The sequence below is a fragment of the Magnetospirillum sp. 15-1 genome (assembly GCF_900184795.1).
GTDB lineage: Bacteria > Pseudomonadota > Alphaproteobacteria > Rhodospirillales > Magnetospirillaceae > Phaeospirillum.
Genome location: NZ_FXXN01000024.1, coordinates 55,927 through 282,550 on the forward strand (window position 1 = coordinate 55,927; position 226,624 = coordinate 282,550).

General features: G+C 64.2%; 221 protein-coding genes, 3 tRNA genes and 1 pseudogene (1 of these 225 cut by a window edge). 107 read left to right on the plus strand and 118 right to left on the minus strand.

Going from position 1 to position 226,624, the window contains the following annotated elements:
- Positions 1-6 carry the 3' end of a hypothetical protein gene (locus CP958_RS11455; RefSeq protein ID WP_096702096.1) on the plus strand. Its footprint begins 306 nt before the window's first position, so only the last 6 of its 312 coding nucleotides appear in the window; the start codon falls outside the window, past its left edge; it ends in the stop codon at positions 4-6.
- Between the two features lie 48 nt (positions 7-54).
- Here the strand turns inward: CP958_RS11455 and CP958_RS11460 are convergent, their stop codons facing one another.
- The 5 genes from CP958_RS11460 to CP958_RS11480 all read right to left on the minus strand — a co-directional run bounded on the left by CP958_RS11460 (position 55) and on the right by CP958_RS11480 (position 5,103).
- Positions 55-1,458 (minus strand): saccharopine dehydrogenase C-terminal domain-containing protein, encoded by a 1,404-nt coding sequence (locus tag CP958_RS11460; RefSeq protein WP_096702097.1) that lies wholly within the window; start codon positions 1,456-1,458, stop codon positions 55-57.
- 356 nt (positions 1,459-1,814) lie between these two features.
- The gene (locus CP958_RS11465; RefSeq protein ID WP_096702098.1) at positions 1,815-2,558 is read right to left on the minus strand and encodes a 5-oxoprolinase subunit PxpA; all 744 of its coding nucleotides are present in this window, start codon (positions 2,556-2,558) and stop codon (positions 1,815-1,817) included.
- Positions 2,555-3,583 carry a biotin-dependent carboxyltransferase family protein gene (locus CP958_RS11470; RefSeq protein ID WP_096702099.1) on the minus strand — a complete coding sequence of 343 codons (1,029 nt, stop codon included), beginning with the start codon at positions 3,581-3,583 and terminating at the stop codon, positions 2,555-2,557. Before CP958_RS11470 ends, CP958_RS11465 begins: the two co-directional genes overlap by 4 nt.
- 2 nt (positions 3,584-3,585) lie before the next feature.
- Entirely contained in the window at positions 3,586-4,212 is a 627-nt protein-coding gene (pxpB, locus tag CP958_RS11475) for a 5-oxoprolinase subunit PxpB (RefSeq protein ID WP_096702100.1), read from the minus strand.
- A gap of 3 nt (positions 4,213-4,215) precedes the next feature.
- The gene (locus CP958_RS11480; protein WP_096702101.1) at positions 4,216-5,103 is read right to left on the minus strand and encodes a LysR family transcriptional regulator; all 888 of its coding nucleotides are present in this window, start codon (positions 5,101-5,103) and stop codon (positions 4,216-4,218) included.
- Between the two features lie 107 nt (positions 5,104-5,210).
- Between CP958_RS11480 and CP958_RS11485 the strand changes: the two genes are divergently transcribed.
- The gene (locus tag CP958_RS11485) at positions 5,211-6,380 is read left to right on the plus strand and encodes a YbfB/YjiJ family MFS transporter (protein ID WP_096702102.1); all 1,170 of its coding nucleotides are present in this window, start codon (positions 5,211-5,213) and stop codon (positions 6,378-6,380) included.
- Here the strand turns inward: CP958_RS11485 and CP958_RS11490 are convergent.
- The 9 genes from CP958_RS11490 to acpS form a co-directional block, all read right to left on the minus strand.
- Complete coding sequence (locus tag CP958_RS11490; protein ID WP_096702103.1) at positions 6,349-6,597, minus strand: GIY-YIG nuclease family protein; 249 nt, start codon at positions 6,595-6,597, stop codon at positions 6,349-6,351. The genes CP958_RS11485 and CP958_RS11490 overlap by 32 nt on opposite strands.
- A 1-nt stretch (position 6,598) precedes the next feature.
- Positions 6,599-7,225: a LysE family translocator gene (locus tag CP958_RS11495; RefSeq protein ID WP_096702104.1), complete on the minus strand. Its 627-nt coding sequence runs from the start codon at positions 7,223-7,225 to the stop codon at positions 6,599-6,601.
- Positions 7,226-7,240: 15 nt separating this feature from the next.
- Entirely contained in the window at positions 7,241-8,884 is a 1,644-nt protein-coding gene (locus tag CP958_RS11500) for an AMP-binding protein (protein ID WP_096702105.1), read from the minus strand.
- A gap of 276 nt (positions 8,885-9,160) precedes the next feature.
- On the minus strand, positions 9,161-9,871 hold the full coding sequence (gene recO, locus CP958_RS11505) for a DNA repair protein RecO (RefSeq protein ID WP_096702106.1): 711 nt from the start codon (positions 9,869-9,871) through the stop codon (positions 9,161-9,163).
- The gene (locus CP958_RS11510) at positions 9,858-10,073 is read right to left on the minus strand and encodes a hypothetical protein (protein ID WP_096702107.1); all 216 of its coding nucleotides are present in this window, start codon (positions 10,071-10,073) and stop codon (positions 9,858-9,860) included. Before CP958_RS11510 ends, recO begins: the two co-directional genes overlap by 14 nt.
- A gap of 10 nt (positions 10,074-10,083) precedes the next feature.
- Positions 10,084-10,995 carry a GTPase Era gene (gene era / locus CP958_RS11515; RefSeq protein ID WP_096702108.1) on the minus strand — a complete coding sequence of 304 codons (912 nt, stop codon included), beginning with the start codon at positions 10,993-10,995 and terminating at the stop codon, positions 10,084-10,086.
- Positions 10,992-11,678 carry a ribonuclease III gene (gene rnc, locus CP958_RS11520; protein WP_096702109.1) on the minus strand — a complete coding sequence of 229 codons (687 nt, stop codon included), beginning with the start codon at positions 11,676-11,678 and terminating at the stop codon, positions 10,992-10,994. Before rnc ends, era begins: the two co-directional genes overlap by 4 nt.
- Positions 11,679-11,681: 3 nt before the next feature.
- Positions 11,682-12,425, minus strand: a complete 744-nt coding sequence (gene lepB / locus CP958_RS11525; protein WP_096702110.1) for a signal peptidase I — start codon at positions 12,423-12,425, stop codon at positions 11,682-11,684.
- Between the two features lie 93 nt (positions 12,426-12,518).
- Complete coding sequence (acpS, locus tag CP958_RS11530; protein WP_096702111.1) at positions 12,519-12,911, minus strand: holo-ACP synthase; 393 nt, start codon at positions 12,909-12,911, stop codon at positions 12,519-12,521.
- 137 nt (positions 12,912-13,048) lie between these two features.
- On the opposite strand from acpS, the gene CP958_RS11535 reads away from it, so the two are divergent.
- Positions 13,049-13,474, plus strand: coding sequence for a nuclear transport factor 2 family protein (locus tag CP958_RS11535; protein ID WP_096702112.1), 426 nt, complete (start codon positions 13,049-13,051; stop codon positions 13,472-13,474).
- Here the strand turns inward: CP958_RS11535 and CP958_RS11540 are convergent.
- The 3 genes from CP958_RS11540 to rpoZ form a co-directional block, all read right to left on the minus strand.
- The gene (locus CP958_RS11540; protein ID WP_096702113.1) at positions 13,471-14,202 is read right to left on the minus strand and encodes a pyridoxine 5'-phosphate synthase; all 732 of its coding nucleotides are present in this window, start codon (positions 14,200-14,202) and stop codon (positions 13,471-13,473) included. The genes CP958_RS11535 and CP958_RS11540 overlap by 4 nt on opposite strands.
- 159 nt (positions 14,203-14,361) lie before the next feature.
- Entirely contained in the window at positions 14,362-16,518 is a 2,157-nt protein-coding gene (locus CP958_RS11545) for a bifunctional (p)ppGpp synthetase/guanosine-3',5'-bis(diphosphate) 3'-pyrophosphohydrolase (protein WP_096702114.1), read from the minus strand.
- A gap of 129 nt (positions 16,519-16,647) precedes the next feature.
- Positions 16,648-17,028 (minus strand): DNA-directed RNA polymerase subunit omega, encoded by a 381-nt coding sequence (gene rpoZ / locus CP958_RS11550; RefSeq protein WP_096702115.1) that lies wholly within the window; start codon positions 17,026-17,028, stop codon positions 16,648-16,650.
- A gap of 175 nt (positions 17,029-17,203) precedes the next feature.
- Between rpoZ and CP958_RS11555 the strand changes: the two genes are divergently transcribed.
- The 3 genes from CP958_RS11555 to CP958_RS11565 are packed head-to-tail and all read left to right on the plus strand — an operon-like array spanning position 17,204 to position 18,894.
- Complete coding sequence (locus tag CP958_RS11555; RefSeq protein ID WP_011384649.1) at positions 17,204-17,767, plus strand: NYN domain-containing protein; 564 nt, start codon at positions 17,204-17,206, stop codon at positions 17,765-17,767.
- A gap of 1 nt (position 17,768) precedes the next feature.
- Positions 17,769-18,404 carry a uracil-DNA glycosylase gene (locus tag CP958_RS11560; protein WP_096702116.1) on the plus strand — a complete coding sequence of 212 codons (636 nt, stop codon included), beginning with the start codon at positions 17,769-17,771 and terminating at the stop codon, positions 18,402-18,404.
- A gap of 58 nt (positions 18,405-18,462) precedes the next feature.
- Entirely contained in the window at positions 18,463-18,894 is a 432-nt protein-coding gene (locus CP958_RS11565) for a bacteriohemerythrin (RefSeq protein ID WP_096702117.1), read from the plus strand.
- A 4-nt stretch (positions 18,895-18,898) separates the two neighbouring features.
- On the opposite strand, the gene CP958_RS27335 is transcribed toward CP958_RS11565, so the two are convergent.
- The 5 genes from CP958_RS27335 to CP958_RS11590 all read right to left on the minus strand — a co-directional run bounded on the left by CP958_RS27335 (position 18,899) and on the right by CP958_RS11590 (position 26,797).
- Positions 18,899-20,827, minus strand: a complete 1,929-nt coding sequence (locus CP958_RS27335) for a diguanylate cyclase (protein WP_096702118.1) — start codon at positions 20,825-20,827, stop codon at positions 18,899-18,901.
- A gap of 154 nt (positions 20,828-20,981) precedes the next feature.
- On the minus strand, positions 20,982-23,645 hold the full coding sequence (locus CP958_RS11575) for a valine--tRNA ligase (RefSeq protein ID WP_170958960.1): 2,664 nt from the start codon (positions 23,643-23,645) through the stop codon (positions 20,982-20,984).
- Positions 23,646-23,739: 94 nt separating this feature from the next.
- Positions 23,740-24,465 carry a DUF2497 domain-containing protein gene (locus CP958_RS11580; RefSeq protein ID WP_096702120.1) on the minus strand — a complete coding sequence of 242 codons (726 nt, stop codon included), beginning with the start codon at positions 24,463-24,465 and terminating at the stop codon, positions 23,740-23,742.
- Positions 24,466-24,609: 144 nt separating this feature from the next.
- The gene (locus CP958_RS11585; protein ID WP_096702121.1) at positions 24,610-25,983 is read right to left on the minus strand and encodes a TolC family outer membrane protein; all 1,374 of its coding nucleotides are present in this window, start codon (positions 25,981-25,983) and stop codon (positions 24,610-24,612) included.
- A 157-nt stretch (positions 25,984-26,140) separates the two neighbouring features.
- The gene (locus CP958_RS11590; RefSeq protein WP_096702122.1) at positions 26,141-26,797 is read right to left on the minus strand and encodes a protein-L-isoaspartate O-methyltransferase; all 657 of its coding nucleotides are present in this window, start codon (positions 26,795-26,797) and stop codon (positions 26,141-26,143) included.
- A 203-nt stretch (positions 26,798-27,000) separates the two neighbouring features.
- Here CP958_RS11590 and CP958_RS11595 point away from each other — a divergent pair.
- Positions 27,001-27,074 (plus strand) — tRNA-Cys (locus CP958_RS11595).
- A gap of 74 nt (positions 27,075-27,148) precedes the next feature.
- A tRNA-Asn gene (locus tag CP958_RS11600) sits at positions 27,149-27,223 on the plus strand.
- Between the two features lie 43 nt (positions 27,224-27,266).
- Here CP958_RS11600 and scpB read toward each other — a convergent pair.
- The gene (gene scpB, locus CP958_RS11605) at positions 27,267-28,046 is read right to left on the minus strand and encodes a methylmalonyl-CoA decarboxylase (RefSeq protein ID WP_096702123.1); all 780 of its coding nucleotides are present in this window, start codon (positions 28,044-28,046) and stop codon (positions 27,267-27,269) included.
- Between the two features lie 132 nt (positions 28,047-28,178).
- Between scpB and CP958_RS11610 the strand changes: the two genes are divergently transcribed.
- Both CP958_RS11610 and CP958_RS11615 read left to right on the plus strand, forming a co-directional pair.
- The gene (locus CP958_RS11610; protein ID WP_096702124.1) at positions 28,179-28,475 is read left to right on the plus strand and encodes a methyl-accepting chemotaxis protein; all 297 of its coding nucleotides are present in this window, start codon (positions 28,179-28,181) and stop codon (positions 28,473-28,475) included.
- Between the two features lie 4 nt (positions 28,476-28,479).
- Positions 28,480-30,144 carry a trypsin-like peptidase domain-containing protein gene (locus tag CP958_RS11615; RefSeq protein WP_096702125.1) on the plus strand — a complete coding sequence of 555 codons (1,665 nt, stop codon included), beginning with the start codon at positions 28,480-28,482 and terminating at the stop codon, positions 30,142-30,144.
- A gap of 170 nt (positions 30,145-30,314) precedes the next feature.
- Here the strand turns inward: CP958_RS11615 and CP958_RS11620 are convergent, their stop codons facing one another.
- The 8 genes from CP958_RS11620 to CP958_RS11650 all read right to left on the minus strand — a co-directional run bounded on the left by CP958_RS11620 (position 30,315) and on the right by CP958_RS11650 (position 41,815).
- Positions 30,315-30,743: a bacteriohemerythrin gene (locus tag CP958_RS11620; RefSeq protein WP_141400490.1), complete on the minus strand. Its 429-nt coding sequence runs from the start codon at positions 30,741-30,743 to the stop codon at positions 30,315-30,317.
- 66 nt (positions 30,744-30,809) lie between these two features.
- Positions 30,810-31,256, minus strand: coding sequence for a hypothetical protein (locus CP958_RS11625; RefSeq protein WP_096702126.1), 447 nt, complete (start codon positions 31,254-31,256; stop codon positions 30,810-30,812).
- Positions 31,257-31,261: 5 nt separating this feature from the next.
- Entirely contained in the window at positions 31,262-33,478 is a 2,217-nt protein-coding gene (locus CP958_RS11630; RefSeq protein ID WP_096702364.1) for a cyclic nucleotide-binding domain-containing protein, read from the minus strand.
- A 62-nt stretch (positions 33,479-33,540) separates the two neighbouring features.
- Entirely contained in the window at positions 33,541-37,197 is a 3,657-nt protein-coding gene (locus tag CP958_RS11635) for a tetratricopeptide repeat protein (protein WP_096702127.1), read from the minus strand.
- Positions 37,198-37,278: 81 nt separating this feature from the next.
- Positions 37,279-37,845 (minus strand): adenylate/guanylate cyclase domain-containing protein, encoded by a 567-nt coding sequence (locus CP958_RS26970; protein WP_242442856.1) that lies wholly within the window; start codon positions 37,843-37,845, stop codon positions 37,279-37,281.
- Positions 37,821-39,356 (minus strand): adenylate/guanylate cyclase domain-containing protein, encoded by a 1,536-nt coding sequence (locus CP958_RS11640; protein WP_242442857.1) that lies wholly within the window; start codon positions 39,354-39,356, stop codon positions 37,821-37,823. The genes CP958_RS26970 and CP958_RS11640 overlap by 25 nt, the downstream gene beginning before the upstream one ends.
- 58 nt (positions 39,357-39,414) lie before the next feature.
- A complete protein-coding gene (locus CP958_RS11645) occupies positions 39,415-40,359 on the minus strand; it encodes a hypothetical protein (RefSeq protein WP_096702128.1) in 945 nt (314 codons plus the stop codon).
- A gap of 202 nt (positions 40,360-40,561) precedes the next feature.
- Positions 40,562-41,815, minus strand: coding sequence for a D-alanyl-D-alanine carboxypeptidase family protein (locus tag CP958_RS11650; RefSeq protein WP_096702129.1), 1,254 nt, complete (start codon positions 41,813-41,815; stop codon positions 40,562-40,564).
- 177 nt (positions 41,816-41,992) lie between these two features.
- Here CP958_RS11650 and CP958_RS11655 point away from each other — a divergent pair, with 177 nt between their 5' ends.
- On the plus strand, positions 41,993-43,888 hold the full coding sequence (locus CP958_RS11655; protein WP_096702365.1) for an ABC transporter ATP-binding protein/permease: 1,896 nt from the start codon (positions 41,993-41,995) through the stop codon (positions 43,886-43,888).
- A 122-nt stretch (positions 43,889-44,010) separates the two neighbouring features.
- Here the strand turns inward: CP958_RS11655 and CP958_RS11660 are convergent, their stop codons facing one another.
- The 15 genes from CP958_RS11660 to CP958_RS11725 form a co-directional block, all read right to left on the minus strand.
- Positions 44,011-45,363 carry a GH1 family beta-glucosidase gene (locus CP958_RS11660; protein WP_096702130.1) on the minus strand — a complete coding sequence of 451 codons (1,353 nt, stop codon included), beginning with the start codon at positions 45,361-45,363 and terminating at the stop codon, positions 44,011-44,013.
- 42 nt (positions 45,364-45,405) lie between these two features.
- A complete protein-coding gene (locus CP958_RS11665) occupies positions 45,406-46,044 on the minus strand; it encodes an NrsF family protein (protein ID WP_096702131.1) in 639 nt (212 codons plus the stop codon).
- Positions 46,041-46,601: a sigma-70 family RNA polymerase sigma factor gene (locus CP958_RS11670; RefSeq protein ID WP_197706396.1), complete on the minus strand. Its 561-nt coding sequence runs from the start codon at positions 46,599-46,601 to the stop codon at positions 46,041-46,043. Before CP958_RS11670 ends, CP958_RS11665 begins: the two co-directional genes overlap by 4 nt.
- Positions 46,602-46,718: 117 nt before the next feature.
- Positions 46,719-47,204 carry a quinol oxidase gene (locus CP958_RS11675; protein ID WP_096702133.1) on the minus strand — a complete coding sequence of 162 codons (486 nt, stop codon included), beginning with the start codon at positions 47,202-47,204 and terminating at the stop codon, positions 46,719-46,721.
- A complete protein-coding gene (locus tag CP958_RS11680; protein WP_096702134.1) occupies positions 47,197-48,552 on the minus strand; it encodes a cbb3-type cytochrome c oxidase subunit I in 1,356 nt (451 codons plus the stop codon). The genes CP958_RS11675 and CP958_RS11680 overlap by 8 nt, the downstream gene beginning before the upstream one ends.
- Positions 48,553-48,615: 63 nt before the next feature.
- Positions 48,616-49,119, minus strand: coding sequence for a hypothetical protein (locus CP958_RS11685; protein WP_096702135.1), 504 nt, complete (start codon positions 49,117-49,119; stop codon positions 48,616-48,618).
- Entirely contained in the window at positions 49,116-50,690 is a 1,575-nt protein-coding gene (locus CP958_RS11690) for a hydrogenase iron-sulfur subunit (protein ID WP_096702136.1), read from the minus strand. The genes CP958_RS11685 and CP958_RS11690 overlap by 4 nt, the downstream gene beginning before the upstream one ends.
- A gap of 87 nt (positions 50,691-50,777) precedes the next feature.
- Positions 50,778-51,539, minus strand: a complete 762-nt coding sequence (locus tag CP958_RS11695) for an SCO family protein (RefSeq protein WP_242442858.1) — start codon at positions 51,537-51,539, stop codon at positions 50,778-50,780.
- Between the two features lie 51 nt (positions 51,540-51,590).
- Complete coding sequence (gene cyoE / locus CP958_RS11700; RefSeq protein WP_096702138.1) at positions 51,591-52,457, minus strand: heme o synthase; 867 nt, start codon at positions 52,455-52,457, stop codon at positions 51,591-51,593.
- A 94-nt stretch (positions 52,458-52,551) separates the two neighbouring features.
- Positions 52,552-54,234: a cbb3-type cytochrome c oxidase subunit I gene (locus CP958_RS11705; protein WP_096702139.1), complete on the minus strand. Its 1,683-nt coding sequence runs from the start codon at positions 54,232-54,234 to the stop codon at positions 52,552-52,554.
- Between the two features lie 16 nt (positions 54,235-54,250).
- Complete coding sequence (locus tag CP958_RS11710; protein ID WP_096702140.1) at positions 54,251-54,796, minus strand: cytochrome C oxidase subunit II; 546 nt, start codon at positions 54,794-54,796, stop codon at positions 54,251-54,253.
- Between the two features lie 14 nt (positions 54,797-54,810).
- Positions 54,811-54,972: a hypothetical protein gene (locus tag CP958_RS26355; protein WP_170958947.1), complete on the minus strand. Its 162-nt coding sequence runs from the start codon at positions 54,970-54,972 to the stop codon at positions 54,811-54,813.
- 162 nt (positions 54,973-55,134) lie between these two features.
- Positions 55,135-56,199, minus strand: coding sequence for a COX15/CtaA family protein (locus CP958_RS11715; RefSeq protein ID WP_096702141.1), 1,065 nt, complete (start codon positions 56,197-56,199; stop codon positions 55,135-55,137).
- A 17-nt stretch (positions 56,200-56,216) separates the two neighbouring features.
- A complete protein-coding gene (locus CP958_RS11720) occupies positions 56,217-56,795 on the minus strand; it encodes a TlpA disulfide reductase family protein (RefSeq protein WP_096702142.1) in 579 nt (192 codons plus the stop codon).
- A gap of 100 nt (positions 56,796-56,895) precedes the next feature.
- The gene (locus tag CP958_RS11725) at positions 56,896-58,476 is read right to left on the minus strand and encodes a fused MFS/spermidine synthase (protein WP_096702143.1); all 1,581 of its coding nucleotides are present in this window, start codon (positions 58,474-58,476) and stop codon (positions 56,896-56,898) included.
- A 189-nt stretch (positions 58,477-58,665) separates the two neighbouring features.
- Here CP958_RS11725 and CP958_RS11730 point away from each other — a divergent pair, with 189 nt between their 5' ends.
- Both CP958_RS11730 and CP958_RS11735 read left to right on the plus strand, forming a co-directional pair.
- Positions 58,666-59,433 (plus strand): transporter substrate-binding domain-containing protein, encoded by a 768-nt coding sequence (locus tag CP958_RS11730; RefSeq protein ID WP_096702144.1) that lies wholly within the window; start codon positions 58,666-58,668, stop codon positions 59,431-59,433.
- Positions 59,430-61,301 (plus strand): ATP-binding protein, encoded by a 1,872-nt coding sequence (locus tag CP958_RS11735; protein WP_096702145.1) that lies wholly within the window; start codon positions 59,430-59,432, stop codon positions 61,299-61,301. The genes CP958_RS11730 and CP958_RS11735 overlap by 4 nt, the downstream gene beginning before the upstream one ends.
- Positions 61,302-61,355: 54 nt before the next feature.
- Here CP958_RS11735 and cysC read toward each other — a convergent pair whose 3' ends face one another.
- From cysC to CP958_RS11755, 4 genes are read right to left on the minus strand one after another with little or no spacing between them, the layout of a single operon-like run.
- Positions 61,356-63,296 carry an adenylyl-sulfate kinase gene (cysC, locus tag CP958_RS11740; RefSeq protein ID WP_096702146.1) on the minus strand — a complete coding sequence of 647 codons (1,941 nt, stop codon included), beginning with the start codon at positions 63,294-63,296 and terminating at the stop codon, positions 61,356-61,358.
- A 19-nt stretch (positions 63,297-63,315) separates the two neighbouring features.
- Complete coding sequence (cysD, locus tag CP958_RS11745; protein ID WP_096702366.1) at positions 63,316-64,116, minus strand: sulfate adenylyltransferase subunit CysD; 801 nt, start codon at positions 64,114-64,116, stop codon at positions 63,316-63,318.
- Between the two features lie 27 nt (positions 64,117-64,143).
- Positions 64,144-64,842 (minus strand): phosphoadenylyl-sulfate reductase, encoded by a 699-nt coding sequence (locus CP958_RS11750; RefSeq protein WP_096702147.1) that lies wholly within the window; start codon positions 64,840-64,842, stop codon positions 64,144-64,146.
- Positions 64,842-66,938 carry a nitrite/sulfite reductase gene (locus CP958_RS11755; protein WP_096702148.1) on the minus strand — a complete coding sequence of 699 codons (2,097 nt, stop codon included), beginning with the start codon at positions 66,936-66,938 and terminating at the stop codon, positions 64,842-64,844. The genes CP958_RS11750 and CP958_RS11755 overlap by 1 nt, the downstream gene beginning before the upstream one ends.
- A 153-nt stretch (positions 66,939-67,091) precedes the next feature.
- Here CP958_RS11755 and CP958_RS11760 point away from each other — a divergent pair, with 153 nt between their 5' ends.
- From CP958_RS11760 to CP958_RS11770, 3 genes are all read left to right on the plus strand, one after another.
- Entirely contained in the window at positions 67,092-67,526 is a 435-nt protein-coding gene (locus CP958_RS11760; protein WP_096702149.1) for a rhodanese-like domain-containing protein, read from the plus strand.
- A gap of 141 nt (positions 67,527-67,667) precedes the next feature.
- A complete protein-coding gene (locus CP958_RS11765; RefSeq protein ID WP_242442859.1) occupies positions 67,668-69,275 on the plus strand; it encodes a L,D-transpeptidase family protein in 1,608 nt (535 codons plus the stop codon).
- Between the two features lie 117 nt (positions 69,276-69,392).
- Positions 69,393-69,941 carry a DUF882 domain-containing protein gene (locus CP958_RS11770; RefSeq protein ID WP_096702151.1) on the plus strand — a complete coding sequence of 183 codons (549 nt, stop codon included), beginning with the start codon at positions 69,393-69,395 and terminating at the stop codon, positions 69,939-69,941.
- 47 nt (positions 69,942-69,988) lie between these two features.
- Here the strand turns inward: CP958_RS11770 and CP958_RS11775 are convergent, their stop codons facing one another.
- Positions 69,989-70,651: a hypothetical protein gene (locus tag CP958_RS11775; RefSeq protein WP_096702367.1), complete on the minus strand. Its 663-nt coding sequence runs from the start codon at positions 70,649-70,651 to the stop codon at positions 69,989-69,991.
- 129 nt (positions 70,652-70,780) lie between these two features.
- Here CP958_RS11775 and CP958_RS11780 point away from each other — a divergent pair, with 129 nt between their 5' ends.
- The gene (locus CP958_RS11780; RefSeq protein ID WP_096702152.1) at positions 70,781-72,862 is read left to right on the plus strand and encodes an ATP-binding protein; all 2,082 of its coding nucleotides are present in this window, start codon (positions 70,781-70,783) and stop codon (positions 72,860-72,862) included.
- Positions 72,863-72,977: 115 nt separating this feature from the next.
- Positions 72,978-73,646 carry a response regulator transcription factor gene (locus CP958_RS11785; RefSeq protein WP_096702153.1) on the plus strand — a complete coding sequence of 223 codons (669 nt, stop codon included), beginning with the start codon at positions 72,978-72,980 and terminating at the stop codon, positions 73,644-73,646.
- Between the two features lie 23 nt (positions 73,647-73,669).
- Here CP958_RS11785 and CP958_RS11790 read toward each other — a convergent pair whose 3' ends face one another.
- The gene (locus CP958_RS11790; RefSeq protein ID WP_096702154.1) at positions 73,670-74,410 is read right to left on the minus strand and encodes a GGDEF domain-containing protein; all 741 of its coding nucleotides are present in this window, start codon (positions 74,408-74,410) and stop codon (positions 73,670-73,672) included.
- 149 nt (positions 74,411-74,559) lie between these two features.
- Here CP958_RS11790 and purE point away from each other — a divergent pair, with 149 nt between their 5' ends.
- The 3 genes from purE to CP958_RS11805 all read left to right on the plus strand — a co-directional run bounded on the left by purE (position 74,560) and on the right by CP958_RS11805 (position 76,911).
- Complete coding sequence (purE, locus tag CP958_RS11795; RefSeq protein ID WP_096702155.1) at positions 74,560-75,081, plus strand: 5-(carboxyamino)imidazole ribonucleotide mutase; 522 nt, start codon at positions 74,560-74,562, stop codon at positions 75,079-75,081.
- The gene (locus CP958_RS11800) at positions 75,078-76,187 is read left to right on the plus strand and encodes a 5-(carboxyamino)imidazole ribonucleotide synthase (protein ID WP_096702156.1); all 1,110 of its coding nucleotides are present in this window, start codon (positions 75,078-75,080) and stop codon (positions 76,185-76,187) included. Before purE ends, CP958_RS11800 begins: the two co-directional genes overlap by 4 nt.
- A gap of 112 nt (positions 76,188-76,299) precedes the next feature.
- Positions 76,300-76,911 (plus strand): DedA family protein, encoded by a 612-nt coding sequence (locus tag CP958_RS11805; protein ID WP_242442860.1) that lies wholly within the window; start codon positions 76,300-76,302, stop codon positions 76,909-76,911.
- On the opposite strand, the gene CP958_RS11810 is transcribed toward CP958_RS11805, so the two are convergent.
- The 3 genes from CP958_RS11810 to CP958_RS25885 all read right to left on the minus strand — a co-directional run bounded on the left by CP958_RS11810 (position 76,905) and on the right by CP958_RS25885 (position 78,732).
- Positions 76,905-77,684, minus strand: coding sequence for a transglycosylase SLT domain-containing protein (locus CP958_RS11810; RefSeq protein WP_242442881.1), 780 nt, complete (start codon positions 77,682-77,684; stop codon positions 76,905-76,907). The genes CP958_RS11805 and CP958_RS11810 overlap by 7 nt on opposite strands.
- Positions 77,685-78,151: 467 nt before the next feature.
- Positions 78,152-78,328 (minus strand): hypothetical protein, encoded by a 177-nt coding sequence (locus CP958_RS26360; protein ID WP_170958948.1) that lies wholly within the window; start codon positions 78,326-78,328, stop codon positions 78,152-78,154.
- Positions 78,329-78,411: 83 nt separating this feature from the next.
- Positions 78,412-78,732: a hypothetical protein gene (locus CP958_RS25885; RefSeq protein ID WP_141400491.1), complete on the minus strand. Its 321-nt coding sequence runs from the start codon at positions 78,730-78,732 to the stop codon at positions 78,412-78,414.
- A gap of 719 nt (positions 78,733-79,451) precedes the next feature.
- Here CP958_RS25885 and CP958_RS11815 point away from each other — a divergent pair.
- The gene (locus tag CP958_RS11815) at positions 79,452-81,890 is read left to right on the plus strand and encodes a nitrate- and nitrite sensing domain-containing protein (protein ID WP_170958949.1); all 2,439 of its coding nucleotides are present in this window, start codon (positions 79,452-79,454) and stop codon (positions 81,888-81,890) included.
- A gap of 221 nt (positions 81,891-82,111) precedes the next feature.
- Positions 82,112-83,929 carry a GGDEF domain-containing phosphodiesterase gene (locus tag CP958_RS11820; protein ID WP_096702158.1) on the plus strand — a complete coding sequence of 606 codons (1,818 nt, stop codon included), beginning with the start codon at positions 82,112-82,114 and terminating at the stop codon, positions 83,927-83,929.
- Positions 83,930-84,031: 102 nt separating this feature from the next.
- Here the strand turns inward: CP958_RS11820 and CP958_RS11825 are convergent, their stop codons facing one another.
- Together CP958_RS11825 and CP958_RS11830 are read right to left on the minus strand one after the other, a co-directional pair.
- Positions 84,032-84,634, minus strand: coding sequence for a hypothetical protein (locus CP958_RS11825; RefSeq protein ID WP_096702159.1), 603 nt, complete (start codon positions 84,632-84,634; stop codon positions 84,032-84,034).
- A gap of 211 nt (positions 84,635-84,845) precedes the next feature.
- Positions 84,846-85,391 (minus strand): dual specificity protein phosphatase family protein, encoded by a 546-nt coding sequence (locus CP958_RS11830; RefSeq protein ID WP_096702160.1) that lies wholly within the window; start codon positions 85,389-85,391, stop codon positions 84,846-84,848.
- Positions 85,392-85,527: 136 nt separating this feature from the next.
- Between CP958_RS11830 and CP958_RS25890 the strand changes: the two genes are divergently transcribed.
- Entirely contained in the window at positions 85,528-85,836 is a 309-nt protein-coding gene (locus CP958_RS25890; RefSeq protein ID WP_141400492.1) for a DUF6626 family protein, read from the plus strand.
- Positions 85,837-85,884: 48 nt separating this feature from the next.
- Here the strand turns inward: CP958_RS25890 and CP958_RS25895 are convergent, their stop codons facing one another.
- A complete protein-coding gene (locus tag CP958_RS25895; RefSeq protein WP_141400493.1) occupies positions 85,885-86,424 on the minus strand; it encodes a hypothetical protein in 540 nt (179 codons plus the stop codon).
- Between the two features lie 784 nt (positions 86,425-87,208).
- Here CP958_RS25895 and CP958_RS11840 point away from each other — a divergent pair.
- The gene (locus CP958_RS11840; protein ID WP_242442861.1) at positions 87,209-87,646 is read left to right on the plus strand and encodes a hypothetical protein; all 438 of its coding nucleotides are present in this window, start codon (positions 87,209-87,211) and stop codon (positions 87,644-87,646) included.
- 279 nt (positions 87,647-87,925) lie between these two features.
- Complete coding sequence (locus tag CP958_RS25900; RefSeq protein WP_141400494.1) at positions 87,926-88,699, plus strand: hypothetical protein; 774 nt, start codon at positions 87,926-87,928, stop codon at positions 88,697-88,699.
- Positions 88,700-88,780: 81 nt separating this feature from the next.
- On the opposite strand, the gene CP958_RS11850 is transcribed toward CP958_RS25900, so the two are convergent.
- From CP958_RS11850 to CP958_RS11865, 4 genes are all read right to left on the minus strand, one after another.
- Positions 88,781-89,362, minus strand: a complete 582-nt coding sequence (locus CP958_RS11850) for a site-specific integrase (protein ID WP_096702164.1) — start codon at positions 89,360-89,362, stop codon at positions 88,781-88,783.
- Positions 89,363-89,594: 232 nt separating this feature from the next.
- Positions 89,595-90,425 (minus strand): DNA adenine methylase, encoded by an 831-nt coding sequence (locus CP958_RS11855; protein WP_096702165.1) that lies wholly within the window; start codon positions 90,423-90,425, stop codon positions 89,595-89,597.
- Between the two features lie 127 nt (positions 90,426-90,552).
- Positions 90,553-90,945: a hypothetical protein gene (locus CP958_RS11860; RefSeq protein ID WP_096702166.1), complete on the minus strand. Its 393-nt coding sequence runs from the start codon at positions 90,943-90,945 to the stop codon at positions 90,553-90,555.
- A 122-nt stretch (positions 90,946-91,067) separates the two neighbouring features.
- Positions 91,068-93,152 (minus strand): hypothetical protein, encoded by a 2,085-nt coding sequence (locus CP958_RS11865; RefSeq protein ID WP_141400495.1) that lies wholly within the window; start codon positions 93,150-93,152, stop codon positions 91,068-91,070.
- Positions 93,153-93,796: 644 nt separating this feature from the next.
- Here CP958_RS11865 and CP958_RS25905 point away from each other — a divergent pair.
- A complete protein-coding gene (locus tag CP958_RS25905; protein WP_141400496.1) occupies positions 93,797-94,363 on the plus strand; it encodes a hypothetical protein in 567 nt (188 codons plus the stop codon).
- A gap of 215 nt (positions 94,364-94,578) precedes the next feature.
- Complete coding sequence (locus CP958_RS25910; protein WP_141400497.1) at positions 94,579-95,319, plus strand: hypothetical protein; 741 nt, start codon at positions 94,579-94,581, stop codon at positions 95,317-95,319.
- A gap of 26 nt (positions 95,320-95,345) precedes the next feature.
- Here CP958_RS25910 and CP958_RS11870 read toward each other — a convergent pair whose 3' ends face one another.
- Positions 95,346-96,623, minus strand: coding sequence for a Y-family DNA polymerase (locus CP958_RS11870; protein ID WP_096702168.1), 1,278 nt, complete (start codon positions 96,621-96,623; stop codon positions 95,346-95,348).
- A 6-nt stretch (positions 96,624-96,629) separates the two neighbouring features.
- The gene (locus tag CP958_RS11875) at positions 96,630-97,100 is read right to left on the minus strand and encodes a S24 family peptidase (RefSeq protein WP_096702169.1); all 471 of its coding nucleotides are present in this window, start codon (positions 97,098-97,100) and stop codon (positions 96,630-96,632) included.
- Positions 97,101-97,239: 139 nt separating this feature from the next.
- Between CP958_RS11875 and CP958_RS11880 the strand changes: the two genes are divergently transcribed.
- Positions 97,240-97,617, plus strand: coding sequence for a hemerythrin domain-containing protein (locus tag CP958_RS11880; protein WP_141400498.1), 378 nt, complete (start codon positions 97,240-97,242; stop codon positions 97,615-97,617).
- Positions 97,618-97,729: 112 nt separating this feature from the next.
- Here the strand turns inward: CP958_RS11880 and CP958_RS11885 are convergent, their stop codons facing one another.
- Positions 97,730-98,182: a DUF1465 family protein gene (locus CP958_RS11885; RefSeq protein WP_096702171.1), complete on the minus strand. Its 453-nt coding sequence runs from the start codon at positions 98,180-98,182 to the stop codon at positions 97,730-97,732.
- 534 nt (positions 98,183-98,716) lie between these two features.
- Here CP958_RS11885 and CP958_RS11890 point away from each other — a divergent pair.
- The 6 genes from CP958_RS11890 to CP958_RS11920 all read left to right on the plus strand — a co-directional run bounded on the left by CP958_RS11890 (position 98,717) and on the right by CP958_RS11920 (position 103,912).
- Positions 98,717-100,603: a diguanylate cyclase gene (locus CP958_RS11890; protein WP_242442863.1), complete on the plus strand. Its 1,887-nt coding sequence runs from the start codon at positions 98,717-98,719 to the stop codon at positions 100,601-100,603.
- 425 nt (positions 100,604-101,028) lie between these two features.
- Positions 101,029-101,409, plus strand: coding sequence for a hypothetical protein (locus tag CP958_RS11900; RefSeq protein ID WP_096702172.1), 381 nt, complete (start codon positions 101,029-101,031; stop codon positions 101,407-101,409).
- 60 nt (positions 101,410-101,469) lie between these two features.
- Positions 101,470-102,567 carry a PAS domain-containing sensor histidine kinase gene (locus CP958_RS11905; protein WP_096702173.1) on the plus strand — a complete coding sequence of 366 codons (1,098 nt, stop codon included), beginning with the start codon at positions 101,470-101,472 and terminating at the stop codon, positions 102,565-102,567.
- 59 nt (positions 102,568-102,626) lie between these two features.
- Positions 102,627-102,905: an HU family DNA-binding protein gene (locus CP958_RS11910; protein WP_096702174.1), complete on the plus strand. Its 279-nt coding sequence runs from the start codon at positions 102,627-102,629 to the stop codon at positions 102,903-102,905.
- Entirely contained in the window at positions 102,895-103,392 is a 498-nt protein-coding gene (locus CP958_RS11915) for a MucR family transcriptional regulator (RefSeq protein ID WP_083763503.1), read from the plus strand. The genes CP958_RS11910 and CP958_RS11915 overlap by 11 nt, the downstream gene beginning before the upstream one ends.
- Positions 103,393-103,405: 13 nt before the next feature.
- The gene (locus CP958_RS11920; protein ID WP_242442864.1) at positions 103,406-103,912 is read left to right on the plus strand and encodes a helix-turn-helix transcriptional regulator; all 507 of its coding nucleotides are present in this window, start codon (positions 103,406-103,408) and stop codon (positions 103,910-103,912) included.
- A 13-nt stretch (positions 103,913-103,925) separates the two neighbouring features.
- Here the strand turns inward: CP958_RS11920 and CP958_RS11925 are convergent, their stop codons facing one another.
- Entirely contained in the window at positions 103,926-105,530 is a 1,605-nt protein-coding gene (locus CP958_RS11925) for a tyrosine-type recombinase/integrase (RefSeq protein ID WP_141400499.1), read from the minus strand.
- A gap of 233 nt (positions 105,531-105,763) precedes the next feature.
- Here CP958_RS11925 and CP958_RS11930 point away from each other — a divergent pair, with 233 nt between their 5' ends.
- Both CP958_RS11930 and CP958_RS11935 read left to right on the plus strand, forming a co-directional pair.
- Positions 105,764-107,248 (plus strand): ATP-binding protein, encoded by a 1,485-nt coding sequence (locus CP958_RS11930; protein WP_096702371.1) that lies wholly within the window; start codon positions 105,764-105,766, stop codon positions 107,246-107,248.
- A 57-nt stretch (positions 107,249-107,305) separates the two neighbouring features.
- Positions 107,306-108,259 carry a response regulator gene (locus CP958_RS11935; protein ID WP_096702176.1) on the plus strand — a complete coding sequence of 318 codons (954 nt, stop codon included), beginning with the start codon at positions 107,306-107,308 and terminating at the stop codon, positions 108,257-108,259.
- A 137-nt stretch (positions 108,260-108,396) separates the two neighbouring features.
- Here the strand turns inward: CP958_RS11935 and CP958_RS11940 are convergent, their stop codons facing one another.
- Complete coding sequence (locus CP958_RS11940; protein ID WP_096702177.1) at positions 108,397-108,990, minus strand: GNAT family N-acetyltransferase; 594 nt, start codon at positions 108,988-108,990, stop codon at positions 108,397-108,399.
- Complete coding sequence (locus CP958_RS11945; RefSeq protein ID WP_096702178.1) at positions 108,987-109,877, minus strand: N-formylglutamate amidohydrolase; 891 nt, start codon at positions 109,875-109,877, stop codon at positions 108,987-108,989. The genes CP958_RS11940 and CP958_RS11945 overlap by 4 nt, the downstream gene beginning before the upstream one ends.
- 187 nt (positions 109,878-110,064) lie before the next feature.
- Between CP958_RS11945 and CP958_RS11950 the strand changes: the two genes are divergently transcribed.
- The 3 genes from CP958_RS11950 (at position 110,065) to CP958_RS11960 (ending at position 111,062) form a co-directional block, all read left to right on the plus strand.
- Positions 110,065-110,139: transfer RNA gene (locus tag CP958_RS11950), tRNA-Val, on the plus strand.
- A 127-nt stretch (positions 110,140-110,266) separates the two neighbouring features.
- Positions 110,267-110,752, plus strand: coding sequence for a hypothetical protein (locus tag CP958_RS11955; protein WP_096702179.1), 486 nt, complete (start codon positions 110,267-110,269; stop codon positions 110,750-110,752).
- A 79-nt stretch (positions 110,753-110,831) separates the two neighbouring features.
- The gene (locus CP958_RS11960) at positions 110,832-111,062 is read left to right on the plus strand and encodes a TraR/DksA C4-type zinc finger protein (protein WP_096702180.1); all 231 of its coding nucleotides are present in this window, start codon (positions 110,832-110,834) and stop codon (positions 111,060-111,062) included.
- Positions 111,063-111,272: 210 nt separating this feature from the next.
- Here CP958_RS11960 and CP958_RS26365 read toward each other — a convergent pair whose 3' ends face one another.
- From CP958_RS26365 to CP958_RS11975, 4 genes are all read right to left on the minus strand, one after another.
- Complete coding sequence (locus CP958_RS26365; RefSeq protein ID WP_170958950.1) at positions 111,273-111,446, minus strand: hypothetical protein; 174 nt, start codon at positions 111,444-111,446, stop codon at positions 111,273-111,275.
- A 103-nt stretch (positions 111,447-111,549) separates the two neighbouring features.
- Positions 111,550-112,821, minus strand: a complete 1,272-nt coding sequence (locus CP958_RS11965; protein WP_096702181.1) for an NAD(P)/FAD-dependent oxidoreductase — start codon at positions 112,819-112,821, stop codon at positions 111,550-111,552.
- Positions 112,818-113,111 (minus strand): sulfide dehydrogenase, encoded by a 294-nt coding sequence (locus CP958_RS11970; protein WP_242442865.1) that lies wholly within the window; start codon positions 113,109-113,111, stop codon positions 112,818-112,820. The genes CP958_RS11965 and CP958_RS11970 overlap by 4 nt, the downstream gene beginning before the upstream one ends.
- Before the next feature lie 47 nt (positions 113,112-113,158).
- The gene (locus CP958_RS11975) at positions 113,159-113,527 is read right to left on the minus strand and encodes a rhodanese-like domain-containing protein (protein WP_096702372.1); all 369 of its coding nucleotides are present in this window, start codon (positions 113,525-113,527) and stop codon (positions 113,159-113,161) included.
- A 224-nt stretch (positions 113,528-113,751) separates the two neighbouring features.
- Here CP958_RS11975 and coxB point away from each other — a divergent pair, with 224 nt between their 5' ends.
- From coxB to CP958_RS11995, 4 genes are read left to right on the plus strand one after another with little or no spacing between them, the layout of a single operon-like run.
- On the plus strand, positions 113,752-114,609 hold the full coding sequence (coxB, locus tag CP958_RS11980) for a cytochrome c oxidase subunit II (RefSeq protein ID WP_096702183.1): 858 nt from the start codon (positions 113,752-113,754) through the stop codon (positions 114,607-114,609).
- Positions 114,606-116,225: a cytochrome c oxidase subunit I gene (gene ctaD / locus CP958_RS11985; protein WP_096702184.1), complete on the plus strand. Its 1,620-nt coding sequence runs from the start codon at positions 114,606-114,608 to the stop codon at positions 116,223-116,225. The genes coxB and ctaD overlap by 4 nt, the downstream gene beginning before the upstream one ends.
- Before the next feature lie 5 nt (positions 116,226-116,230).
- Complete coding sequence (locus CP958_RS11990) at positions 116,231-116,785, plus strand: cytochrome c oxidase assembly protein (RefSeq protein WP_096702185.1); 555 nt, start codon at positions 116,231-116,233, stop codon at positions 116,783-116,785.
- Positions 116,782-117,597 carry a cytochrome c oxidase subunit 3 gene (locus tag CP958_RS11995; protein WP_096702186.1) on the plus strand — a complete coding sequence of 272 codons (816 nt, stop codon included), beginning with the start codon at positions 116,782-116,784 and terminating at the stop codon, positions 117,595-117,597. The genes CP958_RS11990 and CP958_RS11995 overlap by 4 nt, the downstream gene beginning before the upstream one ends.
- On the opposite strand, the gene CP958_RS12000 is transcribed toward CP958_RS11995, so the two are convergent.
- The 4 genes from CP958_RS12000 to CP958_RS12015 form a co-directional block, all read right to left on the minus strand.
- The gene (locus CP958_RS12000; RefSeq protein ID WP_096702187.1) at positions 117,598-118,797 is read right to left on the minus strand and encodes an EAL domain-containing response regulator; all 1,200 of its coding nucleotides are present in this window, start codon (positions 118,795-118,797) and stop codon (positions 117,598-117,600) included.
- Positions 118,794-121,382, minus strand: coding sequence for a PAS domain S-box protein (locus CP958_RS12005; RefSeq protein ID WP_242442866.1), 2,589 nt, complete (start codon positions 121,380-121,382; stop codon positions 118,794-118,796). The genes CP958_RS12000 and CP958_RS12005 overlap by 4 nt, the downstream gene beginning before the upstream one ends.
- A 136-nt stretch (positions 121,383-121,518) precedes the next feature.
- Positions 121,519-121,758 (minus strand): hypothetical protein, encoded by a 240-nt coding sequence (locus CP958_RS12010; RefSeq protein ID WP_096702188.1) that lies wholly within the window; start codon positions 121,756-121,758, stop codon positions 121,519-121,521.
- The gene (locus CP958_RS12015; protein ID WP_096702189.1) at positions 121,758-122,531 is read right to left on the minus strand and encodes a methyltransferase; all 774 of its coding nucleotides are present in this window, start codon (positions 122,529-122,531) and stop codon (positions 121,758-121,760) included. The genes CP958_RS12010 and CP958_RS12015 overlap by 1 nt, the downstream gene beginning before the upstream one ends.
- Before the next feature lie 123 nt (positions 122,532-122,654).
- Here CP958_RS12015 and CP958_RS12020 point away from each other — a divergent pair, with 123 nt between their 5' ends.
- Both CP958_RS12020 and CP958_RS12025 read left to right on the plus strand, forming a co-directional pair.
- Entirely contained in the window at positions 122,655-123,674 is a 1,020-nt protein-coding gene (locus CP958_RS12020) for a polyprenyl synthetase family protein (RefSeq protein ID WP_096702190.1), read from the plus strand.
- Between the two features lie 147 nt (positions 123,675-123,821).
- Entirely contained in the window at positions 123,822-126,887 is a 3,066-nt protein-coding gene (locus CP958_RS12025; RefSeq protein ID WP_170958951.1) for a cadherin-like domain-containing protein, read from the plus strand.
- Positions 126,888-126,950: 63 nt separating this feature from the next.
- On the opposite strand, the gene CP958_RS12030 is transcribed toward CP958_RS12025, so the two are convergent.
- Positions 126,951-128,468 (minus strand): hypothetical protein, encoded by a 1,518-nt coding sequence (locus CP958_RS12030; RefSeq protein WP_096702192.1) that lies wholly within the window; start codon positions 128,466-128,468, stop codon positions 126,951-126,953.
- Positions 128,469-128,828: 360 nt separating this feature from the next.
- Between CP958_RS12030 and CP958_RS12035 the strand changes: the two genes are divergently transcribed.
- Positions 128,829-129,035, plus strand: a complete 207-nt coding sequence (locus CP958_RS12035) for a hypothetical protein (protein WP_096702193.1) — start codon at positions 128,829-128,831, stop codon at positions 129,033-129,035.
- Positions 129,036-129,088: 53 nt separating this feature from the next.
- Here the strand turns inward: CP958_RS12035 and CP958_RS12040 are convergent, their stop codons facing one another.
- On the minus strand, positions 129,089-130,069 hold the full coding sequence (locus CP958_RS12040) for an NAD-dependent epimerase/dehydratase family protein (protein WP_096702194.1): 981 nt from the start codon (positions 130,067-130,069) through the stop codon (positions 129,089-129,091).
- Positions 130,070-130,268: 199 nt separating this feature from the next.
- Between CP958_RS12040 and CP958_RS12045 the strand changes: the two genes are divergently transcribed.
- Both CP958_RS12045 and CP958_RS12050 read left to right on the plus strand, forming a co-directional pair.
- Positions 130,269-133,712: an indolepyruvate ferredoxin oxidoreductase family protein gene (locus CP958_RS12045; protein ID WP_096702195.1), complete on the plus strand. Its 3,444-nt coding sequence runs from the start codon at positions 130,269-130,271 to the stop codon at positions 133,710-133,712.
- Positions 133,713-133,755: 43 nt separating this feature from the next.
- Positions 133,756-137,367: a tetratricopeptide repeat protein gene (locus tag CP958_RS12050; RefSeq protein ID WP_096702196.1), complete on the plus strand. Its 3,612-nt coding sequence runs from the start codon at positions 133,756-133,758 to the stop codon at positions 137,365-137,367.
- Here the strand turns inward: CP958_RS12050 and CP958_RS12055 are convergent.
- The 3 genes from CP958_RS12055 to CP958_RS12065 all read right to left on the minus strand — a co-directional run bounded on the left by CP958_RS12055 (position 137,362) and on the right by CP958_RS12065 (position 142,244).
- Entirely contained in the window at positions 137,362-138,894 is a 1,533-nt protein-coding gene (locus tag CP958_RS12055) for a SpoVR family protein (protein ID WP_096702197.1), read from the minus strand. The two genes, CP958_RS12050 and CP958_RS12055, sit on opposite strands and share 6 nt — an antisense overlap.
- Positions 138,891-140,216 carry a YeaH/YhbH family protein gene (locus CP958_RS12060; protein WP_197706400.1) on the minus strand — a complete coding sequence of 442 codons (1,326 nt, stop codon included), beginning with the start codon at positions 140,214-140,216 and terminating at the stop codon, positions 138,891-138,893. Before CP958_RS12060 ends, CP958_RS12055 begins: the two co-directional genes overlap by 4 nt.
- 81 nt (positions 140,217-140,297) lie before the next feature.
- Positions 140,298-142,244 carry a PrkA family serine protein kinase gene (locus CP958_RS12065; protein ID WP_096702199.1) on the minus strand — a complete coding sequence of 649 codons (1,947 nt, stop codon included), beginning with the start codon at positions 142,242-142,244 and terminating at the stop codon, positions 140,298-140,300.
- Between the two features lie 369 nt (positions 142,245-142,613).
- Between CP958_RS12065 and CP958_RS12070 the strand changes: the two genes are divergently transcribed.
- Positions 142,614-143,924, plus strand: a complete 1,311-nt coding sequence (locus CP958_RS12070) for a hemolysin family protein (protein ID WP_096702200.1) — start codon at positions 142,614-142,616, stop codon at positions 143,922-143,924.
- Positions 143,925-143,927: 3 nt separating this feature from the next.
- Here CP958_RS12070 and CP958_RS12075 read toward each other — a convergent pair whose 3' ends face one another.
- A complete protein-coding gene (locus CP958_RS12075) occupies positions 143,928-144,635 on the minus strand; it encodes an SDR family oxidoreductase (protein ID WP_096702201.1) in 708 nt (235 codons plus the stop codon).
- Between the two features lie 153 nt (positions 144,636-144,788).
- On the opposite strand from CP958_RS12075, the gene CP958_RS12080 reads away from it, so the two are divergent.
- From CP958_RS12080 to CP958_RS12090, 3 genes are all read left to right on the plus strand, one after another.
- Positions 144,789-145,769 (plus strand): GNAT family N-acetyltransferase, encoded by a 981-nt coding sequence (locus CP958_RS12080; protein ID WP_096702202.1) that lies wholly within the window; start codon positions 144,789-144,791, stop codon positions 145,767-145,769.
- A gap of 163 nt (positions 145,770-145,932) precedes the next feature.
- Complete coding sequence (locus CP958_RS12085; RefSeq protein WP_096702203.1) at positions 145,933-146,337, plus strand: nucleotidyltransferase domain-containing protein; 405 nt, start codon at positions 145,933-145,935, stop codon at positions 146,335-146,337.
- Entirely contained in the window at positions 146,327-146,746 is a 420-nt protein-coding gene (locus tag CP958_RS12090; protein ID WP_096702204.1) for a DUF86 domain-containing protein, read from the plus strand. The genes CP958_RS12085 and CP958_RS12090 overlap by 11 nt, the downstream gene beginning before the upstream one ends.
- Positions 146,747-146,834: 88 nt before the next feature.
- On the opposite strand, the gene CP958_RS12095 is transcribed toward CP958_RS12090, so the two are convergent.
- From CP958_RS12095 to CP958_RS12105, 3 genes are read right to left on the minus strand one after another with little or no spacing between them, the layout of a single operon-like run.
- Positions 146,835-147,353: a ferritin family protein gene (locus CP958_RS12095; RefSeq protein WP_242442867.1), complete on the minus strand. Its 519-nt coding sequence runs from the start codon at positions 147,351-147,353 to the stop codon at positions 146,835-146,837.
- Positions 147,350-148,189, minus strand: a complete 840-nt coding sequence (locus CP958_RS12100) for a 2-oxoacid:ferredoxin oxidoreductase subunit beta (protein WP_096702206.1) — start codon at positions 148,187-148,189, stop codon at positions 147,350-147,352. Before CP958_RS12100 ends, CP958_RS12095 begins: the two co-directional genes overlap by 4 nt.
- Positions 148,190-148,192: 3 nt before the next feature.
- Positions 148,193-149,929 (minus strand): 2-oxoacid:acceptor oxidoreductase subunit alpha, encoded by a 1,737-nt coding sequence (locus CP958_RS12105; protein ID WP_170958952.1) that lies wholly within the window; start codon positions 149,927-149,929, stop codon positions 148,193-148,195.
- Positions 149,930-150,257: 328 nt separating this feature from the next.
- Here CP958_RS12105 and had point away from each other — a divergent pair, with 328 nt between their 5' ends.
- From had to CP958_RS12145, 8 genes are all read left to right on the plus strand, one after another.
- Positions 150,258-151,334 (plus strand): 6-hydroxycyclohex-1-ene-1-carbonyl-CoA dehydrogenase, encoded by a 1,077-nt coding sequence (had, locus tag CP958_RS12110; protein WP_096702208.1) that lies wholly within the window; start codon positions 150,258-150,260, stop codon positions 151,332-151,334.
- Positions 151,335-151,363: 29 nt separating this feature from the next.
- On the plus strand, positions 151,364-152,497 hold the full coding sequence (gene oah / locus CP958_RS12115) for a 6-oxocyclohex-1-ene-1-carbonyl-CoA hydratase (RefSeq protein WP_096702209.1): 1,134 nt from the start codon (positions 151,364-151,366) through the stop codon (positions 152,495-152,497).
- A 1-nt stretch (position 152,498) separates the two neighbouring features.
- Positions 152,499-153,278: a cyclohexa-1,5-dienecarbonyl-CoA hydratase gene (locus tag CP958_RS12120; protein WP_096702210.1), complete on the plus strand. Its 780-nt coding sequence runs from the start codon at positions 152,499-152,501 to the stop codon at positions 153,276-153,278.
- 1 nt (position 153,279) lies between these two features.
- Complete coding sequence (gene bcrC / locus CP958_RS12125; RefSeq protein ID WP_096702211.1) at positions 153,280-154,455, plus strand: benzoyl-CoA reductase subunit C; 1,176 nt, start codon at positions 153,280-153,282, stop codon at positions 154,453-154,455.
- Between the two features lie 4 nt (positions 154,456-154,459).
- Positions 154,460-155,758, plus strand: a complete 1,299-nt coding sequence (gene bcrB / locus CP958_RS12130) for a benzoyl-CoA reductase subunit B (protein WP_096702212.1) — start codon at positions 154,460-154,462, stop codon at positions 155,756-155,758.
- 14 nt (positions 155,759-155,772) lie between these two features.
- Positions 155,773-157,065 carry a benzoyl-CoA reductase subunit A gene (gene bcrA / locus CP958_RS12135; RefSeq protein WP_096702213.1) on the plus strand — a complete coding sequence of 431 codons (1,293 nt, stop codon included), beginning with the start codon at positions 155,773-155,775 and terminating at the stop codon, positions 157,063-157,065.
- Between the two features lie 21 nt (positions 157,066-157,086).
- Entirely contained in the window at positions 157,087-157,926 is an 840-nt protein-coding gene (bcrD, locus tag CP958_RS12140) for a benzoyl-CoA reductase subunit D (protein ID WP_096702214.1), read from the plus strand.
- Between the two features lie 153 nt (positions 157,927-158,079).
- The gene (locus tag CP958_RS12145; protein WP_096702215.1) at positions 158,080-158,319 is read left to right on the plus strand and encodes a YfhL family 4Fe-4S dicluster ferredoxin; all 240 of its coding nucleotides are present in this window, start codon (positions 158,080-158,082) and stop codon (positions 158,317-158,319) included.
- Positions 158,320-158,418: 99 nt separating this feature from the next.
- On the opposite strand, the gene CP958_RS12150 is transcribed toward CP958_RS12145, so the two are convergent.
- Positions 158,419-159,102 carry a class I SAM-dependent methyltransferase gene (locus CP958_RS12150; RefSeq protein ID WP_096702216.1) on the minus strand — a complete coding sequence of 228 codons (684 nt, stop codon included), beginning with the start codon at positions 159,100-159,102 and terminating at the stop codon, positions 158,419-158,421.
- 36 nt (positions 159,103-159,138) lie between these two features.
- Between CP958_RS12150 and CP958_RS12155 the strand changes: the two genes are divergently transcribed.
- The 4 genes from CP958_RS12155 (at position 159,139) to CP958_RS12170 (ending at position 163,580) form a co-directional block, all read left to right on the plus strand.
- A complete protein-coding gene (locus CP958_RS12155; protein ID WP_096702217.1) occupies positions 159,139-159,690 on the plus strand; it encodes a YdcF family protein in 552 nt (183 codons plus the stop codon).
- Between the two features lie 120 nt (positions 159,691-159,810).
- Positions 159,811-161,763 (plus strand): HAMP domain-containing methyl-accepting chemotaxis protein, encoded by a 1,953-nt coding sequence (locus tag CP958_RS12160; protein WP_096702218.1) that lies wholly within the window; start codon positions 159,811-159,813, stop codon positions 161,761-161,763.
- A 53-nt stretch (positions 161,764-161,816) separates the two neighbouring features.
- Positions 161,817-163,025, plus strand: a complete 1,209-nt coding sequence (locus CP958_RS12165) for a CoA transferase (protein ID WP_096702219.1) — start codon at positions 161,817-161,819, stop codon at positions 163,023-163,025.
- 90 nt (positions 163,026-163,115) lie between these two features.
- Complete coding sequence (locus CP958_RS12170; protein ID WP_096702220.1) at positions 163,116-163,580, plus strand: PepSY domain-containing protein; 465 nt, start codon at positions 163,116-163,118, stop codon at positions 163,578-163,580.
- A 43-nt stretch (positions 163,581-163,623) separates the two neighbouring features.
- On the opposite strand, the gene CP958_RS12175 is transcribed toward CP958_RS12170, so the two are convergent.
- Positions 163,624-164,019 (minus strand): septal ring lytic transglycosylase RlpA family protein, encoded by a 396-nt coding sequence (locus tag CP958_RS12175; protein ID WP_242442869.1) that lies wholly within the window; start codon positions 164,017-164,019, stop codon positions 163,624-163,626.
- Positions 164,020-164,156: 137 nt separating this feature from the next.
- On the minus strand, positions 164,157-164,438 hold the full coding sequence (locus CP958_RS12180) for a septal ring lytic transglycosylase RlpA family protein (RefSeq protein WP_242442870.1): 282 nt from the start codon (positions 164,436-164,438) through the stop codon (positions 164,157-164,159).
- A gap of 303 nt (positions 164,439-164,741) precedes the next feature.
- On the opposite strand from CP958_RS12180, the gene cimA reads away from it, so the two are divergent.
- The 5 genes from cimA to CP958_RS12205 all read left to right on the plus strand — a co-directional run bounded on the left by cimA (position 164,742) and on the right by CP958_RS12205 (position 170,287).
- Positions 164,742-166,382: a citramalate synthase gene (cimA, locus tag CP958_RS12185; RefSeq protein ID WP_096702376.1), complete on the plus strand. Its 1,641-nt coding sequence runs from the start codon at positions 164,742-164,744 to the stop codon at positions 166,380-166,382.
- A 14-nt stretch (positions 166,383-166,396) separates the two neighbouring features.
- A complete protein-coding gene (locus CP958_RS12190; protein ID WP_096702377.1) occupies positions 166,397-167,161 on the plus strand; it encodes an RNA methyltransferase in 765 nt (254 codons plus the stop codon).
- 120 nt (positions 167,162-167,281) lie between these two features.
- The gene (locus tag CP958_RS12195) at positions 167,282-168,964 is read left to right on the plus strand and encodes a methyl-accepting chemotaxis protein (protein WP_096702221.1); all 1,683 of its coding nucleotides are present in this window, start codon (positions 167,282-167,284) and stop codon (positions 168,962-168,964) included.
- Between the two features lie 155 nt (positions 168,965-169,119).
- The gene (gene rpsD / locus CP958_RS12200) at positions 169,120-169,737 is read left to right on the plus strand and encodes a 30S ribosomal protein S4 (protein WP_011384527.1); all 618 of its coding nucleotides are present in this window, start codon (positions 169,120-169,122) and stop codon (positions 169,735-169,737) included.
- A 136-nt stretch (positions 169,738-169,873) separates the two neighbouring features.
- Positions 169,874-170,287, plus strand: coding sequence for a response regulator (locus tag CP958_RS12205; RefSeq protein WP_170958953.1), 414 nt, complete (start codon positions 169,874-169,876; stop codon positions 170,285-170,287).
- Between the two features lie 53 nt (positions 170,288-170,340).
- Here CP958_RS12205 and grxD read toward each other — a convergent pair whose 3' ends face one another.
- The 12 genes from grxD to glgA form a co-directional block, all read right to left on the minus strand.
- On the minus strand, positions 170,341-170,670 hold the full coding sequence (grxD, locus tag CP958_RS12210; protein ID WP_096702223.1) for a Grx4 family monothiol glutaredoxin: 330 nt from the start codon (positions 170,668-170,670) through the stop codon (positions 170,341-170,343).
- Positions 170,671-170,752: 82 nt separating this feature from the next.
- A complete protein-coding gene (locus tag CP958_RS12215; protein ID WP_096702224.1) occupies positions 170,753-171,010 on the minus strand; it encodes a BolA family transcriptional regulator in 258 nt (85 codons plus the stop codon).
- Positions 171,011-171,078: 68 nt separating this feature from the next.
- Entirely contained in the window at positions 171,079-171,999 is a 921-nt protein-coding gene (locus tag CP958_RS12220) for a peptidoglycan-binding protein (RefSeq protein WP_096702225.1), read from the minus strand.
- A 111-nt stretch (positions 172,000-172,110) separates the two neighbouring features.
- Positions 172,111-174,321 (minus strand): phosphoribosylformylglycinamidine synthase subunit PurL, encoded by a 2,211-nt coding sequence (gene purL / locus CP958_RS12225; RefSeq protein ID WP_096702226.1) that lies wholly within the window; start codon positions 174,319-174,321, stop codon positions 172,111-172,113.
- 97 nt (positions 174,322-174,418) lie between these two features.
- The gene (gene purQ / locus CP958_RS12230; protein WP_096702227.1) at positions 174,419-175,108 is read right to left on the minus strand and encodes a phosphoribosylformylglycinamidine synthase subunit PurQ; all 690 of its coding nucleotides are present in this window, start codon (positions 175,106-175,108) and stop codon (positions 174,419-174,421) included.
- Positions 175,109-175,187: 79 nt separating this feature from the next.
- On the minus strand, positions 175,188-175,496 hold the full coding sequence (locus CP958_RS12235; RefSeq protein WP_096702228.1) for a hypothetical protein: 309 nt from the start codon (positions 175,494-175,496) through the stop codon (positions 175,188-175,190).
- Positions 175,493-175,723: a RebB family R body protein gene (locus CP958_RS12240; RefSeq protein WP_096702229.1), complete on the minus strand. Its 231-nt coding sequence runs from the start codon at positions 175,721-175,723 to the stop codon at positions 175,493-175,495. The genes CP958_RS12235 and CP958_RS12240 overlap by 4 nt, the downstream gene beginning before the upstream one ends.
- A 6-nt stretch (positions 175,724-175,729) precedes the next feature.
- On the minus strand, positions 175,730-175,975 hold the full coding sequence (locus tag CP958_RS12245; protein ID WP_141400500.1) for a RebB family R body protein: 246 nt from the start codon (positions 175,973-175,975) through the stop codon (positions 175,730-175,732).
- Positions 175,976-175,980: 5 nt separating this feature from the next.
- Positions 175,981-176,322 (minus strand): RebB family R body protein, encoded by a 342-nt coding sequence (locus CP958_RS12250; RefSeq protein ID WP_242442871.1) that lies wholly within the window; start codon positions 176,320-176,322, stop codon positions 175,981-175,983.
- Between the two features lie 170 nt (positions 176,323-176,492).
- Positions 176,493-177,032 (minus strand): hypothetical protein, encoded by a 540-nt coding sequence (locus CP958_RS12255; protein WP_096702231.1) that lies wholly within the window; start codon positions 177,030-177,032, stop codon positions 176,493-176,495.
- Positions 177,033-177,140: 108 nt separating this feature from the next.
- Entirely contained in the window at positions 177,141-178,112 is a 972-nt protein-coding gene (gene glk, locus CP958_RS12260) for a glucokinase (RefSeq protein WP_096702232.1), read from the minus strand.
- On the minus strand, positions 178,109-179,593 hold the full coding sequence (gene glgA / locus CP958_RS12265; RefSeq protein WP_096702233.1) for a glycogen synthase GlgA: 1,485 nt from the start codon (positions 179,591-179,593) through the stop codon (positions 178,109-178,111). The genes glk and glgA overlap by 4 nt, the downstream gene beginning before the upstream one ends.
- A 184-nt stretch (positions 179,594-179,777) precedes the next feature.
- Between glgA and glgC the strand changes: the two genes are divergently transcribed.
- Complete coding sequence (glgC, locus tag CP958_RS12270; RefSeq protein WP_096702234.1) at positions 179,778-181,067, plus strand: glucose-1-phosphate adenylyltransferase; 1,290 nt, start codon at positions 179,778-179,780, stop codon at positions 181,065-181,067.
- Between the two features lie 107 nt (positions 181,068-181,174).
- Here the strand turns inward: glgC and CP958_RS12275 are convergent, their stop codons facing one another.
- The 6 genes from CP958_RS12275 to fabD form a co-directional block, all read right to left on the minus strand.
- Complete coding sequence (locus tag CP958_RS12275) at positions 181,175-181,777, minus strand: hypothetical protein (RefSeq protein WP_096702235.1); 603 nt, start codon at positions 181,775-181,777, stop codon at positions 181,175-181,177.
- 460 nt (positions 181,778-182,237) lie between these two features.
- The gene (gene mltG, locus CP958_RS12280) at positions 182,238-183,212 is read right to left on the minus strand and encodes an endolytic transglycosylase MltG (RefSeq protein WP_096702236.1); all 975 of its coding nucleotides are present in this window, start codon (positions 183,210-183,212) and stop codon (positions 182,238-182,240) included.
- A 71-nt stretch (positions 183,213-183,283) separates the two neighbouring features.
- Positions 183,284-184,537, minus strand: a complete 1,254-nt coding sequence (gene fabF / locus CP958_RS12285; RefSeq protein WP_096702237.1) for a beta-ketoacyl-ACP synthase II — start codon at positions 184,535-184,537, stop codon at positions 183,284-183,286.
- A gap of 82 nt (positions 184,538-184,619) precedes the next feature.
- Positions 184,620-184,853 (minus strand): acyl carrier protein, encoded by a 234-nt coding sequence (locus tag CP958_RS12290; RefSeq protein ID WP_008615764.1) that lies wholly within the window; start codon positions 184,851-184,853, stop codon positions 184,620-184,622.
- 137 nt (positions 184,854-184,990) lie between these two features.
- A complete protein-coding gene (gene fabG, locus CP958_RS12295) occupies positions 184,991-185,728 on the minus strand; it encodes a 3-oxoacyl-[acyl-carrier-protein] reductase (protein ID WP_096702238.1) in 738 nt (245 codons plus the stop codon).
- Positions 185,729-185,743: 15 nt separating this feature from the next.
- The gene (gene fabD / locus CP958_RS12300) at positions 185,744-186,685 is read right to left on the minus strand and encodes an ACP S-malonyltransferase (RefSeq protein WP_096702239.1); all 942 of its coding nucleotides are present in this window, start codon (positions 186,683-186,685) and stop codon (positions 185,744-185,746) included.
- Between the two features lie 297 nt (positions 186,686-186,982).
- Between fabD and CP958_RS12305 the strand changes: the two genes are divergently transcribed.
- The 19 genes from CP958_RS12305 (at position 186,983) to CP958_RS12395 (ending at position 204,065) form a co-directional block, all read left to right on the plus strand.
- Positions 186,983-189,148, plus strand: coding sequence for a methyl-accepting chemotaxis protein (locus CP958_RS12305; RefSeq protein ID WP_096702240.1), 2,166 nt, complete (start codon positions 186,983-186,985; stop codon positions 189,146-189,148).
- A gap of 149 nt (positions 189,149-189,297) precedes the next feature.
- Entirely contained in the window at positions 189,298-189,732 is a 435-nt protein-coding gene (gene rpsF, locus CP958_RS12310; protein WP_096702241.1) for a 30S ribosomal protein S6, read from the plus strand.
- Complete coding sequence (gene rpsR, locus CP958_RS12315) at positions 189,732-190,004, plus strand: 30S ribosomal protein S18 (protein WP_068434148.1); 273 nt, start codon at positions 189,732-189,734, stop codon at positions 190,002-190,004. The genes rpsF and rpsR overlap by 1 nt, the downstream gene beginning before the upstream one ends.
- Positions 190,005-190,113: 109 nt before the next feature.
- Entirely contained in the window at positions 190,114-190,980 is an 867-nt protein-coding gene (locus CP958_RS12320; RefSeq protein ID WP_096702379.1) for a DUF2232 domain-containing protein, read from the plus strand.
- Position 190,981: 1 nt separating this feature from the next.
- The gene (gene rplI / locus CP958_RS12325) at positions 190,982-191,542 is read left to right on the plus strand and encodes a 50S ribosomal protein L9 (RefSeq protein WP_096702242.1); all 561 of its coding nucleotides are present in this window, start codon (positions 190,982-190,984) and stop codon (positions 191,540-191,542) included.
- Between the two features lie 131 nt (positions 191,543-191,673).
- The gene (locus tag CP958_RS12330; protein ID WP_096702243.1) at positions 191,674-193,191 is read left to right on the plus strand and encodes a replicative DNA helicase; all 1,518 of its coding nucleotides are present in this window, start codon (positions 191,674-191,676) and stop codon (positions 193,189-193,191) included.
- A 188-nt stretch (positions 193,192-193,379) separates the two neighbouring features.
- Positions 193,380-193,475, plus strand: a complete 96-nt coding sequence (locus tag CP958_RS25915) for an LPXTG cell wall anchor domain-containing protein (RefSeq protein ID WP_141400501.1) — start codon at positions 193,380-193,382, stop codon at positions 193,473-193,475.
- A gap of 64 nt (positions 193,476-193,539) precedes the next feature.
- Positions 193,540-194,655: an alanine racemase gene (alr, locus tag CP958_RS12340; RefSeq protein WP_096702245.1), complete on the plus strand. Its 1,116-nt coding sequence runs from the start codon at positions 193,540-193,542 to the stop codon at positions 194,653-194,655.
- Positions 194,652-195,428 (plus strand): ABC transporter permease, encoded by a 777-nt coding sequence (locus tag CP958_RS12345; RefSeq protein ID WP_170958954.1) that lies wholly within the window; start codon positions 194,652-194,654, stop codon positions 195,426-195,428. Before alr ends, CP958_RS12345 begins: the two co-directional genes overlap by 4 nt.
- 125 nt (positions 195,429-195,553) lie before the next feature.
- Entirely contained in the window at positions 195,554-196,330 is a 777-nt protein-coding gene (locus CP958_RS12350; protein WP_096702246.1) for an ATP-binding cassette domain-containing protein, read from the plus strand.
- A 260-nt stretch (positions 196,331-196,590) separates the two neighbouring features.
- Positions 196,591-196,917 (plus strand): type II toxin-antitoxin system RelE/ParE family toxin, encoded by a 327-nt coding sequence (locus tag CP958_RS12355; RefSeq protein WP_197706397.1) that lies wholly within the window; start codon positions 196,591-196,593, stop codon positions 196,915-196,917.
- Between the two features lie 2 nt (positions 196,918-196,919).
- Positions 196,920-197,228: a transcriptional regulator gene (locus tag CP958_RS12360; protein ID WP_096702247.1), complete on the plus strand. Its 309-nt coding sequence runs from the start codon at positions 196,920-196,922 to the stop codon at positions 197,226-197,228.
- A gap of 2 nt (positions 197,229-197,230) precedes the next feature.
- Complete coding sequence (gene radA / locus CP958_RS12365; RefSeq protein ID WP_096702248.1) at positions 197,231-198,613, plus strand: DNA repair protein RadA; 1,383 nt, start codon at positions 197,231-197,233, stop codon at positions 198,611-198,613.
- 21 nt (positions 198,614-198,634) lie between these two features.
- Positions 198,635-199,348, plus strand: coding sequence for a CvpA family protein (locus CP958_RS12370; protein WP_096702249.1), 714 nt, complete (start codon positions 198,635-198,637; stop codon positions 199,346-199,348).
- 49 nt (positions 199,349-199,397) lie between these two features.
- A complete protein-coding gene (gene purF / locus CP958_RS12375; RefSeq protein ID WP_096702250.1) occupies positions 199,398-200,858 on the plus strand; it encodes an amidophosphoribosyltransferase in 1,461 nt (486 codons plus the stop codon).
- The gene (locus tag CP958_RS12380) at positions 200,858-201,577 is read left to right on the plus strand and encodes an SDR family NAD(P)-dependent oxidoreductase (RefSeq protein WP_096702251.1); all 720 of its coding nucleotides are present in this window, start codon (positions 200,858-200,860) and stop codon (positions 201,575-201,577) included. The genes purF and CP958_RS12380 overlap by 1 nt, the downstream gene beginning before the upstream one ends.
- A 183-nt stretch (positions 201,578-201,760) precedes the next feature.
- Positions 201,761-203,086, plus strand: coding sequence for a hypothetical protein (locus CP958_RS12385; RefSeq protein ID WP_096702252.1), 1,326 nt, complete (start codon positions 201,761-201,763; stop codon positions 203,084-203,086).
- Complete coding sequence (locus tag CP958_RS12390; protein ID WP_096702253.1) at positions 203,086-203,547, plus strand: VOC family protein; 462 nt, start codon at positions 203,086-203,088, stop codon at positions 203,545-203,547. The genes CP958_RS12385 and CP958_RS12390 overlap by 1 nt, the downstream gene beginning before the upstream one ends.
- Positions 203,547-204,065: an O-acetyl-ADP-ribose deacetylase gene (locus CP958_RS12395; RefSeq protein ID WP_096702254.1), complete on the plus strand. Its 519-nt coding sequence runs from the start codon at positions 203,547-203,549 to the stop codon at positions 204,063-204,065. The genes CP958_RS12390 and CP958_RS12395 overlap by 1 nt, the downstream gene beginning before the upstream one ends.
- Here CP958_RS12395 and CP958_RS12400 read toward each other — a convergent pair.
- Together CP958_RS12400 and CP958_RS12405 are read right to left on the minus strand one after the other, a co-directional pair.
- On the minus strand, positions 204,050-204,847 hold the full coding sequence (locus tag CP958_RS12400) for a trypsin-like serine protease (RefSeq protein ID WP_242442872.1): 798 nt from the start codon (positions 204,845-204,847) through the stop codon (positions 204,050-204,052). The two genes, CP958_RS12395 and CP958_RS12400, sit on opposite strands and share 16 nt — an antisense overlap.
- Positions 204,844-205,824 carry a mitochondrial fission ELM1 family protein gene (locus tag CP958_RS12405; protein WP_096702256.1) on the minus strand — a complete coding sequence of 327 codons (981 nt, stop codon included), beginning with the start codon at positions 205,822-205,824 and terminating at the stop codon, positions 204,844-204,846. Before CP958_RS12405 ends, CP958_RS12400 begins: the two co-directional genes overlap by 4 nt.
- 114 nt (positions 205,825-205,938) lie before the next feature.
- Between CP958_RS12405 and CP958_RS12410 the strand changes: the two genes are divergently transcribed.
- The 7 genes from CP958_RS12410 to CP958_RS12440 all read left to right on the plus strand — a co-directional run bounded on the left by CP958_RS12410 (position 205,939) and on the right by CP958_RS12440 (position 210,741).
- Positions 205,939-206,475: a hypothetical protein gene (locus tag CP958_RS12410; protein WP_096702257.1), complete on the plus strand. Its 537-nt coding sequence runs from the start codon at positions 205,939-205,941 to the stop codon at positions 206,473-206,475.
- Positions 206,472-207,032: a DNA repair protein RadC gene (gene radC / locus CP958_RS12415; protein ID WP_096702258.1), complete on the plus strand. Its 561-nt coding sequence runs from the start codon at positions 206,472-206,474 to the stop codon at positions 207,030-207,032. Before CP958_RS12410 ends, radC (CP958_RS12415) begins: the two co-directional genes overlap by 4 nt.
- Before the next feature lie 293 nt (positions 207,033-207,325).
- Positions 207,326-208,042: a hypothetical protein gene (locus tag CP958_RS12420; protein ID WP_096702259.1), complete on the plus strand. Its 717-nt coding sequence runs from the start codon at positions 207,326-207,328 to the stop codon at positions 208,040-208,042.
- The gene (locus CP958_RS12425; RefSeq protein WP_096702260.1) at positions 208,039-208,449 is read left to right on the plus strand and encodes a hypothetical protein; all 411 of its coding nucleotides are present in this window, start codon (positions 208,039-208,041) and stop codon (positions 208,447-208,449) included. The genes CP958_RS12420 and CP958_RS12425 overlap by 4 nt, the downstream gene beginning before the upstream one ends.
- Positions 208,439-208,732, plus strand: a complete 294-nt coding sequence (locus CP958_RS12430; protein WP_096702261.1) for a hypothetical protein — start codon at positions 208,439-208,441, stop codon at positions 208,730-208,732. The genes CP958_RS12425 and CP958_RS12430 overlap by 11 nt, the downstream gene beginning before the upstream one ends.
- Positions 208,733-208,819: 87 nt before the next feature.
- A complete protein-coding gene (locus CP958_RS26975; protein ID WP_242442873.1) occupies positions 208,820-209,953 on the plus strand; it encodes a type ISP restriction/modification enzyme in 1,134 nt (377 codons plus the stop codon).
- Positions 209,954-210,081: 128 nt separating this feature from the next.
- Positions 210,082-210,741, plus strand: coding sequence for a recombinase family protein (locus CP958_RS12440; protein WP_096702262.1), 660 nt, complete (start codon positions 210,082-210,084; stop codon positions 210,739-210,741).
- Positions 210,742-210,968: 227 nt separating this feature from the next.
- On the opposite strand, the gene CP958_RS12445 is transcribed toward CP958_RS12440, so the two are convergent.
- Together CP958_RS12445 and CP958_RS12450 are read right to left on the minus strand one after the other, a co-directional pair.
- Positions 210,969-211,451, minus strand: coding sequence for a hypothetical protein (locus CP958_RS12445; RefSeq protein WP_096702263.1), 483 nt, complete (start codon positions 211,449-211,451; stop codon positions 210,969-210,971).
- 73 nt (positions 211,452-211,524) lie between these two features.
- Complete coding sequence (locus CP958_RS12450) at positions 211,525-211,887, minus strand: hypothetical protein (protein WP_096702264.1); 363 nt, start codon at positions 211,885-211,887, stop codon at positions 211,525-211,527.
- 115 nt (positions 211,888-212,002) lie between these two features.
- Between CP958_RS12450 and radC (CP958_RS12455) the strand changes: the two genes are divergently transcribed.
- The 3 genes and pseudogenes from radC (CP958_RS12455) to CP958_RS12475 form a co-directional block, all read left to right on the plus strand.
- Positions 212,003-212,713 carry a DNA repair protein RadC gene (radC, locus tag CP958_RS12455; protein WP_096702265.1) on the plus strand — a complete coding sequence of 237 codons (711 nt, stop codon included), beginning with the start codon at positions 212,003-212,005 and terminating at the stop codon, positions 212,711-212,713.
- Positions 212,714-212,833: 120 nt separating this feature from the next.
- Complete coding sequence (locus CP958_RS25920) at positions 212,834-214,012, plus strand: hypothetical protein (protein ID WP_141400502.1); 1,179 nt, start codon at positions 212,834-212,836, stop codon at positions 214,010-214,012.
- Positions 214,013-214,014: 2 nt separating this feature from the next.
- Positions 214,015-214,185 (plus strand): annotated as a pseudogene (locus tag CP958_RS12475) (JAB domain-containing protein); the annotation flags it as partial.
- A gap of 4 nt (positions 214,186-214,189) precedes the next feature.
- Here CP958_RS12475 and CP958_RS12480 read toward each other — a convergent pair.
- On the minus strand, positions 214,190-214,609 hold the full coding sequence (locus CP958_RS12480) for a DUF4395 family protein (RefSeq protein WP_096702269.1): 420 nt from the start codon (positions 214,607-214,609) through the stop codon (positions 214,190-214,192).
- Positions 214,610-214,657: 48 nt separating this feature from the next.
- A complete protein-coding gene (locus tag CP958_RS12485; protein ID WP_096702270.1) occupies positions 214,658-215,257 on the minus strand; it encodes a formyltransferase family protein in 600 nt (199 codons plus the stop codon).
- A gap of 135 nt (positions 215,258-215,392) precedes the next feature.
- Here CP958_RS12485 and CP958_RS12490 point away from each other — a divergent pair, with 135 nt between their 5' ends.
- From CP958_RS12490 to CP958_RS12520, 7 genes are all read left to right on the plus strand, one after another.
- A complete protein-coding gene (locus tag CP958_RS12490; protein WP_096702271.1) occupies positions 215,393-215,983 on the plus strand; it encodes an aminodeoxychorismate/anthranilate synthase component II in 591 nt (196 codons plus the stop codon).
- Positions 215,983-217,023: an anthranilate phosphoribosyltransferase gene (gene trpD / locus CP958_RS12495; RefSeq protein WP_096702272.1), complete on the plus strand. Its 1,041-nt coding sequence runs from the start codon at positions 215,983-215,985 to the stop codon at positions 217,021-217,023. The genes CP958_RS12490 and trpD overlap by 1 nt, the downstream gene beginning before the upstream one ends.
- 4 nt (positions 217,024-217,027) lie before the next feature.
- Positions 217,028-217,843 (plus strand): indole-3-glycerol phosphate synthase TrpC, encoded by an 816-nt coding sequence (trpC, locus tag CP958_RS12500; protein ID WP_096702273.1) that lies wholly within the window; start codon positions 217,028-217,030, stop codon positions 217,841-217,843.
- Positions 217,840-218,325, plus strand: coding sequence for a cyclic pyranopterin monophosphate synthase MoaC (gene moaC / locus CP958_RS12505; protein ID WP_096702274.1), 486 nt, complete (start codon positions 217,840-217,842; stop codon positions 218,323-218,325). The genes trpC and moaC overlap by 4 nt, the downstream gene beginning before the upstream one ends.
- The gene (glp, locus tag CP958_RS12510; RefSeq protein WP_096702275.1) at positions 218,322-219,524 is read left to right on the plus strand and encodes a gephyrin-like molybdotransferase Glp; all 1,203 of its coding nucleotides are present in this window, start codon (positions 218,322-218,324) and stop codon (positions 219,522-219,524) included. The genes moaC and glp overlap by 4 nt, the downstream gene beginning before the upstream one ends.
- A gap of 135 nt (positions 219,525-219,659) precedes the next feature.
- Complete coding sequence (gene lexA, locus CP958_RS12515; protein ID WP_096702276.1) at positions 219,660-220,367, plus strand: transcriptional repressor LexA; 708 nt, start codon at positions 219,660-219,662, stop codon at positions 220,365-220,367.
- A 1-nt stretch (position 220,368) separates the two neighbouring features.
- On the plus strand, positions 220,369-220,575 hold the full coding sequence (locus CP958_RS12520) for a hypothetical protein (RefSeq protein ID WP_096702277.1): 207 nt from the start codon (positions 220,369-220,371) through the stop codon (positions 220,573-220,575).
- 120 nt (positions 220,576-220,695) lie between these two features.
- Here the strand turns inward: CP958_RS12520 and CP958_RS12525 are convergent, their stop codons facing one another.
- The 6 genes from CP958_RS12525 to CP958_RS12550 all read right to left on the minus strand — a co-directional run bounded on the left by CP958_RS12525 (position 220,696) and on the right by CP958_RS12550 (position 226,610).
- A complete protein-coding gene (locus CP958_RS12525; protein WP_096702278.1) occupies positions 220,696-221,457 on the minus strand; it encodes a hypothetical protein in 762 nt (253 codons plus the stop codon).
- 99 nt (positions 221,458-221,556) lie between these two features.
- The gene (locus CP958_RS12530) at positions 221,557-223,143 is read right to left on the minus strand and encodes a benzoate-CoA ligase family protein (RefSeq protein WP_096702279.1); all 1,587 of its coding nucleotides are present in this window, start codon (positions 223,141-223,143) and stop codon (positions 221,557-221,559) included.
- A 47-nt stretch (positions 223,144-223,190) separates the two neighbouring features.
- Positions 223,191-223,901, minus strand: coding sequence for an ABC transporter ATP-binding protein (locus CP958_RS12535; RefSeq protein WP_170958955.1), 711 nt, complete (start codon positions 223,899-223,901; stop codon positions 223,191-223,193).
- Positions 223,901-224,665, minus strand: coding sequence for an ABC transporter ATP-binding protein (locus tag CP958_RS12540; RefSeq protein ID WP_096702281.1), 765 nt, complete (start codon positions 224,663-224,665; stop codon positions 223,901-223,903). Before CP958_RS12540 ends, CP958_RS12535 begins: the two co-directional genes overlap by 1 nt.
- Positions 224,662-225,753: a branched-chain amino acid ABC transporter permease gene (locus CP958_RS12545; RefSeq protein WP_242442874.1), complete on the minus strand. Its 1,092-nt coding sequence runs from the start codon at positions 225,751-225,753 to the stop codon at positions 224,662-224,664. The genes CP958_RS12540 and CP958_RS12545 overlap by 4 nt, the downstream gene beginning before the upstream one ends.
- Positions 225,750-226,610 (minus strand): branched-chain amino acid ABC transporter permease, encoded by an 861-nt coding sequence (locus CP958_RS12550; protein WP_096702282.1) that lies wholly within the window; start codon positions 226,608-226,610, stop codon positions 225,750-225,752. The genes CP958_RS12545 and CP958_RS12550 overlap by 4 nt, the downstream gene beginning before the upstream one ends.
- Between the last annotated feature and the right edge of the window lie 14 nt (positions 226,611-226,624).

Here is a 226,624-nt window from a genome sequence, read left to right on the forward strand (position 1 = left end):
AGGTAGGACCGGTAACGGCGGTCGGGGCGGGCGGATAGCCCGCCCGCATCCCCCTTAGATGACCCGGACGTTCTTGAACTGCCAGGGGTCCGAGGTATCCAGATCCTCGTCGAACAGCGTGCCGCGCCCCTCCAGCGGCGTCCAGTCGGTGTAGACCCCGACCACCGGCCCCAGATAGGGCCGGGCGATCTCCAGGATGCGCTGGAAGTCGATCTCGTCGGGCTCGACGATGCCCCGCATGGGATTCTCCAGCGCCCAGATCATGCCGGCCAGCACGGTGGAAGTGACCTGCAGGCTGGTGGCGCTGTTATGGGGCGCCAGTTCACGCGCCTCGGCGATGGACAACTGCGAACCGTACCAATAGGCGCCCTTGGCATGGCCGGCGATCAGCACGCCCAGTTCGTCGATGCCGCTGACCAGTTCGTTGACCATCAGGCGCTGCTTGGACGGCATGGTCCAGTTCTTGCCGGCCAACTCATGCAGCGACAGCACGGCGGCGTCGCACGGGTGATAGGCGTAGTGCACCGTGGGACGGTAGGTGACCCGCCCCTCCTCCTTCACCGTGAAGTAGTCGGCGATGGAGATGGATTCGTTGTGGGTGATGAGGAAGCCGTGGAAGGCCCCTTCCACCGGCGTCCAGGTGCGCACCCTTTGGCTGGCGCCCGGCTTCATCAGGTAGATGGCCGCGTCGCCGCCGAAATCATGGCGGCGCCCGTCGGCGGGCATCTCCTTCTCGTGGGTGCCCCAGCCCAGTTCGGCCGGCTGGCAGCCCTCACCCACGAAGCCGTCGATGGACCAGGTATTGACGAACTCGTCGGGTCCCTTGGGGATCGACCCCTGCTGGGTGTCGCGCTCGGCCACATGCATGACCTTGACGCCCAGCCGGGCGGCCAGTTCGCCCCAGCCCTGCCGGCTCCTGGGCACCTCGGTCCCCAGGCCGGTGTCGGCGGCGATGTTCAGCAGCGCCTGCTTGACGAAATGCGAGACCAGGCCGGGATTGGCGCCATGGGTGACCAGCGCCGTCGGCGCCGGGCCGTTGACCCGCAGACGCAGCATTTCCTCCCGCAGCGCATAATTGGTGCGCAGCGAGGGAGACAGGCTGGAATCGGTGTAGCCGCCGGCCCAGGGTTCGATGCAGGTGTCCTGGTAAAGGACGCCGAGGTCGCGGCACAGCTCGACCAGCGCGGTCGACGACACATCCACCGAAAGATTCAGCAGGAAGTCGCCCTTGCGCAGCATGGGAGTCAGACGGTCGCGGAAATCGTCCTGGGTCAGCGCTTTGTTCGTAAATTCGATGCCGTACTCGGCGGCAACCTGACGGCCGCGTTCACAGGCCGTAATGATGCTGATCTGGGCCGGTTTGATCTCGATATGGCGCAGGATGAGGGGCAGAATGCCCTGGCCGATGCTGCCGCAGCCGATGATGACCAAACGGCCCTTGAAGACAATGGTGCGCATAGCGGTACTCCCCTTACCTCGGTTTTGGCCCAGCCGGAAGGCCGGGACCTGGTGGCATCAACAACGCTCCTACACACGGGCTCCGCAAGGCGCCCGCGTTCGACGGCAACGGCGGCAAGCAACCGGACTCCCGGCCGCGATACCGCCGTCACATACTTGTACAGATTTCCGGGATAACGCCCATCGTGTGGGTCACGAACATGTCCACCTCCCTTTCGGGCGCCGCCAAAGAACCCGGCGGCTCTTCCAAAAAGGACGCGTCCGTCGTTGCATAACCGACAAGGGCCATAGGCACGTACGTGTGCGTCACTGTCGCGCTATATACCCGCCCTGCTCCCGCGATGCAATACCCGCCGTCAGATCAAGGGGATAATCGTGATGCCGGCCGCCTCCAGAACCGCCCGCAACCGCCGGGCCAGGGCCACGGCTCCGGCGTCGTCGCCGTGCACGCAGACCGACTGGGCGCGGCAGGCAATCCTGCGGCCCGACAGGGTGGTCAGCATGCCTTCTCGCACCATTCCCAGCACGCGCGCCGCCGCGATTTCGGGATCGTGGATCATGGCGCCCGGCTGGGAGCGCGGCACCAGATTGCCGTCATCGTCATAGGCGCGATCGGCGAACACCTCCTCGGCCACCACCAGCCCCGCCGCCTGCCCGGCCGCCACCAGGGCCGAGCCGGCGGGGGCCAGCAGGACCAGGGCGGGGTCGGCGCCGCGCACGGCGCGGACGATGGCGGCGGCGGCGGCGGCGTCGACCGCCGCGCGGTTGGACAGCGCCCCATGCGGCTTCACATGGCCGACCCGGCCGCCCAGCCGCCCGGCGATTTCCATCAGGTCGCGGAGCTGGGCCAGCACCACCGCCTCGATCTCGGCGGGGGAAAGGTCCATGGGCCGGCGGCCGAAACCCTCGCGATCGGGATAGGAGGGATGGGCGCCGATACCGATGCCCCGCGCCATGGCGGCCCGCACCGTCGCCTCCATGACGGCCGGCGAGCCGGCGTGCGCCCCGCAGGCGATGTTGGCGGCGCTCACCACGTCCAGCATGGCGAGATCGTCGCCGCATTCCTCGCCGAGATCGGCATTGAGATTGACGGAAATCATCCCTCGTCCTCCCCGCCGGACACCATGCCGGACACCAGATTGGCGGTGTAGAGCGCCGCCAGATCAAGGCCGCCCACCGGCTCGGCCATGGCGGCGATGGCGGCGGCGATACGGCGCTCGAGATTGGCGCGGGCGGCTTCGGCCTCCTCCATCCCGACCCAACGGAAGCGCAGCGCGCCGCCCGGCAGTATCCGCCCGGCGCGCGGCAGGTCGGCGGAGATCACCGTGGCGATCTTGGCATAGCCGCCCACCGTCTGATGGTCGGCCAGCAGCAGGATGGGGGCACCGTTGCCCGGTACCTGGATGCAGCCGGCCATCAGACCGTCCGAGGCGATGCCGGGCGTCTTGGCGTGCTCCAGCACCGGCCCCTCCAGGCGCAGCCCCATGCGGTCGGCATCCCGGCCCACCCGGTACTCGGCCGAGACCAGGGTCGCCAAAGCCTGCGGCGTGAAATGGTCATCCTGCGGCCCGGCGATCACCCGCAGCGGCCCGGAGCCGTAATCGAAGGGCGCCGCCAGAACCTTCTCGCCGCGCTCGGACGCCGGCCGGTTGAGGGGCAAGCCGTCGCCCGCCGCCAGCGCCCGCCCGCCCAGCGGCCCCAGCCCGGCGCGGGTATAGGTGGCAAGACTGCCCAGCACCGGTGCCAGGGCGAAGCCGCCCTCCACCGCCAGATAGGCCACCGGGCCACCGCCGACCGCCCCCAGTTCAAGGACGTCGCCGGCCTGCAGGAGATGGCTGCGGCCGGAGTCCAGCGTCACCGCCTCGCCCGCCCGGAGGCGCCTTGCCGCGACCCCGCCGGTCAGGGCGACACGCACCGCGCCGCCCTCGACGCGTAGAGCGGGGCCGAGCCAGGACAGCTCCAATGCCCCCTCGCCCGGCGGGTTCCCCACCAGGGCATTGGCGAGACGCGGTCCCACCGGGTCCAGCGCTCCGGCCGGCGGCACGCCGAGATGGCGATAGCCCACCCGCCCCAGATCCTGGAGGGTGGTGAACAGGCCGGGCCTGAGAACGTGCAGGGCAAGCATGCTCACACCGGCTCGAAGGTCACGGTATCGCCGGGAGCCAGCAAGGCGGGCGGCGAGGCCGTCTGGTCGAACAGGCGCATGTCGGTGGAGCCGATCAGGTGCCAGCCGCCCGGCGAATCCCAGGGATAGATGGCGGTCATGGCGTCGGCCATGGCCAGCGAGCCGGCGGGAACCTTCAGCCGGGGCTCGGCCCGGCGCGGCAGGCGGATGGAGGGCGGCAGTTCGGCCATATAGGCAAAGCCGGGCATGAAGCCCAGCATGTGCACCCGATAGGCGCCACCAGCATGGACGTCGATCACCTGGGGCGCCGACAGGCCGCAGGCCGCCGCCACGGCCTCCAGGTCGGGACCGTCATAGCGCACCCTGATACGGTGATGCCGTCCCGTGGCCGACGACGCCTCGCCCAACCCCTCGGCCAGCCGGGCGACGGTCCCGGCCAGGGGATTGAAGCGGGCAACCCCCGGATCGAACACCACCAGCAGGGCACGGAAGCTGGGCACCGTCTCGACGATGCCCGCCACTCCGTCCAGGGCGGCGTTGAGCGCCATCACCCTGGCGTTGGCCGCCTCGCTGATCGAATCGCCGAACTCCACGGAAAAGGCGGTATCGCCCACGGGAAGGATGCGCATGACCTATTCCGCCGCCTGGGCGCTGGCCAGACCGATTTTCACGTGATCGAGGAAGGCGGCCTGGGCGCTGGAGACGAAGGAATCGCGGCGACGGATGAACACCGTGTCCACCATGGCCTCGTCGGGCGGCAGGGTGTGGATGGCGACGCGACGGTCGCGCCAGACCTGTTCCATCATGCGGCGCGGCAGCATGGTGATGCCCATGCCGGCGGCGACGCAGCCGAAGATGGCCTCCAGGGTGCCGAATTCCAGCAGCCGCAGGCCCACCACGCCGCGCCGGGCCAGGATGCTTTCCAGCCGCTGGCGATAGGAGCAGCCGGAGCGCAGCACCACGATGCGCAGACCCGCCAGCCCCGCCGACCAGTCAAGCCGCGAGATACCGGGCGCGGTCAGCACCACCAGTTCCTCGCGGAAGACTTTTTCCTCCTCCAGATCGGGATGGTTGACCGGGCCGCTGACGAAGCCGCCTTCCAGCCGGCGTTCCAGCACCTGCTCGATGGTTTCCTGCGTGGTGCCGCCCCGGATCGACAGGTCGACGGCCGGCCAACGCTCGACGAAGCCGGTGAGCAGCGGCGCCAGATGCATGGACAGCGTGGTTTCCAAAGAGCCGATCACCAGATCGCCGGCCGGCTCGCCGTTATCGGCCACCGCCCGGCGGGCGTCCTTGAGCAGGCTGATGACCTGCAGGGCATAGGGCATCAGCCGCCGCCCGGCCGCGGTCAGCACCACGCCGCGCGAATGGCGCTCGAACAATTCGGCGCCCAGTTGTTCCTCCAGCACGCGGATGCGGGCGGTGACGTTGGACTGCACGGTATTGAGTTCCGCCGCCGCCCGGCTCATGCCGCTCAGGCGGGCCACCGCCTCGAAGACCCGAAGATCACCGGCATCCATGGCGCGCCTCCATCCCATCTCCAATGATGATGGATCGTATCATATCAAATCGTTTCTCATGAATACGGAAGGTGCATAGGGTGGTATCGCTTTCAAAGGAGCGAGCCATGCACCATCCCGGCCCGTGGCGGGCCACCTTCTCGGCGCTGTGCGCCAATCTGGTGGGAATCGGCCTGGCCCGCTTCGCCTATTCCCCGCTGATCCCCGCCTTGGTGGTGGAAGGCTGGTTCACCGCCTCGTCCGCCGCCTATCTGGGGGCCGCCAATCTGGCCGGCTATCTGGCCGGGGCGTTGTCGGCCCGTGCCCTGGGGCGCCGCCTGGGACCGGCCCTGACGCTCCGCGCCATGATGGCGGTGGTCACGCTGTCGTTCCTGGCCTGCGCCCAGCCCCTGCCCTTCCTCTGGTTCTTCGTCTGGCGCTTCGCCTCGGGGCTGGCCGGCGGCGTCATCATGGTGCTGGCCGCCACCCTGGTGCTGCCCCATGTGCCTGAATCGCGGCGCGGGCTGGCCGGCGGGCTGATCTTCATGGGGGTCGGCCTGGGCGCCGTGGCCTCGGCCACCCTGCTGCCCATGCTGCTGGCCCAGGGGATGGCGTTCACCTGGGTCATGATCGGCCTGCTGTGCCTGGCCTTCACCCTGGCAGCGTGGCGCGGCTGGCCCGAGGATACGGTGCTGCCCGATTCCAGCCGGACCGCCCAGCCCCACGACCTTCGCCTGCGCGCCCTGATGGGCATCTATGCCCTGAACGCCTTCGGGCTGGTGCCGCACATGGTGTTCCTGGTGGATATGGTGGCGCGGGGCCTCAACCAGGGGATCGGGCGCGGCGCCGCCATCTGGGTGCTGTTCGGGCTGGGCGCCTCGGTGGGGCCGGTGGTGCTGGGCCGCCTGGGCGACCGCTTCGGCTTCGGCGTCACCCTGCGGGCCGCCCTGGCCACCCAGGCTGTCGTCGTCGCCTGGGCCGCCACCACCACCGACGTCGCATGGCTGGGTCTGTCCGGCTTCATCATGGGCGGCTTCACGCCGGGCGTGGTCCCGGTGGTGCTGGGCCGGGTCCGGGAGTTGCTGCCCGGCGATTTCGGGGCTCAGCGCGCCGCCTGGAGCCGCACCACGGCCGCCTTCGCCCTGGGGCAGGCGGCGGCGGCCTATGGCCTCGCCTGGGTTTTCGGGGCCAGCGGCGGCGCGTATTTCCTGCTGTTCGCCGTGGGAGCCGGCGCCCTGGTGCTGGCGCTCGTCCTGGAACTGACGGTCAGGCCGAGGCGGGTTTCAGTGCCTGCTTGAAGGCGCGGTCGCGCTTGATGGCCGCCTCGCGCCGCAGCGCGTCGCCGTGGGGCAGCGGGCCTTCCACATGGACCAGCCGCCAGGGGCCGCGCCCCCGGGTGAACTTGGCCCCCTCGCCGGCATTGTGGCGGGCCAGCCTTTCCCCGACGTCCAGGGCGATACCGGTATAGGCCACGTTCGCCCCGTTGAGCAGGACGTAGACGAACCAGTCCTTCATCTCAGTGTTCGATGATCAGCTTGAGGCCCAGGGCGACGAACACGCCGCCGGCCAGCCGGTCGAGCCACAGCCCCGCCTTGCCGTGGCGGCTGAGCCAGCCGCCCAGGGAACCGGCGAACCAGCCGATGATGCCGAACAGCACGCAGGCCTGCACGGTGAACAGCAGGCCCAACTGCGCCATCTGCCAGCCCACGCCGCCCTTGTCGGCGTCCACGAACTGCGGCAGGAAAGCCAGGAAGAACAGGACGACCTTGGGATTGATGGCGTTGGCCAACAGCCCGCGCCGGAACAGCACGGCCAGGGATTCGTTGCCGCCCACCGCGCCGTCGATGCGCATGGCACCCGACGAGCGCAAGGCGCCGATGCCCAGCCAGACCAGATAGGCCCCGCCCGCCAGCTTCAGCCCGGTGAACAGCAGCGGCGAGGCGGCGATGGCGGCACTGATCCCCAGCGCCGCCAGGACGGTATGGCTGAGACAGCCGAGCGCGCAGCCCAGGCCGAAGGCCATGCCCTGGCGCCGCCCCCGCGACAGGCCGAGGCCGAGGATCATCAGATTGTCGGGCCCCGGCGACAGGGTGATCAGCACCGCCGCCGCCAGAAAGCCCAGAGCCTGGACGGAATCGAGCATGGCGGGAAGTCTGCCCTACAATTCCCTGAGGCGGAAGCGCTGGATCTTGCCGGTCTGGGTCTTGGGCAGGAATTCCACGAACTTGACGTCACGCGGGTATTTGTACGGCGCGATATTGGCCTTGACGAAGTTCTGGATCTCCTCGGCCAGCAGATCGCTGGCCAGGGAAGGATTGTCCAGCACGATGCAGGCCCGCACCACGGTACCACGCGCCTCGTCGGGCACGCCGATCACCGCGCACTCCGCCACCTTGGGGTGTTCGAGGATGGCGCGCTCCACCTCCTGGGCCGAAATGTTGTAGCCCGACGAGACGATCATGTCGTCCGAGCGGTCCACGTACCAGAACCAGCCGTCCTCGTCCTGCTCCATGATGTCGCCGGTGACGTTCCAGCCCTTCTTGACGAAGGCGGCCTGACGCGCCTGGTCGTCGAGATAGCGGCAGCCGGTGGGGCCGCGCACCGCCAGACGCCCCTTGGAGCCGGGCGGCAGCGGATTGTAATCGTCGTCCAGGATACAGGCGGTATAGCCGTCCGCCGGCCGCCCGGTGGCGCCCGGCCGCGCCACGTCGGCGGTCTGGCAGATGAAATGGGTCAGCATCTCGGTCATGCCGATGCCGTTGACCAGCTTGATGCCGGTGCGTTCCAGCCAGTCGTCGTAAAGACGGGGCCGCAGATGCTCGCCAGCCGACGAGCCCTTGCGCAAGGACGAGATATCGTATTTGTCGACCATTCCCAGCATGGCGTGGAAGGCGGTGGGCACGGCGTAGAGGCTGGTGGCCCGGTGACGCTGGATACCCTCCAGGATCAATTCCGGGGTCGGCTTGGGGACCAGCACGGCAGTGGCGCGGTAGCGCAGCGGGTACATCATGAACGCCGCCTTGCCGTAGGTAAACGCGATGGACGGCGACCCGATCACCACCTCGTCCGGCTCCAGGGTATGGCTGCGCGGCCAGCAATCGCACGACGCCAGAATGTCGCGGTGGAAATGCATGGCGCCCTTGGGATTGCCCGTGGTCCCCGAGGTGAAGGTGATCAGCGCCACGTCGTCGGCCGCCGTATCAACATTGGCGAAGCCGGCGGGCTTGGCCTCGGCCCGGCGATCGAGGTCGGCGTCGGGATCGGTCCCCATGCCCAAAGGCGTGAAATAACCCACATGACGCAACCCGGCCACCTTCTGGCGGGTCAGTTCCATCTCCTCGGCCAGATCAAGCTCGCAGAGCGCGATATTGATGCGGGCCTTCTCGACGATGTAGCTCAGTTCCTTGGCGCGCAGCAGCGGCATGGTGGTCACGCAGATGCCGCCGGCCTTGAGAACCGCCAGCCAACCGGCCACCAGCATGGGGGTGTTGGCCGAGCGCAGCAGCACCCGGCCGCCGGGCACCAGTCCGAAATCCTCGGTCAGCACACGGGCGATGCGCTCGGCCCGGTCCAGCAGATGGGCGTAGCTCCACGTCCCTTCCGCATAATGGAATACCGGCTTGGCGCCGAACCCGGCGGCCACGGCGGTGTCGATCAGCGCGGCCGCCGCGTTGATGCGGTCGGGATAATGGCTGAGATGGGGCGCCGAGTAGTCGAATACCGGCCACAGATCGGGCGGCGGCAGCAACTCACGGGCAAAGCGGTCCACATGGGCACTGGGCACGCCACCGGGCAAGCGCATTCATTCCTCCACCGACTGAACGTTCATTCAGATGAATGATTATTCATTCAGTAGCCGAGGTCAAGGGGAATGGCTGTCCGACCTGATTTCCAATGAAGCGCCGAAACACCGTTCCTCGACACGGATAGACGCGGATGCCGCTTCGCGGCCACACATGAACATAGAGAATACCCCTGCCACTCAGGCCTTGAACCGGGCCGGGGATGGTCGCCGGAAAAAGGACCGTATCCATGTCTTCCGCGTCTTCATTCAACGGCCGCGTGACTGGGGAAGTTTTCAGCCCAACCGGCTGATCAATCTGCCCCGCGCCGCCGGCAGGACCGCGTGGCGGAGATCGAGCACGTGGCGCTGCAGGAAGAAGCCGGTCAGTTCCAGCCCCTCGCGGATGGCAGCCCCCTCTCCCTCCCCGCCCTCGATCAGGAAGGCGGGCAGAGCCAGCAGCTTATCGCGATAGGGTTCGCCCGCCGCCCGTGATACGGCGCGGCCGGTCTTGGGGCTGACCCAGGCCAGTTCGTCTGTCCGGCCGGTGGCGGCGCAGGCCGAAAGATCGAGGCCGAAGCCCAAATCGCGCAGCAGCGCCAATTCAAAGTGCACATAGACGCTGGGCCAGGACTCCGCCTCCAGGGCATGCAGCAAGGCCACCAGGGCGGCATGGCAGGCGGGATGGGGCTGGCGCTCGGCCAGGGCGACCTCCACCAGGGCGCAGGCCGCGCCCAGGGCGGAGAGCCGTCCGGCGTCGTCAAGGAACGCCGCCCCGTAGGCATGCAGCATTTCCAGACGGAAATTACCCAACTGCTCGGGCAGGCGGGCGGTCCACCTGGCGCGCACCAGGTTTCCGGGCTGCAGGATGGGGCGGTTGGTCTTGGACTGTCCGCCATGCACCAGACCGGCATGGCGTCCGTGGGTACGGGTCAGCAGGGAGGCGACGGCGCCGGTTTCGCCATGGCGGCGCACCGCCAGCACGACGGCGTCGTCATCCCATTCCATTCCAGCTCCACACGAACAGGCCGAGGCCGACGGCCGCCGCCGCCAGAGCCAGACCGGCCAGCAGCTTCTGCCGCGGCGAGATGGCGGGAATGTCGTCGTCCTCCAGGCTCCAGGCCCCGCGGGCGAAGCGATGGACCAGCAGCCCCAGCAGCGCCAGCACACCCACCCAGATCAGGGCGACGGCGATGGCGCGGGGCGTCATGCCGGCATCCTCATGAATCGAAATCCAGGCCGATCTCTGAGTAATGGCCGCGCTTTTCCGACCAGTCCTCGCGCACCTTGATGTGGATGAACAGATGGACGCGGCGTTCCAGCAGTTCCTCCAGCTCCTGGCGGGCGGCGGCGCCGATGGCCTTGATCTGGCGGCCGCCCTTGCCCAGCACGATGGGCTTCTGGCTTTCGCGCTCGACATAGATCACCTGATCGATGCGGGCGGAGCCGTCTTCCTTCTCCTCCCACTTCTCGGTCTCCACATGCAGGGAGTAAGGAAGCTCCTGGTACAGCGCGATGAAGGCCTTCTCGCGGGTGATCTCGGCGGCCAGCAGGCGCTGCGGCAGGTCGGAAACCTGATCCTCGGGGAACATCCATGGGCCGGGCGACACCAGCTTGCCCAGATGGGCCAGCAGGTCCTTGATGCCGTCACCCTTCAGCGCGCTGATCATGAAGACGTCGGCGAAGATGCCCTCGGCGTCCAGTTGGGCGGTCAGGCCCAGCAGCTTGTCGCGCTTGACCAGATCCACCTTGTTGAGCACCAGGATGGCCTGACGCTTGGTCTCCTTCAGCTTCTCGACGATGGCCCGGGATTCGTCGTCATAGCCCCGGGCCGCGTCGATCAGCAGGCAGATGTGGTCGGCATCGTTGGTGCCGCCCCAGGCGGCGGCCACCATGGCGCGCTCCAGGCGCTTCTTGGGCTGGAAGATGCCGGGGGTGTCCACCAGGACCACCTGGGCCTCGTCGACCATGGCGATGCCCATCACCCGGAAGCGGGTGGTCTGTACCTTGGGCGAGACGATGGAAACCTTGGTGCCCACCAGGGCGTTGACCAGGGTGGACTTGCCGGCATTGGGAGCGCCCACCACCGCCACGAAGCCGCAGCGCTGGTCGGTTTCGGGAACTTCATTCATGACATCACCTGTTCCAGCAGCGCGCCGGCTGCCGCCTGCTCCGCCACCCGTTTGGAGGCACCGCGGCCCACGGCCGAGCCTACACCTTCGACACTGACCTCTATCAGGAAAATCGGCTCGTGCGGCGGACCTTCCTGGCCCAGCACGCGATAGGCGGGCAGCGGCTTGCCGCGTCCCTGCGCCCATTCCTGCAATCCGGTCTTGGCGTCCTTGGGCGGGGCCAGCGCCTCTTCCATCAAAGATTCCCAGCGCGACCGCACGAAGGTCGCCGCCATCGCGAAACCGGCATCGGCATAAAGGGCGCCGATCACCGCCTCGCAGGCATCGGCCAGGATACCGGGATTACCGCGCCCGCCGGCGTCGTCCTCGCCCTTGGCCAGCACCAGATGGCGCCCCAGGCCGATTTCATTGGCGACGCGGGCCACGGCCTCGCGGCGGACCAGGGCGGCATGGCGCCGCGCCAGGGCCCCTTCGGCCTCGGCGGGAAAGCGGTTGAACAGCATCTCGGCCACCACCAGCCCCAGGACGCGGTCGCCCAGGAATTCCAGACGCTCGTAAGGGTCCGAGGTCTTGGAGCGGCGGCCCTGCTGCATGCTCGGATGGGTCAGGGCCTGGGTCAGAAGCTCGGGCCGTCCGAAGACGTGCCCGAGGACCACTTGAAGATCGGCGACGGCACCGGCCATCGCCTACTCGATTCCCTGCAGCAGGCGGGAATAGCGGATGGCCCAGGGCCAGCGCCATACTTCCCACAGCGCCGCGCTGCCGTCGCCCGAGAAGAACAGGATTTCGGCGCGGCCGACGAAGTTCTCGGCCGGGACATAGCCTACCTCGGACAGGAAACGGGAATCCGCCGAATTGTCGCGGTTGTCGCCCATCATGAAGTAATGGCCGGCGGGCACCACGTATTCCATGGTGTTGTCGGCGGGGCCGTTATCGCCCAGGAACTCGATGATCCGGTGCTTGCGGCCGTTGGGCAGCGTCTCGATGTATTGCGGGGCGCGCAGGATGTTGCCGTCCCTGTCGCGCTCGACGAAGTCCTCGATGCGCTTCCTGTCCACGGCGGTGCCGTTGATGTGCAGGATGCCGCCCTTCACCTGGATACGGTCACCGGGCAGGCCGACCACCCGCTTGATGTAGTCGATCTTGTTTTCCGGCGGCTTCTTGAAGACGATCACGTCGCCGCGCTCGGGCAGCCGCTCCATGATCCGCCCGCCGCCCGGCCCGACGCCGAACGGCATGGAATAGCGCGAGTAGCCATAGGCGTACTTGGAGACGAACAGATAATCGCCGATCAGCAGGCTGGGGATCATGGACCCCGAGGGAATGTTGAAGGGCTCGAAGGCCAGGGTGCGGACACCTCCGGCGATCAGCATGGCGTAGACGATGGTGCGGATCGTCTCGCCCATTCCGCCCGACTTGCCTTTAGACATGAATAGAGCCGCTTATCCCATTGAAATCAATGACACCGCCACCACGGAAGGCACACGGCGTCGCCGAGATCAAGCCAGCCTGCGGCCCCGCTGTCAAGCCGGCAGGGCTTCGATGATCACTACGGCCTGGGCCAGGGGGTATTCGTCGGAGAGCGAGAGGTGCAGATGGGCGCGCATTCCGGCGGGAATCCGCCGCGCCAGAAGGGCCGCCGCGCCGCCGGTCAGGGTGAGGCCGGGACGCCCCTCGCCGTCATTGGTCACCTCCATGTCGCGCCAGCCGACGCCCTCCTTGCCCAGCGCCTTAACCAGCGCCTCCTTGGCGGCGAAGCGCTTGGCGTAGGTGGCGGCGCGCAGCTTCGGCCGGCTTTCGGCCTTGGCCCGCTCGGCCTCGGTGAACACCTTGGCGACGAAGCGCTCGCCGAACCGCTCCAGGCTGTCCTCGATGCGGCGGATATCCACCAGATCGTTGCCGAGACCGATGATCATTGACGTCGCGCTCCCCAGGAATGGCCGCCGGGATCGTAGAGTCTCGCCGGGGCGGGAACAAGCATGCCGTCTTCAGGTCGGACGGAAATCCGGTTACCCTGCGGGGCAACGAAGCAATCACGACAGGGAAAACCGACATGAACATCGAGAGCTTCATGCAGGGCTACAAGACGGCCTGGGAACGGCGCGATCCGAGCATGTTCGCGGCCCTTTTCCATGCCGAGGGGCGCTACCACAACACCCCCTTCCAGGTTCAGCACGGTACGGCCGAACTGGTCGAGTACTGGAAGCGGGTGCAGCTTCAAGAGGACGTCCATGTCGCCTACGAAATCCTGGCGAGCCAGGAAGGGGGCGGCATCGCCCACTGGCACGTCACCTATCAGGTCGCGTCCGAGGAGCTGTTCCAGATCTGGGCCAAGTCGACCGGCACCGGCCTGCCGAACCGCAAGCCGGGCGACCCGCTGCCCCGCATGGTGCTGGACGGCGTTCTCCAGGCCACCTTCACCGGCGACAAGTGCGCCGAGGCGCGCATCTGGTGGCACAGCCAGCCGCAGGCGACCTAGCTTCCCCGCGCCTCGTCCATCAGGCGGCGCATGTGGCGGATGGAGGCGTCGAGACCGATGAAGATGGCCTCGCCCACCAGGAAGTGGCCGATATTCAATTCCATGATGGAGGGGATGGCCGCCACCGGCTTGACCGTGTCGTAGGACAGGCCGTGGCCGGCATGGCATTCGAGGCCGATGGCCTCGGCATGGGCGGCCGCCGCCTGGATGCGGGCGAACTCGCGGTCGCGCTCGGCTCCCTCGGCGTCGCAATAGGCGCCGGTGTGCAGTTCGATCACCGGCGCGCCCAGGGCCTTGGAGGCATCCAACTGCTTCGGATTGGCCTCGATGAACATGGAAACCCGGATGCCGGCGTCGACCAGCCGCCCGACCAGCGGCCTCAGGCTGTCGAACTGGCCGACCGCGTCGAGGCCGCCCTCGGTAGTGCGCTCCTCGCGGCGCTCGGGAACGATGCAGGCGGCGTGCGGCCGGTGGCGCAGCGCGATGGCCACCATCTCCTCGGTGGCCGCCATCTCGAAGTTGAGCGGCAGGGTGATCTCGTTGGCCAGCCGCTCCATGTCGCGGTCGGAGATGTGGCGCCGGTCCTCGCGCAGATGCGCCGTGATGCCGTCCGCCCCGGCGGCGGCGGCCATGTGGGCGGCCCGTACCGGATCGGGATGATGCCCGCCGCGGGCGTTACGGATGGTGGCGACGTGGTCGATGTTGACGCCGAGGCGCAGGCGGGTCATGGCCTTAAAACTCCGCAGTAAAGACACCAAAACGCTGTTGGGCTATCGCCCGAACTCATCCCGGGCAAATTCCCCGGACCCCTTTTTATTTCATGAATAAAAGGAACGGGGTTTGGGGCCTCCGGCCCCAAGCAGGTATGGGCGGCAGCCCATGAGAACCTAATTCCTCGCCCGGTCCACCGAGTTGATGGCCGGGGTGGCGCGCAGCGCGGCGATGACATTGGTCAGATGCTTCACGTCGCGCACCTCGATATCGATGATCATCTCGAAGAAGTCGGTGGTGCGGTTGGTGATCTTCAGATTGGTGATGTTGCCCATGTTCTTGGCGATCACCGTCGAGATGGCTCCGAAGGCGCCGGGCTCGTTGGTCACCACCAGATCGATGCGGCCCACATGGGCGTTGCTGTCCGCCTCGTCCCAGGCGAGGTCGAGCCAGCGCTCCGGCTGATCGGCGAACTGCTCCAGGTTCTCGCAGTCGATGGTGTGGATGGTGACGCCCTTGCCCGTGCTGACGATGCCGACGATGCGGTCGCCGGGCAGCGGATGGCAGCAACCGGCGAAATGCATGGCCATGCCGGGGATCAGGCCCTTGATGGGCACCGCTCCGGCCTTGTCCTTCTTGTCCGAGGACGGCTTGCCGCCACGGGCCTTCAGGGCCACCACGTTATCGTTGCGGTTGGCCTGGGTCTTCAGTTCGGGGAAGACGGTGGAGACCACCTCGCGGGCGGTCAGCGTCCCCTCGCCCACCAGGGCCAGAAGGTCCTCGGATGATGGCGCCTTGAAGATGCGCAGCACGCCGTCCAGGGCCTTTTCCGTGAACTCGTAGCCTTCCTGGCGGAAGCTGCGCACCAGGATGGCGCGGCCCAGCTCGGTATATTGGGCGCGTTGCTGGGTCCGGATGAAGCGGCGGATGCGGGCGCGGGCCTTGCCGGTGACGACGAAGCGTTCCCAGGTGGGATTCGGCGTCTGCGCCTTCGACGTGATGATGTCGACCTGATCGCCGTTCTGCAACTGGGTGCGCAACGGCATGATGCGGCCGTTGACCTTGGCGCCGACGCAGGTATCGCCCACCTGGGAGTGGACGGCATAGGCGAAGTCCACCGGACAGGCGCCGCGCGGCAGGGAAATCAGGTCGCCCTTGGGCGTGAAGCAGAACACCTGGTCGGAGAACATCTCCAGCTTGGTGTGCTCGAGGAATTCCTCCGGGTTGGAGGCGTGCTCCAGGATATCGAGCAGTTCGCGCAGCCAGCGGTACTGGCGGCCGTCGGTAAGGTTGCCGCCGTCCTGCTTGTACTTCCAGTGGGCGGCGACGCCCAGTTCGGCCACTTCGTGCATCTCGCTGGTGCGGATCTGCACCTCGATACGGTGACGCTCCGGCCCGAACACCCCGGTATGCAGCGAGCGATAGCCGTTGGGCTTGGGCGTCGAGATGTAGTCCTTGAAGCGGTTGGGAACCATCGGGTACTTGGAGTGGATGACTCCCAGCGCCCGGTAGCAATCCTCGATCCCGCCCACCGCCACGCGGAAGGCCATGATGTCGGACAACTGCTCGAAGCCGACATTCTTGCGCTGCATCTTCTGCCAGATGGAATAGGGCGTCTTCTCGCGCCCCGAGACCACGGCCTTGATCCCCGCCTCGTCCAGGATGGAGCGCAGCTCGTCCAGGATGCGGCCGATCAGGTCGCCGCCCTGCTCGCGCAGGAACGACAGGCGCGCCACGATGGAGCTGCGCGCATCCGGATGCAGCTCGGCGAAGGCCAGGTCCTCCAGCTCCATCTTGATGCCCTGCATGCCGATGCGCTCGGCCAGGGGCGCGTAGATCTCCATGGTCTCCATGGCGATACGGCGCCGCTTGTCGGGATTCTTGATGTAGTGAAGGGTGCGCATGTTGTGCATGCGGTCGGCCAGCTTGACCAGCAGGACACGGATGTCCTCGCTCATGGCCAGCACCAGCTTGCGCAGGTTCTCGGCCTGCTTGGCGTGGTCCGACTGCAGCTCGATGCGGTTCAGCTTGGTGACACCATCCACCAGGCGGGCGATCTCGCGCCCGAACAGCCGCTCGATCTCCTCCAGCGTCGCCGGGGTGTCCTCGATGGTGTCGTGCAGCAAGGCGGTGATGATGGAGGCGGAATCCAGCCGGTACTTGGTCAGGATGCCCGCCACCTCGATGGGGTGGGAGAAGTAGGGATCGCCCGAGGCGCGGAGCTGCGAGCCGTGCATCTTCATGGCGAAGACATAGGCGCGGTTGATGGCGTCCTCGTCCGCGCCCGGATCGTAGGACTTGACGCGCTCCACCAGTTCGAATTGGCGCATCATCGCCACGTCACCTCACCTTCTCACCCCCCGAGTGTGTACGGGGAGCGACGGCGGGAAAAGAGGAAAAAGAAAAAACAAGGCCGCCCGCCCATCTTTCAAGATGGGAACGGGCGGCCTCGCATCACAGGTTTATTCGTCGCCGGCGTCCAGATCGAAATCGGCGCCCGAATCGTTGATGGACATGCCGTCCTCGATCATCTCGTCCTCGTTGGCGACGGTCTCGAAGGCCATGTCGCGATCGGGGATGAAACCCTCCATCTCGTCCTCTTCCGGCTCGTCCACTTCGACGTGCTTCTGGAGGTTCTGGATCAGGGCGTTCTGCAGGCCGTCCAGCGGCACGGTCTCGTCGGCGATCTCGCGCAGCGCCACCACCGGGTTCTTGTCGTTGTCGCGCTCCACCGTCAGCTTGGCTCCGGCGGAAATATCCCGTGCGCGCTGGCCGGCGATCAGCACCAGCTCGAAGCGGTTCGGAATCTTCAGTACACAGTCTTCAACCGTAACGCGCGCCATCGAAGATCCTTGTCTTTAGGCAATCTCGGAAAGAGACAGCTTATATCGTCGCTTACCCAAGGAAAGCAAGCCCCTATACCATCCCCCCCTTGCGGCGGAGCCCTGCCGCCCCTACGTTGAGGGCATTCTTCCCCGCTCCCCGGCGGGCCAAGCCATTTCGACAAGCGAGACCAGCATGCAGTTTTATTCCGCCGAGCGACTCGGCCTTTTCATCGATGGTTCCAACCTGTACTCGGCGGCCCGCGCACTGGGCTTCGACATCGATTACAAGAAGCTCCTGAACCTGTTCGCCGGCAAGGGACGGCTGATCCGCGCCTTCTACTACACCGCCCTGATGGAGGATCAGGAATACTCCCCGATCCGCCCGCTGGTGGATTGGCTGGACTACAACGGCTACACCATGGTCACCAAGCCGACCAAGGAATTCACCGACGCCATGGGCCGGCGCAAGATCAAGGGCAACATGGACATCGAACTGGCCATCGACGTGATGGAGATGTGCCAGTACCTGGACCACGTGGTTCTGTTCTCCGGCGACGGCGATTTCCGCCGGCTGGTGGAAGCGGTGCAAAGGAAGGGCGTGCGCGTCTCGGTGGTCAGCACCATCCGCTCGCAGCCGCCCATGGTGGCCGACGAATTGCGGCGCCAGGCCGACGTGTTCATCGAGCTGCAGGACCTGGAAAGCCAGATCGCCCGCGCCCAGCAACACCGCGACGACCGCCCCTACCCCGCCGACTGAGATGAGCCTGTCCGCGCCCCAGGCCGATTGCGGGCTGTGCCCGCGTCTGGCCGAATTCCGCCGTGCCAACCGCGTCCAATACCCCGGCTGGCATCACGATCCGGTCCCGTCGTTCGGCGATTTATCCGCCCGGCTGCTGGTGGTCGGGCTGGCGCCCGGCCTCAAGGGAGCCAACCGCTCCGGGCGGCCGTTCACCGGCGATTATGCCGGTGACCTGCTCTACGCCACCCTGCTGCGTTACGGGCTGGCACGCGGAGAGTACCGGGCCGCGGCCGATGACGGGCTGGAACTGGTGGACTGCCGCATCACCAACGCGGCGCGCTGCGTGCCGCCGGCCAACAAGCCGCTGCCCGCCGAATTCGCCGCCTGCCGCCCCTTCCTCAGGGCCGAGATCGAGGCCATGCCCAATCTGCGCGGCATCTTCTGCCTGGGCCGGGGGTCCCACGATCAGGTGCTGTCCACCCTGGGCATGCGCAAGGCGGCCCACCCCTTCGGCCATGCCGCCATCCATGACCTGCCCGGCGGGCTGGTGCTGGGTGACAGCTATCATTGCTCACGCTACAACACCAATACCGGCCGGCTGACCGAGGCCATGTTCTGTCAGGCGCTGGAGGCGCTGCTGGAACGGCTGCGTTAATCTTCCATTGAACCGGGTGTGCTAGACTTCCGTCTGTAATAGGGCGGGAGTGAACGGCATGACCATGATCGAATGGTCCAATGAACTGAAGCTGGGTGTTCCGGCCATGGATGCCGAACACCGCCAGTTGCTCAAGCTGACCAACGACTTCCTCACCGCCGCCGGCGAGCAGGCGCCCTTCCCGCGCCTCACCCGCATCATGGGCGAGTTGATCGCCCGCACCCGCATCCATTTCCAGGCCGAGGAAACCCTGCTGGACCGCGCCGCCTATCCCGGACTGGCCGGCCACAAGGCCGAGCACGGGCGATTGCTGGTGGAGGCACAGCGGCTCTACGAGCGTTTCTCCACCCTCGAGGCCACATCCGGCACCGACCAGACCGCCGCCCGCGCCCTGACCCTGGAGGCGGCGCAATTCCTGCAACGCTGGCTGGTGGATCACATCATCAACGATGACCGCCCCTACCGGCCCTACGTGCTGCGGCTGACCTGAGACTTCAGGCCTCGGGCGGCAGGTCGGCGGCGAACAGGAAGTTGTTCTTTCCTCCCCGCTTGACCGCGTACATGGCGGCATCGGCGCGGCGGATCAGGGCCGGGCCGTCCTCGGCGTCGTTGGGATAGAGCGCAATGCCGATGGAGCCCTGCACGCGGGCGGTTCCCGCCTCCAGTTCGTAGGGCTTGCCCAGCAGGGACAGAATCTTGCCGGCCACCAAAGCCGGATCGTCGCGGCCGTGCACCCCTTCCAGAATCACCACGAACTCGTCGCCGGCCAGACGCGCCAGGGTATCGGTAGCCCGCATGCACTGGGACAGGCGGTTGGCGGTCTGCTGCAGCAAGACGTCGCCGGCCGCGTGACCCAGCGTGTCGTTGACCGCCTTGAAGCCGTCCAGGTCGAGGAACATCAAGGCGAAGCGCTTCTTCTCGCGCCGGGATTGCCGCACCGCCTGATTGAGGCGGTCGAGGAACAGCGAGCGGTTGGGCAGCCCGGTGAGCGCGTCGTAATTGGCCTGACGCCAGATGCGCTCCTCGTCCTCCTTGCGATGGGTGATGTCGGAGAACACAGCCACGAAATGGGTGATGGCGCCGCTGCCATCGCGCAGGGCATTGATGGACAGCCACTCGGCATAAAAGGCGCCCGACTTGCGCCGGTTCCAGATTTCACCCTCCCAATGCCCCTTCTCGGCGATGGTCCACCACAGATGGGCATAGAATTCGGGATCATGGCGGCCCGAACGCAGGAAGCTGGGATTTTGCCCCAGTACCTCCTCCTTGGCATACTCGGTGATGGTGGTGAAGGCCGGGTTGACGAAGATGATGCGGTTGTCGGAATCGGTGATGACCACCGCCTCGGTCACCGTATCCAGCACCTTGGAGGCCAGCAAGACCTGCTGTTCCGCCGCCTTGCGCTCGGTGATGTCGTAGATCCAGGCCAGATTGACCTTCTCGTCCTCGAAATCGGCGGAGCGGATGGTCAGAAGACTCCAGAACGGGCTGCCGTTCTTGCGGCGGAATTCCACCTCGGCATCATCCAGATGGCCGTCGCGGCGCAGAATGGCCAGGACCACCTGACGCTGGGCATCGTCCACGTAATGCTCGCGCGCCTTGGAGCCGAGGAACTCCTCCTTGCTCATGCCCAGAATATCGGTGAAGCGGGAATTGACGAACACCACCCGTCCGTCGGAACGCCGCGAAACCGAGACGCCCATCGGACTTTCCTCGAGGATACGCCACAGGCGCTCCTCGCTCTCCTTGAGCCGGGCCGCCGCCGCCGAGCGCTCGGCGATATCGGCCCCCAGGCTCTCGACCATGGGGCGGAAGACACCGACCGCCGACAGGATCAGCAGGCCCACGCCGATGGCCACCGTCACCCCCTGCAGGGTCATCAACTCGTCCATCTGGCGCTCGCTGCCCCGCTGGAAGCGCACCGTCACCTCCTCGAGGGAGCGCATCAGCGAACCGCCGGCCGCCGCCGACAGGACCGCCAGATCGGGAGCCGAGGGAGACGGCCGCCCCTCCAGCGCCAGCACGGCGCGTCCCCGCGCGAGGAAAGCCCGCAGGTCCTGATCGAGATTCCAGGGAGGAGCGGTATAGACCTCCAGGATACCGGGCGGCGGAGGCGTCTTGTCGCCCCGCATCAGCCGCCCATGGCGCTCTTCCAGTTGATCGAGGGTCTCGGCCAGCAGGTGGAGGATGGCCGGACGGTCCACCTCCTCGGCGATGACCAGACGGTTGGCGGCGAACGCCGCCCTTTGGACCAGCATGCGCTGGCGACCGGCCAGATTGACCAGTTCGGCGCTGCCTTCGGCATCGCTGATCATGCGGGCCAGGGCCAGAAACGATATCAGGGCAAGCGCCCCCAGCACCACCAGAACGGCGATGTAGCGTATCGTCAGCTCCCGCGTAATCCGCTCGCCGAGGTCAGACATCCCCAAATTCCCGCACAGCCCGCCTCAATCATAGCGGCAAAGTGAGGTCGTGTCTCGACGCGCTGTGCGCTCAGACGGCCAAGCCCCATGAGCGTGTGTTACCTGGGAAGACTCGCCATGCCCGCGACCGGCGCGGGCATGGCGATCAAGCGGATCAGGCTCCGGACAGGCGCTCCAGGGCCTCGCGCAGCTTGGCGACGGCGCCGGCCCAGTCGTCGCGGCGCTCGCGCTGCTCGGCCACCACGTCCTCGGGGGCGCGGGCGATGAAGTCGGCGTTGCCCAGCTTCTTGTCCACCTTGGCGATCTCGCCTTCCAGACGGGCGATCTCCTTGTCCAGGCGGGCACGCTCCTTGTCCACGTCGATGACGCCGCCCAGCGGCATCACCAGGGTAGCCTCGTCCACCACCATCTGGGCGGCGCCGTGCGACGACGCCTGGGCTACCCGCTCGGAGGAGGACTGGGCCTCGAAGGCGGTCAGGCGGGCCAGACGGGTGATCAGATCGGCGTGGGTCCTGGCCCAGCCGCGCTTGGCCTCGGCCAGACCGGAGACCAGCAGGTCCACCTGGGCCGAGGGCGGCACGTTCATCTCGGAACGCACGCCGCGCACCGTGGAGATCACGCGCACCACCCAATCCATCTCCTCCTCGGCCTCGGGGGCGGCAAGGCCGTCCAAGGCAGGCCAGGAGCGCAGCATCAGGTCGCCGTCGCGCTCGGCGATCTGGCCCCACAATTCCTCGGTGATGAACGGCATCAAGGGATGCAGCACGTGCAGGATCTGGTCCAGCACCCAGGCGGCGGTGGCCCGCGCCTCGGCCTTGGCCCCCTCATCCGTTCCGTTGAAGATGGGCTTGGCGAATTCCAGGTACCAGTCGCAGAAGGTGCCCCAGACGAATTGATAGCAGCCGCCGGCCGCCGCGTCGTAGCGATAGCCCTCGATGGCGGTGCCCACCTTGGCGGCCAGTTCAGCGGTCTTGGCAACGATCCAGCGGTTGACCGTCTCCTTCACCGCCTTGGGATCGAAGCCCGCCACCGGCCTGCATTCGTTCATCTGGCAAAAGCGCGCCGCGTTCCACAGCTTGGTGGCGAAGTTGCGGTAACCCTCCACCCGGCTCTCGGCCAGCTTGACGTCGCGGCCCTGGGCGGCCAGCGCCGACAGGGTGAAGCGCAGCGCGTCGCAGCCGTATTTCTCGATCAGGTCCAGGGGGTCGATGATGTTGCCCTTGGACTTGGACATCTTCTGGCCCTTCTCGTCGCGGACCAGGGCATGGATGTAGATATCCTTGAAGGGCACGTCGCCCATGAAGTGGATACCCATCATCATCATGCGGGCGACCCAGAAGAAGATGATGTCGAAGCCGGTGACCAGCACATCGCCGGGATAGTAGCGGGCCAGTTCCGGGGTCTGCTCCGGCCAGCCGAGAGTCGAGAACGGCCACAGAGCCGACGAGAACCAGGTGTCCAGCACATCGGTATCGCGCACCAGCTCCACGTCCTTGCCGTAATGCCTGGATGCGGCAACCTTGGCCTCTTCCTCGGTTTCCTCGACGAAGAAGGCGCCGTCGGGGCCATACCATGCCGGCACCTGATGGCCCCACCAGATCTGGCGCGAGATGCACCACGGCTGGATGTTGCGCATCCACTCGAAATAGGTGTTCTCCCAATGCTTGGGCACGAAGCGGGTCTTGCCGCTCTCCACCGCCTCGATGGCCGGCTTGGCCAGGGTGGCGGCGTCCACGAACCACTGGTCGGTCAGCCACGGCTCGATCACCACGCCCGAACGGTCGCCATAGGGCACCATGTGGGTGTGGGGCTCGATCTTGTCGAGCAGGCCCAGGGACTCGAATTCCTCGACCACCTTCTTGCGCGCGTCGTAACGGTCCAGGCCGCGATAGCCTTCGGGCACGTCATCGGTGGTGCGCGCGTCACGGTCGAAGATATTGATCTGCGGCAGATCGTGGCGGACACCCACCTGGAAGTCGTTGAAGTCGTGGGCCGGGGTGATCTTCACCGCGCCGGTGCCCTTGGTGGGGTCGGAATATTCGTCGGCGACGATGGGAATCAGCCGGTCGACGATGGGCAGGCGCACCATTTTGCCCACCAGATCGGTATAGCGCTCATCGTCCGGATGAACCGCCACCGCCGAGTCGCCCAGCATGGTCTCGGGCCGGGTGGTGGCCACGGTGATGAAGGTGTCGGCCATGCCTTCGACCGGATACCGGAAGTGCCACATATGGCCCTTCACTTCCCGCTGCTCCACTTCCAGGTCGGAAATGGCGGTATGCAGCTTGGGGTCCCAATTGACCAGACGCTTGGCGCGGTAGATCAGGCCCTGGCGGTGCAGGGTGACGAACACCTTGCGGACAGCGGCCGACAGGCCCTCGTCCATGGTGAAACGCTCCTTGGCCCAGTCGGGCGAGGCGCCCAGGCGGCGTAGCTGGCGGGTGATGGTGCCGCCCGATTCCGCCTTCCACTCCCAGACGCGCTTGATGAAGTTATCGCGCCCCAGATCGTGGCGGGTGACCTTCTGGGCCTCCAACTGGCGCTCGACCACCATCTGGGTGGCGATGCCGGCATGATCGGTACCGGGCTGCCACAGGGCATCCTTGCCGGTCATGCGGCGATAACGGATGAGCACGTCCTGCAAGGTGAAGGTCAGCGCATGGCCCATGTGCAGGCTGCCCGTCACGTTGGGCGGCGGCATCATGATGGTGTAGGGCTTGGCCTCGGAGTCGGTGTGGGCGGCGAAGGCCCCCTGGGCCTCCCAGCGCTCGTAATGCTTCGGTTCCACCTCGGCGGGGCGATAGGTCTTATCCAGCATGGCCATGGGACTTGTCACTTCAATTGGGGGGACACAAACGAAAAGGGCGGCCCGATCATGCCGGGCCGCCCCATTGGCTTCGAACCGGCGGAGATTAATACTCTCCGGACCGGTTTACCATCCTCTCGATCTCTTTCTTGACGATGCGCTCGATCATGTAGGGCAGATTCTGGTCCAGCCATTCCGACAGGATGGGACGCAGCAACTCGCGCACCAGATCTTCCAGGGTGATGGAGCTGTTGCCCAGGCCGAACGACTTCTGCCGCACGATCTCGCGCGCCAGATTGGTCAGCAGCGAAGCACCGTGATCGATGCTGGGCGGCGACATCAGGCCGTCATCCTCGGGCGGCGCCGGACGGCGCGGCGGCGGCGGCTCGTAATCGTCCATCACCCGGCTGGCGGCGGTCATTACGGGCTCGGGCTCGAAATCGCCGAGATCGGCCTTGAAATCGTTGATGTCGAAGGCGGGTTCCGGTTCCTCGGCCACTTCCTCCATCACCATGTCGTCGGTCAGCTCGAGGATGTCGTCCTCGGGCTCCGGCTCCGGCTCAGGTTCCGGAATGGGCTCGGGTTCCGGCTCGGGGGCCGGGGCCGGTGCATCGAACAGGGAATCGATGTCATCCTGGGCGAAGGTGGGGGCCGGCTCGGGCTCCGGTTCGGGCTCCGGCGGCGGCATGGGTTCGGGCTCGGGCTCCGGCTCGGGAGCGACCGGTTCGGGGGCCTTGGGCTTATCCTCGGCCTCATCCTCCGACAGAATACGTCGGATAGAGGCGAGGATATCCTCCATTGATGGTTCTTGCTGGGCCTTGTCGTCGCTCATGTCACGGCTATTCTGTCTGCCTGCGCCCAAGAAAGGGACCTGCCGTAATAGTGACGTACGGCTGGTAACAAATGGTTAAAATTCCACGAGTCCCCAAGAGAAACCCGGATCAGCCATTCGCCGGCGACCCGGGTCCCACTATTTCTACTCGTATCCTTTGTCGTTGTCGATGCCATTGCCGAACCATTGGCCACGGACATCGTCATAGTGCTTGGTCGGATCATAGACCTCGACGGGAAGATTGAGCCCCTGGGCGGTCATCTGCCCCAGAGCCGACTTGACCTGATAGGCGGCGGCCAGCACGTCGCGCTGGGCCTTGACCAGATTGACGCGGGCATCGAACAGTTCCTGCTCGGCGTTCAGCACGTCGAGGATGGTGCGCGACCCCACCTTGGATTCCTCGCGCACGCCGGCCAGGGCCAGTTCGGAGGCCTTGATCTGCGACTGATAGGAATTGGCCTGGGCACGGGCGGCCTGCAGGGTTTCCCACGCCTTGGTGCCGGTCTCGATGGCGTCGCGGCGGGCCTGGTCGGCCTCGATGCGGCGCTGGCCGGCGGTGTGCTTGGACGCGCGCACGCGGGAATAGACGCTGCCCGATTCATACAGCGGCACGCTGACGTTCAGCAGCACTTCGCGATTGGTATAAGAGGAGTCCATGGTCGCGGTCTGCAGGCCACGGCTGATATCGGCCGACACCGACACGGTCGGCAGCAACTCGCCCCAGATCTGGTCGATGTTGTCTTTGGCGGCGGCGTGAGTGTAATCGGCGGAAACCACGCTGGGGTTGGCGGCCAGCGCCAGGGAGGTGACATCCCCCAGATTGGCGGGCAAGGCCGGCGGCGCGGCGGGAGTGACCAGCGCCTCGGGCGGGCGGCCGACATTGTTGACGTAATTGGCGCGCGAGCTCTGCAGGTTGCCCTCGGCGGCGACGCGGTCGGCGGTGGCCTTGGCGAGGCGCGCCTCGGCCTGGCTGACGTCGGTGCGGGTCAGCTCACCCACCTTGAAGCGCTCTTCCGTCGCCTCGAACTGGCGGCGCAGCACCTGCTCGTTGTTGACGGAGAGGCGGAGCACCGCCTCGTCACGCACCACGTTGAGATAGGCGGTGGTGGCCGCCAGCAGAATGGTCTGCTCGGTCACCGCCAACTGGGCCCGCTCGCTCAGCACGGTGTTTTCCGCCTGGGCGGTGGCGGCCAAGGTACGCCCGCCGCGGAACAGCGGCTGGGTGACGGTCAGCGCCTCCGTCCTGGGGCTGCGCGCCATGCTGTACTTGGTCAGCGTGTTGTTGTCGTAGCTTCCGCGTCCGGCGGACCCCGTCAACGAGACGGTAGGCCGCCAGTTGGACAGCGCCTGGGGAACACCTTCATCGGTGGACCGCAACCTGGCACGGCGTGCCAGCAGCGTCGGATTGGAAGAATAAGTGGACGCCAGCACCTCCTCCAGCGTCTCGGCGGCAACAGAGGTTGACGCGGCCGCGAGCATGCACGCCGCGCCGATCAGCCGACAGCTTACCTTCTTCATTCAACACCTGTGTTCAGCAATGCGGGTCCCCATCCCGGAACGACCTAATTTCGCTCGAGAACATTAGACCTTGGACGGGGAAGATCAAGGACAATTCCTGACCCCTACCTTGCGTCCGGGGTGACTATGTCATGCCCGGACGCAGGGATGGAATCCGTCAGAACACGAAGCCGGGCTTGGGGGCCATGCCGGGCAGATAGGGGGTCGAGGCGTCGAACAGGGGGCGGCGGCCGAAAGTATCGCCCACCCGGACCACCTGGACCACCTTGCCCGCGCCCTTGGTACCGGAATCGACCACCGCCACCAGACGGCCGCCGTCGCTGAGCTGGCGGCACAGGCCGGCGGGAATCTCCCCCACCGCGCCCGCATAGACGATTACGTCGTAGGGCGCCTGGGCGGAATAGCCGGCCGCCATGTCGCCGGTCACATAGGCGACGTTGTCGATGCCCTGGTCGGACAGCGCCTGGGTGGCGCGGCCGGCGAGATCGGTATCGCTCTCCAGCACCACCACGGTGCTGACCAGCTTGGCGAGCACGGCGCTGGCCCAGCCGGTGGCGTCGCCGATGACCAGCGCCACGTCGGTGGAGCGCACGCCGGCGGCCTGCAGCAGGCGGGCCAGCACCAGCGGCTCGATCAAGAAGCGGCCGCCGCCGATGGATACATCCTCGTCCACATAGGCGAAGCCGCGCATGGCCTTGGGCAGGAACGCCTCGCGCGGGGTCGAGGAAATGGCCCCCGACACCTGCAGGTCGTGCACCTTGTTGGTACGGATCTGGTTCTCGACCATATTGAATCTGGCGCCAGCGTAATCCATGGCCCTCGGGCTCCCATACTGATCGTCAATCTCTCGGACGGGCCCGCCCCCCTTGTAATCGGGCTGAGCCACGGGACGAATTTATAGGCGCGACCGCCATCGAAAACAATGCTGCGAAAAGGGTGAAACAGCGGCTTGACCCGGTATCGAACAGCGCGTATAAGCAGCGTCCTCACGTCGGCACCCGCCGGCTGGGCCGGTTGGGCCGGGTGGCAGAGTGGCTATGCAGCGGACTGCAAATCCGCGTACGTCGGTTCAATTCCGGCCTCGGCCTCCACCGTCCCCAGGTCCGGGTGCGGATGTGAGAAAAAGAATTCCTCGGCTTGCCATACCGCTTGGGCAGGTCGTTGATCCGGAGTAGCTCAGCGGTAGAGCAGCCGGCTGTTAACCGGCTGGTCGGGGGTTCGAATCCCTCCTCCGGAGCCAATGAAGGGCCAGAAACCAACGGTTTCTGGCCCTTTTTGCTGCCTCACTCCCCCGTAAAGCAGGGCTGGCGTTTCTCGCGGAAGGCATTCACGCCCTCCTGGTAGTCGTGGCTGTCGTAGACCTTGCGGCGCAGGCCCTGGACCCGCTCGAACATGCGCGGCGTGATGGAGTGCGCCGAGGCCAGGACCCGCATCTCCTCCTTCATCACCGCGATGGCCAGCGGTGCCAGCTTCTCGATATCGCGCGCCATCAGGGTGCAGTAATGGGTGATTTCCTCGGCACCGCGCAGATGATTGACGACGCCCAGGGCCTGCGCCCGCTGGGCCGAGATGGGCCGGGCGGTGAAGGCCATCTCGCGCACCACGTGGATGCCGGTGACGTTCATGAAGGTCAGCAGGCCGGAGATGTTGTAGGGGATACCCAGCTTGGCCGGGGTCAGGGCGAAGGTCGAATCGGGCGTGGCCACCACCATGTCGCAGGCCAGGGCCATCTCGCAGGCCCCGCCCCACACGCCGCCCTCGATCAGGGCGATCACCGGGGCGGGAAACTCCTCGATGGCGCGGATCACCACCCGCAGGGGGTCACCCCACCCCAGGGGATCGCGGTGGGTGGCGGGCAGTTCCACGACGTCGTGACCGGCCGACCACACCTTGCAGCCCGGCTCGGCCCGAAGGATCACCGTCCGGGCCTTGGCCTGTTCCGCCTGTTTCAGCCCGTCCAGGATACCTTCGATCATCGCCTCGGACAGGACATTGCGCTTGGCCTGATTGGTCATGGTGATGACGGCCAGCTTGCCGTCGAACTCGCAACGCATGATGGTCATCGCCGCCCGCCGCCCCCTTTGCTGTGATGCACTGCACAATGACACAGAACCGCACGAATTCACACGCAAGCGATTGCCCGCCGGCCGGTCCCCCCGTACACTGCGTCAAACACTCTCGCGGGAACCGATACCATGTCCGACCAGGAACGCATCATTGAACTGACCGCCACCCTTGCCGACGTGGTCTCCCGCAAGGTGGAGGAGATCAAGAAGGTTACCGGCACCACCCGCATCCTGGCGCTCAACGCCCTGATCGAAGCCGCCCGCGCCGGCGAGGCCGGCAAGGGCTTCGCCGTGGTGGCCGGCGAGGTCAAGAACGTGTCGGAAAGCATCGACGGCATCACCCAGTCGCTGGAAGCCGAAATGGGCGCCGCCGTCGACGAACTGGGCCGTCTGGCCAGCCGGCTGCGGGCCGACGCCGCCGAATAGCCCGATGACCCCGCGCCCGAGGACGGCCCGCCCGCTCGCTCCCCTCGCCCTCGCCGTGTTCCTGGCCGTGGGCGCCGCCCCCGCCATGGCCGGCTATGACGAGGGGTTGACCGCCTACCAGAAGCGGGACTGGGCCGCCGCCATCCGGGAGTTCAAGCCGCTGGCCGCCGAAGGCAATGCCGCCGCCCAGGCGCGGCTGGGCCACATGCTGTTCGAAGGCCTTGGCGGCACCAAGGACGACGCCGAGGCGCTCCGGCTGTTCAACGCCGCCGCCGCCGCCGGTGATCCGCTGGCCCAGCACTGGCTGGGCAGCGCCTATTTCAACGGCCGCGCCGTCCCCAAGGACATCTCCCAGGCCCTGGTGTGGTTCGGCCGCGCCGCCGACAAGGGGCAGCCGGAATCCCTCCACGCCATGGGCGAGATTCACTTCAACGGCTTCGGCATCAACAAGGACGAGGGACGCGGCGTCGAGTACTTCAAGCGCGCCGCCGAAAAGAACTGGCCGCCGTCGCTGGAACGCCTGGCCCAGTTCAACTGGGACGGCCGCGCCATGCCCACCGACAAGGCCAAGGCGCTGGACTACGCCCGCCCCGCCGCCGACGCCGGCCGCCCCATCGCCCAGTTCATCCTGGGGCTGGGCTATCTGTTCGGCCAGGGCACCGAGAAGGACATGACCAAGGCCGCCCAGTGGTTCCGCAAGGCGGCCGACCAGGGCCATCCCCAGTCCCAGCACAATCTCGGCGTCATGTACGTCAACGGCCAGGGCGTCAACAAGTCCCCGACGGAAGGGTATTTCTGGATGGCCCTGGGCGCCGAGCGGGCGCCGGCCAACCTGAAGCAGAATTACGAGAAGGAGCGCGATTCCGTCGGCTCCCGCCTCGCTCAGCCCGACCTGGACGCCGCCCGCCAGCGGATGGCCCTGTGGAAGCCCAATGCCGCCGGGCCGCAGACGGCCAGCGTCTCGCCGGCGCCGGTCCCCCCTTCTCCCCCGTCGGCGCAGCAATCCTCCACCGCGCCCTCCCAGCCCACCGCCGGCAAGGTGTCGTCGGGGTCGGGCTTCGTGGTGTCCACCGACGGCGTGGTGATGACCAATGCCCATGTGGTGGAGCAGTGCCGCACCATCACCGTCAAGCCCCAGGACGGCCCCGCCCAGGTGGCGGCGCTGAAGGCCAAGGACAGCGCCAATGACATGGCCCTGCTCAAGACCTCGCTGCGCCTGCCGGAGATCGCCCGGTTCCGCCAGGACCGGCCGCTGCGCTCCGGCGACGAGGTGGTGGTGATCGGCTATCCCCTCTCCTCGCTGCTATCGCGCGAGCCCAACGTCACCGCCGGTGTGGTCAGCGCGCTCAACGGCATGCGCGGCGACCCGCGCCACTACCAGATCACCGCTCCGGTGCAGAAGGGCAATTCCGGCGGACCGCTGATCGACATGGGCGGCAATATCGTCGGCATCGTCACATCCAAGCTGAACGCCATGAAGATCGCCGACAAGACCGGCGACCTGCCCCAGAACATCAACTTCGCCATCAAGGCCGATCTGGCGCGCACCTACCTGGACAGCAATGGCGTCACCTACCAGACGGCGGCATCCACCACCCAAATGTCCGTGGCCGACGTGGGCGAACGCCTCAAGCGCGTCACCGTCTTCATCGAGTGCCGGATCGAGTAGGATGGGGCTCGGGCGATAGCCGACGGCGGCTTGCCTGTAGCGTGATGCCCAAAATGTGCATCACGCTATAGGCCTTATCATTGTCCCCCGCCGGGCGGGCGCATCCACGCCCTTGGCCGCGCCCTCAACGGGCGCTGGAGCGGCGCGCCTCATATTTGAGGCGCGCCGCTCTACGTCTTCTTTCGCACCCAGGGCAGAATCCGGCCGCGCATCTTGCGGTCGGTCTTCATGATGTGCTCCTGCAGCCAGATGGCCAGAAAACTGCGCATGTTCTCGGTCGCCACCTTGAGGTCGCCCCATTCGCCGCAGCGATGCTTGTCCATGAATTTTTCGAGGGTGTGGCGCAGTTCGTCGTGCTGGCGCTTGTTCTCGGCATAGCCCTCGTAGCCGGCTTCAAGCTGAGCGGTTTCCTCGCGCTCGAAATGATCGTTCACATAGGCCTGCAGCCGCTCGAGGATACGGCCGATCTCGACGGGATCAACCTGTCCGGAAGCCGTCTGGCTCGCCGTTTCGAATTCTCTGACCAGGGCGAACAACTCCTGGTGATCGTCATCGACCACATCGATGCCGACCCGCATGTGCTCCTGCCAGGTCGCCATGCGTGCCTCCTTCTTCCCTACCCTTCGGAAGGATGCTCCCAAAGGTATTGGCTGGCAAGGAACAGATTATGGCGAACGAAGGTCGAGGACCGGCCCGCCGCCGCGCTGGGTGGCGAGGATGCGCCGGGCCGCGCCGGACTCCAGCTCCATGCTGAAATCCTTGCGGTAGCTGGTGCTGGCTCCCACCGCCTCGTCGACCATCAGGCCGAGGACGGCGGCGCCGCCGGTGAAGACGACGAAGGCCGAGTTGGCCCACAGCCAGCCGCTGCCGCTGCTGTCGAGGGTATTGACCGTACGGCGATACCCGGGAGCCTCGCAGGCGACGGTGATGGGAGCGGCCTTGTGCGGCAATTGCAGGGTGGCGGGCGAGGTCACCTCGGCGGCGAAGCCATCGGCGCCGGCCAGGAAACAGCGGGCACCGGCCGGCTGGGTGGCGATGCTGACCTCGGAGGACGACCCGTTGACCATGGAGGCGCAACCGGCCACCGCAAGGGCAACCAGCACGATTCGCATATGCCTCAAGACGGGGCTCCCGCTTCCTGCCGGAGGGAGGAGAAGGTGCGCTGCCGCCGCTGGTACAATTCCAGCAGCTTCCAGCGCGCCACCGGGATATCGCGCACCATGGAGCCCGGCACCAGCAGAAGCTCGCTACGCATGGCCGCCACCAGACGCCCCTCCCCCGCCTGGGAGAACAGCACCTCGGACTCGTTCAGCGGCTCGCCGATACCGCAATACTCCACCACGGCACCGTCCAAATGGCGGTCGAGCCGTCCGTCGCGCACCATGAAGACGAAGTCCTGGCCGGTCATGTCGATCTCCTCGCCGGTGGCGAGGTAATAGGGCTGGCAGGTCTCGGCGATGCGCACCTCGGTGAGGTTGGACAGGCTTTCGCCGAACAGCCACGTGTGATTGAAGAAATTACGCAAATCGGCCAGGCGTGAGATGCGCTCGCTCATCTCGTTGCGCTCGACGAAGCTGCGGTACAGACCGGACGGAATCTTGAGGGCGCGCACGAAGGACAGCGCCCGGTAGGTCTCGAAGGAGGGCTCGCCCGACAGGGCATAGGACTCGCCGATCATGGCGCCGGCCGACAGGGTGGCGGTCTGGTCGGAATCGGGCTCGATGGTCTCCACCAGTCCGGTGAGGATCAGGTGCACGTCCTCGCAATAGCTGCCCTCGCGCAGCAGGATGGTTTCCGGATTGAAGGTCACCACCGGATGATTCAGCAAGATGCGGATCTGGTGTTCCGGCACGCCCAGGAAGTACTCGGCCAGATAGCCGTGGGCGGCGCGCAGCCGGTATTCCTGATAGGACGGGATCAGGGCGTCCACCGTGCCGAACGGCGCCCCCGAGCCGATGCTCTTCTGCGCCTTGGTCAGCGCCAGGGCGGTATGGGACAGGATGATCTTGTCCGACTTGTCCTCGCGGAAATCCTCGGCGCAGCCGTGGATCAGGCCGCCGCCGATATCCAGCTTCTTGATGTCGGCCGGCACCAGATAGTCGGTGCGGACCTGGATCATCAACTCGCTGCTGATGCCATGGCGGGTCTCGTCGTCATCGACCATCTGGCCCAGCACGTCCAGCGAGACGATATCGGCCATGTGGGCGTAGGACCGGAAGCCGTCCTCCCACGGGGTACGGAAATGGAAGACGGTGGTCTCCACCGGATGGGGCGAGAAGATGGGCCGCACCTCCAGCCCGTCGATGTCGTTCCACACTCCCAGCGACAGATCGCAGATCTCGAAATACTCGCCGAACGAGTCCTCGCCGATATTGGTCAATGCCGCCAGCTTCTTGGCCACCGACGCGCGCACCGACGGATGGGCATAGTACTTGATGCGATGATCGGCGCGGAACAGGGTGGTCAGGCCGCAGAAATGGTCGTCGTGGCAATGGGTGTGGAAGATGCCCTCCACCTCCTGCACGCCGATGCCCAGCGCCTGCAGCGCCGAGTGGATGTTGGGGCCGGCGTCGATCAGATAGATCTTGCCCTGGAACATCAGGATGGAGGACATGGCGGCCCGCTCGGGGTCCCAGCCGTCGCCCTCGCCCGAATGGACCACCGAGAAGTACTCGCGTTCCAGATCGTGATAGCCCAGATGGTAGGGCGTCTCGTAGGTGCGCCCCGGCCCCAGGTTGAGGTCGACGATGGCCGTCTCGCCCGCGTAGGCAAACTCGAAAACGTTGACCTCGAGACGCCGCACCGTCACTCCGCCCGGCAGGATGGCCGAACCGTCGCCGATGATGCAGGTGTCCAGCAGATCCTGCGGCGGCCGGATGGCCCCGAAGGCGAAGCGCAGCTTCATGCGCATCCACTCGGCGGCCATGTCGGCGGGGACGCCGGCGGCCAGCATCTCGTCTTCCGACAGCAGGCCGTAATTGCCGCGCATGACGTATTCCATCTGCGCCTCGACCTGCTGGGCGAGGCCCAGCAGCAGCGGCTTGCGCCCAGAACAGTTGGGGTGGCCGGGAATGATCATGCCCTGGCGATAGAGCATCTGCAGGATGGGGAATTCCGACAGGTTGGAAAAGGCGCCGTTCTGCAGCGGCACGTCGGACAGCAAGATGGCGTTGGGGCCGGTCTCGAAGGTGACGCCGCCCCGCTCGGTGGGAACGATCAGGCCGCGCTTGATCAGGTGCTTGACGCTGTCGGCGGGACAGCCACACAGAACCCGGAGGTCCGCCTCGGGGACCTCCACCCAACTGATTCCAGACGATACCGCAACCACCCGCATGCGGCTTCCCCCCACAGGACCGCGTTCCGGTTTGGGTTGTGACCGGCGTCCCGCCTTGGTCATCAACCGCCAACCATGAAGAATGCCGACCAGATGTACGGCATGCTCCACTGGCTGTTGCGCAACATTTCCAGCTGAGCCTCCCGCAAGGCATCATGGGGAGTCTTGCCCGCCAGCAACCGTTTGTAAAGGGCCGCCATCAATGTTTGTGTTCCGGCGTCGCTGACCTCCCACAGGGACGAGACCACCGACTGGGCTCCCGCTTCCTGGAAGGAGCGGCGCAGACCATAGACGCCCTCGCCCTCGTGCACCTCGCCCAGGCCGGTTTCGCAGGCCGACAGGATAGCCAGCCTGGTGCCCGTGAGGTCGAGGCCCAGCACCTCCAGCGCGGTGAGCACGCCGTCGTTGTCGGTATCAATGTCGCCCAGCACCTGGGCGTTGGAATTGATGCCGGCAAAGGCCAGACCGGCGCGCAGCAGCGGATTGTCGCCGGGCGGCGGGAATTGGAAGTCGCTGGAACGCTGCAGCTTCAGCAGGCGCTTCCGGAGCGTGTCGTCGGCCTTGAGGAAAAAGCCGTGGGTGGCGATGTGCAGCACCTCGGGCGGCTGCTCCATATCGCGCAGCACCTTCTCCTGGGCGGTGCCCTTGGAATAGATGGCGGTGGGCTTGCCCTGGCCCTCCACCGTCTTGATGATCAGCTGGCCCTCCTTTTCGGCGCCGGGCAGCGGATCGAACTTCAGGCCGCGCATGCCGCTCATGCCGCGCACCGCCGACTGGACGTCGCCGCCGGCCGAGCGCGAGCGCGCCTTTTCCAGCGTCGCCTTGCCCGTCACTTCCTCGGTGTTGTAGTCGGGGCCGGCATTGATCAGGTAACCGCCCTTGGCCGCCGGAATATTGGACGGCAGCAGGTCGCGGCTGGAATTGAGCACGTGCAGGTCGATCCGCTCGATCAGGTACTTGCGGTTGCTCTCCACCAGGGCGCTGATGGGCAGGATGTTCAGCATGCCGTCGGGAATGGCGTAGACCTTGGTTCGGCCGCCCAGGGCGCGGTCCAGCGGCTGCCAGACCAGCTTGTGCACCTGCTGGCCGACATCCAGCAGATCGTCCATCTCGATCTCTTCGTTCTGGATATCGGTGCGGTACTTGACGATGGCGTCGTCGATGGCTTTCAAGGAATCGTATTTCACCAGCCCGTAGACCGGAGTGTCGCCGTCCTTGCGAAGCGTGGCGGCCACCAGCTTCTGGCTCCCCTCCTCGCCATAGATGAAGAAATCGACCACCACCGAATCGGCCGGCAGCGCCTTGACCAGATCGTCAAGAGCGATGGCCGCCACCGAATGCTGGAAGCGGATGCTGGAACGCCCCAGGGCGCCTTGGAGGTCGTTGATCTTCTCTTCCAGGCCGTTGATGATCTCGACGTGGTTGTCCTTGGTCTCCTCGGTGGGACCGGACAGGGTCAGGGCGGCAAGACGCTTCCTGACCTCGGCCAATTCCTCGGTCAGCTTGGTCAGCTCGGGATCACGGGACAGCCGCGTCACCTGCTGGATTTCCGACGCCACCTTGAGCAGCAGGCCCTTGCGATTGAGGCTGACCTCCATCAGCGCCTTGCCGCCGGTGGGCTCGTCCAGCTTGGTCAGCAGCGCCACATAGGCGGCCAGCTCGGGGGCGTGCAGGCGCACATAGCCCTCGCGGGCATTGTCGCCGGTGACGTAGAGCACCCGGTTGAGGAATTCGGTGCGGCGCTTGAAGGTGGCCTGCCGGGTGGCGAAGGCCGCCTTGATGTCGCCCATGTCCTCCTGCACCGCCGCCAGGGTGTTCAGCGTCTCGAAGGTATAGGGATGGGTCGCCCCCAGCACCGCCTCGTCGCCGGCCAGGGTCTTGGTCAGCAGCGCCGACGCCTCCTTCAGCTTCTTCTGGGTGCGGTAAAGCGCCGCCAGATCATGCATGGAGCGCAAGGTGTCCAGGTGCTTTTCGCCCAGCGTCGAGCGCCGCCCGGCCAGGGCGGTATCGAAGGCCTTCTCCGCCTCGCCCAGCTTGCCCTGCTTGTGCAGGGCGCGGGCCAGATTGTTCAGGGCCTTGAGGGTGTTCTGGTGCTTGGGGCCATAGGCCTTGGCCCAGGCCTCGTGCACCGTCTTGAACATGGAGGCCGCGCGGTCGTACTCGCCCTTCAGCATGTAGAGATAGGCGAGGTTGTTGGTGCTGGCGATGGTGTCGGGATGCTTCGGCCCGATGGTCTTGCTGAACACGGTGATGACGCTCTGATAGAGCGGCTCGGCCTTGTCGAAGACGCCCTGGCTTTCATACAGCAGGGCCAGATTGTTCATGGTGGTCAGCGTCGCCGGGTGGGTCTCGCCGAACGCCTTGCGGGCACCGTCCAAGGCACCGCGCAGGAAGGGCTCGGCCCGTTCGTAGATGCCTTCCTTTTCCAGAATCTCGCCCACGTTGTTGGCGGCGATCACCGTGGACCGGCTGTCGGCCCCCATCACCTTGCGGTAACGCTCCCACGCCTCGGTGAAGGTCTTTTCCGCCTCCAGCAGGCGGCCCTGCTTGCGGTAGATGGAGGCCAGCGACGACAGCGCCGCCACCGTATTGGGATGGGCGGCGCCCAGGGCGGCGGTCTGGGCGTCCAGAACCTCCTTGGCCATCTTCTCGGCGGCGTCGTACTCGCCGCGATCGTCGAGCACGTCGGCGAGATCGCCCTTGGCCGACAACAGATTGGCCTGATCGTCGGCGGCCTGGGCGTCACGGACGACGGATTCCAGAATCTGCTGCGACTCCGCCAGACGGCCCTGGCGATGGTAGAGCCCGCCCGCCTCGATGCGGGTGGTCAGGCTGAGCGGGTCGGCGGGCGGCACCGCCAGCTTCTGGATGGCGATCGCCTGATCCAGCAGGGCGGCGGCGGCATTGTAGTCGCCCTGGGCCCGCTTGAAGCCTCCCTGCTGCGCCAGACAGCGCGAGAACTCGCCATGGGCTTCGCCATAGACCTTGCGGCTGACGGCGCAGGCGGTCTCCAGCAGCTTGTCGGCATCCTTGGTCTTCGACGCGTTGACCTCGGCGCGGGCCAGGGCCAGCTGCAGACCGATGGTCTGCGGGTGCCCCGCCCCCAAGCCGGTGGCGGAGGCCTTGGCCGCCGCCTCGTAGACCTTGGCGGCCTCGGCATACTTGGCCTGGGAAAGATAGAGCCCGGCCAGGGCCTGGCTCACCTTGACCGTTTCCGGGTGGGCGTCGCCCAGCGCGGCCTGGGACAGCTTGGCGGCCAAGCGGTAATTGGCCTCGGATTCCTCGATCCGCCCGGCCAGTTGCTGCAGGGCGGCCAGATCGGTGGCGCTGATGATGGTGGCGAGGTGCCCGTCGCCCAGATTGTCCCTGGCGATGGACAGGGACTGGGCCGCCTCTTCGATAGCCTTGGGCAGATCGCCGCCGCCGGCCGAGGCGATGGCCTGCTGATGCGCCCGGTTCCACAGCATGGCGGCGCGCTGCTTGGCCGCCGGCACGGCCGAAGCGGCCTGCTGCTTTTCCTCCACCCAGGCGGGCAGCGCCGAGCGCAAAGCGGTGATCTGGTCCGACAGACGGCGCACATCGTCGCCCTTGCCGGCCTGCATGGCCTGGCGTGCCTGACCGATCAGGTCGTCGGCGGATTGGGCGAGAACCGGCGAGGCCGCGATCAGCACCGCCAGCGCGGCGCCCCCCAGCAACGTCAAGGCACGCGAAGCCATCATCGAACCCTCTCCCTTCTGCCGGCAAGCTTCCCCAAGCCTTGGCCGAGGTCCCAAATCCACCGAGATACCAGCCTGCCGATCCTAGCTCTTTTCCTTGTGCGTGTAGACACCGTCCCAATCGGCGCCCGGCGGCTCTTCCACGAAGTGCTCGATCCGGGCGAGATAGGTCTTGTAGAGCACCCTGTCGGGATCGGCGGCGAGCAGGTTCTGGAACGCCACCCGGGCGGCATCCCACTTCTGCTCGCGGAACATGGCCAGCGCCGCCAGATGCTGCGACAGCCGGGCCACCGTCTCGGCATCCACCTCGCCCTCGAAGCCGATGGGCTCGTATAGGCGCACCGGCGTATCCTTGCCCTTGACGCGCACCAGATCGACCTCGCGGCTGATCAGGCCGGGCACCGCCGCCTGGGTATACTCGGTCACCATCATGTTGACGCCGTACTGCTTGGTCAGGCTTTCGACGCGGGATCCCAGGTTGACGGCATCGCCCAGCACCGTGTAGGCCATGCGGAAGTCGGACCCCATGTTGCCGACGTTCATGATACCGGTATTGAGGCCGATGCCCACCTTGATGGGCTTCCAGCCGCGCGCGATGAAGTCGTCCCGCAACTCCTCCATCTTCTTCACCATGCCCAGCGCCGCCTGCACCGCATGGCGGGCGTGGTCGGCATCGTGCAGCGGCGCGCCCCAGGCGGCGCGCCCCAGAACGCCATGATGGCGTCGCCCATGTACTTGTCGATGGTGCCGCGATAATCGTGGATCACGTGGGTCATGGGGCTGAGGAAGGCGTTCATCAGCACGGTCAGTTCCTGCGGCGCCAGGCCCTCGGAAATGGTGGTGAAACCGCGCACGTCCGAGAACAGCACGGTCATCTCGCGCGATTCGCCGCCGATGGACACCTGCTGGCCGCTCTTGTTCATCTCGGCCACCAGTTCCGGCGGAATGTACTGGCCGAAAGTCTTGGCGATCTGCTGCTTCTGGTTCCGCTCGACCAGGTACTGGCGGAACTCCACCAGCAGGTACGAGAGCACCAGGGCCAGGATGCCGTAGGACATGGAGATCACCACGCCCATGTGCACATAGAGCGAACTGGCCGTCAGGATGAAGCCGACGCCCAGGGCCACCACCAGCAGGCCGCGCGGCAGCGGCCGGGTCAGGTAGAGCGACAGCAGCACCATGGCGATCAGCAAGGTGATGGGCGCCACGGCGTCCAGGCCGGGACTGACGGCGCGCAGCGGCGCTCCCTTGAGGATCGAACTGATGGAATCGGCGATGATCTCCACCCCGTAGACCATGCCGACCGGGGTATCGAACCAGTCGTGGGACACCTCGGAGGTGTCGCCGACCACGACGATCTTGTCCTTGACCCAATATTCCAGTTCCGCCAGCTCGCGCTCATCCAGCTGCGAGATGTCGAGGAACTCCAGGGCGCTGAGCCCAGCCGACTGGCTGAGAAAGCGCGTGCCGGTGGGCAGCGGCGGGAAGTCGATATAGAGCCTGTTCTCGTGGTCCAGCGGCACCCGGAGATCGCCCAGCACCAGGGTGTTGCCGTCCAGCCGGGGCTCGACGCCCAGGAACATGGCGGCGGCCTTGACCGCGAAGGGCCAGCCGCCCCGCTCGCCGGCCATCTCGGGGAAGACCTTGAGACGCGACAAGGTGGTGACCAGCTTGGAATTGGACTGGATATTCGTGTAGGCGCTGCCCGACGCCTTGTCGAGAAGCTCGGTCGGGTAGTTGACCTTGACGAACTTGCCGCCCTGGAACTCGCCCTGGGCCACCAGCAGGGTGTTGCCGGCATCGGCCAGCGCCTTGGCCAGCGCCGGGTCCTCGTTATAGGAGGACGGGAAGTCCATGAGCATGTCGACGGCGATGACCTTGGCGCCCAGCGCCTTCAGATTGGTCACGATGGTGCCGATATCGGTGCGGCGCAGCGGAAAGCTCTTATAGGCCTTGAAGAACGCCTCGTCTGTGTTGACCACCACCACGTCCGGCGTCACCGCCAGCGTCTTGGCGTCGCCATAGGCCAGCCGCAATTGATGGCGGAAGGAAAGGGTCTGGTCCTCCAGAAGGGCGAACCATTCGAAAGTCTGCGCGGGGATGGCGACCAGGAACAGGATGAGGGTGAAGAGAATGTCGTATCGCTTGGTCATTCCGCTCATGGCGCTCCCCGGAATCAAGAGGGGCGCTCTCCTCGCGGAAGAGGGCGCCCCGTAAAGGTCAGTTGGCGTTGAGCTTGTCGTTGTAGACCAGCGCTTCCTTCTGCTTCAGCTCGACCAGCTTCAGCTCGTTGTAGGCGCGGATCAGCAGCGGACGCATCTCGTTGTCGTCCTTGTTCTCGTCGAAATACTTGCGATACAGGTCCATGGCCGCAACGGTCACGCCCTTCTCGTCCAGCAGATTGGCCACCGAGAAGTCGTCCTTGGCGTTGATGGCGCGGATCTTGGCGATATTGTCGGCCAGCGCCTTGTCCTCGGCCGCCGACAGCCACATGATGGCGCCTTCCTTATCGGCCTCGGCCACCTTCTGGCCGTTCTCCAGAACCGCCACGGTGAAGCTGTGCTTGCCGGGGGTCAGTTCCGGAACCTTGAAGCGGACCAGATCGCCGTCGACGCCGGCCACCTGATGGGCGGTGCCGTCGATGGTCAGTACGAAGCCGTGGCTCTTGCCAAAGCTCTGCCAGGCCAGTTCGGGATAGGTGGCCGACAGGGTCACCTGCTGCACGACGCGCAGCTTGATGGCGGCTTCCTTGGCGACGCCGCGGCGCACGGTGGTATAGCGCTGGGCCTCGGCGAAGCGGTTGCCCAGACCGGCCACCAGATCGCCCGAAGCGGCTTCCGGCGCGGACAGCTTGCCGCTGACCACCTTCAGCGCGTTACCGGCCACTTCGATCTGGCTGCCGCCGGAAATGGTCTGCGCCATGTTGGTGGCCTGATCGACCAGTTTGCCGGAACCATCGGCCCCGGTGCGGATCATGTCGCCGGCGAACAGGTACTTGTTGCGGGTCACCGGCTTCCATGCGGTGCCGTCACGGCTGTGCTCGACGGTGCCGCTGACCTGCATCAGCAGCGAAACCGGCGGATCGGCGGCCAAGGCCACACCAGGGGCCTGTGAAACCAGCAGCCCAACCGCGAAAATCAAGGCAGCGAACAATTTGTTCTTCATCTTGGCCTCCTTAGCCGATTGTCCGGAGTCTAGCACAGAAGCCATGCCGCCATAATCGGGCGGGCACACTACTCCGTCAAACTTCGTTACGAACTTTCGCTCCGGCTTAAACCGACCCGCTTTTCATCGGAACCAGCTGCCCATTCCCCAAGGGTCGATGGTACTCCGAAAATATTTATACCCTGAGTATACGTGGTTTCCATCAATGCGCCGAGATCATTTTGAATCGCCTCTCATCATCCAAGGCTCCGGCCAGCATGGTCGGCGTCATCACCAGACAGCGCCCCTCCCCCGCCCGCCCGCGCTCAGCCAGGCATGTATCGACCGCCCGACGCTCGGCCAGACCGACGATCAGACCACGATAGCGCAGCATGCCGTCGCGAGGCCGGATCACCACCATGGCCGAGCCGCCGCCCAGCCGTCCGCGCAGTTCGCGATGGGCCTTGTCCAGATCGCGGCGGACCTTGCCCTGATCGCGGCCGAAGGCCACCTCCAGCCCCCATCCGGCCGGCATGGCGCGGCGCTGGGCCACGGCGGCCTCGGGGCCGCTGCTCCTGCCACTCCGGGCGATGCCGCAAGCCTCGAGCGACCGGTCGGGCGGCGCCCCGCCGCCATTGCTCAGCCCGGACAGCGGCCGCCCCGCCACGGGTTGGGCAACCAGGGCCTGATCCATCAGGCGGCGGATGGCGCCCAGCCGCTCGGCCGAGGACCCCGCCCCCATCACCACCGCCACCGCCCGGCGCCCGCCCCGATGGGCGATGGCCACCAGATTGTAGCCGGCCGAGCAGGTAAAGCCGGTCTTCATGCCCTCGGCCCCGGCATAGGCGCCGAGGAAGCCGTTGACGGTGGGCAGCACGCGGCCCTTCCAGGTGGTGTCGCGGCTGGAGAACAGCGACCGAAAGGCGGGAAAATCCCGCTCGATGGCCATGGCCAGCAGCGCCATGTCGCGGGGCGAACTGACGTGCCCGGCGGCGGTCATGCCGGTGGCGTTGCGAAACGAGGACGACGTCATGCCGAGGCGCGCCGCCTCCTCGGTCATGCGCAGGGCGAATGCCTGCTCGCTGCCCGCCACATGCTCGGCCACCGCCACCGCCGCGTCGTTGGCCGAACGCACGATCATCGCCTTCAGCGCCGCCCCCAGGGTGATGCGCTCGCCGGGCCTCAGGTCAAGACTGGCCCCGCCCTGGGCGGCGGCCCGCTCCGATACGGTGATGGTGTCGTCGAGCGAAACCCTGCCGGCCTGAAGCGCGCCGAAGGCCACGTAGGCGGTCATCATCTTGGTCAGAGACGCCGGGTGATGGGGTGCCCCGCCGCCCCGTTCGGCCACCACGCTGCCGGAACCGAGATCCACCGCCAGAAAAGCCGGCTGCTCGGCCCGCGCCGGTCCGCCGGGCAAGGCCAAGCCCAGCACCAAGGCCGCCGCATATCGCCAAATTCCGCCGATTCTCTTCGCCATGGCTTCAGGATCGTCCGCCGGCGCCCAACTTGCAACCCCTCGCCCGATTGCAAATTAACCGGTGGGAAACGTGGAAATGCCAGAATGAATACGGTGCGGGCTTCACTCGGCCGGTATTTCCGGGTTAAGTGATTACCGGGGGAGCGCGGCTCCGCCCTGACGGGGATGGCAAGCGACGTGAGCAACAAGGCCGCAATGGGCGACGGCCAGTATCTGGATCGGCAGTCGCCGGGTTTCATCAGGCAGTTCATCCGCCTGGCCGGTCCCTATTGGCAATCGGGCGAGAAGTGGAAAGTGCGCGGCCTGGTCGCCCTGCTGCTCGGCCTGACCGTCACCCAGGTGGTCATCCCAATCATGATCAATCTGTGGAGCGCCGAACTGTTCGACGCGCTCGAGCAGAAATCCATGGACAAGTTCTTCGGCCAGATCGTCGAGATCGGCCTGATCCTGCTGGGGTCCATGACGGTCACCGCCACCCATCTCAGGGTCAAGCGCGCCATTCAGCTGGGCTGGCGCCGCTGGCTGACCCGGCGGCTGCAGGACAATTGGATGGCCATGGGCCACCATTACCAGCTCATGCACATGCCGGGCGACCACGACAACCCCGACGGCCGCATCGCCGAGGACATCCGGCTGACCACCGAAACCGCCATCGATCTCATCCACTCGCTGTTCTACTGCGCCCTGCTGCTGGCCAGCTTCGTGCAGATCCTGTGGACGCTGTCGGGCGATCTGGTCCTGCCCATCGGCGATTTCGAGATTTCCATTCCCGGCCATATGGTCTGGGTGGCACTGTTCTACGCCTCGTGCGCCTCCTCCCTGGCGCTGTGGGTGGGGCGGCCGCTGATCGGCGCCACCGACCGTCGCCAGACCGCCGAGGCCAATTTCCGCTTCGGGCTGGTCCGTGCCCGCGAGAACTCGGAAGCCATCGCCCTGCTGCATGGCGAGGTGGGCGAGCGCCGCCGCTTCTCCGAGCTGTTCCGCGGCATCGAGGGCGCCTGGAACCGCCAGACCGCCGGCCTGATCCGCCTGTTCCTGTTCACCTCGGGCTACGCGGTGTTCTCCACTGCCTTCCCGATTTTGATCGCCGCGCCGCGCTACATCGCCGGAGTCATCTCCCTGGGCCATCTGATGCAGACCGCCCAGGCCTTCCAGCAACTCTCCCAGGCCCTGTCCTGGCCGGTGGACAATCTGCAAAGGGTGGCCGAGTGGCGCGCCTCGGTCGAGCGCGTGCTGTCGCTGCACGACGCCCTGCAGGCGTTGCGCGACGATTCGTCGCGCCCCGACGCCCACACCGTGATCGTCCAGAAGGCGGCCATTCCCACCCTGTGCTTCCACGATCTGACCATCGCCAATTCCGACGGAACCGTGGTGATCGAGGGCCTCAGCGCCGAGATCATCGGCGGCGAGCACGTGCTGATCGGCGGCGACCCCGGCGCGGCGGTCAAGCTGTTCAAGGTGGTGGCGGGGTTGTGGCCGTGGGGGCGCGGCACCGTCGACCTGCCCTGCGACGCCCATATCTTCTTCATGCCGCAGCGGCCCTACATGCCCATCGGCACCCTGCGCGGCGTGCTGACCTATCCGTCCGCCATGGAATGCTTCCCCGACGACCAGTTGGAAAGCGCCCTGGAGCGGGTCGGCCTCGGCCACCTGATGCCCCGCGTCGACGATACCGCCATCTGGGAGCAGAACCTGACCGCCGGCGAGCAGCAGCGCCTCGGCTTCGCGCGGTTGCTGCTGCACCGGCCCAAATGGGTGTTCCTGCAGGAAGCCACCGACGCGCTGGACCCGGACGGCGAGCGCAAGCTGATGCAGATGCTGCTCGACGAACTGCCCACCGCCACCATCCTCACCGTGGGCTTCCACGCCGAGCTGGAGCAGTACCACCAGCGCAAGCTGACCCTGTCGCCCTCGCCCGACGGCACCATCCTGGTGCGCGAAAGCCGCAAGGACTGGGATCAGCCCAAGCGCGGCATGAACTGGGGCGGACGACTGTTCGGCAACCTGCTGCGCCGGGGCGAGCGCCGCGCCCTGTCGGACGGGCTGACCAAGCGCGGCGACAAGCGGCGGTAGTTTGTGGGCCGCCGCCCACGCCCGCTTGGGGCCATGGGCCCCAAACCCCATTCCTCTAATTCATGGAATCAAAATGGGGTCCGGGGCATTGGCCCCGGATGGGCTTGGGCGATAGCCCAATCTCACCCCTTCCGCCGCGCAGTGATCATGTCCCGGTACCATTTGCCGGAATTCTTGAGCGTGCGCTTCTGGCTGTCGAAATCCACGTGGTAGAGGCCGAAGCGCGGGCCATAGCCCGAGCCCCACTCGAAATTGTCCAAGAGCGCCCAGACGAAATAGCCGCGTACGTCGGCGCCCTCGGCCACCGCGTCGAGCATGGCCTGCTGGTACTCGCGGAAATAGGCGAGGCGGTGGGTGTCGTTGACCACGCCGTTCTCGTCGGGCGTATCGCTGCCCGCCCCGCCGCCGCAGCCGTTCTCGGTGACATAGACCGGCAGCTTGTAACGCCGCGTCAGGGTCAGCAGTTCATCCTTGAACACTTCGGGGAAGATGGGCCAGCCCACCTCGGGATGATTGGCGGATTCCGGGGGAGCGCCCCAGCCGTAGCCCCAGGTGGTGCCCGCGTCGGCCTTGGCGTAGATGGGGCCGTAATGATTGAGGCCCATCCAGTCGGTGGGACGGCAGATGCGCGCCAGATCACCCGCCTGGACATAGGGTTCGACGTCACGGGCCATGATCTCGGGGTAATGGCCTAGATGCTGCGGGTCGCAGAACACCCCGTTCCAATGGGCGTCCAGCAGATCGGCCGCCGCCTGGTTCTCGGCCAGCCCACCCTCGGGCCGCACGATCTGACGGTTGTGGATGGCACCGATGGACACGTCCTTCACATGGTCGCGCAGCACGTCCACGCCCATACCGTGGGCCAGATTGACGTGGTGGATGGCCTTCATGTGGGCGGCGCGGTCGGTCACGCCGGGCGCCGCCCAGTCGATGGCGTAGCCGAACATGGTGAAGACCGAGAATTCGTTGAAGGTGGCGAAGTGCTTGACCCGATCGCCATAGCGCTTGGCGGCGAGAATGGCGTAATCGGCGAACCAGCCGGCGCAGTCGCGGTTGGTCCAGCCGCCCAGGTCGTCCAGCGCCTGGGGCAGGTCCCAGTGATAGAGGCACACCCAGGGGGTGATCCCCGCCTCCAGCACCCCGTCGATCAGCCGGTCGTAGAAGTCGAGCCCCTTCTGGTTGACCTGTCCCTTGCCCTTGGGCAGCAGCCGAGGCCAGGCCAGGGAGAAGCGATAGGCATCGACGCCCAGATCCTTGATCAGCCCCACATCCTCGGGCCAGCGGTGGTAATGGTCGCAGGCGATATCGGCGTTGGCGCCGGTCCATACGCCGCCCTGCAGCCGGCAGCGGGTATCCCAGATGCTGGGGCCGCGCCCATCCTCCTTGGTGGCGCCCTCCACCTGGAAGGCCGAGGTGGAAACGCCCCAGACGAAATCGGGCCGCAGGCTCGTGTTCTTCTCTTTTTTGGCGCCCATGGTCCCCTCCCGATTGGCTAACGTTCGGAAAATCTTCCCACCCTAGCCGGGAGTCGTCAAGGAAGCGTCCCGCCCCATCCCCAGCGCCAGAACGGCCACCACCGCGCCTTGCAGCAGCAGGACCAGCAGGCCAGCATCCACCGGATGGGCGAGGGAGAGGGCGGTGTTGGACAGCGCCGCCGCCGCCAGCCCGCCCAGGGCCAGTTCCAGCCGCCGCCGCAGCCCGGCGCCGCGCAGCACCATCACCGCCATGGCGATGGTGGGCAGTCCCATCATCACCGCGATGTCGGGCAGGCAATGCAGGTGCGGCCCGGCCAGCAGTTCCGCCGCCGCCTCGCCCCGGACCTCCAGCAGGCATTGCCGCCCCAGGCTGAGCAGCCACAGGCCGAGCGGCACCAGCGGGGCCAGTACCCAGGCCCGCCGCCGTCCCGGTATCCCCAGCGCCAGCCCGGCCAGGGCGGCGGTCACGGCGGTCGCCAGACTGGCGACCAGCCGCAGCAGAAAGACCGGCTCGGACAGGCGCAAGGCGAGATCGCTCCGCAGCCCCATGGCCAGGCTCACCACCGCCACCGCCGGCACCGCCAGGGCAAACCACGTCAGCAGCCGTGTCGAGGGCGGCGGCAGCACCCGTACCGGAGCGGCCTGGGCGGCGAGGCGGGCGATCAGGTCCTCGGTCTTCATTCCTCCCCCTCCCCTCCGGCCAATTTTCGCCGCAACGCCTTGATGCCGCGATGGACCGCCACCTTCAGCGCTCCCACCGACATGCCGGTAGCCGCCGCCGCTTCTTTCAGCGAGCGTTCCTCCAGCTTGAGCAGGTGAATGGCGCGGCGCTGGCCCTCGGGCAGATCGGCCAGGGCGCGGGCCAGCAATTGCGGATCACCCGGCCCCTCCTCGGCTGTCGGCGCCGCCACGTCGGGCAGGCCGTGCTCGAAGCCGCATTCCGGAGCCTCGCGCGCCGCCCGGCGGGCATGACGCCGCGCCGCGTCGGCGACCCGGTAGTGCACGATCGCCAGCAGCCACGGCAGGAACGGACGGGCGGCATCATAGGTGTGGCGCACCGCGTGGACCGACAGCAGCACCTCCTGCACGATATCCTCGGTATCGGGGCCGCGCCAACGTCTGGCCACCGCCCGGCGGATGATGGGCGCCGCCTCGGTCAGCAGGCTGCCATAGGCCCGCCCGTCGCCGCCCTGGGCCGCCCGCATCAAGTCCCGCAGATGGGTGTCGTCTGCCCGCACGCCATACTCCCGCGTCTCAGCGCAGGATGCACCGGACGGGCTGGGCGGACAACAAGCTGCAAGCGTGGCGGCGGTCATAACCGGAACTTCGCCGCCATCGCGGAAAAAGTTACGGCGCTACTTGCCCGCCACCACTTCGATGCTGCCGATCATCTTGGTATGGCTGAGACCGCAATATTCGGCGCACTGAAAGCGCACCCTGCCCGAGGCCGGGGCGGTCAGGCTGACCACCCGGACCTGCCCGGGGGTCAGCAGCACCTCGGCCTCGCCGATGGCCGCCGAATGGACGGTATCCTCGGCCAGCAGATGCAGACGGTAGGTCTTGCCGGGCTCCAGCTCCAAAGCGGGGCTGAACTCCCAGCGCTTGGCCAGCATGGGGATATCGGAGCCGGCGGGCGGATGCACCACCGGAATGCCGTCGACGCTCTGGCCGGTGCCATGGGCGGCCAGCAGGGCGAGATGACGGCCGTGGAACTCGGCCAGATCGGCGTTGTAAGTCTCGGACGGCAGGACATCGAGACCGCCGGTGCGGCCCATCAGCCAGCCGAGCGCCAGGATCACCGTCGCGGCCAGCAGGGCGAGCGGCGCGAAACCCTTAAGCATTTTCGCCCTCCCCCCGCTTGAGCAGCCGGGCCAGGGCCATCCACACGAAGATCACTCCGCCCAGCACCGCCAGACCGGTTCCCATGCCCACCACGCCCATGGAAACCTTCTTCCATACGGTATCGAGGCCCTGGTCCACGCCGGTGGTCTTGCGCGGCACGCCGGCGGCGCCGGCCAGGAAGAAGCCCAGGGCATGAACCAACTGGCCCCAGCCGTAGAGATGGAACTGCAGGCGCACCCCCTTCCCCGTCCCGATGCTGCGCCCCAGGGCGGGCAGCAGATGCACCAGCACCACGCCCATCAGACCCAGTTGCACCCCGCCGATAACGGCGTGGTAATGGGACGGCGTACGGGTATCGGCCACTCCCAGGAAGAAGCCGGCGAAGCCGCCGATGGCGAAGACGAACAGCGACAACGCCAGGGACAGGAAGGCGGGCGAGCGCCAGTCGCGCGGCCCCTGCGCGATCCTCCAGACCAGGCAGGCCCCCATCACCAGAGGCGGCAGCGGCAGCCCCACCCACAGCAGGCGGGTGAAGATCTGGCGATGCTCGAGGCCCAGCACGTCGCCGCCCACCACATAGATCAGCGGCGAGATCACCGCGAACAGGGCAAGCGCCGCGAAACCGGCGCGGCCCAACCCGGCCGGCACCGGCCCGACGCCGAAATGACGCTCGGACAGGGCTTGCCAGGCGATCATCAGGATCATGGTGTTGACCAGTTGCAGCACATGGCCGCCACCCCAGAACACCCGCTCGTTGAACAGGTCGGCATCGGTCCCGGCCGGAATCAGCACCCAGGCGATCAGGAAACAAGCCAAGGCGGCGAGATAGGCCAGACCGGCGCAGGCGATGCCAAACGGTACCACCATCCGCGAGCGCAGCACCGGCAGCAGCCGCAGGCAGGCCAGCGCCACGCCGACGGCATGCACACCCAGGCCGATATAGAACAGCCGGTGCCCGACCACCGGAACATAGTTGTTGAGCGAAGGCTCGCCCTGGTCGGCCAGGGCGGGAATCAGCAGCAACAGGACGCCCAGACTGCCGAGGATCAGGGCGATGCGGCCGAGAACGTCGCCCTTGGGACAGGGTGGCGCCGCCATGGCCGACAGCGCGCCCAGGGCGGCCAGGAACCACACCTCGAAGGACAGCACCACATGGGTGACCAGGGCGCGGTAGAAGAAGTGCGGCCCCCAGGGCAGCCAATCCTGCACCTTGGGCGTGCGCGACAGACCCAGCGCCAGGGCCAGCAGGCCGGCGATGGCCAGCGAACCGATGGCCAGCAGCGCCCAGCCGCGCAGTTCGGCCCGCCGAGCCGCCGACAACCCGTCTAGCCTCCAGGAATGATCCATGCCCCTACCGTCCCGGGTTCCGTCCGCGTCACCCCGGCCGGGCGGCCGGGGTGACGACGGTTGTTACTTGAACTCGAACTTGCCGTTCTCTTCGTCGAAATCGACCACGAAAACCTGTCGGGGCGCAAGCTCGACGGTGACTTCGGCCACCTGATCGAACACCTTGGGATCGTTGCCGTCGCGCATGCGCGCCGTGATGACGTGCCGCCCCGACTTGATCTCGCGCGAATCGTAGAAGCGCGAGCGTCCGTCACCCGACAGGCCGGCCGGCTTGGCGGTCTGGGCGAACACCTTCTGGCCGTCGATGTCCATTTCCAGGGTCACGGCATTGCGCTCGCGGCCACAGGAGGTCTTGGCCCGCATGTTGGGCGGCAGCTTGGCCAGTTCCTCGGCCGAGCGCTCCTTGCACTCACCCACCTTCTGGCCGGCATGGGTCAGCGACAGTTTCAGCAGGGCATTGCCCGGGTCGTGCTGACGATAGACCGGATGCGAGGCGAAATAGGCGATCATCAGGGCGAAGGCGGCGTAGGCCACCGCCTGACCGGCGATGTGACGGGGCTTGATCATTCCGCCACCCTCCGCTTGGTGGATTCGGGACGTTCCATGGGCGGCAACTCCTCCAGCGCCACCCGGAAGGCGGCCAGTTCGCCCATCAGGGCCTTGGTCTCGGTGCTGGCGGCCCAGAACAGGCGCACCCGCTCGCGCGGCACGGCGCCACGCAGCTTGGGCACGCGCTCGCCGTTCATGCGCAATTCGGTCCATTCCGGACCCAGGCGGTAGAAGCACTCACCGGGACGGCAGGCGGTGACCAGCACGCCGTCGGCCAGGTCCTTGTTGAAGACGTAATCGATCAGCGACGGCGGCATCATGCCGGTGCAATGCAGCGGCAGCACGCCAACCGACGGTCCCTTGAGATGGTCGAGGACCGCTCCGTGCTCACAGCCGATGATCAGGACGCGGTTCTTGCCCACCAGACCGTGGGTACGGGCCGAAACCCGCTTCACCATCAGGTCGAAGGTGAAATCGGGAATATCGATGGCGGTAGCGCGGGTCTCGCCCGTATGGGGCAGGAACGGATTGGTCTTGTTGCACGACGCCATGCACATGCCGCAACTGGTGCACAGATCGGGCTGCATCACCGCCAGCTTGGGGCTGGAGTGCAGTCCATCGGTACGCGGGCGCAGCACCACGGCGCCGAACGGGCAATCCGAGGCGCAATTGCCGCAGCCGTTGCACAGGTCGGAGGTCACCACGGCGGCGGCGCGGCGCTTGCGGCCAAAGGCCATCCACGGCATCAGCGACAGGAACAGCGAGGCGCCGATGGACACCGCCCAGGTCACCAGCGGGCCCTTGGCGTCATACAGCGGATACAGCGCCATGAAGTACCAGTCGGGATTCAATTCGCCGATGGACTTGCCCAGGTCGGCGGCCGGATGGCTCTGGGCCGGATGGAGCAGCGACAGCGCCACCAGCATGATCGTGGAGCCGATGACCAGCGGACGTGGCGGATTGGTGTTGGCGCGGTTGATGCGCAGGATATGCACCCACATGGCCATCAGCAGGAACAGCGGCACGGCGATGTGAATGAAGATCAGCAAGGTGAAGAAACGGTCGGTCAGCGCGCCGGGATTGAGGAAGTTGCGCGCGATGCTCTGGCCGAAAATGCCCAGGTAATCCATCCACTCGGCGGTGCCGATGGCCAGATACTGCGCCAACTCGTCCCACACCAGCCAATAGCCGGTGACACCCGAGCTGAACACCATCCAGATCAGCGGCACGCCGGTGAACCAGGCGAACCAGCGGGCGCCGTGATAACGGTCCAGGCACCACTCGCGCACCAGATGCAGCATCATGGTCAGCACCATGGCGTCCGAGCCATAGCGGTGCAGCGAGCGGATCAGGCCGCCCCAATACCACTGCTCGCGCGAGATATGCTCGATGGAGTTCCAGGCGCGCACCGCGCTGGTGTCGTAGGGCACGAACAGGTACAGGCCCGAGGCGCCGACGATCCAGAAGAAGAACCACGACATGGCGCCCAGGCAGTACATGGGGTTGGACTCGCGGCCCACCAGCATGTCCCAGCCGCTTTCCAGGCGGAAGAGGCCCGCTCTGACGGCGGATTTGATTGGATTAGACAAGGCGAAATTTCCTTTTCGTTTCCATTTTCTTGCCCCCTCAACGGGCGCTTCCATGTTCTCGCCCCCTGAACGGGGGCAGGCGGGGTTCTAGCGCGGCACCCTTCGGCTGTCGCGCCACATGCGGATGGTCATCCAGATGATGGTCAGCACGGCCAGAAGGCCCGACCCGATGCTGAGAAAGATGCCGTAATCAAAGCGATAAGCGTCGGAATGGGGATCGTAGACGGTGCAGAAGAAGCGCACCCGATCGCTGATGGACTGGATCGAGGTCAGCGCCGCGGTACGGCCCAGTACCAGGTCCTTCAACGGCTCGACCAGCAGCGGCAGCTCGAAATTCTCGCCATAGACCTGCCGGTAGATGCGGCCCTCGCCATCCAGAACCGTGGTCTGGGCGATATGGTCGAACCCGCGCGAGGTCACGTACCAGGTAAAGCCCAGTTCGCTGGACAGCGCCTCCATGGTGGCGGGATTACCGGCCAGGAAGGTCCAGCCCTGCAGGTCGATCCCCTGCTGCCTGGCGAAGACCTTGAGGTTCTCCGGCGTGTCGCGCACCGTATCGAAACCGATGGACAGCACCTGGAAGCTGTCCTTGCCCAAGGCCTTGCGTGCGCCCGACACGGCGCGGGCCACGTTCTGGGTGGTCACCGGACAGGTGTGGTCGCAGGCGGTGTAGATCATGCTGATCACCACCGGCTTGCCCCGGAACTGGGTGATGTCCACCGGCTGGCCGTCCTGATCCATCAGCCGGTGCGAGCCCACCACGTTGCCCTCGGCGGCGCGCGAACGCTTCAGCGCCTCCTCCGCACTGGCGGAGACGGTCGGCGCCGCATGGGCGGCGGAGCCTCCCACAACGAGGAGCCCCAACAGAATCAGAACAGTTGAGCGTATCATGGCGGAGTTCTAACCGGCCAGCAGCGGCTCCACCATGACGGCGGTCAAGAGCAGTACCAGCTGGATCAGCGAGGCGAAAAAATTGCCCATGGCCGCCTTGCGGCCGGGGCGCATGACCAGGAGGACGCTCTTGTAGAGGAACCACAGGCCGCCCAGCAGCGCCGCCCCCAGATAAAGCGGCCCGGCGCCGAAAAACGCGGGCAGCAGCGACGAGGCCACCAGAGCGACGGTGTTGGCCAGGATGATCCAGTTGGTTTCGGATTCCGGCTTGACCACCGGCAGCATGGGAATGCCGGCGGCGGCGTAATCGTCCTTGAGCGCGGTCGCCAGGCTCCAGAAATGGGGCGGCGTCCACAGGAACAGGACCAGGGCCAGGATCAGCGATTCGGGGCTCAACGTCGGCACCGCCACGGCGGCGCCAGCCAGCACCGCGAAGCTGCCCGACAGGCCGCCGATCACGATGTTCCAGGCGGTGCGGCGCTTCAGCCAGACGGTGTAGACGATGCCGTAGACGAAGGCGCCGAGAAAGACATGCAGCGCCGCCCAGGCGTTGGCGACGAAGGCGGCCAGGGCCACCGCGGCAACGGTCAACGCCAGCAGCCCCAGGGGCCACAGCGGACCGGCGGCGAACTGGCCGGTGGCGAAGGGACGGTTGCGGGTGCGGTTCATCATCGGATCGATGTCGCGCTCCCAGTAATGATTGAAGGCGCCGGCCGCGGCGGCCGACAGCAGAACGGCCACGGCCACGGCCACGACCTGAGAAGTCGCGGGAACGGCACCCGGCGTCACCAGGGCTCCGGCTATGGCCGCCAGGGCGCAGAATACGCCGATGCGCAGCTTGAACACCGATGCCAGGACTTTGAGGTTCGCCGTCATCACCCTCTCCCACCCTTCCACACAAGAATACTTAAAGCTTGATTGGGAAACGGGCGGGACCCGAAGGTCCCGCCCGCCTTTACCCAAGACCGGATCAGCTCATGATCCAGGTGCTGGCCAGATACTTCCAGTTGACGAAGTAGTACAGGACAAACACCGTCAGGAAGAGCAGAGCCAGGGTGAAGGTACCGGGAACGGCCACGTGATCGGCATTGCCGTACGAAGCCACCGGCGAGGGCGCCGGAGCGGCGGCGGCCGGGGCATGCACCACCGGCTTGCCGAACAGCACCGAACCCACGATCACCAGGACGAACAGGGCGCCGCCGACCACCGCGATGCACGCCGCCACGCCCACGATGCCCATCATAAGGAAGGCAGCGGGAGCATGGGAGAAGGCATGCGGAGCGTCGGAGAAGGCCATGTCCCAGTGACGACGGGACACACCCAGGGTACCGGCACCCATCATGAACAGCGAGAACACGCCCATGCCCAGGCCGAACAGATACGGCTGGAGCTTGGCCAGGCCCGGCAGGATCAGCTCGCGGCCGAACAGCACCGGGACCAGGAAGTAGGTGATCGCCATGAACGCCAGCGTCGTACCAGTCGCCACGGTCGCGTGGAAGTGGCCGGGCACGTAGATGGTGTTGTGGATCATGATGTTGATCTGTTCCACGCCCATGGTGACACCGGAGATGCCGCCAAGGAAGCCGAACAGGATCAGGGACAGGAACATGCCCGAGAACACCGGATTACCCCAGGGGGCCTTCCGGAGCCATTCGAACATGCCGTTGTTGAAGCCCTTGCGACGCTGAGCCGCCTCGATGCAACCCGGGACGGTCAGGCCGTGGATCATCGAACCCAGCACGGCGAGATACATGCCGTACGAGGTGTTGAAGATCTTGAAGGAGGACGACAGGCCGGGTTCCACCAGCAGATGGTGGGCCGAAGCGATCTGCAGGAAGAAGATGTAGGTCAGATAAGCACAGCGGCTGACCTTCTCGGACAGCGGCTTGGCGCCGAACAGGATCGCGGCGATGGCGTACCACACGGCAATGTGGGCGGCCACGTTGATCTGCTGCGACGAGTGACCCATGCCCCACCACACGACCTTGTACATCAGCGGGTCGATATGGCTGATCAGCCCGATGGACCACAGGAAGGTCGGGATCAGGATGATGGCGCCGGAGGCGATGGTGTAGACGGCGATGATGCAGGCCACCAGCGCACCGAAGGTGACCAGCGGGATCGACCCTTCATAGGTCTTCTCGGCCTTGGCGACAACCAGGGTACCGAGGAAGATGAAGCAGGCGATCAGGGCACCCACGGCGAACAGGATCAGGCCCACGTAGAACAGCGGGTCAGCCTGCATCGGCACGTAGGAGGTCATCATCACGCTGGAATTGCCCTCGAGGACCTTCCAGTTGGTGATGGCGGCGCCCAGAACCATCAGGGCATACGCAACCCAGCCCATCTTGGGCGTGGCGATGCGGGTCTGCAGCAGGATGGACGAGGCGAAGTACATCAGGGCAACTTCGAAGAAGATGCACCAGACGATCAGAATGTCGATACCGTGCGCGGTCAGCGCCAGGTAAAACAGGTCGGCCGGCAGCAAGTGCACGGTCGGCCAACGGGTCAAAGCCACAAGAAGACCGAACAGACCGCCGAGGGCCAGCACCACGATGGCGGTGACCGCGTTGACCTTGATCAGCTTCTCTGCGTCGTCATGGATCTTGAGACCCGTGAAGCCGCAGGTTCGAAATACGGGCTTGGCAACCATTTGCGCTCCCCCTCGATTACTTGCCAGCCACGACTCGGAGCTTTCCGAGCATGGTGTGGTGGCCGATACCGCAATATTCGTTGCAGATGATGCCGAAATCGCCGCTATCGGTCGGGGTGATGGTCACCACCTCGTCGATGCCGGGATGGACCTGCAGGTTGATGTTGGCGGGCTGCACGGAGAAACCATGCTGCCAATCCAACGACGAGAGGTGCAGACGGTAGCTCTTGCCCTTTTCGAGCTCGAGAACCGGATACCACTCCCACAGGCGGGCCATCATGTACACGTCGGAACCGGCCGGGGGACGAACCACCGGGGTCTTGGCGTGACCTTCTTCACCAACCTTGTACTTCTCTACGAAAGCGTCCACGCGGGCCTGATACGCATCCGGCTGGATACGATAGGCTTCGTTGGACATGTTCTGGGTGCCCTTGAGGTGCCAGAGCGGCATCATGGCGAACATGATGAGCGCCCAGGTCAGGGCGATGATCACCCAAATGACCTCGGTCTTCTCGACGGGCTCATTGAACCAGACTTTTTGCTCCGGAGGAGTAATAGACATGTATTATCCCTCCCTTACTTGGCGATCGGCAGCTGGGCGACTTCCATGATCCCCCAGATCGTGTAGGAAACCGTCGGCACTACCACACCGATAAAAAGCAGCAGGAACGGATTATCCAGGATGCGCTGCATCGCCGGAATCTGCTCCTCCTCCTTGCCTTCGACTGAATTGGACATCGATCGAACTCCCTTGGCATTTCCGAAAAAACTCCGGACGACCGGACCATGAAGCTCGCATTACGGAAAGTTCATCTCCTTGACTTTGGTAAAGTCGGGATGACTCAATCGCCTTGATCGACTACATTTTTCACGGGAGTTTCACGAACCGGCAAGCCGGTTTCAGATGCGCCGGCGCAGGTCGTGAATGGCCCACAGGCACAGGGTGAGGAGCGCCATGGCGCCCATCTGATGGGCCGAGGCCAGCGAGACCGGCACCACCATGACCAGGGTGCCGATGCCCAGACCCACCTGGACCAGAGCCATGATCCCCACCGCATGGATGGCGGCGGGCGTCTGCGCGCCCAGGCGGGCGCGGGCGCGGAACCACCCGACCAGCGCCACCACGATGGTGACCTCGGCCAGGGTGCGGTGACCGAATTGGACGGTCTTGATGTCCTCGAACAGGCTGATGAAGCCCTCGGGGAACAGGTCCCTGGGGACGATGGCGCCGTCCATCAGGGGCCAGGTGTTGTAGATCAGCCCGGCCTTGAGCCCGGCCACCAGACCGCCGAACAGCAGGGTGATCACCACCAGGATGGTCAGGCCGGCCAGCCAGGACATGGTCCCGCCGGCCTCGCCGTGCAGACGGCGCGGCGACGGACGGTGATCGGCCAGGATGTCGAGGGCCAGCCAGAACATCCAGGCGTGGATGAGGAAGGCCAGGGCCAGATGGGCGGTCAGCCGGAAATGGGAGACGGCGGGGTTGTCCACCAGACCGCTCTTGACCATGAACCAGCCCATGCCGCCCTGGGCGGCGCCCAGCAGGAACACCCCGACCAGCCGCGGAATCATCGCCTTGCCGATGCGGCCCGAAAAGGCCAGCCACAGCAGGGGCAGCCCGAAGACCATGCCGATCAGCCGGCCCCACACTCGGTGAATATATTCCAGCCAGAAAATTCCCTTGAAGTCGGCCAGGCTCATGCCGGCATTGACCTTCAGGTATTCGGGGGTCTGCTTGTACTTGGCGAAGAACAGTTGCCAATCGGCTTCGTTGAGGGGCGGAACGATGCCGACGATGGGCTCCCACTCCACCATGGACAGGCCGGAATGGGTCAGGCGGGTCAGACCGCCCAGCAGCACCATCACCGCCACCATGAAGCAGCAGGCCAACAACCAGATCGCCACGTCGCGGTGAGCCCCGTTGGCAAGGTCGGAACGGCCAAAGGATCGCGACATGGTGGTCATTCCTCCCCCCTTAACGCTCAGCGGGCCGTGACGGGCATGGACGGAAGGGTCAGCAGGTCGAGAATGATATCCACCACGCCCGGCTGCGACCAGTCGGCCTCGCCTTCCATGCGGGCGGTTTCCTCGCCCTTGACGTTGACCAGCAGGGCGGTGGGCATGCCGCGTACATTCAGCGCCTTGGACACCGCGCCGTCCTGATCGAGGATCACCGGCAGGTCGAGGCCCTGATCCTGCAGGAACTTCTTGGCCACCGGGGCGCCTTCCTTGTCCACGTTGATGGTCAGGACCTGGATACCCGCCGCCTCGGCCAGGGGCTTGAACTTGGCGAACAGCGGCAGCTCACGCACGCAGGGAATGCACCAGGTGGCCCAGAAGTTCACCACGGTGGGCTTGGTGATGCGCGCGAAGAACGGCTTGGTCTCGCCGGCCATGTCGGTGGTCATGGGATTTTCCAGCGGAATGGCGTAGTCCGGCCGGCGCATGGATTCCTTCACCAGAATGGGAGTGGGCTGCGGGCGGCGGATCTGGATCGCCGTTCCGGCCACCATGGCGACGATCAGCGAAAGGGCCACCAGAATGAGAATGCGGTCGGACATCGTTTACCTTCCAAAATACGGCCCGGAGTAGACCACGGCGACGGTGACGATGAACTTGCTTTTGGTCAAGCGCCCTCACCCGGCGGACCGCACCGGCCCGTCAATCCGCCAGAATGGGGTCGGGAACGGTGCTCACCGCCCCGCGGCGATAGGCCATCTGGGCCGAAGCGGCCAGGGCGGCCAGCGGATTGTCATCGTCGGAGAGCGTCGGCGCGCCCGCCACCAGCGGCGAGGCGGCGTCGACGATCCGCAGGGATTTCAGCGAAGCAGCCATCTGTTCCGCCATGTGGGGAGAAATCCGATCGGTCGCTTCGACCCGCATGGCGGCGAGATGGTCAAGACGGCCCGGCTCGCGGGCGGCGAACAGGAAACCGTTGGTGATCGGCCTGGACGGCGGGTGCGCCTGCTCGACAAAGGCCACCCGCCCGAACACATCGGCCAGGGTGGCGAGGACGGCGCGGGTCGGCTCCATATGGGCGGCGTCGAGGAAGCTGTTGATGGCCACCACGCCGCCTTTCGCCAGACAGCGCCGCACATCGGCGAAGAACTCGCGGGTCAGCAGATGCTCGGGGATACCGTCGCCCGAGAAAAGATCGACGAAGACGATGTCGTGATCGGGGCCGCAACGGCGCACCTGGGTACGGGCATCGGCGAACACCAGTCTGGTCCCCGGCCCCGGACGATAGTTGAAATGATCGCGGGCCGCCTCGAAGGCACGGCGGTTGATCTCGACCACCTCCACCGCCGCCCCCCTGGCCTCGAAAGCGGCGGGGATCACCCCGGCGCCCAGGCCGAGCACCAGGATCTTGCGGGGCGAGGGAACCAGATGAATGGCGCCGGCCTCGAGGAAATGGGTGAATTGCAGCGCCGGCCGCCCGTCGGCGTGAAAACCGTTCTGGGCCAGCCCGTCGTTGAACAGCACCCGCAGCATGCCGGCCCCCTCGCCCACCTCCACCACCTTCAGCACTCCGAAGGCCGAGGGATAGGTGGCGATGGTGGTCCAGGGACGGTTCTCGCCATCGCGCGCCGTCCGCCCGCTCCGCCCGGCAGGATCGAGCAGGCCCAAGGCCAGGGCGGCGGCCAGCCCGCCCAACGCCACGGCCAGCACCCGCCCCCCGCGCCCTCCCACGGCGCCCAGCAGGCAGAGGATCGCGGCGATGAGCAGAATGGAGTGGCGGCCGCTGAGATAGGGGATCAGGCCGAAAGCGGCCACCAGCACTCCGGCGACCGAGCCGACGGTGCTGATGAAGAACACCCGGCCCGCCCCGGCATCGGCCTCGCCGTGCAGGGGACGCTCCAGGGCCACCAGCAGGGGATTGAGCGCCGACAGCAGGACCAGGGGCACGGCCAGCAGCAGCACGGAGGCGAGGAACGCCCCGCCCACCAGACTCATCTCGGCCAGCGGCCCCAGGCAGACCGGATAGAGCAGGACGGCCGCCACCAGCCACGCACCCGACAGGGCCGGGCCGAGGTAAAAGGCGCCGCGAAGCTCTCCGGCGGAACGGCCCCGGCAGAAGACACCGCCGTAATAATAGCCGAGGGCCAGGCACGACAGGGTGACCGACAGGATACCGGTCCAGATCAGCAGGCTGACCCCGAAGAACGGCGTCATGATCCGCGAGGCGATCAGTTGCAGACAGAGGATCGCCGCCCCCGTGATCACGATGGTCGCCCGCGCCATTCTCCTCCCTTCCCCACCGTGCTTGGCCGCCGGGACTATGGCAAATCGCGAACCAACAAACCACCCTCACCGGTCGGCGACGGCCCCCACCGACAGGACGGCGGGCGGGTCGCCAGCCATCGATCTTCGGCGATGCACAGGCACCCTCGACTCATGGTATAGTTGGCCTACCGAAAGGTGGGAAATCCGATGAGACATTTCACCTGGGAAATAGGCAGGGCCGTCGCCCTGGGCCTGCTGGCGCTATGCATGGCCCTGCCCCGGCCGGGGCAGGCGGACGACGTGCTGCGCTTCTCCACCGGAATGATCGATCCCTGGACCAATGCGGCGGGCACCGGCTTTCACCAGCTTCTGATTCGCGAGATGCTGACCAAGCTGGGCAGGGCGGGGGAACTGGAAGTCATCCCGGCCTCGTCGCGGGGCATCAAGCTTGCCGACGATGGCATCATCGACGGGCTGACCGGGCGGGTGGCCGGCCTGGAACGGGAATATCCCAATCTGGTCGCCGTCCCCGAACGGATGTTCGTCAACGATTTCGTGGCCTGTACCCTGCCCGGCGGCAAGCCCCCCGCCGACTGGGCCGCCACGGCGCCGTTCTCGGTCGCCTACGTCATCGGCTGGCAGATCTTCGAACACAACCTGCCGCCGGTGCGGCAACTGACCACCGTGAAGGATTCCGCCCATCTGCTGGGCCTGCTCAGGGCCGGGCGGGTGGAATTGATCCTGCACGAGCGCTGGCAGATCCTGTGGCTGGCCCGCGAGCTGAACATCGCGCTGGTCTGCGCCGAACCACCCCTGGCCAAGGTTCCCATGTTCATCTACCTCAACCGCCGCCATGCCGGCATGGTCCCGGCGCTGGCCGACATCCTGCGCCGGATGAAATCCGACGGCTCGTACGAGGCCATCGCCAGCCGGGTCTTCGGCGGCCTCGGCGCTTCGGTGACGGGGCTGCAATGACCTTCGCCGCCGCCCTGGCCCGCAAGGGCAGCGTCGCCCACCGACTGATCATCCGCCTGGGCGTGGTGGGGCTTGTCCTGGCGCTGCTCATGGCGGTGGGGCTGATCCTCGCCGACTACCACATCACCACCCAGCGGGCCGAGGAGCGCTTTCGGCAGATCGAGGCCGGCTACCTCGCCAGCGTGACGGAAAACGTCTGGCTGCAGGACGCCGAGCGGCTGGCCCAGCTGGTGACCGGCATCCGGCAGTTTCCCTATGTCCAACTGGTCCGCGTCACCGACGAAGGCGGCGCCGTCCTGGCCGAGGAAGGCGGCCGCGAGGATAGCGACGAGCTGACGGCCTCCTATCCCCTGACCCGGAATTATTCCGGACGCGATCTGGACATCGGCCGCCTGGACGTCTCGGTGAGCAAGAGCAGAATGCTCACGCCGGTGATCCACCGGGCCGGGCTGCTGTTCCTGGCCAACATCGTCCTGATGGCCGGCATCCTGGCCACCCTGTACTGGCAGGTCTACCGGCTGATCGCCCAACCGCTGGCCCGCATAGCGGCCCATGTGCGCCATATGAATCTCGACAAGGCCGACTGGGAGATGCCCCTGGATGCTCCCCACGACGAGTTGAAGGACCTGGCGGCCGCCTATGCCGAGATGCGCCACGCCATCGAGCGGGGCTACCACGCCGTCCAGTCCCGGGAAGAGCACCTGCGCATCCTGTTCGACAATTCCCCGGTTTCCCTGTGGGAGGAGGATTTCTCCAGGGTCAAGACGGAGCTGGAGTCCCTGCGCGGACAGGTCGTGGGCGGGATGGAGGCCTATCTCGACAGCCATCCGGACGTCGTCGACCGTTGCGCCGCCCAAGTGGTGGTGGTCAACGTCAACGCCGCCACCCTGGCGCTGCACAACGCGCCGAACCGCGCCGCCCTGCTCGGCAATCTGGAAAAGACCTTCACGCCAACCTCGCGCCAGGCCTTCGCCCGCCAGATCATGGCCATCTGGAACGGCGAGACCCAGCTTTCCGTGGAAGGCGAGGTCAAGACCCTGGACGGCGACCCGCGGACCGTGGTGGTCCATTGGCGGGTTCCTCCGGGACATGAGGAACGGCTGGACCGGGTGCTGGTGGCCCTGGAGAACATCACCGACCGCAAGACGGCCGAGCGGGCCCTGGCGGCCTCCGTCGACAAGCTGATGCGCACCAACCGGGAGCTGGAACGGATGACCGAGATCACCGCCCACGACCTGCAGGAACCGGTGCGCGGCATCGTCAGCTTCAGCCAGTTGCTGGAACGCCGGGTCGGCCGGACCCTGGATGCCGATACCCACGAATTGCTGGATTACCTCGCCAAGGCCGGACGGCGGATGCAGGAGCAGATCCACGGCCTTCTCACCTATGCCCAGACCGCCCCGCTGGACGGCCGTATCGGGCCGACACCCCTGGACGCCCCCCTACGCCTGGCATTGAAAGGACTGGCGGACCAGATCGGGCGCGGCGGCGCCTCGGTCGAGGTCGGGCCTCTGCCCCGCGTGATGGGTGATCCGCAACTGCTGGCCGACCTGTTCACCCGGCTGATCGACAATGGCCTGAAATTCACCCGCGCCGAGTCCCGGCCCCGGATCGAGATCACGGCGACCACAGGGGACGGCATGGTCACCGTGGCGGTGGCCGATCACGGCATCGGCATCCTGCCGTCCTATGCCGGCGATGTTTTCCAGGTATTCCGCCGGCTCCACGGCCCCGACCAGTTTCCCGGCATCGGCATCGGCCTGGCCATCTGCCGCAAGATCGTCGAGCGCCTGGGTGGGCGCATCTGGATCGACACCTCGGTGACCGAAGGCTGCACCATCCGCTTCACCCTGCCGGAAGCGCCATAGGAAAAGGGCGCCGCCCTCGAAAGGCGACGCCCTTTCCATAATTCCATGAAAGCCTCAGAGACCCCAGCCGTTGGCCTGCTCGCGGGCCGACAGCGAGAACGACTTCTCGATATAGCGCAGCAGGTCGGCCACGGTTTCGTCGACACTCTTGCCCTCGGTGGCCAGGGCCAGTTCCGGCAGGGCCGGAGGCTCGTAGGCCGAGGAAACACCGGTGAAGTCGGCGATCTCACCGGCACGGGCCTTCCTGTACAGTCCCTTGGGGTCACGACGCTCGCATTCGTCCAGGCTGGTCGCCACGTGCACTTCGTGGAAGGCATCGGGGTTGATGGCGCGGACCTTCTCGCGGTCGGCGCGGAAGGGCGAGATGAACGAGGTCACCACCACCATGCCGGCATCGGCGAACAGATGGGCCACCTCGCCCACCCGGCGGATGTTCTCGGCGCGGTCGGCATCGGAAAAGCCCAGATCGCCGCACAGGCCGGTACGCACGTTGTCGCCGTCCAGCACGGTGACCTGCCAGCCCTTGAGGAACAGCTGGCGCTCCACCTCCATGGCGATGCTCGACTTGCCGGCGCCCGACAGGCCGGTCAGCCACACCACGCCGCCGCGATGGCCATTGGTGATGGCGCGGGTTTCGGCATCCACCTTGTGGGGTACCTGGGTGACGTGGGAGGAGCGGTTGCGGGCCTCGTCCGAGGGAGTTTCGGCGATGACGCCGCCGCCGACGATGTCGTAGCCCTCGACCAGGACGAAGCGGCCCAGACGGGGATTGTCCACGAACGAGTCATGGGCGATGGGCGACTTGGCCCTGAACACCACCTCGGCGACGGCGTTGCGCGCCACCTCGGTACCCTGGTGGTTGGCGAGGTCCTCCACGTCGATGACCCGCTCGATCTTGGTCACCTCGACCACGTGCTCGGCGGTGGCCAGCTTCAGCTTGTAGCGCGAGCCCACCTTGAGCGGTCCCCTGCCCAGCCAGAAGACGCGGGCCTTCAGATCGTGGGACTGATAGGGAGCATGATGCTCCAGGCTGGCGACATTGCCGCGCTCGACGAAAATCTGCTCGTCGAGAGTGATGCCCACCGACTGCCCGGCTCCGGCCGAAACCGACGCGACGGAATTGCCCCAGGTCTCGATGGTGGCGATCTTGGCCATCTTGCCCGACGGCGAGAACACCAGGGTATCGCCCACCTTGAGGCGGCCGGATTCGATGCGGCCGGCGATGATGCGGCGCTCGTCGAACTTGTAGACGTCCTGCACCGGCAGGCGCAGTGCCAGATCGGTGGCGGGCTTGGCCGGCTCGAAGCGATCCAGCGCCCCCAGCACGCTGGGGCCGGTGTACCAGGGGGTCTCGGGCGCAAGGGAAGCGATGTTGGCACCTGAGCGGGCCGCCACCGGGATCACGTAGGTGGGCTCGACGCCGATGGAGTTGAGATAGGCGACGATCTCGGCCTTCACTTCCTCGAAGCGGACCTCGGAGAAGTCGACCAGATCCATCTTGTTGACCGCCACGGCGATCTGGCGCAGCCCCAGCAGATGCAGCAGGTAGCCATGGCGGCGCGACTGCTCCTGCACGCCCTCGTCGGCGTCGATGACCAGCACGGCGGCCTCGGCGGAAGCCGCGCCCGACACCATGTTCTTCAGGAATTCCTTGTGGCCGGGGGCATCGATGATGACGTAGGGCCGGGCCTCGGTCTTGAAGCGGATCTGGGCGGTGTCGATGGTGATGCCCTGGTCGCGCTCGGCCTGCAGGGCGTCCATGACGAAGGCCCATTCGAAGGGCATGCCGCGCTTGTCGCAGACTTCCTTCAGGTATTCGACCTTGCCCTCGGGCAGCGCCCCGGTCTCGTTGAGGATGCGGCCGACCAGGGTGGACTTGCCGTGGTCCACGTGGCCGACCACGACGATCTTCATGGGAGAAGCGTTCTGGGGCGAAGCGTTCTGGGACACGGAAACCTCTGGGCTTACTTTAAGGGCGGTTGCGGTGCTGCTCATGATATCAGGTGCCCCTCGCTCACATATAGCCGCCGGCGCGCAGACGCTCGAAGGCGTCCTCGGATTCCTTGTCCTGGGCGCGGCCCGAACGTTCGGAAATCTTGGTGGTCTCCAGTTCCTCGATGATCTCGGCCACCGTCGACGCGGTGGACGCCACCGAGCCGGTGCAGGGCGCACAGCCCAGCGAGCGATAGCGCCGCCCGTCCTTGGCGAAATAGAGGTCGACCATGGGGATGTTCTCGCGCTCGATATAGCGCCACACATCCAGCTCGGACCAGGCCAGCAGCGGGTGGATGCGCAGGTGGGTGCCGGGCGCGAAATCGGTCTTGAACTGGTCCCAGAACTCGGGCGGCTGGTCCTTGAAATCCCATTCGGCCGACTGGTTGCGCGGGCTGAACACCCGTTCCTTGGCCCGCGTGCCCTCCTCGTCGCGGCGGATGCCGGCGATGACGCCGGTGAAGCCGTGCTTGGCCAGCAGGGCCTTCAGCCCCTCGGTCTTGAGCGCGGTGCAGCACTCGACGCGGCCGTTATGAGGCCCCATGCCGGCGGCCAGCGCCTCGGTGTTCTCGCCGACGATCAGCGGCAGGTTCCATTCCTTGGCGACCCGGTCGCGGAACTCGATCATTTCCGGGATCTTGTGCTTGGTGTCCACATGCAGCACGGGGAACGGCACATGGCCGAAGAAGGCCTTGCGGGCCAGCCACAGCATGACGTTGGAATCCTTACCGATCGACCACAGCATGGCGATCTTGTCGAGGCGGTTGAAGGCCTCGCGCAGGATGTAGATGGATTGGCTCTCCAAGGCGTCGAGATCGTTCATGATCATCTCTTTATTGTCTTTCCGCGTTCAGATCCCGGCGCCGTCGAGGCCCAGGGACATGGTGTGAATACCGCATTCGCTTTTGCCCTTGCCGGCCCAGCGCCCGGCACGGGCGGGCTGGCCGGGGTCCACCGGACGGGTACACGGCCAACACCCGATGGAACGGTAGTTCTGCGCCACCAGCGGATGGCGCGGCAGGTTGCGGCGAAGGAAATGGGCCTCGATCTCCTCGGCCCGCCAATTGGCCAGCGGACTGATCTTGAGCACGCCGCCGGCATTCTCGAGGGTCGCAAGATGTTCGCGCTCGAAGCCGTGAGCCCGCTTGCGCCCATCCACCAGACCGGCATACCCCGCCACGGCGCGGGCCAGCGGCCGGACCTTGCGCAGTTCACAGCAGCGATCCTCGTCGGTCCGCCACAAATCCTCGGCCAGGGCCAATTCCTGGTCATTGGGACGGACCACCACCACATTGGTCAGACCCAGGCGACGCTCCAGTTGGTAGCGATACTCCAGAGTCTCATCAAACAGTTCGTTGGTGTCGAGAAAAATCACCGGCATACCGGGGTCCACCTCGGCGACCAGATCGAGCAGCACGGCGGATTCCGCCCCGAAGGACGAGGTCACCGCCATACGCCCGGCCAGTTCGCCCCCGACCAGGGCAGCCAGCAATTCCTTGCCGTCCAGATGACCGTGGGCGCGGATCAGGTGTTCCACGTCGAGGGACATCAGGCCACCACCGCCAGGATCGAGGCCAGATCGCCCACCTCGGCCACCACCGGCGCCTTGGGCTTGTTGACCAGCACGCCCACCGTGTCGATGAAGTAGGCCACCGCCTCGCGGTAGGACTCGGCGTCGCCGGTCACCAGGGCGGAAGTGCGCTCGGCCAGCACCGATTCGAAGGCGTTGACCGCCTCGATGGTCGCCGCCTGGGACGAGCGGAACAGGGCGAACACCGCCTCGGCATCCTGATCATCCTCGGTCACCACCCCATGGCCGGCCAGCAGCAGGCGGATGGCGTAGACGGTGGCTTCCTCGCCGGCCTTCAGCGCCTCGGGCCAGCGGCCACGGGCCAGAAAGCGGTCCAGGTTGATCAGCCCGTCATCGGCCAGATCGGTGTAATAGGTGGTGCTGACCTGGGGAGCCGCGCACTCGCCCTTGGCCTTGGGCGGACCGACGAAGACGTCCCTGTCGCCCCAATCGGTGAACAGATCCTCGCCCTCGCCCGCCGCCAGCGGCTTCAGCACATCGTTGATACCGTCCTTGCCCAGACGCTCGGCCCAGGCGCGGACGCTCTCGCCCTTGGCGCGGGCCGCCTGGATTTCCCGGCGCAGCAGGGCCACGGCCCGGTTGGCGAGACGGGAGGGAACGATGGGGCCTTCGATCCCCACCTGGCCGGCATAGGCGTCGCCGCCGAAATGCAGCTGGTAGTGGGGGGCCGGCTTGCCGTCGATCTTCTTGCCCATGCCGTGCAGACCGATATCGGCCACATGGTGCAGGCCGCAGGAATTCTGGCAGCCCGACACGTGCACCGAGACACCCTTGGCATCGGCCGCGCCCGATTTCAGAGAAAGCTGAGCTTCCTTCTCCACCTGGATGCCGAAGCTCTGGGAATTGGTGATGCCGATGCGGCAGGTGGTGGTGCCGGGGCACGACACCACGTCGGGCACCTCCTCGGCGCTGGCGGGAATGTCGAAGCCCAGGGCGCGGACGGCCTCGGTCACCGTGTCCACCTTGTCCCGAGCCACGTCCAGCAGGGCGAGCTTCTGATCACGGGTGGTGCGCAGTTGGGTGACGCCGGCCGATACGGCGATATCGTAGAGCGCATCCAACTGGTCCGAGTCGATGATGCCCAGCGGTATGTAGATCACCAGGGCCACCTTGCCGTCATGGCCTTGTACCACGCCGGCCGGGGTGCGGGCCACCGGGGCCTCCACCGGCTTGCGCCAGGAAAGCGGCTGCCAGGGGCGCTGCTGCAGGCTCCGCAGGCGCTCGAATTCCTCCTGGAACAGGGCGGTGAACTTCTCGGCGCCGAAACGCTTCAGCACGAACTTCAAGCGGGCCAGACCGCGGTCGCGGCGGTTGGAATAGCGCTGATGCAGACGAGCGACGGCCTCGACCACGGTGGGCAGGTCCTCCTCGGCGACGAAGGACAGGACCTCCACCGCCATGACCGGCTGGCCACCCAGGCCGCCGCCGGCCAGGACCTTGAAGCCCTTCTTCCCGTCCTTCTCCACCGCGATGAAGCCCAGATCATGAATGGGCGAGGCGCCGCAATCGGTGGCACAGCCCGACACGGTGAACTTCATCTTGCGCGGCATGTGCTGGACCAGGGGATGGCGAATCCAGGTCCGCGCCAGTTGCTCGGCCACCTTGCCGGCGTCCACCAGTTCGCGGCCGCAGGCGCCGGCCAGGGCGCACGACGTCATGTTGCGGAGCGTGTTGCCGCAGGCCTCGCGGGTGGTGATGCCGCCGGCATTGAGGATTTCCAGCATGTCGGCGGAGCGCTCCAGCGGCACGTAATACAGCTGGAAGTCCTGCCGGGTGGTGATGTGGGCCGGGCCCTTGGCGAATTCGCGATTGACGCGGGCCAGGGTCTTCAGCCAAGGAGTCGGCACGATGCCGCCGGGAATCTTGATACGGACCATCTGGACGCCGGCCTGCTTCTGACCGTAAACGCCGTAGCGCAGGCGGAAGGCGGTAAAGCGCTCGGCATCCCACTCGCCGCTCTGATGACGCAAGAGGGCCTGCCGGTATTCCGCCATATCGGAAGAGCGGACCAGCGGCTCGATGACGGAGAGGTCGGCGTGGGTGGCGTCCTTCATGACTGGTCCTCTTGCTTTTTTTACACACAGCAATGTGTATGATGTCGATGAACTACGGTTTACCCCACATTTCACACCCCGGTCAACATTTTTTCGTGTACAATATATCTATTATGCACTAGAGATTATGTAGTTTCTAACCCGGAGCCTTTCATGAGCAACCCGTCCACCCCCGGCTATGCCGGAGAAATCTCCCCCGCCGCCGCCTGGGAGCGCCTTGCTTCCGACCCGTCGGCCAAGGTCATCGACGTCCGCACCCAGGCGGAATGGTCGTTCGTCGGCGTACCCGACCTGTCGCCGGTCGGCAAGCAGGTTCTGCTGGTCTCGTGGCAGGTCTTCCCCACCATGGCCCGCAACGACGCCTTCGTCGCCCAGGTGGAAGCCCATGGCGTGAAGAAGGACGACACCTTGCTGCTGCTGTGCCGCTCGGGCGTACGCTCGCGCGCGGCGGCCGAACTGTTGACCCAGTTGGGCTATACCGGCGCCTGGAACGTCACCGACGGCTTCGAGGGTCCTCATGATTCCACCAAGCACCGCGGCGCGGTGGCGGGGTGGAAAGCTTCGGGCCTGCCCTGGGCGCAAGGCTGACGACTTGTGATAATTCCCTGCGGCGCCCCTGTTGCCCGTTGACACCCGGGCCGATTGGATCGATATCGAGTCGTGCGGAAGGGCATACCCTCCCGCCAATGGTGCTGTTCGCCCGCCCGTCGGGCTAGAGGTCATACGGTATTGTCGTCGCGCCCGCTGCTTTTCTCTCTGACCATGGGCCTGGCCGTCTTCGGCTGGGAGCCATCGGCGCAGGCCCAATCCGCCGCTGAAACCCAGCGCCGGCTCGAGGCGGCCATCACCGCCGCCCCGCTGGTCGAACCCGCCCCCGAGGGCAAGGCGCTGCGCGACTTCTATCGCGGGCGCCAGGGGCAGGCCGCCTGGAGTTCCGCCACCGCCGAAGCCCTGCTGCGCGAGGCCCGCGCCCTGGCGACGGCCCAGGGTCTCGACCCCGCCACCTATGCCTTGCCGACGGCGGGAAGCGATTTGGACGGCGACGTGCTGGTCAGCGCCACGCTGCTGCGCTTCGGACGCGATCTGGCCATCGGCGCGGTGCCGCCCGCCCGCAATGTCGGCGGGTTCGGCGCCGAGACGCGCAATGATTTCGACGGGGTCCGCTTCCTCAAGGCGCTGGCCGAGGGCAAGCCCCTGGCCGAGCAGATCGAGACGGTCTCCCCCCATTACGTCGGTTATGTCCGGCTGCGCGACGGTCTGGAAAAGGCCCGCGCCATCGCCGTTTCCGGCGGCTGGCCCACCCTTCCCGACGGCGCCAAGCTGGTCCCCGGCGAGACCGACGAGCGCGTACAGGTACTGCGCCGCCGCCTGATCGCCTCGGGCGACCTGGGAGAGGCCTTCTCCGAGGGCAAGACCTATGACGGCCCGCTGATCGAGGCGGTGAAGCGCTTCCAGCTCCGCCACGGCCTCGATCCCGACGCCACCATCGGCGGCAAGACGCTGGCCCATCTCAACGTTCCCGCCGACGCGCGGGCCCGGCAGATCGCCGTCAATCTGGAACGCTGGCGCTGGATGCCCCGCACGTTCGGGCGCAACCACATCGCCGTCAATATCGCCGCCCAGCAGATGGAAGTGGTCGAGGACGGCAACATCACCATGACCATGCGGGTGGTGGTGGGCGACACCAAGCACCCGACGCCGAGCATGAACACCACCATGAGTTCGGTGGTGCTCAACCCCGCCTGGCGGGTGCCGACCAGCATCGCCAACAAGGAAATCCTGCCCAAGCTGCGCAAGGACCCCAACTACCTGAGCAGCAGCAAGCTCCAGATCGTCGACTACCCCGAGGGCAGCCCCGAATCGGCGGGCGACGGCGTGGACTGGAACGCCATCGGCAAGAAGTTCCCCTATCGCCTGCGTCAGCCGCCGGGGCCGGACAACGCCCTGGGCCAGTTGAAGTTCAACCTGACCGATTCCGACGACATCTACATGCACGACACCCCCAACCGGAAGGCCTTCGGCCGCTCGTACCGGGCGCTGTCCCATGGCTGCGTGCGGCTGGAACGGCCGGTGGAACTGGGCGAGATGCTGCTGGGCTCGCGCTGGCAGGGCAAGCTGGCCGAAAACATCTCCGCCAACCGCTCGACCCGCACCCTGATGCTGGAGCGGACCACGCCGGTTTATATGATGTACTGGACCGCCTGGGCCGACGAGAGCGGAAATCTCCACTTCCGCGACGACCTTTACGGCCACGACCGCCGGCTGATGACCGCCCTGGAGCGCGCCCGCACTCCGGCCATCCGTCCGGCCACGGGCCGCACCGCCGGCGCGTCCTGACCTACCCACCCCTACCCGTTCGCGGAACCAAGGGGTAGTTGACTCCCGCCCGCCCCAAAATGGTAATAAGGTCTCCGCCCGAGGGGGAGTGCCTCGGACAACAGGGACGGAGGGGGAATGTTCGATAAGGCGAAGAGCCGACGTGGCTTCCTTGGACTCGGTCTGAGCGCGGCAGCCACCCTGGTGGTCAGCAATCCGGTCGAGGCCGCGGTCCGCCGCCTGCCGGAACGCCAGATCCATCTGTACAACACCCACACGGGCGAGACCTTCAAGTCCGTCTATTGGGCCGAGGGGCACTACCAGACCAAGTGCATCGCCCAGATCAGCCGCTTCCTGCGCGATCACCGCAACAATCAGGTCCACCCCATCGACCCCAAGCTGCTCGACCTGATGACCTCGGTCCAGCGCAAGGTGGGGGCCAAGGGGCCGATCCACATCATCTGCGGCTACCGCTCGCCGACCACCAACGCCATCATGGCCTCGCTCAGCGACGGCGTCGCCACCCAGTCCCTGCACACCCAGGGCAAGGCGGTGGATATCCGGCTGCCCGGCCACGGCACCCGCATGGTGGGCAGAGCCGCCCTGTCGCTCAAGGGCGGCGGCGTCGGCATGTATCCCGAATCCGATTTCGTCCACATCGACACCGGTCGCGTGCGGACCTGGTAGAATGAGAACGCGGCCGTGACGGCCGCGTTTCGCTTCATTCCCCGCCCCTACTTCCCCTTGCGCCCTTCAAGCAGCGGCCGGAGGTTCTCCACCGCCTGGACCACCTTGTCCGGCGGCACCTGACGCAGGTCGAAGCCGAACCAGCCCTTGGGCAGGTCGAACATCTGACGCTCCACCGCTCCGACCCGCACGTCGGACAGGCTCATCTCCACCGGAGAATCGTCGCCATCGGTGCTGCTCAGCACGCCGACCGCCTTGACGACGATGCCGTCGCGGCTGGTCCAGATGTCGCCGGTGAAGCCACCCTTCGGCCCCTCGGCCCGGGTCTTCCAGCGGGTGGCGCGCAGACCGGCCACATTCTCCTCGCGCAGACGGGTGCGGTTGACCTGCCAGGCGTCGAGGCCGCCGACCATGCCGGCGGCGGCCCGCAGCGACAACCCCACGTACCACTTGCCCGACAGCCCCAGCAGATAGGCGGCGTCGGCGTTGCGGTCGATCAGGACGCCCTGGCCGCCGCCGCTGGTGGCGACCTCGCGCCGCTCCAGGCCCGGCATATGCCAGACCCGGCCATGATAGGTGCCGCGCGACGAGGTGACCGAGAAGGCGGCGGTATAGGAAGCCGGCACGTCCAGCAGGTCGAGGGCCGGCTCGGCCGCCAGGGCGGGCAGCCCCCAGGCAAGCATGAACAACAGGGCGATGAGATGGCGCACGGGAAAGCCTCGCTGATGACCGGCGGGCAGCAAAGCACGGGCAAGCCGCCGGCTCAAGGGGCCAGAAACAATCCGGTTGCGCCGCCACCGGCCTACCGTATCATCATCGCGAGGCATGGAGAGGACGCAATGTCCCAGGGCAGCGACAGGAATACCGGCCGGCGCCGGATGGATCAGGCCGCAAATCTGCTGGTCCGCGCCACCGAAGCGCTGCTGCAGGCCTCGGACGAATTGGAACTGCTGGAACAGATCTGCCTGATCGGCGCCGAGGCCGGTCATTGCCTTGCCTGGATCGGCTATGCCGGGCAGCCGCCCGAACGCAAGGTGACGGTCATGGCCCGCGCCGGCCTGGCCGCCGACTATCTCGACGATCTGGCCCTCAGTTGGAACGACGACGAAGCCGGCCAGGGTCCCACCGGCATCGCCATCCGCAGCGGCCAGCCCTATGTGCTGGCCGACACACGATCCGATCCGATCTTCGCCCCCTGGCTCCACAGGGCGGAGTTCCACGGCATCCGCTCGGGCGTCGCGCTGCCGGTGGGCGAAGGCGACCAGCGCATCGGCGCCCTGATGTTCTATTCCACCCAGCCCGACATGTTCGACACCCAGGTGGTCGGCATGCTGATGGGGGTGGCCCGCAACCTGTCCCACGGCATCGCCACCCTGCGCATGCGCGCCCGCCACCAGCAGATCGCCAAGGAACTGGCCGAGAGCGAACAGCGCTACCGCTCGCTGGTGGAATTGGCCCCCGACGCAATCGTCGTCCATGGCCACGGTTCCATCCTGTTCGCCAACCATGCGGCCATCCACGCCTTCGGCGCCAGTTCCTGGGCACCGCTCACCGGTCGGGCGGTCCTCGATCTGGTCCACCCCGACAGCCGTGGCGACGCGCTGGAACGCCTGGACTCGCCGCCGCCCGGCCACGTCCTCAACCACTACCGGCTGCTGCGCCTGGACGGCTCGGCCTTCGACGCCGAAGTCCTGGCCTGCTCCATCTCCTTCCGCGGCCTGCCGGCCCGCCTGCTGGTCGTCCGCGACATCAGCGAGCGCACCAGGGTGCAGGAGACCCTGCTGCAGACCGCCAAGCTGGCCACCTTGGGCGAAATGGCCGCCGGGCTGGTCCACGAACTGTCCCAGCCGCTGAACATCATCCGCCTGACCTCCGAGGGCGCCCTGATGCTGATCGAGCGCGACAAGGCCAGCCAGGAGTTCCAGACCCAGCAATTCGCCCTGATCGCCGAGCAGTGCGAGCGCACCGCCGAGATCATCGACGACATCCGCATCTTCTCGCGCCGCGACACCACGCCCATCCAGGTGTTCGACGCCGCCCTGGCGGTACGCTCGGCCATCGAGGTGCTGGACGGCCAGTTCCGTCCCGACGGCATCGTCGTCCACCTGGAACTGCCTTCCGGCCCGCTGCCGGTACGCGGCCGGCGCATCCAGTTGGAGCAGGTGATGATGAACCTGCTCAACAATGCCCATCACGCTCTGCGCGACTCCAAGGAGTCCATGCCGGCCGACTGGAGCGGCGAGATTTCCGTCCGCGCCGCCCGCCAGGGCGACCATGTGGAGATCGCCATCGCCGACAACGGCCCCGGCCTGCCCGAGAGCATGAAGGCCCACCTGTTCGAGCCGTTCTTCACCACCAAGGAGGCCGGACGCGGCACCGGCCTCGGCCTGTCGGTCAGCCACGGCCTGATCACCGCCATGAAGGGCTGCCTGACCCTGCAAGACAGCAAGGTGGGGGCCTATTTCGTCATCAGCCTGCCCCTGGACCTGGACGCCGCCGGGCCGGTTCCCCTGCCCGCCCTGTCACCCGGCCTGGCCCAGGCCGGATCGGACGACGCCCATATCCTGGTGGTGGACGACGAGACCACCGCCGCCCGGACCCTGGCCCGCTACCTGCGGGAGCTGGGCTACCGGGTCAGCATCGCCGGCACCGGTCTCGAAGCCTGGAAGCTGTTTTCCGACGACCCCGCCGACGTGGTCATCACCGACCTGCGCATGCCGGCCGGCAATGGCGAGCAACTGGTGGAGAAGCTGCGCGACTATGATCCGCTGCTGCCCATCGTCATCGTCACCGGCCATCTGGGTGCCACCGAACGGGTAGCCGCCAATCTGGAGGATGACCGCTGCGCCGTTCTGAAAAAGCCGGTGGCTCTGGCACAACTGGGGGAATTAGTCACGGTGTTCCTTAAGCCTCCGACCTAGTATATTTTTTAGGGATACTCTTTGACGCCATTGTTTGTTCCCAAAAGCTTGTTTAAACTTTCGAGTAGGTTGGGGTGGCTTGGCATAAGGTGAATTAATTTTGGGAGCGGGACTCATGCAAATCCTGGTGGCCGATGACCACAAGCTGGTCCGCGATGGGTTGAGACCCTTTCTCCAGGAGCTCGAGCCCGGCGTGGAAATCCTCGACGCCGCCACCCTGGGTGAAGCCATCAAGGTTATCGATGAAACCCCAGGTATCGGCCTTGTCCTTCTGGACCTGATGATGCCCGGCATGGACGGGCTCTCCGGTCTGCAGCAGATCAAGTCCCGCGTTCCGGAAACCCCGGTGGTGATCGTCTCGGGCTATTCCACCCGCGACCACGTGGTGTCGGCCGTGCAGGCCGGCGCCGCCGGCTTCATCCCCAAGACGGTCAGCGGCACCGCCATGGTCAATGCGCTGCGTCTGGTGCTGTCGGGCGAGAAGTACCTGCCGTCCAGCACGTTCTTCGAGGACCCCAGCAACCAGACCATCACTCCGGTCACCGCCAAGCCGGCCGGCGCGCCGCCGCCCTTCGACCGCCTGTCGCGGCGCGAGGGCGAGATTCTCGCCCAGTTGGTCGAGGGCCGCACCAACAAGGAAATCGCCATCGCCCTGTCGCTGCAGGAAATCACCATCAAGGTCCACCTGCGCAACGTCTACCGCAAGATCGGCGCCGCCAACCGCGCCCAAGCGGTGCGTATCGCCCTGCAATCGGGCTGGGTGATGCCGGAAGTCATCAACTGACCCGACTGTCGTCCTGACGCCCGTCATCCCGGCAGACCGCGCCGCGCCCGATCAGCGGCGGCCACGGCGGATTCGGCGTTCTCGCCCGGCTGCAGCACATGATAGCCGGAGAACAGCGCGAAGCTGTGGACGTCGCCCAGCCAGTAGAAGGGCTGCTGGTTGATGCGCTCCATGATGTCGCGCACCTTGTCGCGGGCGGCATTCAGTTCGGTCCCGGACAGCAGCAGGGCGAAATCGCTGCCGCCCATCAATCCCACCGGGTCCGAGGTCCGGAGCGAGCCCACCAGATGGGCGGTGACGTGGCGTAGCGCCCCGTCGCCGGCCGCCAGCCCCTGAATCTGACGCAGATGCTCGATCCCGGCCACGTGCAGCAGCACCAGGGTCCCCGAGCCGTGGCCGGTGCTGAGCAGCCCCTCCAGTTCCCGGATGAAGCCCCGCCGGTTGAGAGCCGGCACCATCACGTCGCGGTCGGCCAGACCTTCCAGATAGGCCTGACGCCGCCGGTTCTGGGATTCCATCCAGCGCAGGCGGTCGGCCTCGCTCAGCAGGCCGGTGACCGCCTTCAGCACCGCCGGGGTGATGGCGGCATCGGGCAGGCCCAGGATGGACGCCACATCGGCGACGCTGTGCTGGGTCTGGGGCGGCTCGTTCTGGGGATAGGGCGAATGGGGAGGGTGCCCCGGAGGATGCGAATCCCGCTCGAGGGCGTATTCGTTGACATGCCCGATGGAATAAACCGGTTCGCTGCGAAACTGATTGGCCATCCTTCCCCCCGACGGGAAGTACGATTTCGATGCATAGTAGCATGGGGGCCGGAAGCGTGTCCGAAATTTCGGCAATACGTCCTTGCGTCCAGGGCGCGGCTGCATATAATTCCGCCCTTTCTCTTCCCTAGGCAGGGCAAGGATAGAGCATGGTCAAAGCGGCCCCCATCCAGGTCGGCATCATCATGGGCAGCCAGTCGGACTGGGAGACCATGCGCCACGCCGCCCAGGTGCTCAGCGACCTCGGCATCGCCTTCGAGACCCGGGTGGTCTCGGCCCACCGCACGCCGAAGCGCCTCTACGACTACGCCACCTCGGCCAAGGGCCGCGGGCTGAAGGTGATCATCGCCGGAGCCGGCGGCGCCGCCCATCTGCCGGGCATGGCCGCCGCCATGACCACGCTGCCGGTATTCGGCGTGCCGGTGGAAAGCAAGGCGCTGAAGGGCCAGGACTCGCTGCTGTCCATCGTCCAGATGCCCGGCGGCATTCCGGTGGGAACCCTGGCCATCGGCAAGGCGGGCGCCACCAATGCCGGCCTGCTGGCCGGCGCGGTGATCGCCCTGATGGACCCGGCGGTGGACGCGGCGCTGGAAGCCTGGCGCGCCCGCCAGACCGAATCGGTGGCCGAAGCTCCGGTGGACCCCGATTCTCCCGATCTGATCCGCCCGTGAGCCGCGATCCCGCGTCGTCTCCGCTGCCGCCCGGCAGCACCATCGGCATTATCGGCGGCGGCCAGTTGGGCCGCATGGCCGCCCTGGCGGCGGCGCGGCTGGGCTATCGCGTGCATATCTTCACGCCCGAGACCGACTCGCCCGCCGCCCAGGTGAGCGACGCCGCCACCATCGCCCGCTACGACGACCAGGACGCCATCGAGCGCTTCGTCCGCTCGGTGGACGTGGTGACCTTCGAATTCGAGAACATTCCGGCGGAAAGCGTGCGCCATATGGCCGAGCACGTGCCGGTACGCCCATGCTGGAGCGTGCTGGAGGTGGCGCAGGACCGCTGCAACGAGAAGCGCTTCTTCAACTCCATCGGCATCGAGACCGCCCCCTGGCGGGCGGTCGGCAGCCTGGACGAGCTGCGCCAGGCCATCGAGGAGATCGGCCGCCCCGCCGTGCTGAAGACCGCCCGGCTGGGCTATGACGGCAAGGGACAGGTCAAGATCGGCCCCGACACCGACCCGGCCGAGGCCTGGGCCGCCCTGGGCACCGGCCTGGAAGAGGCCGGCCTGGGCGTGCTGGAAGGCTTCATCGACTTCCTGGGGGAAATCTCGGTGATCGTGGCGCGCGGCGTGGACGGCGAGTGGGCCGCCTTCGATCCCGTATGGAACATCCACCGCGACCACATTCTCGACACCACCACCGTTCCCGCCCCCATCGCGCCGTCGCTGATCGGCCAGGCCATGGACATCGCCCACCGCGCCGCCGAGGCGCTGGGCGTGGTCGGGCTGCTGGCGGTGGAGATGTTCGTCACCCCCGACGGCCTGCTGGCCAACGAGATGGCGCCCCGGCCGCATAATTCCGGCCACTGGACCATGGATGCCTGCGTCACCGACCAGTTCGAGCAGTTCATCCGCGCCGTCTGCGGCCTGCCGCTCGGCAACCCCGAGCGCCACTCCGACGCCGAGATGAAGAACCTGATCGGCGCCGATGCCGGCCAGTGGCTGGACATCCTGAAGGACCCGTCGGCGCGCCTGCATCTCTATGGCAAGGCCGAGGCCCGTCCCGGACGCAAGATGGGCCACGTCAATCGAATCCGGCCCCGTTCCGACCGCTGATACCCCCTAAAGCAATGACGATTTCGTAACCAAGCGATTTCGCCATTGACCCCCAGGCTGTATTGCCGGATTTTTACTGCCGGTTATTACCCCTTAGATTTATGGGATTGCCTTGGAAGAGCTGGTCATCCACGTCCTGACCCAATACGGATACCTGCTCTATCCGCTCATCACCGCGTGGACCTTCATCGAAGGCGAGACGGTGGTGATCGTCACCGGCGTCCTGGCCTCGGAAGGCCGCTTCCGCATTCATGTGGAATTGCTGGCCCTGGCGGCGCTGACCGGAAGCTTCTTCGGCGATCAGCTCTACTACTATATCGGCCGCAAATACGGCGCCCCGCTGCTCAAGCGCTGGCCGGGACTGTCGGGCCGCATCGAGTGGGCGTTCGAGACGGTCAACCGCAGCCCGGCCATCTTCATCCTGTCGTTCCGATGGATCTACGGGGTGCGTAACGTCGCCCCCTTCATCGTCGGCATCGCCGGCGTGCCGCGCGTCAAGTATCTGATCCTGAACTTCACCGCGGCGGCCATCTGGGCGCATTCCTTCGCCTGGGGCGGCTATTTCATGGGCCGCAAGCTCGAGGAGTGGCTGGGCGACAGCAAGTGGTTCGTCCTGGGCGGCTTCATTCTCTTCATGATCTGCTTCGGGGTGTTCGGCGCCATGCGCGGCCGCTCCCAGAGCGCCGCCAAGCCAGCCGGCGAGCCGTCCGACCCCGCTCAGTAGCGGTTGGCGGTATTCAGCGAGTTGCGCGCTTCCTGGAATTTCACACGGCGCAGCTGGTACTCGGCGACGCGGGCCTTGCGGTAGGCTTCGGCGATACGGCTGGCCTCGTCGCGGGCCGCCTGGGCGTTTTCCCGCCACGTCTTGCGCAACTCTTCCACACGGGCGTTGCCGGGCACCTGCCGCAGCGGCGGCGCCGACGGCACCGGCTTGATCCGCGCCGACGCCACCTGGGTGCCGGCGGCATTCGGCGGAGCGTTCCACACCTTCATCAGACGTTCGCGATAGGCGGCGGCCAGATGCGGGGTCTGGGAGTGATAGTAGGATGCCGCCGTCGGCCAGTGGCCGGTGGCGCCGAACAGGCCCTTGAGGAAACGGGCGGCATAGGCCACGTTGGCCGCCGGGTCGAAGGCCTCCTCCAGATTGGCGAAGGCGGTGGGGTGGTGCCGCAGGTTGACCTGCATGCAACCCACGTCGATGTTCTGCACGCCCCGCGCCTTGAGGCGCTTCACCTCGGCGATGGCTTCGGCCTTGCTGGGCAAATATCGCCCCTGCCCCTCGGCCATCACCGTCCACGGCCAGGCAATAACTGCCTTGTGCTGGGAGTCGTAGCGACCGGACTCGACGATGGAGATGGAGTGGAGCAGCGCGGTGGGAATGCCGTAGAGGCGCTCCTGGGTGGCGGCCTCGGCGGCGCACAAACCCTCGTTGGCGACGGTGGGGACGGCCTGGGCGGGCAGCGCCAGCACGGCCACGGCCGTGCTCACTCCCACCATCCATGCCATACGCCAAACCGCCATCACACTCTCCCTGGGGCCCATTGGCCGCAGGCATTCTTGCACACCCCATGCCAGGAATTCCACGATTCCCGCCATGAAGTGGTCATACCTGTGTTGCAGCCACCAAAGGGAGAGAAATGCCGATCTGGCGGCTTTCCGCGGTTTCTCCTCCGATTTTTGTCTTGCACCGCAACAAATCCACCGATATATATTGCACTGCAGCAAAGGCCAGTCCCTCGGACCCCTTTCTGCTTTCTTGGACGTTTCCTCCCTAAACTCAAGCCGCTGGGGCAACCCAGCGGTTTTTTTTGATTTTTCAAGGGGTTCGCATATATCGAAAAATGCTAATCCCCCACCCTTTCCCCCACATTCTCCCCCACAAATCTGCCCCGTTTCCTGGGAGAAATCACGAATACCCGAGCAAGTAGCCCATCAACTACGTATGATGCCACCCCGCACTTGCGTTAGATGACATCATCGACCATCAAAAACTCTTCACATTCAAAGCACTTTAGCCGATTTGAGAGGGTGATAACAAATGTAATGCCACCACAGTGTGGGCATGGCCGGGCGTAATCGTCAGGATTGCGTTCAATTTCTTTTTGGTGATTAGCGATTTGCGATTCGTGAATGGTGCTCATGATGTCTCCTTGATAAACAGTTTGCGATGAACTATTTATCAAAGATGCATTATTTTGCTGCAAATGCAGGATGGCTGTATATGTCAGTGTAAATCAGATGCTCGCGTTGCTGCATTTGCAGCATCACATGCTGCTTTGACCATCAGATAATCTGACTTATTGCTGAACCACGCGGTGACCTGGGTGACCACATGGGAAAAAGCGACTTCAAGGTGCATCTTGGATAGCGATCCGCCGCCAGGGTCGGTCAGCCGCGTATGGCTTGCACACGCCGCCAAGGATTGTTGCAGAATGGCAAAGCCTTCTTCATCAACCTCATAGGTTCGCCTCCAGGGAAAAATCTCGCCTATCGTTTCAAGGCGACGGTCAATGTCCTGCTGTGGGTCGTAGATTCTGGCGTTCATGATGGATACCTCACTTTCGAGAGGTATTTATCCTGCGGGTGCAGTCTGGTGGCCGGGCATTGTGGCCGTGCGACGACTAAGCGGATAAGTCCCGAATTCACACATTGATCACAAACGAAGAATCCCCCCCCCCTGATTTTGGCGGAGGCTGGTTTGCCTCATGCCATCGTGATGAGCCGAGCCCAAGCTGGCGGCAGAGGCGTATCGGGCCACGCTGGCTCAACTGTTTGATCCGACATCATTCATCCCTTCCCTATTCCATAATTCCTTCGGCATGCCCCCACGTGTGAGCAGCAAACGGTGAAAGAAGGGGATTTCGAAATATCATTATCACCACACTCATAGGTAATAAATCGCAGAACCCCGATATCGAAATGCAGGTGCTGTATATGAAAGTTTAAATCCATCCACCTTTTGAATACATCTTAAACCAGCCAAACATTCCTCCCGTTATGAGTGCAAATTCCAAAATCACATACTCACATTGTGAATGCGATATGAACCCCTACACGAATAAAAAAATACATAGTATTTGGTAAAAAATAGTAACTACTCTGGATTTGATAAACATCAACTGTCGTTGGCGAAATAATGTGAAACTCTGTAACAATATGATTCTTTTCTAAGCTGCCAAACATATAGGAGAATACTAGAGCAACATGGCAGTTGATGCAAATTAGAGCCGATATAATTTAATTTGGGGCTGGGATATCATGAGAATGGAATGGCACGCCACGTACGAGACGGGTGTAGACTTCATTGATGCAGACCACCGTGGCCTCATGGAGTTTATAAACCAGCTTACTGGCTGCATAAATTCTGATGAAAATAAAATACTCAGCATACTTGATGAGTTTTTAATTCAATTCAGAAGGCATGCGTCAAGAGAAGAAGCTATTCTGAAAAAGTTTTCATTTGATCAGCTAGATGAGCACGCAAAAGAACACAGCGAGGCTATTGGGCAGATTGAAAAGTTTATGGGTTTGCTCTCTAACGATAATTCTGGGCCTGCGGTTGAGGCGGTTGTTTCGTATCTTACCAATTGGTTTTTTGACCATGTTGTTGGCAAAGATCTTCAGCTTTCCACCCTTTACCGTCAGCATGGTGCTGCAGAGCAGCGTCGCACGACTGGTATTTTAGATGCTGTTGATGTCTTTCTGTGTAGGTTCAAGGTTAAAAACCGCATCTTAATGGCCGCATTGATTCCAAGCATTTTGGCGTTTGCTGTAACATTTTTTCTTATATCCGGTAAGCTGGCTGTTGTTAGTGAAATGAAGCGTGTTGAGGCTCTCGCTGATTACGCCGTTAATGTTGGGAATCTTGTTCACGAGTTACAGGGAGAGAGAGGTGTAACTGCCCTTGTTATTGGCGGAAACAATGCTCAGCGTTCAAACCTAAATTCTCGCCGTATCGAGGTTGATAGGTTGAGAAAAATTGTCTCAACCAACCAAATTGGCAATGGCACTAACGCACTTGATAAGCTTGATGAAATTCGCACCAGCGTAGATAGTGCCACCAAAAAACAGGCGGATATCGTTGACGAATATTCGTCCTTGATAGTTCGGCTCCTTAACAATTTGTCGGACGTTGCCCAAAGTCTTGAGAGTGCAAAAGTTTCAAACCAACTGAATGCTTATCTTTCCCTCACGCAAGGCAAAGAACGTGCGGGACAGGAACGTGCAATTGGTGCCGTTGGATTCTCCGAGGCATTCCCATCGTGGAGATACAAACGATTTGTTGATAGATCTGCTCAGCAAGCTGCATATTTTAACGCCTATAAAAACCTTGTTTCTCAGGCAAAAAAACAAGAATTTATGGACATGATAAGCGGTCAAATCGCAAGCGATTATGAAAAAATTCGAGATTCTGCCGCTATTAATATGAATCAAGGTAGCATTGACCCGCAAAGTTGGTTTTCTGCTGCCACAGCCAGAATTGAAGCTCTTAAAAAGGCGGAAAATACCGCTGCCAATGATCTAATGTTTATGGCTTCATCAATCCGGTTAAAAGCTCAGAGTGATTTGTATCTAATTTCAGCGGCAATGGTTCTGTTGATGGTTGGGGGAATTATTGCAACTGCTCTAATTATTCGTAGCGTGGTCACACCGTTTACTGCATTGACTGCCACAATTTCAAAAATTGCGTCAGGAGAAAAAAATACAGCGGTTCCCTGCCTCGAACGTGAGGATGAAATTGGGGAGATGGCTCGGGTCATCATGGTGTTTCGCGGAGCTTTGCTATCCAATGACACAATGCAAGCAAGGCAAATTGCAGAGGGTGCCTTTAGAGAAACAAGGATTTTACGGCGTGAGCAGCTAACCACTGAATTTGACGAGAGGATATCTCAGTTTGTAGGGGTACTTGCGTCATCTTCAACGGACTTGGTTGCCACAGCTAACGAAATGGCTCGTGTAGCAGGTGATACGACTAGCCGATCAACTGCGGTTGCAGCGGCATCGGAAGAGACCAGCGTTAACATCCAAACTGTTGCATCGGCCGTAGAGGAACTTGCTGCTTCGGTGTCCGAAATCACACGGCAAGTAAGTCAGTCTGCGACCATATCCGCAAATGCGGTCCAGGAGGCTGAGCGGACCGATGGAATTGTCATGGGGCTGTCAGATGCAGCAAACAAAATTGGAACTGTAGCCGCTCTGATTGAAAACATAGCAAGCCAGACCAATCTGCTGGCACTCAACGCCACTATCGAGGCGGCCAGGGCTGGAGAGGCTGGTAAGGGCTTTACAGTGGTTGCTAACGAGGTGAAAAACCTCGCATACCAAACCGTTAAAGCAACCGCTGATATCGGTGAACAAATTCGTTCAATACAAGAGGCAACAAGTGCTTCCGTCGAGGCAATCAGAACAATTGGAGGCACTATTCGTGAGATAAATGGCATTTCAACCGCCATTGCATCTGCTGTTGAAGAGCAAAGTGCGGCCACAAGTGAGATTAGCCGCAATGTTCATGAGGCTTCTAAAGCGGTAAACGATGTTAACAAAAATATTGCAGATGTGTCCTCGGGGGCAAGTCAAACTGGGGCAGCAGCCTCCCAGGTGCTTCAGGCTGCGGGGGACGTTTCGAAGCAGTCCGAACTAATTCGAAAAGATGTTGTTCAGTTTTTGAGCGGCATTAAATCGATCCAGCAAAATGCTGGTTAGTGCTATGAGTGATGAATTAATAAGTGTCTGCAAAATTAGCCACGACAAGACATCCAGCACAATTGATTCCATCTCCAGGGTTTTGATTTGTGCTGCAAATCATGGTTGCATTATGTCCGTCTGCTGCAGCGATCAATCGCTTGAAAAATTACATTCGTTGCTCGCTGTTTCTTCTGGCAACGTCAAATCCATAAAGGCCGACGACACCTGAGGTGTTTAAAATGGTTAGACGCTTGAGAGATATAGAAGCCGTAATTAACGATTTTTTGTCAGGGAATATACTTGTTCGCTGCGAATCGTCTTCTGATGAAGTGATCGGCCCTGTATCGCTAGCAATCAATCGCCTTCTTGAAGAAACCGCTCATCGCCAGTCCAGTCTGCTGCGGCTATCTGCGGCAGTTGAACAGGCTCCAGTTTCTGTTGTCATAACTGATTGCGGCGGCCTAATCCAGTATGTCAATCCGTGCTTTACAAAGAATACGGGGTATACATATGAAGAGGCTGTAGGATTAAACCCAAGAATATTAAAGTCTGGATATACCCCTGATGAGGTATACCATGAGTTATGGGGTGCTATCTCCGATGGAAAGGTATGGCACGGCGAACTACACAACAAAAAGAAAAATGGAGAGTTATTTTGGGAGTATGCCGTAATCGCTCCCGTGATTGACGATTGTGCACAGATTGTTAATTTTATCGCCATAAAGGAAGACATTTCTATAAGAAAGGAATTTGAGAAGAGACTCATTCATACACAGAACTTTGATGAACTTACCGGGCTGCCCAACAGGGCGGTTGCACTTGATCGCCTTGGCCAAGCTATTTCTGCAAATTCCAGTTTCGGAAGGATTGTTTCTGCTCTTATTGTAAAGGTTGATGGGCTGTCTCGGGCAAACCACATTCACGGCCACAAAGGTGGCGATTTAATTTTAAAGCAAGCTGCTGAACGAATTTCAGAAATAGTTTTAAACGATCTGAATACGGTTTCACGAATTGGCGGAACTGAATTCCTTGTAATTTTACAAGGAATCTCGACTCCATCCATTGCGGAGTCTGTTGCAAAAAGATTAATAGAGGTATTATCGCAGCCGTTTAATGTATTCGGAGAGCAATTTTTTTTATTATCGTCTATTGGAATGTCATTTTCACCAATCGACGGAACTGATCATTTTGAGTTGCTGAGAAACGCACACTCAGCACTAATGAACGCAAGAAATAAGTCATGTGGCGGATATCGGCTGTTTATGCCTGAAATGGACAGGGAGGCTCGCGAGCGACAGTCTTTAGATAGCGAGCTTCATTCTGCGGTAACGGAAGACTTAATTAAAGTGTTTTATCAGCCTCTTATAGACGCAAAAACAGGTCGCATTGTTGGTGCTGAGGCACTTGCTCGCTGGCAAACACATGGTGGCCGCTACATTTCTCCGGATAAATTTATTCCATTGGCGGAGGAAAATGGTCTGATTAAGCAAATCGGAAGTTCTATATTGTTTTCAGCATGCAAGGATGCGGCGTTTTGGCGTTCAAATTATGGTGCTGCCTTTAGGGTTGCTGTAAACATATCGGCTTTGCAGTGTAATGATATGGGATTCATTGAAACCATTGAAAAAATTCTTGAGGAGACGGGGTTCCCTCCTGAGTTGCTTGAGATCGAGCTAACTGAACGAACTCTTGTCGCGGATAGTCATGCCGCGATTGCATTCATGGAAGTGGCGAGAGGAATGGGTATCCGCCTTTCAATTGATGACTTTGGAACTGGGTATTCTGCACTTGGATATCTTCGCAAATTTCCGTTTACTACACTTAAGATCGATAAGTCGTTTACGTCTGAAATATCTGATAAAGGCAAGGGTAACGCGTTAATTTTATCTATCATTCAAATGGCTCATGCTCTCGATCTCGAGGTAATAGCAGAGGGAGTTGAAAATGAGTTTCAGCGTGAATTCCTGATAGATTGTGGCTGTGAAATTTTACAGGGATATCTGCTTGGACATCCGGTTCCAGCCGATCAATTTTTATTAAATATGGAGTTGCTATAGGGTGTCTTGTATTTTTGCAAACTCGTCACCGATTTTGCTTGTAATATATATAATTCTTTACCAACGCCTTAATGCTGATGGCCGGACGGGAAACAATGTCCGTCAGTTTCGGACCCGCTCCAACCAGCCGGGGTCTTCCGGATATTTTTCCAGCAATTTCGACATCCGACTGAACGCAAAATTTGCGATGTCGTCACAATGCTGAATTACGGCACCGTCATGTTTAACGTATCGCATGTCGCGAAGTGCGACTTGTGTATAGGTCAATATTGCACGCGACTCAGACATCACGATTCCATGAGAAATGTATCCAAATGACGGTGAAAACCATAGGTCATGGTCATTTAACCATTGCATTGATATTTCTGCATACTGACTGATCTTTCTCTCCAGTGCGGAGCAGTATAGCCCACGATCATGGAGGTTCATGCCATTCGCGTCCTTGCCCAATACTAAATCTTTTTCCCGCTGCCAGTATCCTGGGGTGTTGATCTCGTCGAATGTGATGGGCGGCGGCGATGGCTTCGAGCCGAGGGAGTAATAATTCGGCAGGTTCGGATCGCGTGGATACACGGGCGGGGGAGCGGCTTTCACCACCCCGGCGGAACCCTTGTCTGTCGTGTAAAAATAGCCTTCCTGTGCATTCACGACGCAGGTCGATGCAATCAAGACTAACGCTGAAAATGTTGTGCATGTCTGACGCATAATTCTCACCGCATAATCAACCACTATAAGAATTAACGGATAAATATATAAAGTCAATGTTTGTGAGGAATGCGATGCGATGTGATGATTTAACTATTTCTGCAAAAGATGCTGTTTCGGTGCAGCCGAGACAATTTCCGACTGAGTATGATGGAACCCGAATCGAATTGATGGCGGTTATTGACCTGCTTCGATGTGCAGTCAATGAAGCTCAACGCCTCTTGGCCCTGATCGACCGAGAATCGACATCGCGTTTGTGACCATCAATCGCACCAACCATTCGGCCTTCAGCACGAAGAATCCGGTCTGCGAATTTTACGATGAGCCGGTTTGGCATCGCCCCTGGTCGTAGGGACATCACCAATTTCATGGCTTCATTTGGTGGCACATGAAGACTGGCAAGAACGAATGCTGCTGCGGTGGACCTGCTGATCCCGGCCCAACAATGGATCAGCACCTTGGCTCCAGCAGGGATTTCACGGCCAAACTCGATGATGTCACGTGCATGGTCAATGCTCGGGAATTCAGACCGGTCCTGGGCCGACAACATCATTCCGACTGATCCGGTTGTGGCGTGCAGGTCAAAAAATCGCAGGCTCAGAACCTTTATCGATTCGGGGAAGATCAGGGGATCGTCGCGGTCCTCATTAGGGTCGAGAATCGAGAGAATGTGCGACGGGCGAAACGATTCCAACTCGTCACCAAGCTCGTCCAGGCCGCAGATCAACATCGTGAATGGCAATTTTTTCTTGGTCATGATGTTCCCCCTGTTCATGGCCGTGAACAATATCAGGTTTGAACCTGTCGGCCAATTTGGGGTGGTCGAAATAATTGCCTACATATGAAGGCATTCGCTGCTTGGATAAATACACCTGCAACAGCAGGAGTCGTTCATGCGAAAATTAGAAGAGATATATGAAGAATTTTATTCGTTGGGAATCGTCGGTTCTGGTCGCGAATTTGGTGAATGGCTTAATCGAAGCCAAAGCTACTTGAGTAGTTCAAAATCACGAAATCGTCGAATATCGACCGAAGCACTTTTGGCGTTGGTTTCGAATGTGACTGAGGTAATTGATTCGACCAATGAAGCTGCGGTTCTTTGTTCCGATAAGCGGCAAATTGCTGAGTTTGAAGAAGGTATCAAGGCACTCAAGATTCTTGAGAATGAAGCATGGACCGAAATCTGGCGTCGGGTGAGGTGATGGGGGATGTGGCAGGAAGCACCTCCTCCTGCCACACCACGTTCATGATCATGCGGCGTCCGATGTGGTACTGATCGCTGGAACCGCCTTGGCCCGACGCCAGACCCAACGCATCTTCGACCCCATTCGCATGACGATTCCCCCCGGCTTGGTGGTCAAGGTCTTGATGAGGGTGAATTTTCCATTGACGTCCATCGCCATCAAATCCACCTCGATCCGACCTGGGCTGGGGATCGACATAACCAAATACGGCACGCAAGCTGTATCGTCCTGACCAAGCAAGGTCCAATTTCCACAGCGACCCTTGGGCTTGGTGATAACTGGGCTAAAATACGTTCTGGCATTCTGGCTGATAGCTTTTGTGTATATTTTATATATATCCACAAATGATGCCTTTGATTTGTAGGTTCCATCGATCAGCTTGCTGAGGTCATCGTAGCTGCTGAATTTGACGGTGTACTCAATGCCATCAATTTCGATAAGTCCGCTGAACTGATACCGTGAACTGAATGCCAGTGATTTATGTCCTTTTTTCGGGATATCTCTTGGTTCTTCCCGAAATACGCAAAAATAGTCAAGTTCAAACATGGTTATGATGTGTCCTTTGTTTCGGGTTCTCTCCTGAGTTAGTCTATATTGTTGACTAAAAAGTTAGACTTAGTCTATGTTGGTATCCAATATAGACTAAGTCGCACTTTAGCTAATCACGGATTAGCCATATCCAACACCGACAACTCACTCCTTTCGTCTGTCCAAGACCAAGACGCCTGCGGCGTCATGACAAAATGAACAACTCATTTCCTTCGTTGGTCCCAAAACCAAGACGCCTTCGGCGTCAACATGGATTTCAACTCATGTGGTTCAGGTCCAACACCGACAACTCGTCACTTCGTTCCGTCACAACACCACCCTGCCCCCGGCAGGGGATCAGATCGACTACGCCTATGGCGGCTCAAGCCGGTTCATATGGAGTAGCCGAAGGCGTTTCATGGCCTCGACGAAGCCATTTTCGAATGGGCTAACATGAATCGGCAATTTGTTTGTTATTTGCTGATAGCAAGTAGTCCCCTGAATATCCAGCTTATATCCATCATGATTGATGTCAGATTAATCCGGCAATTTACTGCACGTGGCTTGTCATCATCTTAATGTGACGCTAAATGCGGTCACCTGTCAGACCTAACAATCTCCAGCGAAGTCCAGCACTGATGCGTCAATGCAGCAACGCATCGCCGTATGTCTGTATGTGTGATTTGATTAATTGGCATCATGTGGCCGTGCGGCCATATCATGAAATATATTAATGCCGCTATATTGGCCTTTATTAATTACGGCCTTATCATGCTTTCAAGGTTAACGTATGGAGGCTATTATGTTGCAGCTTAAGTTTTCCGACGAAAAGAAGATTCTGGTTTCCGAATCTCGCAAGAAGTCCCCTCGACAGATTGCTTTGGACGGCATCTTTCACCAGATCGAACTTTTGAAAAATCCGAACTACACGGTCGAACGGGTCCGTTATCGCAAGGGTGCCGAAGATGGCAATACCCGGCAGAGCATCAGTCGTCCGCCCCAGCCCTGGTTCTGGCGGTCGGCCAAAGACGGTAACCTGCTGCTGGAAATTCGTTACGGCAGGACGCCTGTCGAACTTCAGGGACAGGGGATGCCCAATACGATTGTCGCCGGTAAAGCCAATGCCGATGCCATCAAGGTGTTGGAACAGATCGCCACTGCCGTGAAGGCCGGTGAACTCGATGAACCTCTGGAGGCTGCCAAGATCAAGGCGAGGCACCGTCGCAACAAGGTCGAGTAGCTGACATCGGATCGCGTTACCGGGGCAGGTTGGTGATCAACCTGCCCCGAATGATTCTTGCGTCCTTTTTTGTCCTACCACTTTCAAATATCTTAGTTTCAATGAATTTGCCTGGAATGCTGATGAAAAAAGTTTTTTGATTTATCGCTCTGATTTCCAACGTGGATTTACAAGATTATAAAAAAGTCTATTGACTTTATACAGATAACATTAACCGTGCTACTTGACGCATTCAAGTGTGGTTGATATGATCTTCATGCATTTACTGGAGTGAGGATCGTGAGTATCGACATTGACCGGCACATCAATATGATTAAATCGTTCCGTAACGCACATTCTGAATGTGGCGATTACATTCCGTATATGATGCCGCACGAAAATTATCATACATACCCTGATCGTTGGGTTGATCTTCCATCAAACGAGTTGCTGCTTGTGGAGATTTCTGGTGACGGAACGCTAACAGCCGAAAACATTACGGTCGTTAGGCAGTCAACTGACATGACGATTGAAGTCTCGTTTTATACGAAGGGTCGCGTTTGGGTGAATTCATTATCTTGCACGATTAAATGGGGAGATACCTGCGTTTACACCAATATTTCGTTTGACCCATTTTTGTTGGGAGGAGGTTTGGATGCTGTAAAGCTCCAATTAGGTGTTATCTACGGCCAACTTCAGTTTCTGTCCGAACCGACAATCCACGCGGATTATATCGATCCAAGCCCTTATGTTCAGAAGGCTCGGGCCGACAGAGGCAAGAGGCCCCTGCCTGCATATCGGGTGATCCGCCCTGGTCAGACCGTCATGCATTACCGCAAAGGTGACGCAGCGGGTGGCACCAAGGTTGAGGCCGACAGTGAGAGCAGTGAAAAATTCAAGGGCCGGGGAAAGGGCGTTCCAAAGTCACCCCACTGGAACCCTGGCTGCACCTACGCAAAGAAGAATGGGCGGATCGTCCACAAGCGTCCCTACCCGGTGAAGGGCGGGAAATGTCCCAACCCCATCCCGGTGCTGGCGTTGAAGCCCAACGAGGTTCAGTTCGTGTCCGACTAATCGATTGTCGGGCACCTCGTTGCCGGGGCAGGACTGATCATCCCGCCCCCGAACGATTCCCACGGCCAACTGCGGCAGTGATCAGATCAAGTTGACCAATTTCCTCTTTGCGTCGGAATCGCCCTCAATGTATCTGGCCGTCATCGCCAAGCTGGCATGGCCGACCAATTGCTGGACATCCCTCAAACTACCACCGGCCATGGCGACCTTCTTGGCCGCCGTGGTGACGAATGTCCTTCTTCCCGAATGCGACGAGCACCCAAGAAAACCCAGCCGCTGATACAATCTTGAGAACCACGCGACGACCGTATTCGGCGTCATGCCTATCCCACGCTCACTGAAGATCACGGGATGGTCAGCACCACGAATTCCCTTTCCATGCAGATCAACCAGGGCCGACCGCAGTTCCTTGTTCATTGGGACCGACCTTCCCGATGACCGCTTGGTGGCCCGATCTTCGAGATGAATGACATCCCCGACCTCGCCGGTCGCGGTCAGCACCATGCTCCATTCGACCATGGCAATTTCCTTGGCACGAAATCCGGCCTTGGCCGACAGCAGGAACATCACCCGATCTCGTGCGGCATGACGGGTCGATCCAAGATGAAGCAAAACGGTCGAGATTTGGGTCGCAGTGAGAACCTTTGCCTGCTTGCCTGCCATGATCGCCAACTCGTCATAAAATTAAAGCAGTAGATAACTTTAAAACGAGTATAGCAGCCGCGAATAAATCGGCCAAGGCCACCCCATTGAAAAATATGGAGTAAATTGCAACTCGTTGTGAAATACCTATTTCATGATGAGTGCGGTTTCTTTCGATTTTGCAGACTATGATTTATTGCTTCGGAGCAAAGCCACGGATGCTGGAATGCACATCATCGACGCGACTGATCAATCAGGCGACCTGGATCAATCCCTCATCATCACGATGCCATGAACTTTCGAACCGGCGACCCAATGGGGTCATGCCTACTGCGTCGGCCAGGTCATGGGAAAATACCAATAGCTCAGCCCCAACCTTGCCGGTTCCATAGGTCCAGGAAGCAGCGACCATTGCGAACCCTTCATAGAGACGACGTACTGCCGGGGCGTCGTTATATGACAACAACCAGCACCCTGGTCGCGACCGAAGGACATCAGCCAACCGACCATGGTCGAAATACCGATGAGCATCACCTTTGAATCCATAGAGGTTGGATTTTTCGTGGGTCAGAAGGTATGGCGGATCGGCGTATACGAAGGTGTCGGGGTGCCGCGACAGGCTGGTTGTGAAGTCGGCCTGCTGGATGCTGATATTGGGGATCGTGGTTCGTGCCAGTTTGTTGATACAGGATGTGGTGAATCTTTCCCCAGAGTAGCCACCTGAAAATGTCAGACCAGAATATGAAGCCCGATTGAGTGCGAAGTAGGCACCAGCCTGCATAACCGGATCGGGGATGTCGAAATAGGATTTCTGAAGCTGGTCGAACCCATTCCGGTCCATGGGATGGAACTTCCGTGCAGCATCGGCGACAGCACCAGCATCAAACTTGATTTGCTGCCAGCAGTTCGCGAGTGGGGCGAACACATCAAATCCATGCACCAGGATACCGCGTTGGCCCAGGTCCAGTTCGACTGCACCGCCACCGAGGAATGGTGAGATCACTTCATCCACATCATCAGGGATGAAGGAAGCAATTGTCTTTTTGCCCCTCTCTTTGCCCCCTGGGTATCTAAATATCGCCATCAAGTTTCACCATCAAACTGGTATTTATCAGTTCGATGGTGTGAGTTTGTTTCTGATCTGTTTGAATGTTACGCATGAGAAAGCCCCGGCAAATTTCTCTGCCGGGGCTATTTGGTGAGATGTCTAATTACTTCTTTTTGCGGCCGATGCCCTTTTTCTCAGCAGCAACCTTATCAAGCTCAGAACGCTCGTAGATCAGGGCAACCAGCTTTTCGTCGCCGCCATTCGCCGCGTCGATCAATCCCTGGTAAAGGGCCTTCAGGTCGCTGAGGCTGGAAGCCTCGAACCATTCGGTTCCATCGACTGACAATGGCGAACGGAGAATCTTGAAACGGTAGGCATCGCCGGACTTCACAAACCAAGCCGTGCGAGTATTGATCTCTCCGCCGTCGATGGCGGCCTGGACCATTTCTTGCTGCTCACGCACCTTTTTGACAAACCGGGTGACTGGGGTGTTCTTAGACACGGCAGGAACGCGGGTTGGGGCTGGTGCGGCTTTCAGTTTGTCTAAAAACGACATGTAGTGAACTCCAACCTATTTGGGGTATGGGCTTTCGGAAATCTTGAAGCATCCTATCGCTGCCATGATTCCAAAACAAGCCATACATATTAGGTGCAATTTCAAGTCGTCACCATTGAAACTTAGAAGCGGTAGGGGCTATCGGTCGCATCAGCCTCATAATAGCCACATTTATATTCTAACTGACAATGGTTCTCACGGAATTGAGCGTAAGCAGTTTTTATCACCGATGTTGTCCCTGACTCGTCTTCATTCATATCCATGATATCTTCAAAGGGCGTTGTGGCGTCCATTACCTTGTAGACAGCGTAGGAATTAAATTCAGACAGGCTGTCGCAGAATTTCTTCGCCTTGGAAAGCGAGGGAAACATCTTCACGAATTTTGTCGTTCCCACGCAATCGCCCCCACATCGGTCTTCACCTAATAATTTGTGGTAAACGCAGTCACGATTAGATGCCACTTCAAATTCAGCCATATGCTTTCCATTGGTGCGAAGTTTGGCAAGGATTTTAGGGTTCTTCTGGGCGAGTAGGCTAACACGGGGGTCGCTAAATTGAATGGTCCGCCCACCCAATAAGTCATCTTCATCATGTTCGTCGTAAATTAGTTTGAGCTTGCTTGCTGCATGGATAAATGCGTTAGCCATCTTCACATTATACGTAAAGCGGGCGACAAAATCTGCGTAGAAGGCAGCACGCCTAAAGTCGTGCAGCAGCCAGTTATGCAGATTAACTGTTCCAATCACACTTCCGTCTGTAAAAAATATCAATCCTGTCTGAGTTCCTTCTCTTAGTGCATTTAAAACGTCGTCCCGTGAAACGATCTCGCTCTTGTAGTGCTCAACCAGTTCATTCACGTCTTCAAAATCTGTTTCAGGTAACTCGTTTATGATTTTCATTAGCAGATTGGACGCACCCGCAATGGCTTTCTCGACCTCGGTAGGTTCGGGAGGGTAATTGTCTTCCTCACCATTCTTGCCAGGGGAAGGATTGCCGGTTACCGAGACATCATCCGAATCATTCTCCAGATCAGTCGCTGGGGCCTCTTCGCCGCCTGAAGGCGGAGGATCGTCGTCAGGGTCAGTATCGTCGCATTCATCGCTGGTCACATCTGAATGCCCGTTGTCATCTCCTGACGGCGGTGGGCTTCCACTAGGCTTAATCGACTCGTAGTTATCGTTCAGCCAACCAACGACGGTTTCCATATGGTCTTCATAAATGCTGTTGTCTTCATCTGAAACCATATAGCAACTAATCGGACTGCCCCCTGTGCGTTTCAAAATGTCGTCGCCACGGGTGCGGTATTCATTGTGCCCTTCATAACAATTTAGTGCCAAGTTGTGGTCGCAAAACCCTATCAAGAATGGGTAGATGGGGAACAACACCAGATATTCTGGGTTTTTTTTGAAATTTTCTTTAGTCAGGAACTTATCAAGAGTGAACCCAGCGGGTATGAAACCACGTTCGCCAACCACATCAACCGGTTCCGTATCCTCACTGGTCGCCTCTTCGTCCCCGTCTACACCGTCGAGATAATTCCGCACAGCTTGCTTCGAAGTAAAGCTGATGGACCGATGACCAGGGCTGGGCGGTGGCAAATCCTTGATCGCATCCCATACCTCTTGGACCACCTTCTTGGGCAAGGTGGGCTTCCTGGGCTTGGGGGCGTCGGCCTTCTTGTTCTCTTGAAGCCACAACTTCTCAATCGCGTTGATGCCGACGGTTGTAAGTTGGTCCCGTGCTGAGTTTTCCAGCAACGGCGGCTGCCGGGTGTGGAGCCAATGGCACACCCGCGAATAACAGGTGATGGTGTCTTTGACCGCCCGCTTGTTGAAGGGGACGCTCTTGCGTTTGGCAATGGTAGCAAGGTTGAACTCGATGGCTCTGTGAAAGACAGGGTTCTGAACATCCGCCTTTGGAACCTTGACCTTGATGTGGGTGCAGCGAACGTCAAATCCTTCAGGGTCGCTCAACGCCTTCAACACGATGCGATAGGCTGACATGACGCGATTAATCGCGTTTTCATCGGTGTTTGTTTTTGCCTCATAAAACGGCTCAAACTGAAGCACCATATCTTCAATCAGTTCTTCCCATTCTTCATCGTTATCGATGCGTGGCGGGTCTTCTTCAAAATGTCTACCTGGAGACATTTTGGAGATTTGTTTCGAGGCAACTGATGGTTTGTGTGCTTCGTAGTGGCTTTCCATGATACGCCTGCGACATACATTAATACGCAATCTCCATTCAAAACATATCAGAGTGAGTTAACGCATTTCAATCATGTTTAGCTATGGGCTTTTTGTCGCATTAAATTATGCTATCTAGTAATTCAGCGTTAAGTCGCTCGATGAGTGCACCGCAATTCATGTTTTCGTGGATGCTGCGTCAGCCTGCTGCACCGCCAGCACGCTAAAAAATCAAGAATTTCACCATGAAAATATTTTTTCAAGCCGCAAATACTGCCTAACTATATGCCGCACATATCATTCAGGTTGCAATGGTCGATCACAAAGGCTGCTTGTATAAAAATATTTTCATGATCGAGGTGGAGATTTTGTATCATTAATCTTGATTATAACAATGATTTACATTGTCGCTTTTTGTTTGACGAATGTGCAAATAGCTTCTTACCATATGTGACGTTGCAATCTTGCCAACAAAGCGTGCTTCATCAAATGTGATGATAGGCTTTAAGGCGTAAGCGGAGTGTTGAAAAATGAAATCGAGCCGGTTCTACGTCTATTACGAAAACGACCCGTCAAACAGGAAGTGTTTGTGCGGGGCGATAAATCCGGTCTGGATGCAGGGCCTCACAGCCCGAGCGTACCCGTACAGTATTGGTGATATTGATATGATTGCCAAAGCGATCAGTCGGGAAGTTTCTTGTGAATCGGTGGATGAAGACGATGGGATGAAATGGGTAACTGTCGAATTAAAGGATGATGGTGAGGATGATGTTCTAGCCAGATTTGAAGGTGACGGAACCAACGTTGATTGGGTCTGTTGGCTAACTGATCACGTCCCAACACCTAAAATTGAAGCAAGGTATGACTATTACTCATGGGACGGTGAGTGTGCCATTGGTCCTGTGTATTGCGTCATTGGCGGTGAATTGTTCATTGTAAGTGGCGGAGAGAGTGGTCGAGGCACGCTTTATGATGAAGGAGACAATTTCGGAATTAATGAAGTGACACGCGTGTATGTCGAACAAGTATGGTCTGATGCACACGACATGGAACGCGTGTTAACCGGAAAACATACTTTCGAATTGTCAGTTAGCAAGTGGGAAGACGATGACTACGATGAAGTAGATAGCGGGCATCAATTGTCCTACACCGCCGATGAAGTCCGCAAGATGACCAAGCCAGATTTCAAGAACGAAGTTCTTAATGTGGTTTCAAGTTGGTTTGAGCGGTGAGCAGCAAACGCTGTCGCTGGACACATTGCTTGTGAATGTGTCCGGTGGCAGCGGCAGTCCAAAATGACTAGCGGAGATGATGCTGCTGTGCAGGACATCTTTCGATCAGAGGCAGAACGTCTGACAACTGTTAGTATCGATCAGTTTTGGAGTGAATGGATGAACCTCCAAAAGCCCTACCTGTATGGGTACAGCTACAGCTACGGGGGGCAAGCATGAGTGTTTCAATCGGCATCGAAAAGCATCTTCGATTCATTGATGAGTTCCGCAAATATGCGGCTAAGAATTTTGATCAAGGTGCGGAACTCGTAGTTGATGCTGTTCCATTCGTGTTTCCGGCCGAGCTAGATATTGAGATAAGGTGCGATCTTGATTTTCATAAAATTCATGACGTGACGCTCCTTAACGTGGGGAAGCTCGTAAACATAATCAGGAAGGAAAGCGGAAACACACTGGCATTACTATGCTGCGGCAAGTGTTCTGATGGTGAGCTTGCCGTCATATACACTGCTACAGTAAATGTGCTTGGGAGTGTTTTCGAGTATTCGATACAGGTAAGCAATGATGTCACGATAGCATTTGATCCAGCCTATGATATCAGGTACGTCGTTGGGGTGTTGTCATATATTCAGCAGCCGACCATCTATGCAGACTTAATTGATGTCAATGAATCTACGCAAAAGTCTCGCAAGAAGCATGGCAAACGGCCACTCCCCCCCTACAGGGTTATCAGACCAGGGCAAACCATCGTGAGGCACCGTCCAGTCGAAGGCCGAAGCCATGCGGGCACAGGCACGGGCACTCCCAAGTGCGGTCACTGGCGGCGAGACACAAAGTACGTCCGAAAGGATGGTCGTGTTATTTATCGTCGGGGATGTGCGGTCAAGGGAGGTCCTTGCGATAACCGTCCGGTGCTGGTTTTGCCCCCCAATCCCGTCGAATGGTCTGACGCATGAGGTGCGTGTCAGCCTTGGGACAGGATTCAAGCCTTCACCACGGGCAGGTCATCCCAGTTAGTGGTGTAGCTCGGCGACCGGTTGCCGCACCGCATCTTCCACGGTGCATCCTTCGGTGCCAGCCCGTACCCGACAGCCCCCTTGCCCAACTTGCTGTTGATCCCGTCAACCGCAGCCATCAACGCCGTTGGCCGTGCCCTTGATTCGGGTGGTGGTGAAAACAGGTCGCGGGGAATGTCCTCGGGTCGGACCAAATCGAGCATGATCACGCCTGCCTTCTTATACTCGTAGCCGTCACGCCACGCTGATTTCAGCCCCTTCAGGGCCGCCCCAATGATGTGCGGCGTGGATGATGTCGGTGGCGACAGACGGATCATCGAGTTCAGTGAAAACTGTGGCTGGTCGGGGCGGAACCTGTCGGTATAGGCGAACACCTGCACAGCACCGGACACCAGTCCTTGAGAACGAATTTTCTCCGAAGCCCTGCTGGCAAAAGTCATTACCGCATCATGGACCTGCTGGAAATCGGTGACGGTTTCACCAAATGACCTGGAGCAGCAGGTGGTGTGTTTGTCCGATGGGGCGGTGTCCAGGGTGTGAACCGGCGTTCCTCGCAGTTCCATCACGGTGCGAAGGCCGACCGCTCCCATGGTCTTCTTGATCCATCCATCTGACTGCAAAGTCAGGTCATAGGCGGTTCGGATGCCATTCACGCCACAGTGGGCTGCATACTGGCGGCCGATGCCCCACACGTCACCGACTGGGGTCTGCTGGAGGGCGGCCTCTATCCATCGGGAATCACGGCTCAGATCGAGCACGCCATTCGCCTTCTTGGATTTCTTTGCCAGCCTGTTGGCCAGTTTCGCCAGGGTCTTGGTGGTGCCAATCCCGACCGACACGGGAATGCCGGTCCAACGTCGCACTGTGGCCCTCACCTGTTGGGACCATGCCGTGAGGTCAGCCACTGGCATGCCATCCAAATCCAGAAAGCATTCGTCGATGCTGTAGACCTCGGCCCCCGGTGAGAATGTCGCCAGCACCGACATGACCCGTTCCGACATGTCGCCGTACAAGGCGTAGTTCGAGGACAGCATGATCAAGCCATGGCTATCGACCAGATGCCTGAGTTTGAAGGCGGGTTCGCCCATACCGACGCCAATGGCCTTGGCTTCAGCGGAACGGGCCACGGCACAGCCGTCATTGTTGGACATGACGATTACCGGCTTGCCTTCAAGGGCAGGGTTGAATGCCCGCTCGCATGAGACGTAAAAATTGTTGCAGTCCACCAGGGCGTAGACCGCCATGACTGATCACCGCTTGGTCAGGGACGACACGGCAAAGGTGACGACGCCCCATATTTGGACGCCATCATCAGGATCGACCGGGAAGCTGGGATAGTCCGGGTTGGCCGAAGCAAGTTCCCAACCATCCGCGACCTTCCGCAGGGTCTTCACCGTCAAGCCACCGTCCAGGGTCGCCACGACAATGTCGCCGTCATGGGGCTGTACTGAACGATCCACCACCAGCAGGTCACCACTATGGATGCCTGCACCGGTCATGCTGTCACCATCCGCCTTGCAAAAAAAGGTCGAAGCCGGTCGTTTGACCATCAACTCGTGAAGATCGAGCTTGCCCTCCAGGTGGTCGTCGGCGGGGGAGGGAAATCCGGCAGCCACCAGGGCGGAATAGATCGGTGCTGTGGCGTCGGATGGTGCGAAGCCACGGGACGATGGCTGACATGTGCCTGGGGGTAGCGGCGTATTTTGATTCTGCGAGAACATGGCAAGAACATTACATCGTGAGCACGGGCTCGGGCAATATCCAGTGTTCGACCGATTGACCCGTTGATCAGCAGGTCTATTATACTTTCGATGGAATTTCTAAGGGCACAATGCCATGCGATTACGTTGGCAGGACACGATGAACCTGGGCGTGGCCGAGATAGATGCCGGTCACCGGCACCTATTTCATCTGCTCGATGCTGTTGCGACTGCTGTTGAAGCTCGGATGCTGGAGGCTGCTCAAATTTCAGCGGGTGAATTTCTGGAGGCAGCGTTACAGCACCTTGCCCGCGAAGAAAGTCTGTTCGACCGCGTGGCTGAATTCCATGATTCTTCCCGCCATTTGAACACCCACAATGAAGCTCGCCGAACCTTTATGCGGCTGCATACTGCGATCTGCGATAACGCTGATCTGAGCGAAGCTCGGACTATTCTGGACGGGTTGATTCCCGATATGATCATCCGGCTGCACCAGGAGGACACGACCTTGGCTTCGGCGTTGAAAAATAATTTGTGACCTCTGGACGACCCACGATTCAGCGGAATGAACGCAGGTAGGCTGATCAGGCGAACATGGCGATATTCGGACGAAAAACTCGGACGCCATGTCGGTGGCCGGTTGACGAAGGTTACTGACCAGATAGGGCATCGCCTACTTTGTCGTTGTTTGAGGATGGGTATTGACGCAATGCAGTGCGAACAAAACTTGATTCCAGCCGCTCGATCCGCAGAAAAAGTTTGTGCGAACGATTCAATAGTGATCGCAAATCATCGGAAATAACGGAATCATTACAATGCGATATGTCCAAGCACACATCGTGCCCAGATAGCCTAAATTGTTCTTTCATCGCGTATTCTGCAGAAATCTCACCGTCATAAACTGCACGCTGGAACATCAACCACGACATAACTTGTGTCAGGCGGCTTGTTAACCGAAAAGCCTCATTGGTTATCCGAAGCCCCCTAATACCATCTACTTTTTGCCGATCCCGCCATTCGCCCTCCATCATGAAGGTCCGTGCTTCATCAAGCAGAGCCATGGTTTCTTCAAATGGGCCACGAAAATAGGTAGTTGTTCGCATCGCCGCACCTCACTTCACCACCAAGACGGGCAAATCGTTCCTGATGGTAACATGCGAAGTTTTGGCGTCAAATGCCATTCAATACCAAATGTCATACGTCTGCCTTAGCGGCTCTATGCGGTCTTTTTGTTGCCGTCACTGGAACTCTATGTCGCTGTCATAGGCAGATTACCGTTTTCACCGACCTGCTCCAGGGCAACCAGACCATTTGAAAGGCTAAATGCCCCAGAAATCTGATCGCTTGCGTGGAAGAGGTTTCCTCCCTTTGAAACCGTGACTCTGGATGATAATCGATGAAACGGGCACCCTTCCCAGAAAATCTCTCGAAAAGGCACACAATGCCGCGATAATTTTTACGATTTGTAACGCGAAATTTGCTTGGAAACAGCGGGTCTGTTTATTTTTCACAGCAATTGAAATTACTTGTGACGGTCACCCACTCTCGGATTCCAAGTGATTGACCTGCAGGGCGGGAAACTATCATACTTTTGATAGAATTACCTATGCCTGCTCCTGCCGTGACCGGAAACTGAGATGACTTGTGGCTGTCGAGATCAACGTGCTGAAATCGGCGACCTTGGTCACCTGCTGGTGCTTGCCAAGTCCCCGGAATGCCAGCACATCATCCAGTCGATCATCGACCACCTTCCGTGCGGCGTAACGCTGTTCGATCAGAATCTGGAAATGATTGCCTGCAACGGCCTGTTCAGACGGCTGCTGGATTTTCCTGCCACACTGTTTGAAGGCAGCCTGCCTTCAATGAAATCCCTGGCCCTGTTCAACGCACAACGCGGTGAATATGGCCCAGGTGACCCGGCGGAACTCGCTGGGCAGGTCGTCCAGAGAGCCATGGCTATGAAGCCGCACCAATTCGAGCGTATTCGGCCTGATGGAACCATTCTGGAGATTTCAGGCCAGCCACTGCCGAGCGGTGGATTCATAACCCTGTACACGGACATCACTGAACGACGTGAAGCCGAGGAAACCCTACGTGACAAAGAGGGCCTCCTGCGGCTGATTTTCGACAATTCCAGTGTGGCCATTTTTACCATCGATTCCAGTGGCCGGATTGGTGCGGCCAACCAACGGATGGCGGAAATGTTCATGATGCCATTGGAATCGCTGATTGGCATGGAATACGTTGATCTGGTTGATCCCGGAGAGCAGGAAGCAGCCCGAAAAAACATGGCTGATCATCTGATCCAGGATCGGCCCAACGTCAACTTGGAGCGGCATTATTGGCGGTCGAATGGTACCGCATTTTGGGGGCAACTGACTGCCAGTCATATGCCCGCTTACAAAGATGGGCATGCAGGTCTGGTCTGCGTCGTTTCTGATATTACCGAACGCAAGATCGCGGAACAGCATCTGGCCGAACGCAGCCATGAACTCGAAGTTTTAAACCTGGAACTGACCAAAGCTGTTGAGGCACTTGCCGCATCGAATGCCGAACTTGTTGCCGCCCGAGAGGAACTGGAGCACTTGGCCCGGCATGACACTCTGACCGGGGCTTGGAGCCGCAGCAGGATCGAAGAATCAGTCCGACAGGAAATGCTCCGAAATTCGCGATATGGCCATCCTGTTTCACTGATCTTCATTGATCTAGACCACTTCAAGCGGATCAATGACGGCTACGGCCATGCTGTCGGCGACGAAGTTCTCAAGTCATTTTGCGATATCGCCCAAAAATGTATGCGTTCCACCGATCTACTTGGACGCTGGGGCGGTGAAGAGTTCGTAATCGTCACACCGAACAGCGGCCTGATGATCGCAATTCTGCTTGCGGAACGAATCCGCAAGGCGGTTATGGCCTACGATTTTCCAGTTGCCGGGCACATTACTGCCAGTTTCGGTGTCGCTGAATATCGAGAGAACGAAACCTGGGAATCATGGCTTTGCCGTTCTGATGCCGCTCTTTACGCAGCAAAGGAAGGTGGGCGAAATCGAGTTATAACCGATGCCTGCGAGGCTGATGAAGCTGATGAGGCCGAGCTTCTCGATCTCTCGTTTCTCCGTCTGGTCTGGCGGAGCACCTATGAGTCTGGCCTTGCCGCAATTGATGCACAGCACCGGAACCTATTCGAGCACGCAAACAATCTCCTGACTTCAGTGATTGGCGAACGGCCCAAAGATGAAGTTCTTCCCCAGATTGAATCTCTTGTGATGGACCTGCTGGAGCATTTCCGGGATGAAGAAGCAGCTTTTCGTTCCATCGGGTATCCAGGAGCAGATGAGCATGCCCAAATCCACCAAGGGCTAATCGACCGAGCAGGAGAATTGGTGGAAAATTTCGCATCCGGTGAACTGGCCTTGGGCGACCTTTTCAATTTTCTGGCCTACGACGTGGTGGCGAAACACATGCTGTCGGAAGATCGAAAGTTCTTTGGGCACCTCCAGGCAGTTCGCGACACGGCGGTATAATTTCGGGCGTGGGGCTGGGCGATCATGGCGTTATTCGGACGAAAACCTCCACCCATCCAGGTCGGAGATCGGTTCAAAAAGTCGAACGACCAGACCAGAAAGGTGTGGGAGGTATCTCGGCTTTGGACGGCGGTTGATGGCGTGCCACATGCCCGGTTGGTGAACCAGCATGAAACACTGATGGTCTCTATCCGTACCCTGGAAGACCCGGAGTTCTTCGTTGCTGAGCCTGGGATTCGGAACGAGCCGTAAAGCAGATCGGCGGTGGCGAACTGGCGAGAACCCCACCGCCGGATCGTACTGGATGGATTTGGGTTACGGGGGAGGGTCCATCCAGATGTGGCCGCATTGAGAGGATGCCACATTGAAACGCTATCGCATTCGCCCTGTGCCATCAAGACGTACAGGATGAACTTCTCGCCCATATGGTGAAAATCTTGAACGCAAATCCGACTACGGACACCACTTCGGTCACGGTATCAGCAATCCACATCACTCATCTCATGAATGCAGGAAAGCTGCGTGCCTTGGCTGATGTTGAAGTCGTCTTCGATGGAGTCGTGATGGTCATTCAAGGTGTCCAAGTTCGAGCGGATGGCAAAAGCACCAAGGTATCCTTGCCGAAATATCGGGCACCAGATGGCTCATGGAGGGCCGCAATAATTCTGCCTGATGAAATCAAGGATGCCATTTCGGATACGGTGATTGCTGCGGGATTGGAGGCAGGAATCCTCCGGGTGAAGGAGGAGTCCGTTGGGGATCGGTGCACAATGGAAGGTGCTAAATCTCCGGACCATTTTGCTTGAGGTTGATGAAAGATATAAATCTTTGGTAGCATTTGATCGGTGTGAAGGCGGAGGACGGCCATGATTGTTGCAAACACAGGCTGGCCTGATCTCGAACTCCTAAAAGCTGCCCCGATTCTGATCTGGCGTGCTGGTCTTGATGCCAAATGCAATTGGTTCAACCCCGCTTGGCTCGCCTATACCGGCAGGACAATGGAGCAAGAGATGGGGAACGGATGGGCGGAAGGTGTCCATCCTGATGATTTTGATCGCTGCTTGAAAATTTATCTTGATGCCTTCGCACTTCGTCAGCCGTTCGACATGGAATACCGCATCAAGCGTGCCTGTGGCGAATACGGTTGGATCGTAGATTACGGAATCCCAATTCAAAACCAGTCCGGCGAATTTCTCGGGTATGTCGGCTATTGTTTTGATGTCTCTGTCAGACGGGAGAGCGAAGAAAAACTGGGAATTGCCTGTAAGGATTTGGCGGCATCCAACGCTGAACTTGAGCAATTTGCCTACGTCGCATCCCATGATCTTCGTGAGCCACTCCGTATGATCAGCAGCTATGTTGACCTGATTGAACGCCGCTACGGACATCACTTTGACGCAGATGGGCATGAATTTATTGGCTTCGTCCGCGACGGTGCCCGGCGAATGGATGCGATGGTTCTGGACCTGCTTGCATTCTCCAGAATTGATAGACAGGGAGAACCACTGGTTCCGATGCGGATCGGTGATGCCATTTCCCGTGCCGTGAGAAATCTTGGGACAGCCATTTCCGAGTGTGATGCACACGTGGTCGTCGATGTGGATGCTTCGCTCATGGTGGTTGGGGATGGCCACCAATTAGATCGGCTTTTCCAAAACCTAATTGGGAATGCCATCAAATATCGAAAAGAGGGGATAAGACCACACGTTGTCGTGTCTGTTCATCTCGATAATGAGAAGGCGACCTTCTCTGTTCAAGATAATGGTATCGGGATCGCACCAGAATACTTCGACCGAATTTTTCTGCTTTTCAAGCGACTTCATACCCGAGAGATATACGAGGGAACAGGGATCGGTCTTTCTGTCTGCAAGAAGATTGTCGAGCGGCACGGGGGCGAGATTTGGGTCGAGCAATCACCTTCAGGCGGCTCGACTTTCCTGTTTACCTTGCCGATATCTGAGTGAATCCGTTTGATAAATGATGGCTGTTAGTCATTCCGTTTTTGTTTGGTAGGGAGGGGCACATGAACAAGTCCGAATTGATCGCCGCCGTCGCCGATGGTGCCAACATGACCAAGGCCGACGCGGCAAGTGCTATCGACGCCGTATTCGAAGCCATCACCGCCGCCATGAAATCGGGCGATGACGTGCGTCTTGTTGGCTTCGGGTCTTTCTCGGTTTCTGCCCGTCCTGCCCGTCAAGGCAGGAATCCGCAAACTGGCAAGACCCTCACCATCGCGGCCAGCAAGTCTGCCAAATTTACCGCCGGAAAGACCCTCAAGGACACCATCAATGGCCGATGACATCAAGGCTCTGACCACCAAGATTGTAGCCGCCTACCTGGGCAGCAACACCCTGGCGGTCACAGAAATTCCGAACCTGATCAAGTCCGTTTATTCGTCTTTGAAAGCAACCATCACACCGGTTGCAGCACCGACTGAAAGCCAGAAGCCTGCCGTATCGATTAAAAGGTCGGTAACGGAGGAATCTGTGATCTGCCTTGAATGTGGAAGTCATCAAAAATTGATGAAGCGTCACCTGAATCGGGGGCATGGATTATCCATAGAGGGATACCGCATGAAGTGGGATTTGCCTGCTGATTATCCCATGGTTGCTCCAAACTATGCTGCTCACCGATCAAGAATGGCCGTAAAATTTGGGCTTGGAATTTCTCGACATAAACCAAAATCAGAAACGATTCCCGATGCCAGTAGCGACACGGGCGTCGCTCATGACGCGGCTCCTGCTCATGTTTATCCGACATCAAGATGGGCGAAGCCATCCTCGTAAGGAAAAGACCACCATGCCGCCACGTAAGAGTGCCAAGCCCGCAACCGCCCCCAAGCCTGCCAAGGTCGCCAAGAAGGCTGGTCGGTCCACCCGTGGCCGATTGGACGACGGCAGTGCCAATCCCATTGATGTCCATGTCGGTGCCCGCATTCGGCTTCGTCGGACCCTGCTTGGCATGAGCCAGGAGAAGCTTGGTGAATGCCTTGGGCTGACCTTCCAGCAGGTCCAGAAATACGAACGTGGGGCCAATCGGGTCGGAGCATCCAGGCTGTTCGACCTATCCCGTGTTCTGGATGTCCGGGTTGGCTACTTTTTTGAGGAAATCTCTGATACTGCCCAGGCAGCATCGCCGGTCGAGGTGATCCGTGGCAATGTCACCAAGGCAATCGATGTCGCTGACGACAATCCCATGACAAAGCGGGAAACCCTCGAATTGGTACGGGCCTATTTCAGCATCAATGACCCCAAGGTCCGGGATCAGGTTCTGGCGATGGCAAAGGCTCTGGGCGGTGCCAAATAGTATGGTTAGATTATTATACGGGAAAAACTATTTTTTCGATCTCTTGCTTTAAATGGCTTACGGGTATCCCCTTCTTATAGCGTTCATCCGCCGACTTAGACATAGACCAACCTCCCAAGGTCTTTAACATTGAGTCTTCCATGACTTGTTCAGCCCGCTGGGCGAAATTATGCCGAAATGAATGCAATGTATGCTGTGGCGATTTGACCGGGGCCAAGATTTCATCAATCTGACTTGCCAGAGATGTTAGATAGTTTCCGCTCTTAATTTTTGTCGCATCAAATATCTTCGACTTCCCCCCTGCCCTTCTGGACTCCACGTAATCAAGAAACCCACGCTCAATTGCCCGAGAGTGTATCGGGACAAATCGCGGCTTCTTATTTTTCACAGTCTTTGACAAGGCTATAAGATGCGACACCCGAATGCTTGGAGACACATTGAAGCACCACACCCCATCCTCTTGAACAACATCAGTTACATCAAGTTGTGCCAGTTCGTTTCCACGCATCCCATGATACAATGCGAGATACGGCAACCAGCCAATCCCATCAAAGTTATATTTACAGTTAAATAGCTTGACCAACATTTCGTCTGGAAAAGCCTCCCGGATTGATTGATACCCACTGTCGTTCAACTTAATTCTTTCAGCAGGATTCAATGGAACCCAACCATTCACCCTAAAAAACTCAAAAACCGTCCCCATGTTTGTTAGATATTTGTTTATTGTTGAAATTTTCAAAACACCAAGGCCCTGAATAGCATCAAGCAAGTCATCCTCACCGATTTCATCTTTCTCAGATTCTGACTTTATCTCATCAACCTCCCTCCTAATAATTTTTGAAATATCTTCATATGTCATTCCAAAAAATGCTGGATTCTCTTTTGCATTTGCTGGCAAATAACGGATTATCTCACGGACTCTAATGATATCATCGCGGTTGATGTAGGCGACATTTGTATTGCCCCCGAGAGTCTCCAAAATAACGTCGCATATTGTGCTATAATTTGTGATATTCGACGATGCCAATTCTTGCCGCTCAGGATTGCTTTTAAATTTTTCAATTGCGTCTTTAAGAGAGACGATTTTGGCAAGTGGGGCAGCCCTATCGGGGTTTGAATCAATAAAATTGCCAGCCGCAATGATGGCGGGATTGAAGTTTAAACTAACCATCATCTCCCGCACCGCCGAACGGGCCGCAGCAATGGCAAGATCGTGGAACTTATTACGTAGCTGAGGAGAAAGTTCAACGTATTGGGTTGCTTCGAAATTAGCGATCAAGTCATCAACCGTGCCGCCAATTTTACCGGTTTTAAATTGTATCGAAAGCCCACCCAAGATGTCGTCAACCCCCATCTCGGAAACTCGACGCCTTGGTGGCTTGGTTCTTTTCCATGCCTCCTCAATGGCCTTTTCGATGGTTAGATGAATGCCCGTATAACCGAGCAATGCACGAGATTGTTCGCTGGTACTAAATGACTTTCGAACCCGTCGGCCGAGGAGCCTCCCCTCAAACTCCACCAGCCCGCGTATCTTTTGGTCAAAATCTCTCTCGTAATGATATACGCCTCGAATTTTGACCAGATAAGGTATTTTTCCTTGGCGGATTCCAGAGGCCACAGCACTTTCCCCCACGTTTCCCCCCACACTATCCCCCAATAATTGGCGTATATCAAGGAATTCAATGGGTTGGTTTAGCCGCAGCTTTCCTCCCTAAACTCAAGCCGCTGGGGCAACCCAGCGGCTTTTTTTCTCCTCTTGGGGACTGGGCGGGAAAGCAGCATCTCTGGTATATATCGATAGGCTTAGCCCACCCTCCCATTGGCTGCCGCGATCAAGAGCCACGTTTGAAGATGCTTCCTTTCAACGCTCTCAAACGCCGGAACACCCGCCCCCTGGGACGGCGCATCACCCTTTACACCATCGTCTTCAGCTCGGTGATCACCCTGATCATCAGCATCCTCCAGCTGACCAACGAGTTCACCGACCGGCAGTCGGCGGTGGAGCGGCAATTGGACGGAATCGACGTCCTGCTGCCCTCCATTGCCGAAAGCGTCTGGACCTTCAACGAGGCCCAGATCAATCTGGCGCTGCAGGCCTTGACCAGCATGCCCCATGTCCAGGAGGCCACCATCGCCACTCCGGAGGGCAAGGTGTGGTCGCGGGGACACAATGTCTCGGCCCACGCCATCGGCCGGACATTCTCCCTGGAACGTCAGACCAGTACCGGCCGGCAGACCCTGGGCACCCTGGGCGTGGTCGCCGGCATCGACGCCATCTACCTGGCGGTCTTCACCCTGACCGCCGAGATTCTGTACGGCAACGCGATCAAGACCTTCCTGGTGGCCGGCTTCATGGGCTGGCTGATCCATATACTGGTGACCAGCCGTCTGGCACCGCTGAAGCGCGAGGTCCAGGGCGTGCTCGACGACCTGGGACACCCCGATGCCGGTGATGGAGGTACGCCACCCGGCGATGAACTGGACGCCCTGAAGGGCAGCTTCTCGGACATGGCGACGCGGCTGCGCGACGCCATCGGCAGCATGAAGATCGTCGAGGCCAACCTGCAATCCGCCAACGAAAATCTGGATGCACGGGTAAGGGAAAAGACCGTCCAGTTGGAGGAGAGCAAGAAAAAGGCCGAAAACGCCGCCGAGGCGGTTCTGCGTTCCATGGAGGAGCAAAGAAATTTCCTGTCCATGGTCTCCCACGAGTTCCGCGGCCCGCTCTCCACCATCGCCGGAGCCGCCCAACTCATCGCCATCTATGGGCGCGACCACGAGGAACTGGGGGAAGAGGTGGCGAAGATTCACCGTGCCCTCGGACGGATGTCGAACCTGATCAACGAGTACCTCAACGAGGAACGCCTGGATTCATCGGTCTGCCCGCTCGACGCCAAACGGTTCGATTTGGGCCCCCTGGTGGAGGAAGCCTACTCGGCCGATCTGTTCTCCGCCGACGCCCGCTGCCTGGACATGGACATGGAGCCGGGCGTGTCGGTGACCGGCGACCGCAATCTGCTGGCCATCGCCATTTCCAATCTCGTCGACAATGCGCTGAAGTTCTCTCCCGCCCACAGTCCGGTCCGCGTGACCATGCGTCGCCACCTCGATCAGGCCGAGATCGTCATCCGCGACCGGGGGCCGGGAATTCCGGCCGACGAACACGACAAGATCTTCGCGAAATACTACCGCTCCACCCGGACCGACCGGGTCTGCGGCGTCGGTCTGGGCCTGTATTTGGTCAAGCGGATCGTCGACCTGCATGCCGGCACCATAGCCGTCCAGAGCGATGCCGCCGGCGGCACCGCCTTCACCCTGCGGCTGCCCCTGGGCTGACGGTTGCAGCCGGCGGGAACCCCGCCCATACTCGACGCATAGCGTTCGGGGCCGACCATGCCAACCAAGCCGCGCATCCTGTTCGTCGACGACGAAGTCCGTGTCCTCCAGGGATTGCGGCGCGGCATGCACAAGCATGAGGAGCGCTGGGAAATGGAGTTCGTCTCCGACCCGACGGCGGCGCTGGACGCCATGCGGGCCCAGCCCTTCGACGTGGTGGTCTCCGACATGAAGATGCCGGGCATGACCGGGATCGACATGGTGGTGGCCATGCGCGAGGTAGCGCCCGACGCCGCCTACATCATGCTGACCGGCACCGCCGACCTGCGCACCGCCATCGACGCCATCAACCGCGCCGATATGTTCCGCTTCTTCACCAAGCCCTGCCCGGCCTTTCTGCTGGCCGAGGGCATCGTCGAGGCCTTGGCCGCCCGCCGCCCGCCCGAGCAGCCGCCGTCCATGGGCGAGGCCGCCCTCGATCGCCTGCCGGTGGGTGTGGTGGTGGTGGACGCCACCGGCCATGCCCTGTTCATGAACCGTCGCGGCGCCGCCCTGTGCGCCGCCGAGGATGGGTTGCTGCTGGCCGGCGGGCGGCAGGTCCGGGCCGCCTCCGCCGCCGAATCGGCCGCCCTTCACCGCGCCGTAACCGAAATCCTGACCGGCGGGGGAACGGCGGCCCTGTCCATCACCCGGCCGTCGCTGAAGCGCTCCCTGTCGGTGCTGATCAGCCCCCTGCCCGGATCACGGGCCGCCCTTTATATCGGCGATCCCGACGACCTGCCCCTGGTTCCGCCGGAGCAATTGGCGCGGCTGCTCGATCTCACGCCGTCCGAGGCGCGCCTGACCCATTCCCTGGCCCTCGGCCACTCGGTGGAGGAGGCCGCCGGCCTGTCCGAGGTCACGGTGTCGACGGCACGCAGCTATCTCAAGCAGGTCTTCGTCAAGACCGGCACGGCGCGTCAGGCCGAACTGGTGAAGCTGGTCCTGGGGCTTCCCGCCGTCGAGGATTAGAGCATCGAGCGCCAAATCTGGCGCACGGTGCGACCAGCCGCCGTTGAGGCGGCGGCCAAGCGCGCGGAGGCGCGCGCCCGGCGAGGGGCAATATGATAAGGCAAGAGCGCCGCGCCTCATATTTGAGGCGCGGCGCTCTAAGGAAGCTCGGGGTCCGAGGAAGACAGCAGGGGCGGCGCCTTGGCGCCGTCGGGCAGCGGCCGGTCGTCGCCGCCCAGGGTGCGGTGCATGATCACCACGTCCACCCAACGGCCGAATTTCAGCCCCACCCCGCGCAGCACCCCTTCCTGGCCGAATCCCAGGCTCCGGTGCACGCCGATGGAGCCCTGGTTGGCGGAATCGCCGATCACCGCGATCATCTGGCGATAACCCAGTTCGGTACAACGCTCGATCAGGGCGGCGAGCAGGGCGCGGCCGATCCCCCGGCGCGCCACGAAGGGCGCCACGTAGATGGAATCCTCCACCGTGTAGCGATAGGCCGAGCGCTGGCGGAACGGCCCGGCATAGGTATAGCCCAGCACCTCGCCCTCCTCCACCGCCACCAGATACGGCAGGCCGCGCGCCGCGATGGCGGCGCGGCGGGCCTTCATTTCGTCGACGGACGGCACCTCCTCCTCGAACGAGGCGGCGCTGCGCGACACATAGAAGGAGTAGATGGACTGAATCGCCGCCATGTCGTCGTCGGTGGCATCGCGGATTTCCACGGAAAGCGGAGTGCTGGGACCTCTCATGCGCGACCGAACTCCCCGGCCGCCGCGGCCAGGGCCGCCGCCACCTTTTCCAGGTCGCCCCGCACCCGATCGAAATCGGGGCCGTGGCAATGGTTGGCCTCGTCCATGTACAGGGCGCGGTTGATCTCGATCTGCAGGGCATGGCTGCCCTGGCGGGGCTGGCCGTAATGCCGGGTGGTGAAACCGCCTGCATAGGGCGCGTTGCGCACCACCCGATAGCCCAGATGGGAGAAGGTATCCTCTGCCACCTGGGTGAACAGCGGCGAGCAGGCGGCGGCGAAGCAATCGCCCAGCACCACCTCCACCCGGCTCAGGCCGGAATCACGGTCCATGGGACCACCCACCGACGGCATGGAATGGCAATCCACCAGCAGCGACCAGCCGAAGGCCTTGCGGGTGGCCTCCACCAATCCCTGCAGCCGGCGGTGATAGGGACGGTAGCAACGGGCGATGCGACTCTCGGCCTCGGCCACCGGCAGGCGCCCGGCATAAATCTCGGCACCGCTGGCCACCACGCGGGCGATGGTCCCCAGCCCGGCCAGGACACGGGGGCTGCGGGTATTGGCGTGATCGGGCAGCGTGCCGGAGAACATGGCGGGGTCCAGTTCGTAGGGCTCGCGGTTGGGATCGCAATAAGCCCGCGGGAACAGGGCGGCGATCAGCGGCGCCCCCAGCCCGACCACTCCGGAATACAGCTCGTCCACGAAGCTGTCCTCGGAACGGCGCAGCATGCGGGCGTCGAGCCGCGACTGGGCCACGAATTCGGCGGGATAGTCGCGTCCGGAATGGGGCGAGGCGAAAACGAGCGGCACCGTTTGCCGGGGCGGCTCGAACACCCTCAGCACGGCGGCATCGTCATTCATGATCTCGGCGGGCACGGTATCCATGGCTTGCCCGCCCTTCTTAGCAAATCGGCCGGCTCGTGTCATACCCCGCTCGCGGAAAACGGCGACTTTCGCCCTGCTTCATTTTCCATTGTGCAGGCATTTCAGAAGGGCTTGCAATGCCCGAAGAACGACGCTAAAAGAACGTCCCTCGGCCGGGCCCAACCAAACGGGACGGACGGGAAGACAAGGGCGGTTAGCTCAGCGGGAGAGCACTACGTTGACATCGTAGGGGTCACTGGTTCAATCCCAGTACCGCCCACCATCAAAGGCCCCAGGGAAACCTGGGGCCTTTGTCCTTTTCGGACTCCGTTCCAGCATCAACCTTGCTTTAAGCAATCCCTGTCATGATGTGATTCTTAATATCACCCGACAGAAGGCGGGATCGCGTCATGGCCACCACATCGGCAACCCACTCCAAACCGTTCATCCAGGCCCCTGCCCCGCGAAAGCCGGCGGGAAAGTCGGGTGGCGGCAAGGCGAAACTGCTGGCCCTGGCCGGTATCGCCGTGGTGGTGGCTGTCCTGGGGGCCGCCGCCGTGATGATGCGCCCCCATACTTTGGGCGGTAATGCGGCGGCGACGCCGGAAGCCTTCGCCGAGCAGATGGAAGCCGCCGCCCGCAACGGCGGGGGAACCATTCCCCACGTGTTCGGCGGCACCATCCGCACCGAGCGCAACGGCGCCATGCTGGCCCTGGTCGCCGATAACGTTCCGCCGACCGCCTGTGTTTCGGTGGGCTGGAAGCTGGTCCGCAAGGGCCTGCTGTCCATCAACGGCACCATGCCGCTCCGCGTTTCGGCCGCCAAGCTGGCGGAACTGTGCAACCAGGAAGACGGCCCCGCCGTCCTCACCTGGATACCCAAGCCGACCGAATAGATATCCATCATAGATATTGATTACCCCCGCGCCTCCTGCCACCATATGGCGGGTTGGGCAACACTGTGGAGTGTGGGGAATGGACGATATCGATCTGGCAGCCGAACGTACCGACATGCTGAACGCCGCCGCCATCCAGGCGGTCTTGGAGCGGACGGAATCGGCGCTTTCCACCGGCATCTGCCGCGCCTGCAACGAAGAGATCGAGGCCGAGCGCCTGCAGGCCAATCCCTATGCCAAGCATTGCCGCGACTGCGCCGACGAGGCCGAGACCCGCGCCCGCATGGCCCGCCGCTGCGGCCCGCGCTGAGCGAGCGAACCGGCACGGTCCATGAGAGCGGCGCGCCTCAAATATGAGGCGGGCCGCTCCAGCGCCCGTTGAGGGCGCGGCCAAGGGCGCGGATGCGCCCGCCCGGCGAGGGAAAATGATAAGGCCTATAGCGTGATACACATTTTGGGCATCACGCTATAGAGCGGACACGAATTGGCCCGCCCCCACAAGGGGACGGGCCGGTTCATGTCACAGGACCAGCAGGGCGCTGCCGCCGTCCTTCTCGATCTCCCACAGATAACCGAGGGAATCGAGGGCCCGCTCCCGCGACATCAGGGAGTGGGCTTCGGGTGCGGCGATGATCGCCCAGACCCGGTCCCGGATTGCCGCTAATTTCTCGCGGCGCGCAGCCTTCTGGCCCATGGTCGTTCACTCCTTTCGCAGAAGCGACTTCATGGACAACATATCCAGCTTTTCCTTAACGGAAGGTATCGTGGCGCCACGAAGATGACGGGCGGAGCGTCCGTCAGGCGCCCCAGGCATCGGCACAGATCGCCGCGTACCAGTCGGCGGCATGCTCGGCCTCGGCTTTGCGGGCGTGGGCGTCGGCGCCCAGCGGGCTGACGCCGCCCGACTCGGCCACGGCGGCCCGGCGGCCGTCGGCCACCTCGTAGACCCCCGCCACCGAGACGGCGTAATCGGGCGCCAGCAGGCTGTAACAGACGTTGATGGCCTTGACCGGGCCAAAGCCCTGCCCGGCCAGCGACGCCACCGCCGCCGCCGCCGCGATCTTGGCCTGATTGTTGGCCGAGGACGCGGATTTCGGCATCTCGCCGGCGATGCAGGCATCGCCGATCACGTGGATGCCGGGGACGAGGCGGGATTCGAAGGTCACCGGGTCCACCGGACAGAAACCGCCGGCATCGGCCAGTCCCGCCGCCACGGCGATACGGCCGGCGCCCTGGGGCGGAATGATATTGGCCAGCGCCGGGGTGAAGCGGTCGAAATCGGTCTCCACCCAGCCCTCGGCGGCGTTGACCCGCACCACCCGGCCGTTATTGGCCCCCGACACCCATTCGATCATGTCGCCGTACAGCGCCTTCCAGCCCTCCTGGAACAGCGCCTGCTTGGAGAAGGAATCCTTGGCATCGAGGATCAACACCTTGCAGCCCTTGCGGGTCCGGGACAGGTGCCAGGCGATCAGTCCGGCCCGCTCGTAGGGACCCGGCGGGCAGCGGAAGGGATTGCCCGGCGCGGCGATGATCACCACGCCACCATCCTCCACCGCCTCCAGCCGGCGACGCAGCAGGGCGGTCTGCGCCCCGGCCTTCCAGGCATGGGGCATGACCTGGGCGGCGGCCTCGTCATAACCCTCGATCTCGTTCCAGCGCATGTCGATGCCGGGTGAGACGATCAGCCGGTCATAGGCGATCCATTGCCCCCCGCCAAGGCGCACCCGCCGCCGCTCGCCCTCGATGGCGGCAACCGTGTCGTGAACCACCTCGATGCCCAACCGAGAGCGCAGATGGCCGTAGCCGTGTTCCAGCCGGGACAACGGCCCCAGCCCGCCGATCACGCCGTTGGAGCCGGGACAGGTGACGTGCAGCCGGCTCGGCTCGATCAGGGTGATGCCCAGGTCGGGCATGGCCCGGCGCAGGTAACGGGCCGCCGTCGCTCCGCCGAAGCCGCCGCCGACGATCACCACCCGAGCCCGCCTGGCCCCCACCGCCAGGGCCGGAATCGCCATCAGCCCCGTGGCGCCGGCCAGCAGCGCCCGCCGGGAAAGCCGGCCGGTCATGGCCCCACCCCGCCGGCCAGTTCACCGGCGATGGCGCCCAGTTCCTCGCCGCTGTAGCCCTTGGCGATGCGATCCATGACGGTGGCGGCCCGTGACCCGTCGCGGAAGGCCAGCAGCAGGCGCAGCAATTCCCCCGCCGGACGCCCGGCCAGGGTGGGAATGCCGGAATGGATTTGGGGGGAATGGCAGGCGGCGCAGGTTTCGGCCATCAGCCGCGCCTGCCCCCCGGCCCGCGCCGGAAGCGCGGCGGCCATCACCACCAGAGCCATGAATGCGGTAAGACTGCGCACGGCGCCCCCCTCTTGGAGGCGCATTCTAGCCCGACGACAGCCGCCTGTCAGCGGGCCGAAACGGTGGGGCCGCCACAGGCCTTCCAGCCGAGAATGCCGCCCTTCATGCGGTGAATCTCACCATCCCAGCCGGCGGCCAGCAGCTTTTCGGTGGCGGTGCCGCAGCGGACGCCGCTGCGGCAATGGATGACCAGCCGCTTGCCCTCCTCGGGCTTGGGCATGCGGGCCGGATCGAAACTCGACAGCGGCAGGCTGATGGAGCCGGCGATGGACTCGGCGGCATGTTCGTCGGGCTCGCGCACATCCACCAGGACGACGGAGCCCGCCTCCCACCACTGTCGGATCTGCGAGGGATCGACCACGTGGACCTTGTCGCTGCCGGGAGACGAGGAAAGACCGAAAAGCCGGGAAAGCATGCCGAGCATCCTATTTTATCAGACAAAGCGAATGTAGGGATTCGCCGCCCGGATGCAAGCCCTAACGCCTAATACATTCGGCTGAAATCCGGCTTTTTTGCCTGGGGGTCTTGGAAACAGGGATACGCGTTCCAACTAATTAGAATGACTTTCAGGCGCAGTGTTTCATCCGCGAGTGGGAAAAGTTACTGCGGGTGAAACGACGGCAGGGAGGGACAATCAACATGAACAGGTCCGTTCTGGCCCTAGCGGCGGCGTTTGCCGTCACCGGTCTGGTCCCGGTGGCGATGGCCGGGGAGCCGCAGGCATGGGCACTCTCGTTCCAGCACGGGGTTTCCCCCACCATGGAACGCATCACATCACTGGCCACCTTCATCAACGGCGTGATCGTCGTCATCTCCATGCTGGTCAGCGGGCTGCTGCTATACGCCTGCACCCGCTTCAGGGCCGACCGCAACCCCAAGCCGGCCACCTGGTCGCACAACACGCCGCTCGAGGTCGTCTGGACCGCCATACCGGCGGTGATCCTGCTGCTGATCGCCATTCCGTCGTTCCGGCTGCTCTACTTCATGGACAAGGTCCAGGACGCCGACATGACGCTGAAGATCGTCGGCCACCAGTGGTACTGGACGTATGAGTATCCCGACCACGACTTCAAGTTCGACAGCAACATGGTCCAGGCCGACGACCTGAAGGCCGGTCAGCCGCGCCTGCTCACCGCCGACAACGCCCTGGTGGTGCCGGCCGGCGTGCCCATCCGCCTGCAGATGACCGCCGACGACGTGATCCATTCGTGGTCGGTCCCCGCCTTCGGTATCAAGACCGACGCGGTGCCCGGACGGCTCAACGAGACCTGGGTGCAGGTCTCCGAGTCGGGCACCTATTACGGTCAGTGCTCGCAGTTGTGCGGCGTCAACCACGGGTTCATGCCCATCCACGTCAAGGCCGTGCCCAAGGAGGAATTCATCGCCTGGGTCGCCCAGGCCAAGAAGACCTTCGCCCGCATCGACGGCACCCGTCCCGAGACGTCCGTCGCCCTTGCCGAGACCGTGACCAAGACTGGGGGGGAGAAACAGCCATGAGTACCGCCATCGCGCACGACCACGATCACGGCCACGCCCAGCCCCACGGCTGGCGGCGCTGGCTCTTTTCCACCAATCACAAGGACATCGGCACGCTGTACCTGATCTTCTCGGTGATGGCCGGGTTGCTGGGCGGGGCCATGTCCATCGTCATCCGCATGCAATTGGCCCATCCGGGCGGCACCATCTTCGAAGGCGACTGGCATCTTTACAACGTGTTCGTCACCGCCCACGCGCTGACCATGGTGTTCTTCACGGTGATGCCCGCCCTGATCGGCGGCTTCGGCAACTGGTTCGTGCCGCTGATGATCGGCGCGCCGGACATGGCCTTTCCCCGGCTGAACAATATCAGCTTCTGGCTGCTGCCCCCCGCCTTCATCATGATGCTGCTGTCCATGGTCGAAGGGGCCGGAGCCGGCACCGGCTGGACCCTGTATCCGCCGCTCTCCACAACCTACCACCCCGACGCGTCGGTGGACTTCGCCATCCTGGGCCTGCATCTGGCGGGCATCAGTTCGGTGCTGGGCGCCATCAACTTCATCTGCACCATCCTCAACATGCGCGCACCGGGCATGACCATGCACCGCATGCCGCTGTTCGTCTGGGCCATGCTGGTCACCGCCTTCCTGCTGCTGCTGTCCATTCCGGTGCTGGCCGGCGCGCTGACCATGCTGCTCACCGACCGCAATTTCGGCACGACGTTCTTCGCGCCGGCCGGCGGCGGCGATCCCCTGCTCTACCAGCATCTGTTCTGGTTCTTCGGCCACCCCGAAGTCTACATCATGATCCTGCCGGCCTTCGGCATCATCAGCCACATCATCTCCACCTTCTCGCGAAAGCCCATCTTCGGCTATCTCGGCATGGCCTACGCCATGGTGGCCATCGGCTTCGTCGGCTTCGTCGTGTGGGCGCACCACATGTTCACCACCGGTCTGGCGGTGGACACGCGGGCCTACTTCACCGCCGCCACCCTGGTCATCGCGGTGCCCACCGGCATCAAGGTGTTCAGCTGGATCGCCACCATGTGGGGCGGCTCCATCACCTTCCGCGTCCCCATGATGTGGGCGGTGGGCTTCGTCTTCCTGTTCACCATGGGCGGCGTCACCGGCGTGGTGCTGGCCAACAATCCCGTCGACGTGGCGCTGCACGACACCTACTACGTGGTGGCCCATTTCCACTACGTGCTGAGCCTGGGCGCGGTGTTCGCCATCTTCGCCGGCTTCTACTACTGGATCGGCAAGATGAGCGGTCGCCAGTACCCCGAGACGCTGGGCAGGATTCACTTCTGGCTGACCTTCATCGGCGTCAACATCGCCTTCTTCCCGCAGCATTTCCTGGGTGCCCAGGGCATGCCGCGCCGCGTTCCCGACTATCCCGACGCCTTCGCCGGGTGGAACATGGTCTCGTCCATCGGCGCCTATATCGCCTTTGCCGGCACGGTGTTCTTCCTGGTGGTGGTATGGCGCACCTTCACCGCCGGCAAGGCGGTGGAAGCCAATCCCTGGGGATCGGGCGCCACCACGCTGGAATGGTCGGTCAGCTCGCCGCCGCCGCTCCACAGCTTCGATGAGCTGCCCCACATCGGCACGCCTCATCTCGGCACTCCGGCGGAGTAAGGGACATGAGCCCCCAACGCCGCACCGGCGCGACCCTGGCGGGATTGGTGGTGGTCATCGCCGCCATGATCGGGCTGGTGATCGGCAGCGTGCCGCTGTACCGGGCCTTCTGCAAGGCCACGGGAATCGGCGGCCCGCCCCGTCAGGTGGCGGCGGACTCCGCCGCGCCCTCGGGCAAGATGGTGACGGTGCGCTTCGACGCCTCGGTGGCCAAGGGCCTGCAATGGCGCTTCACCCCCCAGGTCCGCGAGGTGAAGGTACGCCTGGGCGAGGACACCCTGGCGGTCTTCACCGCCACCAATCTTTCCGATCGCCCCATCACCGGCAACGCGGTTTACAACGCCACGCCGGACAAGATCGGCAAGTACGTGGCCAAGATCCAGTGCTTCTGCTTCACCGAGCAGACCCTGGAGCCGGGCCAAAGCGTCGACATGGCGGTCAGCTTCGTGATCGATCCGGCCATGGCCGCCGATCCCCTAAGCAACGAGGTCGGCACCATCACCCTGTCCTACACCTTCTTCAATACCAACACCGCACCTGACGAGAGAGGACGGTCATGAGTCACGCCCAAGCCACTCCCCGCGCTTCGTCGGCGCCCCATCCCTTCCATCTGGTCGACCCCAGCCCCTGGCCCCTGGTGGGCGCCATCTCGGCCCTGGTGCTGGTCTACGGCGCCGTGGACTGGTTCCGCAACCACGCCCACACCACGGTGGTGCTGGTCGGCCTCGCCCTGGTGGCCGTCACCATGTTCGGCTGGTGGCGGGACATCTTCCGCGAGGCCCGTTCGGGCACGGTCCATTCCGCGGAGGTCTGCCACGGCCTGCGCCTGGGAATGGGCCTGTTCATCGCCTCCGAAGTGATGTTCTTCGTCGCCTTCTTCTGGGCCTACTTCCATTCGGCCCTGGGGGTGGCGCCCATGGTGCCCCAATGGCCGCCGGCCGGCATCCAGACCCTGGAGACCTGGCACATCCCGTTCATCAACACCCTGATCCTGATGAGTTCGGGCCTGACGCTCACCCGGGCTCACCACGCCCTGCGGCACGACCGGCGCGGCGCCACCATGGCGTGGCTGGCGGTCACCATCGCGCTGGGTGTGCTGTTCCTGTCCCTGCAGATTCATGAGTACGGCCAGGCGCTGTTCGCCTTCACCGACGGCATCTATCCGTCGGTGTTCTACATGGCCACCGGCTTCCACGGCTTCCACGTCTTCGTCGGCGTGTGCTTCCTCTCCGTCTGCCTGCACCGGGTGCGGGTGGGCGACTTCACGCCGGCCAAGCACGTGGGCTTCGAGGCGGCGGCCTGGTACTGGCACTTCGTCGACGTGGTCTGGGTCTTCCTGTTCGTCTGGGTCTACTGGTGGGGCAACGGCTGATCAGGAGGACCTGGGCCAGTTGAACGAACCGGCGGCGCAGGGTCTTGCCAGCAAAAAGCCCTGCACCTCCTCGCAGCCGAGATCGCGGATCAGATTCATCTGCTCCTCGGTCTCGATGCCCTCGGCGACCACCTTGAGGCCGAGACGGTGTCCCAATTGGATCGAACTCTCGACGATGGCCCTGGCCCCCTCTTCGGTCAGGGCCTTGGCGATGAAGGACTGGTCCACCTTCAACTCGGTGAACGGCCCTTGCTGCAACTGCTTCAGCGACGAATAGCCGGTCCCGAAATCGTCGATGGACAGGCCGAAGCGGCGCATGCGCAGCCGGGTCAGGATGTCCAGCTGCGAGGTGAAATCCCCGGCCAGCGCCGTCTCGGTGATCTCGATGGTGATCATCTCGGGCGGAATGTCGTAGTCCCGGGCGATATCCACCAGGGCATCGGGCAGATCCAGATTATGCAGCATGTGGGGAGACAGATTGAGGGCCACCCGGGGCAACACCCCCATCTTCCGCCAGTCGCGGCACTGGGCCAGCGCCTGGCGGATCACCGAATCGGTCAGCCGGTCGATCAGACCCTCGCGCTCGGCCAGATGGATGAAGCGATCCGGCCCCACCATGCCGTGCTCGGGATGAATCCAGCGGGCCAGCACCTCGGCCCCCAGGATTTGCCGTGTCTTGGTACAGAACTTGGCCTGGAACCAGGGAACCACATGCCCGTCGTCCAGGGCGGTGCCAAGGGCGGCGATATCCGGGCGGTAACGGTCGGGCGCCCTTTCCACCACGCTGGGCCGGGCCGGAGCCTGGGCGGTGGACAAGATATCGTAGACCGCCGACAATTCGGCGACGCTGAACGGCTTGTGCAGGGCGCCGGCCACCCGGAGGCCGCGGGATTCCGCCAGCCGCCGGGCCGCCTCGATCACGTCGGAATCGTAGCCGCTCATCAGCACCAGATGGGCGCCGGATTTGTTGTCGGCCAGGAAGCGGATGATCTCCACCCCGTCCATGCCGGGCATGGCGAGATCGAGGAAAATGCCGCGCAGGTCGACGGAATAGCGACAGGCGAAATCCTCGAAATTGTCGCACCACTTGGTATCGAAGCCCAGATCGGCCCCCACGTCGGCGACGAACTCGCACATGTCGCGCTCGTCATCGAGGATGAGCACCGGCGGCTGGATTGGAGCGGGCTGATCGACGGTCATAAGGTTTTCTTCCGATCAATGATCTTCCGTACGGCGCGGGCCAGGGTGGCCTTACCGTAGGGCTTAGGCAGAATCTCGGCCTGTCCGTCCTTGGTTTCAACGGCATAGCCGGTAAAACCGGAGGTCAGGAGCACGGCGCAGCCGTGCCCCATCTCGCGCGCATGGCGTTCCAGGGCATAGCCGTCGAGACCATGCGGCATTACCACATCGGTGAACAGCAGGTCGACGGCCGGGTCACCCTGAAGCAAGGACAGCGCCTCGGCGGCATCGGCGCAGACGGTGACGCGATAGCCGAGCTCGGTGAGGAACTCGCCGGCGATCTCGGCCAGATGGGGCTCGTCATCCACCACCAGGACATGCTCCGTGCCGGTGGGCAACGCCTCGGCCACCTCCTCCGTCACTCCGGCGCCATCAGCGGCCGCCACCCTGGGGAGGTAAAGGCGAAAGGTCGTGCCCATCCCCGGTTCGGAATAGACCCGGATATGGCCGCCCGAGCGCTTGGCGAAGCCATAGGCCATGGCCAGCCCCAGCCCGGTCCCCTTGCCCCGTTCCTTGGTGGTGAAGAACGGCTCGAAGATACGGTCGAGAATCTGCTTGGGGATGCCGGTTCCGGTATCGCTGACCGACACCAGCACGTATTGCCCCGGAACCATGTTGGGGTCGGCCCGCCGGGCGGCGGCATCCACTACCAGATTGGCGGTCTCGATGGTCAGGGTGCCGCCGTTGGGCATGGCGTCGCGGGCGTTGAGGCACAGATTGAGCAGACAGTCCTCGAACTCGCTGCGGTTGATCTCGGACGGCCAGGCATCCGGGGCCAGACGGGTCCGCACCTCGATCATCTTGGTCAACGAACGCTGGACCATCTCCTGCATGCCGGACACCGCCTCGTTGAGGTCGATGAGGGCCTTGCCCTGAGCCTTGGGGTCCTGGCGCGAGAAGGACAGCAGGCGCCGGGTCAGGTCGGCGCCGCGCCGGGCGCTGCGCAACGCCGTCGCCACCCGCTTCATACCGGTCTCGCTGCCCTGGACGGTGCGCTCCAGCAATTCCAGATTGCCGGTGATGATGCCCAGCAGATTATTGAAATCATGGGCGATGCCGCCGGTCAATTGCCCCACCGCCTCCATCTTCTGCGAGCGGCGCAGCGCCGCTTCGGTCTGCTTCTGCTCGCTGATGTCGCGGATGAAGGCGGTGAACAGCCCGTGGTCGGGCAGATGGGTGATGGTCAGTTCCAGGGGAATTTCCCGCCCATCGGCATGCAGGCCGGTCATCTCCAGGCGCTTGCCCAACACCCCCGAGCCATGTCCGGCGGCCACCCGCGCCAGCCCGACGCGATGAGCCTTGCGATGCGCCTCGGGGATGATGATGTCCGCGACTTCCAGCCCCAGGGCGTCAGAGGCCGTGCGGCCGAAGATGCGCTCGGCGGCGGGATTGAACTCCACCACCATGCCGCTGCGGTCGATGGTGATGATGGCGTCCAGCGCCGCGTCGAGAATGCTGCTCTTGATCTGCTCGCTGGCTTCCAGGGCGCGGCGGGTGGCGGTCACGTCGCTGATGTCGCGGAAGGTGACCACCGCGCCGATCAGCGCCCCGTCCTTGAGGATGGCGGTCGAGCCGTAATGCACGGGAAAGCTGGACCCGTCCTTGCGCCAGAACCATTCGCCCTCGATGGTGCAATCCTCGCCGGAGGCCAGGGTATGGGCCAGCGGACAATCGGCGCTGAGATAGTCGCTGCCGTCGGGATGGGAATGGTGGATCAGCGGATGCAGGGGGCGCCCCAGCATTTCCCATGGGGCGAAGCCCAGCATCTTGGATGCCGCCGGATTGACGAAGGTGACCGCTCCGTCCAGGTCGAGGCCGATGATGCCCTCGCCCATGGAATCCAGGATCAGGTGGTTGTGGTCCACCGCCGCCTGATGGGCGGCGAATTCCTCGCGCAGGCGCCGAGCCATGGGGCGGAACACCCCGAACCACGACAGGGCCAGCACGCCGATCACCGAATAGAGACCCAGGGTAAAGCCCCGGCGCAGCCGCGCCACGTTCTGGCGCCCCTCGTCCTGATAGCGCACCACCAGCCGCTCCAGTCCGGGCAGCAGGGACAGCCGCGACTTGTCGGCCAGGGCCTGGAGGCGGGGGGAGTTGAGCCCGATGCCCAGGCCCTCGGTCGCCGCCAGATGCCCCACGTCGGCGACGAAGCCCGTCACCTCGGAATCCAGCGACGGCTTGCCGCCGAAATAAAGGTCCTCCATCTCCGGCGTCATGCCGCGCATCCGGCTGTCGTTGATCAGGCGGGCATGGCCAGCCCCCATCTCGGACCCGGACTGGGCCAGCAGATTGGCGAACATGGCGCGCTCGTCCGCCGTCGAGGCGGCCGCCATCTGAAAGGCGAAGGCGACGGTGCGCTGCGACAGCATGCGCTGCCGCCCCGCCACGTTGATCAGCGCGCCATCATCGGACAGATGGGAAATAAGCCAGTCCTGGGCCTGATATCCGCCAAGCGTCAGCAGCAGCAACGCCCCGATCACCGCCGCCTGACGACGGTACAGGCCTGCCAGCAGTTCCTGGGCGCGAGACCTCGTATCGGTCACCCGGCTTCTCCCCTTGGAGGTTGCGACGGCCCATCCAGTCGGCAGCCGATACGGCAACATCCTTTCGGCTCACCCCACGCGGCGCAGGACAAACCAAAAGTCATATTGAAGATACCTCATTATATTTCAATCAGTATTAGTACGGGCAGTCCGGCCGACCACAGGAGCGGGCGGTACGGCCCGGCTGCCAGGTTCCGCAGATTCGGCATTCGACCATGGATTCCGCCTCGGCCGCAGCTTCCTTGGACGCGGCGCCCGGCGGCGTGACCTTCTCGGCGGCGTCGCGGCGGCGCAGCTCGGCCAGCCGGCCCAGATACTTGAAACCGAACCAGAAGAAGGCGACGACCGCGACGGTAAGCAGGATCTTTCCGAACATCACTTCTTATCCGCCGGTCCGGCCGGGGGGTCAAGGGCGGCCCCACTCCGCAGGATGGCGTCGGCCTGCGCGGTGAACTCCCCGCCCTCGCCATGCAGGACGAGACCGGGCAGCAGCCGCAACGGCGAGCGCACCCCCTTGCGCGCCGAGACGATCACCCGCCCGGCGGCCCGCTCCGCCTTGGGCCACAGGGGCAGGATGACGATGTCGCCCACTCCCCTGCCCCGCAAGGCGGCCAGGATATCGCCCAGCCGCTCCGCCCGGTGGATGAGGGTCAGCCGCCCCTTGGGCCGCAGCATCTTCACCGCCGCCTTGATCCAGCCGGCCAGATCAAGATTGCCCTCCGCATGGGCCAAGGCCCGCGAGGCATTGGCCGCCGAGGTGCCGCTGCCTTCCTCGAAGAACGGCGGATTGGTCAGTACGTGGTCGAAATCGCCCAGCCCGGCCGGCGGGGCCGCCGCGTCGCCGCAATGAACGGCGAAGCGCCCCTCCACACCGTTCAGGACCGCGTTGCGGCGCCCCAAGCCGGCCAGGACGTCCTGCAGCTCCAATCCGTCCACCGTGATCTCGGGGCAACGGGCCAGCAGGCATAGCGCCGCCGCCCCCACGCCACAGCCCAGATCGAGGATGCGCTCGCCGGGCCGGGCCGGCACCGCCGCCGCCAGCAGCACCGGGTCGATGGCGGCGCGATAGCCGTCCCTGGGCTGCAACAGGCGCACCCGGCCGTTCAGCAGGCGATCCTCGGTCACCGTTTCGGGGGGTGGGGTCGACATTTGCGCTCTTGATCGGGGTGAAAGACATACGGAAAAGGCGATGTAAGCTTGACCGGCTTTCCCAGGCAACACTATGTTCGTGCCGCGGGTAGGTATGCCCCGCACGGGAGGAGTTTCTGCATCGTGGCGATCGTGGTCAATTTCGAGGACGAACGCAGCAAGAAGGCGAAGAGCTTCGACGCCCTTGTCGCCCTGGTCAAGGATGACCTGGAAAAGGTCAACCGCACCATCGTCGATCGCATGCACAGTCCGGTCGAGCTGATTCCGCAACTGGCCGGCCATATCATCGCGGCGGGCGGCAAGCGCCTGCGCCCGGTGCTGACCCTGGCCTCGGCCCAGTTGGCCGGACATACCGGCACACGCCACATCAAGCTGGCCGCCTGCGTCGAGTTCATCCATACCGCCACCCTGCTGCACGACGACGTGGTCGACGAGTCCGATCTGCGGCGCGGCCAGGCCTCGGCCAACGCCTTGTTCGGCAACAAGCCCAGCGTGCTGGTCGGCGACTTCCTGTTCTCCCGCTCGTTCGAGCTGATGGTGGAGGACGGCTCGCTGTCCGTGCTGGCCATCCTGTCGCGCGCCTCCTCGGTGATCGCCGAGGGCGAGGTGCTGCAGTTGATCACCGCCAACGACACCGAAACCAGCGAGGATTCCTACCTCGAGGTCATCCGCTCCAAGACCGCCGCCCTGTTCGCCGCCGCCTGCCGCATCGGCGCGGTGGTGGCCGACAAGCCCAAGGTCGAGGAAGAGGCGCTGGAATCCTATGGCCTCAACCTGGGCATCGCCTTCCAGCTGATCGACGACGTCCTGGACTATTCCGCCAAGCAGGCCGTCCTGGGCAAGACGGTGGGCGACGATTTCCGCGAGGGAAAGATCACGCTCCCGGTCATCCTGGCCTTCCGCCGTGGCGACGACGAGGAGCGGACCTTCTGGCGCCGCTGCCTCGAGGAGCTGGACCAGACCGACGAGGATCTGGGCCACGCCATCAAGCTGATGGAAAAGCACGGCAGTCTGGCCGCCACCATCGCCCGCGCCCGCCATTACGGCGAGATCGCCCGCGACGCGCTCGGCATTTTCCCCGACAGCCCGGTGAAGCAGGCGATGATCGACGTCATCGACTTCTGCATCGACAGGGCCTACTGACCTTCGTCCAGGACGTATAAGCGATTGATCATAAAGTAGGTTGACCGCAGGCCCAAAGGCATATACTGAATGGGTATTCCAAACCCGGACCTCCTTGAGGCCGGGTTTTTTATTGCCCGGATGCAGACGAAATTGGGAGCGGGGAACATGGCCGAACAGAATGATCAGCCGAGCCAGAATAACAATGGCGCCAGCGCGCAGCAGGATCTGGACGATCTTACCGTTCTCGCCAATGTCGACGGCCGCACTCTCGGCGACGCCCGCCTGAACGCGGTGCGTACCGCCGACGTCAGCGACACCCAATTGGGCAATCTGGCCAACGTGCAGCAAGGCTCGACCGGCAGCCCGCAGGTGCAGAACCTGGGCGGCATCGCCGGCGGCGCGCGGGTCGGCCTCGACATCGCCATCGACTCGACCAAGGACGCCAACGTGGCGCCGCCCGCCCTGGACAGCACTCCCGACAGCGTGGACCTTGGCGCGACCTTCGTTCACACCGAAGCCAATCATTCGGCCAGGCTGAACGTTCAGGAATTCGCCGACCTCGCCCGTCCCGACGCCGAATTCCGGCCACAGGAGCAGGTCGTCCCGACGCCGGTGGTCAACGCCGCCCCCAGCGGAGCGATTGCCGCCAATACGGTGCCGGCCGCCGCGCCGGCCGAGCAGGCCGCCCACAAGGCAGAGGCCCCCCAGGCAGCGGTCAACCATGCCCCGACTCTGCATTCCAGCGAAGTATCGACCGTCAATGACGACGATGCGGTGACCGGCAAGGTGGGTGGGTTCGATCTGGATGGCGACACGCTGACCTATTCGCTGGTGGATGCCAACGGCAACAAGGTCACCAGCCTCGCCACCGACCACGGCACGGTCACCATCGACCCCGCCACCGGTGAATATACCTTCACGCCCAACGATGCCGCCGATGCGATCGCAGAGGGCAAGTCGGCACACGACAGCTTCACCGTTTCCGCCAGCGACGGCCATGGGGGCACGGCGACCACCATCATCGGCGTCGACATCACCGGTTCCAACGATGGGCCGGCGGTCAGTGGGCCAATGAGCGTCGGGGGCGGCGACGAGGATACGTCGATCACCATCAAGGCGTCGGACCTGCTGTCCCACGCCACGGATATCGACGGCGACACTCTGTCGGTCAGTGATCTGCACGCCACCAACGGCACCATCGCCGACAATGGCGACGGTACCTTCACCTTCACGCCCAACGCCGATTTCCACGGCAACGTCGACCTGACCTACACCGTCTCCGACGGTCATGGCGGCAGCACGGCTGGCGCCGCGACGTTTGAGGTAACCCCGGTAACCGGCGATACCGGCTCGGGCGGTACCGGTACCGGCGACACCGGCTCGGATAGCACCGGTACCGGCGATACCGGTTCGGGCGGCACCGGCACCGACGATACCGGCTCGGGCGGTACCGGTACCGGCGACACCGGCTCGGGCAGCACCGGTACCGGCGATGCCGGTTCGGGCAGCACCGGCACCGGCGACACCGGTTCGGGCAGCACCGGCACCGGCGATACCGGTTCGGGTAACGGCGACGGCGATACCGGTTCGGGTAACGGCGACGGCGATGAGGACCACGACGGTGGCAAGGACCACGACGGTGGCAAGGACCACGACGGTGGCAAGGATCGTCAGCACGCCGACAACGGCGTCGGCAACGGTTCCGACAACGCCACTCCCGGCCATTCGACGTCCAATGACGAGAACGGCGCCACCCGCGGCAATCCCGAGCACGCCCATGGCGGCGAGGATTCGCTGACGCTCAGCACCTCCGCCCATGTGCACGTGGTGGCCGAGCCGGCGGCAACCGTCACCGGCATGATCGGCGCCGACACCGTCCACACCACCACGGTAACCACGGTGACCGGCGGCAACGGCTCCGATTTCGGCAACGACAGCGGCACGCTGGTGATCCACGCCACCGCCGACACCGGCGGCGGCGACAAGCACGGCTTCGATATCGTCTATGACGGCCATGTGGTCGGCCATGCCTCGGCGGGCACCACCACCCTCTCGGGATTGGACATCCACGACGGCGGCAAGCTGAGCCTCGTCGGCTCCAACGGCACCAATGTCACCGTCGACAGCATCACCCTGAACGGCACCGCCATCGATGTCGGCACCGGCGTCAAATCGGGCGGCGTCCAGGTGGACGACACCCACCACACCGCCGACCTGCACAACGGCTCGGTGACCTACGGCATCAACGACGGCAACGCCGGCCAGGAAACCCACACCACCACGACCGCCACCCACACCCAGACGCTGCATCTGGACGTGGGCGGCCAGGAATCGCAGTTGGGCGGCCTGCACGTCACCGGCCTGCATGCCGGCGACACGGTCAGCGACGGCAGCCATGTCTGGACGGCGGGCGGCGACGGCGCCATCACCATCACCGAGGCCCAGTTGGACCAGATGAGTTCCGGCGATGCCGTGCATCACGACTTCACGGTGGTCAGCGGCCAAGGTGCGGTTGGAAATGTGGAGGTTGCCGGCCTGGATCATGACGGCGGCGCCTATACGCCTCCCAGCCATCTCGAGGCGAATCTCGACATCGCCGCCACCGGGGCGGAACATAACCTGACCTACCACGTGGAAGGCATCCCCGCCGGTTGCTCCCTGGTGAGCGACAGCGGCACCCTCCATCCTGGCGCCGACGGCTCGTTCACCCTGTCGTCGAGCGACGTCTCCAACCTGAAGGTCGTCATTCCCGGCGACGGCAGCGTCTCGGACTTCAATCTGACGGTCAGCGCCACCGATGCCGATGGCAGCCATGTGGCCACCGCCTCGCAGAGCCTCGCCGTCGGCGTCGACGAGGCCCTGGGCAGCCAGAGCCACAGCTTCGACAGCAGCGGCGTCAACCTGGCGGGCACCAGCCACGAGGGCGGCTTCGAGCAATCCGCCATGGAGCACGACGGCGGCGATACCATGCTGTTCGACTTCGGCTCGGGCCACGATACCATCCAGGGCGGCAGCACCTGGACCGACGTCGCCCATGCCGCCGACCAGGGCGATCACGGCGCGAGCCACGGGGCCGAACACGGCGACTGGACCGAGAAGGCCGACAAGCACGCCGAAACCGACGGCAAGCATGGCGACGCCCAGGAGCACAAGGACGACACGCCGGTGCACCATCAGGTCGCCGACGATCACCAGAACCACTTCCAGTCACACGACCACGGCCCGATGTAACGGGCACGGCCGACCGGAACGGCAAGCGGCGGGTTCTCCGGGAATCCGCCGCCTTTCTTTGCCCTATTCCGCCGCGAAGCGGGCCCGGGGCGCCGGCAGCACGATGGCCGGCCGGGGAATGTCCTTCATCAGGCCGGGGCCGTTGACCATCTCGAAGCCGCCCTGGACCACGCCGCCGACCACCTTGCGGTGCCGCGCGCTCCACAGGTAGCAGCCGATGCCGTCCTTGGCGGTTTCCCGCTGGATACGCTCGAGCACGGCGAGAAGATGCTCGTCGTCCATACGATCCTCGGGCCGGAACTCCGAAAGGTCGAGCCCGACCATGGACACCCCGATCTCGGCGGCGACCGAGGTGCGCCGGGCCGACAGACGGGTCCGCACCAAGACCTCGCGGCACAGCGTACCGGCGAAGGACACCACCGATTCCAGCTCCGGCGTGGTGGTACCGTCGGGAATATGGAAAATCTCGATGACCAGCCGGGTGTTGCGGGTCTCCTGGGTCAGGTCGGACAGGGCGAACACCACGGATGTCCGCTGGTCCGAGGCCAGCGACAGCCAGGACAGCGGCAGGATCACCGAGGGCTGGGGCACGCCTTCCTGGGCGTTGCGGGCGGCGGCACGGATATCGCGCACCGCCGAGTTCACCACGAAGCGGTCCAGAGTCAGCGCCGTGGCGACGTCACCGTCGGGATAGGCGCGGCACCCCTCGATGGGCTCGTCGTCCTTATGGTCGCGACGCACCACGCGGGCGCCGTAGGCGGAGATGGCCTCTCCCATGGCCACCCAGGTGGGGCGCCATATGAGCGACAGGCTGGCGCCGGGCGGAATGGGGCCGACGATGCTGGGGTCGAGATAGGCGGCCGGCCTCTTCACCCCGGTCCCCTCGATGGTTTCCCATTTCATGTCGTCGCGCCGCGCATTGTCGCCGCGATCCAGGGTCGTCCAGCCCTGGAGCGGATCGTCCTCCCCCGATGCGGTCGCCCCCGTGGCGCTGGGCAGATACGGCAGGCCGCTGGTGGAGACATAGGCCCGCGCCTCGTCCACCGCGCTGGCGATCCGGTGGGAAACGAACTCGCCGTCCTCCCCCACCGCCTCGGCGACGGGAATCTCGGCGGCCAGGGCGACGGGCCGGTCCGCCCCACCCTGCTGTTGCCCATAGAGGAAGCGGCCCAGTTCCTCGACCACGGCGATGGTGCGGCGCCGGGCGTCGTCGATGCTCAGTTCGGGAAAAGCCAGTATCCAGCAATCCTCGCCGTCGCGGCAGTAGGTGTTGCCGCGTCCGATATTACGACGCACCACCTGATCGACGATGATCGCCACCTTGTCGGCCAGACGCGGCCACTTGTCGGCTACCGAATCGCGGTATTCGACCAGGGACACCACGTGCAGCCTGGCCTTGATGGTGGGGTCGCGGGCGAGCATCTGCTCAAGCCATTCGGCGGCGGACTCCACCGTGGACCGTGCCGTCGGACGGGGAACCTTGCCCGGAGCGACAACGGCCGGAGCCGGCTTGTCCTCGTCCCAAAGCGTCTTCAGCGATTGCGCCAGACGCGCCCAGACGCTTCCCTTCGAGGCTGACATTCTGCCCTCCCGCCTCAGGTCCACTCCCCATAAAATATATCGGAAATTACTTATGATACCAAGAAACAAACTATGGCGATGATTTTCGACATATTTATCAAATGCTGTAATAGGCGGAAAAATTTTAGGTGTTGTCTGCAGCGAATACCAGACAAGCCGCTGCAACATGGATATTTGCATATACACAGAATCACATGAGCGGTACCCCAATCCCGGAGAGCCGGACGAGAAGGCCGACCGTCCAATTTGGTGTGACATCCCGATCAACCATGGCGTAATCTGAACATGCATGGGGATTGCACATTAAAGCTATTCTGATCACCATGTGCATTCCCGCACCGGAAAACTCACGGAGAAATCATGCGATACCTCCCCTACGTCCTGGTGGCCTTCATGGCCGCCCCCATCGTCCTTTGGATGCTGATCAGCAAGTTCATGGTCCAGGGAACCTCCAACGATTTCTCGGCGGGAGACCTGTGGGTTCTGGGAAGCCTTGGGGTGTTTGTCGTCGTGGCGTTCATTCTCCTATCCACATGGCTGGATAAGGCTATTACCAAGACGAAGTAGACACGGGGGACAAAGGGTAAGGAGCGAGAGCCCCAGGCTCCCGCCGCCCGGCCTCACAGGCCGTGGTAGCCCTTATACCACTCGATGAAGCGGGGGACGCCGACCGAGATGGGGGTGGTCGGCGCGAAGCCCACGTCGCGCTGAATGGCCGAGATGTCGGCGTAGGTTTCCTTCACGTCGCCCGGCTGCATGGGCTGGAAGTCGCAGGTTGCCTTGCGCCCCAGCGAGCTTTCCACCAGCCCGATGAAGTCCATCAGCCGCTCGGAATTGTTGTTGCCGATATTGTAGAGGCGATAGGGCGGCGTCTTGCCGTCGTCGGCCGGCGGATTGTCGAGAACCCCCACCACGCCCGAGACGATGTCGTCGATATAGGTGAAGTCGCGGCGCATGTCGCCGTTGTTGAACACCTTGATGGGCTGGCCCGCGATGATGGCGTCGGCGAACAGGTAGGCGGCCATGTCGGGGCGCCCCCAGGGTCCATAGACGGTAAAGAAGCGGAGTCCCGTGGTGGGAATGCGGAACAGATGGCTGTAGGAATGGCTCATCAGCTCGCCGGCCCGCTTGGAGGCGGCGTACAGCGAGATGGGCGTGTCCACCCGATCCTCGACCGAGAACGGCAACTTGGTGTTGGCGCCGTAGACCGAGGACGAGCTGGCATAGACGAAATGGCGGCACTTGGGATTGGCCCGCGCCATCTCCAGCATCACCAGATGGCCTTCGATATTGGAGTGGGTGTAGTCGAAGGGAGCGGTGAGCGAATGACGCACCCCGGCCTGGGCGGCCAGATTGATGTAGGAGGTCACCCCGGGATAGGCCTTGGCCACCTCGGCCATGGCGACCCGGTCGGCGATATCGGCCTGGACGAAGGAAAAACCGTCATGCCGGCGCAACTGGTCCAGCCGGGCCTGCTTCAGCCTGACGTCGTAATAGGGGCTGAAGCAATCGACGCCGAGCACCCGCTCGCCCCGCGCCAGAAGGCGCAGCGAGGTATGGTAGCCGATGAAGCCGGCAGCGCCGGTAACGAGAATGGTCATCCTGGGACCCCTTCAGACGCAGGCGCTTTCATATAGCTTGATCGGGAACAGAAATCATCCCCCGCATTTCGTCATCCGGCGGTAATTTCCTTGCTGCGCCACGGGTCGCCCATTGCGTTCATTGCTATTTTTCCCGTCGCCCTTCCCACCGTCGGGCTCCGCCACCACCTTCAGGACATGAGGTAGCGGAGAGGCCGCCATGACCGTCGCCACCACCGTCACCCTGGACGACAAGTATGTCCAGGACCACGGCCGCATCTATCTGTCGGGCATCCAGGCGCTGGTCAAGCTGCCCATGCTGCAGCACCTGCGGGACCGGGCCGCCGGCCTGAACACCGGCGGTTTCGTTTCCGGCTATCGCGGCTCTCCGCTGGGCGGGCTGGACAAGGAATTGTGGCGGGCGGCGGCCCATCTGGAACGCCATGCCGTGCGCTTCCAACCCGGCCTCAACGAGGATCTGGCCGCCACCGCCATCTGGGGAACGCAGCAGATCGGCCTGTTCCAAGGCCCCACCCATGACGGCGTCTTCGCCATGTGGTACGGCAAGGGGCCGGGACTGGACCGCAGCGTCGACGTGTTCAAGCACGCCAATTCCGCCGGCAGCGCCGCCCATGGCGGAGTGCTGGTGCTGGCCGGCGACGATCACGGCGCCAAGTCCTCGACCCTGGCGCATCAGAGCGAGCAGGTCTTCATGGCGGCGCAGATGCCGGTCCTCAATCCCGCCGGAGTGCAGGAGATACTGGATTTCGGCCTGTTCGGCTGGGCGCTGTCGCGCTTCTCCGGCCTGTGGGTGGGCATGAAGGCCATCTCGGAGACGGTGGAAAGCTCGGCCTCGGTGACCGTCGATCCCTGGCGCCAGGTTTTCGTGGCGCCCAAGGATTTCAAGATGCCGCCCGGCGGCCTCAATATCCGCTGGCCCGACAAGTTCCTGGAGCAGGAACACCGCCTGATGGCCCACCGTATCCCGGCGGCGCTGGCCTTCGCCAAGGCCAACCGCATCGATCGAACCGTCATCGACTCCCCCGTACCCCGCTTCGGCATCGTCACCACCGGCAAGTCCCATCTTGACGTCATGCAGGCCCTGGCCGACCTGGGGATCGACGAGCGCCACGCCGCCGAGATCGGCATCCGCCTCTACAAGGTCGGCATGAGCTGGCCCTTGGAGCCCAGCGGCATCCGCGCCTTCGCCGAGGGGCTGGAAGAGATTCTGGTGGTCGAGGAAAAGCGCTCGGTCATTGAGGAGCAGCTCAAGGCCCAGCTCTACAATTGGCGCGAAGACGTCCGCCCCCGCGTCATCGGCGAGCACGACGAGAGCGGCGCCTGGGTGCTGCCGCCCTATGGCGAGCTGACGCCGGCCATGATCGCCCGCGTCATCGCGGCGCGTATCGGCCGCTTCTACACCTCGCTCAGGGTCAAGGAGCGCCTCGACTTCCTGGCCGACAAGGAACGGCGCCTCGCCACCATTCCCCAGGGCTTTTCCCGCATCCCCTATTTCTGCGCCGGCTGTCCCCACAACACCTCCACCAACATCCCTGAGGGCAGCCAGGCCATGGCCGGCATCGGCTGCCACTTCATGGCCACCTGGATGGACCGCGAGACCCTGACCTACACCCATATGGGCGGCGAGGGCGCCACCTGGATCGGTCAGGCGCCGTTCACCTCGCGCCGGCATATGTTCCAGAATCTGGGCGACGGCACCTATACCCACTCGGGCTCGCTGGCCATCCGCGCCGCCCTGGCCGCCAAGTCGAACATCACCTACAAGATCCTCTACAACGACGCCGTGGCCATGACCGGCGGCCAGCCCGCCGAATCCGGCTTCTCGGTGGCCGCCATGGCCGCCCAGGTGCGGGCCGAGGGAGTGAACCGCATCGCCGTGGTCTCCGACGACCCCGGCAAGTACCCGTCCGGCCGCTTCCCCCTGGGGACCACCATCCATCACCGCGACGACCTCGATTCCCTGCAGCGGAACTTGCGCGAGGAATCAGGCGTCAGCGTGCTGATCTACGACCAGACCTGCGCCGCCGAGAAGCGCCGCCGCAGAAAGCGCGGCCTGATGCCCGACCCGGACGAGCGCATCTTCATCAACGAGAAGGTCTGCGAGGGCTGCGGCGATTGCGGCGTCAAGTCCAACTGCGTGGCGGTGATCCCCGTCGAGACCGAATGGGGCCGCAAGCGCGCCATCGACCAGTCGTCGTGCAACAAGGATTTCTCCTGCGTCAAAGGCTTCTGTCCCAGCTTCGTCTCGGTCAGGGGCGCCCATATCCGCCGGCTGAAGGGCCGGGGCGAGGCCGACACCGCCGCCCTGCCGCTGCCCGTCCTGCCGGGCGCCGCCGAGCCCTACGGCATCATCGTCACCGGCATCGGCGGGACCGGGGTGGTGACGGTGGCCGAGGTGCTGGGCATGGCCGCCCATCTGGAGGGCAAGGGCGTCACCTCGCTGGACCAGACCGGACTGGCCCAGAAGAACGGCGCGGTGATGAGCCATGTGCGCATCTGCGACGATCCCGCCCGCCTGCACGCCGTGCGCATCGCCGCCGGTCAGGCGCGGCTGCTGCTGGCCTGCGACATGGTGGTGGCCGCCGGCTTCGATACCCTGGCCAAGCTGAAGCCCGGCGCGTCCTTCGCCGTGGTCAACCGCCACGAATCCATGCCGGCCACCTTCACCCACGCCCCCGACCTGGACTTCCCGGCCCACGGCATGGAGGACACCATCCGCGATCAGGTGGGCGGCAACGCCGAATTCATCGAGGCGACGCGGCTGGCCACCACCCTGCTGGGCGACGCCCTGGCCACCAATATGTTCCTGGTGGGCTATGCCTGGCAGAAGGGCCGCATTCCGCTCGCCGAGGCCTCCATCCTGCGGGCCGTCGAGTTGAACGGCGCCATGGTCGATTTCAACGTCCAGGCCTTCCGCTGGGGCCGCCTCGCCGCCCATGATCCGTCCCAGGTGGAGCGCATCGCCGCGCCGCCGGTGGGCGGCAACGACCATCGCCGCCTGTCGGAAAGCCTGGATGAATTGATCGAGCGCCGCGTGATCCACCTCGCCGGCTACCAGAACACCGCCTGGGCATCCCGCTACCGCGCCCTGGTGGACCGGGTCAGGGCGGCCGAGAACGCCGCCCTGCCCGGCACGGAGGATCTCACCGAGGCGGTGGCCCGCTCCCTGGCCAAGCTGATGAGCTACAAGGACGAGTACGAGGTGGCGCGGCTTTATTCCGATCCGGCCTTCGTCTCCTCGCTGAAGGAGCAGTTCGAGGATTGGAAACGCCTGGAAATCCATCTGGCGCCGCCCTTCATGGGGGCGGAAAAGCGCCGCTTCGGGCCGTGGGTGCTGCGCCTGATGCCGGTTCTCGCCCGCCTCAAGGGCCTGCGCGGCACCGCGTTCGACCCGTTCGGCCGTACCCTTGAGCGCAAATTGGAACGCCGGCTGATCGCCGAGTTCGAAGCCGCCATCGAAACCATCCTGGCCCGCCTGTCCCCCGACAATCACGCCCTGGCGGTGGAGATCGCCTCGGCGCCCCGGCGCATCCGGGGCTTCGGCCATATCAAGCTGAAGGCCGCCGCCGAGGTCCGGGCCGAGATGGCGGAGATGCTGCGGCGCCTGGATACTCCGGAAGGCGGAAGGCGGGCCGCCGAGTAGGTTTGCCCTTGATTCGCGTCGGCGGGCGGGTTTGACTTGCCCCATGAGCGAAATCGAAGACCTCGATCTGGAATTCGCCGACATCTCCGAGCACGCGGCGATCATCGAGACGCTGTGGCAAGAGGCCATTGTTGCCCGCCGCTATGGCGATACCGAACCGGCCCTGGACGCCTATCGCCGCATCATCGATCTCGATCCCAGCCATTCCGAGGCCCGGCTGGCCGCCGCCGAAACCTGTCGGCTGGCGGGAAAGCCGCGCGACGCGCTGCGCTTCTGCCTGGACCTGCTGGAGATGGATCGCCAGCACGTGGGCTGCCGCCTGGAGCTGGCCGAGGCCCTGCGCCAGCTCCGCCAGCCCGACGAAGCCCACGCCATCATCGACATCTTGCTGATGGAGCGTCCCGATTCCGTCCATGTGTGGTGCGGCCTGTCCCGCCTGCTGGCCGATGAGGAACGCCTGCCCGGTGCCGAGGCCACCCTGCGCCGGGCGCTGAGACTGCATCCGGGGTACGGCCCCGCCTGGGCGGCGCTGGGCCGGGTGCTGGCCCGAAGGGGCGAGGGCGAAGCCGCGCTCGACGCCTTTCACGCCGCCATCATCCTCGATCCCGAGCAACCGGCCCACCGGGTGGGACTGGCCGAGACGCTGATCGATCAGGGGCGGGTCGACGAGGCCGCCGAGCACATGGATCGCGCCCTGGCCCTCGACGACGAGGATGCGGCGGCCCACATGGCCCGCGCCCGCCTGCTGATGCTGAACGGCCGCCTCGCCGAGTCCTGGGAGGACGCCCAATGGCGCCACCGCCTGCCCGGCGCCGCCCGTCCCCATTTCCCCGGCGCCCCGTGGGAGGGCCAGGACCTGGAGGGGACCCACCTCCTGCTGCACGCCGAGTCCGGCCTGTCCGAAACCTTGATGATGGCGCGCTTCATTCCCGTCCTCGCCGAGCGCTGCGCCCACATCACCCTGGTGGTCCAGCCGGAATTGGCGCCGTTGCTGGAGACGTTGCCCGGCGTGGCGCGGGTCCTGCCCCTGGACCTGCCGCTGCCCGACGGCTTCATCGCCGATTACGCCGCGTCACTGGACGACCTGCCGGGACTGCTGGAGGTGGGGATACTTTCCATTCCCGCCGCCCCCTATCTGGCGCCGCCGCCCCACCGCATCCGCCGTATCCGGGTACCGGCCGCCACCCAGCTCAAGGTCGGCATCGCCTGGGCCGGAGACCGCCCGGAGGATTGCATCGCCTTCGCCCGGATCCTGGACCTGACGACGGTGCCCGGCACCTTGCTGTTCTCGCTGCAAACCGGACCGAAAGCCGCCGAGGCCCGCCTGCGGGCCGATCCCGGCCTGATCACCGACCTGTCGCCCACCGTCTCGGATTTCGCCGATCTGGCCGGCCGCATCGCCGAGATGGACATGGTGGTCGCCACCGATGGTCCCGTCGCCCATCTGGCCGCCGCCATGGGCAAGCCGGTCCTGTTGCTGCTGCCCCATACCGCCCACGAGCGCTGGATGCGCCGCCGCGACGACTCTCCCTGGTATCCCGAGATGTTCCTGCTGCGCCAGCCGGCGCCGGGCCGGTGGGAAGCACCGCTGGCCGAGGTGCGGCGGCGCATGGAGATGCTGGCCCAGCTGACGGCCGAACGGTACGAGCAGCAGCGCCGGCGCGCCATGGGCGGCGACGCGGCCATGCAGGCCTTCCTGGCCGCCCACCTCGCCCCCGGCGACCTGCTGGTGGATGTGGGGGCGGGCAGCGGGCGGCATCTGTTCGAGGCGCAGGAGCAATGCGGCCACCAGTTGCTGGTCATCGCCCTGGAGCCCTCACCGGGAGAGGCCGCCATGCTGCGCGACAGCATCGCCATCGCCGGCCTGGAGGAGCAGGTGGAGGTGATCGCCGCCGCCGCCGGGGCCGAATCCGGTCATGTGCTCGCGTCCCGCCAGATGCGGGGCGGTGCCCGCGTCTTCGCCCTGCCCGACTGGGTCCCGACGGCCACGCCCCTGGTGCCGCTCGGCAGGCTGCTGGACGAGCGGCCACAGCTGGCCGAGTGCCGTGTGGTGGTGCGGGTGGACCAGCCGGGATGGGAGGACGGCATCGTCGCCGGGCTGGCCGGACGGGCCGCCATCGTCACCCTCGAGCACCGCGAAGGCTCGGCGGCGGCGGACCGCTTGGCCGAAGCGGGTTACAGCCTGTGGCGCTTCGCCGAGGACGTGGCCTGCGGGGCGCCGGTTCCCTTCGACGGCCGGCCGGGACCGGTGCTGGCCCTGGCGCCGGGGATCGCTCCCGCCGCCCATTACGGTCCCCCCAGCCTTCCGCCCTCGTCCGAGCAGATCGGGGCCGAGGCCGAACGGGCCGTCCACATGGCCCAGCCCGGCCCCGCCCTGCAGGCGGCCGGGCAGGTCACCGAGGCGGCCCGTCTGTACGGGCAGGCCCTGGCCATCGATCCCTTCTGTCCCATGGCCAACGCCAATCTGGCGGTGCTGCAGCACATGGCGGGCAAGCCCGGCGCCGCCATCGCCAGCTTCACCCGGTCGGTGGAAATCTCCCGCCATCCGGCGGTCATGAGCAATCTGGCCGGCGTGCTGCGTCTGGCGGGACGGCTGGACGAGGCGGATGCCCTGCTGAGCGAAATCCTGGCGGCCGACAGCGACAACGCCGAGCTGCTGCACGACCTCGCCCTGCTGCGCCGCGATCAGGGTCGCCTGGGCGACGCCGAGGCGCTGATGCGTCGGGTCCGCGCCCTGACACCGGATCACCCCGGATATGACTGGGCCTTGGCCCAGATCCTGCTGGGCGCCGGTAATCTGGCCGAAGGACTGCCCCTGCTGGCCCGCCGCCCGGCACCACCCAGCCGGGCCCCGGAACTACCGGAATGGGATGGCGGCGACGTGGTCGCCACTCCGTTGCTGGTCGAGGTGACCGGGGATTTGGCCGATTCCGTCCTGCTGGCCCGCTTCCTGCCCTTGCTGGCCGGAAAGGGGGCGCTGGTCACCCTGGCGTGTCCCGACGAACTGGCGGCGCTCCTGGCCGATCTGCCCGGTATCGAGCAGGTGGCGGGCGAGGACGATCCCCTGCCGCCCTGCCGGATGCGCACCAGCCTCGCCGCCCTGCCCGGCTTGCTGGGCGTGGCCGATGCCGCCCGTCCCTCGGGCTCGGGCGGCTATCTGGTGGCCGGGCGCGGGCGCCGTTCCATGCGCGACACCCGCCTGCGGGTGGGATTGACCTGGGGCGGCCGAAGGGGCGAGGCCGGCTGCCCGCTGGGCGACATGCTGGTCCTGGGGATCGATCCGGCTTTCTCCCTGCTGGCACTGGCCGACGAGGTCCATCTCGAGCGCATCGAGGCGGAAGGTGCCGACGCCCTGGTCGAGCGCCCCATTCCCCAGCCCGCCGATCTGGCCGAGATGGCGGCGCTGATTTCCGGGGTGGACGTGGTAGTGGGCAGCGACACCGTCCAGCTTCACCTGGCGGCCGCCCTGGGCAAACCGGTGATGGCCCTGCTGCCCCACGGCTTCGACTGGCGCTGGCCCGAGGGGCGCGAGGACAGCCCCTGGTATGCCTCGGTGCGGGTGTTCCGGCCCGACCCGGCCGGCGGCTGGCGGGTTCCGCTTCGCCGGGTGGCCCAGGCGCTGGCCATCATGGCCGAGCGCAAGGCGCATCTATAGATCGGTGGTCGGCGCCACGTCCTCGTAGGTCTTGAGCACCACGTCACTGCCGGATTCGATTTCCAGCAGCCGCACCTCATAGCCCCACAGATTGGCGATGTGGCGCAGGACCCGGATGGTCTCGGACTCGTCGAGCATCAGGCCGTTCTCGACGAAGTGATGGAGAATCAGCCGGCGGTCGCCGGCCAAATCCACGTCGACGATCTGAATGTCGGGCTCCAGATGGGCGATGTCGTAATTGCGGGCCAGGGCCTTCCTGACCTCGCGGTAGCCGCGCTCGTTGTGGATGGCCGCCACGTCCATGTGGGGGCTGTCGGATTCGTCGTGAATCTTGAACAGCCGCAGCTTGCGGATCAGGGCGGGCGACAGGTATTGCAGGATGAAGCTCTCGTCGCGGTAATCGGCCCAGGCCTGACGCAGGGTGCCGTAGGGGTCTCCGTTGCCGGCGAAATCGGGGAACCACTCGCGGTCTTCCGCCGTGGGCTCCTCGCACATGCGCTTGATGTCGTTCATCATGGCGAAGCCGAGCGCATAGGGATTGATGCCGGAATAGCGCCGGTCGTCGAAATCGGGCTGGAACACCACTGAGGTGTGGGAGTGCAGGATTTCCAGCATGGCCCCGTCCGACAGCTTGCCCATCTCGTGCAGCCGGTTGACGATGGTGTAATGGGTGAAGGTTGCGCAGCCCTCGTTCATCATCTTGGTCTGCTTCTGGGGATAGAAGTACTGGCTGATCTTGCGCACGATGCGGATGATCTCGCGCTGCCAGTCGGCCAGCCGGGGCGCCAGCTTTTCCAGGAAATAGAGGATATTTTCCTCGGGCAGCCCCAGGCGCCGCTTGCGCTCGGCCAGCTCCTGCGAGCCCATCTTGGCCGCCGCCTTCTTGGGCACCGTCCGCCACAGGTCGTTGAACATCTGCTCCTGATAGGCGCGGCGCTCGGCGGCCCGCTTCTCCTCGTCGCGCAGGTCGGGAGTACGCTTCCTCGGGTATTTGTGCACGCCGTGGCTCATCAGGGCATGGGCGGCGTCCAGCACGCGCTCCACCGCCGCGTGGCCGTGGCGCTCCTCGCACTTGGCGATGTAGCTCTTGGCGAACTCCATGTAGTCGAGGATGCCGCGCGCGTCGGTCCACTGCCGGAACAGGGAGTTGTTGGCGAAGAAGTGGTTATGGCCGAAGGCGGCGTGGGCGATGACCAGGGTCTGCATGGCCATGGAATTCTCTTCCATGATGTAGCTGATGCAGGGGCTGGAATTGATGACGATCTCGTAGGCCAGACCGCGCATGCCCTTGCGGTACATGGTCTCGTCGCGGGCGAAATGCTTGCCGAACGACCAGTGCTTGTACATCAGGGGCATGCCGATGGAGGAATAGGCGTCGAGCATCTGCTCCGCCGTGATCACCTCGATCTGGTTGGGATAGGTGATCAGGCCCATCTCGCCCTTGGCGATCTGCTCGATGGCGTCGTAGGCCCGGTTCACCTTCTCGAAATCCCAGTCGGCGCCGGTGAACAGCAATTGGTCGCTCATGGATTCGCCTCCCCCTCGTCCCCACCCGACCAGGCGGCGTTATCGCCCCGTTCCTTGGCGAACAGGTCACGGAACACCGGAAAGATCTGGCTTCTGACCCGCACGCGGCGCATGGCGAAGTTGTCGGCGGTCTTGGCCACCTCCTTATAGGTGCGCCACAGATCGGAATCGCGGCCCAGCCAGTCCTTGTACTCGGCGCCGACCTCGATATAGGCGAAGTACTGGGTGGCGGGCAGGATGGCCTCCTCCAGCAATCCGGCGGTCTTGGCGTTGTCGGACGAGGTGTTGTCGCCGTCGGACGCCTGGGCGCAATAGATGTTCCAGTCGGCGGGGGAGTAACGGTCCTCGATCACCTTGCGCATCTCCTCCAGCGCGGTGGACACCACGGTGCCGCCGGTCTCGGTGGAGTAGAAGAAGGTGTCCTCGTCCACCTCCTCTGCCTCGTGGGTGTGGCGGATGAACACCACCTCCACGTTGCGGTAGCGCCGGGTCAGGAACAGGTAGAGCAGCATGAAGAAGCGCTTGGCCAGATCCTTCATGTGCTCGGTCATGGAGCCCGACACATCCATCAGGCAGAACATCACCGCCTGGGTCACCGGCTTGGGCACGTGCTCGAAGCGGGAATAGCGCACGTCCAACGGGTCGATATAGGGAATGCGCCGGGCCTTGGCCACCAGCCGGTCGAACTCCACCCGCAATTGGGACAGGCGTTCGGGATCGGCCCCCGATTCCTCGAGCGCCTTGATCTCGTCCTCCACCTCGGCCAGTTCGGCCGGCTTGGGCCGGTTAAGGGCGATGCGGCGCGACAGCGAGTTGCGCATGGTGCGCACCACGTTGAGATTGGCCGGCGAACCGGTCACCGAATAGCCCGCCCGCGTCGGCGTGGTGGATTCGGTCTGCTTCAGCTTCTTCTTGACCAGATCGGGCAGTTCCAGGTCGTCGAGGAAGATATCGAGGAACTCGTCGCGCGAGAGCACGAAGGCGAAATCATCCTGGCCCTCGCCGTCGGGGCTGCCCTCGGAGCCGCCGCCCTCGCCGCCGTCCTGTTCCGGCTTCCTGATGCGGTCGCCCTCGACGAAATCCTTGTTGCCGGGCACCACGTAGTCGCGCACTCCGCCGTCGTTGGAGCGGCGGAAGGTGGGCTCGCGCAGGCCGTCGGCGGGAATGGAAATCTTCTCGCCGTTGGCGATGTCCTGGATGGAGCGTGATCCGGAGGCATCGCGCACCGCCTTGACGATCTGGGCACGGGCGCGGCGCAGGAACCTCTGCCGGTTGGCGAGGCTTTTACCCTTGGGATTGAGGCGCCGGTCAATGATGTTCATCATTCTTGTCCCTCGATCGCCTTTGGCCCCCTCTCCGCCCCCTCCCCCGGTAGAGCCGGGAGAGGGGGGACGCTGGGGACCTTATCCCGCCTGCTTCACGCGCATGTACCATTCCACCAGCCGGCGGACCTGGCGTTCGGTGTAGCCGCGGCTCATCATGCGCTCGACAAATTCCGAGTGCTTCTTCTCGGAATCCGAGTCCTTCTTGGAGCCGAAGCTGATCACCGGCAGCAGTTCCTCCACCTGGCTGAACATGCGGCGCTCGATCACTTCCCTGATCTTCTCGTAGGAGGTCCAGGACGGCGACTTGCCGCCATTGGCGGCGCGGGAGCGCAGCGCGAACTTGACCACCTCGTTGCGGAAGTCCTTGGGGTTGGCGATGCCGGCCGGCTTCTCGATCTTGGACAGTTCCTGGTTCAGCAGGTCGCGGTTCAGCAACTGGCCGGTATCGGGGTCCTTGAAGTCCTGATCCTCGATCCAGGCATCGGCGTAATCCACATAGCGGTCGAACAGGTTCTGGCCGTAATCGTGATAGCTCTCCAGATAGGCCTTCTGGATTTCGTTGCCGATGAACTCGGCGTAGCGCGGCGCCAGCTCGCCCTTGATGAACTCCAGGTACTTCTTCTCGGTATCCTCGGGGAACTGCTCGCGCCGGATGGCCTGCTCCAGCACGTACATCAGGTGCACCGGATCGGCCGAGACCTCATGGGTGTCGTAGTTGTAGGTGGACGACAGCACCTTGAAGGCGAAGCGGGTCGAGATGCCGTCCATGCCCTCGTCCACCCCGGCGGCGTCCTTGTACTCCTGCATGGGCTTGGCCTTGGGGTCGGTCTCCTTGACGTTCTCGCCGTCATAGACCCGCATCTTGGAATAGAGGTTGGAGTTCTCGTGCTCCCTGAGGCGCGACAGCACCGCGAAGCGCGACAGCATCTCCAGCGTGCCCGGCGCGCAGGGCGCGTCCACCAGTTCCGAGGTGTCGATCAGCTTGTCGTAGATCTTCAGTTCCTCGGTGACCCGCAGGCAATAGGGCACCTTGATGACGCAGATACGGTCGATGAACGCCTCGTTGTTGCGGTTGTTCTTGAAGGTCTGCCACTCCGCCTCGTTGGAGTGGGCCAGCACCGTGCCCAGGAACGGCATGGCGCCGATATTCTCCGAGCCGATGTAGTTGCTTTCCTGGGTGGCGGTAAGCAGCGGGTGCAGCATCTTGATGGGGGCCTTGAACATCTCGACGAATTCGAGCAGGCCCTGGGTGCAGCGGTTCAGCCCGCCCGAGAAGGAATAGGCATCGGGGTCGTTCTGGCTGAACATCTCCAGCTTGCGGATGTCCACCTTGCCGACCAGGGTGGAGATGTCCTGGTTGTTCTCGTCGCCCGGCTCGGCCTTGGACACGGCGATCTGCTTCAGCCGGGACGGATACATCTTGGCGACCTTGAACTTGGAGATGTCGCCCCCGAATTCCTCGAGCCTTTTCACCGCCCACGGGCTCATCAGTCCGGGCAGACGGCGGCGGGGGATGCCGTACTTGTCCAGCAGGACCGGCCCCATGCCTTCCGGATCGAACAGGTCCAGCGGGCTTTCGAACAGCGGACTGATCTCCTTGCCGGCCTTCAGCACGTAGATGGGATAGACCTCCATCAGCGCCTTCAGCTTCTCGGCCAGGGACGACTTGCCGCCGCCCACCGGACCCAGCAGGTAGAGAATCTGCTTCCTTTCCTCCAACCCTTGGGCGGCGTGGCGGAAGTAGCCGACGATGCGCTCGATGGTCTCCTCCATCCCGTAGAATTCCGAGAAGGCGGGGTAGACCTTGATGGTGCGGTTCATGAACACCCGGGACAGACGCGCGTCCTTGGCGGTGTCGATCACCTCGGGCTCGCCGATGGCGGCGATCATCCGCTCGGCGGCGGAGGCGTACATCATGGGGTCGTCACGGCAGCCTTCCAGATATTCCAGAAGGCTGAGTTCCACGTCCTTGCGACCCTCGTAGGCTCGCGAGTAACGGGTGAAGATATCGTCATTGCTGGGCATATCGTCACTCCATCGAGAGGGTCAAAGTCGAACCGGAAGCGGGATCCTTTCCCTCATGTTTGGATTGGTTTGGCGGAATTCATCAGGGGAGGACGAGAATTTCCGCAAACCAGTCATGCGCCCCCGAGAAATCGGCGCGCGCTTTAGGGCCATTAGGCCCGACAAGGTTGTATCGGAGACGGAAGACCACATGGCGTCGTCCTTTCGCCTGCTTCCCATCATCACCACTCTAGCGAATGGTTCTTAACAAAATCCTTTGCTTCCCCTTTTCCAGAGTAGCAAAAGGGGGATCGATGGCAATATCAGGGTGATCCGGGATTATGGCGAATCCATGGTGGCCCGGAAGACGGAATCAGGCATCATCCCTCCATGCGCCTCGCCTTCGAAATCGCCGTGATCATCGCCCTGGTCGTCCTCAACGGCTGCTTCGCCATGTCCGAGCTGGCCATCGTTTCCGCCCGCCGGGCCCGGCTGGCCGCCCGCGCCGCCGAGGGATCCAAGGGGGCCAAGGCCGCCCTGGCCCTGGCCGACAACCCCACCCGCTTCCTGTCCTCGGTGCAGATCGGCATCACCCTGGTGGGCGTCCTGGCCGGCGCCTATTCCGGCGCCACCCTGGCCGACCAGCTGGGGGCAGCCATCGCCCTGCACTTCCCCTTCGCGGCGACGGCGGCGCCGGGCGTCGCCATGGCCGTGGTGGTCGGCGCCATCACCTATGCCTCGCTGATCGTCGGCGAACTGGTGCCCAAGCACATCGCCCTGGCCAATCCCGAGGCCATCGCCGAACGGGTGGCGCGCCCCATGGCCATGGTGGCACGGCTGACCGCGCCGCTGCTGTGGCTGCTGGAAGGCTCCAGCCATGCCCTGGTCCGCCTGCTGGGCATCCGCAAATCCGACGACCAGACGGTCACCGAGGAGGAAGTGCGGGCCATGATCGCCGAGGGCACCGAGAGCGGCGTCTTCCAGCCCGAGGAAAAGGAGATGATCGCCGGCGTCATGCGCTTCGGCGACCGCCGCATCCGGGGGATCATGACGCCGCGTGCCGATATGGCCTGGATCGATCTCGATTGGGAGGCGGACGACATCCGCAAGACGCTCCGCGATTGCCTCCATTCGCGCCTGCCGGTCTGTCGCGGCGGCGTCGACGAGACGCTGGGCGTGGTCCAGGCCAAGGATCTGCTCGACGCCGCCCTGGACGGCCGTCCCCTGGACGTGGCGGCGGCGGTGAAGCCGCTGGCGGTGGTGCACGACAACGCCCCGGCGCTCCACGTCCTCGACGTGCTGAAGCAGTCGGACATCCACATGGCGCTGGTGGTGGACGAGTACGGCAGCGTCGAGGGCATCGTCACCGCCGCCGACATCCTGGGCTCGATCCTCGGCAGCCTGTCCGAGCATGGCGAGGAGTACCAGGGCACCATCACCGAGCGCGAGGACGGCTCATGGCTGCTGGACGGCGACGTGGCGGTTGATCTGGCCGCCGAGCGGCTGGGCTGCCGGGTAATGAAGGAAGGCGGCGGCGATTACGACACCGCCGCCGGCTTCATATTGTCCGAGGTCCGCGCCATCCCGTCGGCCGGCGACCACTTCGTCAAGGACGGCTGGCGCTTCGAGGTGGTGGACATGGACGGACGCCGCATCGACAAGATTCTGGTGTCGCGGGCGTCCGAGATTCTGGGCCTCTGAACGTCAGATATACTGCCCCGAATCCACCTTGATCACCTCGCCGGTGATGCAGCGGGCGGCGTCGGACAGCAGGAACAGCACGGCGTTGGCGATATCGGTGGTGTCGGGCAGGATGGACAGCGCCGCCTCGGCCAGGGCACGATCGCGGAACTGCTGGTCCAGCTTCAGCGTCATCTCGGTCAGCACCATGCCGGGCGCCACGGCATTGCAGGTGACGCCCTTGCCGCCCAGTTCCTTGGCCGCCGTCTTGGTCAGGCCGACCATGCCGGCCTTGGAGGCGGCGTAATTGCCCTGGCCCATCTTGCCGCGCAGGCCGTTGATGGAGATCATGTTGACGATGCGCCCCACGCCGGCCTGCACCATGCCGGGGCCGGCGGCGCGGATGGTGTTGAAGGCGCTGGTCAGGTTGACGGTGATCACCGAGCCCCATTCCTCGTCGCTCATCTTCAGGAGCGTGCGGTCGCGGGTGATGCCGGCGTTGTTGACCAGCAGGTGAACCGGCTTGCCGATCCGTGCGAAGGCGGCATTGACCGATTCGGAGTTGGACACGTCCACCGCATGGGCCGTCATGCCCTTGGGCAGGTCCCCGGTCTCGCGGTCGAAGACGTGCACCTCGGCCCCTCCGGCCAGCAGACCGTCGGCGATGGTGCGCCCGATTCCGCGCATTCCGCCGGTGACCACCGCCACCCGTCCAGGAAACTCCCACTTCATGATACGCTCCTCTTGACCACCGATTTGATTTCGGTATTATAGTACCGAATTATTCATTTAACAGGGTACCGCCCGCCAAGGGACGCCGTCAAGTGCCGGCTCCCGCCCAAACCAGTCCGGTGGACCCAAGAGACGGGGGAGGTTCGCGAGTTCATGACCACCACTATCCGCGACATCGTTGCCACCGACCTGGAGCGCGTGATCGAGCTTGATCGCCGCCTGACCGGCAAGCCACGCCGCAACTATCACGAAAAGCGCATGGCGGCCGCCACGTCCGAGCCGACCAGCTTCGTCACCATCGCCGCCGCCGACGGCCCGGTGCTGAAGGGCTATGCCTATGCCCACATCCTGGACGGCGAATTCGGCGGCTCCGGCCCCGTGGGCGTGGTCGACACCATCGGCGTCGATCCCGACCAGCGCGGCCACGGCCTCGGCCGCAAGCTGATGGCCGCCCTCGAGGACGCGCTGAAGAAGCGCGGCATCAAGGAAGTGGTCAGCCAGGCCGATTGGACCGAGCACGGCATCACCCGCTTCTTCCAGTCCGCCGGCTTCGAGCTGGCTCCCCGGCTGGTCCTGGAGCGCAGCACCGACAACGTGTCGGATTTCGAGGCTCCCCTGGCCCAGCAGGTCAGGGACAGCGACGAAGTCGACCTGTCCGATCCGTCGGGCGACGATTACGCCGCCCTGTCGCGCGACCGCATCCCGGTGCGTTCGCTGACCGAGGCCGATTACCCCTTCATCGTGTCGGTGGACCGCAAGGTCACGCGGCGCGACCGCTCGGCCTACTACAAGCGCAAGATCGCCGAGGTGACCAAGGAATCCGGCGTGCGCGTCTCCCAGGTCGCCGAGATCGACGGCCTGTTCGCCGGCTTCGTCATGGCCCGCACCGAATACGGTGAGTTCGGCCGCGCCCAGTCCACCGCCGTGCTCGACACTATCGGCGTCGACCCGGCCTATGCCCGCCACAGCGTCGGCCGTGCCCTGATGAGCCAGTTGCTCACCAATCTGGCGTCGCTGGGTGTCGAGAAGGTGCAGACCCAGTTGGCCTGGGACAGCTTCAGCCTGCTGGGCTTCCTCGCCCGCTGCGGCTTCAAGCCGTCGCAGCGCCTGATCTTCCAGCGTCGGCTCGGGTAGACCCTCCCCTGCCGCACTCGGCGGGTCGCCCTTCCCGTTCCCGACCCGCCCGAAAGGGGCCGGCAGTTGCCCGACTGCCGGCCCCGCTTCGTTTTGGCCTTCTGGTCCTTTTAGCAATCCGCCCAACGCGCTATGGTCAAGGCGGAACAGCCGGAAGGATGCCATGAGGGACATTTCCGAAACCGAGATCGTCGAGGCCGTACGGGCGATCCTGCCCGAAGCCCAGGCCCTGTTCCTGTTCGGCAGCCGCGCCGACGGCAGCCACGACGACGACAGCGACCTCGATCTCGCCGCACTGTTGCCTTCCCGCGCCGACCCGCTACGTCTATGGGAAGCAGGCGAGGCCATCGCCCGCCGCCTGAACACCGACGTGGACCTCGTCGACCTGCGCGCCGCCAGTACGGTAATGCAGTTCCAGATCGTCACCAAAGGGCGCCGCCTGTTCGCCCAGGGCGACGAGCCCGAGCGCTACGAACTGTTCATCCTGGCGGAAATGATGGACCTCGACCAGGCTCGCGCCCCGCTGATCGCCGACATCCAGCGCGAAGGACGCGTCCATGGCCGATGACGTTCTGCTCAACAAGGCGGCGACCATCGAACGCTGCGTCGCCCGCGCCGCCGAGGAATACCGCAAGGACCCCGCCACCTTCGCCACCGACTTCACCCGCCAGGATGCCGCCATCCTTAATATCCAGCGCGCCTGCGAAGCCTGCCTGGACATGGGCCACGCCATCATCCGCCGCGAGCGCCTTGGGCTCCCCCAAAGTGCCCGCGACGTCTTCACCCTGCTGGCCAAGGCCGGCTGGATCGACGAAGGGCTGGCGGAAAAGCTTCAGCGCATGGTCGGCTTCCGCAACATCGCCGTCCATGACTATCAGGCCTTGTCGCTGCCCATCACCATCGCCGTGATCGAACGCCACCTGGGCGATTTTTTGGCGTTCAGTAAGGCCGTGTTGGGGCGGATGGGAAAGGGATAAGCGGGCGAAGCACCCGCCCTCCCCTTCTCCCCCCACCCCGAAACAAAACGCCCCGCTCTATCCGAGCGGGGCGTTGTCGTGTCGAGGATCAGTCCCCGGCTTCCCAGTTGGGATCGTCGTCGTCGTCGTCCCAATCGTCGGGGGGGACCGGCAGCTCGTCGCGCCGGGCCTGCATGACGCGGACGTGCTCCTTCTCGCGCTCCACCAGGCGGGCGGCCTCGGCCTTGACCTCCGCGAAGGGAGACTTCTCCACCAGGGCGGAGAACAGGGCCAGGGTTTCCTGCTCGTGGCGCAGCGCCAGATCGAAGGCGTGCCAGGGATACATCAGGTAATGGACGGCGTCGGGATCGGCGATCTCGGGATCGTCCTCTCCCCACGGCACGGTTTCCGGACGAGGACCGACCGAGGTCGGAAAGTCAGCGGCATGCCGCTCCTCGATATCGGCCAGTTCCGCGAAGGCTTCGGCGGTGTCGGGGTTGTTGCACGACGCCTCGAACGCTTCGGCCAGTTCGCGGTAGCGCTCCGCCGAGCGCTCTTCCATCGCACGCGCGACGGAGAGCAACTCGGCGGAGGTCTTCACCGCCCCATAATCAGGGGCACGGCTCAAAGGGTGAATTCCCGATCGAGATCGGCCACCGCGTGCGAGGCCTTCTTCTCCTTGCCGTAGGACGAACGGTTGCCGCGGTACAGGACACCGCAGTTGAAACCGTCGTCGGTCATCAGGCGGCGGGCCGCCTGGGCCGGATCGGTGGTCGGCTCGATGTTGACGCTGCGCATGGTGTTCTTCCACTCCCGCTGCTCTTCACGGAAGGTGATGCAGGGGCTCATGATCGCAACGAACGAGAAGCCGGGATGCCGGATGGCTTCCGCGATGATCTGGGCGGTGCCGTTCGGATCGCCCGAGAAGCCGCGGGCGATGAAGTTGGCACCGGCGGCCAGCGCGATGGCCAGCGGATGGAACGGGGTCATGCCGGTACCACCGGGCGGGGCCATGGCCGAGGCATCCCAATCCGACTCGGTGGTCGGCGAGGGCTGGCCCTTGGTCATGCCGTAAACCCGGTTGTCCATCACGATGTAGGTCAGGTCGACGTTGCGGCGGCAGGCGTGCAGGAAGTGATTGCCGCCGATGGAGAAGCCGTCGCCGTCACCGCCGGCCACCAGAACGGTCAGGTCGGGGCGGGCCAGCTTGAGGCCCTGGCCGACCGCGAGAGCGCGACCGTGGATGGAGTGGATGCCGTAGGTGTTGGTGTAGGCCGGAATGCGCGACGAGCAGCCGATGCCCGAGACCACCGAGGTCTCGTGCGGCTTCAAGCCCAGATCGGCGAACGCCTTGGTGATGGAGGACAGCACGGCATAGTCGCCGCAGCCCGGGCACCAGACCGGCTTGACCTCGGACTTGAAGTCCTTGGCGGAGTAGGTAGCGGTAGAATCGCAGCTGGACATGACTTACTTCCCCATCGACAGGAGGCGGGCGTGGATTTCACCGGGACGCATGGGCAGCGGACCGGGGCGGCTCAGCGCCTCGGGCCTGGCCGGCAGGTCGTATTCGCCACGCAGGTAACGGGTGAACTGGCCGAGATGGCTCTGCTCGACCACCAGGATCTTCTTCACGCCCTTCAGCGCGTCAGCCATGTGCTGCGGACGGATCGGAGAGATCAGGCGCAGCGAGATCAGCTTGGCGTTGACGCCGTCGGCGCGGGCCCGCTCCACCGCCTCGCGGGCGGCACCGGTGCACGAGCCCCAGGTGATGACGGCGATGTCGCCCTCACCCTCGATGGTGGCCCAATGATTGCCGTAGTCGAACCCGGTCAGCTTGCGCTGGCGCTTGTCCAACTGCAGGGTGTGGTCCGACGACTGCGACGACGGCGTGCCGGTCTCGGTGTGCTCGAGGCCGTCCGAGGTGTACTGGCAGCCGTCCTGGCCGGGAACCGGCATGGGCGAAATGCCCGACGCGGTGTTGGCGTAGCGCTTGAACACCTCGCCCTCGGCCGGAGCCTCGGCCTGCAGGCGCTTGCCCACGAAAGCCACGTCGGCGGGGGCATCGATGATGGCGCGGCTCTGGCCCAGGGCCTGATCGCTCATCACCAGACAGGCGGTCTGCAGGCTTTCAGCCAGATAGACGCCCCACTGGGTGGTGAAGATGCAGTCGCCCACGGAATTGGGGGCCACGACCACGTGCGGCGCGTCGCCGTGCAGGCCATAGACCGCGATGTTGAGGTCCGACTGCTCGCACTTGGTGGCGATACCGGTCGAGGGACCGACGCGCTGCACGTCGACCACCACCACGGGGGTCTCGGAGGCGACGGCCAGACCCAGGCCCTCGGTCATCAGCGACAGGCCGGGACCGGCGGTCGCGGTGATCGAGGCCTCGCCGCCATAGGAGGCGCCCAGGCACATATTGATGGAGGCCAGCTCGTCCTCGGCCTGCACGAACACGCCGCCCACCTTGGGGAGCGCGCTGGACAGGTATTCCAGCACCTCGGTGGCCGGGGTGATGGGATAGGCGGCGCAGAAGCGCACACCGCCGCGGATGGCGCCCAGGCCGGCGCCGTAATTGCCGGTGACGGTCCAACGCTTGGCGTCCTTGGCCTTGGCCGCGGCCAGGCGCTTGGAGCCGGTCAGGGTGGCGGCGGCGGCGGCACCGGCCTTCACGCCGGCCACCGAAGCCTCATAGGCGTCGGCGCGCTTCTTCTTCAGCGACTTGCCCAGCACCTCGGTCAGCGGGCCGACCGGAATGCCGATCAGCTCGGCGATGGCGCCCAGGGCGATCATGTTGGGACGGCCGCCGGGAATCTCCTTGGCCAGATCCTTCATGTGCAGGTGCACGATCTTCGCACCGGTCTTGACGTACACCTCCGGCACGTCGCCGGCGGAGGGGTCGCAGATCACCAGGCTGTTCTTGGACAGCGGCAGCTCGGCGGCGAAGCGCTGAACGCCCTGCCAGTCGATAGCCAGCATGATGTCGAAGGTGTCGTCCACCGAAGTGATGGGATCAACGCCCAGACGCACCAGAGCCGCGGCCTCGCCGCCGCGGATCTGCGGGCCGGAGGAGCGGCCGAAAAGCGCGTAGTAACCAGCCTCGGCGGCGGCGTCGAGGAACATGTTGGCGGCCGTCATCACGCCGGCACCACCACTGCCGCACATCGCGATCGAGACAGACCCAGATCCGGAACTCGTCGTCATATTCTGTTTCCCCAGATGAGGCCCCCCGAATTCCTTCGTATTGGGCCTGGCCACGGTTTAGGTTCGCCCGCGTGCCGCCCCCCACCCGCTGGACTCCCGACCAGCCATAAGGAGTTTCACGCACCGCTTTCGGGAATCGGGCATGCCGTTTCCCGGAAGCGGATGAGACTAGGTGCATACCACCCATTTGGGTCGGACCACAAGACCGCAAGCTGCACTTGACGGCTAATTCGGTATTGTGGTACGCATTTACGGAATAATACAAGGGCAGCTCACGACGCGATCATGCGCGGGGCTGGTGATAACGGGAAAAGAGAGAGGGAATCGAATGAGCACTTCCGCGTATCGTTGGATGATGACCGGCGTCGGTCAGCCCATGGTGAAGGAGCCGATGGAGCTTGCCGCCCCCGCCGCCGGAGAGGTGCAGGTCACCATCGCCGGCTGCGGCGTCTGCCACACCGATATGGACTACTATTACAACGGTGTGCGCACCAACCATCCGCTGCCGCTGGCCCTCGGCCACGAGATCAGCGGCCGTGTCACGGCGGCCGGCGCCGGCGCCGAGTCCTGGCTGGGCAAGGCCGTGATCATCTCGGCGGTGATCCCCTGCGGCGAATGCGATCTGTGCAAGCGCGGCAAGGGCACCATCTGCCGCTCGCAGAAGATGCCGGGCAACGACCTGCAGGGCGGCTTCGCCACCCACATCAACGTGCCGGCCAACGGCCTGTGCGAGGTGGACGAGGCCCGTCTCAAGGCCGCCGGCCTTGAACTGTCCGAGGTCTCCGTGGTGGCCGACGCGCTGACCACCCCCTATCAGGCGGCGGTCCAGGCCGGCATCGGCCAGGGCGATCTGGTGATCGTCATCGGCTGTGGCGGCGTGGGCGGCTACTCCGTCCAGGTGGCCTCGGCCATGGGTGCCAAGGTGGTGGCGCTGGACATCGATCCCGCCAAGCTGGAAGCGGTCAAGGCGGCGGGCGCCACCCTGACGCTTAACCCCAAGGACTTCCCCTCGACGCGCGAGATGAAGAAGGAAATCGGTGCCTTCGCCAAGGCCAACGGCCTGCGCTCCACCGAATGGATCATCATGGAATGCTCGGGCTCGGTGCCCGGCCAGCAGACCGCCTTCGACCTGATGGTTCACGGCTGCACCATCTGCGTGGTGGGCTACACCATGAACAAGGCCGAGTTCCGCCTGTCCAACCTGATGGCCTTCCATGCCCGCGCACTGGGCAACTGGGGCTGCCCGCCGGACCTGTATCCCGGCGCCCTGGATCTGGTCCTGTCGGGCAAGATCAATGTGAAGAACTTCGTCGAGCGCCGCCCGCTCGACAGCATCAACGAAACCTTCGCCGCCGTGCACGACCACAAGCTGTCGCGCCGCGCCGTGCTCTGCCCCAACACCTGAAAAAATCCGAGAGAGGGAGAAATAGGGTCATGAACAAGGAAACCGCGGCCATCGTCGCCAAGACGGCGCCCGCCCACCTCAACGATCACAACCTGGTGGTCCAGACCATCGTTCCCGGCGTGCTGTACGAGAAGCGCCCCGCCAAGCGTGCCGACGGCAGCGTGGCCGAGGGCCTGTACAACGTCTGGATCACGCTCGACAACCAGAAGCAGTACAACTCCTACACCACCGACATGGTGAAGGGCGTGATCATGGGCTTCCGCGAGGCGTCCAACGCCCGCGACGTCTCCTCGGTGGTCTTCACCGGCGCCGGCGACAAGGCGTTCTGCACCGGCGGCAACACCAAGGAATATGCCGAATACTACGCCGGCAATCCCCAGGAATACCGCCAGTACATGCGGCTGTTCAACGACATGGTCTCGGCCATCCTGGGCTGCGACAAGCCGGTGATCTGCCGCGTCAACGGCATGCGCATCGGCGGCGGTCAGGAAATCGGCATGGCCGCCGACTTCTCGGTCGCCCAGGATCTGGCCAAGTTCGGTCAGGCCGGCCCCAAGCACGGCTCGGCCCCCATCGGCGGCGCCACCGACTTCCTGCCGGTGATGATCGGCTGCGAGCAGGCCATGGTTTCCGGTTCGCTCTGCGAGCCCTGGTCGGCCCACAAGGCCTACCGCACCGGCATCATCATGGACCTGGTCCCGGCGCTGAAGGTCGACGGCAAGTTCGTCGCCAACCCGCTGGTGATCACCGACCGTTATCTCGACGAGTTCGGCAAGATCGTCCACGGCGAGTCCAAGACCGGTGCCGAACTGGCCGCCGGCAAGGAGCTGCTGAAGAAGGGCACCATCGATCTGTCGCTGCTCGACGCCAAGGTCGAGGAAATCTGCGCCAAGATCCTGCACACCTTCCCGGATTGCTTCACCAAGACCATCCAGGAACTCAGGAAGCCCAAGCTGAACGCCTGGAACGCCAACAAGGAAAACAGCCGCGACTGGCTGGGCCTCAACATGATGACCGAGGCCCGCACCGGCTTCCGCGCCTTCAACGAAGGCCCGAAGGATGACCGCGAGATCGACTTCGTGGCCCTGCGTCAGGCGCTCGCCAAGGGCGCTCCGTGGACCGCCGAGCTGATCGAGTCCCTGATCCCCAAGGCTGGTCACTAACATGGCCGAGGCGATCTCCAACTGTCTGAAGGTCTGGAAGGACCGCGAGGGGAAGCTGCTTCGGCTGCGCCTCTCGCGTCCCAAGGCCAACATCGTCGACGCCGAGATGATCGCGGCGCTCACGGCGGCGTTGGCCGAGGGCGCCTCGGACCAGCACCTGCGGGGTGTGCTCATCGACCACGAGGGGCCGCATTTCAGCTTCGGCGCCTCGGTGGCCGAGCACATGCCCGACCAGTGCGCCGCCATGCTGGCCAGCCTGCACAAGCTGGTCATCGCCATGGTCGACTTCCCGCTGCCCATCCTGGTCGCCGTGCGCGGCCAGTGCCTGGGCGGCGGCCTGGAAGTCGCCCTGGCCGGCCACATGATGTTCGTCTCGCCCGACGCCAAGCTGGGCCAGCCGGAGATCGTGCTGGGGGTGTTCGCCCCCGCCGCCTCGTGCCTGCTGCCGGAGCGCATGCCCCGCGTGGCGGCCGAGGATCTGCTCTATTCCGGCCGTTCCATCGATGGTGCCGAGGCTGCCCGGCTGGGCATCGCCAACGCGGTGGTGGACGACCCGGAGAACGCCGCTTTGGCCTGGTTCGACAACGGCCCGGTCAAGCACTCGGCGGCGTCCCTGCGTTACGCGGTCAAGGCCGCCCGTCTCGGCATGAACGAGCGGGTCAAGGCCAAGATCGCCGAAGTTGAAGCCCTTTACCTCAACGGCCTGATGGCCACCCGCGACGCTGTCGAGGGTTTGAACGCCTTTCTCGAAAAGAGGCCGGCACTTTGGGAGGACCGATAGGATGTCTGGAAAGAATAGGACCGTCGCCGACATCATGGCCGTTTGCCAGGAGATGTTCGAAGACCTGAACTTCACGTATGCCCGCAAGTGGAAGGATGCCAAGCCCGGCCGCAAGGTCGTCGGTTTCCTCCCGGTCTACTCGCCGATCGAGATGATCCATGCCGCCGGCTGCCTGCCGCTCGGCATCTTCGGCGGCGGCGACCAGATGGAAGTCATCCACGGCGACGCCTACTATCAGAGCTACATCTGCCGCATTCCGCGCTCGACCATCGAACTGGGCGTCACCAACCGTCTCGACTTCGTCGACGGCATGATCTTCCCGTTCGTCTGCGACGTGATCCGCAACCTGTCGGGCATCTGGAAGCTGATGTTCCCGAACGTGTGGTCCAAGTTCTTCGACACCCCCCAGAACTACGACAAGTCCATCGGCGGCACCTACTACGTGCAGGAGCTGAAGGAGTTGAAGGAAGGCCTGGAGACCATGACCGGCCGCAAGATCAGCGATGCTGATATCCAGCGCTCGATCGGTCTGTACAACGAGAACCGCCGCCTGATCCGCGAAGTCTACGCCTTCCGCGCCAAGCAGCCCTGGCTGGCCCCGACCTCCGAGGTCTACGTGCTGATGCGCGCCGGCCTGATGATGGACGTCGAGGAGCACAACCAGATGCTCAAGGACTACATCGCCGCCGCCTCCAAGGAAGACCGGCCGAAGCGCGACAACGTGCGCATCTCCATCTACGGCTCGTTCTGCGAGCAGCCGCCGCTGAACCTGATCAAGTCCATCGAGATGGCCGGTTGCTATGTGGTCGACGACGACTACTCACTGAACAACCGCTTCCTGATGGTCGACGTCCCCACCAGCGGCGATCCGCTGGAGGCCCTGGCCACCACCTATATCGAGAACTCGGTGGAGACCTCGTGCAAGTACGTCCCCGACGGCAAGGTCAAGGGCCAGTTCCATGTGGACGCGGTCAAGGCCTGCGGTGCCGAGGGCGTGATCTACGCGACCCCCAGCTTCTGTGATCCGGCCCTGCTGGACCGTCCGATGGTCTGCAACAAGCTGTCGGAAGCCGGCATCCCCTACATCGCCTTCAAGTACGCCGAAAACTCTGGCCAGATGCAGCCGATCCGCGAGCAGGCTGGCACCTTCGCCGATTCCATCAAGCTGTGGAGCTGACATCATGAGCAAGCCTGAAGCCGTCAAAGAGCCGTCGATGGAAATGCAGAAGGCGATGATCGCTCGTAACTACGATGCGATCACGTCCAAGCACGAAACCGGCCGCAAAGTGTCCTCCACCTTCGTTCCGGGCAACCTGAACGAGCTGTTGATGTGTTTCGACATCGTCAACAACCTGCCCGAAATCAACGCCATCCAGGCCGGCATGCGCAAGGCCTCGGGCGGCTACATCATGGAGGCCGAGAAGTCCGGCCATTCCGAAGACGTCTGCACCTACGTGAAGGCGGATATCGGCCAGATGTCCAAGGGCAACATCGCCCCCAACGGCAAGCCCTATCCCAACCCGGACGTGCTGATGCTCAGCTACACCGGCTGCTACACCTTCATGAAGTGGTTCGAGCTGCTGCGTGAAGAGTACAAGTGCCCGACCCTGATGCTGCACGTCCCCTACGAGGGTGACGGCCACTCCACCAAGAACATGCGCGACTACATCGTCAAGCAGCTCAAGGAAGTGGTCATTCCGGGCCTGGAGCAGGTCTCGGGCGTCAAGTTCGACATCGACCGCCTGCGCCAGTACCTGCGCAACTCGGCCAAGGCCGAGGACAACCTGGTGTGGTGCCTGGAGCAGGGCAAGAACAAGCCGTCGCCCATCGACGCCTATTTCGGCGGCGTGTACTACATCGGCCCGATCTTCACCGCCTTCCGCGGCACCGAGGATGCGGTCACCTACTACGAGATGCTGCGCAAGGAAGTGCAGAATCGCGTCGAGAACCATCAGGGCCCGCTGACCCCCGAGGGCACCTACTTCAACGACCAGAAGTATCGTCTGATCGTCGAAGGCCCGCCCAACTGGACCAACTTCCGCGAGTTCTGGAAGATGTTCTATGACGAGGGTGCGATCGTGGTCGCTTCGTCCTACACCAAGGTGGGTGGCCTTTATGACCAGGGTTTCCGTCACGATCCGGACAACCCCTTGGAATCCCTGGCTGATTACTGCCTGGGCTGCTACACCAACCTCAACCTGCCGACCCGCGTCGATCTGCTGGCCAAGTATGTCGAGGAATACGAGGCCGACGGCCTGCTGATCAACTCGATCAAGAGCTGCAACAGCTTCTCGGCCGGCCAGCTGATGATCATGAAGGAAGTCGAGCGCCGCACCGGTCGCCCGGGTGCCTTCATCGAAACCGACCTGGTCGATCCGCGCTACTTCTCGGCGGCCAACGTCAAGAACCGCCTGGAAAGCTACTTCCAGATGATCGAGCAGAAGCGCCGCGGCGGCGGCTCCAAGACCGTGGCCGCGTAAGGGAGGAATGAACAATGCGTTGTTTCATCGGCATTGACCTGGGCTCCACCACCACCAAGGCGGTGGTCATGGATGAGAACCTGCAGGTCATGGGACGCGGTATCACCAACTCGCGTTCCAACTACGACACCGCGGCAGCCGTTTCCAAGCAGGAAGCGCTGATCGACACCCGTCTCACTCTGTTCCGCCGGGCGCTTGGCTCGGTGCCGGAAGTGTCGGGCAAGGTCGACGACATCCTCTCGGATCTCGAGCGCAACTTCCGTCACGTCCAGTTCCTCGAGCAGCTCGAGGATCTGGAGCAGACCTGCGTCGCCAACATCAAGGGGCCGCGCTTCGCCGGCCGCGAGAAGGTGGTGATCGAGGCGCTGGAAGGCACCTTCAAGCGCCTGCGTGAAAGCTCGGCCGCCCAGTACGCCCCCGGCGTCAAGCGCAAGTCGGACTTCTTCCGCGATCTGGCCGGCGCCGAGTTCATGAGCCACGGCGAGGCGGTGTGCAAGGAGGCCGGTCTCGGCTTCGACCTGATCCTCAACATCTATGACAAGTCGATCATCGAAGTCGAAAACCGTCCGCCGGCCGGCGACATGGAGGGCAAGTTCGTCCGCGCCCTGGAAAAGGGCACCATGACCGGTTCCTCGATCCTGGCCCCGGTGCAGTCGGCCCTCGCCATTCCGCTGGAAGAGACCTACGTGGTCGGCACCGGCTATGGCCGCGTCCGCCTGCCCTTCCCCAAGGAGCACATCCGCTCCGAGATCCTGTGCCACGGCCTGGGCGCTCACATGATGTATCCGGACACCCGCACGGTGCTGGACATCGGCGGCCAGGACACCAAGGGCATTCAGGTGGATCCGGTGGGTATCGTCGAGAACTTCCAGATGAACGATCGTTGCGCCGCCGGTTGCGGCCGTTATCTGGGCTACATCGCCGACGAGATGAACATGGGCCTGCACGAACTCGGGCCGCTGGCCATGAAGTCGAACAAGCAGGTCCGCATCAACTCGACCTGCACCGTGTTCGCGGGTGCCGAGCTGCGTGACCGTCTGGCTCTGGGCGAAAAGCGCGAGGACATCCTGGCCGGTCTGCACCGCGCCATCATCCTGCGCGCCATGTCCATCCTGTCGCGTGCCGGCGGCGTCAAGGACCAGTTCACCTTCACCGGTGGCGTCGCCAAGAACGAGGCGGCGGTGCGCGAGCTGCGCAAGCTGATCAAGGAAAACTACGGCGACGTGACCATCAACATCGATCCGGACTCGATCTACACCGGCGCTCTCGGCGGGGCTACCTTCGCCGTCCGCGCGGTCGTCAACTAATCGGGAAGGGAGGAGACACCAATGTCTGAACTTATCACTACCGGTGTTGACATCGGTTCGGGTTGCATCAAGACCGTCGTCTTCAAGGTCAATGGCGACAAGGTCGAGTGGCTGGGCAAGGAAACCGCGCGTATCCGTAACCGCGACCCCTTCCAGCTGACCACCGAAGCCTATGACCACATGCTGAAGACCGCCGGCGTCGACAAGGGTGACGTCGCCTATGTGGCGTCCACCGGCGACGCCGAGAACCTGAAGTTCGCCACCGGCCACTTCTACTCCATGACCACCCACGGCCGTGGCGGCCTGTACCTCAACCCGGAAGCCCGTGCGGTGCTCGATATCGGAGCGCTGAACGGCCGTGCCATCCGCATGGATGGCGCCGGCAAGGTGCTGTCCTACAAGATGACCAGCCAGTGCGCCTCGGGCTCGGGCCAGTTCCTCGAGAACATCGCCCGCTATCTGGGTATCGCCCAGGACGAGATCGGCTCGCTGTCCATGAAGGCCGATGACCCCGAGAAGGTGTCGTCCATCTGCGCCGTGCTGGCGGAGACCGACGTCATCAACATGGTGTCGCGCGGCATCTCGGCCTCGAACATCCTCAAGGGCATTCACGTGTCCATGGCGGTGCGTCTGGCCAAGCTGCTGAAGTCCATCGGCGCCGTTGACGGCATCGTGCAGGTCACCGGCGGTCTGGCCCTCGATACGGGTCTGGTCGCGGCCCTGAACGAAGCCGCCGAGCAGGAGAAGGTCAACCTGAAGGCCGTGTCCCACCCGGACTCGATCTATGCCGGCGCCATCGGTGCCGCGCTGTGGGGTGCCTTCCGTCACGAAAAGCTGGCCCGTCTGGGTCAAGCGGCGTAATATGCGCCCGGCGGTCCTCTCCAGACGCTTGGAATCCAAGCGTCTGGATAAGGAGATCCGCCGATTTACCGAATTGTCTGGCCCCGGTCACCCGCGACCAACGCGGGGGCCGGGGACGGCCATAGTGGGGTTGCGAGGAGAGAGGAAAAACCCATGTCCCTGAAGATTACCGACGACTGCACCAGCTGCGACGCCTGCGTCTCCGCTTGCCCGAATGAGGCCATTTCCGCTGGCGACGTGATCTATGTGATCGACGCGTCCCGCTGCTCCGAGTGCGTCGGCGCCGAAGACAGCCCGCAGTGCCAGATGGTCTGCCCGGCCGATTGCATCGTTCAGCACGAAGTCGAGTCCAAGGATGTCCTGCTGGCCAAGTACAAGGCCATCCACGGCTGACCTTGAGGCCTCCGGCCAAAGGTTCGAAACCCCCGCCGGTCCGCCGGCGGGGGTTTTCTCGTTCAAGGCGGGATGGCTCACCGCCCGTCCGGGCCGCGCTTATTCCTTGCGCAGCAGGTTGACCCGCATGGGCTGCTCGAAGACGAAACCGCCGCCCTCCGCCGGAATCGCCAGACGGGCGAAGCGCTCGCGCATCTCCCCGTCCAGTTCGGCGAATTTGGCCTCGCGCTCGGTGTTGGCCGAGATGATCTTGTCGCGGAAGGCCTCGTAGTCCCGAAGCATCATGGGGTGGATGTAGGTGAACTCGCTGGCCTCCTCCAGCCCGTGGACCCAGGCTCCCTTGACCGAGGCCAGGGCGGCCCCCCTCACCCAGGTCTCGTCATCGATGGGCCGCACCGCCTCGAAGAAGGCCCCCCAGGGCAGGGGCTCGGAGACATAGACCTCGCCGCCGGGCTTGAGCACGCGGGCCGCCTCGGCCAGGGCCTTGGCCTGGAAGGCGATGGGGATGTGGTGCAGCGAGTTGAAGAACACCACCGTATCGGCGCTTTCGTCATCGACGGGCAGGTCTTGGCCCACGCCCTCGACGATCTCCTCGTCGGCGACCTGGGCGGCGGCGCGTGCCTTGGCCAGTTGGCGCGGGCTGCATTCCACCCCAAGGACGCGGGCGCCGAAGCGGGCCAGCACGCGCACCAGCCCCCCGTCGCCGCAGCCCACGTCGATGACCCGCTTGCCATCCAGGGCCAGGGTCTCCACGATGACGTCGGTGTTGCGGCGTTTGTCCATGACACTCTCCATAAATCCGTTGCCCCCAGTTAAGAGATGTCCGCCGCTTCTGTCGATAGCCCAGTCGGCCTCTATGATGCCGCCATCATCCTCGGAGCCATGGTGCGCCCCGACGGCAGCCCCAGCCCGGCGCTGGTCGGGCGGGTCGGGCACGGGGTGCGGCTGCTGCGCGAGGGCCGGGTCGGTCATCTGCTGATGAGCGGCGGCGCGGTGCGCCATGCGATCCCCGAGGCCCACGTGATGCGCGAGCTGGCTCTGAGCACCGGCATCGCCGCCGAGCGGGTCCATGTGGAGGATGCCTCGGTCAACACCATCGGCAACGCCCTGCTGTCGCGGCCCCTGGTGGAGGAACGGGGCTGGCGCCGTCTGGCCGTGGTGACCGACGCCTGCCACATGGCGCGCTCACTCTATATCTTCCACCGCCTCGGCCTGCCGGTCCGGCCCGCCCCCGCCTGGCCCGAGACCACGCCGGGGCCCGAATGGTATCTGGCCTGGGCGCGCGAGGCCCTGGCCCTGCCCTGGACGATCATCCGGGTGGAGAGGTTGAAATTGAAGCGGGCTTCCGCTCGGCCGGCTTCCGGCAATTGATAATCACAACACCTCCATTATATACATAACCTCTGGTTCTCGCCGCCACGACGCATGGTCACCCCGGGAAACGGATAAGTATGGCCATGGCGGGATTGACCTGGCCCGATGGAGGGACGCATGAGCCAACTCTCGATCCGCGTCCGCATCGCCTCGTTGGCGGCGGCAGGCATCATCATGATCGGCATGGTGACCGGTTTGATGTTCTGGTCCATGAAGCGACTGGACGAAGTGGATGCCAAGACCAGGGCCTACGACGCCGTCGTCCTTGCCAGCAAGGATATGTGGGGCGGCAGCCTGGAAGTACGACGCCACGAAAAGGACTTCCTGATCCGCCGTGACGTCAGATATGCCGACCAGGCCCTGACGGCGGCGGAGCAGGTGGTGGCGCGCGCCGGCCGGTTGGAAAAGATTCCCGAAGCCGCTCCTGTGGTGGACCACATCGGGGCCATCCGAAGCGGAACGGCGACCTATGTCGGGAAGATGCACAACGTTCAGGCCAGCATGGTTACCGCCGGACTGGACGAAAAATCCGGTATGCAGGGCGAACTGCGCGAAGCCGTCCACGCGGTCGAGAGGGTGATCTCGGATTCGGGCGAACAGGACCTCATGGTCCATATGCTGATGTTACGCCGCCACGAAAAGGATTACCTGCTGCGCGGGCAAGTGGATTACCTCGCCAAGCTGGAGGCCGAGCACAAGGCTTTCCTGGGCAGCCTGGGGCGCTCCGCCCTCGCTCCCGCCCGCAAAGCCGAGCTGCAGGGCCTGATCGACACCTATCTGGCCAAGGCGCGCCTGATGATCGAGGCGGACCAGACCCTGCGCCGGGACATCGCCGCCCTCAGCGCCGCCTATGCCGCCTTCACTCCCGCCTTCGACAAGATCGTCGAGTTCGCCGATGCCCAGGAAAACCTCGTCCGAGCCGAGAATGACCATGTCCGCCACAACGTCACGATGGTTGCCACGGCCCTCAGCGGAACGGCCACCCTGCTCTTCATCGTGCTGGCCACCGTCATCGGCCGGTCCATCGTCCGGCCGGTCAAGGGCATCACCGGCGTGATGACCGCCCTGTCGGGGGGTGACCGCCAGATCACCGTGCCCTATGCCGACAACCGCGATGAGATCGGCGAGATGGCCCGCTCAGTCCAGGTGTTCAAGGACGGCCTCATCCGCGCCGAACAACTGGAGGCCGAGGCCCGTGCCGAGCAGGAACGCGAAGTCCAGCGCGGCCGCAAGCGCGAACTGCTGACCGCCGATTTCGACGTGATGATCCGCCGGGTGATCGCCAAGGTGGACAGCACGGTGCAGAACGTCCACTCCACCTCCAGCAGCCTGCACGCCGCCGCCGAGCAGACCAGCCGCCAGAGCGCCGCCGTGGCCGCCGCCGCCGAGGAGGCCTCCTCCAACATCCAGACCGTGGCCAGCGCCGCCGAGGAACTGGGCGTCTCCACCCAGGAAATCAGCCGCCGGGTGCAGGACACCACCCGCATCACCCAGGAAGCGGTGGACGGCGTGCAGACCGCCGACGCCACCGTGGAAGGCCTGTCCACCGCCGCCCAGAAGATCGGCGAGATCGTCGGCCTGATCACCGATATCGCGGCACAGACCAACCTGCTGGCCTTGAACGCCACCATCGAGGCGGCCAGGGCCGGCGAGGCCGGAAAAGGCTTCGCCGTCGTCGCCAACGAGGTCAAGCACCTCGCCACCCAGACCGCCAAGGCCACCAGCGAGATCGCCGAGCAGATCGGCGGTATCCAGAGCACCACCCAAAGCGCCGTCGCCGCCATCAAGACGGTGGGCGCCGCCATCGGCCGGGTGGACGAGGTGGTGTCGTCCATCGCCGCCGCCGTCGAGGAGCAGAACGCCGCCACCCAGGAAATCGTCCGCAACGTCCAGGAAGCCGCCAACGGCAATCACGAGGTGACCAGCAACATCACCGAGGTGTCGTCGGCCGCGCGGATGACCGGCGAGATGGCCTCCAGCATGTCCACCGTGGCGGAAGACATGAAGGAAGCCGGTACCAGCCTGGGCAAGCACGTGGAAACCTTCCTCGGCAGCGTCAAGACCGTGTAGATCGGCCGAGATCGGGCGTGGTATCAAGACGGCCCCATTGCCGGCGAGACACCATGCCCCACCCGAAACGCCCCCTGGACGGCATTCGCGTCCTCGATATCGCCACCTTCATCGCCGCTCCCTATGCCGCCGCCATCCTGGGCGAGTTCGGCGCCGAGGTGATCAAGGTGGAGCAGCCGGCCGGTGGCGATACCTTCCGCCGCTTCGGCTCCATCACCGAACGCGAGGGCGATTCGCTGATGTGGCTGTCCGAGGCGCGCAACAAGGATTCGGTGACGCTGGACCTCAGGAAGCCCGAAGGCCGCGCCCTGTTCCTCCAACTGGCGGCACGCGCCGACGTCATCGCCGAGAATTTCCGCCCCGGCACCCTGGAGAAATGGGGACTGGGCTGGGAGGAACTGCGCCGGGTCAATCCCGGCCTGGTCATGCTGCGCATCTCGGGCTACGGCCAGACCGGCCCCTACAAGGACCGCCCCGGCTTCGCCCGCATCGCCCATGCCTTCGGCGGCCTGTCCTATCTGGCCGGCATGCCGGGCGACGTCCCGGTGACGCCGGGCTCGACCTCGCTGGCCGATTACATGAGCGGCCTTTACGGCGCCATCGGCGTGTTGCTGGCCCTCAGGCATCGGGACGCCACCGGCGAGGGGCAGGTCATCGATCTCGCCCTCTACGAATCCGTATTCCGCGCCCTGGACGAGATCGCCCCGGCCTACGCCATGCTCGGCAAGGTGCGCGAGCGGGAGGGCGCCGGCACGGTCAATGCCTGCCCCCACGGCCATTTCCGCTGCGGCGACGGTAAATGGGTGGCGCTGGCCTGCACCACCGACCGCATGTTCGCCCGCCTGTGCGAGGCCATGGAGCGGCCCGAACTGGCCGACCCGGCCAAATGGGGCCTGCTGCGCCAGCGGCTGGCCGAGCGGGCCGACGTCGACGCCCTGGTCGGCCACTGGACCGCCACCCGCCCGCGCGAGACGGTGATGGAATTGTGCCTGGAGTTCGAGGTTCCGGCCGCGCCGCTCAACACCATCGCCGACATCTTCGAGGACCCGCAATTCCAGGCGCGCGACAATCTGCTGCGGGTGGCCAACGCGGTGCTGGGCAGCGTGGTGGTGCCCGGCGTGGTGCCCAAGCTGTCGGCCACTCCCGGCCGGGTCGAGCATCTCGGCCCCCGCCTGGGCGAGGGCAACGCCCGAATCTATGGCGGGCTGCTGGGCCTGAGCGAGGAGGAGATCGCCGGGTTGAAGGAGAAGGGCGTTATCTGAACGCCGCATGAACCGGCGGTTCAGCTCCGGTTGGGGCGGCCTGGGGCACACTGTCTCCAGTTGAATGCCCCACCAATCGGAGACACCGCCATGTTGACCAAGACCGCCCTGATCGCCGCCACCGTTACCGGCCTCGCCCTGACCTCGATCGCCCAGGCCAAGGACAAGCCGGCCGGCGATATCCTGCCTCCCGCCGTCATCCTCAACCAGATGGTGGCCGACGGCCACGACCTGCGTGCCCTCGACCGCGATCATGGCCGCTATCTCGCCACCGTGCGGGCACCGTCCGGTCAGTTGGCCACCTTCTCGGTGGATGCCCGCACCGGCGAGCTGCTGCCCGAGGCGGCCCGTCTCAGCACCGCCACCACGCCGGAAACCGGTACCAGCGCGGTCAAAGCCATGCTGGCCGCCGCCGAGCAGGGCCACTGGAATCTGTCCGAACTGGAATGGAAGAACGACGGCTATGTGGTCGAGGCCCGCGATGACAGCGGCGCCAAGGCCCACTTCCAGGTGGATGCGGCCACCGGAACGGTGACCAAGGCCACCCATCGCTGAAGCGATGACGGACGCCCGGGGCCATATGGCCCCGGCGCTTCCGCTATTCCGTCATCCCCACCACCTGCATCTTGACCGGTACCGCCCCCAGGTAGCTCATGTGCAGCCGCCTGGCCGCCGCCCGCGACAGGTCGATGGAGCGCCCAGCGGCATAGGGACCGCGATCGGTGACCACCACGATCACCGACTTCTTGCGGTCGGGCCGCGAGACCTCGAGCAGCGTGCCGAACGGCAGCGTGGGATGGGCGGCGGTCAACGCCTTGGGGTCGAATTTCTCACCGCTGGCGGTACGGTTACCCTTGAAGCCCGGCCCGTACCAGGAAGCGATGCCGTAGCTTTCGCGCCCCAGGGCCGCCGCTCCGGCCATCTCAGCCGAAGCCGGAAGAGACGTGGCCGCCACCAGGAGTGCGGCCAATGCCGCCGTCTTGATCGCCTTCATCGTGTCAGTCCTGCATCCTGCCTGCATTGAAGTGCGGGGCATTCTGCCCAGGGTTTTCCTAACATGGGTGAAGGAGATACAGGACTGCGAATGAGATGTAAATATGCCTTACTATCCATTTACAATTCATTAGTTCTTTAGTCGGCCGAGCCGATCACCCGCAGGGAAACGAAGGCGGTCCCCTCCCCCGTCATGCCCAGGCGCCGGGCCGCCGCCTCGGAGACGTCGAGCACCCGGCCGCCCCCCGGACCGCGATCATTGATGCGCACCACGACGCTTCTGCCATGGTCCGGCCGGGAAACCTCCACCAGGGTGCCCATGGGCAGAAAGGGATGGGCCGCCGTCAGGTCGGCGGGGTCAAAGCGCTCGCCACTGGCGGTATGACGACCGCGATACTTGGCCCCATACCAAGACGCCATACCGGTCGTATCAGAATCACTACGAATATAGGCAATATCACTGGCGAAACAGTCAAACACCGTGAGCGTCATCACACAGGCCGATATGGTCTTTATACATATGCCCCTCATTACGCTCATTGTGAATTACCTCACATTCTCTCGTCACACCCTCCCTGTTCATAGAGCAATCCTTTCCAACGAACCGTGAGACTCATCACAGTTGCCGGCGAAATCAAAAACGGTAAGCCCTTGCCCAATACCCCCCTGATGGGGCATGTTTCCACCCTTTCCCCAATGTTTTCCGGGCGGATCGAGATCGTCATGGCCGAGCGCGTTTACCTCTATGACACCACCCTGCGCGACGGCGCGCAGACTCAGGGAGTGGATTTCTCCGCCGCCGACAAGGTGCGGATCGCGCGCGAGCTGGACCGAATCGGCATCGACTACGTCGAGGGCGGCTGGCCGGGGGCCAATCCCACCGATGACGCCTTCTTCGCCGACCCGCCTGCCTTCAAGCGCTCGCGCCTGACCGCCTTCGGCATGACCCGGCGGGCCGGACGCTCGGCCGACAACGATCCGGGGCTCAACGCCCTGCTGGTCACCCCGGCCCGCGTCGCCACCATGGTGGGCAAGAGCTGGGACTTCCAGGTCACCGTGGCGCTGGGCATCGAGCTGGACGAGAACCTGCGGATGATCGCCGATTCCGTGAAGCACGCCCTGACCAAGGTGGACGAGGTGATGTTCGATTCCGAGCATTTCTTCGACGGCTACAAGGCCAACCCCGCCTACGCCCTGTCGGCGGCCAAGGCCGCCTATGATGCCGGCGCCCGCTGGGTGGTGCTGTGCGATACCAACGGCGGCACCCTGCCGCACGAGATGCGGCGCATCGTCGGCGAAGTGATCAAGGGCGGCATCCCCGGCTCCCATCTGGGCGTCCACTGCCACAATGATTCCGACACGGCGGTGGCCAATTCGCTGGCCGCCGTCGAGGCCGGCGTGCGTCAGATCCAGGGCACCCTGAACGGCCTGGGCGAGCGTTGCGGCAACGCCAACCTGATCTCCATCATCCCGGCCCTGATGCTGAAGATGGGCTTTAACACCGGCATCGCGCCCGAGGACCTGAAGAATCTGGTCTCGGTATCGCGCGCCCTGGACGAGGTGCTGGACCGCACCCCGTCGCGCGGCCAGCCCTATGTCGGCAGTTCGGCCTTCGCCCACAAGGGCGGCCTGCACGTCTCCGCCGTGGCCAAGGACCCCAAGTGCTACGAGCACATCGACCCCACCTCGGTGGGCAATGTGCGCCACATCGTCATGTCGGATCAGGCCGGCCGCTCCAATCTGGTGGCGCGCATGGCCGAGATCGGCGTCGACCTCGACCACGTCAAGAAGGAAGGCCTGGTCCGCGTCGTCGAGCAGATGCAGGTTACCTTCGACGCCCGCGAGGCCACCGATCTGGTCGATCTGGTCAAGCGACTGGAACACGAGGGCTATGCCTACGATCAGGCCGCCGCCAGCTTCGAGCTGCTGGTGCGCCGCGCCCTGGGCGAGGTGCCGGAATACTTCCAGCTGGAACGCTACCGCGTCATCGACGAGCGGCGCCGCAACGCCCGCGGCGACTGGATCACCCTGTCCGAGGCCACGGTCAAGGTCGAGGTCGGCGGCACCGAATACATGGAGGTGGGCGAAGGCACCGGCCCGGTTCACGCCTTCGACGTGGCGCTCAGGAAGGTGCTGACCCGGGTCTATCCGGCGCTGACCGCGCTCGAGCTCAAGGACTACCGGGTGCGCATCACCGAAAGCACGGTGGGCACCGCCGCCAAGACCCGCGTCACCATCGAGAGCGAGGACGACAAGGGCCATCGCTGGACCACGGTGGGCGTGCATACCAACGTGCTGGAAGCCTCGCTGGAAGCCCTGCAGGATTCCATCACCTTCATGCTGTTCCACTTCAAAGACGAGTGATGCCGGAACATCCGATGACCGACACCGCCGCCCCCGGCCCCGCCATCATCCTGGTACGGCCGCAACTGTCCGAGAACATCGGCACCGCCGCGCGGGCCATGCTCAATTGCGGCCTGACCGACATGCGCATCGTGGCGCCGCGCGAGGGCTGGCTCAACGAAAAGGCCATCGCGAGCGCCTCGGGCGCCGACCGCGTCCTGCTGTCGGCCAAGATCTTCGAGCAGACCAAGGACGCCGTCGCCGACCTCAACCGGGTGTGGGCCACCACGGGGCGCGACCGCTACATGACCAAGCCGGTGGACACCCCGCGCGAGGCCGCCGCCCACATGCGCATCGCCCATGGCGAGGGCCAGAGGTTCGGCGTGCTGTTCGGTCCCGAGCGCACCGGCCTCGAGAATGACGACGTGGCGGTGGCCGATACCGTGCTGACCGTGCCGCTCAATCCCGAGTACTGCTCGCTCAATCTGGCCCAGGCGGTGCTGCTGATCTCATACGAATGGCATCAGTGTGGCGTCGCCGGCTCGCTGCCCCCCATGACCAAGGGATCGGAAGGCCCGGCCTCCAAGGAGAAGCTGATCTTCTTCTTCGAGCACCTGGAGCGCGAACTGGATGCCTGCGGCTTCCTGCGGGTATCCGACAAGCGCCCGGTGATGGTTCGCAACATCCGCAACATGTTCCAGCGCGCCAACCTGACCGGGCAGGAGATTCAGACCCTGCACGGCATCGTCCATGAACTTGTGACCTACCGGCACAAGAGGGGAAAAATAGAATCTCCCTAAATTACGGTTTTCCACATCGACCAAATTTCATATGTGGATCACCGTAATTGTCCCACACCGTGGGGCCTGACTATTAGTTTCCTCCAATAACGAAAAATATTCGTCATTCAGGGGGCACTAATGCTGCAACGCATCAGGTTCGGCGCTCGTCTATCCATATTGCTGATCATCGCCATCTCGTTACTGTCGGCGGTCGGCGCCGCCGGCATGCTGGGCGGCAAGCGCGTCGCCGGCGGCATCGAGGCGGTCTATGGCGCGCGGGTGGTCCCCATGGGCCAGTTGGCCCGCGTGCTGGATTCCGTCCATCGCATCCAGGGCGCCGTGGCCACCGTGCTGCAGAGCGAAAGCCGCCTGACCCTGGAACGCATGTCCAAGGACATCGAGGCCATGGATGCCGAGGCGGACGGGCTGTGGAAGGCCTATGCCTCCGACAGCCACAGCGCCGAGGAAAAGGCCCTGAGCGCCGCCTTCCAGTCGGCCTTCGACGGTTACCGCGGCGCCTACCGGTCGACTCTCAGGCAGTTCGGCGACGGCGACGCCTTCGGTGCCCGCGAGACCATGACCGAGGAGACCACCGGCCGCTACAACGAGGCCACCGCCGCCGTGCGCGCCCTGATGGACAAGGAGATCGGCCTGGCCAGGGACGAGTTCCTCTCGGCCATGGACACCTACCGCTCCACCAGCACCGCCTCGGCCTGGGTGATCGCCCTCGGCGTCCTGGCCCTGGGCGGCCTCACCCTGGCGGTGACCCGCTCCATCACCGTACCGGTACAAGACGCCATCGGCACCATGGGACGGCTGGCCGGCGGCGACACCCAGGTGGAGGTGACCGGCACCCATCGCCGCGACGAGATCGGCGATATCGCCCGCGCCGTCCAGACCTTCAAGGACCACGCCATAGAAGTGGAAAACCTGCGCCGCAGCCAGTTGGAGGCCGAGCGCAACGCCAGCGAGGAGCGCCGCCTCGCCCGGGTCCGCATGGCCGACGAGTTCGATTCCACCGTGCGCGGCGTGGTGGACTTCGTCACCAATGCCTCGGCCCGCATGGAAGAAGCGGCCCGTTCGCTGCAGGAGATGACCCAGTCGGCCGGCCGCGACGCCGCCTCGGTGGGCCAGGCGGCCGAGACCGCCTCGTCCAACGTGGATTCGGTGGCCGCCGCCGCCGAGCAGTTGACCGCCTCCATCGCCGAGATCAGCCGCCAGGTGAACGAGTCCACCTCCATCTCGCGGGAGGCGGTCGCGGAGTCCGAACGCACCAACCGCATCATGTCGGGACTGTCCGACGCGGCGGCGCGCATCGGCGACGTGGTGCGGATGATCAACGCCATCGCGGCGCAGACCAACCTTCTGGCCTTGAACGCCACCATCGAGGCGGCCAGGGCGGGCGAAGCCGGCAAGGGCTTCGCCGTGGTGGCCGGCGAGGTCAAGGGACTGGCCAGCCAGACCGCCAAGGCCACCGGAGAGATTTCCGAGCAGATCGCCGCCATCCAGGCGGAGACCGGCAAGGCGGCCGGCGCCATCGGCCATGTGGGCGAGGTCATCGAGCGCATGAGCCGCATCGCCGACGCCATCTCCCAGGCGGTGGAGCAGCAGGCCGAGGCCGGCCGGGAAATCGCCCGCAGCGCCGAGCAGGCGGCGCGCGGCACCAGCGACGTCACCCGCAGCCTGGGCGATGCCGTGGGCGCGGTCTCGGCCGCCGGAACCTCGTCGTCGGAGGTGCTGGGCACGGCGCGGCAACTGTCGGGCGGCGCCGCCGACCTCAGCCGGGCGGTGGAGGGCTTCGTCGCCAAGATTCGGGCTTGAAAAACCTCGCCCGATCCGTATAGTGCGCCCCTTCTCCTCCCGAGAAAGCGGGTGGCCGGCCGTTTGGCGCGTCCACCCCTCCCCGTCCCTTGGGGCGGATCAGGACTATCGGGACAAACGCCAATAGGCTGATCAATTCGGCCAAAAGGAAGACCATGAGCAAGCGTATTGAAGCCAAGTACAAGATTAACCGCCGCCTGGGCGCCAACCTGTGGGGCCGTTCCAAGTCCCCGCTGAACCGCGGCAAGGAGAACCCTCCCGGCCAGCACGGTCAGCGCCGCAAGAAGCCGTCCGATTTCGGCACCCAGCTGATGGCCAAGCAGAAGCTCAAGGGCTACTACGGCAACATCAGCGAGAAGCAGTTCCGCCGTCTGTATGACGAGGCCGTGCGCCGTCGTGGCGACACCTCCGAGAACCTGATCGGCCTGCTGGAGTGCCGTCTGGACGCGGTGGTCTACCGCCTGAAGTTCGCCCCCACCCCGTTCGCCGCCCGCCAGCTGGTCAACCACTGCCACATCCTGGTGAACGGCAAGCGCGTCAACATTCCGTCCTATCGCGTCAACGAAGGCGACGTCATCTCGGTGAAGACCAAGTCCAAGGACATGGCCCTGATCCTCGAGGCCGCCCAGTCCGGCGAGCGCGACGTTCCCGACTACATGGAAGTCGACCACAAGGAGATGAAGGGCAAGTTCGTCCGCATCCCTAAGCTGGGCGATGTTCCCTATGCCGTGCAGATGGAACCGAACCTGGTTGTCGAATTCTATTCGCGCTAAGGTTCGCCCCTCGGCAATACGACACGGCCCGGAGGCAACTCCGGGCCGTTGTTCTTTGTACCATTGCCGAAGGACTTTCCCGTACAAGTAGTTTCGGCTATATTGACGCATGATTGGACTCTCGGCGAAGGCCGCCGTGCGACACCTCAAGGTGCTGATTGTCGAAGACAACGTGGCCGAGGCGCGACTGCAGCAATTCGCGCTGGGAGCCCAGGTGTTCGACTGTGCCATAACCTGGGTCGACAGCATCGACGGAGCGGTCGACTACTTTCACGACCGGATCGAGCGGACGGATGGCGGCGATACCGACGTGGTGCTGCTCGACGGGCAGGTGGGCACCGAGGACGCCTCCGAACTGCTGATCTACATGAAGCTCGATCCGCGGCTCAAAGACATCCCGGTCATCGTCACCACCGGGTCCCAGGACCCGCGCAAGCACGAGGGCTGGATCGCCCAGGGCGCCGAATCCATCATGCAGAAATGCTTCGAGATCGAGGACCTGGAAAGCGGCCTGTCGGCGCTGGAGGTCTATGCGAGAGATATCCCCTAAGAAAACGGCCCGGAATCGCTTCCGGGCCGCCTGTCCTCGATGAGGCGAAGTCTTTAGGCGGAGGCGACGCCCTTGTCGGCCATCAACTGCTTCAGCTCGCCCGATTCGGCCATTTCGCGCACGATGTCGCAGCCGCCGACGAACTCGCCCTTCACATAGAGCTGCGGCAGGGTCGGCCAGTTGGTGAACTGCTTGACGCCCTCGCGCAGGGACGGATCGACCAGGATGTCGATGCCCTTGAACTTGACGCCCAGATTGGTCAGCACCTGCACCACGGCGGCGGAGAAGCCGCATTGCGGGAACATCGGCGTGCCCTTCATATAGAGAACCACATCATTCTCGGAAAGGTCCTGGCGGATGCGGTCGAAAACGGGATTGGTCATCGGTGGGAATTCCTTGGAAATGATCGTGACGGATCGTGGTTGAGATGTAGGCAGCACAATGCCGTGGCGCAAGCGCGCCAGCCTAATCCTTGGCGAAATCGGGAGCGGCGTCGGGCGTGGCGGTCTGCAGCGCCATGGCGTGCAGTTGGCCGCCCATCTTGCCCTGCATGGCGGCAAAGACCATCTGATGCTGGGCGACGCGGCTCTTGCCACGGAACGCCTCGGAAATCACCAGGGCCGAGTAATGGTCGCCGTCGCCGCGCAAATCCTCGATGATCACTCTGGCGTCGGGAATGCCCTCGCGAATCAGGGCTTCGATCTCACTGGCTTCCATAGGCATGGCGTGTCTTTCCTAAAGCTCCCCTTCCGCGCCCACAATACGGGGCCGCCTTGGCGGTCGCAACAGCGCTATAACCCCAAAGCCGACAGGGTTGACGGTCCGACGATGCCGTCGGCGGTCAACTTGTGGGAGGTCTGGAAGGCGATCACCGCATTCCGGGTATCGTCGCCGAAATAGCCATCCGCCTCGATACCAAGCCGGGTCTGCACCGCCCTGACGTCGTCGCCCTGCATCAGGGGGGTGCTGAGGCGCAGGATGCGGTCGCCCGCCGCGGCCGCCGATGCCCGTACCGGGGCCGCCGCGCCGTCCAGCACCTCCGGGGAAAGCTGAACGCCGCGCACGGTGAGCGGCAGCGGCAAGTCCCAGGCGCCGGCGGCGATCAGAGCGTCGAAGGCATCCATGCGGTAGACGCATTTGCGCAGCAGGGTATTGGAATTCCCCGCCAGCCAGGCGCGCCGCGTCGCCACATAGGCGGCGACCCAGGTCTTCTGGTCGGTGCCGGGCATGGGATGGGCGGCCAGCGTCCGGTCACGCATGGCCTTCCACGAGCCGTGGACCATGCTGTCGTAGACCACAGCCACCGACAGCCCGAGATCGAGGTTCAGGGCCGAGGCATAGCTGACGGCCGGCGTCCAGTAGATGCGGTCGAAAAAGGCATCCTGGCAGGCCTGCATCACCGGGTCGTCACCGGCGCCATGCAGCAGCCCCCGAAAGGCGGTATCGGTGTTGAGCGCCGGATCGCAGTTTTCCAAACGCGGCAGATAGGGCGACAGCGCACCGGCCAGGGCAGCCCCGGCGGCGGCGCAGTAATCCTTGATCAGCAGGTAGAGGTTGCCGCTGGCCAGGGTGGTCTGCGATCGCCCATAGGTCAGTTGCCCGCTGTCGCCGGCCAGCAGGGTCACCTGCCCATAATCCCCCAGGGCGCGCCCCGTCTCGAAAATATTGACGATGGCCTGAGCGGTTCTTTTTTGCAGGTCGGTCAACGGCATCACGCACCCTTACGCTGTTAAGCTAAAGCGTATTGCAATTATTCGCCGACAACAAGCCCATGAAAAAGGCCCGCCCCATGCCGGGGCGGGCCTTGCTTCGCAGTCTCTGCCTCAGTGGCCCGACATTTCCTCGCCCATATAGGCGGGCAGCCAGCCCTCGTTGGCCTCGGCCAGTTCGTAGACCGGCACGGCGCGGCCGCCGACACTGATGACGTGGCCGCCGGTCTTGCCGATGACGCGGGCGGTGGTGTCATGCTCGGCCGCCTCTTCCAGCACGCTGGCGAGGTCGTTGTCGGAGATTTCCAGGATGTAGCGCCCCTGATCCTCGCCGAAGCACCAGGCGTGCAGCGGCAGGTTCGAGGGAGCATCCAGCTGGGCGCCGATATGGCCGTCGGAAGCCATGGCCATCTCGGCCACCGCCACCAGCAGACCGCCGTCGGAGACGTCGTGGCAGGCCAGCACCTGACCGTCCTGGATCAACTGGCGGACCAGCTCGCCGGCGCGGCGCTCGCGATGGAGCGCCACGGGCGGCGGAGCACCGTCCTCCCGCTTGCAGATTTCCCGCAGGTAGAGGGACGACCCCAGCCAGCCCTTGGTCTCGCCGATCAGCACCACGGACGAACCGGCGGCCTTGAACGGCACGGTCGCCGACTTGCTGACGTCTTCCAGCAGGCCGACGCCGCCCACCGCCGGGGTGGGCAGGATGGCGGTGCCCTGGGTCTCGTTGTAGAGCGAGACGTTGCCGGAAACCACGGGGAAGTCCAGTTCCTTGCAGGCCTGGCCCATGCCGCGGATGGCCTCGACGATCTGGCCCATGATCTCGGGCTTTTCCGGATTGCCGAAGTTCAGATTGTCGGTGATGGCCATGGGCAGGGCGCCGACCGCCGACAGATTGCGATAGGCCTCGGCCACCGCCTGCCGCCCGCCCTCGTAGGGATCGGCCAGCACATAGCGCGGCGTCACGTCGGTGGTGATGCCCACCGCCTTGTCGGTGCCGTGGATGCGCACCACGGCGGCATCGCCGCCGGGGCGGCCCACGGTATCACCCATCACCATGTGGTCGTACTGGGAGTAGATCCAGCGCTTGGAGGCCAGATCGGGGCAGGCCACCAGGGTCTTCAGCGCCTCGGCCGGGCAGACCAGTTCGACGTCCTTGGCCTCGACCACCGGGCGCTTGGCCGGCGCCGTCCACGGACGGTCGTATTCGGGCGAGGCCAGGGCCAGCGGATCGATGGGCAGGTCGGCCACCACCTCGCCATGGCGCTTCAGCACCATGCGGCCGGTGTCGGTCAGCACGCCCACCACGGCGAAGTCCAGTTCCCACTTGTCCATGATGGCCTTGGCCTTGGCCTCGGCCTCGGGGCCGGGCTTCAAGACCATCAGCATGCGTTCCTGGCTCTCGGACAGCATGATCTCGTAGGCGCTCATGCCCTCTTCGCGCATGGGCACGGCGTCCAGGTCCATCTCGATGCCCAGGCCGCCCTTGGATGCCATCTCGAACGACGAGGAGGTCAGGCCGGCGGCGCCCATGTCCTGGATGGCGACGATGACGTCGGTGGCCATCAGTTCCAGGCAGGCTTCGATCAGCAGCTTCTCGGTGAAGGGATCACCCACCTGCACGGTGGGGCGCTTCTCCTCCGACTTCTCGTCGAACTCGGCCGAGGCCATGGTCGCGCCGTGGATGCCGTCGCGACCGGTCTTCGAGCCGAAATAGACCACCGGGTTGCCGATGCCGGCGGCCGCCGAGTAGAAGATCTTGTCCTTGTCGGCCAGACCCACGGTCATGGCGTTGACCAGGATGTTGCCGTTGTAACTGGGGTGGAAATTGGTCTCGCCGCCCACGGTGGGCACGCCGACGCAATTGCCGTAGCCGCCGATGCCGGCCACCACGCCCGCCACCAGATGGCGGGTCTTGGGGTGCGAGGGGTCGCCGAAGCGCAATGCGTTCATGTTGGCGATGGGCCGCGCGCCCATGGTGAACACGTCCCGGAGGATGCCGCCCACGCCGGTCGCCGCGCCCTGATAGGGCTCGATGAAGCTGGGGTGGTTGTGGCTTTCCATCTTGAAGACGATGGCCTGGCCGTCGCCGATGTCGATGATGCCGGCATTCTCGCCCGGACCGCAGATCACCCACGGCGCCTTGGTCGGCAGGGTCTTCAGCCACTTCTTCGACGACTTGTAGGAGCAGTGCTCGGACCACATCACCGAGAAGATGCCCAGTTCGGTAAGATTGGGCTCGCGGCCCATGATCTCGAGAATCTTCTGGTACTCGTCGGGCTTGATGCCGTGCTGGGCGATGACTTCGGGAGTAATCTTGCTCATTATTTCAGTCCCTCAAGCGCCGGGCGTTCGCTCACGCTCACCTGGCTCCTCCGCTTCGCTCCGGGGCGCTCAATGCGCCCGCGCTCGCCATGCTCGCTCATGACAGCGCCTCCACCAGCGAATCGAACATGGCCTTGCCGTCACGCCCGCCCAGCAGGTCCTCGGCCAGACGCTCGGGATGGGGCATCAGGCCCAGCACCGTCTTGGCCCCGTTGTACACGCCGGCCACGTTGGACAGGGCGCCATTGGGATTGGCGGCGTCGGACACCACGCCGGACCTGGAGCAGTAGCGGAACGCCACCTGCCCGTTACCTTCCATGGCGCGGAAGGTCTCGGCATCCACGAAGTAATTGCCTTCGGCATGGGCGATGGGATAGCGCACCACGTCGCCCAGCCTGTGCTTGCGGGTGAAGTCGGTGTCGGCGTTCTCCACCCGCAGGCAGACGTCCTTGCAGATGAACTTGAGATTGCGGTTGCGCATCAGCACGCCCGGCAGCAGCCCCGTCTCGGTCAGGATCTGAAAACCGTTGCAGATGCCCAGCACCCGGGTGCCCTTCTCGGCCTTGGCCTTGACCTCGCGCATGATCGGCGAGTGCGCCGCCATGGCGCCGCAGCGCAGGTAGTCGCCATAGGAGAAGCCGCCCGGGACCACGATCAGGTCCAGGTCGGGAAGCTGGGTGTCGCGGTGCCACACCATGAGGGGCTTGGAGCCCATGCTTGCTTCCAGCGCCACGGCGACGTCGCGGTCGCAGTTGGAGCCGGGGAATACGATGACGGCGGCTTTCAAGGGCGTTGCCTTCACGCAGGGGAAATGGAAGGCTCTGTGTACCCCGGAACCGATTCGGATTCCAGTCCCGCCTCCGCCTTTATCGCATTCCGTCCAGGACGGTTCGGGCCAGATTCCCCACACGTTCCAGGTTGTCCTGCCCCTGGGACATCATCATCTGGATAGCGGCCAGAAGTTCGGCCCCGTCGGATACGCCGCTCTCCAAGATGCGGCGCAGCACCGTCCCCTGGGCGGTGGCGGCGATGGTCTCCACGTTGCGCAGATGGTCGGCGGCATCCTGCACGGCCAGGGCCATGGTCTGGGCGATCTGGATGTCGGCCATGATGCGGGCCGCCTCCAGGGCGGCGGCGCCGCAGGCCGGAAACGCCGGAAGCCCGGCGTCGCTCACGTGGTCACCTTAAGCAGGGCCATGATCGCCTGGGTGGTGGCGGCCTGGGAGGTGACATAGCTCTGCTGCTGGTTGTTGGTGGCGTTATGGGCGGCATTGGACAGCGCCTGGGCCGTGGCGGCGTACAGGTTGCCCATGGCGATGGCGGGCGCATCCCCCAGGACCTTGACGTTGGCCTGGGTGACGGAATCGGTGATCTGATCGTTGACGGCGGTGGGAAAGGCCATGACGGATCATCCTCGGCTGGTTGCGGGGCGGGGGGCGAAATCGGCGTCGAGCAATCCCTTGCAGACCATGGCGACCGCTGCCGCGCCGATCTGCCGGGAGCAGGCTTGGGCATGCGGCCCGGCCAGCATGGCGAGACCGGCGGCATGGGCCATGGAATGCAGCGCCATGGCCAGGGCGGTTTCGGCCGCCTGGTGCGGATCGGCCGGCGCCGAGACCGGGGCGGAGACCACAGGTTCGGGAGCGTCGCCCATGGCGGTCAAACCGCCTTGCCGTCGAGCAGGGCCATGACGCAGCGGGTGGTCACCGCCTGAGCCATGGTGAAGGCCTGTTGCTGCGCGGCGACGGCATTGGCCGCCGCCAGTCCCTGGGCGTGGGCGGTTGCCAGGAACAGCGACCCCAGGGCCTCGGCCGGCGCACTGCCCAGAACCGAGACGTTACTCTGGGTCACTGCATCGGTAATCTGGCCGTTGACGGCGGTGGGAATGGCCATGTCGCTCTCCAAATGCTGAGTGGTGGAAGGTTCGGCGCTGTCGGGCGGAACGTCGGCGGCCGACGGCGAACCGTCCTCGGCCGAAGACTCTGGGGACGAATCGTCCATGAGTGCGGACTCCGCTAATCAGGTGGTCCAATAGCACTCATGAGAACATGAATTTTGCCGATTGCGATAGAGTCGAAATGTATCGACAACTTTTCGTTATATCAGCAGGCAAGGCCGATGATGGCCGCGCGGTCGGCGCGGTACGGCATGCTTCCGGAATCGGAGAAAAATCAGGCGGCGCGGGTGAGCGTCGGCTCGATACGCAGCGGAGCATTCCCCGCCACCCGATCCAGGGTCTCGCGGATATGGTCGGCTTCACGCTCGTCGCCGCTGGTGGCGAAACGGGCGCCCAGGCGCCGGGCGAGCCAGCGGCCCACGGTGCCCGAACGGCCACGGCCGTTGCGGCAGACCACCAACACCTCGCCGATGCCCTTGTCGGCCAGCGACGCGGCGAAGGCGGCGATATCGGCGGCATCGGCGGCGATGAACGGACGCCAGGGAATATCCGTGCCGAACAGACGCCCGGCCAGGGCCTCGAACACCGCGCGGTTGCGGCCCCACAGCCGGGTGATCAGGTGGCCCTTCACGCCCAGCGCCGAGGAATCCATATCCCAGAACGCCAGGGTCAGCGTCGCCCCCCAACCCGCCTGGGCCAGGCTCCGCCCCTCGGCCCGCCACGCATCGGTGGGGTCGCAGATACGCAGCACCGCCGCATCCTTGCGGGGCGCCATGCCTTCGAACTCACCGGTACGGAATGCGGAAACCAACATGAGGGGGCTCGCGAACATGCCTCGATAATTCAGATATCGTGCATGTTGCGTCGCAATGCAAGTGCGCCGGTGGAATAGCCCTATGCGTTTTCCGCCTTGTCCGAGGATTCACTTATCGGAATCTGCCGCCACCAGCGCGGCCAGCCCGACGAAGGCGGGCAGCGGATGGGTGATCAGCCAGGTGGGAATGGCGGCCAGATAGGGCTGGAACCGTCCATGCGCCTCGAAGCGCGTCCGGAACGACGACAGGCGGAAAGCGTCGGCCATGCGCGGCAGAATGCCGCCGGCGATATAGACCCCACCCTTGGCCCCCAGGCTGAGCGCCAGATTGCCGGCCGCCGTGCCCATCATGGCGAAGAAGGTCTCCACCGCCTCGCGGCTGACGGGGCAAGAGCCGTCCAGCCCCCGCTTGGTGATGACGTCGGGGGTGGAAAATACCGCCTGATGCCCCGACAGGGCCGCCACCGCCTGATAGAGGTTGACCAGCCCCTGGCCCGACAGCACGCGCTCGGCCGAAACATGGTCGAACTGGCTGCGCAGACGGTCGAGGATGCGGGCCTCGCGCTCGGTGGCGGCGGCCATGGTGACGTGGCCTCCCTCGGTGGCCAGGGCCGTCCACTCACCGTCGGCCGACGGGATCAGGGCCGACACTCCCAGGCCGGTTCCCGGCCCCAGCACGGCGATGGGCAGGCCGGGCTCGGGCGCTCCGCCGCCGATGGCGATCAGGTCGGCGGACTTCAGATGACGGACCGACAGGGCGACGGCGGTGAAGTCGTTGACCACCTCCAGGCGCTCGAGCCCCAGGGCTTGGCGCGTGGCGTCGATGGAGAAGCGCCAGGGGGAATTGGTCAGTTCGATGCGGTCGCCGTCGATCACCGAGGCCACGGCGAAGGCGCCATGCCGGGGCGCCGCCCCTCCCCCCTGGTCGGCGAGATAGGCCTTGATGGCCGGAGCCGGCCCCTCGTAATCGGCGCAACGCAGCACCAGCGGATTGACCGCCTCGCCATCGGCGCCCACCAGGGCGAAACGGGCATGGGTGCCGCCGATATCGGCGACCAGAACAGACTCCGGCCCGCTCATGCCTTCTTCTTTCCCTTGCCGTTACCGTTGCCGGTCAGCGATTTGTAGAGGTCCCGGTACAGGGCCGCCGAGCGGCCCCAGGAAAAATCCTGGGCGATGCAAGCCTTGACGATCTTGGTCCACTGGTCCCTCTTGGCGTAGAGCCCGGCGGCACGCTCCACCGCCCACTGGAAGGCCCCCACGTTGGAATGCTCGAACACGAAGCCGTTGGCCTTGCCGGTCATCAGGGTGTCGTAGCCGGTATCCACCAAGGTGTCGGCCAGCCCGCCGGTGGCGTGGGCCACCGGCACGGTGCCGTAACGGAAGGCGTAGAACTGGGTCAGGCCGCAGGGCTCGAAGCGCGACGGCATCAAAAGCATGTCGCCGCCGGCCATCATGCGATGGGCCAGAGGCTCGGAATAGCCGATGCGCGCCGCCACCTGGGTGGGATGGGCCGCCGCCGCCGCCCGGAAACCGTCCTCCAGCGGGCGGTCGCCGGTTCCCACCACCGCCACCTGGGCGCCCAGGCGCAGGATATTGGGCAGGGCCGCCAGGACGAGGTCCATGCCCTTATGGTCGTTGAGGCGGCTGACGATCACCATCAGCGGCGCGTCCGGGTCCTGGGCCAGCCCCAGCTCGGCCTGCAGCGCGGCCTTGTTGCGCGCCTTGCCCGCCGCGTCACCGGGGGCATAGGGATGAGCCAGATGGCCGTCGGAGGCCGGGTCCCACACCTGGTAATCGGCGCCGTTGAGAATGCCGGTCAGATCGGCGGCGCGGTGCGCCAGCAATCCGTCCATGCCGCAGCCAAAGGCCGGCATCTGGATTTCCTTGGCATAGCGCGGACTGACCGTGGTGACGCGATCGGAATAGAACAGCCCGGACTTGAGGAAGGAGAGCGTGTCGTAATACTCGAATCCCTCCATGGAATACATCTCGGGCGGAAAGCCGAGGCGCGCCACCATGTCCGGCGGAAACTGGCCCTGATAGGCGATGTTGTGGATGGTGAACACCGTCGCCGGGCGCTGCGCCGGATTCCAGGCCTGCAGATAGGCCGCCGCCAGTCCGGTCTGCCAGTCGTTGGCGTGCAGGACCTGAGGCCGCCACTTGACCGGACTGCCCTCGGTGCACAGATGGGCCGCCGTCCACGACAGCAGGGCGAAGCGTAGCGCATTGTCGGGCCAGTCGCGGCCCTGAAGGTCCTGATAGGGGCCGCCCACCCGCTCGAACAGAGCGGGGCAGTCCACCAGCCAGACGGGAACGCCGCTGTCGGGCAGCTTGCCGGACAGCAACTGGGCCTCGGCCCCCAGGTGGAACGGATCGCCCAGGTGCCCGGCCACCTTCTTGGCGCCGGCCGCCTTGATGGCGTCGGGATAGCCGGGCAGCAGGATGCGGACATCCACTCCGGACTCGGCCAGGGCGGCGGGCAAAGCCCCGGATACGTCGGCCAGCCCCCCGGTCTTGACCAGCGGAAACACTTCGGAGGAAGCGAACAGCACGCGCATCTGGGACCCCATTCGGAGGTTAAAGCACTCCTACCTTCAGCCTAACCCCGATTACCGCCGCCGTCGAGAGACGCCGTGCCGCCACATGGCGGTGTCGCGGCGCCCGCGATTGTACCGCGGGGGGGAATGTGGCACCGTTCCAGACAACAAAGCCAGACAACAAAGAACGTCCAAGGGGTGATGAATGTACGATCCCACCGATCGGGGCACGGCCATCGATATCGAGGTCAATGACCGCCTGCGCAAGACCCTGGCGCTGATCCTGGCGGGCGGGCGCGGCTCGCGCCTGATGGACCTCACCGACTGGCACGCCAAGCCGGCCATTCCCTTTGCCGGCAAGTTCCGCATCATCGACTTCACCCTGTCCAACTGCATCAATTCCGGCATCCGCCGCATCGGGGTGCTGACCCAGTACAAGGCCCATTCCCTGCTGCAGCACATCCAGCGCGGCTGGGGCTTCCTGCGCGGCGAGTTCAACGAATTCGTCGAACTGCTCCCCGCCCAGCAGCGCACCCAGGGCGAGAACTGGTACAAGGGCACCGCCGACGCGGTGTTCCAGAACCTGGACATCGTCCACGCCCATCGGCCCGAGCACGTGCTGGTGCTGGCCGGCGACCACGTCTACAAGATGCATTACGGCAAGATGCTGGCCCATCACCTGGCGGCCGGGGCCGATGTCACGGTGGCCTGTATCGAGGTGCCGCTGGAGGCCGCCAAGGGCTTCGGCGTCATGGCGGTGGACGAGGACGACCGCATCGTCCGCTTCGACGAGAAGCCGGCCCATCCCCAGCCCATGCCCGGACACCCGGACAAGGCCATGGCCAGCATGGGCATCTACATCTTCAATGCCCAATTGCTGTTCGACCTGCTGCAGAAGGATTCCACGGCGGCCGGGACCAGCCACGATTTCGGCAAGGACCTGATCCCCGCCTTGGTCAAGAGCCACCGGGTGATCGCCCACCACTTCCAGGATTCCTGCGTGATGCACGAAGGGGCGCGCGAGCATTACTGGCGCGACGTCGGCACCATCGACGCCTACTGGGAGGCCAACATGGACCTCACCACGGTGACGCCGGCCCTCAATCTCTATGACGAGAGCTGGCCCATCTGGACCGACCAGCCGCAATCACCGCCCGCCAAGTTCGTGTTCGATTCCGACAACCGGCGCGGCATGGCGGTGGATTCCCTGGTGGCCGGCGGCTGCATCGTCTCGGGCGCCGTGGTCCGGCGCTCCATGCTGTTCTCCAACGTGCGCGTCAACTCGTTCTGCGTCGTCGAGGACGTGGTGATCCTGCCCAATTGCGACATCGGCCGCCACGCGCGGCTCAAGCGCTGCATCGTCGACCAGGGCGTGGTGGTGCCGCCGGGCCTGGTGGTGGGCGAGGACGCGGCCCTGGACGCCAAGCGTTTCCACCGCACCGAAAAGGGCATCACCCTGGTGACGGCGGAGAGGCTGAAGCTGCTGGGGGCGTAGCCGCTTCGCGCCCATGGTGATCGTACCTATGATCAGCACTGTTTCCCGAAAGGGACGTCGATCAAATTTGCAGCCAGTAGCTAGCGCCACCAATGGTCTTAGTTGATTTACAAAGGGTGGTTTGCCAGGAATTTGACGACACCATCCAAAATATCAACAGCCATGTTGTCGACGAAATCCTCAAGCTGCCGCGACCTACTGTTTGGATCATTAATAAGTTCATCGAGGAATAGCGTCATATCCTCGTCATCACCCAGCACAGAGTGAGATACTAGACGCCCGCTAAGCCCGTGGTGAAATGGTACGCGAATTGATCTATAAAAATTATTCAGCTCTACCTTTTCTGCCGAGTCGATAACACCGTACCTGCAGAGATCATCGACAATTTTAGAAAACTCATGACCGCGGTCGGCTCCGCCAGCTCCTTCGATCTCCTTATCGATTATTATCAGGTCAGCGCGCCCAGTAATGGCCGCGTTGCGTTTAGATACCTGGATTACCAACAGGTCTCGAAACCAAAGTTCAAGCAATGTGCCTGAGAGGATGATAGCTGAGAGCAGAAGGCCAGCATCGATCGAGCGTGAAATCTCCGCGATAAAAAAGCTTGCACTTCGACCGCCTGGGCGGATCGCCTTAAAGTCCTGTTGGATCCGGCGAAATCGCTTTGCTTCGGCAGTGGACAGCTGTTGCTCAATGGGGCGCGGGTCCATGATCGGCTACAATCCACCGATACTTTCCTCATGAGAGCATTGTCGCTCGGAAGCCCAGACAAGACGCTCGTGAATATAGAGTGGCATTTCCTCAAATCCCCAAGATAGAAATGCGCGACATCCCGAAATTGCTGCTTGCGCAGGTGGATACAGTCAGCACGCATTAACGAGATTAGTTCGGCCATTCTAGCCCAGTGATACAGTTGTCTGCCATAGCGCTCGCTTTACCGCTGCCGTCTCTCTAAACTCGCCCATCCCCTTCCGCCCCACCCCGGTCATTTCCGATTTCCGCGTTCAGGACTCAAAAATCGTCACGTGAGACCCTGCCAAAGTGCCCAGTTTCCAAAGGGCCATGCCCTTTGGCGGGTGCGGGCAGCGCCCGCGGGATCGGCGAAGCCGACCGACGCAGCCCCTCACCCCAACCCTCTCCCAGGGAGAGAGGGAGTTATAAGCCTCCCCCCTACTTCCCCGCCTTCTCGATCCTGCGCCACTTGGCCACGTTGGCGTTGTGCTCGTCCAGCGCGCGGGCGAAGGCGTGGCCGCCGGTGCCGTTGGCGACGAAATAGAGCTCGTCGCTCCCGGCCGGATGCAGCACGGCTTCCAGCGAGGCGCGGCCGGGATTGGCGATGGGGGTCTTGGGCAGGCCGTCGACGGTATAGGTGTTCCAGGGATGGTTGGTCTGCAGCTCGGCGCGGGTCAGCGGGTGGTCCAGTTCACCCAGCCCCTCGGACACGCCGTAGATCACCGTGGGGTCCGATTGCAGCCGCATGTTGCGGGCCAGACGGTTGTAGAACACGGCGGCGACGCGGGGACGCTCGGATTCCGTTCCCGTCTCACGCTCGACCATGGAGGCGAGGATCAGCGCCTCCTCCTTGCTCCGGAGCGGCACACCGGGGGCGCGGGCCACCCACAGCACGTCCAGGGTCTGGGCCATGGCCTTTTCCATGCGGGCCACCACCTCGTCGCGCGGCTCGTCGCGGACCATGTGCCAGGTCTCGGGCAGCAGGCGGCCCTCGGCGGGCCTACGGGTCAGCGAACCCGACAGGAAATCGGCCTCCCGCACCAGATCGAGCACCTGCCGCACGGTCAGCCCCTCGGCCACCGTCAGCTTGTGGATCACCACCTTGCCCTCGGCGATGATGCGCATGGCCTCCTCCGGCGAGACATGGGCGGGAAAGGCGTACTCGCCGGCCTTGAGAGTGGCGCGGCGCAGTTTGACGCCGATGGCGAAGACCAGACGTGACGGGATGACCCCGGCCCCTTCCAGCGACTGGGCGATCAACTCGGTCCCCGAGCCCTTGGGAATGATCACCGTCACCGGCTTGGGCGACGGCCCCGGCGCGGTGAAGCGGCGATGCCCCTCCCAGCCCAGCCCGCCGGCGATCAGCCCGGCCAGCAGGACGATTGCGGCGGCGATCTTCATCCAGGGCCTCATCCCTCACCCTCCAGACAAGACAAAGGCCCCCGCCTGAGCGGGGGCCTTGCCTGAAACAATGGTCAAGCCGCTCAGTAGCCGCGCAGGACCAGCGAAGCGTTGGTGCCGCCGAACCCAAACGAGTTGGACAGCGCCACCTTGATCTTGCGCTCCTTGGCCTTCAGCGGCACCAGGTCGATATCGCAGCCCTCATCCGGATTGTGCAGGTTGAGGGTCGGCGGCGCGACCTGATCGCGGATGGCCAGCAGGGAGTAGATGGCTTCCACCGCGCCCGCGGCACCCAACAGGTGGCCGATGGCCGACTTGGTGGATGACATGGAGAGCTTGTAGGCGTGATCGCCGAACACCTGCTTGACCGCGCCCAGTTCGATGGTATCGCCCATGGTGGCGGTACCGTGGGCGTTGACGTAGTCGATCTCGTCCAGCGACACGCCGGCCCGCTTGAGGGCGGCCCGCATGGCGCGCACCGCGCCATTGCCGTCCTCGGCCGGAGCGGTGATGTGGTGGGCGTCGCCCGACATGCCGTAGCCGATCACCTCGCCATAGATCTTGGCGCCGCGCTTCTTGGCGTGCTCAAGCTCTTCCAGGACGACGATGCCGGCGCCTTCGCCCATGACGAAGCCGTCGCGGTCCTTGTCCCAGGGACGGGACGCCTCGGTCGGACGGTCGTTGTAGCTGGTGCACAGCGCCTTGGCGGCGGCGAAGCCGGCGATGCCCAGACGATGGACGGCCGCCTCGGTGCCGCCGGCGATCATCACGTCGGCGTCATCGAACATGATCAGGCGGGCGGCATCGCCGATGGCGTGCGCGCCGGTGGCGCAGGCCGTCACCACCGCATGGTTCGGCCCCTTGAAGCCGTAGCGGATGGAGACATGGCCCGAGACCAGATTGATCAGGGCGGCGGGAATGAAGAAGGGGCTGATGCGGCGCGGGCCGGATTTCTCCAGCGTCACGGCACCATCGGCGATGTTCGGCAGACCGCCGATGCCCGACCCGATCATCACGCCGGTGCGTTCCTGCGATTCGGAATCCACCGGCTTCCAGCCGGAATCCTCCACCGCTTCGGCGGCGGCGGCCAGGCCATAGACGATGAAATCGTCCATGCGGCGCCGATCCTTGGCGGGGGCGACCGCGTCGAGGTCCAGCTCGCCCGGATTGGTGCCGCGCGGAATGATGCCGGCGACCTGGGCCGCGAGATCGGAAACATCGAAGGCTTCGATACGGCGGATACCGGACTGGGCGGCGATCAGGCGCTCCCAGTTGATATTGACACCATTACCGAGCGGAGTGGTCAGGCCGAGGCCGGTGACGACGACACGTCTCATGGAACCCTGGCTTTCGAAAGTGTCTGGGACAGATGAAGAGACGCCGGGCCCACCTTCGGCGGCCCGGCATCCGGAAAACCGATTAGGAATTCGCCGTGATGAAGTCGATGGCGTCCTTCACCGTGAGAATCTTCTCGGCGGCGTCATCGGGGATCTCGACGGAGAATTCTTCTTCGAAGGCCATCACCAGCTCGACGGTGTCGAGGCTGTCGGCGCCCAGGTCATCAATGAAGGAGGCGTTCTCGGTCACCTTGGCCTCTTCAACGCCCAGATGCTCGACGACGATCTTCTTAACCCGTTCGGCCACGTCACTCATTTGCGAATCCTCGAAAAGTCTCGTCTAAGGGAAAATCTTGTTAACGCGCCCGGACGGCAAGGCCCCGGCGGAAAGTGCCCGTCTGTACCATACTTTTTTGGGCATTGCCAGCATCGGCGGCCTTATTTTCGACACCTTTATATCATGGCCATCCCGCCATTGACGTGCAGGGTCTGGCCCGTCACGTAAGCCGCCTCGGCGCTGGCGAGATAGACCACGGCGGCGGCGATCTCCTCCGACGTTCCCATGCGTCCGGCGGGAATTCCGGCGTTCAGCTTGGCCTTCTGGTCGTCCGACAGCACGTCGGTCATGGCCGAACTGATGAAGCCCGGTGCGACGCAATTCACGGTGATGTTGCGGCTGGCCACTTCCTGGGCCAGGGCCTTGCTCATACCGATCATGCCGGCCTTGGAGGCGGCATAGTTGACCTGCCCCGGATTGCCGGTGACGCCGACGATGGAGGTGATGTTGATGATGCGGCCCCAGCGGCGCTTCATCTGCCCCTTGACGGCGGCACGCGACAGACGGAAGGCGGCGGTCAGGTTGACGTCGAGAACCGTCTGCCAGTCCTCGTCCTTCATGCGCAGCACCAGACCGTCCTTGGTCAGGCCGGCGTTGTTGACCAGGATGTCGATGGAACCCATGGCGGCCTCGGCATCCTTGGCCAGTTGCTCCACCGCCGCGCCATCCGACAGGTTGGCGGGCAGGACGTGGACCCGCTCGCCCAGCTCGGCGGCCAGGGCGTCAAGGGCCTCGCGCCGGGTGCCGTGCAGGCCGACGGTGGCCCCACGGGCATGCAGGGCCTTGGCGATGGCGCCGCCGATACCGCCGGAGGCGCCGGTCACCAGGGCGGTCTTGCCGGTAAGATCGAACATGGACGTTCCCCCTGATTAAAGAGACTTGAGGAAGGCTTCGATGTCAGCCGGCGTGCCCACCGAGGAGCCCGACAGCTCCTTGTCGATGCGCTTGGCCAGACCGCCCAGCACCTTGCCGGCCCCCAGTTCGACCAGCGAGGTCACGCCCTCGGCCTTCATGAACAGCACGCTTTCGCGCCAGCGCACCGTGCCGGTCACCTGACGGACCAGCAGGTCGCGGATGGCGGCGGGGTCGGTGACGCGGGCGGCGGTGACGTTGGCGACCAGGGGAACGCGCGGCGCCTTCATCTCCACCTTGGCCAGGGCCTCGGCCATGGCGTCGGCGGCGGGCTGCATCAGGGCGCAATGGAAGGGGGCGGACACCGGCAGCGGAATGGCCCGCTTGATGCCCTTCTCGGCGGCGATCTTGATGGCGCGGTCGACGGCGCCCTTGTGGCCGGACAGCACCACCTGCGAACCGCCGTTGTCGTTGGCGGCCTCGCAGACATCGCCTTCGGCCGCCAGGGCGGCGATCTCACGCGCCTGCTCCAGCTCGGACCCCAGCAGGGCGGCCATGGCGCCCATGCCCACCGGCACGGCCTTCTGCATGGCCTGACCGCGGATCTTCAGCAGACGCGCCGTGTCGGCCACGGTGAAGGTGCCGGCGGCGGCCAGGGCCGAATACTCGCCCAGGGAATGGCCGGCCACGAAGGACGCCGCCTGGGCCAGATCGAGCTTGCCCTCGGTCTCCAGCACGCGGACCACCGCCATGGACATGGCCATCAGGGCGGGCTGGGCGTTCTCGGTGAGCGTCAGCTGGTCCTCGGGCCCTTCGAACATCAGGGCGGAGAGCTTCTGCGACAGGGCGTCGTCCACTTCCTGGAACAGCTGGCGGGCCACCGGAAAAGCCTCGGCCAGTTCGCGGCCCATGCCGACAGCCTGGGAACCCTGGCCGGGAAAGACGAACGCGCGGGTCATGGAGAAACTCCCTCAAGACGAATTGGTGGGCGAGAAGAAAGGCGAGACGCCGCCGCCTGTCAAGCAATCCGTGGCAAACGGCCAAACCCAACCAAGTGTGATGTCGATTGATGCATATCAAGTCCCACACAAACAAAGTGGCTATTTCCATACCCCTATCACCGGTGATACTCTCCGCTTCGCGCCCCCGACCGGCTGGGTATCACAGCCAATGCGGGTCGCGCAGACGGATCGTGCGACTGCCGCCGGGCGGCGGGGAGGCTTGCCCGGCGGTACAATACAGCGGGGGGAGACGCCATGATCGCGGCGATGATGTCCAATCTGAAGATCGGCCAACGCGTGTGGCTGGCCATTCTGTTGCCGGCCCTGGCGGCGGTGATGTCCGCGGCGATCATCGACATCGCCAAGTTCAACGAGATGGAAAAGGCCGAACGGACCGGCCGGCTGGCGGGGCTGACCATCGAGATCAGCGCCACGATCCACGAACTTCAGAAGGAGCGCGGCCTGTCATCGGCTTTTGCCGCCTCCAAGGGCACCCGCATGGGGGCCGAGCGGACCAAACAGCTGGAGAGCAGCAATCCGCGCCTCAAGTCCCTGGGCGACAGCATGTCCGGCCTGGGCGGCGGCATCGGCGAGGAGCTGGCCTGGAGCATCGACAAGGCCGGCCGCGAGTTGGCCGGGCTGCCCGCCCTGCGCTCGGCGGTGGAGCGCCTGGAAACCACCGGCCCGCAAACCGTGGCCCGCTATTCCGTACTGATCGAATCCCTGCTGGGTGTAGCAGAAAAGTTGACGGCCACCGAGACCGACCAGGAGACCGGCAATCTGATCGCCGCCTATCTGGAACTGATGCGGGCCAAGGAAAATGCCGGCATGGAGCGGGCCACCGGGGCCAGCGGCCTTGCCGTGGGCATGGACGAGGCCGTCCGCCAGCGCATCGCCGCCTTGGCCGCTGTCCAGGACACCCATGTGCGCGCCTACGCGGTCCGCGCCACGCCCTCCCAGCGCCGCGCCCTGCAAAGCGTGCTGGAAGCGCAAGCCTCCACCGAGTTCGCCGCCTTTCGCAAGCAGGTGCTGGACGGCAATGCCGGCGACCTGACCGCCGAGCGCTGGTTCTCCGCCGCCACCCGGCGCATCGACCTGATGAAGGGGGTCGAGGACGCCCTGGCCGGCGATCTGGCCGCCGGCATCGTCGCCATCCGGACCGAGGCCGCCCGCTCGGCCGCCGCCATCACCACCGCCCTCGCCCTCGCTCTGCTGGCCGGCGCGCTGATCGTCATCACCCTGACCCGCTCCATCACCCGGCCGGTCGCCGACCTGACCGGTTCCATGCTGCGTCTGGCCGACCGCGACCTGACCGTCGAGGTCAACGGCGGCCGCCGCCGCGACGAGATCGGCGCCATGGCCCGCGCCGTCGCCGTATTCAAGGACAACGCCATCGCCGTGGCCCGCATGGAGGCCGAGCAGGAACGGGCCCGCGAGCAGGCCGAGGCCGAGCGCCGCGCCGCCCTGCTGTCCATGGCCTCGACCATCGAGAGCGAGACGGGACAGGTGGTCGCCAGGGTCGAGGACGGCAGCCGTCAGGCGGTCAGCGCCGCCGAGGGCATGGCCGCCTCGGCCATCCGGGTGGAGGACAACTCCCAGCGCGTCGCCGCCGCCGCCGAGCAGAGTCTCGCCAACGCCCAGACCGTGGCCGGCGCCGCCGAGGAACTGACCTCCTCCATCCGCGAGATCTCATCGCAGGTGGCCTCGTCCTCCTCCCTGGTGGCCGAGGCGGTGGTGGCCGCCGACGACGCCAACCACACGGTGGTTACCCTGCTGGACGCCGTCGCCCGTATCGACAGCGTGGTCGCCATGATCGCCGCCATCGCCGGGCAGACCCGCCTGCTGGCGCTCAACGCCACCATCGAATCGGCCCGGGCCGGCGAGGCGGGCAAGGGCTTCGCCGTGGTGGCCTCCGAGGTCAAGCGCCTCGCCGACCAGACCGGCGGCCAGACCGAGGAGATCGCCACCCGTATCGAGGACCTGAAGACCATGGCCGCCCATGTGGGCGAGGCCATCGCCGGTACCGTCACGGTGATCCGCAAGGTGGAGGCCATCGCCGGCTCGGTGGCCGCCGCCGTGGAGGAGCAGGACGCCGCCACCAAGGAGATTGCCCGCAACGTCGCCCAGTCGGCCGATGCGGCGCGCGAGGTCACCGAGCGCATCATCCTGGTGGCCGACGAGGCGCGGCGCAGCGGCGCCGAGGCATCCTCGGTCACCACGGTGCTGGCCGACATGGCGACGCAGGTGGGCGAGTTGGGGCAGGTCCTCAACCGGGTGGTGCGCACCGCCGCTCCCGAGGTGGACCGCCGCCACGAGCCCCGTCTGGGACCGCAGGCCCGATCCGCCCACCACCATCCGGCCAGCCTGCAATCCGCCAGGGCCGAGAGCGCCCCGCCGGGTGCCGCGTTGCAGCCGGCATAGTCCCGCCTGCTGCGCGCTTGCATCCCGAATCGTTTTGTGTATAGTGCGCCCCTTCCAACCCTTGCCGGCATCCCGAAAGGGGGTGTCGGCTATGCCTGTTCGTCCATTGGGGACGATATGGGAAGAGAAAAGCCGTAAGGGGTTTTCGAATGTCGTTGTACGAATGCGTGTTCATCGCGCGCCAGGATATTTCCGCCCCGCAGGTGGAAGCCCTGACCGAGGAACTTTCCAACATCATCACCCAGGGCGGCGGCTCGGTCTCCAAGAAGGAGTACTGGGGTCTGCGCAACATCGCCTACCGGGTGAAGAAGAATCGCAAGGGCCACTACGTCCTGATCAACATCGATGCGCCGTCCGCCGCCGTTAAGGAGATGGAGCGCCAGATGTCGATCAATGAGGACGTGCTGCGCACGCTCACCATCCGCGTCGAGGAGCTCGAAGAGGGTCCGTCGGCCATGATGCAGTCCAAGTCCCGCGACGACCGTCCGCGTCGTGGCGAGGGCGACGACCGTCCCCGCCGTGACGACCGCGAGGATCGTCCGCGCCGTGACCGTGAACCCCGCCGTATGGAAGGAGGCGAATAATGACCGAGGTCAAGACCGAGCGTCCCCGCCCCGCCGCTGGCGGAGCCCCGCGCCGTCCGTTCTTCCGCCGCCGCAAGACCTGCCCGTTCTCGGGCGAGGGTGCGCCGAAGATCGACTACAAGGATATCAAGCTGCTCTCCCGGTTCATCTCCGAGCGTGGCAAGATCGTCCCGTCGCGCATCACCGCGGTGTCGGCCAAGAAGCAGCGTGAACTGGCCCAGGCCATCAAGCGCGCCCGCTTCCTGGGTCTGCTGCCCTACGTGGTGAAGTGAGTTTAGGTTCGGCCGGGTCGCCGTGACCGGGTCGTTTGGCGTGCCGCTGGCGGCGGGACTGGTGTCTTCACTCCTGTTCCTGTCGCTGGCGAAAGGCTTTGCCGCCGGAATGCTGCTCTCCTACCTGGCACCCCTTCCTCTGATGATGGTGGGGTTGTACCGGGGAAACGGAGCGGCGGTGGCGGCGGGTCTGGCCGCAATGGTCGCCGTGGCGTTGGCGGCAGGTGGGTTCGCCTCCCTGCCCTTCGCCGTGGTGGTCATGCTGCCGAGCCTGGTGGTGGTCCGTCAGGCGTTGTTGTGGCGTAGTAACGCCGACGGCAGCGTCGAATGGTATCCGCCGGGCCTGGTGCTGGGCTGGCTGACCGGAGCAGGGTTGGCGCTGATCGTGATCGGCGCCCTCCTGATCCCGGACCGACCGGACGGCGTGGAGAGCGGCGGGCTGCAGGCCTGGGTGGCCGATACCATCGGAAACACCCTGGACATGGTGGCCCCCAACCTCACCAGCGAGCAGCGCAAGGCTGCCGCCGACTGGTGGGTTCCGTTCTTCCCGGCCATGGTCGCCAGTTCGTGGTTGGCGATGGCGGTGGTGAACGCCGTGACGGCCCAGGGCTTCCTGGTGCGTCTCGGCAGGAACCGGCGGCCCACTCCGTCCTATCGGGAGCTCGAGCTTCCGCTCTGGCTGGGGGTGGTGCTGGCAGCCGTGGCGATAACCGGGGGCGTGGCCGAGGGTGACCTTGGCTATCTCGCCCGCAGCGCGGTGGTGGTGACGCTGATCCCGTTCGCCCTTCTGGGGCTTGCGACGGTGCACGGATGGGCCGCTGGCCGGCCTAACGCGAGGGTGTTCCTCGCGGCGATGTATGGAGGTCTGTTCCTGGCCTCGGCTTGGGCGTTGATTCCCGTGGCCGGCTTGGGACTGGTGAGGTTCATGACGAGATTCCGCCGCGCCGAATCAAGCGGCGGCGGCAAGGAGGAATAAGATGGAAGTCATCCTGCTCGAGAGGATCGAGAAGCTGGGCCAGATGGGCGACGTGGTCAACGTCAAGCCCGGCTTCGCCCGCAATTTTCTGCTGCCCCAGAAGAAGGCGCTGCGCGCCTCCAAGGACAATCTGGCCTTCTTCGAGAAGCAGCGCGTCCAGCTCGAGGCCCTGAACCTCAAGCGCCGTGACGAAGCCCAGGCGGTCGCCGACAAGATGGCCGGCCTGTCCGTGCTGATGGTCCGCCAGGCGGGCGAGAGCGGCATGCTCTACGGCTCGGTGTCGGGCAAGGACGTGGCCGACGCGGTGAAGGCCGCCGGCTTCACCATCGAGCGTCGCATGGTCAACCTGGACCAGCCGATCAAGACCTTGGGCTCCTACGGCGTGCGCATCTCGCTCCACCCGGAAGTCTCGGTGGTGGTGACCATCAACGTCGCCCGCTCCGCCGAGGAAGCCGAACGTGCCGCCGCCGCTGCCGCCGCCGCCGTGGCTGAGGAAGCCGAGGCTCCGGCCGAGGAAGAGGAAGTGGCCGCCGAGGTCACCGAGGAAGCCGCCGAGGCCTAAGCCTCGACTGTTTTTGGGGAGCGGCGGTCGGGCGTTCTGTCCGGCCGCCGTTTTCTTTTCCCCGTTATCCACCTTATCCACAGGCGGATAAGCCCGCGCACGCTCGGCGCATCTGCTAACATGCCCGGGTCATGACCTCGATGTCCTCCGATCATCCTACCGCCCCCGCCGAAGGGATCGGCTTTCGCGTTCCGCCCCATAACTACGAGGCGGAGCAAGCCCTGCTGGGCGCCATCCTGCTGTCCAACCGCGCCTTCGAGCGCGTCTCGGAATTCCTGAAGCCGGAGCACTTCGCCGACCCGGTGCACGGCCGCATCTTCGCCACCTGCGGCAAGCTGATCGAGCGCGGCCAGATGGCCAACCCGGTGACGCTGAAGACCTATTTCGAGAATGACGGCGGCCTGGCCGAGATCGGCGGCACCAACTATCTCGCCCAACTGGCCAATGCGGTGGTCTCGGTGATCAACGCCGAGGATTACGGCAAGCTGATCTTCGACCTTCACCTGCGCCGTTCGCTGATCGGCATGGGTGAGGACATGGTCAACGACGCCTTTTCCGCCGACCTGGACGTCCCGGCCATGGACCAGATCGGCAAGGCCGAGGCCAAGCTCTATGATCTGGCCACCACCGGCCAGACCGAGGGCGGGTTCGAGGATTTCAAGACCGTCCTGGTGGGCGCCATCGCCAATGCCGAAGCCGCCCATAAGCGCCAGGGCAAGCTGTCGGGTGTGCCCACCGGCCTGATCGACATGGATGGCAAGCTGGGCGGCCTGCACGATTCCGACCTGATCATCCTGGCCGGCCGCCCCTCCATGGGCAAGACCGCGCTGGCCACCAACATCGCCTTCAATGCCGCCTACGCCTATAAGGAAGAGGTGGACGCGCTCGGCCGTAAAAAGGGTGTCGACGGCGCCATCACCGCCTTCTTCTCCCTGGAAATGTCGTCGGAGCAGTTGGCGTCGCGTATCCTGGCCGAGCAGGCCGAGATCAACAGCCACAAGATCCGCCAGGGCGAGATGTCCAACGAGGAGTTCGAGCGGCTGGTCGTCGCCGCCCAGAATCTCCACCGCCTGCCGCTGTTCATCGACGATACGCCGGCGCTGTCCATCTCTGCGGTGCGCACCCGTTCGCGCCGGCTGCAGCGCCAGCACGGCCTGGGCCTGATCGTCATCGACTATCTGCAATTGCTGCGCGGCTCGTCCTCCAATTCGGAAAACCGCGTGCAGGAAGTCTCGGAGATCACCCGCGGCCTGAAGGCGCTCGCCAAGGAACTGTCGGTGCCGGTGATCGCGCTCTCGCAGTTGTCGCGCGCCGTCGAGCAGCGCGAGGACAAGCGGCCCCAGCTGGCCGACCTGCGCGAATCCGGCTCCATCGAGCAGGACGCCGACGTGGTGATGTTCGTGTTCCGCGAACAATACTATCTGGAACGCGCCGAGCCGGGACAGCGCCCGGAAGAGGCCCAGGAGAAGTTCAACGAGCGCCACGCCAAGTGGATGCAGCGCTGCGAAGAGGTCCACAACACCGCCGAGGTGATCATCGCCAAGCAGCGTCACGGCCCGGTGGGCACCGTGCGCCTCGCCTTCCAGGGCGAGTACACCAAGTTCGGCAATCTGGCGGCCAGCGACCATTATGAGGACCCGGGATTCTGACCGGTCCGTCCCGCGCAGGGCCCGGCAAGAGCGGCCAGTACCTGTCCGCCGGCATCACCCTGCTGATCCTCGGCCTGCCCCTGGCAGGCTTCGCCGGCATCCAGGCGGTAGAGGGCCTGATCACGGCTCTCGCGGGAGCAGGCGCCGATGCGTCCGGCAGTCCGGGAGCGGGCGCCGGTCTCCGCATTTTGATCGCCGCCATCTTCGGCGTCTTCGCCCTGGCCGGGGCGGCCATGACCGTCGGCGGAGCATGGCTGATCCACCGCCGCCGCCGCCCCTCTTGATCTGGGACTTGTCTTCCTGGACGAAGCGAGGGATGGTGCGCATTCCTCTTTGCCTGGGCAGACCATGACCGACCTTTCCCGCGCCACCGCCCTGCTGACCATCGACGTGGCGGCCATCGTCGCCAACTGGAAGCGGCTGTCCGCCCTGGTGGCGCCCGCCGAGGCCTCCGCCGTGGTCAAGGCCGATTGCTATGGCCTCGGCATGGAACGTATCGCCCCCGCCCTGTTCGCCGCCGGCTGCCGCTCGTTCTTCGTGGCCTGCCTCAACGAAGGAATCGCGCTGCGCCGCATGGTGCCCGGCGCGATGATTCACGTGCTCTCCGGCCCGCTGGGCGGCGACGAGGCCGAATTCGCCGCCCACGGCCTGATCCCGGTGCTCAATTCCCTGGCCCAGATCACCGGCTGGTCCTCCTTCGCCAAGAAGGGCAGCGGCGCCCCCGCCGTCGCCGTGCATATCGATACCGGCATGAGCCGGCTGGGCCTGTCCGAGCCGGAGCTGGAGCGTCTGGCCGCCAAGCCGGAAATCCTGGCCGCCCTGCGCCCCATCCTGGTGATGAGCCACCTGGCCTGCGCCGACGACAGCGATTCGCCCATGAACGCCAGGCAGTTGACCACGCTCCGCCGGCTGGCCTCGCATCTGCCGGCTCTGCCCCAATCCATCGCCGCCTCGTCCGGCATCTTCCTGGGACGCGGCTTTCACCTGGGGCTGGTCCGCCCCGGCGCGGCGCTCTACGGCCTCAATCCCATGCCGGGCCGCCCCAACCCCATGAGCCAAGTGATTAAACTGCAAGGAAAAATCGTCCAGGTCCGTGACGTTGACAGCCCCATGACCGTTGGCTATGGTGCCACCCACCGCGTCGAGGGGAAGCGCAAGCTGGCGATCGTGGCGGTCGGCTATGCCGACGGCTGGTTCCGGTCTCTCTCCAATCGCGGGCATGGCATGATCGGGGGGATGAAGGTGCCGGTGGTCGGACGGGTTTCCATGGATTTGACCGCCTTCGACGTCACCGACGTCCCGGTGGAACACGCCCATCCCGGAGGACTGATCGAACTGATCGGCCCCGGCCACGGCGCCGACCACGTGGCGGCCGAGGCCGACACCATCGGCTACGAGATTCTCACCGCTTTGGGACGCCGCCACCACCGCCGCTGGGTCGGCACCGAGGTGTCCCCGTCATGATCTCTTTCCTGGCGACTGTCGGCCGGGTATTCCTGGCGTTCCTGGCCCATGTGGGCCGGATGTCGGCGTTTACCGCCATGGCGGTATCGCACACCGTGCGCCCGCCGTTCTATCCCCGGCTGATCCTGCGCTCGGTGATCGAGATCGGCTATTTCTCGCTTCCCGTGGTCGGCCTGACCGCCGTGTTCACCGGCATGGTGCTGGCGCTGCAATCCTATTCGGGCTTTTCCCGCTTCGCCGCCGAGGGCGCCGTGGCCACCGTGGTGGTGCTGTCGGTGACCCGCGAGCTGGCGCCGGTGCTGGCCGGTCTGATGGTGGCGGGGCGCATCGGTGCCTCCATGGCCGCCGAGATCGGCACCATGCGCGTCACCGAGCAGATCGACGCCCTGACCACTTTGTCGACCAATCCCTTCAAGTATCTGGTGGCGCCGCGCATCCTGGCCGGCACCCTGATGCTGCCCTTTCTGGTGCTGATCGCCGACATCATCGGCGTGTTCGGCGGCTATATCGTCGGCGTCTACAAGCTGGGCTTCAACTCGGCCACCTACATCGCGCGGACCTGGGAATTCCTCGAGCCGCTGGACGTCATCTCGGGCCTGACCAAGGCCGCGGTGTTCGGCTTCCTGATCACCCTGATGGGCTGCTACAACGGCTACTATTCCAGGGGCGGCGCCCAGGGCGTCGGTGCCGCGACCACCAACGCGGTGGTGTCGGCGGCCATCATGATCCTGGTGTTCAACTACATCATCACCGCCATGTTCTTCGGGAAGTAAGCCATGACTGGAGCGAAGCGACTATGCGCATTGAGCGCGCCGCAGCGTTGCCGAGAGCGGAGCGAAGGCATAAGCGAGGATAGCCAAGCACGCGCAGGCGTGCGCCGGCGCTTGAGGGCAAAAGCATGAGCACTCAACCTCCGAAGATCGAGCTTAGCGGTGTGCGCAAGGCTTTCGGCCCCAAGGTGGTGCTGGACGGCATCGACCTGTCGGTGGCCAGGGGCGAGTCCGTGGTGGTGATCGGCGGTTCGGGCACCGGCAAGTCGGTGATGCTGAAATGCATCCTGGGCATTCTGCGCCCCGAGACCGGCTCCATCCGCATCGACGGCGAGGAAGTGGTCCGCATGAAGCCCAAGGACCGCGACCGGATCATGAAGAAATTCGGCATGCTGTTCCAGGGCGGTGCCCTGTTCGATTCGCTGAAGGTGTGGGAGAACGTCGCCTTCGGCCTGATCCAGGGCCAGAAGATGGAGCGTGCCAAGGCCCGCGACATCGCCATCGAGAAGCTGGCCCAGGTGGGCCTCGCCGCCTCGACCGGCGAACTGTTCCCGGCGGAACTGTCGGGCGGCATGCAAAAGCGCGTCTCCCTGGCCCGCGCCATCGCCACCAATCCCGAGATCATCTTCTTCGACGAGCCGACCACCGGCCTCGACCCCATCATGGCCGACGTGATCAACGACCTGATCGTCAAGTGCTGCAAGGAAGTGGGCGCCACCGCGCTGTCCATCACCCACGACATGGCCTCGGCCCGCAAGATCTCCGACCGCATCGCCATGCTCTACAAGGGCAGGCTGATCTGGGTCGGCCCGGCCAAGGACATCGACCATTCCGGCAACGAATACGTGGACCAGTTCATCCACGGCCGGGCGGTGGGGCCGATCACCATGGAATTGCGGGCGTGAGGCCCTAAGCGAAGGGACTCGTCCCTTCGCGCATCCCGAAACTTGTCACCCCGCACAACGTGAAGGGGCTTTCTGGCGAGAGCGGCCATCACCCCAGGCTGAAAGATGCTTCGCCGCGTTCAGCGTGATTGGTCGTTTCTCTCTGAGCCTTCTCTGTGTCTCTGTGGTTCATTCCACTGATTCCGCAAGCAGCCCGTTTGGAAATTGCCGGATCGGCGGCCTCCCTATTTTTCTTGAGCAGAAGTAACCCAGAGGTTACCATGATTGGCGTCGTCGAGTATCTGGATGATGATGGGGACAGCCCCTTCGGCCGATGGTTCGATCGTCTTGACGCCCGGGCCGCGGCCAAGGTAGCGACTGCGCGGGTGAAGCTGGCTGCCGAGCAGATGGGCAACGTCAAGCCGGTGGGCGAAGGTGTGTCCGAGTACCGCATTGATTTCGGCCCCGGCTACCGGGTCTATTTCGGCCAGGACGGCAAGCGATTGGTCCTGTTGCTGCTGGGCGGCGACAGGACAACCCAGCCAAGCGATATCGCCAAGGCCAAGACGCTCTGGCAAGATTACAAACGGCGCAAGAAGGCAATCTGAGCATGCCCCTCACCCGCGACTTCAAGGACACCGTCAAGGCCCGTGCCGAGCGCGACCCGGAGTTCCGCCGCGCCTTGGTGGCCGAAGCGCAGGAATGCCTGCTGGACAACGACTTCGCCACCGCCAAGGCCATCCTGCGTGACTACATCAACGCTACCATCGGCTTCGAGGAGCTGGCCGAGGCGGTGGGAACGCCGTCCAAGAGCCTGATGCGCATGCTGGGGCCACGCGGCAATCCCCAGGCCGCGACCCTGCTGCCGGTGATCGCCTATATCCGCCGGCGCGAGCACATGACCGGCGGGCGGGCTTGACCTTGGCCAAGCCTCCCTCCTCCCAGTTCGTTTGCCAGGATTGCGGCGCCGTCACCCGCAAGTGGGCGGGCAAGTGCGAGTCGTGCGGCGCCTGGAACTCCATCGTCGAGGAGGCGGCGCGCGAAGAGGTGCCCAAGGGCCTGTCGGGCGGCAAGGGCAAGCGCATCGAGTTCGTGGGCCTGGAGGGTAGCGCCGCCCCGCTGTCGCGCTGGCTGACCGGTATCGGCGAATTGGACCGGGTGTGCGGCGGCGGTCTGGTGCCCGGCTCGTGCCTGCTGGTGGGCGGCGATCCCGGCATCGGCAAGTCCACGCTTTTGCTGCAGGCGACGGCACGCCTGTCGGCCGAGGTCTCGGTCGCCTACATCTCCGGCGAGGAGGCCGTGGATCAGGTCCGCATGCGCGCCGCCCGCCTGGGCTATGCCAAGGCGCGTGTGGCGCTGGCTTCGGCCGGCTCCCTGCGCGACATCCTCGCCTCGCTGGACGGCCCCGACGCGCCCCAGGTGGTGGTGATCGATTCCATTCAGACCGTCTATGCCGACAACATCGAATCGGCTCCCGGCACCGTCTCCCAGGTGCGCGCCTGCGCCGCCGAACTGATCCGGCTGGCGAAGAGGCGCGGCTTCGTGTTGTTCCTGGTGGGCCATGTCACCAAGGAGGGCACCATCGCCGGCCCCCGCGTGCTGGAGCACATGGTCGACACGGTGCTTTATTTCGAGGGCGACCGGGGTCACCAGTTCCGCATCCTGCGCGCCGTCAAGAACCGCTTCGGCGCCACCGACGAGATCGGGGTGTTCGAGATGACCGAGGGTGGGCTGGCCGAAGTCGCCAACCCTTCCGCCCTGTTCCTGGCCGAGCGGCGCGGCAACGTCTCGGGCTCCTGCGTGTTCGCCGGCATGGAGGGCACCCGGCCCATGCTGGTGGAAATCCAGGCCCTGGTGGCGCCAAGCTCGCTGTCTTCGCCCCGGCGCGCCGTGGTCGGCTGGGACACCAACCGGCTGTCCATGGTGCTGGCGGTGCTTGATGCCCGCTGTGGGCTTGCTTTGTCGGGCAATGACGTTTATTTGAACGTCGCCGGAGGATTGCGGATCGCCGAGCCGGCCGCCGACCTTGCCGTCGCCGCGGCCCTGGTGTCGTCCGCATCCGACGTGCCTGTTCCCGCCGACATGGTCGTGTTCGGCGAGATCGGGCTTTCCGGCGAGGTCCGGGCGGTGGCCCAGGCCGATACCCGCCTGAAGGAAGCCGCCAAGCTCGGCTTTGATCAGGCGCTGGTACCGGCCCGGCCGCGCAAGGACAAGGGCGGTGGAGCAGCAGGCGCGGGGTCGTCGCTCACCATCCGCTCCATCGGCCATTTGCAGGACGTGCTCGGGCTGTTCCGGCACGAGTGACCACCCTAACTGGACGAGGCAATGGGGAACCTCAACATCACCGCCGTTGACGTTGTGGTCGCCGTGGTGCTGCTCGGCTCGGCGGGCTTCGCCTTCCTGCGCGGTTTCGTCCAGGAGGTGCTGTCCATCACCTCGTGGGTCGGCGCCGTATTCGCCGCCCTCTACGGCTTTCCCCACGCCCAGCCGTTCTTCCGCTCCCAGATCGGCACCGCCATCGTGGCCGACATCGCCGCCGGCGCCGCCCTGTTCCTGGTGACTTTGCTGATCCTGTCGCTGCTGACAAAGCGGGTGTCGGACACCGTGCGCAAGAGTGCGCTGAACTCGGTGGATTCATCGCTGGGCTTCGTCTTCGGCCTGGCGCGCGGCGCGGTTCTGGTGTCGCTGGCCTATATGTCGGCAGCCTGGCTGTTCGACAGCCCCGAGCAGCAGCCCGACTGGCTGGCCCAAAGCCGCTCACGCCCCTGGCTGATGCGCGGCGCCGCCATACTGCAGGGTCTGGCGCCCGAGGGACTGGGCAAGGCGGAGGGCAAGGCCAAGCAGGCCTCGTCCGAGGCCCGCCAGTTGATGGAAGCCGAAAAGACCTTCCAGAAATTCGTTTCGCCGCAACCGGCCGCCCAGGCCGCCCGTCTGCCCTCGGATGACGGCAAGGCCAAGACCGACGCCAGATCCCCCGGCAAGAGTTACGACACCGAAAGCCGGACCCAGATGGAACGGCTGATCCGCAGCAACCAGTAGCATCCCCGGCACCGTGCCCTCCCCGCACCGAACTCCAGGACCGAATCCCATGCTGACCACCCACCCCTTCGACGACGACCATCTCCGCGAGGAATGCGGTGTGTTCGGCATCTTCGGCCATCCCGAGGCCGCCGCCCACGTGGCGCTGGGCCTGCACGCCCTGCAGCATCGCGGCCAGGAAGCGGCGGGTATCGTCGCCTATGACGGCACCCACTTCCACAACCACCGCGGCCTCGGCCACGTGGAGGACAATTTCGGGTCCGAGACGGTGATCCGCAAGCTGAAGGGCTCCATGGCCGTCGGCCACGTGCGCTATTCCACCACCGGCGAGACCCTGCTGCGCAACGTGCAGCCGCTGTTCGCCGAGATGGAGTTCGGCGGCCTGGCGCTGGGCCACAACGGCAACCTGACCAATGCCATGGCGCTGCGCCGCCAGTTGGTGCGGCGCGGCTGCCTGTTCCAGTCGACCACCGATACCGAGGTGATCATCCACCTGATCGCCATCAGCCTGTATTCCACCGTCGAGGACCGCCTGATCGACGCGCTGCGCCAGATCGAGGGCGCCTATTCCCTGGTGGCCGCCACCACGAATGCGGTGTTCGGCGTGCGCGACCCGCTGGGCATCCGCCCGCTTTGCCTGGGCCGTCTGGACAAGGCGTGGATTCTGGCGTCCGAATCCTGCGCGCTCGACATCATCGGCGCCGAATTCGTCCGCGACGTGGAACCGGGCGAGATCGTGGTGCTGACCGCCGACGGCATCCGCTCGGTCAAGCCGTTCATCAAGCGGCCGTCACGCTTTTGCATCTTCGAGTACATCTACTTCGCCCGCCCCGATTCGGTGGTGGAAGGCACCAGCGTCTACGAGGCCAGGAAGCGCATCGGCTCCGAACTGGCCCGCGAGAGCCTGGTGGAAGCCGACGTGGTGGTGCCGGTGCCCGATTCGGGCGTGCCCGCCGCCATCGGCTTCGCCGCCGAGGCCGGGATTCCCTTTGAGCTGGGCATCATCCGCAACCACTATGTGGGCCGCACCTTCATCCAGCCCACGGACAACATCCGCAATACCGGCGTGAAGATGAAGCACAACGCCAACCGCGCCACCCTGGCCGGCAAGCGCGTCATCCTGGTCGACGATTCCATCGTGCGCGGCACCACCAGCCGCAAGATCGTCGAGATGGTGCGCCAGGCCGGCGCCACCGAGGTGCACATGCGCATCTCCAGCCCGCCGACCACCCATTCCTGCTATTTCGGCATCGACACGCCCGAGCGCGAAAAGCTGCTGGCCGCCCGCTACGACGTGGAGGGCATGGCCAAGCTGATCGGCGTGGATTCCCTGGCCTTCATCTCCATCGACGGCCTGTACCGGGCGGTGGGCGAGCCGGGCCGCAACGGAGCCGAGCCGCAATTCTGCGACGCCTGCTTCACCGGCGATTACCCGGTCGAGCCCACCGATTACACCGGCGCCAAGGCCGACACCAAGCAACTGTCCCTGCTGACCGAGGATACCCACTGATGGCTGGCGTGCTGGACGGCCGCGTGGCTCTGGTCACCGGCGCCTCGCGCGGGATCGGCGCGGCCGTGGTGCGCCGTTTCGCCGCCGAGGGCGCCGAGATCGTCGCCATCGCCCGCACCCAGGGCGCCCTGGAGGAACTGGACGACGAAATCCGCTCGGCCGGCGGCAAGCCGCTGATCCTGGTGCCGGAGGACCTGCGCAAACCCGGCCTGATCGAGCAGGCGGCGGCCGCCATCTTCCAGCGCTTCGGCCGGCTCGACATCCTGGTCGGCAATGCCGGCGTGATCGGTGGCGGCCTCACCCCCGTGGCCCACCACGCCCCCGACGATTGGGAAGAGGCCTTCGCCGTCAACGTCACCGCCAACTGGCGGCTGATCCGCGCCTGCGACCCGCTGCTGCGCATGGCGCCGGCCGGACGCGCGGTATTCACCACCTCGAGCGCCGCCGGCGGTGCCGAGCCGTTCTGGGGGGCCTATGCCGCCAGCCAGGCGGCGCTGGAAACCACCGTCCGCACCTGGGCCGCCGAGATCGCCAATGTGACGGCGATCAAGGCCAACCTGCTGGACCCCGGCGCGGTGGCCACCCGGCTGCGCACCATCGCCTTTCCCGGAGAGGACCAGTCCAGGCTGGCCCAACCGGCCGACGTGGCCGGCGCCTTCCTCGACCTTTGCCTGCCGAACTGCGCGCGCCAGGGCGAGGTCGTAAGGACTAATCCGTAAGGTCTAGATCGTAGTACCCCCTCCCACGCCGTCACATTCAGTCACGGACGCGGTGGAACGGACTTGCGCGTGTGCCCGCTCATGCGCTATCCCCATGGGGTTGGGGTCTGAGAGAGGTTGTCCAGGGGGGCGGCCTCGTACGACGTTTGGGAAGGGACGGCCGCCAAGGCCGGCGACAGGCGCATGACGGGTTCCGATCCGCGAGAGGGGGCAAAGACCTTCGAGACGAAGGTCGCCAGCCTTATTGCGGCCACGCGCCATCTGGAAATCCCCCAGATCCTCATGCTGCGCCGCCTGACCCTGAGGGACCCCGAGGCGCGCAAGTGGGCCAACGAGAAGCAGCTCAACGTCGTCTTCTCGGTGATCCTCACCAAATCCATCGAACGGTACGGCCTGCCCAAGCTGAAGGACGCGCGCGAGCGCAACTTCCAGTCCCTGCTGCCCTCCGGCGACGGCAAGGAAGAGGACCTGCGGGTCCTGGCCGACATCGCCACGCAACTGTTGGGTCCGCCCCAGATGACCGAGGCGGAAAGCGCCCAGGCCGGCTTCCAGGCGCTGCTGGCCCGCGGTGCCGTCGCCGCCCCCACCCGCACCGTCCGCGCCCAGGCGCCGGTTCGCGAGCCGCCGCCCCTGTTCGCCGCCCAATTGGGGGCACCCGGCGACCGCATGGGCAAGATGATGCCCAAGTTCCAGACGCCCATGCCCGGCGCCGGCAGCAGCGGCGGCAACGAACCGGACAAGCCCTTCACCGACTTCCCGACCCTGTTCGACGACACCATCTGCGCCTACACCGAGAAGATTCTGAGCATCTTCCGCATCACCCAGCCGTCGCGGGGCATCCGGCTGCCGTTCCTGCTGGCGCCCGAGTTCGGCGTGGTCTACCGCGAAGTGCTGACCAAGTTCATCCTGCCGCAGATGCGCGTGACCCGGCACATGCAGACCCTGGCCCACAGCTACAACTGGGCCGAGGTCGGCGGCGAGAAGCTGATCGAGATCATGCAGGGCAGCGAGGTCAACAACCCCATCCTGCACAACTGGGACGCCCGCTGGGCGTCGTTCCGCACCGCCAAGGCGGTCAAGGGCAAGAAGCCGGCGGCGCAGAAGCCCGAGGACAATCCCTGGCCGCTGCTGCGCGAGGACGCGACGCGCGGCAATTACGAGCCGCCCAACGAGGATAATCTGGTCCTGCTGCAGGACCTCATCCGCTTCGAGGCCGACGTCATGGCCAAGTGCTGGCGTGAGTTGACCCAGCTCTATACCCAGGAATTCGCCCCTTCGGGCCGCATGGATCAGGCGCGCGAGGGAGCCTTCCGCGACGGCCTGATGAAGTGGACCGCCAAGCTGCCCGATTTCGTCGGCGAGCATCTGGCCATGAAGGCCCATTTCGAGTTCGAGCGCCTGGACGCCACCTGGATGCGCAAGCTGCTGGCCAATTTCGGCCGCACCGATTCCGAGCGGCGGCGCAACGCTCCCTTCCTCACCGAATTCGTGCTGCAATTGGGCGGCTGATGGCGCTGCTCGGTCACGACCACGTCAACGTGGTGGTCACCGACATGGAGCGGTCCATCCGCTTCTATGCCTCCCTGCTTGGGCTGGCGGTGGTGATGGACCGCCCGCTGGAGGGCGAGTGGTTCGAGCGGGTGACCGGCCTGATGGGCGCAAGGGCACGCTGCGTCATCCTGGCGGCGCCTGGCGGCGCCTGCCGCGTCGAACTGCTGCAATTTGCCGACGGAGCCCCGGCCCAGCCCACCCAGCCCTCGACCCCCGGCCTGCGCCATGTGGCGCTGCGGGTGGACGACCTGGACGGCTGCCTCGCCATTCTTCGGCGCGAGTTCGGCCAGACGGCGGAGCCCACCGACGTTCCCGGCGACATCGTCCGGGGCGGCAAGCGCATGTGCTATATTCACGATCCCGACGGCGCCATGATCGAATTGTGCCAGTACGGGCTGGAGCAGCCGGAGTTCCGCTGATGCCGGACAGCAGGATGAGGATCGTCGAGGCCGACATCACCCGCCTGGAGGTGGAGGCCATCGTCAACGCCGCCAATTCGTCACTGCTGGGCGGCGGCGGGGTGGACGGCGCTATCCACCGGGCCGCCGGGCCGCAATTGCTGGAGGCCTGCCGGGCGCTGGGAGGCTGCCCCACCGGCGACGCCAAGCTCACCCCCGGCTTCCGCCTGCCCGCCCGCTGGGTGATCCACGCGGTGGGGCCGGTGTGGCAGGGCGGCGGCCAGGGCGAGGCCGCCCTGCTGCGATCATGCTATGGCCGCTCGCTGGACCTGGCGGTGGAGGCCGGAGCGCGCGGCATCGCGTTCTCCGCCATCTCCACCGGCGTCTACGGTTTCCCCAAGGACGCGGCGGCCCAGATCGCCGTCGCCACGGTCAGGTCGTTCCTGAGCGGGACCGATGCGCTGGATCAGGTGGTGTTCTGTTGCTTCGGTCCCGACAGCATCGAAGCCCACCAGCGCGCCCTTTACCTCAACGATTGAGCCATATCCAGGCTGGGCGGTCGCGACACCGGACCCGCCCGGGTGGATTTCGCCGCTCCCAGCCGGACGGCCAGCGAACGCAGGCCATCGGTCCCCGCCGCCACCCCGGCCTCGCCCTGGGCGGGAATCACCGCCACGTTGACCGCCACCAGACGAAGCTCACCCTCGCTCCAGCCGAGGACCGGACCGCCCGATTCCCCCTGGACCGCATCGCAATCATGGATGAACACCCCCGCCAACGCCTGACGGGTCAGGTGGCATCCCACATGGGCCAGCGGCACCTGCGCCTTGTCGCGGCCATAGCCGGCCACCGCAACCCGCATGCCCGCCTGGGGCGCGCCGAGGGCGATCCAGCCGATCTCTTCGCCCAGCGGCTCTTCAAGCTCCATCAGCGCCCAGTCGTCGGCCCGGCTGTCCAGCCCGCGCTCCTTGCCGTCGAGAACCCAGTTGGGAGCGGCATGCACCGCCGTCACCTTGGAGACGCGCAGGTACTCCCCCCGATCCCAGCCCGCCACGAAGGTGAAGGACGAGGCGGGAAACGGAAGCTGCGTCCGGCGGTTCCACAGGCAATGGGCGGCGGTGGCGATCAGGCGCGGACCGATCAGGGTGGCGCTGCAATGGCCGCTGAAGAAGTTGAGGCGCCCCATGGCGCTCCACGGGAATTCCTGGGCCACCATGCGGACCCGCTGATCTTCGCCCTTGATGCCGTGCAACCGGCGCTGCTCGGCCCCGGCGGGCAGGGAAAGCAGCAGCGGCAGCAGGACGGCCAGCCACCTCATCATGGCAGCAGCTGCTCGCGGATGGCGCGGGCCACCTCCCGGGCGGCGTTGAGGCGGGGCCTCTCCCAGGCGTCCAGCGAGGCGGCTCCTTCCAGCGGCCGCGCCAGGCCGGCCCGGTAGAGCTGGGCGTGCAGGCGGGCATGCTTGGGAGCCGCCCATCCCTCGGGTGCCCAGATGAACACCGGAGCCGCCGACGCGCAGGCCTCGCAGCACATGGAGACGGAATCCCCGGTGACGATCACGGCGTCGGCCAGGGCGAGAAACCCGAAATAGGGATTGTCGCCGCCCTTCGAGAACAGGTGCAGCCAGCGCGGCTCGGGCAACAGGGCGGCCAGGGCGGCCTCCTGCGGCCCCCCGGTGCGGCGGCTGGTGGTCAGCAGCAGGGAACCGCCCATGGCGCCGGCCAGCCGGGCGGCACTTTCGCCCAGGCTCCGGGCCATCTCCACCGGAAACGGCCGGTTCTTGGTGGCGCCGCCGACGATCACCGCCACCCAGGGACGCGGCAGATGGGCGAAGGCCGGGCGCCACCTGTCCGCCTCGGCGGCCAGACGTTCCGGCGTCACCCGGTGGGGCGCGCCCAGCACCTCCATGACGTTGCCGCCGGCCTTGGGGCGGTCGTGGGCGGGCGAGACGATCAGGTCGAAATCGCCGCGTCCGGGAAAGCCGGGGTCCATGATCTGCACCAGCCGGGCGCCGCATCGGCGCTTGATCCAGCGGGCGACGGGCGCGGTCCGCCGCCCGGCGGCGATCACCAGACGCGGCCAGGGGGCGCACAGTGCCCGACGGCTTTCGGCGGTCACGCCCAGCAGCCCGGCGCCGCGCAACACGTTGGGCAGACGGGCCAGCCGGTCGTAAGCGATGGTTTTGACGGCGAAGGGCCGGCCCAGCGCCTCGGCGACCCCCAGGCACTGAGCGACGTTGCCGGCCCGGTCATCGGCCAGCACCCAGATTTCGGCGTTATCGCTCGTCCCTGCGGTCATGGCGACAAGCTCGGCGAAATGACAGACGTTTGCAAGCCCTCCCGTCGTATTTGTGGACTGGGCGACGATTACCCCCTATATTTGGCTGGAACGATTGCCGGATTGTGCCAAGCCATGTTTACCGACAACACATTGACCCCCAAGGAAGCGGTACGCCTGTGCGCGCTGGGAACCATCGCGTCCCAGGCCATGCGCTACAGCGAACTGGCCGGGTCGGTGCGGCACTTCACCAGCCGGATCATGGGCCCCAGCCTCGAGCTGATGGGGATTTCCATCGAGTTGCTGCGCTACGAGGGACTGGTCGAGGCCGCCGACGGCCAGGGCACCGAAGACGACCCCATGCTGACCATCTCGGCGGCGGGACAGCGCGAGTTGCTCACCCTGCTGACCGCCCGGCTGCGCCCCGGCTCCGATCTGTCCAAGCTGGTGGTGGCGCTGAAGATGCGCTTCCTCGACCTGCTGGACCACGACGAGCGCGCCCACCAGATCGACCTGCTGATCGAGAACGTGGACAGCCAACTGGCCCGCCTGACCGACCTGCGCGGCAGCGATGGCGAGGGCGGCAGCGCCCTGGCGGCGTGGCTGGACCACGACATCGCCCTGCTGGAAAGCCGCCTGGCCTGGCTGGAAGACTTCCGCGCCCGCCTGTGACCGCCGAACTCCCCCTTCCCGGCCTGGCCGAAAGCGTGGACAAGCCGGACCACAAGGGCCATCGCGAGCGGCTGCGCAGGCGTTTCCTCGATGCCCCCGAAGCCCTGCCCGACTATGAATTGCTGGAACTGCTGCTGGGCGCCGCCATCCCGCAAAAGGACACCAAGCCACTGGCCAAGGCGCTGATCAAGCGCTTCGGCAGCTTCGCCGACGTGGTCACCGCCGATGTGGAGGACCTGAAGGCCATCGACGGCATCAAGGAAGTGGCCGCCGCCACGCTCAAGGTGGTGCGCGAAGCGGCTATCCGCCTGGCCCGTGCCCCGGTGCTCAACACCTCGGTGATCTCCAGTTGGGATGTGCTGCTGGATTACTGCCGCACCGCCATGACCACCCTGCCCACCGAGCAGTTCCGCCTGCTGTTCCTCGACCGCAAGAATACCCTGATCGCCGACGAGGTACAGCAGACCGGCACCGTGGACCACACGCCGCTTTACCCGCGCGAGGTGGTCAAGCGCGCCCTGGCGCTGCATGCGAGTTCCATCATCATGATGATCTAAACGTATCTACACGCATCACCAAGAACCATATCTGCTGGGCCAGCACCTCACGTGCTGGCCCAATTTCTTTGGCCGAAATGAGGCTGGCTCACTTCTTCGCCAAGTTAGATCGCTTGGCCGACTAAAATAAAACTTGGATACAAGGTGGATAATTCGGCGATAATGTGGGGCAATACAAGATAAGAATGAGCAATAAAAATATCGCTGAAAGCATAATGTTTCAGCCATTTTGACAAAGAAGCTAAATGTTGCTAGTATTGTGCGTAGATTCACTACACACATGAGGCCGCAAGATGCCGTTCCTACACATTCCGTCTCTTGGCAATCGCCGTGAGCACCCCTGCCTGGGCGCGCCGACTTTCGCGGGCGTCACCCTCACCGACGTGACGCCCGCCGCAGTCACGTTCTTCACCGCCGCCGGCCTGCTGCGGACCACCCTCACCGCCGCCGAGGCCGGCGGCCTGATCATCGCGGAGATCATGGATGCGACCAGCGTGGTGGCCGCCATCACCGAGAAAGCCCTGTCCGCCATCGCTGAGGCCGGCAAGCTGGTCGAAGAGGCTGGCAAGTTGGCCGCCTTGCCTGTCGTGGGTGACGAGAAGCGGACCATCGAAGGTTTCGCCGCCATCGTTCGCACCGGCATCACCGCCGCCGGCCTTCCCCACGAAACGACCGGCAAGGTGACCTACCTCAAGAGCGTCATGTCACAGGCCCATGGCCTGGACATCAAGGGCATCGAGGGAGCCCTGGGCAGTTTCGACCGCGCCCTGGCCGCCCACGAAGCCGCCATGGAGAAGCTTCAGGCCGCCCACGCCAGGTTGGGCGTGCTGGCCGCCCAGGCGGACGACGGGCCTTCGCGCGACAAGGTGGCGAAGCTGAAGGCGTCGCTGGATTTTAAGCGCAAGCTGCCCGGAGCCCTCGACGCCCTGGCCGCCGGTCGTGAGCAGATCGCCGCCGCCCTGGCCCGGATCGACCTCGTCATGAACACCCTGAAGGAGTGCGCAGCATGAGCAACGTGAAGCATGGTGTCACCTTCAAGACGCCCTCGGGCAGGTTCCTGAGTGCCGCCGGTCGTTGCGCCGTCCGTTTGGAAGTCGGTATCTGGGGCCGCCCCTCGAAGGAAGTGGCCGAGATGTATGGCGTTACCCGCCAGCGGGTCGAACGCCTGAGTGCCGGCATTCCCAGTTTCCTGAAGGATGGCGCGGCGATGATGGATGTGATCACCGCCGCCCGCGCCTGCTGGAAGCGAGAGGACGGACGCCAGGGGTCCGAGGCCGCCTGGACGCTCGTCCTTCTCGACGCCCTGGCACTCCTCATCGGTGACGAGCGACTGTCCAGCAGCACGCTCTTGAACAACGCGGTGCGCGGCGCTGCCGCCTCCATCTCCACGGTTCTGGAGGCCCAGCATGTCGGCTGATATCCAGCGTCTCCGGCAGCTCCGCGAACGCGCCCAGAGCGCCCGCTGCGACGACCACACCACCATGACCGATGCCGAGGTGGACGAGCTGATCGCCCTGGAGCGTCTGCACGCAGCCGAACAGGCCGGAATCCGAGTCACGCTCCGGCAGGAAGCCGAACAGCGCAAGACCGAGGCCGAGCGGCAGGAACGCCGCAACGCCACCGCCCTGCCTTACCGGCAACCTTCGTCTCGACCGGGGCGTGGCTTGGACCTGATCACCAGGGGTCTGGACAATGCCTGACGTCCTGGTCGCCTCCGAGCTGTCCATGAAGCCGCTCCGCCACCATATCGGCGGGGCGTCTCTCGTTCTCATGGTCGGCAATCGGCAATGACCACGACCGCGCCCACCACCCGGCTTGGACTGGCCGGCCTCGACAACGACATGGTCGCTCGCATCGAGGCCGGCCAGTTGACGCAGGCCGAGGCTGCCAGGGTGCTGGGCATTTCCAAGCAGGCCGTCGGCAAGGCCCTAAAAAGCCGCCGAGAACAGGGGGGCGCTACTGCCCCCGCTGCCGCACCGGCCAAGGCGGCTCCAGGCCCGGCGGATCGCCTTTCAGAGGCCCAAGCGCAGTCTGGGGCCACCGCACCCGCCATCGACGCCTCGGAAGAGGAGCGGCTTGCCAGGCTGGCCGGCGGGGCATGGTGGGCGGCAACTGATGTGTTCGTCCGTGGCCTGACCGAGGCCCAGACCCGTCTCGCTCAGGGGCGCGGCAAGTTGGGCGCCACCGAGATCAACGGATGTGTCCGTGCCGCCCGCGAATGCGTCGATGGGCTTCGGGGGCTTGGCCTGCTTCCCCCGGTCGGCGGCCACAATGACAACGACAAGCCCGCCGAGCTGAAGGTTACGGTTCTCGCCCCGTCCGAGGAGGCCGAGATCCGCGCCGAGATCGCCGAGCGGGCCGGCGAGGAGTTGGACGACGAACGCGATACCACCGCTGAATCGACACCGCCTCCGGTCCCTCGCCAGCCTATCGCCCTGATCGACCGCCTCCCTGACCAAGGGGATTTTGAGGTGTGGATTGCCGGCGAGGTTGGCCGCCGTGGTGCGGCATGGCTGCGCCAGGTCGTGGCCGCCCTCGGCGGGCAGATCGCCCACGGCAAGGATCAGCTCAAAATGGAGCTGCTGCGCGTCACCGGAGGCGATCCCGAGCGTCTCCAGTGCCTCGTGAAGGGCGGGAAGGACAAGACCATCCTGCACTACAACGACAGCATCACCGTCACCGGCATTCCGCCGGAAGCCTATGAGTATGTGGTCAACGGCAAGCCGGCCCTGGACTGGGTGGTCGAACGCCAGTGCGTCAAGACCGACAAGGACAGCGGCATCGAAAACGACGCCAACGACTGGGCGGTCGAGACCATGGGCAATCCGCGCTACCCGCTGGAGCTGTTCCTGCGCGTCATCACCGTCAGCCTGGAGACCATGAAGATCGTCAAGGCGCTGCCGCCGCTCGACATCGACTGATCGGCCACCGGCCATTCGCTGGACGCGGATCATCTCCGTGAATTACGCGGATGCGTTCGGGTGGGGGGCACCTGTTATCACAGTATTCAACGTCGATTGAATGCTGTGATGACGAAAGGAACCCCGCCATGTCCACCGGAAAGCTGATCGCCTATTACCGTGTCTCGACCGAGCGGCAGGGGAAATCCGGCCTTGGTCTTGAGGCGCAGCGGCATGCCGTCCATCTATTCTTGGCTGCCGGCGACTGGGAGCTTTCGGCTGAATACGTCGAGATCGAGAGCGGCAAGAAGAACGACAGGCCGCAGCTCGCCCAGGCTCTCAAGGCGGCCAAGAAGATCGGGGCCACGCTGGTGATCGCCCGCCTGGATCGCCTGGCCCGGAACCTCAGCTTCATCGCCAATCTGATGGAGAGCGGCGTTCCCTTCGTCGCTGCCGACATGCCGACCGCCGACAAGTTCATGCTGCACGTCTACGCAGCCATGGCCGAGGAGGAAGGCCGCCGCATCAGCTCTCGCACCAAGGCCGCCCTGGCCGCCGCCAAGGCGCGTGGCACGATGCTCGGCGGCCAGCGCACGGCAGATCAGTATGCTCGTGCCGCCGCCGTGCGCATCGCTGCTGCCGATCAGCACGCAGCCAACGTGAAGCCCATCATCGGCAGCATCCAGGCTTCCGGCATCACCGGCTACGGCGCCATCGCCGGCATCTTGAACAATCGCGGTATCAGGACTGCACGCGGTGGCCAGTGGCACGCCGAGTCCGTGCGTCGTGTCGTCATGCGACCGGAATAGGTCAGGCAAGGACGATAACGTGCATCGACACGACATTGGTGTTGATTGGTTGACTGGTTGACTTCGTCCCTGGCCGTGTCGCCGTCCGACATCGACACCCGTCGGCCTGGCTGTCGCCGGCTGGGCGGCAGAGCGCCTGTCCGTCGAGAGGATCACGGGAAAAAAAACAGGGGCCGGGCGGGTCCTTTAGGGTGGTCGTCTCATTGCCCGGCTGGCAAGAAAAAGGGTCAACCTGCCGGCGTGATGGCCAAGAACTCCTTGATCACGTCCCAGCGGTCGCGGTGGCTCTCCAGATCGACCAGACGCCGCTTCACGATCTTCCCCCACTTGTTGTCCGGGTCGCGGACATCGAGGATGTAGCTCATGGGGAAGACGTAGAACGACGGCGGGCGGACACCACTGTCTCCCTTCCTCGGGCCATGGTAGTAGCCCCGGTTAAGGGCGACGAACACCACGAAATCCGCATCGTAATTCTTGATGATCAGTCCGTCGAAGTTGGTGACGAACCGGCTCTTCACCTGGATACGCGCAGACCTGTTCGTCTCCGGGTTCGTGGCCGTGATGTCGTAGCCGGGAAAGTTGGTGTACGCCTTGTAGGAGGGAATGCCCTCGATCAGCAGATTGCCGAGCACCAGGAACTCTGCGCCAGCCGCCTCCAGCGACGTGTCGAGGCGCTTGCTGGATGCACCATCATCACCGGCTTCAGACATTCCTTCCCCCAAGACGGTTCCCGCACCACGGAGATACTACTTCGTCAATTTGATCATCACCAAGTCGTAGCTCCTACTGCGCGACCTGCATGATGAACCCGTTCCCCCACACCACCGAGGCGACGTTCGGCAGATCCCCCGTGGCCAGCACCGAGCACCCGAAGATGTAGCCGATCTTCTGGCCGCCCATCTCCACGCCGATCTTGCCCTCGTACCTCCGCTGACGATCCGACTTCGTCGTTCGTACCAGCGGCTTCTCGTCCTTGAAGAACCAGACCGACGACCCCACCACCTCGGCCCGCCGCGGCAGCCGCTCCATCGCATGAACCAGGCACATCTTGCCCTCGCGCTCGTGGATCTCGTCCATGGCATCGGCCCGCGCCGCGCCCGTCCACATCACCAGCAACACCAGGCTCCCCAAAAGCACCTTCCGCATCACAAACTCCCGATATGGTTGATCGGTGCGAGACTATCGCCCATCCCACCACCTTGTACACCACCGAAAATATGGATATTCGTTGGGTCGGGTTACCGTTACGGAGACGAAGGGAATGGCGAAGCTCGTCGAGGGAGACGACCCCACATCACCGGCAGGGACGAGCCATAAGGGGCATCGGGAGCGACTGCGCAGCCGGTTCATTGAAGCCCCCGAGGCGCTCCCTGATTACGAGCTGCTCGAACTACTGCTGGCCGCCGCCATTCCGCAAAAGGACACCAAGCCCCTGGCCAAGGCCCTGATCAAACGCTTCGGCAGCTTCGCCGACGTGATCACCGCCGATGTCGAGGATCTGAAAACCGTGGACGGCATCAAGGACGCGGCTGCTGCCACGCTGAAGGTGGTGCGCGAGGCCGCCATACGCCTGGCCCGTGCTCCGGTGCTCAACACCCATGTGATTTCCAGCTGGGACGTGCTGCTGGATTACTGCCGCACCGCCATGAGCACCCTTCCGACGGAGCAGTTCCGCCTGCTGTTCCTCGACCGCAAAAACACCCTGATCGCCGATGAGGTGCAGCAGACTGGTACCGTCGATCACACGCCACTCTATCCCCGCGAGGTGGTCAAACGCGCACTGGCACTTCACGCTTCGGCGGTGATACTGGTTCATAATCACCCGAGCGGTGACCCCAAGCCGTCCAGAGCTGACATCGACATGACCAGGCAGGTAAAGGACGCCTTGGCCGGCGTCGGTATCGCCGTCCACGACCACATCATCGTCGGCCGCAAGGGGCACATGAGCTTCAAGAGCGCGGGGCTGCTTTAGCTGCTAACTTATTGATTTTGCTCAACTTGACTTTGGTTCTGCCAACTCTACAATAAGACGCAACAGCTTCATGCTGTATCGGCGTCCTGATACGCCAAGGCGTAAATAGAGGACGACCACATGATACCGGCCCCCACGATCCGCACTTCCGACCCAAGCAATACCACCAGCTTGCATTCTACGGACAGCCAGGACGATGAAATCAGCGATTTCGTCAATCCCTTCAAACTGCTACGCCACAAGCTGCCTAAGCGATCAGTCTTAGAAGGGGAAGAAGCCTTTCTCCAATCCCCTCTCCACGACGACATCTCCAAGATGGCGAGAACCCTTTCCCTGATCCCGGCCAGGACCCGCTTCTCGAACCACGACGACCACCAGCAGCTTTCCCTATGCGGGGCCGCCGCCCTGCTCGACGATCCAGACCTGACCGGCATGGCGTTGCTGACCATCAATCTCGTCGAGGGCGAGACACCCGCCTCGGCCATGTCAGCAATCCGCAAGTGTATCACCAGGAGCAACGGCGGCCAGGGCGCCCGCTATTTCGGCGTGTCCGTCCACTACGCCAGAGAGAAGGCCCGGCGCGGCAGCTCTCCCACCTTCCGTCTCCAGCCCCACATCCATCTGATCGTTCTCGACTGCCCGAAGGACTCCCAGACCTACGACGCCCTCCATTCCTATTGCCGCCGGCGGGGGAAGGTGAAGGAGGCCAGGAGCGGCAACATCAAGCCCCTCGATCATGATCTGTGGTGGACAGTCGGCTACCTCCAGAGGAACCTCTCAGAGAGCGAAGCCGCAGGTCAGCAGCATGTGGATGAAGTCGTCATCTCCAAGCCCATCCGGGAGATCGCCGACGCCATCGGACAGGGCGAGTTCGACATGGCCGAGAAGATCAAGGCGCTCCAGATTCGCCTGGCTGAGGCTGATACACAGCCCGACATTCCCGATACGGTTCTGGCCGAGTTCGAGAAGGACGCCCCGATGATGGTCAGCGTCGTCGGTAAGCTCACTGCCGATGGTCTGGATCGGGTCGAAGCCGTTCGCCGTGTCGTCGGGGCCTGGACCGTCATTCGTGGGTTCAGCCAGTGGGAGCGTGAGGCCCTTCATCTCGACGAGTCGCCGGACGCCTTGCGGAAGGTTGTTCGTCTGCTTGCGGGGGCCAGCCTGGAGCGCATCCGTACCCTCAAGAAACTGGAGGAGCACCGTCATGTCGAACCCAGCAATGTGGTGGATCTGGGCTTCGAGCGCGATATGGTCAGGATTGGCGAATGGGCCGCGAAAAGCCGGCGTGTAGATACGTAGAGATCATCATGGTGCACAACCACCCCAGCGGCGACCCAAAACCATCCAAGGCCGACATCGACATGACCCGCGCGGTCAAGGAGGCCCTGGGGGCCGTGGGCATCAGCGTGCACGACCACGTGGTGGTCGGCCGCAAGGGCCACGCCAGTTTCAAGGCCATGGGGCTGCTGTAGTCCCTCAGGCCGAACGCAGCCTGTACCAGAAACCATAGGCCCAGCAGGCGGCGCAGAAGCCGGTGGCAAGATCGATGAAGGCGAAAATCAGGATGGCGGTGGCCGGAACGGCGCCGAACTCCGCCCCCATCAGCCAGGACACCACCATGACGCTGCCGGCGATGGCGGCGATCTTGTCGGCGAACATCTTGGCGCCGGCATTGACGTTGTGGGTCCAGCCCAGGCGAGCGGTGATCGCCGCGAACAGCCGGTAGGACAGGCATTTGTGCGGCGAGACGAAGCCGCGCAGCATCCCGCCGAGAGCCAGCAGGACCGCCACCCACTGATACGGCGTGAACAGGTAGAGAGCGGCGATGGCGAAGCTCATGGTCGCCTGGAAGCGATAGGCGTTGGAGCAGACCGGCGCGATATCGAAGCGGAGCATGACGGGGCCTCAGTTAATTTCGATAACACTAATATTAGCGTTATCTAATTATGTGTCAAGCCTCCCCCCGAACGCCCTCACTCGCCGCAATGCCTCCTCCTCCGGGACGCCTTCGGGAATACGGCCCATTTCTGCGAAGGCCTTGCGCGTGCACTTTCGTGTTCCCCACCGAAGCGGCAGATGCGGCGGCCTGAGCGGCGAGACCAGCGCCTCGGCCCAGCGCTCGAACAGCCGCAGGCAGGCGCCGTAGGCCAGCGTCTCCAGCCCCTGCAGATCACAATCGCTTGGGACGGCAAAGCGTTCCACGTCGCAGATGATCCCGGAATCCACCTTGGCCGTCATCTCATGCAAGGTGGCGCCGAACTCGGTCGCGCCGTCATAAAGGGCGAAGGCGGCCGGGACCCAGCCGGGATAGGCCGGCGGTCCGGGATGGAAGTTGTAGGCGCCGTATCCCAGGCGCTCCAGCACGCCGGTCGGCACGATCTCGGGAAACACGAAGGCCACCAGCCGGGCGGTCCGCAGATCCGCCGGCAGGTCGCGGGTCGAGCCGGCGGCCACCACCCGCACGCCCTCCCCGGCACGGCGCAAGGCCTCGGCCAGCACCGGACGTTCGGCGTCTCCCGCCAGAAGAAGGATGGTGTCGAGCATGGGCAGCCGATCCTCGGGGTATGGTTTCCATGCTAACCTGCCTGTGGAATCCGTCAAATGGCGCGTGGCGTGCTTGACGCGCTCAAGCCGCCTCTGCATTCTTCCGCCTTCGGAATTCCTGTAGGCGCAACGCCGATGTTTCTCCTGATCGATAATTACGACAGCTTCACCTACAACCTTTGGCACTACCTGGGCGAACTGGGAGCCGAGGTGGCGGTGAAGCGCAACGACGCCGTCACCGTCGATCAGGTGCTGGCCATGCGGCCCCAGGGCATCGTCATCTCGCCCGGTCCCTGCGACCCCGACAAGGCGGGCATCTGCCTGGACCTGATCAAGCGCGCCGCCGGGACCATTCCGCTGTTCGGCGTCTGCCTGGGCCACCAGGCCATCGGTCAGGCTTTCGGCGGCAAGGTGGTCCGCGCCCCCAAGGCCATGCACGGCAAGGTCGACAGCATCACCCACGACGGTTCCGGTGTGTTCAAGGGGCTGCCCAGCCCGTTCCGCGCCACCCGCTACCACTCGCTGGTGGTGGAGAAGGACAGCTTCCCCGACTGCCTGCACGTCTCGGCGTGGAGCGGCGACGGGCTGGTGATGGGGCTGGTCCACAAGGACCTGCCGGTCTGGGGCGTCCAGTTCCATCCCGAAAGCATCGAGACCGAGCACGGCCACGCCATGCTGCGCAACTTCATCGACTTCACCAAGACCAAGACCGGACACGCCGCCTGATGAGCACCGCCCCCATCACCCTCGCCCTGATGAAGGAAATCCTCGGCCGCGTCGCCGCCGGCGCCACCCTGTCCGAGGCCCAGGCCGAGGAAGTGTTCGAGATCATCATGTCGGGCGACGCCACTCCGGCCCAGATCGGCGGCCTGCTGATGGGCCTGCGCGTGCGCGGCGAGACGGTGGAGGAGATCACCGGCGCCGCACGCATCATGCGGGCCAAGGCCCTGAAGATCGAAGCCCCGGCCGGCGCCGTCGACATCGTCGGCACCGGCGGTGACGAGGCCGGCACCTACAACATTTCCACCGCCGCCTCCTTCGTGGTCGCCGCCTGCGGCGTGCCGGTGGCCAAGCACGGCAACCGGGCGGTATCGTCCAAGTCGGGCGCCTCGGACGTGCTGACCGCGCTGGGCGTCAACATCGATGCCGATTTCGCCCTGGTGCGCGAGACCCTGTGGGAGAACAAGGTCGGCTTCCTGATGGCGCCGCGCCACCATAACGCCATGCGCCATGTGGCCGGCCCGCGCGGCGAGCTGGGCACCCGGACCATCTTCAACCTGCTGGGTCCGCTGGCCAATCCGGCCGGCGCCACCCGCCAGGTGGTCGGCGTCTTCGCCGAGCGCTGGGTCGAGCCCCTGGCCCGCGTGCTGGGCCGCCTGGGCGCCGAGCACGCCTGGGTGGTGCACGGCACCGACGGGCTGGACGAACTGACCACCACCGGCCCCACCAAGGTGGCCGAGTACAAGGCAGGTGAGGTTCGCCTCTTTACCGTAAAGCCGGAGGACGTGGGGCTCAAGCGCGCCGCTCCCGCCGACTTGAAGGGCGGCGATTCCGCCGCCAACGCCGCCGCGCTCAGGGCCCTCCTCAAGGGGGAGTTGGGAGCCTATCGCGATATCGTCGTCCTCAATGCCGCCGCCGCCCTGGTGGTTTCCGGCAAGGTCGACAGCTTGAACGACGGAGCCCGCGCGGCGGAACAGGCCATCGATCGGGGCGAGGCCGATTCCGTTCTTGAACGCATGATCGCCATCACCAACCGGACGCCCTGATACCATGAACGCCACGCCGACCATCCTCGACCGCATCTGTGCCGAAAAGCGCAAGCAGGTCGCCGAGCAGAAGAGCCGCCGGCCCATCCAGGAACTGCTGAAGCGCGCCCAGGACCAGGCGCCGCCGCGCGGTTTCGCCGCCTCCCTGGACCGCAAGATCGCCGAACTGGGCTGGGGCCTGATCACCGAGATCAAGAAAGCCTCGCCCTCGGCCGGCATCATCCGCCCCGACTTCAAGCCGGAACTGCTGGCTCGCGGCTACCAGCGCGGCGGCGCCGCCTGCCTGTCGGTGCTGACCGACCAGAAGTTCTTCCAGGGTTCGGACGCCGATCTGGGCGCGGCGCGCTCGGCCTGCGATCTGCCGGTGCTGCGCAAGGATTTCATGGTCGATCCCTACCAGATCGTCGAGGCCCGTGCCCTGGGCGCCGACTGCATCTTGCTGATCGTCGCCTCGCTGACCGATGCCGAGCTCGGCCAGATGGAGGACATCGCCCTGGGCTACGGCATGGACGTGCTGATCGAGGTCCATGACGAGGCCGAGCTCGAGCGGGCCTTGAAGCTGAAATCGCCGCTGATCGGCATCAACAACCGCGATCTCAGGATCATGAAAACCGACCTCGCCACCACCGAGCGTCTGGTCCCCCTGATCCCCGAGGGCAAGGTGGTGGTGTCGGAAAGCGGCCTGGAAGGTCCCGGCGATCTGCGCCGCATGGCGGCCATCGGGGTCAAGCGCTTCCTGATCGGCGAGGCGCTGATGCGCCGCCCCGACGTGGAGCAGGCGGTCAAGGTGCTGCTGGCCGGCGCGGGCACGACGGCATGATCGGAGACGGGCTCACCCATTTCGACGGAGACGGCAACGCCGTCATGGTCGACGTCTCGGCCAAGGCGGAGACGGCCCGGGTGGCCGTGGCGCGCGGCTCGGTGGTCATGGCCCCCAAGACCCTGGCCCTGGTCGCGGCGCGCGGCATGAAGAAGGGCGACGTGCTCTCCGTCGCCCAGCTGGCCGGCATCATGGGAGCCAAGCGCACCCCCGACCTCATTCCGCTATGCCATCCGCTGGCCCTGTCCTCTGTGGGGGTCGAGCTCAGCCTTGATCCCGACGCCTCCGCCGTCCATATCGAAGCCACCTGCAAGCTGGTCGGCCGCACCGGCGTCGAGATGGAGGCGCTGACCGCCGTCTCGGTGGCGGCGCTGACCGTCTACGACATGTGCAAGGCGGTGGACAAGTCCATGCGTATCGAGAACATCCGCCTGATCCACAAATCCGGCGGCAAATCCGGCATCTACGAGGCCAAGGAATGATCTCCGTCGAGGTGGCGCGCGAATCCCTGCTGTCCGGCATCCGCCCGGTGGGTACCGAAGTGATCTCCCTGGCCCAGGCCACCGGCCGCATCCTGGCCGAGGATCTGACGGCGCGGGTCTCCCACCCGCCGGTGGCGGTTTCCGCCATGGACGGCTACGCCGTCCGCGCCGCCGACATCGCCCAGGTGCCCCGCACCCTCGACGTCATCGGCCTGTCGGCCGCGGGTGCCGCCTTCGCCGGAACGGTGGAGAGCGGCCAGTGCATCCGCATCTTCACCGGCGCGCCGCTGCCCGACGGCGCCGACGCGGTCATCATGCAGGAGAACACCCGCAAGGACGGCAACCGGGTGGAGATCCTGACCTCCGCCGCTTCGGGCCGCCATGTGCGCCCGGCCGGTCTCGACTTCAAGACCGGCGACGTGCTGATCACGGCGGGAACCATCATGGGCGGCCGCACCATCGGTCTGGCGGCGGCCATGAACGTCCCCAACCTGCTGGTGCGCCGCCGCCCGCGCATCGCCATCCTGTCCACCGGCGATGAGATCGTCCTGCCCGGCGACCAGCCGGGACCGGCCCAGATCATCGGCTCCAACGGGCCGGGTCTGGCCGCCATGGTCACCGCTCTGGGGGCCGAGGCCATCCATCTGGGCATCGCCAAGGATACCCGCGAATCCCTGGATTCCATGATCAAGGCCGCCGCCGGCGCCGACATGCTGGTCACCACCGGCGGCGCCTCGGTGGGCGATTACGATCTGGTACAGGACGCGCTGAAGGACGCCGGCATGAATCTCGGCTTCTACAAGGTCGCCATGCGGCCGGGCAAGCCGCTGATGTTCGGCGACATGAAGGGCGTCCCCGTCCTCGGCCTGCCGGGCAATCCGGTCTCGGCCATGGTCTGCGCCATCATCTTCCTGGAGCCGGCCATCCGGGCGCTGACCGGGCGCTCCACCGTCACCCAGGCCATCAACGCCATCCTGGGCCGCGACCTGCCTCCCAACGACGAGCGCATGGAGTTCATGCGCGCCAGCCTGGAACGCACCGACGACGGCGTGGTGGTCGCCCTGCCCTTCGAGCAGCAGGACAGCGCCGTGCTGTCCGGACTGGCGCGGGCCACCTGCCTGCTGGTGCGCGCCCCCCACGCCCCCACCGCCCAGGCGGGCGACATGGTCCAGGTCATCCCCCTTCCCGCCGTGCTCTGAGCCGCTCGTCCAGGGAAACAAAACGGAATCATCGCCGCAGATTCTCCTTGACCACCCCCGGGAACGCGAATAGAACAAAACCAGATGGTTTGTTCTTTGTTCTCTGAACAGACTCATTCCAGGGGAGATTTCGCCATGCTGACGCGTAAGCAATACGAACTGCTGATGTTCATCGACGAGCGGCTTCGCGCCACCGGCATTTCCCCCTCGTTCGACGAAATGAAGGACGCGCTCGACTTGAAGTCCAAGTCGGGCATCCATCGCCTGATCACCGGCCTGGAGGAACGGGGCTTCATCCGCCGCCTCGCCCATCGCGCCCGCGCCCTGGAAGTGGTCCGTCTGCCGGAAAACCGCAACGACCAGACCCTGCCGCCGCCGGCCAAGGCCTTTGCCCCCAACGTCATCAAGGGCGGTTTCGCCACCCAGCAACTGGCCGGGGCGCCGGTGGCCGGCCCCTCCGACGCCGTCACCCTGCCGCTTTACGGCAAGATCGCCGCCGGCACCCCCATCGAGGCGTTGCGCGACCATTCCAACAGCGTCGATATTCCCGCCTCCATGCTGGGCAGCGGCAATCACTACGCGCTGACCGTCGACGGCGATTCCATGATCGAGGCGGGCATCAATGACGGTGACACCGTGGTGATCCGCTCGTGCGATACCGCCGAGACCGGAACCATCGTGGTCGCCCTGGTGGATGACACCGAGGTGACGCTGAAGCGCCTGCGCCGCAAGGGCAATTCGGTGGCGCTGGAGCCCGCCAACAAGAAGTACGAAACCCGCATCCTCCCCCCCGACCGGGTCAAGGTCCAGGGGCGGCTGGTCGGCCTGCTCAGGAGCTACTGAGATGGGAAGCTTCCGCCCGCTTCGCTTCGGCTTCACCGCCGACGGCAATCTGGCCCAGGATGGCCACGCCGAGATGAGCGTCACCTATCTGGGCCGCCTGTCGCGCTCCAAGGCCGAGGCCGACGCCCGTCGCCGCTTCGAGGAATGGTCCCGGATGGGAAGCGCCCTGGCTCGGCTGCGCGCCGCCGATCAGGTGGTGCTGGGGTAACCCCCTGTGGGCTCCGCCCACACCCGCAAAGGACCCGAGGCCCTTTGATCCCCTTGGTTTGGTCGAAAAAGACGAAGCCCCCCGGACCGTTCGATCCGGGGGGCTTTTTCCTGAACGATCCTACTTGCCCAGCAGCCCCTTGATGGCGCCGCCGGCATCGCCGGGAACCAGGGCCTTGGCCTTGTCGCCCACGTTACCCAGGAGGTTGCCGAAGCTGGAAGCCGATTTGAGGGCACCGTTGACCAGGGCATCCATCACCTTCTGCGCCACCTGGGCGGAAGAGGCGCCGCCCGAATCCTTGCCGATATTGGTCAGCACGATGTCGCCCAGCTTGGCGCTGCCCTCGGCGCCGGGAATGCCGCCCGCCGCCAGCTTGACCTGACCGCCGGTGATGGCGAGACGCTCGATGACCAGCTTCTTCTCCTCGTCCTTGTCCTTGGCGGCGGGCTTGGCCGCCTCGGCCTTGGCTCCCCCGCCTTGCTTGGCGGCGAAGGCCTTCACGTTCTTCTGGATGGCGTCGATATTGCTGCCGCCCGCGGCCATCTCATAGGCCACGAAGGGTGAGGCCACGGTGACGTCCTTGACCACCACTGGATTTTTACTGATCGAGCCGGTATCGAGCGCCAGGGCGATCTCGCCCAGGCGGATGGCCGGGTCCGAGGAAAAGCCGGGCGGATTGGCGACGGTCAGGCCGGAAATGGAGCCCTTGCCCTCGGACAGGGAAATCTTCACCGACCCCACCGATACCTTCACGCCGGTCACCTGGGAGCCCACGTCCTCGATCACCTTCTTGACGATGGTGTCCAGCGACGACAGCAGGAACACCGCCGCCCCGACGATCAGGGTCACCAGAATACCGGCACCGATAAGCAGCTTGCGCATGGAGGACCCCCGACCATGATTGAACGGCGTCCAGTGTGGGCCGGGGCGGAAGGAATGTCGAGGGAGTGTCGTGTGACACTCCCTCGATCATGACAGGCCCTACATCTGCGACAGGGTTCCGCGCAGCTTGAAGCGCTGAATCTTGCCGGTGGCGGTCTTGGGGAGCGCCTCGACGAATTCCACCCAGCGGGGGTATTTGTAGGGTGCCAGCTTGGACTTGACGTAAGCCTGAAGCTCCTCCTTGAGGACCTCCGAGCCGGTCTCGCCAGGCGCCAGGACCACGAAGGCCTTGGGCTTGACCAGGCCTTCGGAATCGGCCTCGCCCACCACGGCGGCTTCCAGCACCTTGTCGTGGGAGATCAGGGCGGCCTCCACCTCGAAGGGCGACACCCAGATGCCGCCGACCTTCAGCATGTCGTCGCCACGGCCGGCATAGCGGTAGTAGCCGTCATCGTCCACATAGTACTTGTCGCCGGTGTGGGTCCACTCGCCCCGGAAGGTCTTGAGCGACTTCTCGCGCTGGTTCCAGTAGGCGGTGGCCGAAGAGGGGCCGCGCACCACCAGTTCGCCCATCTCGCCCTGGGGCAGTTCGTGGCCGTCGTCGCTGCAGATCTTGAGGTCGTAGCCCGGCACCGGCTTGCCCGAGGTGCCATAGCGGACCTCGCCGTGACGGTTGGACAGGAAGATGTGCAGCATCTCGGTGGAGCCCAGACCGTCCAGGATGGCGGCGCCGAAGCGTTCCTCCCAGCGGCGGCCCACATCCTCGGGCAGGGCCTCGCCGGCCGAGACGCAGGCGCGCAGGCGGGTCGAGGCGGTCTCACGCTTGTATTGCGGATCGGCCAGGATGGTGCCGTAGAGCGTCGGCACGCCGTAGAAGATGGTCGGCTGATGATCCTTGAGTAGCTTCATCACCGCTTCCGGCGTCGGACGGTCCTTGAGCAGCACCGAGGTGGCGCCCACGTGCAGCGAGAAGGTCATGCCGTTGCCCAGGCCATAGGCGAAGAACAGCTTGGCCGCCGAATAGGTGACGTCGTCCTCGCGGATGCCCAGCACCTGCTGGCCGTAATGCACGGCGGTGGCCGGCAGATCGCGCTGCAGGTGGACGGCGCCCTTGGGCGCGCCGGTGGAGCCCGAGGAATACAGCCAGAAGGCCACGTCGTCGCGGGTGGTCTCGGCGGTCTTCAGCTTGGGCTCGGCCTTGGCCAGCAGGTCGGACAGCAAGGTGTGGCCGTGGGCGTTCTTGCCCGAGATCACCACGTGCTCGAGCATGGGCAGATCGGGCAGGATGGGCTCGACCTTGTCGAACAGCTCCTCGCTGATCACCAGCACGCGGGCGCGGGAATCGGACAGCATGTAGCCGTAATCGCCCGTGGTCAGCAGGGTGTTGAGCGGAATGGGCACGATGCCGGCCTTGACGGCGCCCCAGAACACCGCCGGAAAATCGACGGTATCGAGCATGATCATGGCGATGCGGTTCTCCATGTGGAGACCCAGGCTCTTCAGCGCATTGCCCGCCCGGTTGACCTTGTCGGCCAGTTGGCCGTAGGTGTGGCTGCCATCGGCATCGATGAAGGCCACCTTGTCGGCCCGGCCATCCTTCAGATGGCGGTCGATGAACCAGGTGGCGGCGTTATAGTCGCGCGGAATATCGAGCGCATGCTCGGACGAGGCGTTGGGGGACGTCATGAGGTGTTCTCCTTCCTCCTTAAACGGGTTGGCGACTGCTTTGCCGGTCAGAGCCCGATATGTCGTTCGAGTATGCTCGAATCGCTTTTCAGTTGCTGTGGGCCGCCGTCATATACCACCTCGCCCTTGACGAGGATGACGTGACGATCGGCAAGGTCCAGCAGGACCCCCACATTCTTGTCCACCACGATGGTGGCGATGCCGGTATCCTTGACGGCGCGCACCACCCGCCAGATCTCACGGCGGATCAGCGGCGCCAGGCCCTCGGTGGCCTCGTCCAGGATCAACAAATCGGGATTGGTCATCAGGGCGCGGCCGATGGACAGCATCTGCTGCTCGCCGCCCGAGAGAAAGGTGCCCATGTTGTCCAGGCGCTCGGCCAGACGGGGAAAGGTCTCCAGCACCCGCTCATAGGTCCAGTCGGCCCGGCCGCCGGCCCCCTTGCGCGCCGCCATCAGCAGATGCTCGCGCACGCTGAGGTTATGGAACATGCCGCGCCCCTCGGGGACATAGGCGATGCCGTGACGGATCACCGCCGAGGTCTCCATGCCGGTGACCTCCCTGCCGCGCACCGCGACCTTGCCCCGGCGCGGGCTGACGATACCCAGCAGACTTTTCAGCAGGGTCGACTTGCCCATGCCGTTGCGGCCCATCAGCGCCACCGTCTCGCCCACGCCGACGCGGAAATCCACGCCGTGCAGCACATGACTGGCGCCGTAATAGGTGTGCAGGCCGGTGGCGTCGAGGAAGGTCTCCATCAATAGGCCTCCGCCCCGTCGCCGAGATAGGCGTCCTGCACCGCCTTGCTGGCCCGGATCTGGTCCAGCGGCCCGCTTTCCAGCAAGGTGCCGTTGACCATCACCGACAGAACCTTGGCGATGGCGAACACCGCGTCCATGTCGTGCTCGATGAGGATCAGGGTATAGGCCTGGGCCAGTTCCTGCAGCAGGCCGACCATGCCCTCGGATTCCTCCTTGCCCATGCCGGCCAGCGGCTCGTCGAGGACCAGGACCTGGGGCGCGGTGGCCAGCACCATGGCGATCTCCAGCTGCCGCTGCTCGCCATAGGACATGGTGCCGGCGATGCGCCCGGCCCAGGACGCCAGCCCGGCCCGCTCCAACGCCTCGGAGGCCTTGGCGGAAATCTCGCGGTAGGACGCGGCGGGGCGCAGGAAGCGCATGGAGGTGGCAAGATGCGACTGGGCCGCCAGCCGGCAATTCTCGAAGCAGGTGAAGGTGGGGAAGACGTTGGTCTTCTGGTACGACCGCCCGATCCCCAGCCGCGCCACCTTGTGGGCCGGCTGCCGGGTGATGTCGGCCCCCTTGAACATCACATGGCCGCCCGAAGCCGGCAGGTGTCCCGTCAACAGATTGACGAAGGTGCTCTTGCCCGCCCCGTTGGGGCCGATGATGGCGTGGGCCTCGCGCTCCCGAAAACCGATGGACACCGAATTCACCGCGATCAGGCCGCCGAACGCCTTGGTCAGATCCCTGGTTTCGAACAGGAAGGGGGAGACGCTCATTGCCCACCCTCCTTCGGTCTTGTTTGCCCCTCAAGCGCCGGGCTGTCGCTCTCGCTCCCTTGGCTCCTCCGCGGCGCTCCGGGCGCCTCAATGGCGCCGCGCTCGACCACGGTCTCGCTCGTTCCACACCACTGCAGCAGCAGCCCGGCCACGCCCTTGGGCAGAGCCAGGACGATGGCGATCACCAACCCGCCCATGGGCAGCAGCCAGTGCTCGGTCACCGCCTCCAGGCCGAAATGGGCCAGTTCCAGGATGAAGGCCCCCAGGATGGGGCCGAACAGGGTGCCCATGCCGCCCAGGATGACCATCACCAGCACATGGCCCGACTGGTGCCAGCCCAGCATGGCGGGGCTGACGAAGCCGTACTGGGTGGCGGCCAGAAAGCCGGCCAGCCCAGCCAGGGCGCCGGCGATGGCGAAGGCCACCAGCTTGTAGGCCATGGGATCGAAGCCCAGACCGCGCACCCTGCCTTCGTTGACGCCGATGGCGGCCAGCACCCGGCCGAAGGGCGAGGCCACCACCACCCGCAGCAGCAGGTACACCGCCACCAGACAGCCCAGCACCGCGAAGAAGAAGGCCTGCTTGCTCTCCAGATTGACCAGGGTGATGCCGAACGCCTCGACCACCGGCTTGACGTAGATGTAGGCGCCGTCCGAACCGCCGGCCAGCTTGGAATCGTTGAAGAAGTAATAGCCCATCTGCCCGAAGGCCAGGGTGACCATGATGAAGTAGATGCCGGCGGTGCGGATGGCCAGGAAGCCCACCACGGCCGAGGCCAGCGCCACCGCCCCCATGGCGGCGGGCAGCACCACCCACAGATTGGCCGCCTCGTATTGCGGGGAGAGCAGGGCCAGCATGTAGCCGCCCAGTCCGAAGAAGGCAGCATGGCCCAGACTGACCAGCCCCGCCACCCCCACCAGCAGGTCGAGACTCATGGCCAGGATGGCCAGGATCATGATGCCGGTCAGCTTCTGCAGCAGGAACGCATACTTGACGGTGAAGGCCAGCGGCCCCCAGGCGGGGAACAGCGCCAGCGCCGCCAGCAGCGCCAGCAGGATCAGGGAAAGCCGCTTGGGAAGGGCGGTCATGAGAACAGCCCCCGCGGCTTCCACAGCAGCACCGCCGCCATGACGCCATAGACGGTGAAGCTGGCGAAATCGGGAACGAAGACCTTGCCGAAGGTGTCGGCCAGGCCGATCAGCATGGCGCCGAGAAAGGCGCCCTTGATGGAGCCGACCCCGCCGATCACCACCACCACGAAACAGAGGATCAGCACGGAATCCCCCATGCCCGGCGCCACCGAGGTGATGGGCGTCGAGATGGCCCCGGCCAGCCCGGCCAGGGCGGCGCCGATGGCGAACACCACGCCGAACAGCAGCTTCACGTTGATGCCCAGGGCCGCCACCATGTCGCGGTTGGAGGCGCCGGCCCGCACCCACATGCCGAAGCGGGTGCGGCTGATCACCAGATACATGCCGACCGCCAGCACGGCGCAGACCGCCGACAACAGCAGGCGGTAAACGGGATAGGACAGGGTCTCGGTCAGCTTGATGGACCAGTTCAGCGCGGCGGGCACCGGCACGCCGTGCACGTCGGCGCCCCAGGTGATGCGGGTCGCCTCGTTGAAGATCAGGATCAGGCCGTAGGTCAGCAGCACCTGATCGAGATGGTCGCGGCGATAAAGGGTGCGGACCAGCAGCGCCTCGATCACATAGCCGATGGCCGCCGCGATGGGCAGCGACAGCAGCACCGCCGCGATCAGGCTGCCGGTGACCCCGGCCAGCCAATAGGCCAGATAGGCCCCCAGCATGTAGAAGGCCCCGTGAGCCAGATTGATGATGCCCATGATGCCGAAGATCAGGGTCAACCCACTGGCGACCAGGAAGAGCAGCAGTCCGTACTGAACGCCGTTCAACACCTGAATCAGGAAAAACCAGAAATCCATCGTGGCTCCAGACC

Coding starts and splice junctions, on each gene's coding strand:
- CP958_RS11460 (WP_096702097.1), bottom strand. CDS start 1,458: ATGCGCACCATTGTCTTCAAGGGCCGTTTGGTCATCATCGGCTGCGGC.
- CP958_RS11465 (WP_096702098.1), bottom strand. CDS start 2,558: ATGATTTCCGTCAATCTCAATGCCGATCTCGGCGAGGAATGCGGCGAC.
- CP958_RS11470 (WP_096702099.1), bottom strand. CDS start 3,583: ATGCTTGCCCTGCACGTTCTCAGGCCCGGCCTGTTCACCACCCTCCAG.
- pxpB (WP_096702100.1), bottom strand. CDS start 4,212: ATGCGCATCCTTCCCGTGGGCGATACCGCCTTTTCCGTGGAGTTCGGC.
- CP958_RS11480 (WP_096702101.1), bottom strand. CDS start 5,103: ATGGATGCCGGTGATCTTCGGGTCTTCGAGGCGGTGGCCCGCCTGAGC.
- CP958_RS11485 (WP_096702102.1), top strand. CDS start 5,211: ATGCACCATCCCGGCCCGTGGCGGGCCACCTTCTCGGCGCTGTGCGCC.
- CP958_RS11490 (WP_096702103.1), bottom strand. CDS start 6,597: ATGAAGGACTGGTTCGTCTACGTCCTGCTCAACGGGGCGAACGTGGCC.
- CP958_RS11495 (WP_096702104.1), bottom strand. CDS start 7,225: ATGCTCGATTCCGTCCAGGCTCTGGGCTTTCTGGCGGCGGCGGTGCTG.
- CP958_RS11500 (WP_096702105.1), bottom strand. CDS start 8,884: ATGCGCTTGCCCGGTGGCGTGCCCAGTGCCCATGTGGACCGCTTTGCC.
- recO (WP_096702106.1), bottom strand. CDS start 9,871: ATGGAATGGGATGACGACGCCGTCGTGCTGGCGGTGCGCCGCCATGGC.
- CP958_RS11510 (WP_096702107.1), bottom strand. CDS start 10,073: ATGACGCCCCGCGCCATCGCCGTCGCCCTGATCTGGGTGGGTGTGCTG.
- era (WP_096702108.1), bottom strand. CDS start 10,995: ATGAATGAAGTTCCCGAAACCGACCAGCGCTGCGGCTTCGTGGCGGTG.
- rnc (WP_096702109.1), bottom strand. CDS start 11,678: ATGGCCGGTGCCGTCGCCGATCTTCAAGTGGTCCTCGGGCACGTCTTC.
- lepB (WP_096702110.1), bottom strand. CDS start 12,425: ATGTCTAAAGGCAAGTCGGGCGGAATGGGCGAGACGATCCGCACCATC.
- acpS (WP_096702111.1), bottom strand. CDS start 12,911: ATGATCATCGGTCTCGGCAACGATCTGGTGGATATCCGCCGCATCGAG.
- CP958_RS11535 (WP_096702112.1), top strand. CDS start 13,049: ATGAACATCGAGAGCTTCATGCAGGGCTACAAGACGGCCTGGGAACGG.
- CP958_RS11540 (WP_096702113.1), bottom strand. CDS start 14,202: ATGACCCGCCTGCGCCTCGGCGTCAACATCGACCACGTCGCCACCATC.
- CP958_RS11545 (WP_096702114.1), bottom strand. CDS start 16,518: ATGATGCGCCAATTCGAACTGGTGGAGCGCGTCAAGTCCTACGATCCG.
- rpoZ (WP_096702115.1), bottom strand. CDS start 17,028: ATGGCGCGCGTTACGGTTGAAGACTGTGTACTGAAGATTCCGAACCGC.
- CP958_RS11555 (WP_011384649.1), top strand. CDS start 17,204: ATGCAGTTTTATTCCGCCGAGCGACTCGGCCTTTTCATCGATGGTTCC.
- CP958_RS11560 (WP_096702116.1), top strand. CDS start 17,769: ATGAGCCTGTCCGCGCCCCAGGCCGATTGCGGGCTGTGCCCGCGTCTG.
- CP958_RS11565 (WP_096702117.1), top strand. CDS start 18,463: ATGACCATGATCGAATGGTCCAATGAACTGAAGCTGGGTGTTCCGGCC.
- CP958_RS27335 (WP_096702118.1), bottom strand. CDS start 20,827: ATGTCTGACCTCGGCGAGCGGATTACGCGGGAGCTGACGATACGCTAC.
- CP958_RS11575 (WP_170958960.1), bottom strand. CDS start 23,645: ATGCTGGATAAGACCTATCGCCCCGCCGAGGTGGAACCGAAGCATTAC.
- CP958_RS11580 (WP_096702120.1), bottom strand. CDS start 24,465: ATGAGCGACGACAAGGCCCAGCAAGAACCATCAATGGAGGATATCCTC.
- CP958_RS11585 (WP_096702121.1), bottom strand. CDS start 25,983: ATGAAGAAGGTAAGCTGTCGGCTGATCGGCGCGGCGTGCATGCTCGCG.
- CP958_RS11590 (WP_096702122.1), bottom strand. CDS start 26,797: ATGGATTACGCTGGCGCCAGATTCAATATGGTCGAGAACCAGATCCGT.
- scpB (WP_096702123.1), bottom strand. CDS start 28,046: ATGACCATCATGCGTTGCGAGTTCGACGGCAAGCTGGCCGTCATCACC.
- CP958_RS11610 (WP_096702124.1), top strand. CDS start 28,179: ATGTCCGACCAGGAACGCATCATTGAACTGACCGCCACCCTTGCCGAC.
- CP958_RS11615 (WP_096702125.1), top strand. CDS start 28,480: ATGACCCCGCGCCCGAGGACGGCCCGCCCGCTCGCTCCCCTCGCCCTC.
- CP958_RS11620 (WP_141400490.1), bottom strand. CDS start 30,743: ATGGCGACCTGGCAGGAGCACATGCGGGTCGGCATCGATGTGGTCGAT.
- CP958_RS11625 (WP_096702126.1), bottom strand. CDS start 31,256: ATGCGAATCGTGCTGGTTGCCCTTGCGGTGGCCGGTTGCGCCTCCATG.
- CP958_RS11630 (WP_096702364.1), bottom strand. CDS start 33,478: ATGCGGGTGGTTGCGGTATCGTCTGGAATCAGTTGGGTGGAGGTCCCC.
- CP958_RS11635 (WP_096702127.1), bottom strand. CDS start 37,197: ATGATGGCTTCGCGTGCCTTGACGTTGCTGGGGGGCGCCGCGCTGGCG.
- CP958_RS11640 (WP_242442857.1), bottom strand. CDS start 39,356: ATGAGCGGAATGACCAAGCGATACGACATTCTCTTCACCCTCATCCTG.
- CP958_RS11645 (WP_096702128.1), bottom strand. CDS start 40,359: ATGAAGAACAAATTGTTCGCTGCCTTGATTTTCGCGGTTGGGCTGCTG.
- CP958_RS11650 (WP_096702129.1), bottom strand. CDS start 41,815: ATGGCGAAGAGAATCGGCGGAATTTGGCGATATGCGGCGGCCTTGGTG.
- CP958_RS11660 (WP_096702130.1), bottom strand. CDS start 45,363: ATGGGCGCCAAAAAAGAGAAGAACACGAGCCTGCGGCCCGATTTCGTC.
- CP958_RS11665 (WP_096702131.1), bottom strand. CDS start 46,044: ATGAAGACCGAGGACCTGATCGCCCGCCTCGCCGCCCAGGCCGCTCCG.
- CP958_RS11675 (WP_096702133.1), bottom strand. CDS start 47,204: ATGCTTAAGGGTTTCGCGCCGCTCGCCCTGCTGGCCGCGACGGTGATC.
- CP958_RS11680 (WP_096702134.1), bottom strand. CDS start 48,552: ATGGATCATTCCTGGAGGCTAGACGGGTTGTCGGCGGCTCGGCGGGCC.
- CP958_RS11685 (WP_096702135.1), bottom strand. CDS start 49,119: ATGATCAAGCCCCGTCACATCGCCGGTCAGGCGGTGGCCTACGCCGCC.
- cyoE (WP_096702138.1), bottom strand. CDS start 52,457: ATGACGGCGAACCTCAAAGTCCTGGCATCGGTGTTCAAGCTGCGCATC.
- CP958_RS11705 (WP_096702139.1), bottom strand. CDS start 54,234: ATGGTTGCCAAGCCCGTATTTCGAACCTGCGGCTTCACGGGTCTCAAG.
- CP958_RS11710 (WP_096702140.1), bottom strand. CDS start 54,796: ATGTCTATTACTCCTCCGGAGCAAAAAGTCTGGTTCAATGAGCCCGTC.
- CP958_RS26355 (WP_170958947.1), bottom strand. CDS start 54,972: ATGTCCAATTCAGTCGAAGGCAAGGAGGAGGAGCAGATTCCGGCGATG.
- CP958_RS11715 (WP_096702141.1), bottom strand. CDS start 56,199: ATGACCACCATGTCGCGATCCTTTGGCCGTTCCGACCTTGCCAACGGG.
- CP958_RS11720 (WP_096702142.1), bottom strand. CDS start 56,795: ATGTCCGACCGCATTCTCATTCTGGTGGCCCTTTCGCTGATCGTCGCC.
- CP958_RS11725 (WP_096702143.1), bottom strand. CDS start 58,476: ATGGCGCGGGCGACCATCGTGATCACGGGGGCGGCGATCCTCTGTCTG.
- CP958_RS11730 (WP_096702144.1), top strand. CDS start 58,666: ATGAGACATTTCACCTGGGAAATAGGCAGGGCCGTCGCCCTGGGCCTG.
- CP958_RS11735 (WP_096702145.1), top strand. CDS start 59,430: ATGACCTTCGCCGCCGCCCTGGCCCGCAAGGGCAGCGTCGCCCACCGA.
- cysC (WP_096702146.1), bottom strand. CDS start 63,296: ATGAGCAGCACCGCAACCGCCCTTAAAGTAAGCCCAGAGGTTTCCGTG.
- cysD (WP_096702366.1), bottom strand. CDS start 64,116: ATGAACGATCTCGACGCCTTGGAGAGCCAATCCATCTACATCCTGCGC.
- CP958_RS11750 (WP_096702147.1), bottom strand. CDS start 64,842: ATGTCCCTCGACGTGGAACACCTGATCCGCGCCCACGGTCATCTGGAC.
- CP958_RS11755 (WP_096702148.1), bottom strand. CDS start 66,938: ATGAAGGACGCCACCCACGCCGACCTCTCCGTCATCGAGCCGCTGGTC.
- CP958_RS11760 (WP_096702149.1), top strand. CDS start 67,092: ATGAGCAACCCGTCCACCCCCGGCTATGCCGGAGAAATCTCCCCCGCC.
- CP958_RS11770 (WP_096702151.1), top strand. CDS start 69,393: ATGTTCGATAAGGCGAAGAGCCGACGTGGCTTCCTTGGACTCGGTCTG.
- CP958_RS11780 (WP_096702152.1), top strand. CDS start 70,781: ATGTCCCAGGGCAGCGACAGGAATACCGGCCGGCGCCGGATGGATCAG.
- CP958_RS11785 (WP_096702153.1), top strand. CDS start 72,978: ATGCAAATCCTGGTGGCCGATGACCACAAGCTGGTCCGCGATGGGTTG.
- CP958_RS11790 (WP_096702154.1), bottom strand. CDS start 74,410: ATGGCCAATCAGTTTCGCAGCGAACCGGTTTATTCCATCGGGCATGTC.
- purE (WP_096702155.1), top strand. CDS start 74,560: ATGGTCAAAGCGGCCCCCATCCAGGTCGGCATCATCATGGGCAGCCAG.
- CP958_RS11810 (WP_242442881.1), bottom strand. CDS start 77,684: ATGGTGGGAGTGAGCACGGCCGTGGCCGTGCTGGCGCTGCCCGCCCAG.
- CP958_RS26360 (WP_170958948.1), bottom strand. CDS start 78,328: ATGAGCACCATTCACGAATCGCAAATCGCTAATCACCAAAAAGAAATT.
- CP958_RS25885 (WP_141400491.1), bottom strand. CDS start 78,732: ATGAACGCCAGAATCTACGACCCACAGCAGGACATTGACCGTCGCCTT.
- CP958_RS11815 (WP_170958949.1), top strand. CDS start 79,452: ATGGAATGGCACGCCACGTACGAGACGGGTGTAGACTTCATTGATGCA.
- CP958_RS11820 (WP_096702158.1), top strand. CDS start 82,112: ATGGTTAGACGCTTGAGAGATATAGAAGCCGTAATTAACGATTTTTTG.
- CP958_RS11825 (WP_096702159.1), bottom strand. CDS start 84,634: ATGCGTCAGACATGCACAACATTTTCAGCGTTAGTCTTGATTGCATCG.
- CP958_RS11830 (WP_096702160.1), bottom strand. CDS start 85,391: ATGACCAAGAAAAAATTGCCATTCACGATGTTGATCTGCGGCCTGGAC.
- CP958_RS25890 (WP_141400492.1), top strand. CDS start 85,528: ATGCGAAAATTAGAAGAGATATATGAAGAATTTTATTCGTTGGGAATC.
- CP958_RS25895 (WP_141400493.1), bottom strand. CDS start 86,424: ATGTTTGAACTTGACTATTTTTGCGTATTTCGGGAAGAACCAAGAGAT.
- CP958_RS11840 (WP_242442861.1), top strand. CDS start 87,209: ATGTTGCAGCTTAAGTTTTCCGACGAAAAGAAGATTCTGGTTTCCGAA.
- CP958_RS11850 (WP_096702164.1), bottom strand. CDS start 89,362: ATGGCAGGCAAGCAGGCAAAGGTTCTCACTGCGACCCAAATCTCGACC.
- CP958_RS11855 (WP_096702165.1), bottom strand. CDS start 90,425: ATGGCGATATTTAGATACCCAGGGGGCAAAGAGAGGGGCAAAAAGACA.
- CP958_RS11860 (WP_096702166.1), bottom strand. CDS start 90,945: ATGTCGTTTTTAGACAAACTGAAAGCCGCACCAGCCCCAACCCGCGTT.
- CP958_RS11865 (WP_141400495.1), bottom strand. CDS start 93,152: ATGGAAAGCCACTACGAAGCACACAAACCATCAGTTGCCTCGAAACAA.
- CP958_RS25905 (WP_141400496.1), top strand. CDS start 93,797: ATGATTGCCAAAGCGATCAGTCGGGAAGTTTCTTGTGAATCGGTGGAT.
- CP958_RS25910 (WP_141400497.1), top strand. CDS start 94,579: ATGAGTGTTTCAATCGGCATCGAAAAGCATCTTCGATTCATTGATGAG.
- CP958_RS11870 (WP_096702168.1), bottom strand. CDS start 96,623: ATGGCGGTCTACGCCCTGGTGGACTGCAACAATTTTTACGTCTCATGC.
- CP958_RS11875 (WP_096702169.1), bottom strand. CDS start 97,100: ATGTTCTCGCAGAATCAAAATACGCCGCTACCCCCAGGCACATGTCAG.
- CP958_RS11880 (WP_141400498.1), top strand. CDS start 97,240: ATGAACCTGGGCGTGGCCGAGATAGATGCCGGTCACCGGCACCTATTT.
- CP958_RS11885 (WP_096702171.1), bottom strand. CDS start 98,182: ATGCGAACAACTACCTATTTTCGTGGCCCATTTGAAGAAACCATGGCT.
- CP958_RS11890 (WP_242442863.1), top strand. CDS start 98,717: ATGACTTGTGGCTGTCGAGATCAACGTGCTGAAATCGGCGACCTTGGT.
- CP958_RS11900 (WP_096702172.1), top strand. CDS start 101,029: ATGGTGAAAATCTTGAACGCAAATCCGACTACGGACACCACTTCGGTC.
- CP958_RS11905 (WP_096702173.1), top strand. CDS start 101,470: ATGATTGTTGCAAACACAGGCTGGCCTGATCTCGAACTCCTAAAAGCT.
- CP958_RS11910 (WP_096702174.1), top strand. CDS start 102,627: ATGAACAAGTCCGAATTGATCGCCGCCGTCGCCGATGGTGCCAACATG.
- CP958_RS11915 (WP_083763503.1), top strand. CDS start 102,895: ATGGCCGATGACATCAAGGCTCTGACCACCAAGATTGTAGCCGCCTAC.
- CP958_RS11920 (WP_242442864.1), top strand. CDS start 103,406: ATGCCGCCACGTAAGAGTGCCAAGCCCGCAACCGCCCCCAAGCCTGCC.
- CP958_RS11930 (WP_096702371.1), top strand. CDS start 105,764: ATGCTTCCTTTCAACGCTCTCAAACGCCGGAACACCCGCCCCCTGGGA.
- CP958_RS11935 (WP_096702176.1), top strand. CDS start 107,306: ATGCCAACCAAGCCGCGCATCCTGTTCGTCGACGACGAAGTCCGTGTC.
- CP958_RS11940 (WP_096702177.1), bottom strand. CDS start 108,990: ATGAGAGGTCCCAGCACTCCGCTTTCCGTGGAAATCCGCGATGCCACC.
- CP958_RS11945 (WP_096702178.1), bottom strand. CDS start 109,877: ATGGATACCGTGCCCGCCGAGATCATGAATGACGATGCCGCCGTGCTG.
- CP958_RS11955 (WP_096702179.1), top strand. CDS start 110,267: ATGGCCACCACATCGGCAACCCACTCCAAACCGTTCATCCAGGCCCCT.
- CP958_RS11960 (WP_096702180.1), top strand. CDS start 110,832: ATGGACGATATCGATCTGGCAGCCGAACGTACCGACATGCTGAACGCC.
- CP958_RS26365 (WP_170958950.1), bottom strand. CDS start 111,446: ATGGGCCAGAAGGCTGCGCGCCGCGAGAAATTAGCGGCAATCCGGGAC.
- CP958_RS11965 (WP_096702181.1), bottom strand. CDS start 112,821: ATGACCGGCCGGCTTTCCCGGCGGGCGCTGCTGGCCGGCGCCACGGGG.
- CP958_RS11975 (WP_096702372.1), bottom strand. CDS start 113,527: ATGCTTTCCCGGCTTTTCGGTCTTTCCTCGTCTCCCGGCAGCGACAAG.
- coxB (WP_096702183.1), top strand. CDS start 113,752: ATGAACAGGTCCGTTCTGGCCCTAGCGGCGGCGTTTGCCGTCACCGGT.
- ctaD (WP_096702184.1), top strand. CDS start 114,606: ATGAGTACCGCCATCGCGCACGACCACGATCACGGCCACGCCCAGCCC.
- CP958_RS11990 (WP_096702185.1), top strand. CDS start 116,231: ATGAGCCCCCAACGCCGCACCGGCGCGACCCTGGCGGGATTGGTGGTG.
- CP958_RS11995 (WP_096702186.1), top strand. CDS start 116,782: ATGAGTCACGCCCAAGCCACTCCCCGCGCTTCGTCGGCGCCCCATCCC.
- CP958_RS12000 (WP_096702187.1), bottom strand. CDS start 118,797: ATGACCGTCGATCAGCCCGCTCCAATCCAGCCGCCGGTGCTCATCCTC.
- CP958_RS12010 (WP_096702188.1), bottom strand. CDS start 121,758: ATGTTCGGAAAGATCCTGCTTACCGTCGCGGTCGTCGCCTTCTTCTGG.
- CP958_RS12015 (WP_096702189.1), bottom strand. CDS start 122,531: ATGTCGACCCCACCCCCCGAAACGGTGACCGAGGATCGCCTGCTGAAC.
- CP958_RS12025 (WP_170958951.1), top strand. CDS start 123,822: ATGGCCGAACAGAATGATCAGCCGAGCCAGAATAACAATGGCGCCAGC.
- CP958_RS12030 (WP_096702192.1), bottom strand. CDS start 128,468: ATGTCAGCCTCGAAGGGAAGCGTCTGGGCGCGTCTGGCGCAATCGCTG.
- CP958_RS12035 (WP_096702193.1), top strand. CDS start 128,829: ATGCGATACCTCCCCTACGTCCTGGTGGCCTTCATGGCCGCCCCCATC.
- CP958_RS12040 (WP_096702194.1), bottom strand. CDS start 130,069: ATGACCATTCTCGTTACCGGCGCTGCCGGCTTCATCGGCTACCATACC.
- CP958_RS12045 (WP_096702195.1), top strand. CDS start 130,269: ATGACCGTCGCCACCACCGTCACCCTGGACGACAAGTATGTCCAGGAC.
- CP958_RS12050 (WP_096702196.1), top strand. CDS start 133,756: ATGAGCGAAATCGAAGACCTCGATCTGGAATTCGCCGACATCTCCGAG.
- CP958_RS12055 (WP_096702197.1), bottom strand. CDS start 138,894: ATGAGCGACCAATTGCTGTTCACCGGCGCCGACTGGGATTTCGAGAAG.
- CP958_RS12060 (WP_197706400.1), bottom strand. CDS start 140,216: ATGAACATCATTGACCGGCGCCTCAATCCCAAGGGTAAAAGCCTCGCC.
- CP958_RS12065 (WP_096702199.1), bottom strand. CDS start 142,244: ATGCCCAGCAATGACGATATCTTCACCCGTTACTCGCGAGCCTACGAG.
- CP958_RS12070 (WP_096702200.1), top strand. CDS start 142,614: ATGCGCCTCGCCTTCGAAATCGCCGTGATCATCGCCCTGGTCGTCCTC.
- CP958_RS12075 (WP_096702201.1), bottom strand. CDS start 144,635: ATGAAGTGGGAGTTTCCTGGACGGGTGGCGGTGGTCACCGGCGGAATG.
- CP958_RS12080 (WP_096702202.1), top strand. CDS start 144,789: ATGACCACCACTATCCGCGACATCGTTGCCACCGACCTGGAGCGCGTG.
- CP958_RS12085 (WP_096702203.1), top strand. CDS start 145,933: ATGAGGGACATTTCCGAAACCGAGATCGTCGAGGCCGTACGGGCGATC.
- CP958_RS12090 (WP_096702204.1), top strand. CDS start 146,327: ATGGCCGATGACGTTCTGCTCAACAAGGCGGCGACCATCGAACGCTGC.
- CP958_RS12100 (WP_096702206.1), bottom strand. CDS start 148,189: ATGTCCAGCTGCGATTCTACCGCTACCTACTCCGCCAAGGACTTCAAG.
- CP958_RS12105 (WP_170958952.1), bottom strand. CDS start 149,929: ATGACGACGAGTTCCGGATCTGGGTCTGTCTCGATCGCGATGTGCGGC.
- had (WP_096702208.1), top strand. CDS start 150,258: ATGAGCACTTCCGCGTATCGTTGGATGATGACCGGCGTCGGTCAGCCC.
- oah (WP_096702209.1), top strand. CDS start 151,364: ATGAACAAGGAAACCGCGGCCATCGTCGCCAAGACGGCGCCCGCCCAC.
- CP958_RS12120 (WP_096702210.1), top strand. CDS start 152,499: ATGGCCGAGGCGATCTCCAACTGTCTGAAGGTCTGGAAGGACCGCGAG.
- bcrC (WP_096702211.1), top strand. CDS start 153,280: ATGTCTGGAAAGAATAGGACCGTCGCCGACATCATGGCCGTTTGCCAG.
- bcrB (WP_096702212.1), top strand. CDS start 154,460: ATGAGCAAGCCTGAAGCCGTCAAAGAGCCGTCGATGGAAATGCAGAAG.
- bcrA (WP_096702213.1), top strand. CDS start 155,773: ATGCGTTGTTTCATCGGCATTGACCTGGGCTCCACCACCACCAAGGCG.
- bcrD (WP_096702214.1), top strand. CDS start 157,087: ATGTCTGAACTTATCACTACCGGTGTTGACATCGGTTCGGGTTGCATC.
- CP958_RS12145 (WP_096702215.1), top strand. CDS start 158,080: ATGTCCCTGAAGATTACCGACGACTGCACCAGCTGCGACGCCTGCGTC.
- CP958_RS12150 (WP_096702216.1), bottom strand. CDS start 159,102: ATGGACAAACGCCGCAACACCGACGTCATCGTGGAGACCCTGGCCCTG.
- CP958_RS12155 (WP_096702217.1), top strand. CDS start 159,139: ATGTCCGCCGCTTCTGTCGATAGCCCAGTCGGCCTCTATGATGCCGCC.
- CP958_RS12160 (WP_096702218.1), top strand. CDS start 159,811: ATGAGCCAACTCTCGATCCGCGTCCGCATCGCCTCGTTGGCGGCGGCA.
- CP958_RS12165 (WP_096702219.1), top strand. CDS start 161,817: ATGCCCCACCCGAAACGCCCCCTGGACGGCATTCGCGTCCTCGATATC.
- CP958_RS12170 (WP_096702220.1), top strand. CDS start 163,116: ATGTTGACCAAGACCGCCCTGATCGCCGCCACCGTTACCGGCCTCGCC.
- CP958_RS12175 (WP_242442869.1), bottom strand. CDS start 164,019: ATGAAGGCGATCAAGACGGCGGCATTGGCCGCACTCCTGGTGGCGGCC.
- CP958_RS12180 (WP_242442870.1), bottom strand. CDS start 164,438: ATGGCGTCTTGGTATGGGGCCAAGTATCGCGGTCGTCATACCGCCAGT.
- cimA (WP_096702376.1), top strand. CDS start 164,742: ATGGCCGAGCGCGTTTACCTCTATGACACCACCCTGCGCGACGGCGCG.
- CP958_RS12190 (WP_096702377.1), top strand. CDS start 166,397: ATGACCGACACCGCCGCCCCCGGCCCCGCCATCATCCTGGTACGGCCG.
- CP958_RS12195 (WP_096702221.1), top strand. CDS start 167,282: ATGCTGCAACGCATCAGGTTCGGCGCTCGTCTATCCATATTGCTGATC.
- rpsD (WP_011384527.1), top strand. CDS start 169,120: ATGAGCAAGCGTATTGAAGCCAAGTACAAGATTAACCGCCGCCTGGGC.
- grxD (WP_096702223.1), bottom strand. CDS start 170,670: ATGACCAATCCCGTTTTCGACCGCATCCGCCAGGACCTTTCCGAGAAT.
- CP958_RS12215 (WP_096702224.1), bottom strand. CDS start 171,010: ATGCCTATGGAAGCCAGTGAGATCGAAGCCCTGATTCGCGAGGGCATT.
- CP958_RS12220 (WP_096702225.1), bottom strand. CDS start 171,999: ATGCCGTTGACCGACCTGCAAAAAAGAACCGCTCAGGCCATCGTCAAT.
- purL (WP_096702226.1), bottom strand. CDS start 174,321: ATGAGCAAGATTACTCCCGAAGTCATCGCCCAGCACGGCATCAAGCCC.
- CP958_RS12240 (WP_096702229.1), bottom strand. CDS start 175,723: ATGGCCTTTCCCACCGCCGTCAACGATCAGATCACCGATTCCGTCACC.
- CP958_RS12245 (WP_141400500.1), bottom strand. CDS start 175,975: ATGGGCGACGCTCCCGAACCTGTGGTCTCCGCCCCGGTCTCGGCGCCG.
- CP958_RS12250 (WP_242442871.1), bottom strand. CDS start 176,322: ATGGACGATTCGTCCCCAGAGTCTTCGGCCGAGGACGGTTCGCCGTCG.
- CP958_RS12255 (WP_096702231.1), bottom strand. CDS start 177,032: ATGTTGGTTTCCGCATTCCGTACCGGTGAGTTCGAAGGCATGGCGCCC.
- glk (WP_096702232.1), bottom strand. CDS start 178,112: ATGAGCGGGCCGGAGTCTGTTCTGGTCGCCGATATCGGCGGCACCCAT.
- glgA (WP_096702233.1), bottom strand. CDS start 179,593: ATGCGCGTGCTGTTCGCTTCCTCCGAAGTGTTTCCGCTGGTCAAGACC.
- glgC (WP_096702234.1), top strand. CDS start 179,778: ATGTACGATCCCACCGATCGGGGCACGGCCATCGATATCGAGGTCAAT.
- CP958_RS12275 (WP_096702235.1), bottom strand. CDS start 181,777: ATGGACCCGCGCCCCATTGAGCAACAGCTGTCCACTGCCGAAGCAAAG.
- mltG (WP_096702236.1), bottom strand. CDS start 183,212: ATGAGGCCCTGGATGAAGATCGCCGCCGCAATCGTCCTGCTGGCCGGG.
- fabF (WP_096702237.1), bottom strand. CDS start 184,537: ATGAGACGTGTCGTCGTCACCGGCCTCGGCCTGACCACTCCGCTCGGT.
- CP958_RS12290 (WP_008615764.1), bottom strand. CDS start 184,853: ATGAGTGACGTGGCCGAACGGGTTAAGAAGATCGTCGTCGAGCATCTG.
- fabG (WP_096702238.1), bottom strand. CDS start 185,728: ATGTTCGATCTTACCGGCAAGACCGCCCTGGTGACCGGCGCCTCCGGC.
- fabD (WP_096702239.1), bottom strand. CDS start 186,685: ATGACCCGCGCGTTCGTCTTTCCCGGCCAGGGTTCCCAGGCTGTCGGC.
- CP958_RS12305 (WP_096702240.1), top strand. CDS start 186,983: ATGATCGCGGCGATGATGTCCAATCTGAAGATCGGCCAACGCGTGTGG.
- rpsF (WP_096702241.1), top strand. CDS start 189,298: ATGTCGTTGTACGAATGCGTGTTCATCGCGCGCCAGGATATTTCCGCC.
- rpsR (WP_068434148.1), top strand. CDS start 189,732: ATGACCGAGGTCAAGACCGAGCGTCCCCGCCCCGCCGCTGGCGGAGCC.
- CP958_RS12320 (WP_096702379.1), top strand. CDS start 190,114: ATGCTGCTCTCCTACCTGGCACCCCTTCCTCTGATGATGGTGGGGTTG.
- rplI (WP_096702242.1), top strand. CDS start 190,982: ATGGAAGTCATCCTGCTCGAGAGGATCGAGAAGCTGGGCCAGATGGGC.
- CP958_RS12330 (WP_096702243.1), top strand. CDS start 191,674: ATGACCTCGATGTCCTCCGATCATCCTACCGCCCCCGCCGAAGGGATC.
- alr (WP_096702245.1), top strand. CDS start 193,540: ATGACCGACCTTTCCCGCGCCACCGCCCTGCTGACCATCGACGTGGCG.
- CP958_RS12345 (WP_170958954.1), top strand. CDS start 194,652: ATGATCTCTTTCCTGGCGACTGTCGGCCGGGTATTCCTGGCGTTCCTG.
- CP958_RS12350 (WP_096702246.1), top strand. CDS start 195,554: ATGAGCACTCAACCTCCGAAGATCGAGCTTAGCGGTGTGCGCAAGGCT.
- CP958_RS12355 (WP_197706397.1), top strand. CDS start 196,591: ATGATTGGCGTCGTCGAGTATCTGGATGATGATGGGGACAGCCCCTTC.
- CP958_RS12360 (WP_096702247.1), top strand. CDS start 196,920: ATGCCCCTCACCCGCGACTTCAAGGACACCGTCAAGGCCCGTGCCGAG.
- CP958_RS12370 (WP_096702249.1), top strand. CDS start 198,635: ATGGGGAACCTCAACATCACCGCCGTTGACGTTGTGGTCGCCGTGGTG.
- purF (WP_096702250.1), top strand. CDS start 199,398: ATGCTGACCACCCACCCCTTCGACGACGACCATCTCCGCGAGGAATGC.
- CP958_RS12380 (WP_096702251.1), top strand. CDS start 200,858: ATGGCTGGCGTGCTGGACGGCCGCGTGGCTCTGGTCACCGGCGCCTCG.
- CP958_RS12385 (WP_096702252.1), top strand. CDS start 201,761: ATGACGGGTTCCGATCCGCGAGAGGGGGCAAAGACCTTCGAGACGAAG.
- CP958_RS12390 (WP_096702253.1), top strand. CDS start 203,086: ATGGCGCTGCTCGGTCACGACCACGTCAACGTGGTGGTCACCGACATG.
- CP958_RS12395 (WP_096702254.1), top strand. CDS start 203,547: ATGCCGGACAGCAGGATGAGGATCGTCGAGGCCGACATCACCCGCCTG.
- CP958_RS12400 (WP_242442872.1), bottom strand. CDS start 204,847: ATGATGAGGTGGCTGGCCGTCCTGCTGCCGCTGCTGCTTTCCCTGCCC.
- CP958_RS12405 (WP_096702256.1), bottom strand. CDS start 205,824: ATGACCGCAGGGACGAGCGATAACGCCGAAATCTGGGTGCTGGCCGAT.
- CP958_RS12410 (WP_096702257.1), top strand. CDS start 205,939: ATGTTTACCGACAACACATTGACCCCCAAGGAAGCGGTACGCCTGTGC.
- CP958_RS12420 (WP_096702259.1), top strand. CDS start 207,326: ATGCCGTTCCTACACATTCCGTCTCTTGGCAATCGCCGTGAGCACCCC.
- CP958_RS12425 (WP_096702260.1), top strand. CDS start 208,039: ATGAGCAACGTGAAGCATGGTGTCACCTTCAAGACGCCCTCGGGCAGG.
- CP958_RS12430 (WP_096702261.1), top strand. CDS start 208,439: ATGTCGGCTGATATCCAGCGTCTCCGGCAGCTCCGCGAACGCGCCCAG.
- CP958_RS26975 (WP_242442873.1), top strand. CDS start 208,820: ATGACCACGACCGCGCCCACCACCCGGCTTGGACTGGCCGGCCTCGAC.
- CP958_RS12440 (WP_096702262.1), top strand. CDS start 210,082: ATGTCCACCGGAAAGCTGATCGCCTATTACCGTGTCTCGACCGAGCGG.
- CP958_RS12445 (WP_096702263.1), bottom strand. CDS start 211,451: ATGTCTGAAGCCGGTGATGATGGTGCATCCAGCAAGCGCCTCGACACG.
- CP958_RS12450 (WP_096702264.1), bottom strand. CDS start 211,887: ATGCGGAAGGTGCTTTTGGGGAGCCTGGTGTTGCTGGTGATGTGGACG.
- radC (WP_096702265.1), top strand. CDS start 212,003: ATGGCGAAGCTCGTCGAGGGAGACGACCCCACATCACCGGCAGGGACG.
- CP958_RS25920 (WP_141400502.1), top strand. CDS start 212,834: ATGATACCGGCCCCCACGATCCGCACTTCCGACCCAAGCAATACCACC.
- CP958_RS12480 (WP_096702269.1), bottom strand. CDS start 214,609: ATGCTCCGCTTCGATATCGCGCCGGTCTGCTCCAACGCCTATCGCTTC.
- CP958_RS12485 (WP_096702270.1), bottom strand. CDS start 215,257: ATGCTCGACACCATCCTTCTTCTGGCGGGAGACGCCGAACGTCCGGTG.
- CP958_RS12490 (WP_096702271.1), top strand. CDS start 215,393: ATGTTTCTCCTGATCGATAATTACGACAGCTTCACCTACAACCTTTGG.
- trpD (WP_096702272.1), top strand. CDS start 215,983: ATGAGCACCGCCCCCATCACCCTCGCCCTGATGAAGGAAATCCTCGGC.
- trpC (WP_096702273.1), top strand. CDS start 217,028: ATGAACGCCACGCCGACCATCCTCGACCGCATCTGTGCCGAAAAGCGC.
- moaC (WP_096702274.1), top strand. CDS start 217,840: ATGATCGGAGACGGGCTCACCCATTTCGACGGAGACGGCAACGCCGTC.
- glp (WP_096702275.1), top strand. CDS start 218,322: ATGATCTCCGTCGAGGTGGCGCGCGAATCCCTGCTGTCCGGCATCCGC.
- lexA (WP_096702276.1), top strand. CDS start 219,660: ATGCTGACGCGTAAGCAATACGAACTGCTGATGTTCATCGACGAGCGG.
- CP958_RS12520 (WP_096702277.1), top strand. CDS start 220,369: ATGGGAAGCTTCCGCCCGCTTCGCTTCGGCTTCACCGCCGACGGCAAT.
- CP958_RS12525 (WP_096702278.1), bottom strand. CDS start 221,457: ATGCGCAAGCTGCTTATCGGTGCCGGTATTCTGGTGACCCTGATCGTC.
- CP958_RS12530 (WP_096702279.1), bottom strand. CDS start 223,143: ATGACGTCCCCCAACGCCTCGTCCGAGCATGCGCTCGATATTCCGCGC.
- CP958_RS12535 (WP_170958955.1), bottom strand. CDS start 223,901: ATGGAGACCTTCCTCGACGCCACCGGCCTGCACACCTATTACGGCGCC.
- CP958_RS12540 (WP_096702281.1), bottom strand. CDS start 224,665: ATGAGCGTCTCCCCCTTCCTGTTCGAAACCAGGGATCTGACCAAGGCG.
- CP958_RS12545 (WP_242442874.1), bottom strand. CDS start 225,753: ATGACCGCCCTTCCCAAGCGGCTTTCCCTGATCCTGCTGGCGCTGCTG.
- CP958_RS12550 (WP_096702282.1), bottom strand. CDS start 226,610: ATGGATTTCTGGTTTTTCCTGATTCAGGTGTTGAACGGCGTTCAGTAC.